This window comes from Streptomyces sp. NPDC091281, from assembly GCF_044757425.1.
GTDB lineage: Bacteria > Actinomycetota > Actinomycetes > Streptomycetales > Streptomycetaceae > Streptomyces.
In genome coordinates, this window is the sequence record NZ_JBIVUY010000003.1 from 598,518 (window position 1) to 776,720 (window position 178,203).

General features: G+C 72.9%; 154 protein-coding genes and 5 pseudogenes (1 of these 159 cut by a window edge). 91 read left to right on the forward strand and 68 right to left on the reverse strand.

Annotated elements, in window-relative coordinates; translation table 11 throughout:
* From ACIQPQ_RS10820 to ACIQPQ_RS10855, 8 genes are all read left to right on the forward strand, one after another.
* Positions 1–1,757, forward strand: partial view of an ATP-binding cassette domain-containing protein gene (locus tag ACIQPQ_RS10820; RefSeq protein ID WP_401302450.1) — the 3' portion only. The gene continues 46 nt to the left of window position 1, outside the view; the window shows 1,757 of its 1,803 coding nt (coding positions 47–1,803); the start codon falls outside the window, past its left edge; it ends in the stop codon at positions 1,755–1,757.
* A gap of 92 nt (positions 1,758–1,849) precedes the next feature.
* On the forward strand, positions 1,850–2,296 hold the full coding sequence (locus tag ACIQPQ_RS10825; protein WP_401302452.1) for an HIT family protein: 447 nt from the start codon (positions 1,850–1,852) through the stop codon (positions 2,294–2,296).
* On the forward strand, positions 2,293–3,330 hold the full coding sequence (locus ACIQPQ_RS10830) for a phosphotransferase enzyme family protein (RefSeq protein WP_401302453.1): 1,038 nt from the start codon (positions 2,293–2,295) through the stop codon (positions 3,328–3,330). The genes ACIQPQ_RS10825 and ACIQPQ_RS10830 overlap by 4 nt, the downstream gene beginning before the upstream one ends.
* Positions 3,314–4,696 carry an MFS transporter gene (locus ACIQPQ_RS10835; RefSeq protein WP_401302455.1) on the forward strand — a complete coding sequence of 461 codons (1,383 nt, stop codon included), beginning with the start codon at positions 3,314–3,316 and terminating at the stop codon, positions 4,694–4,696. The genes ACIQPQ_RS10830 and ACIQPQ_RS10835 overlap by 17 nt, the downstream gene beginning before the upstream one ends.
* Before the next feature lie 114 nt (positions 4,697–4,810).
* A complete protein-coding gene (locus ACIQPQ_RS10840; RefSeq protein ID WP_401302457.1) occupies positions 4,811–6,298 on the forward strand; it encodes an NUDIX domain-containing protein in 1,488 nt (495 codons plus the stop codon).
* A gap of 119 nt (positions 6,299–6,417) precedes the next feature.
* Positions 6,418–7,563, forward strand: coding sequence for a methyltransferase domain-containing protein (locus ACIQPQ_RS10845; protein WP_401302460.1), 1,146 nt, complete (start codon positions 6,418–6,420; stop codon positions 7,561–7,563).
* Positions 7,560–8,423, forward strand: coding sequence for a class I SAM-dependent methyltransferase (locus ACIQPQ_RS10850; protein WP_401302461.1), 864 nt, complete (start codon positions 7,560–7,562; stop codon positions 8,421–8,423). The genes ACIQPQ_RS10845 and ACIQPQ_RS10850 overlap by 4 nt, the downstream gene beginning before the upstream one ends.
* A 42-nt stretch (positions 8,424–8,465) precedes the next feature.
* Positions 8,466–9,866 (forward strand): phosphotransferase, encoded by a 1,401-nt coding sequence (locus ACIQPQ_RS10855; RefSeq protein WP_401302686.1) that lies wholly within the window; start codon positions 8,466–8,468, stop codon positions 9,864–9,866.
* Positions 9,867–10,734: 868 nt separating this feature from the next.
* Here ACIQPQ_RS10855 and ACIQPQ_RS10860 read toward each other — a convergent pair.
* The gene (locus ACIQPQ_RS10860; RefSeq protein ID WP_401302463.1) at positions 10,735–12,756 is read right to left on the reverse strand and encodes an RICIN domain-containing protein; all 2,022 of its coding nucleotides are present in this window, start codon (positions 12,754–12,756) and stop codon (positions 10,735–10,737) included.
* A gap of 798 nt (positions 12,757–13,554) precedes the next feature.
* On the opposite strand from ACIQPQ_RS10860, the pseudogene ACIQPQ_RS10865 reads away from it, so the two are divergent.
* Positions 13,555–13,749: pseudogene (locus ACIQPQ_RS10865) on the forward strand (LLM class flavin-dependent oxidoreductase); the annotation flags it as partial.
* A gap of 46 nt (positions 13,750–13,795) precedes the next feature.
* Here ACIQPQ_RS10865 and ACIQPQ_RS10870 read toward each other — a convergent pair.
* Together ACIQPQ_RS10870 and ACIQPQ_RS10875 are read right to left on the reverse strand one after the other, a co-directional pair.
* Entirely contained in the window at positions 13,796–14,185 is a 390-nt protein-coding gene (locus ACIQPQ_RS10870; protein ID WP_401302465.1) for a PPOX class F420-dependent oxidoreductase, read from the reverse strand.
* Positions 14,186–14,343: 158 nt separating this feature from the next.
* Positions 14,344–15,222: an alpha/beta hydrolase gene (locus ACIQPQ_RS10875; protein ID WP_401302467.1), complete on the reverse strand. Its 879-nt coding sequence runs from the start codon at positions 15,220–15,222 to the stop codon at positions 14,344–14,346.
* A gap of 157 nt (positions 15,223–15,379) precedes the next feature.
* On the opposite strand from ACIQPQ_RS10875, the gene ACIQPQ_RS10880 reads away from it, so the two are divergent.
* The 4 genes and pseudogenes from ACIQPQ_RS10880 (at position 15,380) to ACIQPQ_RS10895 (ending at position 18,797) form a co-directional block, all read left to right on the forward strand.
* A complete protein-coding gene (locus tag ACIQPQ_RS10880; protein ID WP_401302468.1) occupies positions 15,380–16,234 on the forward strand; it encodes a helix-turn-helix transcriptional regulator in 855 nt (284 codons plus the stop codon).
* Between the two features lie 216 nt (positions 16,235–16,450).
* Positions 16,451–16,984, forward strand: a complete 534-nt coding sequence (locus tag ACIQPQ_RS10885; RefSeq protein WP_401302470.1) for a heme-binding protein — start codon at positions 16,451–16,453, stop codon at positions 16,982–16,984.
* Positions 16,985–17,201: 217 nt separating this feature from the next.
* Complete coding sequence (locus ACIQPQ_RS10890) at positions 17,202–17,657, forward strand: MarR family winged helix-turn-helix transcriptional regulator (RefSeq protein WP_401302472.1); 456 nt, start codon at positions 17,202–17,204, stop codon at positions 17,655–17,657.
* Between the two features lie 372 nt (positions 17,658–18,029).
* Positions 18,030–18,797 (forward strand): annotated as a pseudogene (locus tag ACIQPQ_RS10895) (transposase).
* A 337-nt stretch (positions 18,798–19,134) separates the two neighbouring features.
* On the opposite strand, the gene ACIQPQ_RS10900 reads toward ACIQPQ_RS10895, so the two are convergent.
* From ACIQPQ_RS10900 to ACIQPQ_RS10915, 4 genes are all read right to left on the reverse strand, one after another.
* A complete protein-coding gene (locus ACIQPQ_RS10900) occupies positions 19,135–19,491 on the reverse strand; it encodes a hypothetical protein (protein WP_401302473.1) in 357 nt (118 codons plus the stop codon).
* A 112-nt stretch (positions 19,492–19,603) separates the two neighbouring features.
* Entirely contained in the window at positions 19,604–20,470 is an 867-nt protein-coding gene (locus ACIQPQ_RS10905; RefSeq protein WP_401302475.1) for an NAD(P)-dependent oxidoreductase, read from the reverse strand.
* Positions 20,467–21,015, reverse strand: a complete 549-nt coding sequence (locus ACIQPQ_RS10910; RefSeq protein ID WP_401302477.1) for a YbhB/YbcL family Raf kinase inhibitor-like protein — start codon at positions 21,013–21,015, stop codon at positions 20,467–20,469. The genes ACIQPQ_RS10905 and ACIQPQ_RS10910 overlap by 4 nt, the downstream gene beginning before the upstream one ends.
* Before the next feature lie 40 nt (positions 21,016–21,055).
* The gene (locus tag ACIQPQ_RS10915) at positions 21,056–22,291 is read right to left on the reverse strand and encodes an MFS transporter (RefSeq protein ID WP_401302479.1); all 1,236 of its coding nucleotides are present in this window, start codon (positions 22,289–22,291) and stop codon (positions 21,056–21,058) included.
* A gap of 195 nt (positions 22,292–22,486) precedes the next feature.
* Between ACIQPQ_RS10915 and ACIQPQ_RS10920 the strand changes: the two genes are divergently transcribed.
* Positions 22,487–23,383, forward strand: coding sequence for a helix-turn-helix transcriptional regulator (locus ACIQPQ_RS10920; RefSeq protein WP_401302481.1), 897 nt, complete (start codon positions 22,487–22,489; stop codon positions 23,381–23,383).
* A gap of 51 nt (positions 23,384–23,434) precedes the next feature.
* On the forward strand, positions 23,435–24,208 hold the full coding sequence (locus ACIQPQ_RS10925; protein WP_401302483.1) for an SDR family NAD(P)-dependent oxidoreductase: 774 nt from the start codon (positions 23,435–23,437) through the stop codon (positions 24,206–24,208).
* A gap of 58 nt (positions 24,209–24,266) precedes the next feature.
* Here the strand turns inward: ACIQPQ_RS10925 and ACIQPQ_RS10930 are convergent, their stop codons facing one another.
* Both ACIQPQ_RS10930 and ACIQPQ_RS10935 read right to left on the reverse strand, forming a co-directional pair.
* On the reverse strand, positions 24,267–24,914 hold the full coding sequence (locus ACIQPQ_RS10930; RefSeq protein WP_401302485.1) for a hypothetical protein: 648 nt from the start codon (positions 24,912–24,914) through the stop codon (positions 24,267–24,269).
* Positions 24,915–25,273: 359 nt separating this feature from the next.
* Positions 25,274–25,630: a hypothetical protein gene (locus tag ACIQPQ_RS10935; protein ID WP_401302486.1), complete on the reverse strand. Its 357-nt coding sequence runs from the start codon at positions 25,628–25,630 to the stop codon at positions 25,274–25,276.
* Positions 25,631–25,847: 217 nt separating this feature from the next.
* Between ACIQPQ_RS10935 and ACIQPQ_RS10940 the strand changes: the two genes are divergently transcribed.
* Positions 25,848–26,831, forward strand: coding sequence for a hypothetical protein (locus ACIQPQ_RS10940; RefSeq protein WP_401302488.1), 984 nt, complete (start codon positions 25,848–25,850; stop codon positions 26,829–26,831).
* 142 nt (positions 26,832–26,973) lie between these two features.
* Here the strand turns inward: ACIQPQ_RS10940 and ACIQPQ_RS10945 are convergent.
* Together ACIQPQ_RS10945 and ACIQPQ_RS10950 are read right to left on the reverse strand one after the other, a co-directional pair.
* Positions 26,974–27,060 (reverse strand): annotated as a pseudogene (locus ACIQPQ_RS10945) (IS5/IS1182 family transposase); the annotation flags it as partial.
* Positions 27,061–27,373: 313 nt separating this feature from the next.
* A complete protein-coding gene (locus ACIQPQ_RS10950; RefSeq protein WP_401302489.1) occupies positions 27,374–28,705 on the reverse strand; it encodes a PucR family transcriptional regulator in 1,332 nt (443 codons plus the stop codon).
* A 428-nt stretch (positions 28,706–29,133) separates the two neighbouring features.
* Here ACIQPQ_RS10950 and ACIQPQ_RS10955 point away from each other — a divergent pair, with 428 nt between their 5' ends.
* From ACIQPQ_RS10955 to ACIQPQ_RS10985, 7 genes are all read left to right on the forward strand, one after another.
* Entirely contained in the window at positions 29,134–30,300 is a 1,167-nt protein-coding gene (locus tag ACIQPQ_RS10955; protein WP_401302491.1) for a hypothetical protein, read from the forward strand.
* Positions 30,301–30,347: 47 nt separating this feature from the next.
* Positions 30,348–31,550, forward strand: a complete 1,203-nt coding sequence (locus ACIQPQ_RS10960) for an acyl-CoA dehydrogenase family protein (RefSeq protein WP_401302493.1) — start codon at positions 30,348–30,350, stop codon at positions 31,548–31,550.
* 52 nt (positions 31,551–31,602) lie between these two features.
* Positions 31,603–32,169, forward strand: a complete 567-nt coding sequence (locus ACIQPQ_RS10965) for a flavin reductase family protein (protein WP_401302495.1) — start codon at positions 31,603–31,605, stop codon at positions 32,167–32,169.
* 73 nt (positions 32,170–32,242) lie between these two features.
* Positions 32,243–32,629: a RidA family protein gene (locus ACIQPQ_RS10970; protein WP_401302496.1), complete on the forward strand. Its 387-nt coding sequence runs from the start codon at positions 32,243–32,245 to the stop codon at positions 32,627–32,629.
* A gap of 75 nt (positions 32,630–32,704) precedes the next feature.
* A complete protein-coding gene (locus ACIQPQ_RS10975; protein ID WP_401302498.1) occupies positions 32,705–32,926 on the forward strand; it encodes a hypothetical protein in 222 nt (73 codons plus the stop codon).
* A 104-nt stretch (positions 32,927–33,030) separates the two neighbouring features.
* On the forward strand, positions 33,031–34,413 hold the full coding sequence (locus ACIQPQ_RS10980; RefSeq protein ID WP_401302499.1) for a M24 family metallopeptidase: 1,383 nt from the start codon (positions 33,031–33,033) through the stop codon (positions 34,411–34,413).
* Positions 34,410–35,279: an NAD(P)-dependent oxidoreductase gene (locus ACIQPQ_RS10985; protein WP_401302501.1), complete on the forward strand. Its 870-nt coding sequence runs from the start codon at positions 34,410–34,412 to the stop codon at positions 35,277–35,279. Before ACIQPQ_RS10980 ends, ACIQPQ_RS10985 begins: the two co-directional genes overlap by 4 nt.
* 116 nt (positions 35,280–35,395) lie before the next feature.
* On the opposite strand, the gene ACIQPQ_RS10990 is transcribed toward ACIQPQ_RS10985, so the two are convergent.
* The gene (locus ACIQPQ_RS10990; protein ID WP_401302502.1) at positions 35,396–36,067 is read right to left on the reverse strand and encodes a GntR family transcriptional regulator; all 672 of its coding nucleotides are present in this window, start codon (positions 36,065–36,067) and stop codon (positions 35,396–35,398) included.
* A gap of 14 nt (positions 36,068–36,081) precedes the next feature.
* Positions 36,082–36,624: a VOC family protein gene (locus ACIQPQ_RS10995; protein WP_401302504.1), complete on the reverse strand. Its 543-nt coding sequence runs from the start codon at positions 36,622–36,624 to the stop codon at positions 36,082–36,084.
* Positions 36,625–36,775: 151 nt separating this feature from the next.
* On the opposite strand from ACIQPQ_RS10995, the gene ACIQPQ_RS11000 reads away from it, so the two are divergent.
* The 3 genes and pseudogenes from ACIQPQ_RS11000 to ACIQPQ_RS11010 all read left to right on the forward strand — a co-directional run.
* A complete protein-coding gene (locus ACIQPQ_RS11000) occupies positions 36,776–38,953 on the forward strand; it encodes a thiamine pyrophosphate-dependent enzyme (RefSeq protein WP_401302506.1) in 2,178 nt (725 codons plus the stop codon).
* A 3-nt stretch (positions 38,954–38,956) separates the two neighbouring features.
* A complete protein-coding gene (locus ACIQPQ_RS11005; protein WP_401302508.1) occupies positions 38,957–40,399 on the forward strand; it encodes a 2-oxo acid dehydrogenase subunit E2 in 1,443 nt (480 codons plus the stop codon).
* 175 nt (positions 40,400–40,574) lie between these two features.
* Positions 40,575–41,775: pseudogene (locus tag ACIQPQ_RS11010) on the forward strand (MFS transporter); the annotation flags it as partial.
* Positions 41,776–41,847: 72 nt separating this feature from the next.
* Here the strand turns inward: ACIQPQ_RS11010 and ACIQPQ_RS11015 are convergent.
* The 4 genes from ACIQPQ_RS11015 to lnt form a co-directional block, all read right to left on the reverse strand.
* Positions 41,848–43,839, reverse strand: a complete 1,992-nt coding sequence (locus tag ACIQPQ_RS11015) for a helix-turn-helix domain-containing protein (protein ID WP_401302509.1) — start codon at positions 43,837–43,839, stop codon at positions 41,848–41,850.
* 139 nt (positions 43,840–43,978) lie between these two features.
* Positions 43,979–44,770: a 3-hydroxybutyrate dehydrogenase gene (locus ACIQPQ_RS11020; RefSeq protein WP_401302511.1), complete on the reverse strand. Its 792-nt coding sequence runs from the start codon at positions 44,768–44,770 to the stop codon at positions 43,979–43,981.
* Positions 44,771–44,824: 54 nt separating this feature from the next.
* Positions 44,825–45,304 (reverse strand): NUDIX domain-containing protein, encoded by a 480-nt coding sequence (locus tag ACIQPQ_RS11025; protein WP_383772814.1) that lies wholly within the window; start codon positions 45,302–45,304, stop codon positions 44,825–44,827.
* A gap of 68 nt (positions 45,305–45,372) precedes the next feature.
* Positions 45,373–46,980, reverse strand: a complete 1,608-nt coding sequence (gene lnt / locus ACIQPQ_RS11030; RefSeq protein WP_401302513.1) for an apolipoprotein N-acyltransferase — start codon at positions 46,978–46,980, stop codon at positions 45,373–45,375.
* A 330-nt stretch (positions 46,981–47,310) separates the two neighbouring features.
* Between lnt and ACIQPQ_RS11035 the strand changes: the two genes are divergently transcribed.
* Positions 47,311–48,312 carry an O-antigen ligase family protein gene (locus tag ACIQPQ_RS11035; RefSeq protein ID WP_401302687.1) on the forward strand — a complete coding sequence of 334 codons (1,002 nt, stop codon included), beginning with the start codon at positions 47,311–47,313 and terminating at the stop codon, positions 48,310–48,312.
* 226 nt (positions 48,313–48,538) lie between these two features.
* Here the strand turns inward: ACIQPQ_RS11035 and ACIQPQ_RS11040 are convergent, their stop codons facing one another.
* Together ACIQPQ_RS11040 and ACIQPQ_RS11045 are read right to left on the reverse strand one after the other, a co-directional pair.
* On the reverse strand, positions 48,539–49,195 hold the full coding sequence (locus ACIQPQ_RS11040) for a hypothetical protein (RefSeq protein WP_401302515.1): 657 nt from the start codon (positions 49,193–49,195) through the stop codon (positions 48,539–48,541).
* 117 nt (positions 49,196–49,312) lie between these two features.
* Positions 49,313–50,098: a glutamate racemase gene (locus ACIQPQ_RS11045; RefSeq protein WP_401302516.1), complete on the reverse strand. Its 786-nt coding sequence runs from the start codon at positions 50,096–50,098 to the stop codon at positions 49,313–49,315.
* Between the two features lie 39 nt (positions 50,099–50,137).
* Between ACIQPQ_RS11045 and ACIQPQ_RS11050 the strand changes: the two genes are divergently transcribed.
* On the forward strand, positions 50,138–51,334 hold the full coding sequence (locus tag ACIQPQ_RS11050; protein ID WP_401302518.1) for a glycosyltransferase: 1,197 nt from the start codon (positions 50,138–50,140) through the stop codon (positions 51,332–51,334).
* A gap of 123 nt (positions 51,335–51,457) precedes the next feature.
* Here ACIQPQ_RS11050 and ACIQPQ_RS11055 read toward each other — a convergent pair whose 3' ends face one another.
* Complete coding sequence (locus ACIQPQ_RS11055; RefSeq protein ID WP_401302689.1) at positions 51,458–52,840, reverse strand: TerD family protein; 1,383 nt, start codon at positions 52,838–52,840, stop codon at positions 51,458–51,460.
* Between the two features lie 361 nt (positions 52,841–53,201).
* Here ACIQPQ_RS11055 and ACIQPQ_RS11060 point away from each other — a divergent pair, with 361 nt between their 5' ends.
* The 4 genes from ACIQPQ_RS11060 to ACIQPQ_RS11075 all read left to right on the forward strand — a co-directional run bounded on the left by ACIQPQ_RS11060 (position 53,202) and on the right by ACIQPQ_RS11075 (position 57,986).
* Complete coding sequence (locus tag ACIQPQ_RS11060) at positions 53,202–53,633, forward strand: DUF6643 family protein (RefSeq protein ID WP_383772804.1); 432 nt, start codon at positions 53,202–53,204, stop codon at positions 53,631–53,633.
* A 38-nt stretch (positions 53,634–53,671) separates the two neighbouring features.
* Complete coding sequence (locus tag ACIQPQ_RS11065) at positions 53,672–54,496, forward strand: MOSC domain-containing protein (protein ID WP_401302520.1); 825 nt, start codon at positions 53,672–53,674, stop codon at positions 54,494–54,496.
* A 214-nt stretch (positions 54,497–54,710) separates the two neighbouring features.
* On the forward strand, positions 54,711–55,313 hold the full coding sequence (locus ACIQPQ_RS11070) for a hypothetical protein (protein ID WP_401302521.1): 603 nt from the start codon (positions 54,711–54,713) through the stop codon (positions 55,311–55,313).
* Between the two features lie 231 nt (positions 55,314–55,544).
* The gene (locus tag ACIQPQ_RS11075; protein ID WP_401302523.1) at positions 55,545–57,986 is read left to right on the forward strand and encodes a right-handed parallel beta-helix repeat-containing protein; all 2,442 of its coding nucleotides are present in this window, start codon (positions 55,545–55,547) and stop codon (positions 57,984–57,986) included.
* Here the strand turns inward: ACIQPQ_RS11075 and ACIQPQ_RS11080 are convergent.
* Entirely contained in the window at positions 57,956–60,547 is a 2,592-nt protein-coding gene (locus tag ACIQPQ_RS11080; RefSeq protein ID WP_401302525.1) for a hypothetical protein, read from the reverse strand. The two genes, ACIQPQ_RS11075 and ACIQPQ_RS11080, sit on opposite strands and share 31 nt — an antisense overlap.
* A 302-nt stretch (positions 60,548–60,849) precedes the next feature.
* Between ACIQPQ_RS11080 and ACIQPQ_RS11085 the strand changes: the two genes are divergently transcribed.
* Both ACIQPQ_RS11085 and ACIQPQ_RS11090 read left to right on the forward strand, forming a co-directional pair.
* The gene (locus ACIQPQ_RS11085; RefSeq protein WP_401302527.1) at positions 60,850–61,680 is read left to right on the forward strand and encodes a DeoR/GlpR family DNA-binding transcription regulator; all 831 of its coding nucleotides are present in this window, start codon (positions 60,850–60,852) and stop codon (positions 61,678–61,680) included.
* Between the two features lie 127 nt (positions 61,681–61,807).
* The gene (locus ACIQPQ_RS11090; RefSeq protein WP_401302528.1) at positions 61,808–62,284 is read left to right on the forward strand and encodes an SRPBCC family protein; all 477 of its coding nucleotides are present in this window, start codon (positions 61,808–61,810) and stop codon (positions 62,282–62,284) included.
* A 130-nt stretch (positions 62,285–62,414) separates the two neighbouring features.
* Here ACIQPQ_RS11090 and ACIQPQ_RS11095 read toward each other — a convergent pair whose 3' ends face one another.
* Positions 62,415–63,539, reverse strand: a complete 1,125-nt coding sequence (locus ACIQPQ_RS11095; protein WP_401302529.1) for a PLP-dependent cysteine synthase family protein — start codon at positions 63,537–63,539, stop codon at positions 62,415–62,417.
* Between the two features lie 364 nt (positions 63,540–63,903).
* On the opposite strand from ACIQPQ_RS11095, the gene ACIQPQ_RS11100 reads away from it, so the two are divergent.
* Entirely contained in the window at positions 63,904–64,227 is a 324-nt protein-coding gene (locus ACIQPQ_RS11100) for a hypothetical protein (protein ID WP_401302531.1), read from the forward strand.
* Between the two features lie 214 nt (positions 64,228–64,441).
* Positions 64,442–65,059 (forward strand): ATP-binding protein, encoded by a 618-nt coding sequence (locus tag ACIQPQ_RS11105; RefSeq protein WP_401302533.1) that lies wholly within the window; start codon positions 64,442–64,444, stop codon positions 65,057–65,059.
* A 118-nt stretch (positions 65,060–65,177) separates the two neighbouring features.
* Here the strand turns inward: ACIQPQ_RS11105 and ACIQPQ_RS11110 are convergent, their stop codons facing one another.
* The 4 genes from ACIQPQ_RS11110 to ACIQPQ_RS11125 form a co-directional block, all read right to left on the reverse strand.
* Positions 65,178–65,456: an SHOCT domain-containing protein gene (locus ACIQPQ_RS11110; protein ID WP_401302535.1), complete on the reverse strand. Its 279-nt coding sequence runs from the start codon at positions 65,454–65,456 to the stop codon at positions 65,178–65,180.
* Between the two features lie 144 nt (positions 65,457–65,600).
* Positions 65,601–66,491 carry an NAD(P)-dependent oxidoreductase gene (locus ACIQPQ_RS11115; RefSeq protein ID WP_383772782.1) on the reverse strand — a complete coding sequence of 297 codons (891 nt, stop codon included), beginning with the start codon at positions 66,489–66,491 and terminating at the stop codon, positions 65,601–65,603.
* Between the two features lie 67 nt (positions 66,492–66,558).
* A complete protein-coding gene (locus ACIQPQ_RS11120; protein WP_401302537.1) occupies positions 66,559–67,803 on the reverse strand; it encodes an ROK family protein in 1,245 nt (414 codons plus the stop codon).
* 148 nt (positions 67,804–67,951) lie between these two features.
* Positions 67,952–68,746, reverse strand: a complete 795-nt coding sequence (locus tag ACIQPQ_RS11125; protein ID WP_401302539.1) for an alpha-ketoglutarate-dependent dioxygenase AlkB family protein — start codon at positions 68,744–68,746, stop codon at positions 67,952–67,954.
* Positions 68,747–68,813: 67 nt separating this feature from the next.
* On the opposite strand from ACIQPQ_RS11125, the gene ACIQPQ_RS11130 reads away from it, so the two are divergent.
* On the forward strand, positions 68,814–69,950 hold the full coding sequence (locus tag ACIQPQ_RS11130; RefSeq protein ID WP_401302691.1) for a methyltransferase: 1,137 nt from the start codon (positions 68,814–68,816) through the stop codon (positions 69,948–69,950).
* Between the two features lie 105 nt (positions 69,951–70,055).
* Here ACIQPQ_RS11130 and ACIQPQ_RS11135 read toward each other — a convergent pair whose 3' ends face one another.
* The gene (locus tag ACIQPQ_RS11135; RefSeq protein WP_401302540.1) at positions 70,056–70,931 is read right to left on the reverse strand and encodes a ketose-bisphosphate aldolase; all 876 of its coding nucleotides are present in this window, start codon (positions 70,929–70,931) and stop codon (positions 70,056–70,058) included.
* Between the two features lie 38 nt (positions 70,932–70,969).
* On the reverse strand, positions 70,970–71,854 hold the full coding sequence (locus ACIQPQ_RS11140; RefSeq protein WP_401302541.1) for an SIS domain-containing protein: 885 nt from the start codon (positions 71,852–71,854) through the stop codon (positions 70,970–70,972).
* Positions 71,855–72,266: 412 nt separating this feature from the next.
* Between ACIQPQ_RS11140 and ACIQPQ_RS11145 the strand changes: the two genes are divergently transcribed.
* Together ACIQPQ_RS11145 and ACIQPQ_RS11150 are read left to right on the forward strand one after the other, a co-directional pair.
* Positions 72,267–73,220: a methionyl-tRNA formyltransferase gene (locus ACIQPQ_RS11145; RefSeq protein ID WP_383772772.1), complete on the forward strand. Its 954-nt coding sequence runs from the start codon at positions 72,267–72,269 to the stop codon at positions 73,218–73,220.
* Between the two features lie 311 nt (positions 73,221–73,531).
* Complete coding sequence (locus ACIQPQ_RS11150; RefSeq protein WP_401302543.1) at positions 73,532–74,737, forward strand: MFS transporter; 1,206 nt, start codon at positions 73,532–73,534, stop codon at positions 74,735–74,737.
* A 174-nt stretch (positions 74,738–74,911) separates the two neighbouring features.
* Here ACIQPQ_RS11150 and ACIQPQ_RS11155 read toward each other — a convergent pair whose 3' ends face one another.
* Positions 74,912–75,415 (reverse strand): MarR family winged helix-turn-helix transcriptional regulator, encoded by a 504-nt coding sequence (locus ACIQPQ_RS11155; protein WP_401302545.1) that lies wholly within the window; start codon positions 75,413–75,415, stop codon positions 74,912–74,914.
* 203 nt (positions 75,416–75,618) lie between these two features.
* On the opposite strand from ACIQPQ_RS11155, the gene ACIQPQ_RS11160 reads away from it, so the two are divergent.
* Both ACIQPQ_RS11160 and ACIQPQ_RS11165 read left to right on the forward strand, forming a co-directional pair.
* Positions 75,619–76,584, forward strand: coding sequence for an alpha/beta hydrolase (locus ACIQPQ_RS11160; RefSeq protein ID WP_401302547.1), 966 nt, complete (start codon positions 75,619–75,621; stop codon positions 76,582–76,584).
* 58 nt (positions 76,585–76,642) lie between these two features.
* A complete protein-coding gene (locus ACIQPQ_RS11165; protein WP_401302548.1) occupies positions 76,643–77,401 on the forward strand; it encodes a maleylpyruvate isomerase family mycothiol-dependent enzyme in 759 nt (252 codons plus the stop codon).
* Between the two features lie 64 nt (positions 77,402–77,465).
* On the opposite strand, the gene ACIQPQ_RS11170 is transcribed toward ACIQPQ_RS11165, so the two are convergent.
* Complete coding sequence (locus ACIQPQ_RS11170; RefSeq protein ID WP_401302549.1) at positions 77,466–77,867, reverse strand: MarR family winged helix-turn-helix transcriptional regulator; 402 nt, start codon at positions 77,865–77,867, stop codon at positions 77,466–77,468.
* 85 nt (positions 77,868–77,952) lie between these two features.
* Between ACIQPQ_RS11170 and ACIQPQ_RS11175 the strand changes: the two genes are divergently transcribed.
* On the forward strand, positions 77,953–79,509 hold the full coding sequence (locus tag ACIQPQ_RS11175; protein WP_401302551.1) for an MFS transporter: 1,557 nt from the start codon (positions 77,953–77,955) through the stop codon (positions 79,507–79,509).
* Between the two features lie 279 nt (positions 79,510–79,788).
* Positions 79,789–80,073: a DUF6332 family protein gene (locus ACIQPQ_RS11180; protein ID WP_401302552.1), complete on the forward strand. Its 285-nt coding sequence runs from the start codon at positions 79,789–79,791 to the stop codon at positions 80,071–80,073.
* On the opposite strand, the gene ACIQPQ_RS11185 is transcribed toward ACIQPQ_RS11180, so the two are convergent.
* From ACIQPQ_RS11185 to ACIQPQ_RS11195, 3 genes are all read right to left on the reverse strand, one after another.
* Entirely contained in the window at positions 80,034–80,699 is a 666-nt protein-coding gene (locus ACIQPQ_RS11185; protein ID WP_401302693.1) for a response regulator, read from the reverse strand. The two genes, ACIQPQ_RS11180 and ACIQPQ_RS11185, sit on opposite strands and share 40 nt — an antisense overlap.
* A 35-nt stretch (positions 80,700–80,734) precedes the next feature.
* A complete protein-coding gene (locus ACIQPQ_RS11190; RefSeq protein WP_401302554.1) occupies positions 80,735–81,988 on the reverse strand; it encodes a sensor histidine kinase in 1,254 nt (417 codons plus the stop codon).
* A 143-nt stretch (positions 81,989–82,131) separates the two neighbouring features.
* Complete coding sequence (locus ACIQPQ_RS11195) at positions 82,132–82,821, reverse strand: TetR/AcrR family transcriptional regulator (RefSeq protein ID WP_401302556.1); 690 nt, start codon at positions 82,819–82,821, stop codon at positions 82,132–82,134.
* Between the two features lie 232 nt (positions 82,822–83,053).
* Between ACIQPQ_RS11195 and ACIQPQ_RS11200 the strand changes: the two genes are divergently transcribed.
* The gene (locus ACIQPQ_RS11200; protein WP_401302558.1) at positions 83,054–83,515 is read left to right on the forward strand and encodes a nitroreductase family deazaflavin-dependent oxidoreductase; all 462 of its coding nucleotides are present in this window, start codon (positions 83,054–83,056) and stop codon (positions 83,513–83,515) included.
* 149 nt (positions 83,516–83,664) lie between these two features.
* Here the strand turns inward: ACIQPQ_RS11200 and ACIQPQ_RS11205 are convergent, their stop codons facing one another.
* Entirely contained in the window at positions 83,665–84,981 is a 1,317-nt protein-coding gene (locus ACIQPQ_RS11205; protein ID WP_401302560.1) for a geranylgeranyl reductase family protein, read from the reverse strand.
* A gap of 272 nt (positions 84,982–85,253) precedes the next feature.
* Between ACIQPQ_RS11205 and ACIQPQ_RS11210 the strand changes: the two genes are divergently transcribed.
* Positions 85,254–86,609 (forward strand): dipeptidase, encoded by a 1,356-nt coding sequence (locus tag ACIQPQ_RS11210; RefSeq protein WP_401302561.1) that lies wholly within the window; start codon positions 85,254–85,256, stop codon positions 86,607–86,609.
* A 37-nt stretch (positions 86,610–86,646) separates the two neighbouring features.
* On the opposite strand, the gene ACIQPQ_RS11215 is transcribed toward ACIQPQ_RS11210, so the two are convergent.
* From ACIQPQ_RS11215 to ACIQPQ_RS11225, 3 genes are all read right to left on the reverse strand, one after another.
* On the reverse strand, positions 86,647–87,690 hold the full coding sequence (locus ACIQPQ_RS11215) for an NUDIX domain-containing protein (protein WP_401302562.1): 1,044 nt from the start codon (positions 87,688–87,690) through the stop codon (positions 86,647–86,649).
* 141 nt (positions 87,691–87,831) lie between these two features.
* Positions 87,832–88,026 carry a hypothetical protein gene (locus ACIQPQ_RS11220; protein WP_401302563.1) on the reverse strand — a complete coding sequence of 65 codons (195 nt, stop codon included), beginning with the start codon at positions 88,024–88,026 and terminating at the stop codon, positions 87,832–87,834.
* Positions 88,027–88,268: 242 nt separating this feature from the next.
* A complete protein-coding gene (locus ACIQPQ_RS11225; protein ID WP_383772744.1) occupies positions 88,269–89,222 on the reverse strand; it encodes an ROK family protein in 954 nt (317 codons plus the stop codon).
* 195 nt (positions 89,223–89,417) lie between these two features.
* Between ACIQPQ_RS11225 and ACIQPQ_RS11230 the strand changes: the two genes are divergently transcribed.
* From ACIQPQ_RS11230 to ACIQPQ_RS11240, 3 genes are all read left to right on the forward strand, one after another.
* Positions 89,418–90,467: a LacI family DNA-binding transcriptional regulator gene (locus tag ACIQPQ_RS11230; protein WP_401302565.1), complete on the forward strand. Its 1,050-nt coding sequence runs from the start codon at positions 89,418–89,420 to the stop codon at positions 90,465–90,467.
* 7 nt (positions 90,468–90,474) lie between these two features.
* On the forward strand, positions 90,475–91,248 hold the full coding sequence (locus ACIQPQ_RS11235) for a hypothetical protein (protein WP_401302567.1): 774 nt from the start codon (positions 90,475–90,477) through the stop codon (positions 91,246–91,248).
* Positions 91,249–91,342: 94 nt separating this feature from the next.
* A complete protein-coding gene (locus tag ACIQPQ_RS11240; RefSeq protein ID WP_401302569.1) occupies positions 91,343–91,732 on the forward strand; it encodes a VOC family protein in 390 nt (129 codons plus the stop codon).
* 57 nt (positions 91,733–91,789) lie between these two features.
* On the opposite strand, the gene ACIQPQ_RS11245 is transcribed toward ACIQPQ_RS11240, so the two are convergent.
* Positions 91,790–93,079 carry a DUF6986 family protein gene (locus ACIQPQ_RS11245; RefSeq protein WP_401302571.1) on the reverse strand — a complete coding sequence of 430 codons (1,290 nt, stop codon included), beginning with the start codon at positions 93,077–93,079 and terminating at the stop codon, positions 91,790–91,792.
* 264 nt (positions 93,080–93,343) lie between these two features.
* Here ACIQPQ_RS11245 and ACIQPQ_RS11250 point away from each other — a divergent pair, with 264 nt between their 5' ends.
* The gene (locus tag ACIQPQ_RS11250) at positions 93,344–94,267 is read left to right on the forward strand and encodes an endonuclease/exonuclease/phosphatase family protein (RefSeq protein WP_401302573.1); all 924 of its coding nucleotides are present in this window, start codon (positions 93,344–93,346) and stop codon (positions 94,265–94,267) included.
* Between the two features lie 148 nt (positions 94,268–94,415).
* On the opposite strand, the gene ACIQPQ_RS11255 is transcribed toward ACIQPQ_RS11250, so the two are convergent.
* The 4 genes from ACIQPQ_RS11255 to ACIQPQ_RS11270 form a co-directional block, all read right to left on the reverse strand.
* Positions 94,416–95,378, reverse strand: coding sequence for an electron transfer flavoprotein subunit alpha/FixB family protein (locus ACIQPQ_RS11255; RefSeq protein WP_401302575.1), 963 nt, complete (start codon positions 95,376–95,378; stop codon positions 94,416–94,418).
* Positions 95,379–95,430: 52 nt separating this feature from the next.
* Entirely contained in the window at positions 95,431–96,219 is a 789-nt protein-coding gene (locus ACIQPQ_RS11260; protein WP_383772732.1) for an electron transfer flavoprotein subunit beta/FixA family protein, read from the reverse strand.
* Positions 96,220–96,439: 220 nt separating this feature from the next.
* A complete protein-coding gene (locus ACIQPQ_RS11265) occupies positions 96,440–96,949 on the reverse strand; it encodes a flavin reductase family protein (protein ID WP_383772730.1) in 510 nt (169 codons plus the stop codon).
* A gap of 231 nt (positions 96,950–97,180) precedes the next feature.
* Complete coding sequence (locus tag ACIQPQ_RS11270) at positions 97,181–97,594, reverse strand: TlpA family protein disulfide reductase (protein WP_401302695.1); 414 nt, start codon at positions 97,592–97,594, stop codon at positions 97,181–97,183.
* Between the two features lie 75 nt (positions 97,595–97,669).
* Here ACIQPQ_RS11270 and ACIQPQ_RS11275 point away from each other — a divergent pair, with 75 nt between their 5' ends.
* Complete coding sequence (locus ACIQPQ_RS11275; RefSeq protein ID WP_383772728.1) at positions 97,670–98,086, forward strand: DUF4395 domain-containing protein; 417 nt, start codon at positions 97,670–97,672, stop codon at positions 98,084–98,086.
* A 234-nt stretch (positions 98,087–98,320) separates the two neighbouring features.
* Positions 98,321–99,049: a lysophospholipid acyltransferase family protein gene (locus ACIQPQ_RS11280; RefSeq protein ID WP_401302577.1), complete on the forward strand. Its 729-nt coding sequence runs from the start codon at positions 98,321–98,323 to the stop codon at positions 99,047–99,049.
* Positions 99,050–99,131: 82 nt separating this feature from the next.
* Here ACIQPQ_RS11280 and ACIQPQ_RS11285 read toward each other — a convergent pair whose 3' ends face one another.
* The 4 genes from ACIQPQ_RS11285 to ACIQPQ_RS11300 form a co-directional block, all read right to left on the reverse strand.
* Positions 99,132–99,704 carry a transglutaminase family protein gene (locus tag ACIQPQ_RS11285; protein ID WP_401302578.1) on the reverse strand — a complete coding sequence of 191 codons (573 nt, stop codon included), beginning with the start codon at positions 99,702–99,704 and terminating at the stop codon, positions 99,132–99,134.
* A gap of 94 nt (positions 99,705–99,798) precedes the next feature.
* Positions 99,799–100,869, reverse strand: a complete 1,071-nt coding sequence (locus tag ACIQPQ_RS11290) for a threonine aldolase family protein (protein ID WP_383779449.1) — start codon at positions 100,867–100,869, stop codon at positions 99,799–99,801.
* Complete coding sequence (locus ACIQPQ_RS11295) at positions 100,866–101,612, reverse strand: SDR family NAD(P)-dependent oxidoreductase (RefSeq protein ID WP_401302697.1); 747 nt, start codon at positions 101,610–101,612, stop codon at positions 100,866–100,868. Before ACIQPQ_RS11295 ends, ACIQPQ_RS11290 begins: the two co-directional genes overlap by 4 nt.
* 41 nt (positions 101,613–101,653) lie before the next feature.
* Positions 101,654–103,051, reverse strand: coding sequence for a DUF6421 family protein (locus ACIQPQ_RS11300; protein WP_401302580.1), 1,398 nt, complete (start codon positions 103,049–103,051; stop codon positions 101,654–101,656).
* A gap of 180 nt (positions 103,052–103,231) precedes the next feature.
* On the opposite strand from ACIQPQ_RS11300, the gene ACIQPQ_RS11305 reads away from it, so the two are divergent.
* Positions 103,232–103,936: a glycerophosphodiester phosphodiesterase gene (locus ACIQPQ_RS11305; RefSeq protein WP_401302582.1), complete on the forward strand. Its 705-nt coding sequence runs from the start codon at positions 103,232–103,234 to the stop codon at positions 103,934–103,936.
* A gap of 78 nt (positions 103,937–104,014) precedes the next feature.
* Here ACIQPQ_RS11305 and ACIQPQ_RS11310 read toward each other — a convergent pair whose 3' ends face one another.
* The gene (locus ACIQPQ_RS11310; protein WP_401302584.1) at positions 104,015–104,575 is read right to left on the reverse strand and encodes a GNAT family N-acetyltransferase; all 561 of its coding nucleotides are present in this window, start codon (positions 104,573–104,575) and stop codon (positions 104,015–104,017) included.
* A 70-nt stretch (positions 104,576–104,645) separates the two neighbouring features.
* Here ACIQPQ_RS11310 and ACIQPQ_RS11315 point away from each other — a divergent pair, with 70 nt between their 5' ends.
* The gene (locus tag ACIQPQ_RS11315; RefSeq protein ID WP_401302586.1) at positions 104,646–105,038 is read left to right on the forward strand and encodes a VOC family protein; all 393 of its coding nucleotides are present in this window, start codon (positions 104,646–104,648) and stop codon (positions 105,036–105,038) included.
* A 120-nt stretch (positions 105,039–105,158) separates the two neighbouring features.
* Positions 105,159–105,923 carry a VOC family protein gene (locus ACIQPQ_RS11320; protein ID WP_401302588.1) on the forward strand — a complete coding sequence of 255 codons (765 nt, stop codon included), beginning with the start codon at positions 105,159–105,161 and terminating at the stop codon, positions 105,921–105,923.
* 49 nt (positions 105,924–105,972) lie between these two features.
* On the opposite strand, the gene ACIQPQ_RS11325 is transcribed toward ACIQPQ_RS11320, so the two are convergent.
* Both ACIQPQ_RS11325 and ACIQPQ_RS11330 read right to left on the reverse strand, forming a co-directional pair.
* Positions 105,973–106,554: a MarR family winged helix-turn-helix transcriptional regulator gene (locus tag ACIQPQ_RS11325; RefSeq protein ID WP_401302589.1), complete on the reverse strand. Its 582-nt coding sequence runs from the start codon at positions 106,552–106,554 to the stop codon at positions 105,973–105,975.
* Complete coding sequence (locus ACIQPQ_RS11330) at positions 106,551–108,428, reverse strand: FUSC family protein (protein WP_401302591.1); 1,878 nt, start codon at positions 108,426–108,428, stop codon at positions 106,551–106,553. The genes ACIQPQ_RS11325 and ACIQPQ_RS11330 overlap by 4 nt, the downstream gene beginning before the upstream one ends.
* Positions 108,429–108,573: 145 nt before the next feature.
* Between ACIQPQ_RS11330 and ACIQPQ_RS11335 the strand changes: the two genes are divergently transcribed.
* The 4 genes from ACIQPQ_RS11335 to ACIQPQ_RS11350 all read left to right on the forward strand — a co-directional run bounded on the left by ACIQPQ_RS11335 (position 108,574) and on the right by ACIQPQ_RS11350 (position 111,953).
* Positions 108,574–109,179 carry a DUF5134 domain-containing protein gene (locus ACIQPQ_RS11335; protein ID WP_401302593.1) on the forward strand — a complete coding sequence of 202 codons (606 nt, stop codon included), beginning with the start codon at positions 108,574–108,576 and terminating at the stop codon, positions 109,177–109,179.
* 154 nt (positions 109,180–109,333) lie between these two features.
* The gene (locus tag ACIQPQ_RS11340) at positions 109,334–110,269 is read left to right on the forward strand and encodes a M56 family metallopeptidase (protein WP_401302595.1); all 936 of its coding nucleotides are present in this window, start codon (positions 109,334–109,336) and stop codon (positions 110,267–110,269) included.
* A 217-nt stretch (positions 110,270–110,486) separates the two neighbouring features.
* Entirely contained in the window at positions 110,487–111,161 is a 675-nt protein-coding gene (locus tag ACIQPQ_RS11345) for a phosphatase PAP2 family protein (RefSeq protein ID WP_401302596.1), read from the forward strand.
* An 81-nt stretch (positions 111,162–111,242) separates the two neighbouring features.
* A complete protein-coding gene (locus ACIQPQ_RS11350) occupies positions 111,243–111,953 on the forward strand; it encodes an HAD family hydrolase (RefSeq protein ID WP_401302598.1) in 711 nt (236 codons plus the stop codon).
* Between the two features lie 48 nt (positions 111,954–112,001).
* On the opposite strand, the gene ACIQPQ_RS11355 is transcribed toward ACIQPQ_RS11350, so the two are convergent.
* Positions 112,002–112,262 (reverse strand): DUF2630 family protein, encoded by a 261-nt coding sequence (locus ACIQPQ_RS11355; RefSeq protein ID WP_401302599.1) that lies wholly within the window; start codon positions 112,260–112,262, stop codon positions 112,002–112,004.
* Positions 112,263–112,546: 284 nt separating this feature from the next.
* Between ACIQPQ_RS11355 and ACIQPQ_RS11360 the strand changes: the two genes are divergently transcribed.
* On the forward strand, positions 112,547–113,338 hold the full coding sequence (locus ACIQPQ_RS11360; RefSeq protein WP_401302601.1) for a TetR/AcrR family transcriptional regulator: 792 nt from the start codon (positions 112,547–112,549) through the stop codon (positions 113,336–113,338).
* On the opposite strand, the gene ACIQPQ_RS11365 is transcribed toward ACIQPQ_RS11360, so the two are convergent.
* Positions 113,326–114,798 carry an LVIVD repeat-containing protein gene (locus tag ACIQPQ_RS11365; RefSeq protein WP_383779455.1) on the reverse strand — a complete coding sequence of 491 codons (1,473 nt, stop codon included), beginning with the start codon at positions 114,796–114,798 and terminating at the stop codon, positions 113,326–113,328. The genes ACIQPQ_RS11360 and ACIQPQ_RS11365 overlap by 13 nt on opposite strands.
* Positions 114,799–115,059: 261 nt before the next feature.
* On the opposite strand from ACIQPQ_RS11365, the gene ACIQPQ_RS11370 reads away from it, so the two are divergent.
* A complete protein-coding gene (locus ACIQPQ_RS11370) occupies positions 115,060–115,719 on the forward strand; it encodes a DUF305 domain-containing protein (protein ID WP_401302603.1) in 660 nt (219 codons plus the stop codon).
* Between the two features lie 94 nt (positions 115,720–115,813).
* Here ACIQPQ_RS11370 and ACIQPQ_RS11375 read toward each other — a convergent pair whose 3' ends face one another.
* The gene (locus tag ACIQPQ_RS11375) at positions 115,814–116,452 is read right to left on the reverse strand and encodes a DUF6214 family protein (RefSeq protein ID WP_401302604.1); all 639 of its coding nucleotides are present in this window, start codon (positions 116,450–116,452) and stop codon (positions 115,814–115,816) included.
* Positions 116,453–116,524: 72 nt separating this feature from the next.
* Complete coding sequence (locus ACIQPQ_RS11380; RefSeq protein ID WP_401302606.1) at positions 116,525–116,866, reverse strand: ArsR/SmtB family transcription factor; 342 nt, start codon at positions 116,864–116,866, stop codon at positions 116,525–116,527.
* Between the two features lie 186 nt (positions 116,867–117,052).
* On the opposite strand from ACIQPQ_RS11380, the gene ACIQPQ_RS11385 reads away from it, so the two are divergent.
* Positions 117,053–118,132, forward strand: a complete 1,080-nt coding sequence (locus ACIQPQ_RS11385) for an NADH:flavin oxidoreductase/NADH oxidase (protein ID WP_401302607.1) — start codon at positions 117,053–117,055, stop codon at positions 118,130–118,132.
* Positions 118,133–118,276: 144 nt separating this feature from the next.
* Here ACIQPQ_RS11385 and ACIQPQ_RS11390 read toward each other — a convergent pair whose 3' ends face one another.
* Positions 118,277–119,026 carry a PaaX family transcriptional regulator C-terminal domain-containing protein gene (locus ACIQPQ_RS11390; protein ID WP_401302608.1) on the reverse strand — a complete coding sequence of 250 codons (750 nt, stop codon included), beginning with the start codon at positions 119,024–119,026 and terminating at the stop codon, positions 118,277–118,279.
* A gap of 88 nt (positions 119,027–119,114) precedes the next feature.
* On the opposite strand from ACIQPQ_RS11390, the gene ACIQPQ_RS11395 reads away from it, so the two are divergent.
* From ACIQPQ_RS11395 to ACIQPQ_RS11405, 3 genes are all read left to right on the forward strand, one after another.
* Complete coding sequence (locus ACIQPQ_RS11395) at positions 119,115–120,809, forward strand: acyl-CoA dehydrogenase family protein (protein ID WP_401302610.1); 1,695 nt, start codon at positions 119,115–119,117, stop codon at positions 120,807–120,809.
* Positions 120,810–121,043: 234 nt separating this feature from the next.
* Complete coding sequence (locus tag ACIQPQ_RS11400; protein WP_401302611.1) at positions 121,044–122,105, forward strand: medium chain dehydrogenase/reductase family protein; 1,062 nt, start codon at positions 121,044–121,046, stop codon at positions 122,103–122,105.
* 288 nt (positions 122,106–122,393) lie between these two features.
* A complete protein-coding gene (locus tag ACIQPQ_RS11405; protein WP_401302699.1) occupies positions 122,394–123,053 on the forward strand; it encodes an SRPBCC family protein in 660 nt (219 codons plus the stop codon).
* A gap of 149 nt (positions 123,054–123,202) precedes the next feature.
* On the opposite strand, the gene ACIQPQ_RS11410 is transcribed toward ACIQPQ_RS11405, so the two are convergent.
* On the reverse strand, positions 123,203–123,775 hold the full coding sequence (locus ACIQPQ_RS11410) for a hypothetical protein (RefSeq protein ID WP_401302613.1): 573 nt from the start codon (positions 123,773–123,775) through the stop codon (positions 123,203–123,205).
* Positions 123,776–123,977: 202 nt separating this feature from the next.
* On the opposite strand from ACIQPQ_RS11410, the gene ACIQPQ_RS11415 reads away from it, so the two are divergent.
* The 4 genes from ACIQPQ_RS11415 to ACIQPQ_RS11430 all read left to right on the forward strand — a co-directional run bounded on the left by ACIQPQ_RS11415 (position 123,978) and on the right by ACIQPQ_RS11430 (position 128,057).
* Positions 123,978–125,150, forward strand: coding sequence for a WD40/YVTN/BNR-like repeat-containing protein (locus ACIQPQ_RS11415; protein ID WP_401302614.1), 1,173 nt, complete (start codon positions 123,978–123,980; stop codon positions 125,148–125,150).
* Between the two features lie 100 nt (positions 125,151–125,250).
* Positions 125,251–125,928: a uracil-DNA glycosylase gene (locus tag ACIQPQ_RS11420; RefSeq protein WP_401302615.1), complete on the forward strand. Its 678-nt coding sequence runs from the start codon at positions 125,251–125,253 to the stop codon at positions 125,926–125,928.
* 80 nt (positions 125,929–126,008) lie between these two features.
* Positions 126,009–126,992 (forward strand): N-acetylglucosamine kinase, encoded by a 984-nt coding sequence (locus tag ACIQPQ_RS11425; RefSeq protein ID WP_401302701.1) that lies wholly within the window; start codon positions 126,009–126,011, stop codon positions 126,990–126,992.
* 141 nt (positions 126,993–127,133) lie between these two features.
* Positions 127,134–128,057 carry a sirohydrochlorin chelatase gene (locus tag ACIQPQ_RS11430; RefSeq protein WP_401302617.1) on the forward strand — a complete coding sequence of 308 codons (924 nt, stop codon included), beginning with the start codon at positions 127,134–127,136 and terminating at the stop codon, positions 128,055–128,057.
* Between the two features lie 110 nt (positions 128,058–128,167).
* Here the strand turns inward: ACIQPQ_RS11430 and ACIQPQ_RS11435 are convergent, their stop codons facing one another.
* A complete protein-coding gene (locus ACIQPQ_RS11435; protein ID WP_401302618.1) occupies positions 128,168–129,208 on the reverse strand; it encodes a lactonase family protein in 1,041 nt (346 codons plus the stop codon).
* A gap of 143 nt (positions 129,209–129,351) precedes the next feature.
* Entirely contained in the window at positions 129,352–130,866 is a 1,515-nt protein-coding gene (locus ACIQPQ_RS11440) for an FUSC family protein (protein ID WP_401302620.1), read from the reverse strand.
* 308 nt (positions 130,867–131,174) lie between these two features.
* Between ACIQPQ_RS11440 and ACIQPQ_RS11445 the strand changes: the two genes are divergently transcribed.
* Positions 131,175–131,654 carry an Lrp/AsnC family transcriptional regulator gene (locus tag ACIQPQ_RS11445; RefSeq protein ID WP_383779409.1) on the forward strand — a complete coding sequence of 160 codons (480 nt, stop codon included), beginning with the start codon at positions 131,175–131,177 and terminating at the stop codon, positions 131,652–131,654.
* A gap of 44 nt (positions 131,655–131,698) precedes the next feature.
* Here the strand turns inward: ACIQPQ_RS11445 and ACIQPQ_RS11450 are convergent, their stop codons facing one another.
* Positions 131,699–132,565 carry a LysR family substrate-binding domain-containing protein gene (locus ACIQPQ_RS11450; protein WP_401302621.1) on the reverse strand — a complete coding sequence of 289 codons (867 nt, stop codon included), beginning with the start codon at positions 132,563–132,565 and terminating at the stop codon, positions 131,699–131,701.
* A gap of 58 nt (positions 132,566–132,623) precedes the next feature.
* Between ACIQPQ_RS11450 and ACIQPQ_RS11455 the strand changes: the two genes are divergently transcribed.
* The 8 genes from ACIQPQ_RS11455 to ACIQPQ_RS11490 all read left to right on the forward strand — a co-directional run bounded on the left by ACIQPQ_RS11455 (position 132,624) and on the right by ACIQPQ_RS11490 (position 147,995).
* The gene (locus tag ACIQPQ_RS11455; protein ID WP_401302623.1) at positions 132,624–133,019 is read left to right on the forward strand and encodes a DUF5997 family protein; all 396 of its coding nucleotides are present in this window, start codon (positions 132,624–132,626) and stop codon (positions 133,017–133,019) included.
* Positions 133,020–133,182: 163 nt separating this feature from the next.
* Entirely contained in the window at positions 133,183–133,572 is a 390-nt protein-coding gene (locus tag ACIQPQ_RS11460) for a cold-shock protein (protein ID WP_383779404.1), read from the forward strand.
* A gap of 353 nt (positions 133,573–133,925) precedes the next feature.
* A complete protein-coding gene (locus ACIQPQ_RS11465; RefSeq protein WP_383779402.1) occupies positions 133,926–134,780 on the forward strand; it encodes a DUF4132 domain-containing protein in 855 nt (284 codons plus the stop codon).
* The gene (locus tag ACIQPQ_RS11470; protein ID WP_401302625.1) at positions 134,777–139,828 is read left to right on the forward strand and encodes a hypothetical protein; all 5,052 of its coding nucleotides are present in this window, start codon (positions 134,777–134,779) and stop codon (positions 139,826–139,828) included. Before ACIQPQ_RS11465 ends, ACIQPQ_RS11470 begins: the two co-directional genes overlap by 4 nt.
* A gap of 35 nt (positions 139,829–139,863) precedes the next feature.
* Positions 139,864–141,078: an AAA family ATPase gene (locus ACIQPQ_RS11475; RefSeq protein ID WP_383779399.1), complete on the forward strand. Its 1,215-nt coding sequence runs from the start codon at positions 139,864–139,866 to the stop codon at positions 141,076–141,078.
* A gap of 434 nt (positions 141,079–141,512) precedes the next feature.
* Positions 141,513–145,262 (forward strand): DUF5682 family protein, encoded by a 3,750-nt coding sequence (locus ACIQPQ_RS11480; RefSeq protein ID WP_401302703.1) that lies wholly within the window; start codon positions 141,513–141,515, stop codon positions 145,260–145,262.
* 155 nt (positions 145,263–145,417) lie between these two features.
* Positions 145,418–147,301, forward strand: coding sequence for a hypothetical protein (locus ACIQPQ_RS11485; RefSeq protein WP_401302626.1), 1,884 nt, complete (start codon positions 145,418–145,420; stop codon positions 147,299–147,301).
* Positions 147,302–147,437: 136 nt separating this feature from the next.
* Positions 147,438–147,995: a DinB family protein gene (locus ACIQPQ_RS11490; RefSeq protein WP_401302627.1), complete on the forward strand. Its 558-nt coding sequence runs from the start codon at positions 147,438–147,440 to the stop codon at positions 147,993–147,995.
* Between the two features lie 45 nt (positions 147,996–148,040).
* Here the strand turns inward: ACIQPQ_RS11490 and ACIQPQ_RS11495 are convergent, their stop codons facing one another.
* Positions 148,041–149,591: an alpha-amylase gene (locus tag ACIQPQ_RS11495; RefSeq protein ID WP_401302628.1), complete on the reverse strand. Its 1,551-nt coding sequence runs from the start codon at positions 149,589–149,591 to the stop codon at positions 148,041–148,043.
* Between the two features lie 190 nt (positions 149,592–149,781).
* On the opposite strand from ACIQPQ_RS11495, the gene ACIQPQ_RS11500 reads away from it, so the two are divergent.
* The 3 genes from ACIQPQ_RS11500 to ACIQPQ_RS11510 all read left to right on the forward strand — a co-directional run bounded on the left by ACIQPQ_RS11500 (position 149,782) and on the right by ACIQPQ_RS11510 (position 154,230).
* Complete coding sequence (locus tag ACIQPQ_RS11500) at positions 149,782–151,326, forward strand: hypothetical protein (RefSeq protein WP_401302630.1); 1,545 nt, start codon at positions 149,782–149,784, stop codon at positions 151,324–151,326.
* A 166-nt stretch (positions 151,327–151,492) separates the two neighbouring features.
* Positions 151,493–152,872, forward strand: a complete 1,380-nt coding sequence (locus ACIQPQ_RS11505; RefSeq protein ID WP_401302632.1) for an AAA family ATPase — start codon at positions 151,493–151,495, stop codon at positions 152,870–152,872.
* 77 nt (positions 152,873–152,949) lie between these two features.
* The gene (locus tag ACIQPQ_RS11510) at positions 152,950–154,230 is read left to right on the forward strand and encodes a VWA-like domain-containing protein (RefSeq protein ID WP_401302704.1); all 1,281 of its coding nucleotides are present in this window, start codon (positions 152,950–152,952) and stop codon (positions 154,228–154,230) included.
* Positions 154,231–154,533: 303 nt separating this feature from the next.
* Here ACIQPQ_RS11510 and ACIQPQ_RS11515 read toward each other — a convergent pair whose 3' ends face one another.
* The 3 genes from ACIQPQ_RS11515 to ACIQPQ_RS11525 all read right to left on the reverse strand — a co-directional run bounded on the left by ACIQPQ_RS11515 (position 154,534) and on the right by ACIQPQ_RS11525 (position 159,446).
* Positions 154,534–156,294, reverse strand: coding sequence for an MFS transporter (locus ACIQPQ_RS11515; protein ID WP_401302633.1), 1,761 nt, complete (start codon positions 156,292–156,294; stop codon positions 154,534–154,536).
* 227 nt (positions 156,295–156,521) lie between these two features.
* The gene (locus ACIQPQ_RS11520; protein ID WP_401302635.1) at positions 156,522–158,984 is read right to left on the reverse strand and encodes a HEAT repeat domain-containing protein; all 2,463 of its coding nucleotides are present in this window, start codon (positions 158,982–158,984) and stop codon (positions 156,522–156,524) included.
* A gap of 33 nt (positions 158,985–159,017) precedes the next feature.
* Positions 159,018–159,446, reverse strand: coding sequence for a secondary thiamine-phosphate synthase enzyme YjbQ (locus tag ACIQPQ_RS11525; RefSeq protein WP_401302637.1), 429 nt, complete (start codon positions 159,444–159,446; stop codon positions 159,018–159,020).
* A 221-nt stretch (positions 159,447–159,667) separates the two neighbouring features.
* Between ACIQPQ_RS11525 and ACIQPQ_RS11530 the strand changes: the two are divergent.
* Positions 159,668–160,726: pseudogene (locus ACIQPQ_RS11530) on the forward strand (NAD(P)-binding domain-containing protein); the annotation flags it as partial.
* Between the two features lie 181 nt (positions 160,727–160,907).
* Here ACIQPQ_RS11530 and mltG read toward each other — a convergent pair.
* Both mltG and ACIQPQ_RS11540 read right to left on the reverse strand, forming a co-directional pair.
* Positions 160,908–161,759: an endolytic transglycosylase MltG gene (gene mltG, locus ACIQPQ_RS11535; protein WP_401302639.1), complete on the reverse strand. Its 852-nt coding sequence runs from the start codon at positions 161,757–161,759 to the stop codon at positions 160,908–160,910.
* A 53-nt stretch (positions 161,760–161,812) separates the two neighbouring features.
* Positions 161,813–163,657, reverse strand: coding sequence for an ABC transporter ATP-binding protein (locus ACIQPQ_RS11540; protein ID WP_401302641.1), 1,845 nt, complete (start codon positions 163,655–163,657; stop codon positions 161,813–161,815).
* A 131-nt stretch (positions 163,658–163,788) separates the two neighbouring features.
* On the opposite strand from ACIQPQ_RS11540, the gene ACIQPQ_RS11545 reads away from it, so the two are divergent.
* The 5 genes from ACIQPQ_RS11545 (at position 163,789) to ACIQPQ_RS11565 (ending at position 169,329) form a co-directional block, all read left to right on the forward strand.
* Positions 163,789–164,244, forward strand: coding sequence for a MarR family winged helix-turn-helix transcriptional regulator (locus ACIQPQ_RS11545; RefSeq protein ID WP_383779851.1), 456 nt, complete (start codon positions 163,789–163,791; stop codon positions 164,242–164,244).
* 235 nt (positions 164,245–164,479) lie between these two features.
* Positions 164,480–166,354 carry an ABC transporter transmembrane domain-containing protein gene (locus ACIQPQ_RS11550; protein WP_401302644.1) on the forward strand — a complete coding sequence of 625 codons (1,875 nt, stop codon included), beginning with the start codon at positions 164,480–164,482 and terminating at the stop codon, positions 166,352–166,354.
* Positions 166,351–168,201: an ABC transporter ATP-binding protein gene (locus ACIQPQ_RS11555; protein WP_401302646.1), complete on the forward strand. Its 1,851-nt coding sequence runs from the start codon at positions 166,351–166,353 to the stop codon at positions 168,199–168,201. The genes ACIQPQ_RS11550 and ACIQPQ_RS11555 overlap by 4 nt, the downstream gene beginning before the upstream one ends.
* Before the next feature lie 336 nt (positions 168,202–168,537).
* Positions 168,538–169,008: a DUF5709 domain-containing protein gene (locus tag ACIQPQ_RS11560; protein ID WP_401302647.1), complete on the forward strand. Its 471-nt coding sequence runs from the start codon at positions 168,538–168,540 to the stop codon at positions 169,006–169,008.
* Between the two features lie 66 nt (positions 169,009–169,074).
* Positions 169,075–169,329: a type B 50S ribosomal protein L31 gene (locus ACIQPQ_RS11565; RefSeq protein ID WP_401302649.1), complete on the forward strand. Its 255-nt coding sequence runs from the start codon at positions 169,075–169,077 to the stop codon at positions 169,327–169,329.
* A 56-nt stretch (positions 169,330–169,385) separates the two neighbouring features.
* On the opposite strand, the gene ACIQPQ_RS11570 is transcribed toward ACIQPQ_RS11565, so the two are convergent.
* Complete coding sequence (locus ACIQPQ_RS11570; RefSeq protein ID WP_401302651.1) at positions 169,386–170,180, reverse strand: metal-dependent hydrolase; 795 nt, start codon at positions 170,178–170,180, stop codon at positions 169,386–169,388.
* A gap of 145 nt (positions 170,181–170,325) precedes the next feature.
* Here ACIQPQ_RS11570 and ACIQPQ_RS11575 point away from each other — a divergent pair, with 145 nt between their 5' ends.
* Both ACIQPQ_RS11575 and ACIQPQ_RS11580 read left to right on the forward strand, forming a co-directional pair.
* Complete coding sequence (locus ACIQPQ_RS11575; protein ID WP_401302653.1) at positions 170,326–172,839, forward strand: DEAD/DEAH box helicase; 2,514 nt, start codon at positions 170,326–170,328, stop codon at positions 172,837–172,839.
* A 31-nt stretch (positions 172,840–172,870) separates the two neighbouring features.
* The gene (locus tag ACIQPQ_RS11580; RefSeq protein WP_401302655.1) at positions 172,871–173,764 is read left to right on the forward strand and encodes an acyl-CoA thioesterase; all 894 of its coding nucleotides are present in this window, start codon (positions 172,871–172,873) and stop codon (positions 173,762–173,764) included.
* Between the two features lie 90 nt (positions 173,765–173,854).
* On the opposite strand, the gene ACIQPQ_RS11585 is transcribed toward ACIQPQ_RS11580, so the two are convergent.
* Together ACIQPQ_RS11585 and ACIQPQ_RS11590 are read right to left on the reverse strand one after the other, a co-directional pair.
* The gene (locus ACIQPQ_RS11585) at positions 173,855–174,796 is read right to left on the reverse strand and encodes a DUF6397 family protein (RefSeq protein WP_401302656.1); all 942 of its coding nucleotides are present in this window, start codon (positions 174,794–174,796) and stop codon (positions 173,855–173,857) included.
* Between the two features lie 127 nt (positions 174,797–174,923).
* The gene (locus tag ACIQPQ_RS11590; protein ID WP_383779867.1) at positions 174,924–175,337 is read right to left on the reverse strand and encodes a roadblock/LC7 domain-containing protein; all 414 of its coding nucleotides are present in this window, start codon (positions 175,335–175,337) and stop codon (positions 174,924–174,926) included.
* A 107-nt stretch (positions 175,338–175,444) separates the two neighbouring features.
* On the opposite strand from ACIQPQ_RS11590, the gene ACIQPQ_RS11595 reads away from it, so the two are divergent.
* The 3 genes from ACIQPQ_RS11595 (at position 175,445) to ACIQPQ_RS11605 (ending at position 177,741) form a co-directional block, all read left to right on the forward strand.
* Positions 175,445–175,873, forward strand: coding sequence for a PPOX class F420-dependent oxidoreductase (locus ACIQPQ_RS11595; protein WP_401302658.1), 429 nt, complete (start codon positions 175,445–175,447; stop codon positions 175,871–175,873).
* Between the two features lie 145 nt (positions 175,874–176,018).
* The gene (locus ACIQPQ_RS11600; RefSeq protein ID WP_401302660.1) at positions 176,019–176,618 is read left to right on the forward strand and encodes a class I SAM-dependent methyltransferase; all 600 of its coding nucleotides are present in this window, start codon (positions 176,019–176,021) and stop codon (positions 176,616–176,618) included.
* Positions 176,619–176,847: 229 nt separating this feature from the next.
* A complete protein-coding gene (locus ACIQPQ_RS11605) occupies positions 176,848–177,741 on the forward strand; it encodes a hypothetical protein (protein WP_401302662.1) in 894 nt (297 codons plus the stop codon).
* An 82-nt stretch (positions 177,742–177,823) separates the two neighbouring features.
* Here ACIQPQ_RS11605 and ACIQPQ_RS11610 read toward each other — a convergent pair whose 3' ends face one another.
* On the reverse strand, positions 177,824–178,006 hold the full coding sequence (locus tag ACIQPQ_RS11610; protein WP_383779879.1) for a hypothetical protein: 183 nt from the start codon (positions 178,004–178,006) through the stop codon (positions 177,824–177,826).
* Between the last annotated feature and the right edge of the window lie 197 nt (positions 178,007–178,203).

Genomic DNA, 178,203 nt, shown 5'->3' on the forward strand with positions numbered 1-178,203 from the left:
GCTCGTTGAAGATGGCCTGGCGGGTCGACCGGGTCGCGACGGCCGGCCTGCTGGCCTGCCAGGTCGGCACCGGCGTGCTCGCGGCCTTGGGCCTGCTGGCCGTCACCGGGACCCTGACCGCGCTGATCTCCTCCGGCGACATCTCCGACCGGCTGCGGGAGGCGGCCCCACAGCTGGCCGTCATCGCAGCGGCGACCGGCCTTCGCGCTCTGCTGGGCATCACGGTGACGTGGCTGACCGGGCGGCTGCGGCCCTTCCTGGCTGGGGCCGCGGAACTCACCATGATCGAGGCGGCGCTCGGCGCCGAGCTCGCCGCGAACAATCAGCCCGGCTACAACGACTTCTACGACATCGCCGACCGCGGCTCCCAGGTCACCCCAGACCTCGTGGAGGAAGCCCAGGACGTGCTGGCCGCCACCGCGACCCTCGCGGCCGGAGCCACCGTCCTCGCCGTGATCCACCCGCTCCTCCTCCCCTTGCTGCTGCTGGCGTGCCTGCCCCAGGCGGCCGCCTACGTGCGGGCCGCACGCGTGGTGTACCTGGCCGGTCTGGAGACCTCGGGTCGGCGCCGGATGCTGCACAAGCTGCGCTGGCACATGGCCTACATGGAGTCCAGCGAGGAGATGCGCGCCTGCCTGGCCGGCCCGTTCCTCCTCGGCCGGTATCGGCGGCTCGCCGCCTCGGTCAACGCCGCCGAACGCAAGGCCGCGGATACGGGCGCGTGGATGGGCCTCGCGGGCGCGGCCGCCGGCGGGGTGGCCTCGGCCGCGGTGTGGGCTGCGCTGCTGTGGCTCCTGGCCTCCGGGCGCATGGACCTGGCGGCCGGAGGAGGCGCGGTCTTCGCCCTCCAGACGGCGACCGGATCCGTCCGCGGCATCATCAACGGCGGCGCCCGGCTGGTGCGCACCGGCTGGTACGTGCAGGACTGGCAGAACTTCCTCGACAACGCCCACGGCCAGGCCATGGTCGGCTCGCGTGGGACGAAGACGCTGTCCGCGGCCCCGGAGCGGTTCGAGGTCCGCGATGTCACCTACCGATACGACGGCGCCGAGCGGGACAGCCTGAGCGGGGTGTCGCTGCAGGTACGGCGCGGCGAGATCGTGGCCCTGGTCGGAGAGAACGGATCGGGGAAGTCCACGCTGTCCCGGCTGCTCTGCGGCCTGCTCCTGCCCACCTCCGGCGAGGTGGCCTGGGACCACACGAGCACGACCGAGATGGAGCCCTGGAAGGCCTGGAAACACGTCGCCCTGGCCCCGCAGAGGTACACGTACCTGCCGCTGACCCTGCGGGACAACATCACCTTCGGGCAGGGCGACCGCAGTGACGCCGCCGTCCTGGCGGCCTGCGCGGCGTCCGGAGCCGCCGACATGCTGCCCGCTCTCCGGTCCGGCCTCGACACCCTGTTGACCTCCGAGTGGTTCGGCGGCCAGCAGCTGTCCGGCGGGCAGTGGCAGCGCGTCGTGCTCACCCGGGCCTTCCACCGCGACGCGGCCCTGCTGGTGATGGACGAGCCCACGGCCGCCCTCGACGCCCGAGCTGAGCACCACGTCTTCACCGGACTGCGGGAGCTGGCCAAGGACCGGGCCATTCTCCTGATCACGCACCGGCTCACCAATGTCGCTGTGGCCGACCGCATCGTCGTCCTCGACGAGGGACGCCTGGTGCAGGAGGGGACCTATGCGCAGCTCACCCGCGAGCCGGGGCTGTTCCGCTCTCTTTGGGAACTCCAGCGGCGCACCACCGGGGAGGCAGCATGATCCCCGACCCTCAGGCCCAGTCCGCGCACTCGCCGGCCAGCAGCGTCTGGCCAACGGATTTCATCGCGCTCCGGGTCGGCCCTGGCTGCCCGATGTGCCAGAACGACTTCGACGCCGACGACATCGGCTGGGGCCTGCTTGTACGGCGCGGGGAGGTCAGCAACCCCTACCTGTGGCGCAGCGGCCACGTCCGCGCGTATGCCGTCGTGATCTACACCGGCCGTCATGTCACCGAACCCACCGAGCTGGACGAGGAGGAGGCGGCCGCCTTCTGGCGCGACGTCCTGGCCCTGGGCCGCGCGGTGGAGGCGCTCCACGAGCCGCTGAAGACGAACCACCTGCTGCTGGGGAACCAGATCCCGCACGCCCACTGGCACTGCGTTCCGCGACGTGAAGCCGGAACGGACCCGGCGCCGGGCGGCCCGCTCCCCTTTGACGCGCTCGATCTAGGACTGCGGGACGAGGAGCAGCTGCAGGCGGATGCCCGAGCACTGCGCCAGCTGCTGTCTCCCTCCGGCCGACCGGGGGCGCCGCGATGAACGGCTCAGAGTCGGACGTGATGGTCGTGGCGGGGATCCTGACGCTGTTCTACCGGATCGTCCCGACCTTGGTCGGCGAAGGTCCTGCGGGGACCGCCACTCGCAACTACGTGGCCCGGGACAGCGACGGAGCCCGGTGGTTCGTGAAGACCTACCCGGCGGGCACCGATCTGGACGCGGAGCGCCAGGCGCTCAAGCTCGGCGAGTTCGCGCGGCTCGGCCGGATCCCGGTGCCGGTAGTGCGCAAGACCCTGGAAGGTGACCTCATCGCGGCCGCCGGCGACACGGCGGTGTCGGTCGCGGCGTTCGTCGAGGACACGGAGACGGCGGAGGGCGGCCTGTCCGGCGACCGGTGGGCCGCGGTGGGCGAGACCGTCGGGTGCCTGCACCGGACCCTGGCCCGGCACCCGGCCGGGTCTCCGCGCCGTGTGCCCCCCTGGGAAGTCTGCGACGTGAAGCGGGCCCGGCAGCGCCTTGACCGGCTGCTCGCCCTCTTCGCCAAGAGGCCGCCTACCTCGGGATTTCCCGCCTGGGCACGGGAGACCGCCGCCCAGCGGCTCGACGCGCTGCCTGCCGTGGCCGCCATGGTCAAAGGGCTGCCGACGACGTTGACGGTGCAGACCGTCCACGGAGACCTGGCCTCGCCCAACCTGCTCCTTCGCGGGCAGCAGGTGGCGGCATTGATCGACTTCCGGCCGCCCGGTCACCGCAGCCCCGCCTGGGAGCTCGGGCGGATCGTCCTGGACCCACGCACGGTTCTTGCAGAGCCGCAGTGGCTCACCGGCCTCGCCGAAGCTGTCGCTGCCTACCGGGCAGCCAACCCGGCGTTGCCGACCGAAGAGCTCCTCGCCGTGCCCCGCCTTGCCGCCGGGTACCTGGCCTGCTCGGTGTATCCCCTGTCCGAGGCCGTCGACGACCCGGCCGCCGTCACCCCCGAACTCGACGCGTACGGCCGCAACCGGCAGGCGGCCATGGCCGAACTGTGCGAGCGCCTGCCGGAAGCCGAGGAGATGCTCCATGACCTCCTCCACTGACTCCTTCTCTCCCAGCACCCGGCCGTCGTTGTGGCGGCACCGCACCTTCCGCCGCTACCTGACCGGGCAGGCAGCCAGCGTGACCGGCAGTTCGATCAGCAGCGTGGTGATCCCCGTGCTGGCGGTGCTCGAACTGGACGCGACCACCGCCGAGGTCGCCTGGCTGACGTTCCTGGGCCAACTGCCGCCCGCACTGCTGGCCCTGCCCGCCGGGGCTCTCGCTGATCGACACTCCAAACGGAGGCAGATGATCGCTGGCGACCTGGTCAACGCCGCCGCGCTGGCCAGCGTGCCGGTGGCGGCCGCGCTCGACCGGCTGTCCCTGACCCAGCTGATGGTGGTCGCGGCCGTGCAAGGCGCGGCGGGGGTGCTGCACGATGCCGCCGCGATCAGTCTCCTGCCCAGCCTGGTCGACCGGTCCCTGCTCCAGCGGAGCAACAGCCGCGTCGGCAGCCTCTTCGCCGTCGCCGCCACCGCGGGCAGCAACCTCGGCGCCGCCCTGACCACGCTCCTCGGCCCGGCCCGGGCGCTTCTCGGGGATGTTCTGTCCTACCTTGTCAGCGCCTGGTGCACCGCCCGCGTCCAAGCCCCCGAATGCGCCCGGCCGGCAGCGGAAGTCCGGCGTCTGCACACCGAGATCGGTGAGGGCCTGCGCTACGTGAACGGCGACCACCGGCTGCGCACCCTGACCCTCGTCAACGCGACGACGTCGTTTGCCCTGGCGCTCCTCAATACCTTGTGGGCGCTGTACCTGCTCCGGTCCCTCGCCATGGGCGCGACCGCCTTCGGCGTGGTCCTGGGCATCGCAGCCCTGGGCGCGGCGGCCGGCGCTCTGGCCGCCCCCTCGCTCGCGGCCCGGTACGGGCCCGGGCCGATGATGCTCGCCGCACTAGCGATCACCCCGCTCACTCAGATCCCATTACTCCTCGCCTCCCCGGGCCTGGTCTGGCAGTTCGCCATCGGTGGTGCGCTGTTCCTTCAGCTGGTCTGTGCCGCGGCCGCGGGGACGACCCAGCGCACCATTCGCCAGGTCGTCACCGCCGACGGCATGCAGGCCCGGATGCAGGCCGTGAGTACCTGGCTCACCTCCGGTGCACGGCCGGCAGCCGCGCTCCTCGCCGGCGGACTCGGCACCTGGATCGGCGTGCGCCCAACCCTGGTCGCCGGCACCTGCCTCCTCCTCGTCCCCCTCATGGTTCTCTACCGCTCCCCGCTGCGCAGTCTGCTGGACATGCCCAGCGCGCCCGCCGTGGCTTCTCCTTCAGCCGAGTCCGTCACACCTCCCACGCCGTCGGGGCCGACCGTCCCCCATCCCGCAGTCGCCGTGGATGTGCGGCACGACCGCTCCTCGGAAGGCGGCCCGTAAGGACGAACCCGGACACGGCCCCCAGCCCGGAGCCGTCATCGGCGAGCCCTCCGTCAGGCGCGCCCTTCCCTCCCCCGCCCGTACATCCCGCCCCACACGTCCCGAGGTGACCACGTGCCGCCCTCCCGCTCTGATATCCGCGCGACCATCGACACCTATCTCAGCCGGCATGCCGCGGAACGACCTTCCCTGGAAGGGCTGCTGGCTCTCCTCGACACCGTCGAGGAGCCGTCCAGCCGCGCCACGCTGCCCGGCCACGTGACCTGCAGCGCCGTGGTCATCGACCGCGACCGCCGGGTGCTCCACATCGGCCATCGGATGACAGGGCTGCGACTTTGCCCCGGCGGCCACGTTGAGGAGGAGGACCGTACGCTCCTGGCCGCGGCCGTACGCGAGGTGTGCGAGGAGGCCGGATTGCGCCCCGGTGACCTGTGCCTGACCCCGCAGTTCCTCGCCGAGCCGATCGACGTGGACGTCCATGAGATTGACGCCAATCCGGCCAAGGGCGAGCCCGCTCACCAGCACTTCGATGTCCGCTTCGCGTTCTACCTCACCGCCGAGCAACCGCCCGCGCTCGCTCTGCGGGACGACGAAGTCGCCGGGGCTCGGTGGCTCCCGTACGCCGACGTGCGATCTCCGACACTTCGGGCCAAGCTCCTGGCCGCCGAGGCGGACGGCCTCGACGGGTGCCCGGAGCCCGTCAGCGCCAGCGCCCTGATCCATGACGGAGCCGGCCGGTACCTCCTTCATCTACGAGATGACCGGGAAGGCGTGTGGGAGCCCTGGGTGCTGGCCCTCGTGGGAGGCAAACGGTCGCGGGACGATGCCGGCCCCGATGCGACACTACGACGTGAGCTTGCCGAGGAGGTGCCGGGTCTGGTGCCCGCGGAACTGATGCCGTTTGCCGTCCAGGAGGCGACGAGCGTTGACGGCCTGGCGGTGCCCACCAGCGTCTATGCCGGGCGCTGGAGTGGGGATGCCGGGGCGGTGGATCTCCGCGAAGGTGTCCTGCTGACGTGGTGCACTGTGGACATGCTCGACCGGCTACGCCTGAGCCCCGGGCTCGGGGAGCTGATCCGGCGCCACGCGGCCGAGCACCCCGCGAACGAGGGACCGCCGGACGACACCGATCCGCTGCCCGAGGAGGCCCCGCCGGGGACCGAGCCGCACATCGTTGGTGTCCACCTCCATCTCCAGGACGACCACGGTCGGATCCTCCTCGGCCTGCGCCACCCGGATTCCGCCTTCGCGCCGGACACCTGGCACTTCCTGGCCGGCCACTGCGAGCGGGAAGCCGCGATCGACTGCCTGGTCCGGGAAGCGAAGGAGGAAGCAGGCATCACCATCGCGCCCGAGGACGTCGACCTCGTCCACACGGTGCACCATGTCGGCTCCCCCCACGTGCGGCCCAGGATCGCGCTCGTCTTCCAGGCTCGCTCCTGGACCGGCGACCCGGAGGTCCTGGAGCCCGACCGGTGCGTGGAGTGGCGTTGGTGGGAGCCGCAGAAACTTCCGGCCGCAGTCGTGCCGTACACCCGACGGGCGATCGACGGAATCTTCCGGGGGCGCCCGTACTCCGAGGACGGCTGGGGCGAGCGATGAGCACTCTGGACATCTGTCCCGCCGCCGGACCGGTCGGCGGGGCCACGCCGACGGATGCGCAAGCGGATCCGGCAGCCGCGCGAGCGGTGATGGTCGCCCGGCTAGAGGAGGAGGGGTCTTTGCGGCCGGGCCCGGTCCGCGACGCCCTCCTCGCACTGCCCCGTGAAGTGCTGATGCCGCAGGCGTACGTACGGCGCAGTGCCCCGGGCAAGGAGCCGCCGCGGTGGGATCTGCTGGACTGGTCGGCGCCGCAGGACCGCCCCGAGCTCCTCGGGCTGCTGTACGGCGGGGCCAGTGTGCTCGTCCAGCACGACGGGGAGCCGCTGCTGGATCGGACACGGGGGACGCGGTCGGGGGCGTCGATCACGTCGATGTCGACGGTGATGGGCTTGACCGCCTCGCTGCTGGAAGAGCTGGATCTGCGCCCGGGTCTGCGCGTGCTGGACGTGGGGACGGGCGCGGGGGCGACCGCCGCGGTGGCCTGTCAGGTCTGTGGCGACCGGGGGGTGATGACGCTCGACCGGGACCGTCACCTCACCGACGCGGCAGCTGCCCGGCTGGCCGGCCTCGGCTTCCGGCCGCAGGTGGTGTGCGGATCGGGCGAACAGGGCGTTCCAGGGCGGGAGTTCGATCGGATCTTCGTGTCGTACACGGTGGAGCACGTGCCGACGGCCCTGGTCGAGCAGCTCGCGCCCGACGGCAAGCTGCTGGCGCACGTGACCAGCGCGTCCCCGTCGTGGCCCGGCCTCGCTGTCGTCGGACGCACCGCCGACGGGCGGATCACGGCAGAGCTGCGGGCCGTGGAGTTCGCCCACCGCGCTGGGTACGGCATGGCGCGGATCTGGCTCAACGAGGAGATCCGGCAGCGTATGGCGACCGAGCCCGGCACCTGGACCCAGCGGAGCAAGCTGGCGCCGCCCGCGGACAGCGACCGCGGATTCTGGCTGGCGGCCGACCATCTCCTCGGAGGCGGTCTGGTGCGGGACTTCGGGTCTGAGCACCTGGCGATCGGCGCACCTGGCTGCGGATCCTGGATGCGCGCGGAGCCGGTGGGCCACCGGCGCTGGAATGTCACCGTCCGAGGGCCGCGGGACATCTGGAAAGAGATCCAGGACCTCGCCGACCGGTGGCGGGCCGCACGCTCCCCCGACCGCTACCGCCTCTACTTCGACGCGGACGGCGGGCAGCGCGCGGCGTCCGAATGCCGACGCCTGTCCTGGCAGCTACCCACCCCCCACCCGCGCGATGAGGGAGCCACCCCGTGACCTACCCCGACGGGCCCCTTCCGGGCCTTGCACCGGAGCAGGAGACCTTGTTCGAGGGCGCGGCGTTGGCCTACGCCCGCCACCGCCCCGGCCTGCCGGAGGCGGCGCTGCGCCTGCTCGCCGGCACGCTGCGGGGCCGGCCGTCCCCGGTGCTGCTCGACCTGGGCACCGGGCAGGTGCCCCTCGCGCTTCTGTCCGCCGGCGCTGAGCTGACGCACATCGGAGCCGTCGACGTCAGCCCGCAGATGCTGCATCAGGCCAGGCAGGCCCTCACCCCCGTGCTCGGCCACCGCACCCTCACCTTGGTCCATGCGGCGGCCGACGCCTACGAGCCGCTCGCGACGCTGCCAGGCGAACCGGAATCCGGCCCGGACCTGATGACCTTCTGCCGGTCCTACCACTGGATGAACGGTGAGGCGGTCCTGGAGATGGCCGACCGGGTCGCCACACCGGGCGGCGCAGTGGTGATCATGGGCGACGGGAGCCTGTGGACCCACGACGCCGACTGGACCCGTGCGCTGCGCGAATTGATCCAGCGCTACCTGGGCGCCGAGCGCCGGGCGGGCACCCGCCGTGCCTACGCGGAGCCCCGCCGCTCGTACGAGGAGGACCTCGCCGACTCGGCCTTCAATGACGTCACCGAGCACCTGTTCCCGGTGCCCCGCGCCTGGGCGCCGCACAAGGTGCTCGGCTACCTGCGCCCCACGTCGTTCGCCGCTCCCGAGCTCTTCGCAGGGGGGCACCAGGCGTTCGAGGACGAAGCCCTCGCCCTGCTCCACGCGCACGTGGTGGACGGGTCTCTGGTCGAGGAAGCGACGTTCAGGGTTCTGCTCGCCCGGCGTCCGGAGGAAGCGCGATGAGCAGCGAGCAGCGGCACACCGAGCCGGTACGTCCACCTGATCCTGCGCCGGGAGACCGCCGACGGGCCGCAGGTTCTGCTGTCCCGGCGGGCCGGGCAGGTGTACGCCGCCGGCCTGTGGCACCTACCGTCGGGACATCTGGACGGTCCGCACGAGGACGTGGTCACCGCCCTGATCCGCGAGGCGCGGGAGGAGACCGGTGTCGTCATCGACCCGGCCGACGTGCGGGCCGCCGTGACTGTGCACCACCGCGGCCCCGGAGGCGCCAGTCGTACCGGGCACTTCTTCGAGGTCCGGCGGTGGAAGGGCGAGCCGGAGATTGCCGAGCCGGACGTCTGCGACGCGATGGACTGGGCACCCCTTGCCGCCCTGCCCGCCCCAGTGGTGGCGTACTGCCGTGCGGGCCTGGACGCCTACAGCGCTGGCGCGCGGCTCGCCCTGCACTTCCAACTGCCCGGCGACAGCATCGCCTTCGACCCCTGTGCCGACCGGCTGCTCATCGTGCCGGACGTGACCGGCCAGACATCTGCGGCCCGCCCCGACGCTGCGGTCATGGAGTTTGCGGAGCGGGCGGTCGGAGGGATCGCGCAGTGGACGGATACGTCGTGGGCGCGCGAGGAGAGCCGGGTGTGGCGGGTCCACGGCGTCCAGGGCGGCACTTGGTATGTGAAGGTGCACCAGAGCGAGCGGTTCCACGGCAGGGAAGTGCGGGGGCTACGGACGTGGGCACCTGGGCTGGGGGCGGCCGCCCCCCGGCTGGTCGCCGCCGACGAGTCCCTGCGGGCGGTGGTCCTCACCGCGGTGCCGGGCCGCCCGCTGCACGGCGCCGTTCTCGCCCCGGAGCGGGAGAGGAAGGTCTTCCACCGGATCGGGGCGCTGGCCCGCCGCATCCACCAGTCCTCTCCCCCACGGCCCGCTCCCGCCGGCAGCGGCCCGGCCGTGGCCAACGCCGACCGGCACCTGGCCGGGGCGCGGTCTCATCTGCAGCAGGGCGATGAGGAGTTCGTCCGCGAACTCGTCCGGCAGGCCGAGGACCTGCCACCACTGGAGTGGGTGGAGACCCACGGAGATTTCCAGCTCCGCAACATCCTCGCCACCCCCGACGCAGCCGACAAGACGGACGACCGTGAGGTCTTACTGGCGGTGATCGACCTCGAGCGCAGCGAGCCGGGGCCGGCCGTACGGGATCTGGTTCGCCTGTCCGACGCCTGGGCTGGCCGCGACGACCTCTTCGAGGCGTTCCTGGCCGGGTACGGCAGGTCCCTGACCGCCGCCGAACAGGCCCGCCTCCTCATCGACGCAGCGCTCGATTCCGTGAGCGGGATCGCTTACGGCGCCGCCCACGGTGACCCCGAGCTGGTCGAACGCGGCCGGCGAACCCTGGCCCGGCTCCGCGCCGAGCACTGTGCCGCCCTCTCACCGACAGGTGATTCCCTTACATGAGCCCTACAAGCGCACAAAATATGAGTTATTTCTCGGCGGACGGGGCACACGCGAACGCCCCCCGGGCCCCGGCTCCGGCTTCTCACCCCTTGCCGTGCTGCCGGCAGCAGCGCGTCCCGGCCGGGGCCGGGGATCAGCGGGCGGACGGGATCCTGAGCCCCGTCCTTGAGCAGGCCGGTGGCCGAGCCGTCGGCACCGCGCACGATCCTGCCGTCGGTCGGGCCGGCGGGTCGGCAGCGCGTCCAGCATGCTGTGGTGGGGCGCGGTCCCGGCGGGCTGCAGTCCCGCGAAGTTCCAGCCCTCGGCGGTGAGCCAGCCGTCCGGCTCCGCCGACGCGGTGTCCTCCAGCATCTTCTTCAGCGCCGCCTGGAGCTGCGGGACCGTGAACTTCTCGTCGTCCAGGCTCTTCTGCAGCGAACGGGAGGCGGCGCCGTCGTCGACGGCGCCGGACATCACCCGGACCCCGTGCGGTACGCGAAGGCCGTCCCCATCGTCATCACCCATATCGGCGCGAGGCACGGCGGCCTGGCCGGGCTCATGACCGCCGGACACATGGCTCACGCGTACGGCCGTCCGCCGTCTCCGCCGCGTACGCCCGCATTGAACCCGGACGCGTCGGCATCGTCTGGACCGGCGACCGCACCGGGCCCAGTTCGGCTTACGCGGTCGTTCCTGTTCCACCCCAAATCGTCTGGTTCCTCTTGACCAACAACACGACCGGCGTGCGCGGCTGGTCGGAGGAGACGGTCCTTTACGTTGAGGGCTCACTCCCGGCCTGCTGGCTGGCGGGGACGGCGGTTCATGGGTCAGCCCGGTGTCCCCGGCACCTGGAGTGCCGGGGACACCGGGTGGCGTCGGGCCCGGAGGACTACTGGGGAGTGAGGGTGAAGGACTGGGCCGCGTTGCCGCTGGAGCAGGTCCACTGCTGGAGGCGGGCGCCGTCGGCGGTTGAGACATCCGTGACGTCCAGGCACTGGGCCGGATTGCTCCGCGGCGTCAGGGTGTACGTGCCGCCCGTCCCGGGGACCGGCTTCCACTGCTGGTTGGTGCCGCCGCCGTAGGACCAGAGCTGGATCTTCGCCCCGCTCGCGGCGCCCGCACCACCGGTGACGTCCCAGCTGGCGTTGGCCGCGTTGCGGCTGGCGACCCGGTAGTAGCCGCTGTCGGTGGGCTGGAACTGCCACTGCTGGTTGGTGCTGCCCGGCACGCACGCCCACTGCTGGACGGCGGCGCCGTTGGCGGTCGAACCGGCCGTGTCATCCACGCACTTGCCGCTGTTGATGTTGGTGACCGTGTACCACTTGGCCGGGTCGATCGGACCTGAGGTGCCCGATCCGACGTCGGGCCAGATGTACGTGCCCACCGTCTTCGCGGGCAGCGTGCTGCTGATCTGCCGGCCGCCGACGCGCAGCGTGACGGGCTGGTTGGACGCCGTCTGGTTGACGACGACGGTCACCAGGCTGCCGTCGGGGTTGAGGAAGGCGACATTGGTGACGCTGCCGCTGTTGCCGTTGTTCGTCTGAACCCGGGTGGCACCGCGGGCGACGAACTTCGAGAACTGGCTGACGAAATTGTATTCGGGCAGTGCCCAGTACGTGTCCGGGTTGCTCGGCGACTGGATGAGCATGGTCGGGTCGGGTGCGCCGGACCACTGCTCGGGGCTGCGGTTCTGGTCGAGCATGGTGACCCAGTCCTGGTACATGATCGACTGGTTGCGGAAGTACTGGACGATCCGGTCCGCGCCCGCGGTGCCCCATACGGCACGCTCGGTCATGGCCACGTCCTTGGTCGGGTAGCTCGCCTTGACCTGCGCCATGGCGGACGGGTCCCCGCCGTAGTCGTGGAAGGCGACGCCGTCGACCGAGTTGAACGCGCTGCTGGGCGAGCCGGGGCTGCCGAGGACACCTGCGGCAAAGGCGGGACCGTCACCGAAGTTGTGGTCGTAGGTCCAGATCTTGGTGGTCGAGGCGCCGTTGTTGTTCAGCTCGGTGCGCAGCGCGGTGGCGATCCTGCGTTCCTGGTCGGCGGTGAGCGTCATGCCCGGGTAGTCCGGCGGCGAGAACAGGGGCTCGTTCTGCATCGTGACGGCGTACAGCGGCAGCCCCTGGCCCGCGTAGGCGGTGACGGCCTTGCGCAGGTAGGTGGCGAGCACGGGGATGTTCGCGTCGGGGAGGGTGCCGCCGATCAGGCTGTTGTTGCTCTTCATCCAGGCCGGCGGACTCCACACGCTGCCGAACAACAGCAGGTTGGGGTTGATCGCCTTGGCTTCCTTGAGGACCGAGATGATGTTGTAGTCGATGTCCTTCTGGATGGAGAACCGCGACAGGCTCGGGTCGGCCGCGCCGTCGTCGTAGGTGTAGAACTGCCGCGCGGTGAAGTCACTCGAACCCAGCGCGATCCGGGCGATGTTGAAGCCGGCGCCGTTGACCGGGTCGACGAGTTTGCGCAGCGCCGCCGTACGGGCCGCGGGGGTCATCCGGGACAGATTGTAGATCGTGGACTCCTCCAGCGAGGAACCTACGCCCAGGACTGACTGGAACCGGGTCGACGTGTCGGCGGTGATGGTGGCCGTCCCCGACGCGGTGGACACGGTCAGGTCGGCCTGCCGCGACAACTGGTACCGGGTCGCGGCAAGGCCCGCGGCCGGGTTGGAGAACCAGTTCGCGTTGGCAGGGCCGAATCCCGAGGCAGTCGACTCCGAGCTGAAGTACAGCTGAACGGGAGCAGCGGCCGCTTGCGCCGACGGTGCGTTCACCGTGGTCACAGCGACGGGTGCGAGCAGTGCGCCGACCGCCGCCGCGGTCATCGCGAGCTTGGCCCGGCGGCTGCGGATCGCGGGGCCGACGGTTCGCGTCCGCAGCCGCCGCCAGTGTGGGTGTCTCAGAGGCACGGAAACTCCTGATCGGGTGGGGGGATGTCGGCTGCCGCGCGGCGCGAGCCGATGTCACTTACCGTCCAGCGCCGGGCGTGCGGGACAGGCGCGGGACCGGACGGGGCGTTCCGAACACGGGAGGCTGATGCGACTGCGGTGAACGGTCGAAGGGGCGGACACAATTCATTCAGCGCTTTTTACAAGTCGTGAATTTAGAGGCGGCCTCGGAGCACCGTCAACCCTCGTGTCACAACAGGCACTTGCGGCGGAGAGCGGGACGGAGGTGGTGAGGCGTTCTGCCCGACGGCTCCGGCCAGGCGCTGAAGTGTTCGGTCACAGCCTGCTGGCCACCACCCGCAACTGGCCCGACGAGCCCCGCATGGCCGCCCTGCCCGACCGCTCACACCGACTGGAGGCAGGCAGGTGAATCAGACGCTGAAGACCATCCTGGCCGGCCCGCTGCAGAGGGACGAGGACGCGCTGCGTCCGGAGGCGAGCCTGGAGGACGCCGGACTCGTCTCGCTGGCGATCGCCGGGCTGGACCTGCTGCTGGCCGAGCACGGCGTCGCGCTCGCCGCGGTCACGACCGTCGGCGCCCTTGACCAGCTGGTCGACGAGCACCGGGTGGCCAACGATGACCTCGTCGAGGGCACTCGGCGGACCACGATGTGCGAGGGAGGGTTCGTACGCCTGCCAGGCCAGGAGAGCAAGGACCGCGCGGCCCGCGCCCGGAAGACCGGCCGCCTCTCACGCGACGTAGCCCTCGACCAGCGGCTGCAGGCCCGCGCGGCCGGCGACTCCGCCTCTCACCGATCCTCCCCCAACCTGGCCGCACAGCAAGCCAGTACCCTCCAACGCTTTTCCGCTGGCCGACTGCTGCTCGACGTCGTGACGGGAGGCGAACGCGACGAGCAGGCCCGCTTCGGCGACCATCTGGTCAAGACCGACCGCTACGCGCGCACCGACGAGTTCCTCATCGCGCTGCGCGGCGCCTGGAGCAGCGAGCCCTTCAGGACAAGACGCTCCTTTGGGTGCCTGCTCGGCTTCCGGTGGCGGTTCACCGCGAGTCCAGGGTGATGCGGATGCCGACGGAGCCGCGCGTGCCGTTGCGCAGACGACTGCTGAGGAGAGTGAGGCGCCCCACAATGCCGTATTTACCGGCGATGAGCTTGCGGTAGCGGGCAGTTGTCTCGGCATCGCAGATCTCGGCCGTGGCGGAGACCTGGTCTCCGAGCGGATTGCCTCGCAGATCGCAGGGACCTACGAGGATGTCGCCGCGGGCGCGGATGCGCTTGGTCTTGTAAGAGAGGGCGGGGGTCCAGATGCCGAGGGTGTCGCCATCGCGTACGACCCAGACGGGGGTGGGAACGGGACTTCCGTTCTTTCGGTAGCTGGTGACGAGTAGGTATTTGCCTGTGCCCAGGCTTTCCAGCGCAGTGACGCCCATGGGGGGGAACGGCCTCCTGGGATGAGTGAAAGCATGAAGGTGGCGGTTGCTGCCGCAGAGAGAGGCGGCAGTGGCGGGCGCCGTGCGGGCAACCGCCGCCGTGCACGGGCCGGTCCGCAGGCGGGACGGACGAGAGCGGGCGGCGGCTGCCGTGAGGGTCAGAGAATCTTCCGGAGGAAGCCGTCGATCTTGGTGACGGCGGGGTCGACGTACTCGGGAAGGTCGTAGAAGTCGAAGTGCGTGCCTCCCTCGATGAGGAAGAGTTCCTTCGGTTCCTGAGCTGCGGCGTAGGCGGCCTCGCTCTGCTGGAGGGTCTCGGCCTCGGTACCGGCGATGAGCAGCAGCGGGGTGGGGGCGAGGAGTTCGATGGTGTCCAGGGCGGAGAACTGGGCCATCTTGTCGTACGACCACAGCAGCAGCTTGTTGTTCCAGGCGGGGTCCTGGTTGCGGTCGCTGAGGTAGAACTTCTTGCCGTTGTTGACCCATTCACCGCCGTCACCGTCGGGCATGAAGGGTACGTAGTGCGGTTCCGCGCCCTGGGCGTACGCCTCGCGTGCCGCGGCGGCGGCCCCCATCGTCTGACGCCAGTCACCCGCGTAGCCGCTGGTGATGGTGGCGCGCAGGTCGGGCAGTCCGCTGACGGTCGCGACCGCCTTGATCCGCCGGTCGGCGACCGCGGCGTAGGGCACGTAGCCGCCGCCACCGCACACGCCGACCGCCGCGATCCGCTCCCGGTCCACCTCCTCGCGGCCCACGAGGAAGGTGACCGCGTTCTTGATGTCCTCGGTCTTCGCGTACGGGTTCTCGTCGAAGCGGGGCATCCCCTCGCTGTCGCCGTAGCTGGTGTGGTCGAAGGTGAGGGCCGCGTACCCCAGTTCGACGAGACGGGTGCCGTAGGCCGCGGGGGACTGCTCCTTGGTGCCGGAGGCGGCTCCGATCACGACGACGGCCGGGACGGCGCCGGTGCGGGTGTCGGGAAGGTAGAGGTGGCCGGTGAGGCGATTGCCGTGACTGTCGAAGGAGATGTCCAGACGCATGACTGACTCCCTTTCGGGGGAAGTTCTTTCGGGCTCGGCCATGAGTATTCGACGGTGAACACGCTCTGACCAGGGGAGAAAGTTTTCCTGGGAAGGAAGTTTCCTAGGTTCGCCGTGGTCCTTCATCCCGGTCCGTCCCTGGGAGACGATGAGGGGCATGAACGCACGCACGGACCGTCCCGGGGAACTCGCCGCATTCCTCAAAGCGCACCGCAGTCGCCTCGATCCGGCGGACGTGGGCCTGCCCGCGCCTGGGCAGGCACGTCGCGTTCCCGGTCTGCGCCGCGAAGAGGTCGCGCAGTTGGCCTCGATCAGTACCGACTACTACACGCGCCTCGAACAAGGGCGCCTCGCGGGCGCCTCCACGGCGGTCCTGGACGCCCTGGCCACCGCCCTCCGGCTGGGGGAGGACGAACGCGCCTACCTCTTCCAGCTCGCCGGCAAGCCCGACCGGAACACGCGCAGGCACACCGGGTCCGAACGGGTTCGCCCGCAGCTCCAGCAACTGCTCGACAACCTGCGCGACAGCCCCGCTCTCGTCCTGGGCCAATACCTGGACATCCTGGCCTGGAACCCACTGGCCACCGCGGTCTTCCGGGACTTCGCCCAGGTGCCCCGTCGAGACCGCAACTTTCTGCGCATGCTCTTCCTCGACCCCCAGGTCCGCGGACGCTACACGGACTGGGCACCCCTCGCCCGCATCTGTGTCGGCTTCGTCCGCGTCAGCACCGACGGACACAGCGAACCCAGGATCTCCTCGCTCATCGGCGAACTCTCCCTCACCGACGCCGACTTCCGTACATGGTGGGCCGAACAGCACACCAGCTACGAGACCGTGGGCACCAAGCGCCTCACACACCCCGAGACCGGCGAGTACGACCTCGACTGGCAGGTGCTGCGGACCCTCGACGAACAACAGCTGCTCATGGTGATGACCGTGCCGGCGGACAGCGACAGCCTGCACGCCGTCCGCCGCCTCGCCCACACCGTCCTTCGCGACTCCGACGCCTGACGGACGTTGCCCCAGTGCGGCTGCGGCTGCGGGTGTGACGCGGTGGTCGTCCAGTCGAGGCAGCGGCGCTGTGCGCGGCGCGAGGCTGCCGACTGAACCACCAAGAACGTGACACACGTCACATCAAAGCCAGGTTGTTTGAATTCAAACGACTCGGCTAGCGTTCGATCTCGTCAGGAAGTTCCAATTCAAACAACCTTGACCGGGAGAACCACGATGATCCGCAAGAACCTCACCATGGCCGGAGCTCTCGCGGCGTCCGGCGCCGTGGCCGCTGTACTGACCGCCCTGCCCAGCGCCTCCGCCGCCCCCAACGCCACCCCCGCCGCAGCCACCGCGAGCACCAAGCTCGGTACGGCTCCCTACCTGCCGCTGTCGGCCGCGAAGAAGGTCTCGGACCTCGCGATGCAGAAGGGCATCGAGAAGGGCTACCCGGTGTCGGTGACGGTCGTGGACCGCGACGGCGTCGTCATCAACCAGCAGCGCGCGGACACCGCGACCGGGGCGACGGTCCAGGTCAGCTTCCAGAAGGCCTACGCCGCAGCCGGATTCCAGACCCCGACCGCCGACCTTCAGAACGCCGCCAAGACCTCACCCGGATTCACCTACATCCCCGGCTTCAGCATCCTGCCCGGCGGCGTCCCGATCAAGGTCGACGGCAAGATCGTGGGAGGGATCGGCGTCTCCGGCGCGCCCACGGGCGAACTGGACGCCGACTTCGCCAACGCCGCCCTGAAGATCCTCGGCTGACCTCCGGCGACACCTCACGCATGACCTGCGGCCGCCCCCTGATCGGGGCGGCCGCCGACATGCGGTCCCCCTTTCCGCGGCGACGCGGTGCTCATCGAGCCACTCCGGGCACTTCACGACGCTCGGTGGCGAACAGGGCACGCGCGGGCGGTAGCCTCGTAGTACTTAAAATTGGAACCAGCGGGGTGTGAAGCGGATGCGGGACGGTGACGACCAGGTGAACGACACGGCATGGCTCGATGAGCGCCAGCTGGACGCGTGGCGCGCCTTCCTCCTGGTGGGCTCGCACCTCGAGCGGCAGGTCGAGCAGCAACTACGAGACGACGCTCAGTTGTCGCATCAGCAGTACGAAGTCCTGAGCCGACTCGCTGACGCGCCGGACGGAGAACTGCGGATGACGATCCTCGCGGACGTCGCGCTCACCTCGAAGAGCGGGCTGACCTACCAGGTGACCCAACTGGAGAAGGCCGGTCTGGTCCATCGACGCACCTGCGCCGGAGACGACCGCGGCGTCGTCGCATCCCTGACCCCGGCCGGGCTGGAGAAGGTCCGGGCCACTGCACCCGGGCACGCGAACCTCGTGCGTGAACTGTTCGTCGACGGTCTGTCACCCGAGGAGTTCGAGGGCCTGAGCACAGGCTTGGCGATCCTCGCCAAGCGGCTGACCGGCTGACCGGCACCCGACCGCGCACTCCTCTCGTCGCGCTTCACGGCCTGATCCCAGATCTCACCCCTAAGGGCTGTCCCGCAAAGACCCCGCACAGCTCCGGGAACGGCAGGGTGTCGTCCATCACCTGCAACAACTTCCGAGCAGGTGTCGCTTCCTCTGGCCGTACGGAGGAGGCGACGCCCTCGATGACTGAACGGCCTGCGCACACGGCTGTCCTTGAGGCCGTCTCCCAGCCGGTTTGCTGACGGTAGCTCGCATCGTGCTTGCGGTCCTGGGTCGCCGCCTTGAACAGGGTGCAGCTATGGGTGAGGCCTTGGCCAGGCGACCTGTGACCGGGTGGTGCAACAGGCCAGCGGCTGGCGCCATGATCTTGCTGTGACTGGAGTGATCACGGCGTCGGCCTCCTCCTGGACAGCCCCGTTCACCGGGCTGAGCCCGCGCTGCTTCAGCAAGGTGGTGACCGCGCTGCGCCGCGAGGGAGCCGACGAGGTGCGGCGGGGCCGGCCGTGGGGGCTGCCGCTGGAAGACCGGGTTCTGCTGGTCACGACGTACTGGCGCACCAACTTGACTCTGCGCCAGCTTGCCCCCGCTCTTCGGAGTATCGAAGTCCGCGGCCGACCGGGTCATCAGACACGTCGGCCCCCTACTCGCGCTCCGGCCGCGCAAGCGGTTCCGCAGGGACACTGTGCTCATCGTGGACGGCACCCTGGTGCCCACCCGGGACCACACGGTGGCGGAGCAGTCCAAGAACTATCGGTACTCGACGAATAACCAGGTCGTGATCGACGCCGACACCCGCCTGGTGGTCGTGGTCGGTCGGCCGCTCGCCGGGAACCGCAACGACTGCAAGGCGTGGGAGCAATCTGGCGCCAAGGCCGCCGTCGGCAGGACCATGACGATCGCCGACGGCGGCTACCCGGGCACCGGACTTGTCATGCCTCACCGTCGGCGAAAGGGCGAAGAGCTGCCCGAGTGGAAGGAGGCGCACAACACGTCCCCCAAGCAGGTCCGTGCCCGCGTTGAGCACATCTTCGCCCGGATGAAGACCTGGAAGATCCTCCGGACTGCCGCCTCACAGGCGACGGCGTCCACCACGCCATGCTCGGCATCGCCCGGATGCACAACCTCACACTCGCCGGATAGACGAGCGGCGCACGACGGCAGGCCATGCCCGAGGCGACCCGGAGATCATTTGCGGGACAGCCCTTAGGTACGCGGGGATGTGCCGGAAGATTCGGCGGCGTGCTTCGTAGTCGTCCAGGCTGTCCTTGTAGCGTTGTGCTCTGTCGGTCCAGGCTGTCGTGCTCAGAGGCACGCCGATGGTCCGGAACAGGGGGGCGCGACGCAGCAGGCCACTCGCGAGCCAGGCGGAGAACTGCTGCCGGTAGTGATGCCGGCCAAGGATGGATCCGGTGTCGGGTGTACGGAAGCGCGCTTCGGAGCGGTGCCACCGATGGGGGCTGTGCTCGTGGCAGAAGCGTTAGCCGTCTCCTTCGTCCTCTCGCCGCGGCCGATCCAATGCGCTGTTCCAGTACTCGGGCGCGATGCCGAGGATCCGAAGGGAACCTGGTAGGCCGATTCGCTGGGCATGAATGCGGTCATCGTCGGTCGTGAAGCGGGCACTGGGGATCCCGTGGACTTCGCTGTGTTCATCGAAGCGGGGGACGAGGGCGCGAACCAGCGCACTGGCCATCGTTTCGCAGCCGACATGCTGAATGACGTCGTTCTCGAACGTCGGGACGAGGCTGTCGGTGTTGCCGTCTGTCGAGCGGATGCCCGAGGAGTGGCGAGTGTCGACGTCCCGCGCGCGGGCAGCACGCGGAGCTTGAACCCGCACCCGTAGATCTCCCCGGCGGAGGTCGGGTCCGGGCCTCGAGCCCAGCGGCCGCCGATGGCGGTGACAGACTCGATGAGCGTCATCGACATGCCGGCGGCCGCCAGGGCTGCGGTCACGTTCGAGGCATGAGTTCCGTGATTGCCGCCCAGTCGTCGTGACCTCGGCCTTTCGTGACTGTACGTTCGAAAACGTCGCGTAGGACTTCGCCGAATGGCAGGACGATGTCGTGCCTGCTGGCTTCGTCCAAGGCAAGGTGAAGATCCTTACGGCCCAAGGCAGTAGTCAATCCAGGTGGCTGATACTGCCGCCCAGCGACAAGACTGCCGTAGGAAGCGTATACGACTCCCGGGAACAGCGTTGCGGCGAGTAGCTCAATGAGCTGAGTGGCGTCCACGCCCGCACCTTCTGCGACGCTGACGGCTTCTCCCATCGATTCGATGGCGCAGGCGATGAGGTAGTTGCCGATGATCTTCACGACGTTCGCTCGTCCCGGAGAGCTCCCCAGGCGCCACGTCTTCGCGCCGATGATGTCAAGCAGAGGCTGGACGCGCTGGATGAGTGTCTCATCGCCGGCGGCCAGGATGTTCAGGCTGCCTGTTTCGGCGACCGGCACCCGCCCGAAGACGGGTGCCGAGACGTACCCCACCCCGAACTCTGCGTGTAGCTGAGCTGCCCGCTCGGCGAGTGCCGGGCTGATGGTCGAGAGATTGACGTGTACGGTTCCTGCCGGGACGTCCCTCAGCAGATCGGGTTGAAGCAGCACCTCGGTGACCGCTTCGTCGTTGGACAGCATCGAGAAGACGATGCCGGCCTGGAACGCCTCGACTGGTGTAGCCACCGCCGTCGCGCCCGCGTTCACGAGCATCAATCCAGGCTCCGGCGAGCGATTCCACACGGTGACGTCGTGGCCGGCTTTGAGGAGGTTCTGGGCGATGGGTCGCCCCATCGCTCCGAGGCCGATGACGGATACGCGCGTCACGCGTCGGCGCCGATCTCAGCGGTGGCGATGAGGGTTGCGCGCGCGAGAATGTGTGAGGCCATCACGAATCCGAGGTAGGCGGGAGTGGCATCGGGCTGAACGTCGATGTGGTCGACGTCGAGGGCGTGCACCGTGAAGTAGTACCGATGGGCGCCGTGGCCGGCTGGCGGTGCGGCGCCGATGAATCGTGCGAGACGCGCGTCGTTGGGCAGCTGGAAGGCGCCGGCCGGGATCGTGGTGGAGTCGGCGTCACCGGCTCCCGCCGACAACGACGTCACGGTCGCGGGGATGTTGGCGACCGCCCAGTGCCAGAACCCGGAGCCGGTCGGTGCGCCCGGGTCGTAGGCGGTGACGGCGTAGCTCTTGGTTCCCTCGGGGGCGCCGGTCCAGGCGAGGTGGGGGGAGATGTCTCGTCCGCCAGGAACTCCGAACGCTCCGGAGTACTGGTCGGTCGGGAGGGGCTGACCGTCGGCGATGGTCTCGCTGACGAGCGAGAACTGCGGAACCTCGGGGAGACGTGCGAACGGGTTGTTGTGCTGGGTCATGATGTCTTTCTTTCGGAGTAGCGGTGAACGATGGTGCGGGTCAGCGGATGGTCGGCTGCGGGGTGCGTGAGCCGCGCAGCATGGCCAGGGCGATGAGCGGGATCAGCCCGACGGCGACCATCGCGGCACCGACCGCAGAGGGTCCGGTGACGCCGAGCACGGAAGTCATCGCGATACCTGCCACCCAGGAGCCGAGTGCGACTCCTCCGTTGTAGGCCGCGACTGCCGACGCTGCGGCGAGGGTCGGTGCCGAGCTTGCGTAACGGATGGAGAGCCCCGTCGCGAGAGGCGGGACGCACAGTCCTGCAGCTCCGACGAGGAAGAACAGGGCGAATGTCGCCACGACGTTCGTGGAGAACGGCACGAGCAGAGCGAGCGCGACAGCGCCGATGATGGTCGCTCCGACGAACGTTCCGATCGCGTGCTTGTCGCCGAGTCTTCCGGCGACATTGGTGCCCAGCAGGCAGCCGATACCGAAGACGACGAGCGCAATCGGGATCGTCCACTGCGCGACACCGGTGCGGTCAAGGAGCAGTGGCTGGATGTAGCTGAACGCGGCCATGACCCCACCACTGACGACGGCGGTTGCGGCGAGTACGAGCCAGATCTTGCCCTGGGCGAAGGCACGCAGCTCGGTCCGGATCGAGGATGCGTCCGTCGGAGCCGTCGACGAGGCGACGCGCGCGATAACGATGGCAGCGACAATGGTGAGAGCGGTGAGCACCCAGAAGGTGCCGCGCCATCCGATGAGCTGCCCCAGGAACGCGCCGAGCGGCACTCCCGCCACGGTGGCGAGGCCCACACCGCTCATCATGAGACCAAGGGCGCGGGACGCGAGATGAGGGCCAGCGGCGGTAGTGGCCGCCACGGCCGCAACCGCCCAGAACGCACCGGTCGCAACGGCCGAGATGAATCGTGCGATAAGGCTGGTCTCATAGCTGCTGCTGAGCGCGGTGAACGCGTGCCCTGCGGCGAACACGAGCAGTGCGACCACCAAGGTTGCGCGGGGCGAGATCCGGCGAGTGGCGATGGCCATCACCGGGGCTCCGATGACCATGCCGATGGCGAAGATCGTGATGAGCATTCCGGCTGCGGATTCCGTCACCGCGAGGTCTTCGGAAATCTGGGTCAGCAGTCCGGCGATGATGTTCTCGGTCGTGCACATCAAGAACGCGCCGATCATCAGGATCGGGACGATGGCGGGCATCCGCTGCTTCGGGGTTTTGGCTGTTCGAGATCCGGCGGCGGCTGTCGGAAGGGTATCGGTATCGGGCATCAGAACGAGGTCCTGTCTTCGCTGGAATGAATGGTGCGGCGCAGTGACGTTGGTTCTCGTGTGCGGCGTCTCCGGGTCGGGAACGAGCCGGTACAGCTACTAGAAAACAGCCGAAACCATGGGCGCGGAACGCCCTGTTGTGACGTGGTCTGACAGGGCACCCCAGAACGCTCCGCGCCGATTTAGGCTGAAAGGGTGGACAGAAAAGCAGAGATCAAGACGTTTCTTGCATCCCGTCGCGCCAAGCTCACCCCCGAGGAAGCCGGTGTCCCGACGTTCGGCGGCCTGCGGCGGGTGCCGGGCCTTCGCCGCGAAGAGGTCGCCCACCTCGCCGGTGTCAGCGTCGACTACTACGCGCGCATCGAGCGCGGCCAAACGCGGGGCGTGTCGACCGACGTTCTCGACGCGATAGCCAACGCCCTCCAGCTCGACGACGCCGAACGTGAGCATCTCGTCGACCTCGTGCAACCCTCCGGGCCAGCCGGTTCCGTGCGCCGCATGGCGAGGCAAGTCACCAAGTCACGAGTCTCGGCCAGCATCCAACTCGTTCTCGATGCCATCGCCGTCCCCGCCATCGTCCAGAACATCCGCGGCGACCACGTCGCCACCAACGCACTGGGACGCGCGCTCTACGGTCACGCGGACGATGACCACTCCGTACCGTTCAACTATTCCCGGTTCGTGTTCCTCAACCTTCGCGCGGCGGACTTCTACCGCGACTTCGCCCAGATGAAGCGAAACAACGTGGCGCTCCTGCGACAGGCCGTCGGGCGTGCCCCGCACGACGACGGACTGATTCGACTGGTCGGGGAGCTGTCAACGGCAAGCGCCGAGTTCCGTGAGGTGTGGGCCTCTCACAATGTGCTCCGCTACAAGTCCGGCACCAAGCGCTATCACCACGAACTGGTCGGTGACGTCGAGTTCGGCTACGAATCATTCGAGCTCACCAGCGACCCCGAGTTCCTCCTCCTCGTCTACACCGTCGAACCCGAATCTCCCACAGCCCAGGCGATGCAACTACTCGCGAACTGGAACCTGGAGGAGCCGGTGGAATTCGAGCCCCGCAGGCAAAGCCACCCGACAGAAAACTGACTGTGATGCCGTGAGGCATTCGCATCAGCATGCGCATAGATTGGAAAGACCGTGTCCCGCATTTTCATCACCGGATCTACGGACGGCCTGGGATTGGCCGCAGCCAAACTGCTGGTCTCTCAAGGGCACACTGTCGTTGGTCACGCTCGCAACGAATCTCGAGCTCGCGGTGCACGGTCAGCCGCCCCCGACTTCGAGGACGTGCTGATCGGAGACCTCGAATCCATGGGCAGCGTCCGAGCACTCGCAGAATCCGCCAACGCCTCCGGCCGATTCGACGCAGTCATCCACAACGCGGGGATCGGGTTCCGCGAACCTCGCAAACGCACAACCGTCGACCGGCACGCCCATGTGCTGGCGATCAACGTCCTCGCACCCTACGTCCTCACGTCCCTCATGACGCGACCGGATCGACTCGTGTATCTCTCGAGCGTCATGCACCGCTCCGGAGATGACTCCCTTGCGGACCCCGACTGGAACTCAAGACGATGGGACGGATCGCAAGCCTACGCGGACACGAAGCTCTTCGACGCGGTACTCGCCTTCGCCGTGGCTCGCAGATGGCCAGACGTGCTCAGCAACGCCGTCGAACCCGGCTGGGTGGCAACAAAAATGGGCGGCCGTTCCGCGTCGGACAATCTTGCGCTCGGTCATGTCACTCAAGCATGGCTTGCCGCAGGCAGCGAACCTGGTTCCCACGTGACCGGGGAATACTTCTATCACCAGCGGAAACTGACGCCGGACTTCGCAGTCCGCTCGACAGACTTCCAGGAGAAACTCCTGCGAACCCTCGAGGAACTCACCGGAGTCGCACTGCCCGAATGACGGTCGTTCGCGACGTTACTCGACATGTGTCTCCGCCTCAGATCACAAGGAGTAGAGATCAGTCGAGGCCATCGCCGTCATCCCAGATCGTGAAGGCGCCATTAACTGTGTAGCCACGCGTGGATTTGATTTCTAGTAGTACTGTTCGGCCATGATCAGTGATGAGGCATACTGAGCGACCCGGGCCAATTTCAAGGTCACCCTCACTCTGTGCCTCAGCGAGGGTTCGACAGTCTTTCTGCCCTAATTTTTTACCCCTAGGGACAATAGCAACCTCACTGTAGAACCAGACTATCCCATCACTGAAGACCGTCTGGACGCTGAGGTCGGCGGTATCAACAGCGCCTCGACGGGGAGGAGACTGATCCAGGTTCGGCCCCATCTGTTTGTCGAAGCGGTAATCGCCGGTCCATAGAATTCCTGTGGTTTTGGCCTCATCGCTTGGACTGTCAGTTTCATCTGCCGATGGGACGGCATTCGGCTCGCTGGTGCTTGGTGTTGAAGAAGGTGGATCGACCACTACGGGCATGGCGCTCGGAGGAGAAGAAATCTCTTCCGGCGAGTCATTATCGCCAGGGGGGATGAGCGTGAACGCGGCCGCGGCGAAAGCCCCGATTCCACCGAGGATTGCACCCCAGGCTATGAACGCCTGGTACCGCTTCGCCCTTTTGCGGTCTTCTGGCGTTTCTTGTGGATCATCCGACATGCCAAAACCCCCACTTACGTGTGCATTAAATATGCTCAGAAATCTGCGTGAGGTAACCCCTAATTGCCGCCTGTAGCGAGGTTGTTACTTGACCTTGAGGTGAATGACCCGACGGCCTGAGGCCGCGCGAGTTCATCGACAGGGCGTAGCTCCGGAGAAGGCGACGGTGACCGCACAAAAGCCTTACGCGGTCCGCTTCTCCGCCTGGGCCGCGAAGGTCCTCGACACCCTGCCCGAGCACGTCGAAGACATGGTGTGGGACGTCTTGGACGCAACTGCCGGGGCCAGGGCGTTTCCGATCGTATCCACGGCCGCATACACCGTTGCCACCCCAGCAGCAACGCGTAGCCGCCCGGTAGTCACCAGCGCCCCCAGGAGCGGTCGGCACCGAGCTGGATCTCCCGCAGGCACTCGCGGCAATCCGGCATGCCTTCCACCACGCGGCCCTTCTCCGTCGAACAACTGAACCCGCACAGCGCCCTCGGCAGGGGGCGCCGGGGGTCACTGGCCGTGGCGTGGACGCCATAGCCCCGCACATTCCGGACGACCGGCCTCCCGCCGTCGTACGGGGCGACCTCCGGCCAGGTGCAGACAGCCTCCGGCGTGGTGCAGCGCATCCGCAGGTCGGGGCCCTCCCAACTCGCCCCCAGCCGGGCCTCGGCCGCCGCGTCGACGCCGTCGGCCAGGCGCTCGAAGGACAGGTCGTAGTCCCTCATATGCCTCCAACTGCCCGGCTCCTGCTTCCGGAGCAGCTCACGGAACTCCAGCAACACCCGCTCCAGGTCGCGCCCTCGTGGTCATAGGCGCCGGGAGACTTCTTCATCGGCATCGCACTGCTCCTTGTCCACGCGCGCTGGTGAGCAGAGTGTGCCGGGACCGAGGGCGCAGACAAAAGCCGTTCCCGCTCGCCAACTGGCCCTCTATCGTGAGCCCGTGACGACGAACGACCTATGGCGACCGCTGTCCGAGCGGGCCAGCGCTACTGCGCCTGCCCTGCGCACTTCGGTCTCCGGGGCGCTGGAAACCCAGCTCCGGCAGTGGACCCACCGCGCGATCAGCCGGTACGACACAGACCTGGACCGCATCGTGCTGCGCTGCGACCTGCGCGACTCCCGCCGGTGTCGGCAGCACGAGTTCGTGGAGGGGGTAGATCCGCCCGCTGACTGGAACCCCGAGCTGGACCACCTTGCCTACTGCACGCCCCGCGCACTACTGCCGGACGTCATCGACGCATGGCTGCACCTGACCGCGCCCGCCGCACCCGTCAGGACGCTGCCGGCCCTTCCGAACCAGCCCGCGACCGGCATGGACATCTTTATGTCCGCCTTGGGCGGGTTTGGCGCGCTGCAGCCCCGTTACCTGCTGCGCGATGAGCTGCAACAACTCCTGGACGATGGCAGGTCTGCGTACACGCTGCGCGCCGACCAGGCGGGCCTGCGTCAGCGCGTCGACCCGACGGTGGAAGCGCTCGCCAAGGCCGCCGTGACAAGCGCGGACCAGGACCCGGCACGCGGGTCGGCCGGCGACCACCTGAAACGGGCCTGGACAGCCGCGTACGCACTGCATCCGGAACCCGGGAAGGCGTACGGCGAGGCGATCAAGGCCGTCGAAGCCGCAGCGCACGCCACGGTGGAGCCGAACAACAGCAAAGCCACGCTGGGCACCATGATCAAGGTCATGGAGAACACCCGGGACCGATGGGTGGTCGGCATCGGCTCCGAGCCCAGCAGCGCTGCGGCGGAGACGGTCGCGCGGATGATGCGCCTGCTGTGGACGGGCCAGACCAGTCGGCACGGCGGTTCCCACCGCACGCGCGAGGAGACCACCACCGAAGCACGAGCCGCAGTACATCTCGCTGTCGCCCTGCTGAACTTCTTCACCGACGGCATCCTCGCCAAGCAGCCGCCCGCGTCCTGAACCGGGACGATGAGGGCCCCGGTGGTCAGGGCCGCGCCGACGTCAGCACGGGCCCGCTCCAGCACCACTGACGGCGGCCAGGGGCGGGCACCAACGCGGTGTCACGCTGTGAGGCTAGAGGTTGTCCCATACGAGGTGTGAGTTATCCGGTGAGGGCCAGGTTGTGGAGCCGGGCGATGCCGAGCATGGCCTGGTGAACGCCGCGGCCTTTGAGGCGACACTCGCGCAGGGCGTGGCCGGGTCGGCCGAGGCGGTCCGTGACCCGGCCGACGGGGCGCAGGTCCGTGTCGTCGGGAAGGAGCCGGGCGAGTGCGGCCGACTCGGAGGCGCCGAGCCTCCAGTTGTCGAGCAAGAGCACGGTCGCGTCGAGCAGTTCGGGATGTCGAGGATTTCGCTGTGCTGCGCCTCCTCCAGAGGGGTGCGTAGGCGTTCCGCGTCCCGCGGCGGCGACTGGGGCGGTGCGTCGCTCCAACGAGGGGGGTAGGTCACCCTCTTGTCGACTCGTGTCGAGGGTGCGCTGAGAATCCGCGCCGGTGATCACGTCACTCCATGGCCCGTCGGAGGTCCGACGGGCCGTCCGGAGCGTCCACGCCCATGGTCCGCAGGACGTCACACACGTGGAGGGCGACCAACAGACGGAGTTTGTCCTGCTGGACAGGTCTGCCCCGCAGTTGTTCGCTTCGGCGGACTCTGTGCAGAACGGTGTTCTTCGCGATGTGGAGTTGGGAGGCGACCGCTGAGAGACTCCGATCGTTCTCCAGGTAGCACAGGAGGGTCTCGCGCAGCGCGTCCTCGGTGGGCCCGTTGTGTGCCAGGGCGCCGAGTTCGCGTTCCACGAAAGCGCTCAGGGCCGCTGGTCTCGGCGACAGCAGGCCGAACACTTCCAGGGCGTGGAAGTCGAAGACGGATGTCGTGGACGCCGGGACCGAACAAGCGATGCGCTCGGCTTCCTTCGCCTGCGCGTGGCTCACCCGGAAACCCGAGACGCCGTGAGCGGGCAGACCCACCGCGATCCGTGCTCCGGCGGGTACGGTCGGCTCTTCGGCCAGAGACCGGCTCTCGTCGTCGGTCCGGCCCCACGCCCAGACCCGTCCGGGATCGGCGGGAACGACCAAGGCGCTGCGGCAGCCGAGATCCCGCAAGGCCTGCTCGGCGACAGCGCAGAGGCGTGCCTTGGTGTCGTCGGTGGTGGAGCCGACGCTCCACGCCACCAGGGCGACGTGTTCGGCCCGCAGGTCGTAGCCCAATCGGTCGGACGCCTTGTCGATGTCGATCACCGCGTCTTCGGTGAGCACGGCGAGCGTCGTCTCGTGCTCGATCGCCGTTCTCGTCGACATCCAGCGGCCCCGCTCGGCGTCGAACCGCTGGGCGAGTCTCGCGCTCAGGGAATGCAGCCCCTCCGTCATGTCGAGAGAGATCTGTTTCATGGCGGCGTGCGTCGATTGCGCCGCTTCGTCGGCGCCGAGAGCGTCGAAGAGCTTGTCCACGAAGTAGGCGTGGGCGGTCTGGAGTCCCAGAAAGGACTGTTCGAGAGAGAGCATCCGGGGCAGGCCGTCCAGGACGCCGTTCACGAGGCGGGTCAGCAGCGAGGTCGGCGGGTGGGTTCCCCCGCCGAGCACGATGACCGCCCACAGTCCGAACACCTCGGCCTTCTCGTTCCTCGGAGGCTTGTCCGAGGGCCGACCCGACAGCCCCACGGCGTCCGACATGGGCATCTCGTACGCGGTCTCGATCGCCCACGCGGTCGCCTGCTCCCCCACCCGGAGAATGACCTCGGCGATGACGTGCGGATCCGTCGCCGTGTCGGCCAGGACTCCTGGCCGCGAAGGACGCAGCAGGGCCATCCAGGGCCGCGCTGGGTCAGGAATCGGCACGATACCTCCGCGGGCCTCGGGATGCGTACGGCTCGGCTTCGACGCCGGGCGGGCCGGTAGGCGCTCCGCACGGCCGCACGCGACATCGCGATACGGAGCCGGGGGCGCCCGCGTCCATGCTAGGCCGTGTCCGCGAGGCGGCGCCCGCCGCGCGATGCCAGGCACCGGACGAGCGGGGCGAACACGTGGACCTGGACACGTCCGACCGGAACCGGCCTGGGAGCGTGGTCGATTTCCGGTACGGCCGAGGCGCTGTCCGCCCGCGACCGCGGGCACGGGGCCGTTGCGCCACGGGAGCAGTCCGGTCGAAAAACAATGTGATCCTGGCGCAATGGGGAGAGCGGCGAATTCTGTAACGTCGTCCGACAAGGCTCGGGTATATCCGAGACGGTCCGCAGGAAAAGCGTCGACCCAAGGAGTACAGAAGAATGCGTGAGACGACTGCCACGATGGATTCGAGCACCATTCCCACCCGTGAGGAAATAGTGGCGCGGGCAGCGGCTATCGTCCCGGTTCTGCGCGAGAACTCGACCCTCACCGAGAAGGACCGCCGAGTCGCCGACGCGAGCATTCAGGCGCTGCGTGCGTCCGGACTCGCGCGACTGGCGACCGAGAGGCAGTTCGGCGGATACGAGTCCGACCTGCTCACTCAGCTGCTCGCGCTGATCCGGATCGGAAGCGGCTGCTCCTCCACCGGCTGGGTGGAGGCGATCCTCCTCGCCGGACGCGAGATGATCAAGGGGCTCACCGAGGAAGCGAAGCGGGACGTGTTCGGCGCGGACCCCGACGCCCACATGTTCACCTCGCAGTCCCCCACCGGCACCATCACGAAGGTGCCCGGCGGTTACGTCGCCAACGGGAAATGGGGCTTCTGTTCCGGGTCCGACCACGCCGCCTGGGGCTTCCTCATGTGCCTCGCGAAGGACGACGCAGGCGTCCCGACCGGCATGGCGATGGCGGTCGTGCCGAAGGAAGAACTGATCAAGCACGACGTCTGGCACGTCGCGGGGATGTCCGGCACCGGCAGCAACACCTGGGAGGCGCAGGACGTCTTCGTCCCGGAGCACCGGGCCGTCCTCAACGTCGCGATACGTCCCGGGTCGACCACCGCGATGTCGCTGACCCTGCTGGCCGTCGTCCTGGGAACCGCCCGCGGCGCCCAGGAGTTCGTCGTGGACCAGCTCACGTCGGGCCGCGCCGTCACCTACTCGAAGATCGCCGACGCCGCGCAGTCGCCGATCGTCCACGTGTGGCTGGCCGAGGCGGTGGCGCTCTTCGACCGCGCCGAAGCGCTGCTGCGCGACGCTGCCGCCACCACCCAGGGATGGCTCGACGCCGGGACGCCCGTCCTTCCCCTCGACGGCGCACGCATGCGGTACGGCATCGCCGACGCGCTGGAGAGCGTCAGGCTCGGCATGAACAAGCTGCTGGACCTGGGAGGAGCGAGCAGTTTCGCGGCGTCCCACCCGCTCCAGCGCATGTGGCGCGACGTCGAGGTCGGCAGCCGGCACGCGCAGCTCAACAACTACGTTCCCCGCGAGGACTACGGTCGGACGCTCCTCGGAAACACCGACGTCCTCTCCATCATCGAATGATCCGGCGTCCCCTCACCATTCTCTGAACGACAGACCAGGAGCCTCTTATGTCGGACACCGGTATTCGACCCGAGATAGCCGCGATCGTGGACCGTATCGATGAAATGCGGCCGAGGATCGCCGCGTCGGGCGGCGAGGCGGATTCCTCTCGCCGCATCGCGCAGAACGTATTCGACGAAGTCGCCGCGACCGGTGCCTTCAGCATCTCGGCACCGACGAAGTTCGGGGGCCTCGCCGCGAACACCCGCGAAGCCCACGCCGTGGCCCGCGCTCTCGGGCGCGGTGACGGCAGTCTGGCCTGGGTCCACGGCATCCTCGACTCGGGCGCCTGGGTGGTCAGCCTCATGGACGGGCAGGCGCAGCAGGAGGTCTGGGGCGCCTCCGGCGGCATCGACTCGTTCATCTCGATCGTGCTCGCGACGACCTCCGACACCGAGAGGGTCGAGGGCGGCTACCGGGTGACGGGCAAGTGGGGCTACGGGACCGGCAGCACGCACGCCACCTGGTCCCTCCTCGGCATCCCGCTGAAGAATTCCCGCGATGAGGTCGTCGACGCGGGTCTCGCGCTCATCCCCACCGCGGAACTCACCTACGAGGACAACTGGTTCGTGGCCGGGATGCGCTCCACGGCGAGCGTGACGCAGGTCGCGAACAACCTGTTCGTCCCGGCTCACCGGGTCTTCCCGCTGACCGCCGCGGTCGAGGGCGGTTACCTGGGCGACAATCCCGAACCGACGTACAGGACGGTCTTCGTCCCCTCGCTCTTCATGAAGCTCGTCGGACCCCATCTCGGGCTGGGACGTGCGGCGCTCGACTTCGTCGTCGCGAAGGCCGAGAGCAAGGCGATCGCCTACACCGGCTACGCGAAGCAGGCGGACTCCGCCGTCTTCCAGAGCGCCGTGGCGAAGGCCTCCGTGCGCCTCGGCGCCGCGGAGGCACTCGCCGCGCAGGTCGCCGACGACATCTACTCGGCGACCGAGCGCGACCACTACGCCCCGTACTCCGAGCGCATCGAGATGCGCGCCAAGGCCGGATGGATCGTCGAGACGGTCACCGGCGTCATCGAGGAACTCGTCACCGCTCACGGTTCCGCCGGATTCGCGGAGTCCTCCGCGCTGCAACGCGTCTGGCGCGACCAGGCGACGGCGGCACGTCACGGACACACCCTGTCCGCCAGCGGCTACGAGGCATTCGGAAAGGTGCTCTGTGCCCGGCAGGACGACGCACGCTTCGTCCTGCCCATCGTCTGAGCGCCGTGACCCGACGTGCCGCATCCATCAGGAGAGCAGGAGGAGACGCCGCATGACTGCGACGCAATCAGGGCCCCGGATCTCCACGGAGGACTTCCGCTTCGCCTTCCGATCACATCCGGCGGGGGTGGCGATCGTGACCGCCGACGCGGGCGACGGACCGGTCGCCATGACGGTGAGTTCGGTGGCCTCGGTGTCCATCGACCCGCCCACGCTCATGTTCTCGGCGTCGGCCGGTTCATCGAGCACCCCCACCATCCGCAGCGCCGAGACCCTCGTCGTGCATCTGCTGGCGGCCGACCACGTGGAACTCGCGAAGCTCGGGGCGCGCAGGGGAGCGGAGCGGTTCGGCGACGACGTCCACTGGGGCCGACTGCCCACGGGTGAGCCGTTCTATCCGGACGCGAACTGGCTGCGGGGCCGAGTGATCCGACGTCTCGACGTCGAGGGCGCGACGATCATCGTCGTGGAGGCCGTCGAAGCGCGACCGCGGGACGACGGCATGTCAGTGGACCCGACGCCTCTGGCCTACCACAACCGCCACTGGCACGTGCTCACCGACCGATCCATGCTGCCGCCCGCCGTCGCCCCCTTCTACGCGGTCTACGGACGCGAGTAGGGCGCCCCGGCCGGGGTCCTCGCCGACCCCACAGGGGGGGGAGCCGACACACCATCAGACGAGGAGAAGTGACATGGCCAGCGAACGTATCAGCCGAGTTCCCGCACCGGTGGTCCCCGGTATCTCGGACAGCACCCGTGTGACGGCCGGGGACCTGTTGTTCATCTCCGGCCAGGTCGGGTTCGAGGAGGACGGCTCGGTACCGCGGACCTTCGCCCGCGCGATCGAACTCACCTACCGCGAACTCAAGCGGGCGCTGACGGCGGCCGGGGCGACGTACCAGGACCTCGTCCGGGTCAACGTGTACATCACCCACCTGGACCAGGAAAGGCTCACGACCTGGCGCACGGTACGCGACACCGTCGTGGACGCCCCGCTGCCGTCCGCCAGCACCGTGATCGGCGTCCACTCCCTGTACAACGGCGCGACGATCGAGATCGACGCGATAGCCGCCGTCTAGCACGGTGACCGGCTCGGTGTCCGGCTCGCCCCGCGTGCCGGACACCGAGCCGGCATTCCGGAGAGGAGACCTGCCATGCCTTCGTGGACTGCCGTCTTCCCCCTCCACGCCCCGAAGGGCGCTTTTGGGGTCCACATCTTCATCGTGCACGCGGAACACCGCGGGGAGGCCCGCCGACTGGCCCTGGCGCAGGCCGACCTCCCCGACGCACGGCGCCACCGCCGCAACGCGGTCCTGGCCAAAGAGGGCCTCACCGTGACCGCGCTCCCGTCCGACTGGGGCGTACCGGCGGTTTGATCCGCCCGACCGGCAAGCGCGCAGCCGTGACGGGTCGTACCGGCCGGGGCGACGCCCGACCGGACGGCCCCCGGCTCCAAGGCGCTCGACCTAGAAAGTTCTCCATGAAAAACACTGGAAGCACCGGTACGTCCGCGGTCGACTGGGAGGAGCGCGTCGATCTCGACCGTATGCGCGATGCCCGGCTGGCCCGGCTGAAGGCGCAGCTCGACTCCTCCGATCTCGGAGCGGTGCTGGCTTTCGACTTCTCCAACATCCGCTACATGAGCGCCACCCACATCGGCACGTGGGCGGTGGACAAGCTGATCCGTTTCGCACTCCTCACACGCAACACCGACCCGGTGGTGTGGGACTTCGGGTCGGCGGCGAAACACCATCAGATGTACAACCCGTGGCTGGACCTGACGACCGCGGAGATGGACGCCGACCCGAACGCTCCCCACGAGGGAGCCAAACGCCCCCGGCTGGAAACAGGCGCTCGGGCCGGGATATCGACCCTTCGCGGTGCCTTCCCGCCCGGCGCGGAGATCGCCGAAGGGGTGGCCAGGAAGATCAAGCGGGAGCTGGAGAAGTTCGGACTCGCCGACCAGCCGCTGGGGGTCGACGTGATCGAACTGCCGATCCTCTTCGCACTCCAACGGGAGGGCATCGACGTCGTCGACGGTCAGCAGGTGTTCATGGAGGCCCGCCGGGTGAAGACCCCCGACGAGATCCGCCTGCTCACCCAGGCCGCCTCGATGGTCGACGCCGCCTACGAGGACCTCTACCGGTTCCTGCGCCCCGGAGTGCGTGAGAACGAAGCGGTCGGCCTGGTGGCGAAGACCCTCTACGATCTCGGCTCGGAGTACGTGGAGGGCGTGAACGCCATCTCGGGCGAACGCTGTTCACCCCACCCCCATGTGTTCTCCGACCGCCTCATCCGGCCCGGCGACCCCGCGTTCTTCGACATCCTGCACAGCTTCAACGGCTACCGCACCTGCTACTACCGCACGTTCGCCGTCGGCTCCGCGAGTTCCGCGCAACGCGACGCCTACACACGGGCCCGCGAGTACATGGACCGCGCGATCGCCCTCGTGCGCCCCGGGGCGACGACCGCCGACATCGTGTCCGTGTGGCCGACGGCGCAGGAGTTCGGTTTCGCCGACGAGGAGGCCGCCTTCGCGCTCCAGTACGGACACGGGGTCGGCCTGTCGATCTGGGAAAAGCCGATCTTCTCCCGGCTGACCTCCCTCGATCACCCCGAAGTGCTCCGTGAGGGCAACGTCTTCGCGCTGGAGACCTATTGGCCGTCCGCCGACGGCTGGGGTGCCGCTCGCATCGAGGAAGAACTCGTGGTGACGGCCGACGGGTGCGAGGTCATCACGAAATTCCCCGCCGAGGAGCTGCTCGTGGCCGGTCGGCGGTACCACACGGTCGGGGGGCCGCTCAGCCTCGAGCGCGATTCCCAGTCGCATCTCAACACGGCGTGGGGGAAAGGCGAACGATGACCACGCTCGGGTTTCTCGGCCTGGGTTCCATGGGGGCCGGCATGGCCGCTCGTCTGGTCGACGCGGGGTACGACGTCGTGGTCTGGAACCGCTCCGAAGGTGCCGCCCGCCCGCTCGTGGCGGTCGGTGCCCGAAGGGCGTCCGGCATCCGGGAGGCACTGTCGACGGATGTGTCGTTCTCTATGCTCGCGAACGACGCGGCCGTGGAGGCGGTCCTGGACGAATCCGCGACGGCCGCGCTCGCGGGCCGTACCCATGTCGTGATGGCGTCGATCAGCCCCGCACTGGCCGACCGGCTCGCCGACGCGTTCGAGCGGGCCGGGTCGGTCTACGTCGCCGCCCCTGTGCTCGGCCGTCCGGCCGCGGCCGCGGCGGGACGGCTCGACATCCTTGCCGCCGGTCCCGCCACCGCGCTGGACGCGCTGGACGCCTTTTTCCGTGTGCTGGGCACACGGACCTGGCGGCTCGGCAGCCGCCCTTCGGTGGCGAACGCGGTGAAGGTGGTGGTGAACTACAACATCGCCCATGCCCTGCAAGCCATCGGTGAGTCCGTGGCGATGATCGAGCGTCGGGGCGTGGAGCCGGCGCTGTTCACCGAGTTGCTGGCGAGCACCCTCTTCGGTGGAGTCGTCCATACCGGCTACGGTGATCTCATAGCCCGGGGCGCCTACACTCCGCCGGGCTTCCGTATGGCTCTCGGCCGCAAGGATCTCGGGCTCGTGGAAGAGGTCGCCAGGTCTGCAGGGGTCAATCCGGTCACTCTCGCGCCTCTGGTCGAGGTTTTCGAACGCGCGCTGGCCGAACCGGAGTTGCGGGACTGCGACTGGAGCGCCATCGCCGAGGTCACCCGCCGCGGCCTCCTCTGACTCCGAGCGGCTGCCCGGCTGCCCGGCTGCCCGGCTGCCCGCACGGTGACCCGGGCGGGTACCGGATGCGAAACCGGCTCACCGACGCGCGGTCCGGCCCGACGGGCTCGCCCGGCTCAGTCCGCGGCGAACACCTCCGGGTGCGCGGCCAGTTCGAGACGGCTGCGGCGGATGTGCCGGTACAGGACCTGCTCGGCCTCGTCGGCGTCGCGCTGTCGGAGCGCGTGGACGATGAGGTGGTGGTCGTGGTGCACGCTGCGGTCACCGTTGCGGTAGAAGAGCCGGGTGGCGGCCCGGCGGTAGTGCTGGGTGCGATCCCAGAAGTTGTGCACGATGTCGCCGAGCACGCTCGTCGAGGCGGCCTCCAGGCACGACAGGTGGAATGTGCGGTCCAGGGCGAGGAAACGCTCGACGTCGTCGGACGCCTCCATCGCGCCCGCCAGGGATCCCAGCGTGTCGATCGTCCCGGCGGAGAGCAGCGGGACGTTCATCCGGAGAAGGAGCGGCTCAAGGCGTTCACGCACCAGGTACATCTCCTGGCACTCGTCGACGGTCAGCTTCGTCACCCAGGCACCGGTGTTGGCGACCAGCGTCACGAGGCCCTCCGCCTCCAGCATGCGCAGGGCCTCCCGGACCGGCAGCCGACTGGCCCCGTGCCTGACCGCCAGTTCGTCCTGACGAACGCGGTCGCCCGGGAGATACTCTCCCGCCAGGATCGCGTCGCGCAGCGTCGCGGCGATCCGCGCGCCCGTGGCACCGTGGCTCGTCGGGGCCGAGGTCGAGGCCATGAGGCTTCCTTCCGTCATCGTTCCGGGTGCGCCGGGTGCCACAGCACCCGGTCGGCTCCATTCTCGTACGCCTTGCCGCCGGGGTAGCTGACCAGCTCGAACTGGAGGCCCCACGGGCTGCGGAAGTAGATCCATCGCTGTCCTTCGGCCGATTGCCCGCTGGCGGTGGGCGCACCCATGACGTCGACGTCGTGGTCACGCAGGTATCGGACGGCGACGTCCAGGTCGTCGACATAGAGGGCGATGTGGTAGCCGCCGATGTCGCTGTTTCGCGGCTGCGGCGCCTGCCCGTCCGCGGACTCGTAGAGGAACACCTCGAAGTTGGCGCCATGGCCCAGTCGGTAGAACCTGATCTCCTTGATCACGGTGCGTGGATGCACCCCGAGGTGCGTGCGCATCCACGCGTCGTCCGCCTGCTTGCCGCTCAGGCCGTAGACGACGTCGCAGCCCAGGACGTCGACGAGGAAGCGGTGTGCCGCGTCGAGGTCGGGCACCGTGAAACCGATGTGATCGGTTCCCCGGACCCCCGGAATGCCGCGCGAACTACTCGGTGTCATGCACTGCCCCTCTCTCACGTTTTATCCAATGCCACACCTTGAGGTCGACCAACCACCCCTTGTGGGGTATTTGATTATTGCATCGGATCCAATCTGTGCCTACATTGGATCCGATGCAACGTTGGTTGCTCTGCCACGAGGATGGGCGAAGATGCCGAAGAAGAAGCGACTCCAGACAGGCGTCGACTGGCTCGAGCTGTCGACCACGATCACCGACTGGGATGCCGCGGACCCGGCCCTGCTCGGCACGATGCTGTCCCAACTGCACCTCATCCGAGCCTTCGAGGAACTGGTGCTGGACCTCGCGGGCGAAGGCGTCGTCCATGGGCCCGCCCACTCCAGCATCGGCCAGGAAGGCGGCGCCGTCGGTTCGATCGTGGGCCTGCGTTCCCTTGACGGCGTCAACGGATCCCATCGGGGCCACCATCAGTTCCTCGCTAAGGCCCTGACCCATGTGAGCGGTGGCGTCATCGATCCGGCCGCCCCGCTCACCCCGGAGATCCACACGGTGCTCCGGCGCACACTCGCCGAGATCCTCGGTCTCGCGCAGGGATACTGCCGGGGCCGCGGCGGGTCGATGCACCTCCAGTGGTTCGAGGCAGGCGCGCTCGGCACCAACGCGATCGTCGGCGGTGGAGCCCCGATGGCCACGGGCAACGCCTGGGCGCAGAAGCAGGGCGGCACCACCGACATCACGATCAACTACTTCGGCGACGGAGCCGCGCAGATCGGCTCCGTACTGGAGTCCATGAACCTTGCCGCCGCCTGGCAGCTCCCCGTCTGCTTCTTCGTCGAGAACAACCTGTACGCGGTCTCCACCTCTGCCGAAGAAATCACCGCCGACGCACGGTTCTCCGTCCGCGGCCAGGGCTTCGGCATCCCGTCCTGGCGTGTCGACGGGATGGACCCCCTCGCGGTGCACCTCGCGACACAGGCGGCGGTCGAGCGGATGCGTTCGGGCGGGGGTCCCACCGTCGTCGAGGCCGAGGTGTACCGCTTCTTCCACCAGAACGGCCCCTATCCGGGCAGCGCGTTCGGCTACCGCACCAGGGACGAGGAGGCGGCATGGCGTGCGCGGGACCCGCTCGATCTCGTCGCCGGCCACATGGTCCGGCGAGGGCTCCTCGACGAGTCCGCCGTGGCGACGCTGCGGCAACTGGCGCAGAGCGCCATGGCGCAGACCGTAGACCAGCTCCTGGAGAGCGACCCCGCCAGGCCCGGGAAGCGCCGCGTCCGCCACGGGCTCTGGCCCGACACGGGCTTCGTCAACGTCGGCGTGCGGGGCGACGGCAGCGAACTCGACGATCTGCCTCCGCTCGACCTCGTCACACCGAAGCGCCCGCTGAAGTTCGTCGAGGCGGTGGCTCAGGTGATGGACCGCCGTATGGCACAGGACCCGCGCGTCATCGTGATGGGCGAGGACGTGCACCGTCTCAACGGCGGGACGAACGGCGCCACCAGAGGTCTCGTCGAGGCACATGGCGAAGCACGCGTGCTCGGGACACCGATCAGCGAGAACGCCTTCGTCGGTCTGGCGGGCGGACTCGCGCTGGACGGCCGGTTCCGCCCCGTGGTCGAGTTCATGTACCCCGACTTCATGTGGGTCGCGGCCGACCAGGTCTTCAACCAGATCGGCAAGGCGCGCCACATGTTCGGCGGTGACAACCCCGTACCGCTGGTGCTGCGCACGAAGGTGGCCATGGGATCCGGCTACGGCTCGCAACACCTGATGGATCCCGCCGGGATCTTCGCGACCAGCCCCGGATGGCGCATCGTCGCCCCTTCCAACGCCACCGACTACGTCGGCCTGATGAACGCCGCGCTCGCCCTCCAGGACCCGGTGCTCATGATCGAGCACGTCGACCTCTACGGGACGGCCGACGAAGTCCCCGACGGTGAACTCGACTTCGTCATACCGCCTGGGACCGCCGCGGTCCTCCGCGAGGGATCCGATGTGACCGTGATCAGCTACCTGTCGATGGTCGCCCACGCGAAGGAGGCGATCGAGCAGACCGGGATCGACGCCGAACTGATCGACCTCCGCTGGCTGGACCGCGCGTCCCTCGACTGGGACACCGTCGAGAAGAGCGTCAGGAAGACCGGCGCGGTCCTCATCGTCGAACAGGGAGCACGGGGCACGTCCTACGGCGGCTGGCTCGCCGACGAGATACAGCGCCGCTGCTTCGACTGGCTCGACCAGCCTGTCGCGCGCGTGAGCGGGGAAGAGGCGTCTCCGAGCATCTCCCGTGTGCTGGAGCGCGCCGCCATCGCCCGCACCGAAGAGGTGGTCGCGGGCCTGGAAGCCGTTCGCCTCGGATTCGGAGCCTGAACCATGGCCGACATCATCCGCATGCCCGAGGTGCTCGCGGGCGCCGAGGAAGCCTCGATCCAGACCTGGCTCGTCGCTCCTGGCGACACCGTGACCGTGCACCAGCCCCTGGCGGAGCTGGAGACGGACAAGGCCCTCGTCGAACTGACAGCCGAGACCGACGGTGTCATCGGCTGTTTCCTCGCCACGGTGGGAGACAAGGTGGCCGTCGGCGATCCCGTCCTCGTGATGCTCGCACCCGGCGAGACGGACGAACACCTCCGGGAGGCACTGTCGGAGCACGGGCTGTCCACACCGTCCGGACCGACAGCGGCGCCCGGGGAGCCCGAGGCCGCGGCGAGTTCCGGACCAGCCGCCTCACCCCGTCCCGATCAGGCCGCCGCCATTCCTGCCGCCTCCGCGGCGCCGCCGACTTCCGGAGCACCGACCCCACAACCCGGAGATCGGCGGCTCTTCAGCAGCCCGCTCGTCCGCCGGCTCGCCGCGCAGAACGACGTGTGCCTCGAAGACGTCAAGGGCACCGGACCACACGGGCGGATCGTACGCCGCGACCTGGAGGCCCACCTCGCACGGACCCGGCACTCCGCTCCTCGGACGTCCGCGGAACCGGAACCGGAATCGGAGCCGGTGTCGGAGCCGAAGCCGGAGCCGAGGCCGAGGTCGGAGTCGCCGACTGTCGCCGCGTCGAAGGTCACGAGCACACCGCCGCCCGCCGTGGGCGCTCCGCCGTCGACCGCAGGACAAGAACAGCCCACGGCCGGTACGCCGTTCCGTGATGTGCCGATCGACCGGATGCGCGGGGCCATCGCACGACGCCTGACCGACAGCAAGTCCTCGGTCCCGCACTTCTATCTCGTCGCCGACTGCCGCGTCGACGCGCTCCTGGAGCTGCGACGGACCGTCAACGAGAGTGCGCCGAGGAAGATCTCGCTGAACGACTTCGTCGTGAAGGCGGTCGCCGCCGCGCTGGTCGAGGTCCCGGTGGCGAACGCCATCTGGAACGGTGACAGCATCCGCTGCTTCTCGTCGGCGGACATCTCGGTGGCGGTCGCCACCGAGAGCGGGCTCACCACTCCCGTCCTGCGCTCGGTCGAGTCACTGTCCCTGACCCGGGTGAGCGCGACCATGGCCGATCTGGCCGAGCGGGCCCGTGCCGGTCGGCTCAGGCAACACGAGCTGACGGGCGGAAGCTTCACCGTCTCCAACCTCGGCATGTACGGAACCTCGGAGTTCACCGCCATCCTCAACCCGCCGCAATCCGGGATCCTCGCCGTGGGGGCGGTCCGGGCCGCCCCGATCGTGGATCAGGAGGACCGGCTCGTGGTGGGGCACGTCATGACGGTCACGCTCTCCGCCGACCACCGCGTCCTCGACGGCGCAGTCGCCGCCCAGTGGCTCGCGGCGTTCCGACGCCACATCGAGAACCCGCTGACCATTCTCGCCTGACGCCGCCGAGAGGCGATCAGGTGCGCGCCCGCGCGAGGACCGAGGTGTCGCTCACACCCGGCGTAGTGACCAGCGGGGCCGGTTGCTTCCAGCATTTGTGGTCAGCGCGGGCGCGTTCGGCGGCGAGACGGTCGGACGAAAGACCACGGCGGCCTCCCGACCTCCAGCGTCGCACCGCCCCATCGGCACCCAGGTCTTCGGACACCCCGGAGACCGGCTCGGCCGCAAGCGGGTGCTGGTGCTGGTGCTGAGCCTGCTGCTGATGGGGGGGCGCAACTTTCGGCATCGGTCCGCTGCCCACGCGCCCGACGATCGGCACCGTCACTCTGGTGCTGCTCACGCTGCTGCGGCTGGTGCAGGGCTTCGCCCTCGGCGGCGAGTGGGGCGGGGCCGTACTACTGGTCTCCGAGCACGGCGACACCCGCCGCCGCGGCTTCTGGGCCTCCTGGCCGCAGACCGGCGCACCCGCCGGACAACTGCTCGCGACGGGGGTGCTGTCCGTCCTGACCGCCGTGCTCTCCGACTCCGCCTTCGGCAACTGGGGTTGGCGCATCCCGTTCCTGCTCTCCGGCGTCCTCGTCGTCGTGGGCCTCTGGATACGCCTCTCCCTCGACGAGTCCCCCGTCTTCCGGCAGGCGCAGGCCCGCGCCGCCGCACGCGACGCGGCCCGGAAGGCCGCCGAGAAGCCCCCGCTCCTCGACGTGATGCGACACCACTGGCGGGAGATCCTGGTCGCGATGGGCGCCCGCATGGGCGACAACCTGTCGTACTACGTGATCACCGCGTTCGTCCTCGTCTACGCGACGACCGCCGCCGGAATCCCCCAGCAGACCGCCCTCAACGCCGTCCTCATCGGGTCCGCCGCGCACTTCGCGGTGATCCCGCTCTGGGGCGCGCTCTCCGACCGGATCGGCCGCCGCCCCGTCTACCTGATCGGCGCCGTCGGCGTCGCGCTGTGGGCCTTCCCGTTCTTCACGCTGATCGACACCGGCCACTTCGGCTCCGTGGTCCTCGCGGTGACCGTCGGCCTGGTCCTGCACGGCGCCATGTACGCGCCCCAGGCCGCCTTCTTCGCCGAGATGTTCGCGACCCGCATGCGCTACTCCGGCGCCTCCATCGGCGCCCAGTTCTCCTCCGTCGTCGCAGGCGCGCCCGCCCCGCTCCTCGCGACCGCCCTGCTCGCCGACTTCGACAGCGCCACCCCGATCGCCCTGTACATGATCGCCGGATGCGTCATCGCCGTCATCGCCATCCTCCTGGCTCACGAAACCCGCAAGTGCGACCTGTCGTCCGTCGGCGCCGAGGAAGCCGAGGTCCCCTCCCCGATGGCGGCCGGCGCCCCGGCTGCCTCCCCGAGCGGTGTCCCGGCCCCGTAGCCCTCTCGCCGCCACCCCCGCGCTTCTCGGCGGAGCGCGGGGGCCGTCCCTCCGGCGCCCTCGCCCGCCCCCTCAGCCATGCGTCGTGGGCCCGATCATCCCCGGCGTCGCCATCCGGTGGAGTCTGACCGCGAGTTGGACCTCCAGGAGTCGCGCGGGGCTCTGCCAGTCCTCTCCGAGGAGGGCGGCGACGCGTTCCAGGCGTTGGGCCACGGTGTTGACGTGGACGTGGAGGGTGTCCTTGGTGCGGGCGGGGCTCATCCCGCCCGCGAAGTAGGCGTCGAGGGTGCGTATGAGGTCGGTGCCGCGTCGGTCGTCGTAGGCGACGACCTTGCCGATGGTGCGGTCCACGAAGCCGGTGACGTCGCGGTCTCCGGCCAGGAGGAGACCGAGGAAGCCGAAGTCCTCGGCTGCCGCGCCGTCTCCGGCCCGGCCCAGGAGTCGCAGGGCGTCGAGACAGCGTCGGCTCTCGGCGTAGGCGGCACCGACGGTTTCGGGGTGGGCGGCGAGGTCGCCGACGGGTGCGGAGGAGCCGACGGTGACGGGCGCGCTGACGGCGGACCCCAGGTGGTGGGCGGTGGTGCGGGCGGTCGTGGTGGCGGTGGCGTCGGGAGGCAGGGGCAGGAGGAGGACGGTGCCGCCGTCGCGGGCCGCGGCGAGGCCCTGTCGGGTGGCCGCGAGGTGGGAGGCGGCGGACCAGAGGCGTCTGCGGGCGGCGGCTTCCTGGTCGGGGTCGGCGCCCTCGGTCTCCAGTCGGGCCGCGAGGACGACGTGGGTGGCGTCCAGGTCGGCGCTGAGTCGCGCGGCGCGTTCGCGGAGCACTCTCGGGTCGCGGTCGCGGGCGTCGAGGAGGTCGTCGAGGAGTTCGCCCCGGACCCGCTGTTCGGCTTCGGCGGCGGAGCGTCGGGCGAGCAGGAGGAGTGAGGTCACCATGGCGGCCCGTTCGAGTATGCGCTGGTCGACGGGGTCGAGGCCGGGGTGTCCGCGGAGGACGAGGGCGCCGAGGAGTTCGCCGCCCGCGGCGACGGCGGCGATCCAGTCGTCGTCGTGGCGGACGGCGTGGCCGTCGGCGCGGGAGGACTCCAGGGCGGCGGCGGGCGCGGCGAGCGCTTCGGTGAATTCGACGGTGGCGTCGAGCACCCGGGAGACGGCTGCCGCGACGTCGTGGACGCCGCCGCCGCGCAGGACGAGTTCCGCGAGGCGGTCGTGGACCTCGGAGGCCCGTTCGATGACGGCGCTGCGGTCCTGGATGATCTCGTGGGCCTGTTCGAGTCCGGCGAGTGCGGACCGGGTCTCGGTGATCAGGTGGGCGGTGTCGATGGCGGCGGCGGCCAGTGCGGCGAACGAGCCGAGCAGGGCGATCTGCTCGCGTTCGAAGACCCGGGCCCGTCGGTCGGCGGCGAAGAGGACGCCGATGACGTCGGCGCCCAGCATGAGGGGGACGCCGAGGATCGCGACGAGGCCTTCGTCGCGTACGCCGGCGTCGATGGCGGCCGTGTGCCGGAAGCGGTCGTCGCGGAAGTAGTCGTCGGTGACGTAGGGCAGGGCGGTCTGGGCGACGAGACCGCCGAGGCCTTCGCCCATGCCCAGGCGGAGCTGCTGGAAGCGGGCGGCGACGGAGCCTTCGGTGACCCGCATGTAGGTGTCGCCGCGTGCCGGGTCGTTGAGGCTGAGGTAGGCGACGTCGGTGCCGAGGAGGGAACGGGCGCGCTGCACGATGGCCTGGAGGACGGTGTCGAGGTCACGTGGTCCGGCGAGGTCGTGGGCGGTCTCGAACAGCGCGGACAGTTCGGCCTCTCTGCGGCGGCGGCCCTCCAGTTCGTCCCGCACGCGCAGGGCGAGCCGTTTGGCCTGCTCCAGTGCTTCGACGAAGGCGGCGGGGCGACCTTCGGCGCGGGCCTGGAGCACGGGGTGTTCGTAGGCGTCCACGGTGGCGCCGCGGGCGAGGAGATGGAGGAAGGGCGCCTCGGCGGCGGCGTCCGAGGCCCCGGTCGCGGCGGCCCGGGCGGGTGCCGTGAGGTCGTCTGCGGAGCGCTCGGTGGGCTCCGCGTGGTTGCGGGACATGTCTCCAGCATTCCTCATGGGCGGGCCGGGCGTTCGGGCCTGTGGATAACTCCGGAGACGCAGGTCAGCATGGGTCGACCGGACCGGCGATGCGGCAGGTCAGCAGGTCAGCAGGTCAGCAGGTCAGCAGGTCAGCAGGTCAGTGTGCTGTCCAGCCGCCGTCGAGGACGAGGGAGGTGCCGGTGACGAAGGCGGCGGCGGGGCCGCACAGGTAGGCGACGGCACCGGCGACCTCCTCGGGTTCGACGAGGCGCTTGACGGCGCTGTCTTTGAGCAGGATCTCGGCGAGGACCCTTTCCTCGGGGAGGCCGTGCACCCGAGCCTGGTCGGCGAGCTGTTTCTCGACGAGGGGGGTGCGGACGTAGCCGGGGTTCACGCAGTTGGAGGTGACGCCGTGCGGGGCGCCTTCGAGGGCAGCGGTCTTCGACAGCCCTTCCAGTCCGTGCTTGGCGGCGACGTAGGCCGCCTTGTAGGCGGAGGCGCGGAGTCCGTGGACCGAGGAGATGTTGACGATGCGGCCCCAGCCCTGCCCGTACATGTGGGGAAGGGCGCCGCGGATGAGGCGGAACGGTGCTTCCAGCATCACGGTGAGGACCGTGTGGAAGACGTCCGGCGGGAAGTCCTCCAGGGGACTGACGTGCTGGAGTCCGGCGTTGTTGACGAGGATGTCGGTCCCGGCGGCGGCGTCCTCGGCAGCGTCGAGGTCGGTGAGGTCCAGGACGTGGGGTTCGACAACGCCCGCGAGGCCGGTGGCGCGGGCGGCGAGGTCGCTGAGCCCGTCGGCGTCGAGGTCGACGGCCCGGACCTTGGCGCCCGCCGTGGCCAGCAGGAGGGCGCAGGCCCGGCCGATACCGCCGGCGGCGCCGGTGACGAGGGCGGTCCGGCCGTGGAGGCCGGTCACCGCAAGGGGCGTGGCGGGGGGCGGGGTCATGGGCTGACTCTAGGCAGCGACCCGCCCCCGGCACATGTGGGCGAGCCCCATATTTCAGCTCGCTGTCATGGTCTCGAACCATGTGGGCTCGTCCGACAGTGCCTGCTTGATCCGGAACCGGCCGAAGGCGTTCAGGTCGGGCAGGGCGTCGACCGCGAACCAGCCGACCTCCAGCGACTCGTCGTCGTTGACCCGGGCCTCGCCGCCCACCGCCCGGCAGCGGAAGGTGATGTCCATGTACTGGCAGACGTCCCCGTTGTCGTACGTCACGGGCTCCATGGCCTGGACGAGTACGACGCGCTCGACCTCGCAGTGCACGGCGGTCTCCTCGTGCACCTCGCGCACGGCGCACCGGGCGGGCTGCTCCCCCGGCTCGGGGATGCCGCCGATGACGGCCCACTCGCGGGTGTCGGTACGGCGGCCGAGCAGGACGCGGCCCTCGTCGTCGAAGACGATGGCGGTGACGCCGGGCAGCCACAGCAGCTGGCTGCCCGCGCTGGCCCGGATCGTGCGGATGAAGTCAGGAGTAGCCATACGGCCGACCCTAACGGCCGCCTGTGACGGCGCCGGCCCGGTTCAGGGGGTGGTCGGCGGGCGTACGGCTACACGCCACCGGCGCGCCGCCCGCGCACCCCGGCCGCGATCGCCCAGCCGAGGCCGCCCGCGGCGACGAGCACGAGGGCGATCTCGGGGAGGATGCCGAGGCGGGTGGCGGGGGTCTCGGAGGTGCGCAGGGGCACCTTCTGGACCAGGGAGTCGGCGACGAACATGCCGGTCTTCTGGGTGATGCGGCCGTCCGGCATGATGACCGCGCTGACGCCGCTGGTGACCGGCACGGTGACGGTCCTGGAGTGCTCGACGGCGCGCACGCGCGACATGGCGAGCTGCTGGTAGGTCATCTCACTGCGGTCGAAGGTGGCGTTGTTGCTGGGGACGGAGATCAGCTGGGCGCCGTGGGTGACGGTGTCGCGGACGGCCCAGTCGAAGGCGGCCTCGTAGCAGGTGGCGAGGCCGACCTTGGCGTCGCCGAAGTCGAACACGCCGGGTTGGGAGCCGCGGCTGAAGTCCTGGCGGACCATGGAGGTCCAGTTCTCGTTGAGGGCGCCGATGAGCGAGCGCATCGGGAGGTACTCGCCGAACGGCTGGACCTGCCGCTTGTCGTAGGTCTGGGTGGCGCCCTTCTCGGGGTCCCAGAGGATCTGCTCGTTGTAGAGCTTCCCGTCGCGTTCGACGACCCCGCCGACGGAGATCGGCGCGTCGATCGCGCGCGCCGCACGTTCGATGACGTCGGCGGCGTCAGGGTTGGCGAAGGGGTCGATGTCCGAGGAGTTCTCGGGCCAGAGCACGAAGTCGGGCTGGTCGACCTTGCCCGCCCTGACCTCGGCGGCGAGGCGCTCCGTCTCGCGCGCGTGGTAGTCGAGGACGGCGCGGCGCTGGGCGTTGAAGTCGAGGCCCAGGCGGGGCACGTTGCCCTGGATGACGGCGACGGTGGCGGTACCGGCCTGTGCCTTGTCGCTGACCAGGGCGCGCGAGGCGAGTGCCGCCGTGACGGGGACGGCGACGCTGAGCGCGGCCACGACGGCGGCCGAGCTGCGGATCTCCGTCCCGCGGCGCCGGTCGAGCGCCAGGCGGACGATCTCCAGGAGTCCGAAGCCGCTGAGGACGACGGCGAACCCGAGGACGGGGGTGCCGCCCAGTGCGGCGAGCGGCAGGAACACGCCGTCCGCCTGCCCGAACGCGATCTTGCCCCAGGGGAAGCCGCGGAACGGCACGCGCGCGCGGGCGGCCTCTCCGGCGATCCACAGGGCGGCCGCCCAGAGCGGCCAGGCGGGCAACCGGGACACGGTGGCGATGCCGGCCCCGACGAGCGCGACGAAGACGGCCTCGATGACCACCAACGCGATCCACGGGCCGGGGCCGACCTCGACGCCCGTCCACACCAGCAGCGGCAGCAGGAAGCCGAGGCCGAAGAGGTAGCCGAGGCCGAGGCCCGCCTTCCAGGTCCGGCCGCGCAGCACCCAGCCGAACAGGGCGAAGGCGGGCAGCGCGAGCCACCACAGGGTGCGTGGCGGGAAGCTGACGTAGAGGAGGACTCCAGAGAGCGCCGCTACGGACGGCGGGACGAGCCGCCGCCATCGCGCGCGCCGTGCGGGCGTGCTCGGGGGCTCCAGCCGGTCCTGCCGGTCCACGGTCGCTTCGGTGACGGTCACCCCGGGAGTGTACGGCGGGTGACCTGGCGGCGGACAGCGTGGTCCGGGGAACGGCCTGTCCACAGGCGTCCCCAAACCGGTCCGGAGCCGTTACGGTGAGCCCGGGTCCCTGCCGCGCGGGGTGGTGGGCGGCCCTCCCGGTCGGGGGACCGGGAGCGAAGCGAGGGGACCGGGTACGAGGGGGACGGTGTGGGTTCCACGGGGACGAGGGCCGCGGGCGGGGCGGCCGGGACGAACGGGTCCGGAGGCGGGTCGGACGGCGTCTCGGGGACGGGCGCGGTCGGCACGGACTGCGACGGTGAGAGACGCGGTGTCGCGGACTCGGCGGGCGTGGTGGTGCTGGGCGCGTGTGCCACCTGGTCGCTGGTGACGGCCGCGGTGCACGACGGGCGCCCCGAGGGGGTGCTGCTCGCGGTGCTGGCCGTCACGGCCGGTTATGCGGCGGGCCGGGTCTCGGGCGTGCTGGTGCCGGTGGCGGCGCCCTGTGCGGCGGCGCTCGCGGGGATCACGCTCGCGGTGGTGCTGCCGCAGACCGGGGCGGGGCCCGAGACGGCCGCGCCGCTGGGGCACGCGGGTGCCACCGCCGCGGTGCTGGTGCTGTCTGCGGGCGCGGCCTGCTGCGCGGCGCGCGCGACCGACGTGTCCGGGTTGCGTGCCGCCCTGCACGGGCTGGCGGCTGTCGCGGCGGTGACGGGGGCGGTGCTCGGTTCGGCGACCGCCGCGGCGCTCTGCGGCCTGGTGCTGCTGTGCTCGCTCGGCGCCGGGCAGGTGACGCACCGGGGGCGTGTGCTGGCCGGGCTCGGTGTCGGTGCCGCCGGGGTGGCCGCTCTGACCTGGGCGGTCGCCGCCGACGCCCTGCCCGGCGGGCTCACCGGGTCGTTGGCGGGCAGGCTGACGCCTCGCCGGATCGATCTGTGGCAGGACGCGCTGCGGCTCGCGCGCGGCGACGCTCTCCTCGGTGTCGGCCCGGGTCGCTTCGGCGAGCTGAGCGCGACCGCGGCGGGTTCGCCGCTCCCCGACGGCCGCCCGCACTCGGCGCCGTTGCAGATGGCCGCGGAGCAGGGTGTGGTGGGCGTGCTGCTGCTCGCCGCCGCGTTCGGCTGGATGCTGTTCGCGCTGTGGCGGTCCCCGCGTCCCACGCCGGTCGTGGTGGCGGCGGGTGCCGCGCTGGCGGGCCTCGCGGCCGTGGCGGCGGTCGGCAACGCGCTGAGTTTCACGACGGTCTCCGTCGGCGCGGGCCTCCTGGCGGGTCTCGCGACGGCCCGCCCGCTCGCCGCCGCTCCGACCCCGCCCGGACCGACGTCCATCACCCGGCCCGGACGCGGCGCCTGACCCTTCCGCTGCCGGACGTAGCGCCCGATCCCTCCGTCACCGGACCTGGCGCCTGAGCCGGCCGCTCCCCTTTGGCAAGCGCCAAGAACCTCGCGGCCAGACACCCGGAGCCGCACCCGTCCCGCGCTGGTCAGTGAAGAAACAGCGGGAGCGTCCCGCCTACGACGGAGGCAACGCGGCGCAACCGCGAGACACCGCACCGTTCCCCCCGCGCTGGTCAGGCCGGTCAGTGCTGCGCCGCTCCCGGCCTGCCCTGCCGCAGCCGGGCCCGGATGACGCGCACGGCCGACTCGGCGTCGTCGACGGTGATGGTGAACGTGTGCCCGTCCCACAGCCGCAGGACCACGCCCTCACCGCGGCGCACCACGACGGCAGTGCCCTTCTCGGGCCGCCAGCGGTAGCCCCAGCCGCCCCAGTGCCGGGGGGTGACCAGCGGTTCGAAGTCGGCCCCGGCGACATGGGCGAGCGGGATACGGCGGCGCGGCAGCCCGATGTGGCCGCAGCGGACCTCCAGGGACTCCTTGTCCAGCTTGAGGTCGACGTGGACGAAGGCGAGGGTGCCGAAGAGGACCAGGACGCCCGCGGCGATGCAGCCGACGACGGCCATGACGAGGGCCAGGGTGCCGGACGTCCACGCGGAGTCGACGGCCAGTTCGATGCCGAGCGCCAGGCAGGCGGCGCCGACGGGGGCGAGCGCCCACTGGAGGCGGTTGGTGGCCCGCCCGTGCCACTCGTCCGGATGGGGGGCGAGCGGGCTGTCCGCGATGTGCCCGGCGTCCGCGGAACCGGCCGCGCGCTCGGGGCCTCCGGTGCTCCCAGGGCTGACTGCGGCCCCCGGACGCTCCGGGCTCTCGGGGTTCTGGGCGTGGAGGTCGTCCCTCATATTCATGAGACTACTCAGGTTTCGCCGCGCCGGTACCGTGTCGCGCCGGGTCGATGCGCCGGGCGGACCAACGGGCGCGCCGGGCCGTCCCACCCGCCCCACGGGGCGGCGTGCGGGTCACTGGGCGGTGCTGATCTCCTGGAGGAGGCGGCCCTCCGCGTAGGCGAGCGCCGGTGCGGGGAGCGGGCCGGGGCGGCCGCTGAGAAGCACGCTGACGGTGCCGAGGGGCCGCGCGTCGGGTGCGGGACGGGCGCCGACGCGGCGCAGTGCCTGGGCGGCGACGGCACCGGCGGAGCCGTGCAGGACCAGCGGCGGGCGGCCCGCGCGCTGGACGGCGGCGCGGATGCGCTCGGCGACCAGTTCGTAGTGGGTGCAGCCCAGGACGACGGTGGTGACGTCCTCGGGGGTGAGCGCGGCAGCCGCGGCCACGGCCCGCTCGACGGCGGTCTCGTCCGCGTGCTCGACGGCCTCGGCCAGCCCCCAGCACGGCACCTCGGTCACGGTGACACCGCCCGCGTGGTCCTCGATGAGGCCGCGCTGGTAGGGGCTGCCGGTGGTGGCGGGGGTGGCCCAGATCGCGACGGGTCCGCCTCCGGCGGCGGCGGGCTTGATCGCGGGGACGGTGCCGATGACGGGCACGTCGGGTTCGAGGCGTGCGCGCAGGGCGGGCAGGGCGTGCACGGTGGCGGTGTTGCAGCCGACGACGAGGGCGTCCGGCCGGTGGGCGGCGGCGGCCTCGGCGACGGCCACCGCGCGCGCGGTGAGGTCCGCGGGCGTGCGCGGTCCCCACGGCATGCCGTCGGGGTCGAGGGAGAGCACGAGATCCGCGTCGGGTCGCAGGCGCCGTACCGCGGCGGTGGCCGCCAGCAGCCCGATTCCGGAGTCCATGAGCGCGATCTTCACCCGGCCACGATAGACGATGTGCCGTGCGGGCCCGGTGGCGTGGGGCAGACTGCGCGCGTGAGCGCCTTCGTGTGGATCTCCGCGGCGTCCCTCGGCGCCTGGCTGTGGCTGCTGCTCTGTCAGGGCTTCTTCTGGCGGACGGACGTCCGGCTGCCGCCGCGCGTGGCACCCGCGCGCTGGCCGTCGGTGTGTGTCGTGGTCCCCGCGCGCGACGAGGCGGAGGTGCTCGCCCGGAGTCTGCCGTCGCTGCTGGCCCAGGACTATCCGGGCCCCGCGGAGGTCTTCCTGATCGACGACGGGAGCACGGACGGGACCGGCGAGCTGGCGCGCGCGCTGGCCGAGCGGTCCGGCGAGCTGCCGCTGACCGTGTCCTCGCCGGGGGAACCGCCCGCGGGCTGGACGGGGAAGCTGTGGGCGGTGCGGCACGGCATCACGCTGGCCCGCGCGCGGCAGCCCGAGTACCTGCTGCTGACGGACGCCGACATCGCGCACACGCCGGACAGTCTGCGGGAGCTGGTGGCGGCGGCCGGGACGGGCGGCTTCGACGTGGTGTCGCAGATGGCGCGGCTGCGCGTGGAGAGCGCGTGGGAGCGGCTCGTCGTGCCCGCTTTCGTCTACTTCTTCGCGCAGCTGTATCCGTTCCGCCGGATCGGTGTGCGCGGGAGCAGGACGGCCGCCGCGGCCGGAGGCTGCGTGCTGCTGCGGACGGAGACGGCCGTACGGGCGCGCATCCCGGACGCGATCCGGCACGCCGTGATCGACGACGTGGCGCTCGCGCGCGCGGTGAAGAAGGACGCGCGCGGTCACATCTGGCTGGGGCTGGCGGAGCGGGTGGACAGCGTACGGCCCTACCCCGGCCTGCGGGACCTGTGGCGGATGGTGTCGCGCAGCGCCTACGCGCAACTGCGGCACAGCCCGTTCCTGCTGCTCGGTACGGTGCTGGGGCTGGCGCTGGTGTACCTGGTGCCGCCGGTCGCGCTCGGGGCGGGCCTGGTGCTCGGTGACCCGGTGACGGCGCTGCTCGGGGGGCTGGCCTGGCTGGTGATGACGGGGACGTACGTCCCGATGCTCCGCTACTACCGGCAGCCGCTGTGGCTCGCTCCGCTGCTGCCGTTCACGGCGTTCCTCTATCTCCTGATGACGGTCGACTCGGCGGTGCTGCACTACCGGGGCCGGGGCGCCGCCTGGAAGGGCCGCACCTACGCGCGTCCCGGCGCGGTGGCCGACGAGGGCTGACGCCCCGACGGCCACCGCGCGCGCCGGACGCGAACCCGGCGGCACGCGCGCGACGGCGCCCGGCCTCGCCCTGCGCGCGACGGCGTCCGGCTTCGCACCGCGCGCGGCGGCGTCAGGCCCGGATCACTTGCGGCCGGGCGTCCAGTCCATGCCCCAGCCGTACGCGCGGTCGACGGTCCGCTGCGGGCTCACCCCGCGCTCGGGCACCAGGTAGCGCGCCTCGCGCTGGACGACGAGGTCGGAGCCGGTGTTGGTGATCAGGGCGAGCGCGCACACCGTGGAGGGGACGGTGCACTCGTCGAGGGAGAAGTCGATCGGCGCGCCGTACTGCGGCTGGAGGGTGACGCTGGCGTGCAGGTCGGCGAAGGAGCGGGCGCCCTCGTAGATGGTGACGAAGACGAGGACGCGCCGGAGGTCGGCCCGGTGGTCGAGGTTGATGGTGAGGTTCTCGCCGCTGCTGACGGCCCCGGTGCGGTCGTCGCCGTCGAGCAGGATGTACGGCGGGTGGTGCAGCGCGCCGAAGGCGTTGCCGAGGGCCTGGACGACGCCCTTGCGGCCGTCGGTCAGTTCGAACAGGGCGCACAGGTCGAGGTCGAGGTCGTTGTGGAGGGCGACGGCCCGGCCGCGTTTGCTGCCCCAGCCCGAGAACTGCTTGCGCACCTCCCAGTTGAGGTTGACGCGCATGGCGCCGGAGGTGCCGCCCTGCTTGGTCAGCGACACGGCGGGCGCGTTCTTGGTGAGCGTGACCTTGGTGAGCCGCACGGGCGCGGCGGGCGGTGCCGGGGGCGGCGGGGGCGGGGTCGACGGCACGGGCGGCGGCGCGGTGACCGGGAAGGCGGGCAGGGTCGGCTGCTGCGGGGCGGGCGGATACGGGGCCGACGCCTGGGGCGGGGCGGGCTGGTAGGGGCTCGACGGCTGCGGCGGAGCGGGCGTCACGGGCGGCGGCGTGTAGGTGGGCGCGGCGGGCTGGGGCGGGGGCGTGTGCTGGGGCTCGTCGACGGTGATGCCGAAGTCGGTGGCAAGGCCCTCCAGTCCGCTGTCGTAGCCCTGGCCGACCGCGCGGAACTTCCAGGCGCCCTGACGCCGGTAGAACTCGCCGAGGACGAAGGCCGTCTCGACGGTCGCGCCGGTGCTGTCGAACCGGGCGGCCTGCGTACCGCTCCCGGCGTCGCGGACCTCGACGTACAACCCGGGCACCCTGCCGAAGGAGCCGCCGTCGGAGGACGCGGCGAGGACGACCGTCTCGACGGCGGGTTCCACGCGCGCGAGGTCCACGAGGAGGGTGTCGGTCACCTGGTCGCCCGCGGTGCGCTTGCCCTCGTGGCGGACAGCGCCGGAGGCGTGGGCGGGCTGGTTGTAGAAGACGAAGTCGGCGTCCGACCGGACCTTTCCGGCCGTCAGCAGCAGGGCCGAGGCGTCCGCGTCCGGCACTCCGGGTCCGGACCGCCAGCCCACCTCGACCCGCAGCGCCGTCGTGGGAACCGGAACGTTGGACCCCTTCGACATGGACATGTGCGCCCCCTCACCTGTCGGCGCGCCGGGCCGAGGGCCGGGCGCGCGTCGGTCTGTGTCTCTCTGCGGCTTTCCACGACTTCCGCGTTCTTCCATGTTGTCCCGGCCAACCTATGCGGAAGGGCCGCCGGGGCCCATCCACCGGGCCGGATCTGGGCTCCCGGCGGCATCAGGAACGGGCCGTCCAACCCCCGGTAACCCGCCGGGAACTCGGCCTTTACACGATCTGTACGCCACGTGCCGCCCCTTTTTGGCAAGTTCGCTCGCATTGGGGATCGGAAGGCGGCGTCGACACGGAAAACAACCCTCTTATCGGTCTCCCCAACCAGCACATCGTGGGCTTAACTTATGTGCCATGACCTCCCCCCGCTCCACCTACGGCGGCTATGGCGGCGGCTACTACTCCGCCTCCTTCCCGGACACCCCGATCTACGACTCCCTCGTGGCCGAGCGGGGCACCCCGCAGATCGCCCCGATCCGGGTCCCCGCCGCCTACGACGCGGGCAGCAACCTGCCCGCGCTGCCGTCGGCGCTGCCCGCCCTCCCGGCGGCCCCCACGCCGTACGGCTACCCGCAGGCCCAGCAGCCCTCGCCGCTCCAGCAGGCCCCGGCGGCCTACATCCCGCCGCAGCCCGGCGCGCCGCGCGGCTACCCGGGCCCGCAGCAGATGCAGCAGCCGCGTCCGGCCGCCCCCGGCACGGGGTACGAGGCGATGCGCCCCGCCGCTCCCCGGCCCGCCGCGCCCCAGTACCAGGACCCGTACAACCAGCAGTACCGCGGCTACTGAGCGGCCCGGGACCTGTCCGCCTTGGGCAGGATGGGTCCATGGGTACCGCGCGGCTGCTGTCGATCCACGTTCATCCGGTCAAGGCGTTCCGGGGGCTGTCGCCCCGGGAGGCCGTCGTGGAGCCCTGGGGTCTGGCCGGTGACCGGCGTTGGGCACTCATCGACGACGGGGGAAAGGTCGTCACGCAACGCCAGCAGCCGCGCCTCGCACAGGCCGCCGCCGAGCTTCTGCCCGGTGGCGGCGTACGGCTGTCCGCGCCCGGACACGAACCGTTGGCGGTCTCCGTCCCGGAACCGGTGAGCACACTCACGCTGGAGATCTTCCGGGACAAGGTGGAGGGGGTCCCCGCCGACGCGTCCGCACACCGCTGGTGCAGTGCCTTCCTCGGCGCGGACGTACGTCTGGTGCATCTGGACGATCCCGCCGTACGACGGCCCGTCGACCCGCAGTTCGCCCTGCCCGGCGAGACCGTCAGCCTCGCGGACGGCTACCCGCTGCTGCTGACCACCACGGCGTCGCTCGACGCGCTCAACGCCCTCGTCGCGCGCGGTCCGCACGCGGCGGAGGGCCCGCTGCCCATGGACCGCTTCCGCGCCAACGTGGTCGTGGAAGGCACCGAGGCGTGGGCCGAGGACGGCTGGTCGCGGGTGGCGATCGGCGACAGCGTCTTCCGGGTCGCGAAACCGTGCGGGCGCTGCGTCGTGACGACGACCGACCAGCGGACGACCCGCCGCGGCAAGGAACCCCTCTTCACCCTGGGCCGGCACCGGCGGCTCGACGGGCGGCTGATCTTCGGTCAGAACCTCGTCCCGCTCACCCTCGGCACCCTGCGGGTCGGCGACCCCGTCCGGGTCCTCGGCTAGGACCTGCGCGGCGGACCGGCCCCGGGGACCGCTTCCGGACGTTCACCCGTGCGGGGGCGTGTCGCGGGAACCGCCGCGCGAACCCCGGCCGTTGTGCCGGTGTGACGTCCGCGGGCGGTCCAGTAGCGGGGTGATGTGGCTCTCTCTTCCACCGGACCACCCCGCGTTCGTCACGACGGGGGGTTATCACGGAGGGGGAAGGGGGTGCGGACCGGTGCGAGCGGTACGTGGACTTCGGCGTTGGCGGCACAATCCGCTGCGCCGTACGACGGATCTGGTGGAGGCCTGGGTCGCGCTGGCGGCTCTGCTGCTCCTCGTGCTCGGCGCGCCCGCGGCCGGATGGATCGTGGGCTCGCTCGCTCAGGACGTCCTCCAGGAGTCGGCGCGCGAGCAGCGGTCGTCCCGGCACCAGGTGACGGCCACCGTCGTGCGGAGACTGGAGCGTTCACCGACGGACGCCGACCCGGAGAACGCCGGACAGGACCTCCGCACCCGGGTCCTGGCGGACTGGACGGCCCCCGACGGCACCGCGCGGCACGGCGTCGTCCTCAGCGTCCTCGGCTCCCCCGATCGCGGAGACCGCTTCCCGGTCTGGACCGACGCGACGGGCCGCACAGCGGCCCGCCCGATGGACCCCGGCACCGCGACCGCGCACGCCGTGCTCGCCGGGCTCGGCGCGGCCCTGCTCGCCGCCGGGATCGTCGAGGCGGCCCGAAGACTCGTGGTCCGGCACATGGTCCGCCGCCGGTACGCCCGTTGGGACCAGGCATGGGAGCGCGCGGGCCCCGACTGGGGCCGCACCGGTACCGGCAGCTGACGGCCTTCCGTCTCTGGTCAACCCACCGGCCGCGCGCACGCTACGGTGGACCGGCCGAACCATTCGGCGACAACCCGCGCGCGAGGGAACCGCAGGGGTGCGCCGGTGTCGAACGGGGTGAGCGCGCGGGCCCGCGGGTCCGGCCGCGAGCGTCCCCGGCCGACATCCGGGGCAGCGTCCCGCGGCCGACCGAGCCGTCAGCACGACCGAGGGTGGGGGCACGGCAACGCCATGGCACAGGGCACGGTCCAGGTGACGCACACCGGCACATCGCGGTGGCGCCGCCGCACGGGTGAGTACGCATCGCTCGCCGCCGCCCTGGAGGCCGCGGCCGAGGGCGACGTCCTCACCATCTCCCCCGGCACCTACCGGGAGAACCTCGTGGTCGGCCGGGCGGTGACGCTGCGCGGGCCCGAGGGCGCGCCGGGCTCGGTGCGGATCGCGCCCGCGGACGGGGTGCCGCTCACCGTGCGGGCGTCGGCCGTGGTGCAGGACCTGCACGTGGAGGGCCAGGACGCGGCGGCGCCCGCCGTGCTGGTCGAGGAGGGCGCGCCGGAGCTGCTGGACCTGCGCGTGGTCACGCGTTCCGCGGCCGGGATCGAGGTGCGCGGCGGCGCGCGCCCCACGGTCCGGCGGTGCACCGTCGACAACCCGGCCGGGATCGGCATCGCCGTCGTCGACGGCGGTGGTGGGGTGTTCGAGGAGTGCGAGGTCGTCGCCGCCGGGCAGGCGGGCGTCGCCGTACGCGGGGGCGGACATCCGCGCCTGGAGCGGTGCCGTGTGCACCACGCCTCCGGGACCGGGCTCAGCGCGACCGGGGAGAACTCCGCGCTGGAGGCCGTCGGGTGCGAGGTGTACGAGGTGCGGGGCAGCGGTGTCCAGGTCACCGCCCGCGCGACGGCACACCTCACGGACTGCGACGTGCACCGCACCACCGCCGACGGGGTCACCCTCGACACCGACGCCGTGCTCACCCTCGCGGACTGCCGCATCCACGACATCCCGGAGAACGCGGTCGACCTGCGTTCCCGCTCGGTCCTGACGCTGACCCGCACGACGGTCCGTCAGTTCGGGCGCAACGGCCTGTCCGTGTGGGACCCGGGCACGCGTGTCGACGCCAACCAGTGCGAGATCTTCGACAGCACCGGCGACTACCCGGCGGTCTGGGTCAGCGACGGCGCCACCGCCGTCCTCGACTCCTGCCGGGTGCACGACGTGCCCGACGCGCTGTTCGTGCTCGACCGGGGCTCGCGCGCGGACGTCGTCGACAGCGACCTCTCCCAGGTGCGGAACACGGCGGTGTCGGTCAGCGACGGCGCGACCGCGCAGCTCGACGACTGCCGCATCCGGGACGCGGCGACCGGCGCCTGGTTCCGCGACCACGGCAGCGGCGGCACCCTCAACAACTGCACCGTGGTCGGCACCCAGACCGGCGTGATCGTCACCAAGGGCGCCGACCCCACCGTCGAGCGGTGCACGGTCGACTCCCCCGCCGAGGCCGGGTTCTACGTGTCGGCCGGGGGCCGCGGCAGCTTCCTGGGCTGCCGGGTCACCAACAGCGGCGGCTACGGCTTCCACGTGATAGACGGCTGCCGTGCGACGCTGCGCAAGTGCCGCACGGAGCGGTGCGCGCGCGGGGGGTACGAGTTCGCGGACGCGGGCGCCGACCCGGCGTCCGGCGCGGGTCCCCTGGTCGAGGACTGCACGAGCGACGAGAGCGCGGCCGTACGGACCCCGGCGGCGCGGGAGGCGGCGGTGGAACCGGCGCTCGTGGCGCACGGCGTGCTGGGCGCGATCCCCGAACCGCGGGCGACCGGACCGGCGTCGGCGGCGACGGTGGCGGAGCCCGAGGTGCCGCCGGTGCGTACCTCCAAGGACGTGATGGGGGAACTCGACGCGCTGGTCGGCCTGGAGAGCGTCAAGCGGGAGGTGCGGGCGCTGACCGACATGATCGAGGTGGGCAGACGCCGTCAGCGGGCGGGCCTCAAGGCGGCCTCGGTCAAGCGGCATCTGGTCTTCACCGGCTCGCCCGGCACCGGAAAGACCACGGTGGCCCGGCTGTACGGGGAGATCCTGGCCGCGCTGGACGTGCTGGAGAAGGGACACCTGGTCGAGGTGTCCCGGGTCGACCTGGTGGGCGAGCACATCGGCTCCACGGCGATCCGCACCCAGGAGGCCTTCGAACGGGCCCGCGGCGGTGTCCTGTTCATCGACGAGGCGTACGCGCTCTCCCCGGAGGACGCCGGGCGTGACTTCGGCAAGGAGGCGATCGACACCCTGGTGAAGCTGATGGAGGACCACCGGGAGGCCGTGGTGGTGATCGTCGCGGGGTACACGGCGGAGATGGAGCGGTTCCTGTCGGTCAACCCGGGTGTGGCGTCCCGGTTCTCCCGGACCATCACCTTCGGCGACTACGGGCCCGAGGAGCTGCTGCGGATCGTGGAGCAGCAGGCCGAGGAGCACGAGTACCGGCTGGCGCCGGGCGCCTCGGAGGGACTGCTGGCGTACTTCGCGGACCTCCCCAAGGGCCCGGCCTTCGGCAACGGCCGGACCGCGCGGCAGACGTTCGAGGCGATGGTCGAGCGGCACGCGAGCCGGATCGCGCAGATCACCGAGCCGAGCACCGACGAACTGACCCTCCTCTACACGGAGGACCTGCCGGAACTCGTCTGACGCCCAGGCCCCTCGGACTCCTCAGGTCCGACCGGACCATCGGAGCCATCAACGCCGTCGGAACCTTCAACGCCGTCGGGGCTGCCCGGCGCCGCCCGCTGCTCCGGGACCTCGCGGGCGTCCGCCGCGTCGGGGCGCAGCCGGGCCAGCAGGCGTTCCCGTTCCTCGGCGAAGGCGGGGTCGGCCTGGTAGTCGGAGTGGCCGAGGATCGGTGACGGCAGCGGGTGCGTGGGGGTACGGCCGTAGGCGAGGGGGTCGGCGAGCGGCGCCCGGTCGACGGCGGGTACCCGGTCGTCCCCGGCCACCCGGACCGGCCCGCCGATCGGGTCGGTGGGGCGGTGCAGATTGCGCCAGCAGTCGATGTCGTGGTGCAGGGCGTGCAGCGCTGCGGGCCCGAAGTGGGCCGGGAACCAGCGGCCGTAGAGGCGCTCGATCGGGGAGCCGTAGGTGAGCAGGGCGACGCGGCGGCGGTCGGCGGGCTGGAGCTGCCAGGCCGCCGCGGCGGCGAGGACGCTGCCCTGGGAGTGGCCGGAGATGACGAGCCGTCCGCCGGTGGCGCGGGTCCAGCCGGCCATCCGCCAGGTCAGGTCGGGCACCGCGCGCTCGGCGTAGCAGGGCGGGGCGAAGGGGTGGGCGGCGCGCGGCCAGAAGGTGCCGACGTCCCACAGGATGCCGATGGTGCGGCGGGCGGAGGCGTCCTTGTAAGCGCGTCGGCCCCAGGTGACGAACAGTATGAAGCCGAGGCCGATCAGCCAGGAGCCGAGGGCCTGTCCGGTCTGGGCGGCACCGTGGACGAACGGGTGGGTGCCCTCGGCGGCCCGGCCGGGGGTGCGGCCGGTGGCGAACGCGCCGACCAGCGCTCCCGCGCCCAGCAGCAGGGTGGCGCCGGAGACGACACCGACCAGGAGCGGGGCCCGGTCGGTGAGCGCGGCCATGGCGCGGGCGCGGGCGATGCGCTGGGTACGGGCCGGGTCGCCGGGATCGGCGCCGTACTCGCGGGCGACGGCGGCGCGCTGGGCGCGGGCCTGCCGCAGCGTGGAGCGGGCGAGCAGAGCGCCCACCACCAGCAGCACGACCAGGAGCAGCGGGATCACGGACGCCTGCCAGGTCAGCAGGACCGGCGGTCCCGGCAGGGAGGTACCGGTGCCGTCCAGCCAGTCGGAGACGCGCTGCGCGACCCCGCCGGACATCACCCCGCCGAGGGCGCAGGCCAGCATGGCGACGACGGGACCGCCGAGGCCGCGCAGCGCGGAGCGGCCCTCGGGGTCGGCGTCGGCACGGCGGTACAGGCGGGCGGCGACCACGGCGAGGGCGATCACCAGGACCCCCTGGAAGAGGGCGAGGGCGCCGAACGTGACGTCGCCCGGCAGGCGGCCGGAGGAGGTCCAGCCGGGGCGCTCCCAGGAGGCGTACACCAGAGTGACGGCGAGCAGGGCGAGGGTGGCTCGTGGCAGGCGGCGGACGAGCTGGGCGTCGATCCGGCGGTCGAGGCGGTGCTCGCTGCGGCCCCGGCGGCACACCACCCAGACGACCGCGGCCACACCGAGCACGATCGCCGCTTCGAGGAGGCGCCCCAGGACGTCGAGCGGGACGGAGCCGCCGGGCTCGTGGTCCTCGCGCGCGGCGGCGCTGCCGACCGCGGCCGCCACGGTGAGGAGTCCGGCGGCCGTGTGCGCGGCGCGCAGCCGGGCGACGAGCCGTCGGCCGTACCAGAAGCCGGGCCGGGCCAGGGTCGTCGTGTCGGGCGGGTCCTCCTCGTCGGGGGCGCCGCGCGGCGGGACCTGGGACTCGTAGGCCCGCCAGGTGCGGTGGGAGAGGTACCACAGCAGCACGGTCAGGGCGGTCGGGAGGAGCGCGGCGAGGGTGAGACGGCGGCCCGGCATGCTCCACCAGCCGCCGTCCGACCCGGTGGGCGACAGGAACGTGAGCCAGGTGTGGCGTTCGGCGCAGGCGGCCGTGCCCGCGCACTGCCACGCCGTCAGGTCGAGGGCGACCTCGCAGGCGGCGGCGACCAGCAGCACCGTCAGGGTCAGGGCGGCGAGCCGCACCAGCAGCCCGTAGAGCCGGACCGCGGGGGTGCGCTCGCGGGCGGCGGGACGCATCCAGTGGGCGAGGTTGACCACCATGAACGGCAGCAGCAGGAGCCACAGGGCGCGGGTGCCGTTGCCGGAGGTGAGGTTGCACCAGACGTACGCCTCGGGGACCGGCCGGTCCGCCGCACGGCCGGGGCCCGCGGCACCCGCGCCGCCCGCGCCCCCGTGCTGCTGGGCGCCCCCCGTCCGCTCGGCGCTCCCCGGTTGGTCGGTGTACCCGGCGGTCCGGGCGGTCTCCGCGTCCACGTCGTCGACGCGCCGGAAGACGGCCGCCGTGTCGTCGCCGGTGATCCGCACGGTGCGCGGGTCGTTGAGCATCTTCTCGGGCGTGGCCCCGCCGACGCCGTGGACGAGGAGTTCGAGGGCGGGCGGACCGGCCGCGGTCCGCCCCGTTCCGTCGGGCCCTCGGAGCCCCTCGCGTCCGTCGTGGTCGTCGCGGCCGTCCGTCCGTTCCTGCGCACGTTCCACTGCTCTGGTCACTCCCCCGTGACGCGCTGTCGACTTGCGTGCGTGCCGCAACATGATCGCCGTACGGGCACCGCCGTGCACCCGTTGTCACCGAATCTCCCCCGTTCCGTGTGCCGAACGGGACCGACGAGTGTCCGTCACGTGACATGACCGCGTCGGGTGGGTGAGGGCGCGGCCCGCGGCGACCCGTGCGAGGATGGGTCGCCCCCGCGCCGCCGACCGGGAGAATGTCCTCGTCGGAGCAGGTGCGCGGGCGGGTCGGACGGAGTGGGTCGGGTGGAGTCGAGAGGACCGGAGCGTACGTGAGTGAGAATCAGAACCTCCTCGCGGAGCAGCGGCGCGCACTGATCCTGGACGAGGTCCGGCGCCGGGGCGGTGTCCGGGTCAACGAACTGACGCGGAAGCTCGGTGTGTCGGACATGACGGTCCGTCGCGACCTCGACGCGCTGGCGCGGCAGGGTGTCCTGGAGAAGGTGCACGGCGGTGCGGTCCCGGTGGTCGAGGCGAGCACGCACGAGCCGGGTTTCGAGGCCAAGTCGGGCCTGGAGCTGAGCGCCAAGGAGGACATCGCGCGGGCGGCGGCGCAACTCGTCGCGCCGGGCAGCGCGATCGCCCTGTCGGGCGGCACGACGACGTACGCGCTGGCCCATGAGCTGGTGGACGTGCCCGATCTGACGGTGGTGACCAACTCGGTGCGGGTGGCGGACGTCTTCCACCTGGCGCAGCGCGGCTCCGGGCCGCGGCAGGGCGCGGCCACGGTGGTGCTGACCGGCGGGGTGCGCACCCCCTCCGACTCGCTGGTGGGTCCGGTGGCCGACCAGGCCGTCGGGACGCTCCACTTCGACGTGCTGTTCCTCGGTGTGCACGGGATATCGGACGAGGCCGGTCTGTCGACGCCCAACTTGGCGGAGGCGGAGACCAATCGGCGGCTGGTGCAGTCCGCGCGCCGGGTGGTGGTGGTCGCCGACCACACCAAGTGGGGTGTGGTGGGGCTGAGTTCGTTCGCGTCGCTGGACCAGGTGGACACCCTGGTCACCGACGCCGGGCTGCCGCCCGCGGCCCGCGCGGAGATGTCGGAGCGGCTGCGGCGGCTGGTGGTCGCGGGCGAGCCGGACGAGGCCACCGGGATCTGAACGGACGTCAGCCCCCGCTCGGGTCCGGGGAGTTGCGTAGGGCACTCGACCGGCCCGGGTGAAGACATCCGGCGGGGTCGGGGTTAGGGTGACGGCCCTGTCTCCCGGTGCTGCGGAGGTCGCGCGCATGCCTCACCGTCTGCGTCCCGAAGAACTCGGCTTCGTCACGACCGCGCCCGTACGGCTGGTCTTCGCCGCGCGGATCGCCGCGCCTCCGGAGCGGGTGTTCGGCGCGCTCGCCGAGGACGTCCCCGGCTGGCCCGACTGGTTCCCCGGGGTGCGCTCGGCCCGCCCGCTGGACGGCGGCGCGCGGCGTGAGGTGCGGCTGACCGGGGGCGGCCGGTTCCAGGAGACGGTCCTCGCGGCGCAGGCGTCCGAGCTGTACGCCTACCGCGTCGACGTGACCAACGCGCCGGGGCTGCGCGCCCTGGTCGAGGAGTGGCGGCTCACGTCCGCCGGGACGGGCACCGAGGTGCGGTGGACGTTCGCCGCCGACGGCACACCGGCCCTGCGGGCCGCGCTGCGACTGGCCCGGCCGGGCCTGGCACGCGCCTTCCGGGGCGCGGCGGCGGGGCTGGACCGACGGGTGGGAACGGCACCGTAGGCCCCGACGTCGTACGCCCCCCGGGGCATGCGCCCAGTAAAGCGCCGTCGGCCCGGAGAGCCGTACGCCCGTACGACGCCTTCTGCACCCGCCTGCCCCCACCGTCCCCGCGAACCCGTCCGGCCTCGGGTCAGTCGGGCCACACCCCGGTCGCCAGCAGGGTGTCGATCGCGGCGCTGTAGGGCGCGATGTCCAGGCCCTGCCGGGTGAGCCAGGCGTCGGAGTAGTACTTGTCGAGATAGCGGTCGCCGGGGTCGCACAGCAGGGTCACCACGCTGCCGCGCCGCCCCGCGGCCACCATCTCGGCGACGATCTTCAGCGCGCTCCACAGGCCGGTGCCGGTGGAGCCGCCCGCCTTGCGGCCGATGGCCTTCTCCAGCGCGCGCACGGCGGCGACGCTGGCCGCGTCGGGGACCTTCATCATCCGGTCGACCGCTCCGGGCACGAAGCTGGGCTCCATGCGGGGGCGGCCGATGCCCTCGATGCGGGAGCCGCAGTCGCAGGTGACGTCCGCGTCGCCCGTCGTCCAGCCCTCGAAGAAGCACGAGTTCTCCGGGTCGGCGACGCACACGCGCGTGTCGTACTGCATGTAGTGCACATAGCGCGCGATGGTCGCCGAGGTGCCGCCCGTCCCGGCCGTGGCGACGACCCACGCGGGCTCCGGGAACCGCTCCAACTCCAGCTGGCGGAAGATGGATTCGGCGATGTTGTTGTTCCCGCGCCAGTCCGTGGCCCGCTCGGCGTAGGTGAACTGGTCCATGTAGTGGCCGCCGGACTCCCGCGCGAGGCGGGCCGACTCCTCGTACATCTTCCGGGAGTCGTCCACGTAGTGGCACCGGCCGCCGTGGAACTCGATCAGGCGGATCTTCTCGGCGCTGGTCGTGCGCGGCATGACGGCGATGAAGGGGACGCCGATCAGCTTGGCGAAGTAGGCCTCGGAGACGGCCGTGGAGCCGCTGGACGCCTCGATCACCGGGCGGTCGGGCCGGATCCAGCCATTGCAGAGGCCGTAGAGGAAGAGGGAGCGGGCGAGCCGGTGCTTGAGGCTTCCGGTGGGGTGGGTCGACTCGTCCTTGAGGTAGAGGTCGATGCCCCACTCCTCCGGCAGCGGGAAACGCAGCAGGTGGGTGTCGGCGGAGCGGTTGGCGTCGGCCTGCACCTTGCGGACGGCCTCTTTGAGCCAGGTGCGGTAGCCGTCGTCGCTGCGGTCGACGTCGAGGGTGGCGCCGGTCCGGGTCTGCTGGGGGGTGGTCACGTCGGACTCCTTCGCACGTCACGCCGACGGCGTCCCACGCGGCCGACACCTCGATCATAGACAGCTTCCTCACGCTTCTCACCTGCATAAACGCATCTTTGAGCCACCCAAAGGCGGCGCTGGGGACAGGGTGGCGCGAGAGGGGGCGGCGCGCGGGCGCGAACCCGTCGCACGGGCGCGGGCCGGGAGCGAACGAGCCGCCACGCACCCTGGTGCGGCGGGCCGAGCGCGGGCAGACTGCACCCGGCGGGACGGAAGTCCCCGGCCAGAGAGCACACTGGACACGACACGAGCTGGACACGAGTCGAGCTGGTGGCCGGCCGCTCAGCGGCAGGCCGGCACACCCACGCACGAGGGGGCGGGGATGGCGGAGCCGGAGTTCACCGCGAAGGGCGTCCGGATCGGGAAGCGGTTGCGGTCGCTCACCCGGGCCGGACAGATCCGGATCAGTGACGGCAGGCTGGAGTTGCTGACCAGCTACGGCAGCGAGATAGACAGCGCGCCGGTCCAGGCGGTCCGCGCCTCGCGGCCCTGGTACGCGCCGGAGGACCGGGCACTGGCCGACCTCAACGGAAACCGCTACCTGCTGACCCTGGGTGAGCACGACCCCGCGCCGGGAAGGCCGGGGCCGCCCGCCGCCCGCCGGTTCATCGAGGCCGTCCGCCGGGCCGCGGGACGCGGCAACTGAGCCGGAACCGATCGCCCGCGGACACCGCGAGTTGCGGTCCGGTGTCGCGTACGTCACGCTGAACCCACGTCACTCTGGGTTTACCGGCGATAACGCTGCGAACCAGCCCGCCGGACACAGCAGGCGGCCGCCTTGTGCAGACGTACTGCTCCGATCGATCCGAACTCCGTGCTCTTCCGGGTTCCTCCGGACCTCACGTCGGGGAGTCGCAGCCGTGATCAGCAACCCCAGCAGGCACTGCGCAGTGGAACTCCAAGCCCTGCCGTCGCGGATCGGCCAGATCCGCAGAATCGTATCGGCACAGCTGCGCTACTGGCATCTGGACCCTTTGATAGACCGGGCGGCCCTCGGTGTGACCGAGCTGCTCACCAACGTCCATCTGCACGCCCGGCCGGACAAGACGTGCGTCGTGGAGCTGGAGCTGCTGCTCGACCGGCTCACCGTCTCCGTGCGCGACCGCGATCCCCGGCTGCCGGTGGTGGACGACATCGACGGCGTCGCGTTCGACGGCCTCGACGGCGCCGACCTCTGCGGGAGCCCCGCGCATCCCGCGCACCTCGCGGACAACGGGTCCGTCGACTCGCTCGCCACGTGCGGGCGGGGGCTCGCCATGGTCGCGGCGGTCAGCGAGAGCTGGGGCGCGCGGCCGGACGGCGACACGGGCAAGGTCGTGTGGTTCACGCTCCCGGCGTCCGTGCCGGTGCCCGAGCGGGCGGCCCGGCCGCCGCGGCGGCTCGCCGTGGACGACCTGTTCCCCGCCGTCGCGGTGCCGGTCGCGGTCGACGACCTGCGGCCCGTCCACGCTCCCGCCCGGTCGGCCGTCGTCGGCTGACCAGGCGGTGACCTGCCCGTCCCGGAGGGCGCCCGTCAGGGCCGTCCGGGACGCGGCGGACCTTTCCCCCGCGGCGGGCGTCCGGCCCCCGGCCCCGCCCGCTCCCTCGTCTCCGCGCTCACCCCGAGCCCTCCCGGTCGCCGAAGCGTTCGTCCAGGACGGAGAGGCGGCGCCAGTACTCTTCCTCGTCGATCTCGCCGGAGGCGAAGCGGCGGCCGAGGACGGCGAGGGGCGCATCGCCGACGGGGTGGGGCTGCGGCTGCCACCGGGGGCGGCGACCGCGTCCCGCCGTGCGGCGCAGGACGGTCACCGCGCCGGTCACGGCGGCGGCCCAGATCAGCGGCAGGAAGAGGATCCACGGGCCGGGCCCGCCGTCCCAGTGCGCCAGAGTGAACATGTCGGACCATCTCCCGGTCGGGTCGCTCGGTGAAGCAGTGCACGTCGAGCGTCCCGCGCGGCGGGGGTCCCGGTCGTCCTCCGGGCAGCGGCTTCCCGGATACCCCCGCGGGAGTACGCGCGGGGGCGGTCCGGGAACCGGGGCTCAGGCCGGGGTCTGGTCGTCGAAGCTGGCGAAGTAGGCGGCGACCATGTCCTCGTCGGCGTGGCCCTGGGCCGCGGCCCGCTCCAGACGGTCGGCCGCGGCGACGGCCACGTCGAGACGGACGCCCCGGCGGGTCCCGGCCGCGGCGATGAGGCGGGCGTCCTTGGCCGCGGTGGTCACCGCGAACTGCGCGGGCGTGAGCCGGTCCTCCAGCACCAGCGCGGACTTGGCGCGCAGGTAGCCCATGTCCAGCGGGCCGCCCTCGATCAGCGCGAAGAAGGCGTGCGGGTCGACGTCGAGGGCCTTGGACAGGGCGAGGACCTCGCCGGTGGCCGCGGTGGCGGCGAGCACCCAGCTGTTGGCGACCAGTTTCAGCCGGGTCGCGCTGCCCGCCGACGCGTCCTCCCCGGTCCACACGGTGCGGGCGCCGACCGCGTCCAGGACGGGCCGTACGGCGTCCCGGTGCGCGACGGGTCCGGCGGCGAGGACGGTGAGCTGACCGGCCTCGGCGGGCTGGCGGGTGCCGAGGACCGGGGCGTCGAAGTGGACGAGACCGTGCGCGTCGGCGAAGGCGGCGAGGTCCTCGACGGCGTCGATCCCGACGGTCGTCGACTGCACCCACAGCGCCCCGGAGCGCAGTCCGGGGGCCGCCGCGCGGACCGCGTCGAGGACGGCGTCGCCGTCGTGGACCATGGTGAGGACGACGTCGGCGTCCCGTACGGCGTCGGCGGGGGTGTCGGTGACGGTGACGCCGTCGGCGGCGAGCGGCTCGGCCTTGGCGCGGGTGCGGTTCCAGGCGCGGACGGTGAGCCCGGCGCGGGCGAGGTTGCGGGCCATCGCGGCGCCCATGATGCCGGTGCCGAGGACTCCCACGGTGAGGGTGTCGGTCATGACGTGACCTTCCTAGGTGTGCGCGTGCTCGGAGAGCGGTGGGGGGGAGGAGACGCGGTAGGGGGGCTCAGGCGTCCGCGAGGGCGGTGAGGGGGTCGTCCAGGACGGGCTGCCAGGCCAGTTCGGCCGCTCCGGCGAGGCTGTTGTGGTCGAGGGAGCAGGCGAGGATGGGGACGCCGCCGCCGCGGCCCCAGAGGCTGCGGTCGGCGACGACGGCGCGCAGCCGGTCGGGGTCGGTGCGCAGCAGGGTGCGGTGGAGTCCGCCGAGGATGATGCGGTCCGGGTTGAGGATGTTGACCAGTCCGGCCAGGCCGAGGCCGAGCCGGTCGATGAGGGCCTCGGCGGCGGTGCGGACGGCGGGGTCGCCGTACTCGTCGCGCAGGAGTTCCGTGGCCTGCTTGAGCAGGGAGCCCTCGGGCCCGGGGTCGCGTCCGGCGGTGGTGAGGAGGGCGAGCGGGTCCGCCTCGACGTCCAGGCAGCCGCGGCTGCCGCAGTGGCAGGGGCGGCCCTCGGGGTTGACGGTGAGGTGGCCGACCTCCAGGGCGAGGCCCGAACTGCCGGTGTGCAGGCGGCCGTCGAGGACGAGGGCGCCGCCGACGCCCCGGTGTCCGGTGGCCACGCACAGCAGGTCGCGGGAGCCGCGTCCGGCGCCGTGGCGGTGTTCGGCGAGGGCGGCGAGGTTGATGTCGTTGGCGGCGAAGGCGGGGCGGGTGATCCCGGCGGCGCGGACGCGTTCGGCGAAGATCTCCCGGACGGGCGCGCCGACCGGCCAGGCGAGGTGCAGGGGGTTGAGGGCGAGGCCTTCGGGTTCGGTGACCGCGGACGGGACGGCCAGTCCGGCGCCGACGCAGCGGCGGCCGGTGGCGCGCAGCAGTTCGGCGCCCGCCTCCACGGCGGCGCCGAGGACCTTGGCGGGGTCGGCGGCGACGACCTGGCGGCCGGGGGTGGTGGCGACGATCCGGCCGCCGAGGCCGACCAGCGCGGCGCGGAAGCCGTCGGCGTGGACCTGGGCGGCGAGGGCGACGGGGCCGTCCTCGGCGAGTTCCAGCCGGTGGGAGGGGCGGCCCTGGGAACCGGCCGCGGCGGCGGGGCGGGCGTCGACCCGGATCAGTCCGAGCGCCTCCAGCTCGGCCGCGACGGCGCCCGCCGTGGCGCGGGTGACGCCGAGTTCGGCGGTGAGGACCGCGCGGGTCGGGGCGCGTCCGGTGTGCACGAGTTCGAGGGCGGGACCGAGTGCGCCACGCCCCCGGTCCAACCGTGCCTTGGAGGTGGTCCCTTCCCCCGCCGTCCGGGGGTCCGCCTTGCCGCTCATGGGGGCGAGTCTCCCATGATCCGTATCGCCGGGTGACGAGCGCTGCGGCGTGCGGGGCGGGCGCCGGAGCCGTCCGGGCGGCCCCGCGTGGGGGCGTCGGCCGCCCGGCGCGGGGCCGGTGGGCCGTGCGGTGCGCCGCCGGAGCCGGTCACCCGGCGTCCTGGAAGCCGCTGACGCGCAGGGTGAGGTTGAGCCGCCCGGTCAGGCCGAGTCCGGCCGGTGCGGTGCCCGGACGGACCCGCGGCACGCCGTGGTGGGCGAGGCGGGAGGGCCCGCCGAAGACGAACAGGTCGCCGCTGCGCAGGTCGACGTCGGTGTAGGGCCGGGTCCGTGTCTCGGTGTTGCCGAAGCGGAAGACGCAGGTGTCGCCGAGGCTCAGGGACACCACGGGCGCGTCGGACCGCTCGTCGGCGTCGCGGTGCATGCCCATGCGGGCGTCGCCGTCGTAGAAGTTGACCAGCGCGATGTCGTACGGCTCCGTCGGGACCGCGGCGGGGCCGAGGGCGTCGATGACGGCGCGGCGGGCCAGGTCGGCGAGGCGGTCGGGGAACGGCTTGACCCGGGAGCCGTCGCCGTCGACGACGGTGCGGGCGTAGGCGTACGGGTACCAGTGCCAGCCCAGGCAGACCTGGCGGGCGCTCATGGTGCCGCCGCCGGGGGTGCGGACCGTGCGCAGTCCGGCGGGCGGGCGGGCCCACTCCCGGCAGGCCGCGAGCAGGTCGCGCTGGGCGGCCGGGTCCAGCCAGTCCGGTACGTGGACCGCGCCCGGCGCGATCTCGGCGCGGTCGCGGGGGAACAGTTCGGCGCCGGCCGTGTCCTCCCGGTGGCTGCCTTCCGTGTCCTCCCGGTGGCCGCCTTGCGCGTCCTCCGGGTGGCCGTCGGCCATGGCGTTCCGGTGGCTGCGGTCCGTGGCGTTCCGGTGGGTGCCGTCGCTGGCGTTCATGCCGTCCATCCTGCCCCACCGGGTCTGAGCTGCGGCTGGGCTAGCCTGACCCTCGATGAACGACCGTATGACGACGCCGTGGGGCGAGCTGTCGCTGGCCCGCCACCCCGAGGACCCGCGCGACCAGCTGCGTGCCTGGGACGCCTCCGACGCCTATCTGCTGCGGCACCTCGCGGAGCGGAAGGTCCCGCTGTCCGGCACGGTCGTCGTGCTGGGCGACCGCTGGGGAGCCCTGGTGACGGCGCTGGCGGCGCACAGCCCCGTCCAGATCACCGACTCGTGGCTCGGGCAGGAGGCGACGCGGGCCAACCTCGCCCGCAACGGGGTCGCGCCCGGCTCGGTACGGCTGCTGACCACGCAGGACCCGCCGCCCGAGCGGATCGACGTGCTGCTGGTGCGGGTGCCGAAGAGCCTGGCCCTGCTGGAGGACCAGCTGCTGCGGCTGGCGCCCGGGCTGCACGCCGGGACGGTCGTGGTCGGCACCGGCATGGTGAAGGAGATCCACACCTCGACGCTGACGCTGTTCGAGCGGACGGTCGGTCCGACCCGCACGTCGCTCGCCGAGCAGAAGGCCCGGCTGATCCTGTGCACGCCGGACCCGGCGCTGGAGCGGCCCGCGAACCCGTGGCCGTACGGCTACGACCTGCCCGCCGGTCTCGACGAGCTGTCCGGGCGGCCGGTCGTCAACCACGCCGGGGTGTTCTGCGCCGACCGGCTCGACATCGGCACCCGGTTCTTCCTGGGGCGGCTGCCCCGGACCGAGGGCGCGCGCCGGGTCGTCGACCTGGGGTGCGGCAACGGCGTGGTGGGGACGGCGGTGGCGCTGGCCAACCCGGAGGCCGAGGTGCTGTTCATCGACGAGTCGTTCCAGGCGGTGGCCTCGGCGGAAGCGACCTACCGGGCCAACGGGGTCCCCGGACATGGGGAGTTCCGGGTCGGGGACGGGCTGGCGGGGGTGCCGGACGCGAGCATGGACCTGGTGCTGACCAACCCGCCGTTCCACTCCCACCAGGCGACCACGGACGCCACCGCCCGGCGGATGTTCACGGGGGCGCGGCGGGTGCTGCGGCCGGGCGGGGAGCTGTGGGTGGTGGGCAACCGGCACCTCGGCTACCACGTCCGGCTCAAGCGGCTGTTCGGCAACAGCGGTCTGGTGGCCGGAGATCCGAAGTTCGTGGTGCTGCGGGCGGTCAAACGGGGCTGAGCGGCACGGAAGTTGCGCGGCGGGGCAGGCGGGAGGCCGCGCGGGTGGGCCGAGGGCAGCGGTCCGCGGGTGGTGGGCCGGGGGTGGAAGTCCGGCGGCGGTCGGTCAAGGCCGGTCGGGTGCGGGGCCGTTCAGTCCGGTGCCGGTCAGGAGCCGTTCGACGGTGCGGGCCATCGCCTCCCGGCCCGCGCGGAGGTAGCTGCGTGAGTCGACGGCACGCGGGTGGGCGCCGAGGTACTCCCGGATCGCGGTGGTCATGGCCTGGTTGAGGGCGGTGCCGATGTTCACCTTGGCGATGCCGCCCGCCACGGCCGCCCTCAGCTCCGGGTCCGGGACGCCGGAGGAGCCGTGCAGGACGAGCGGCACGTCGAGCGCGGTGGCCAGCCGCCGCAGGAGGGCGTGGTCGAGGGTGGCGGTGCGGGTGGTCATCGCGTGCACGCTGCCGACGGCCACCGCGAGCGCGTCCACCCCGGACCCGGCGACGAAGGCGACGGCCTCGTCGGGGTCGGTACGGACGCCGGGCGCGTGCGCGTCGCGCGGCGGGCGGCCGTCCTTGCCGCCGATCTCCCCCAACTCGGCCTCGGCCCAGAGCCCTTGGCCGTGCGCCCAGTCGACGGCCGTCCGGGTCGCGGCGAGGTTCTCGGCGTACGGCAGGTGCGAGGCGTCGTACATCACGGAGCTGAACCCGGCGTCCCCGGCGCGGTGCAGCAGGAGGTCGCTGCGGACGTGGTCGAGGTGCAACGCGACGGGGACGGCGGCCCGTTCCGCGGCGGCGAGGGCCGCGCGGGCCAGCGGCAGGAGCCGTCCGTGGCGGAAGCGGACGGCGTTCTCGCTGACCTGGAGGACGACGGGGGCGCGGGCGGCCTCGGCACCGGCGACGACGGCCTCGACGTGTTCGAGGCTGATGATGTTGAAGGCGGCGACGGCGGTACCGGCGGCGCGGGCGCGGGTGACCAGGTCACCGGTGGTGGTGAGGGGCACGGCGTCTCCTCGTCCGGGTGGCGCGGGGCGGGTCGGGGTCAGGGGTCGGTGAGGATGACCGAGCGGGTGAGGTGGCGCGGGCGGTCCGGGTCGAGGCCGCGGGCGACGGCGGTGGCGACGGCGAGACGCTGGGCGCGGACCAGATCCGCGAGCGGGTCCAGGCCGTCCGCCACCCAGGTCGCTCCGGTGGCGCGGACCACTTCGGCGAGGCCGTCGGGCGGCGGGCCGAACATCCAGGTGGCGGTGCCGGTGGTGGTGACGCTGACGGGTCCGTGCCGGTACTCCATGGCCGGGTAGGACTCGCTCCACGCGAGGGCGGCCTCCCGCATCTTGAGGGCGGCCTCGTGGGCGAGCCCGACGCTCCAGCCCCGGCCCAGGAAGGTGAACTGGGCAGCGCGTTCAAGGCCTTGGGGCAGGGGCGCGGTGAGCGCGGTGCGGGCGTCCTGGATCACGGCGTCGGTGTGCAGGCCGAGATGGGCGCGGAGCAGGGTGAGCACGGTGGTGGCGAACCGGGTCTGGACGACGGAGCGTTCGTCGGCGTAGTCGAGGACCACCGCCCGGTCGGCGGCGGTCATGACGGGGGTGTGCGGGTCGGCGGTGATCGCGGTCGTGGGGACGTGGCCGCGCAGCGCGACGAGGAGGTCGAGGACCTCGGTGGTGGTGCCGGACCGGGTGAGGGCGACGACCCGGTCGTAGCGGCGGCGGGCGGGGAACTCGGAGGCGGGGTGGGCGTCCGTCTCGCCGAGTCCGGCGTCCTCGCGCAGGGCGGCGGCGGCCCGCGCCATGTGGTACGACGTGCCGCAGCCGACGTAGGCGACGCGTTCGCCCGGGGCGGGCAACCGGTCCCGGAACCGGATGACTTCGGCCGCCGCGCGGGTCCAGCACGCGGGCTGGTCCTTCAGCTCGTCCTCGACGTGGGACACGCCCCTACCTCCCGACGGTGTCGATTCCCGCAAGATAGGGCCACCGTTCGAGCGGCTTCAAGCAGGCGAACGGAGTCACCGTGCCCCGAGCCGTCCGATGGCGGACTCTTCGCGAACCGCTGGCGGAATACGGCCGGTTGGAGGTGGCGGACCGCGCGGCGGGCGCCGGAGAAGCCGCGGATCGCGCGGGCGGTGGCGGAGTTGGTGGCGCTGCCCGCGCTCCTGGTGCTGCCGGCGGGCGGGGACGCGGTGGGGCTGCCCCGCGGGTACGCCCACCACGGAGGGGCGCACCATGGCCGTCCGCGACGACGGGGGGGCGTGCCCGGGACCGGCGGGGGCGTCCCACCGGCCGCACCACGTTGGATAAGGTAACCCTTACTTTGCAATGGAGCTGCCGGAGGGGAGAAACGCCTTGCGTGTCGTCATGCTCGGCTACCAGACCTGGGGTCATCGGACACTCCAGGCCTTGATCGACTCGGACCACGAGGTCGTCCTCGTGCTCACCCACCCCAAGAGCGACCACGCCTACGAGAAGATCTGGGACGACAACGTCGCCGAACTCGCCGAGAAGAACGACATACCGGTCCTGCTCCGCAGCCGCCCCGACGACGCCGAACTGCTCGACGCGGTCCGCGCGGCGCGCCCCGACATCATCGTGGCGAACAACTGGCGCACGTGGCTGCCGCCCGAGCTGTTCGACCTGCCGCCGCACGGCACGCTGAACATCCACGACTCGCTGCTGCCGTCGTACGCCGGGTTCTCCCCGATCATCTGGGCCCTCATCAACGGCGAGGACCGGGTCGGCGTCACCGCGCACCGCATGAACGCCGAACTGGACGCGGGGGACGTGCTGGTGCAGCGGGCGGTGCCGGTCGGGCCGACCGACACGGCGACCGACCTGTTCCACCGCACGGTGGACCTGATCGGGCCGCTCGTGCGCGAGTCGCTCGACCTGATCGCCTCGGGCCGCGACGCGGGGCAGTGGCAGCCGCAGGACCGTTCGAAGGCCAGCTTCTTCCACAAGCGGGCCGCGGAGGACAGCCGGATCGACTGGCGCTGGCCCGCGGAGCGTCTGGAGCGGCTGGTCCGCGCCCAGTCCGACCCGTACCCGAACGCGTTCACGTACCACCGGGGCGAGCGGCTGCGGATCGTGGCGGCGGGCGTCTCGGAGGGGCGCTACGGCGGCACGCCGGGCCGGATCTTCATCCGGGAGGGCGACGGCGTCGTGATCGTCGCGGGCCCCGACGCCCACAGCGGGCAGTCCCGGGGGCTGCTGGTCCGCCGGGTGCGCACCGACGACGGCACCGAGCACGCGGCGCACGACTACTTCCGCACGATGGGCGGATATCTCACCGATCGCCCCTGACGCGGACCCGCCCGACAGCCCGCGGGGAGCCACCCGGACCGGCCCGATCGCCCGTCCGGCCCCGTCCGGACTTGACTTGGCGGCCAACTAAGGTAAGCCTTACTTATGCGGGTCGCCGACGGCAGCAGCCGGCGACCCGCCCAGCGGAGGGGCCGCGAGGTGTACGGTCCACCTCGCGGCCCCTCTTCGCGCGCCCGCGCCCTTCCGCGCCCGGTCGGCCCACCCCCGCCTTTCTCCCCCAAGCCCCCGACCCGCCCCGTGCATCGGCCACCTACCTTGCCGTGACGCCGGGCCCGCCCTAGCCTGACTTTGTGCCGCTCATAAACAAAGCCCGTTTGCACAGCGTCGTGCGGGGCCACTCCCCCGGCAGGCTGCGCCTCCTGCTGACCGTCTTCTTCGCCCTGGACGGCTTCGTCTTCGCGGGCTGGGTCGTCCGCATCCCCGCCATCAAGGAGCAGACCGGCGCCTCCGAGGGCGACCTCGGCCTGGCCCTGCTCGGGGTATCCGCAGGGGCGGTGGTCACGATGCTGATCACCGGACGGCTCTGCCGCCGCTACGGCAGCCATCCGGTGACCGTCGTCTGCGCGGTCCTGCTCTCCCTGAGCGTCATGCTCCCGCCGCTCACCCACTCCGTCGCCGCGCTCGGCGCGGTCCTGCTCGTGTTCGGTGCCGCGTACGGCGGGATCAACGTGGCCTTCAACAGCGCGGCCGTGGACCTGGTCCGGGCGATGGACCGGCCGATCATGCCGACGTTCCACGCCGCGTTCAGCCTCGGCGGGATGGTCGGCGCCGCGCTCGGCGGGCTCGTCGCGGGCTCGCTCTCCCCCACCCGGCACCTGCTGGGCCTCGGCCTGGTCGGCCTCCTGGTGACGGCGCTCGCGGGCCCGGCCCTCCTGCGCGAACCGCCGCCCCCCGCCCCGCCCGAGGAGGCTCCCGAGCGGGAGCACCGGACGCCACCCCGCCTCACGCCCCGCATTCGGCGCCTGGTGGTCGTCTTCGGACTCATCGCCCTGTGCACGGCCTACGGGGAAGGGGCGTTGGCCGACTGGGGCGCGCTCCACCTCCAGCAGGACCTGGACACCTCGCCCGGCCTGGCGGCGGCGGGCTACTCCTGCTTCGCGCTCGCCATGACCGTCGGCCGGCTGAGCGGCACCACCCTGCTGGAGCGTCTGGGCCGGACCCGCACGGTGGTGGCGGGCGGGACCACGGCCGCCGCCGGCATGCTGCTCGGGTCGCTCGCGCCGACCCCGTGGGCGGCCCTGGTCGGCTACACGGTGGCGGGGCTGGGGCTCGCCAACCTCTTCCCGGTCGCCGTGGAGCGGGCGGGCACCCTCGCCGGACCCACCGGGGTGGCCGTCGCCTCGACCCTCGGCTACGGCGGCATGCTCCTCGGCCCGCCCGCCATCGGGTTCATGGCCGACTGGTTCACCCTGCCCGTCGCGCTCACCAGCGTGGCGGCCCTGGCGGCGGTCGCGGCCGTGATCGGCCTGGGCATCCGCCGCGCGGAAGCGCCGTAGCGGGGCCGCACCGACGAGGCCTCACCGGCGTACGCCCCCTCCCGGAGCCGCCGGTCCGACTGGACGCACCAGCCCCGCCAGACCCGGGAGTTCCGCCGGACGCACCAGCCCCGCCAGACCCGGGAGCTCCGCCGGATGCACCGGCCCCGCCAGACCCGCCGAGCCCCGGCGGCGTCACCCCGAGACGTTCGAGCCGATCAACCGCAGCAGGTACTTGGCCGTGATGTCCTGGTCCGGGGTGAGCCCCATGGCGTCCCCGATCGCGAGGCGGACGGAGCGTGCGCGGTCCCGCAGGGCGGCCCCCTCGGCGGTGAGCCGCAGAGCCACGGACCGCTCGTCCTCCGGCCGCCGCTCACGCCGCAGCAGACCGGCCGCCTCCAGGCGCTTCAGCAGCGGGGACAGCGTGCTGGACTCCAGTTGGAGCGCCGCCCCCAGATCCCGGACGGAGATCGAGTCCTGGTCCCAGAGGACGAGCAGGACGAGGTACTGCGGGTAGGTGAGCCCGAGTTCGTCGAGGAGGGGGCGGTAGCGGGCGGTGACGGCCCGCGAGGCCGCGTACAGGGCGAAGCAGAGCTGGTCGTCGAGGAGCAGAGAGGCCTCGTCGGGCAGCTCGCCGCCCCTGATCCCGTCTCTGCTCCCGCCCGCCGTCGCGGTCGACCTGTCGTCCATGGCACTCATCCCTTCCGGCTCTCCCCCGCCCACGTACGCACTCCCGACACTACCGACGATTGTATCGACGTCGATTCCATCGCCTCAGAACAAGTCGTGCCCACATTGGTTGTGCACGACTTAATCGCACGCTACTGTTCTTCTCGTGCCACCGCTTCCGGCGCATCCCGCCGCCGAAGCGTGCCCGTGGCACCCGATCCGAGGAGATCGTCATGACCGAGACCCACCAGCGCCCCGTCCTGGAGCCCGAGGCCCAGGCGTTCGCGGAGGCGACGGCGAACCCGCCGTACCTGTTCGAGCTGGCGCCCGCCGAGGGGCGCAAGGCGGTCGACGAGGTCCAGTCGGGCCCGGTCGAGCTGCCCGAGGTCGACGAGGAGTGGATCACCGTCCCCGGCGGCCCCACCGGCAGCGTCCGCACCCGTGTCGTGCGGCCCGCGGGCAGCACCGGCCCGCTGCCCGTGGTCCTCTACCTCCACGGCGCGGGCTGGGTCTTCGGCAACGCCCACACCCACGACCGGCTCGTCCGCGAACTCGCCGTCGGCGCACGGGCCGCCGTGGTCTTCCCCGAGTACTCCCTCTCGCCGGAGGCCCGCTACCCGGTCGCCATCGAGCAGAACTTCACCGTGGCCCGCTGGATCGTCGAGGAGGGCGCGACGGAGGACCTGGACGGCAGCAGGCTCGCCGTCGCGGGCGACTCCGTCGGCGGCAACATGACCGCCGCCCTCACCCTGATGGCGAAGGAGCGCGGCGGCGTCCCCCTCGCCCACCAGGTCCTCTTCTACCCCGTCACCGACGCGTCGTTCGACACCCCGTCCTACCGGCAGTTCGCCACCGGCTACTTCCTGCGCCGCGACGCCATGCAGTGGTTCTGGGACCAGTACACGACCGACCCCGCCGAGCGGGCCCAGATCACCGCCTCCCCGCTGCGCGCCACCGCCGAGCAGCTCACCGGCCTGCCGCCCGCCCTCGTCATCACGGGCGAGGCCGACGTCCTGCGCGACGAGGGCGAGGCCTACGCCAACCACCTGCGCGCCGCGGGTGTCCCTGTCACGGCCGTCCGCGCGCAGGGCGCGATCCACGACTTCGTGATGCTCAACGCCCTGCGCCCCACGCACGCCGCGCAGTTCGCCATCACCCTGGCCGCGGACATCCTGCGCACCGCGCTCCACCCCGCCTGATCCGGCCGTATCGCGGACGCGGACCCCGGCGGCGCACTCCGTGCGGCACACTCTGCGCATGGAGACCGCCGAGTACGTCCGCGTCCTCGACCACCGGGGGCGCGCGCTCGCCTCGGCCGCCGAGGCGGCCGGGCCCGACGCCAAGGTCCCGACCTGCCCGGAGTGGCAGGTGCGGGACCTCGTGCGGCACACGGGCACGGTGCACCGCTGGGCCACCGCGCTGGTCGCCGAGGGGCACCTGTCGCCGCCGCCCGCGCACGACCCGCCGCGCGACCTGGACGGGGACGCGCTGGTGGAGTGGTTCCGTGCGGGACACCGCGCCCTGGTCGACACGCTCACGGCGGCGCCCGCGGACCTGGAGTGCTGGCACTTCCTGCCGGCGCCGTCGCCGCTGGCGTTCTGGGCGCGCAGGCAGGCGCACGAGACGGCCGTCCACGCCTTCGACGCCGAGACGGCCCTCGAAACCCCCCTGGAGCACAGCACCGACCCGCTCACCCCCGCCTTCGCGGCGGACGGCGTCGACGAACTCCTCCGCGGCTTCCACGCCCGCTCCCGCAGCAGGGTCCGCACGACGGAGCCCCGGGTGCTGCGGGTGCGGGCGACGGACGGCGGCGCGGAGGCGGTGTGGACCGTGCGGCTGTCCGCCGAGCCGCCGGTGGCGGTACGGGACGCGGCGGGCGAGGCCGACTGCGAGGTGTCCGGCCCGGCGGCGCGGCTGTACCTGGCGCTGTGGAACCGGACACCGTTCCCCGAGGTGGACGGCGACACAGGCCTCGCACGGCTGTGGCAGGAGACGTCGGCGATCACCTGGAACTGAGCAGGACCGCGCTCCGCACGACCACGGACGGGCCGACCGGCCGGCCCGTCGGACCGTCGGTCCCTCAGCCTGTCTGTGAGTCCGTCAGCATCTTCGTCAGTACCGAGCGCTGCACCGGAAGCACCTCTCCGTGCAGTGCTCGCCCCTTCCCGGTGAGGGCGACGCGGACGCCGCGACGGTCCTCGGCGCACATCTCGCGCACGACGAGACCGTCCTTCTCAAGCCGGGCGACCAGCCGCGACAGGGCACTCTGGCTCAGGTGCACGCGCTCGGCGATCTCCTGGACGCGGAAGCCGCAGACACCGGCGGGCGCGGGGGCGGAGAGGACGTCGAGGACCTCGAAGTCGCTTCCGCAGAGCCCGTGCTGGTGCAGCGCGCGGTCGAGTTCACACTGGGTGCGCGCGTGCAGGGCGAGCATCTCGCGCCACTGCTCCACAAGCGCTTCTTCGCCCTCATCAGCCGCCATGGGCGCACCGTAGCAGAGAACGGATTTAATTGCACCGTAATTAATTGCGCTTGCATTCGATGCATGCGCATGTAGTGTCTTCGGCATGACCTCTCCGCTCCCCTCCCCCGCGTCCTCGTTCGCCGAGGGCCGCTGGACCCCGCGGCTGTGGGGCACCCTGCTAGTGCTCTGCGCGGCGATGTTCCTGGACGCGCTGGACGTGTCGATGGTCGGTGTCGCACTCCCCTCGATCGGCTCCGACCTCGGCCTGTCCACCTCCACGCTGCAATGGATCGTCAGCGGCTACATCCTCGGCTACGGCGGCCTGCTCCTCCTCGGCGGCCGCGCGGCCGACCTGCTCGGACGCCGTCAGGTGTTCCTCATCGCCCTCGGCGTCTTCGCCCTCGCCTCGCTCCTCGGCGGCCTCGTCGACTCGGGTCCGCTGCTCATCGCGAGCCGTTTCATCAAGGGCCTGAGCGCCGCGTTCACCGCCCCCGCCGGCCTGTCGATCATCACGACCACGTTCCCGGAGGGCCCGCTGCGCAACCGGGCGCTCTCCATCTACACCACCTGCGCGGCCACCGGCTTCTCCATGGGTCTGGTCCTCTCCGGCCTGCTCACCGAGGCCAGTTGGCGCCTGACCATGCTGCTGCCCGCCCCGATCGCGCTGATCGCCCTGTTCGCGGGCCTGAAGCTCCTCCCCCGCTCCACCCGCGAACAGGACCACAAGGGCTACGACATCCCCGGCGCCGTCCTCGGCACGGCGTCGATGCTGCTGCTGGTCTACACGGTCGTCGAGGCACCCGAGGCGGGCTGGGCGTCCGCCCGTACGCTGCTGTCCTTCGTGGCCGTCGCCGCCCTGCTGACCGTGTTCGTCCGGGTCGAACGGCGCTCCCCCGGCCCGCTGGTGCGGCTCGGCGTCCTGCGGTCGGGCAGCCAGATCCGCGCCCAGCTCGGCGCGATGACCTTCTTCGGCTCGTACGTGAGCTTCCAGTTCCTGGCGACGCTCTACATGCAGACCCTGCTCGACTGGTCGGCGCTGCACACCGCGCTCGCCTTCCTCCCGGCCGGTGCGCTGGTGGCGCTGTCCTCGACGAAGGTCGGCGCGGTGGTCGACCGGTTCGGCACGCCGCGGCTGATCGTGGCGGGCTTCGCCCTGATGGTCGTCGGGTACGCGCTGTTCCTGCGGGTGGACCTCACGCCCGTGTACGCCGCCGTGATCCTGCCCAGCATGCTGCTCATCGGCGCCGCGTGCGCGCTGGTCTTCCCGTCGCTCAACATCCAGGCCACCAACGGGGTTCCGGACCACGAGCAGGGCATGGTGTCGGGCCTGCTGAACACGTCCATCCAGGTCGGCGGCGCGCTCTTCCTCGCCGTGGTGACGGCGGTGGTGACCGCGGGCGCCCCGGACGACGCCACCCCCCAGGCGGTGCTGGACAGTTACCGTCCCGGCCTGACGGTGGTCACCGCGATCGCCGCGATCGGCCTCCTCATCACCCTGACCGGCGTCCGCACCCACCGCGCACGGCCGACTGTCGTGGTCGCCAAGTCCCCGGCCGCAGACGCCGTTTCCCCCGCCGCGGACACCGTGTCGGTCTCCGCGGCGAACTCCACGACCACTGTGACGGAGGTGAGCGCGGAGCGCGTGGCGGTCCGCGACTAGGGCCTTTCTTTCGGATCTGGTCGGCCGCGAGGTGCGGTGCCTGTTGGCCTGACCCGAGCGGGGTCTGGTGCGTGCAGCTGCAAGGCGGAGGAGGGCGTCAACGCGGAGCGTTGGCAACCGACGACAACGCCGCTGGGGGTGCCCCCTCTGGGGGAGTGCGTGCCAGACCCCGCGACCGACGGCAAGATCCCAAAGAGAGGCCCTGGGGGGACACCTCCCAACTGTGCGCCCGGCGGGGGTGGTTGCCCCGCCGGGCGCACGGCTGTGACACTTTGCCCCATGACGGGTGACGGTGGACGGCGCACGCAGTCCCAGCGGGACGCGATGACGGTCGAGATCGGGTACGCCCTGGTCAGCGCGGTCTTCGCGGCGGCGGTGGTGTTCGGGGCGCTGGCCGGTCCCGCGCTGCTGTTCCGGCTCCCGGAGCGGCTGGAGTCGGTCCTGGTCCCCGTGGCGCTCGTCCTCGCGGGGGTGCTGTTCCTGGTCCGGGCGGTGAGCGTGCTGAGGCGGTTCGACGGGGCGGGTCAGCCGAGCCAGCCGGGCCGGACCAGCCCGGACTCGTAGGCCAGCACGACGAGTTGGGCCCGGTCGCGGACGCCGAGTTTGACCATGGTGCGGCTGACGTGGGTCTTGGCGGTGAGGGGGCTGACGACGAGCCGGCGGGCGATCTCCTCGTTGGACAGGCCCATGCCGACGAGGACCATCACCTCGCGTTCCCGTTCGGTGAGCCGGGCCAGTTCGGCGGGCGGGGCGGGTTCCTTGGAGCGGGCGGCGAACTCGGCGATCAGCCGCCGCGTCACCCCCGGCGACAGCAGGGCGTCCCCGGCCACCACCGCCCGTACGGCGCGCAGGAGTTCGTCGGGTTCGGTGTCCTTCACCAGGAAGCCGGAGGCTCCCGAGCGGATCGCCTCGAAGACGTACTCGTCGAGTTCGAAGGTGGTGAGGACGACCACCCGGACCGGGTCGAGCGCGGTGTCGCCGGTGAGGCGGCGGGTGGCGGCCAGCCCGTCGAGGACCGGCATGCGGATGTCCATCAGGACGACGTCCGGCCGCAGCGCGCGGGTCAGTCGTACCGCCTCCTCCCCGTCGGCGGCCTCCGCGACGACCTCGATGTCGGGCTGGGCGTCCAGCAGCGCCCGGAACCCGGCCCGCACCAGGGACTGGTCGTCGGCGAGCAGGACACGGACCACGGGCGAGGCCGTCCCCGGCTGTTCCGTGCGCGCGGTCAACGCGGCACCTCCCCGGCCCCGAGGGGCAGTACGGCGAGGACGCGGAAGCCGCCGTCCTCGCGCGGGCCCGCCTCGATCGTGCCGCCGAGCGCCGCAGCCCGTTCCCGCATACCGGCCAGGCCGTTGCCGCCGCCGCCCGCGTCCGTGCCGGTCGGCGGCCCGTCGTCGTCCACCCGCAGCCGTACCGTCCCGTCCGCCCGGTCCAGGCGCACCCGCGCGTGCCGGGCGGCGGAGTGCCGTACGACGTTGGTGAGGGCTTCCTGCACGATGCGGAACGCGGCGAGGTCCGCGCCGGGCGGCAGCCGGGGCGGCTCCCCGGTGACCTCGACGGTGAGCCCGGCGCGGTCGGCCTGCGCGACGAGGTCGGACAGCCAGTCCAGGCCGGGCGCCGGGGCGCGCGGGGCGGCGCCCGGACTGCGCAGGGTGTCGAGCACCTGCCGCACCTCGCCCAGCGCCTCCTTCCCGGCGGCCCTGATGGTGGTCAGCGCCTTGCGGGCCTGCTCGGGGTCGGAGTCCAGGAGCGCGAGGCCGGTGCCCGCCTGGACGGTGATGACGGAGAGGCTGTGCGCGACGACGTCGTGGACCTCGCGGGCGATCCGCAGCCGTTCCTCGTCGGCGCGGCGCCGGGCGGCCTGGGCGCGTTCGGCGCGCTCCCGGGCCCACTGCTCCCGGCGGGCGCGGACCAGCTCCGACACGGCGACGATCACCACGACCCAGGTGGCGACGACGACCTCCTGCCCGAAGGAGGCGGGCGCGTCACCGGACGGCGGCAGCCACCGGTAGAGCCAGTGCGCGACCAGCACGTGCACCGCCCACAGCGTCGCGAGGGCCGTCCAGGCGGCCCGGCGGTGCCCGGTGACCACGGCGGTGAAGCAGGCCACGACGACGGCCAGCAGGACCGGCCCGTACGGGTAACCGGCGCCGAGATAGAGGGCGGTGGCCGCGCAGGTGCCGAACACGACGAGGACCGGCCGACGGCGCCGCCACAGCAGCAGGACCGACGCGACGACCAGCAGCACCCGGGCGAAGAGGTCCGGGTCGGCCCGCGTGCCCTGCTGGGCGTGCGCCGCGAAGTCCGTGCCGCCCAGGACGAAGACGGTGATCAGGAGAGTGGACGGCCAGGGCCACCGCGCACGCCACTCACCGCTCCGGCGCGCGCCGCCTCCGAGCCGGGCCCAGGGCGGCCCGTCCCGCCACCGGCCCGCCGGACCCCCGCGCCCGCGCACCCCGGTTCCGCCCTCGTCCTCCATGGGAGCCACGCTAGACGCCCCCGCCCCCACCGGACGTCCCCCGGACGGGGTGACCGGGCGTACTCCCCGGGAAGTAGCCGCCGCAGCGGAACACCCCCGGCGTCTCGGCGCGTCGCGAGACCCGGCCCGCGTGTACGCGGCGGTCAGACGACGCCCACGCCCCGCGCGAGTCCCGTCACGGCGTGCCGGAAGAACGGCTCCCGGTCCTCCACCACCCGGTTGAACTGGCCGAACAGTTCGAAGCCGACCAGGCCGTAGAGCTGCGCCCAGGCCGCGACGAGAGCGGTGGCCGTCTCCGGCGGGAGGTCGGGCGCGATGTCGGCCGTCAGGCGCTCCGCCTCGACGCGCAGGTCGGACGGCAGCGCGGGCACGGGCCCCGGGGTGCCGCGGTGGGCGTCGCGCGCGATGCCGATGAGGAGGAGTCCCACGCGCGCGGCGGCCGGGACGGTCGTCCGGGGGGCGTGGTAGCCGGGCAGGGGGGAGCCGTAGATCAGCGCGTACTCGTGCGGGTGGTCCAGCGCCCAGGCGCGCACCGCCTCGCAGACCGCGATCCAGCGGGTCAGCGGCGCGGCGTCGGCGGTGGCCGCGTGGGCGGACTCGGCCCGCTCGCCGAGGGAGTCGTAGGAGTCGATGATCAGCGCGGTGAGCAGGTCGTCGCGGCTCGGGAAGTAGCGGTAGAGCGCGGAGGAGACCATGCCCAGCTCACGGGCGACGGCCCGCAGCGACAGGTCGGCGACGCCGCCGGCGGCGAGCCGGCGCCGGGCCTCCTCCTTGATGGCCGCCGTGACCTCGATCCGGGCGCGGGCGCGGGCTCCACGTGCGATGTCGCTCATGACCCCAGTCTGCCACGGCGGGAGAGCGGTGCACACAATTCGGATCACCGAACCAAAACGAGAGCAGTGCTCTTGCAATGCGATGCCGTCGGGTGCACACTTCGAGAGAAGCGAGAGCAGTGCTCTCGCGGAGTTCGGTGACACCGGTCCGCCGCACGACCCGGTCCGACGCCCTGACACCCGCCCGTACGCCCTCACGCCCTGACGTCTGTTCGCCCTGGAGGCCATCGCCATGTCCGCCCACGCCCATGTGAAGAAGCCCGGCTGGTTCACCGTCCACGTCATGAACCGGTCCGTGGCCTGGCTGACCCGCCGGGGACTCAGCGTCTGGGGATCGAGAGTGCTCGCGGTACGGGGCCGCAAGAGCGGTCAGTGGCGGACCACGCCGGTGAACCTGCTGACGGTCGACGGAGAGCGGTACCTCGTCGCCCCGCGCGGACACGTCCAGTGGACGCACAACATGCGCGCGGTGGGCGGCGGCGAACTCCGCCTGGGCAGGAAGGTCGACGAATTCACCGCGACCGAGGTCGGCGACGACGAGAAGGTGCCCCTGCTGCGCGCCTACCTCAAGCGCTGGAAGGCCGAGGTCGGCGTCTTCTTCGACGGCGTCGGACCGGACTCGCCCGACGCGGACCTCCGTCGCATCGCCCCCAACCACCCGGTGTTCCGGATCACGGTCACCGGGAGCCGATGAGCGGGCGAGCCGGTGAGGCGGCGGCCGTCGCGGCGGCCACAGACGCGGCCGGCCGGTCCCGCGACCGAGGCAGCCCTCACCCGGAGGCGGGGCGACGCGCCGATGCGTGAGACCGGCCCGCCCCCGGAACACTCCGCCCGAGACGCGCCTCAGCTCTCCGGCTGCTCGTCCAGCTCCGCCCCCGCGCCCTCGGCCTTCGGGTCGCCCGTGTCCTTCGCGGTGCCCGGCGTGGCCGTAGCGCCCCCGGCGGCGGCCTGCTGCCTGCGGTCCAGCGCGTTCAGCGCGCGCTGCGCCAGCGGATGGGAGCGGACCAGTTCACCGAGGGTCGTCCGGCCGCGCGTGATGTCGGTGAAGGAGCGCCAGGCCGGGCGGAAGCCGGTGAGGGCGGCGTGGAAGATGCCGGGCCGCTTCTCGAACAGGGCGAGCATGCGCTTGCCGACGCTCATCTCCACGCCGAGGCCCGCCTTGATGGCGAACGCGTAGTTGAGGGCCTGGCGCCGGGTGTCCACCGCGTCGTGCGCCTCGGCGATACGGACCGCCCACTCGCCCGCGAGCCGTCCGGAGCGCAGCGCGAAGGAGATGCCCTCACGGGTCCAGGGCTCCAGCAGACCGGCCGCGTCACCGCAGACCAGGACCCGGCCGCGGGAGAGCGGCGAGTCGTCGGTACGGCAGCGGGTCAGATGGCCGGAGGACACGCTCGGCTCGAACCCGGCCAGGCCGAGCCGTCCGATGAAGTCCTCCAGATAGCGCTTGGTGGCGGCGCCCTCGCCGCGCGCGGAGATCACGCCGACGGTGAGCGTGTCGCCCTTGGGGAAGACCCAGCCGTAACTGCCCGGCATCGGGCCCCAGTCGATGAGGACCCGGCCCTTCCAGTCCTCGGCGACCGTCTCGGGCACCGGGATCTCCGCCTCCAGGCCGAGGTCGACCTGGTCGAGCTTGACCCCGACGTGCGCCCCTATCCGGCTGGCGCTGCCGTCCGCGCCGACGACCGCGCGCGCGAGCAGCGTCTCGCCGCCCTGGAGGACGACCGCGACCGACCGCCGGTCCGGGACCGCGGAACCATGCTGCTCGACGCGGGAGACCGTGGCCCCGGTGCGGAGTTCGGCGCCCGCCTTCTGCGCGTGCTCCACGAGCTGCTGGTCGAACTCGGGCCGGTTGATGAGACCGAAGAGCATCTGCCGGGAGCGGCGGGTGCGGGTGAAGCGACCGTTGTGGGAGAACGTCACCGCGTTCACCCGGTCTCTGAAGGGGAGTTCGAATCCCGGGGGCAGCGCGTCGCGCGACGGCCCGATGATGCCGCCGCCGCATGTCTTGTAGCGGGGCAGTTCCGCCTTCTCCAGCAACAGGACGCGCCGCCCCGCGACCGCCGCCGCATAGGCGGCCGAAGCCCCCGCGGGTCCCGCGCCCACCACGACGACGTCCCACACCTGCCGCACGTCGTCCGCCGAAGAGTTCTCGCTGCTCACGATGGTCTACTGCTCCCGATCAAGCCGCCTGCCGCACCTGTCCCCCGCATCCTACGACCGAGATCGCCACGGTCCGTCGTGGGATGATCGCGCGGGTGCGCGCCCCCGGCCGGGAAGGCGCTTTCGGCCCCGCCCCGACGGGCGCGTACGCTCGCACGGTCACCCCCGGACGGACGCGCGTCGGCGCGGTCGTGCGGGCACGTACGGAACAACGGACACCCGTACGGACAAGTGCCCACCCGTACAACGTCGCACCCACAAGGAGCGTGCCCATGTCGTCGAATCCGCTCGCCGAGACCGTCGCCTCGCTGATGCCCAGGGCGAAGACGGAACTCACCGAACTGGTGGCCTTCCAGTCGGTGGCGGACTTCGACCAGTTCCCGCGCGGCGAGAGCGAAGCCGCCGCGCGCTGGATCGCGGACGCGCTGCGCGCCGAGGGCTTCCAGGACGTCGCCCTCCTCGACACCCCCGACGGCACCCAGTCGGTGTATGGCCTGCTGCCCGGCCCCGAGGGCTCCCGGACGGTCCTGCTGTACGCCCACTACGACGTCCAGCCGCCGCTCGACGAGGCCGCCTGGACCAGCCCGCCGTTCGAGCTGACCGACCGCGACGGCCGCTGGTACGGGCGGGGCAGCGCCGACTGCAAGGGCGGCTTCATCATGCACCTGCTGGCCCTGCGCGCCCTCAAGGCGGACGGCGGGGTCCCGGTCACGGTCAAGGTCATCGTGGAGGGCTCCGAGGAGCAGGGCACCGGCGGCCTGGAGCGGTACGCCGAGGCCCACCCCGAGCTGCTCACGGCCGACACGATCGTCATCGGCGACGCGGGCAACTCCCGCGTGGGCCTGCCCACCGTGACCGCCACCCTGCGCGGCATGACGCTGCTGCGCGTGCAGGTCGACACCCTCGCGGGCAACCTCCACTCGGGCCAGTTCGGCGGCGCCGCCCCCGACGCGCTCGCCGCCCTGATCCGCGTCCTCGACTCGCTGCGCGCGGAAGACGGCTCCACCACGGTCGACGGCCTGGCGGACGGCGCGCCCTGGCCGGGGCTCCAGTACGACGAGGAGCAGTTCCGCCAGGACGCCAAGGTCCTCGACGGCGTGGAGCTGATCGGCTCCGGCACGGTCGCGGACCGCATCTGGGCGCGGCCCGCCGTCACCGTCCTCGGCATCGACTGCCCGCCCGTGGTCGGCGCGACCCCGTCGGTGCAGGCGAGCGCCCGCGCGCTGGTCAGCCTGCGGGTGCCGCCGGGCACGGACGCCGCCGAGGCGGCCAAGCTGCTCCAGGCGCACGTGGAGGCGCACACGCCGTGGGGCGCGCGCGTGCGCGTCGAGCAGGTCGGGCTGGGCCAGCCGTTCAGCGCGGACACGACCAGCCCGGCGTACGCGGCGATGGCCGAGGCGATGGCGGTGGCCTACCCCGGCCAGGAGATGCAGTACGCCGGTCAGGGCGGCTCCATCCCGCTGTGCAACACGCTGGCCTCGCTGTACCCGGATGCGGAGATCCTGCTCATCGGGCTGAGTGAGCCGGAGGCGCAGATCCACGCGGTCGACGAGAGCGTGTCGCCCGAGGAGCTGGAGCGGCTGTCGCTCGCGGAGGCGCTGTTCCTGCGGACGTACGCGGCGAGCTGACGGTCCGCCGAGGGGGCCGGGGTCCGCGCGCGGCGGGTCAGCCGAGCGGGGTGCCGGCCTCCAGGTAGAGCGCGGCGCCGCGCTCGCGGGCGCGCAGAGCCCAGCGCAGCCGCTCGTAGCGGACCGGCGGGAGGAGTTCGGCGGCCTCCTCCTCGGTGACGAAGCGCCAGCCGCGCAGCTCGGGGCCGGGCAGGCGCAGGCCCGCGGCGGCCGCGGGGTCGAGGCGGCCGCCGTCGAAGAGGAGGCGGAGGCCGCCGTAGCCGGGCGGGCGGGGCCGTTCCCAGTCGACGACCAGCAGCCGGGGGACCTCGTCCAGGACGACGCCGGTCTCCTCGGCGACCTCGCGCATGCCCCCGCGCGCGGGCGCCTCGCCGGGCTCCACGACGCCGCCGGGGAACTCCCAGCCGGGCTTGTAGGTCGGGTCGACCAGCAGGAACCGGTCCTGTTCGTCGAAGAGCAGCACCCCGGCGGCCAGCGTCTCGGCGGTCGGCTCGGGCGTCTGCACGATGTCGCACGCGCGCGCGGCACCGCTGCCGACGGCCTCGGCGATCCGTACGGCGGTCTCGTACGGGGTCAGCGCTCCGGTGTCCACGAGGTGGGCGTCGGCGGCGAGCCAGGAGGCGAGGGCGGCGCGGTAGGGCTCGACGTGGTCGTAGGACCACTGCCGGACGCGTATCTCGCCGTCGGCGGGGTCCGCGGGTGTCTCCCGGTCGGCTATCCGCCTGCGCAAAATCGTTTCAGCCGGGGCCAGGAGCACATGGCGGACCGGGATGCGGCGGGCGGCGAGGCCCCCGAAGATCTCGTCGCGGTACTCCTGGCGCAGGAGCGTCATCGGGACCACCAGGGTGCCGCCCAGCTCGGCGAGGAGCGCGGCGGCCGTGTCGATCACGAGCCTGCGCCAGATCGGCAGGTCCTGGAAGTCGCTCACCCCGGCGAGGCTCTTGGCCGGCAGCAGCTGCGGCAGCGCCGCGCCGACGACCTCCGGGTCGAAGAGCGTGCTGTTCGGGATCAGGTCGATCAGCTCCCGCGCGGCGGTCGTCTTCCCCGCGCCGAACGCGCCGTTGATCCAGACGACGGTCACGTGTCCCCCTCTTCCGTTGGCCCCCTGTGGCTTGCCCGCTCCACCCTGCCACGGAAACCACCTCCCTCTGAGGCGGCACAACACCGTGGCGCCGGCCCCCGTTCTGCGGGGTGCCGGCGCCACGGCGGGGGGCGGGGGGCGTCAGCCGTTCTGGCCGAGCGCGTTCTCGTCGACGGCGAGGCTGTCGCTGGCGACGGTCTTGTCGAGGGTGCTGAGGGCGTCACCGACGTTCAGCGCGTCGAGGTCATCGGTCCCGTGACCGTGCGACGGCGTGATGGCCGCGACGACGAAACCGGTGGCGAGGGAGGCGATGGCGAGCATGCTGCGCTTCTTCATACCGGCAACAACTCCCTGGACGCCCAGAGGTCACGCGCGGGCGGGCAGGCGGTACACCATCGGCTGTGCAGGAGAGCGGGGCGGCCAGGGCCCCGGATCGGATGAGCGGGGATGGCGTGGAGGGTCGGCCGCCCGGCAGAAGGGCGGGCGAGCCCCAGAGAGCCCCCGGACCCAAGAGCGGCCGCGCCGCAGACGAACACCCCGCAGCAGACGGCCCCCGAACCGCAGCCGCCCCAGCCACCTCACACCCCCGCCGCCTCCACCCCCGTCCCGCTCGCCAGGGCGGCTGCCGCCGCGCCGACCAGGCCCGCGTCTGTGCCCATCTGGGCCGGTGTCACGGTGAGGCGGCGGACGAAGGAGAGGGTGGCGTAGTCGGCGAGGTGGCGCCGCAGGGGGGTGAACAGGATCTCGCCCGCCTTGCCGACGCCGCCGCCGATGACCGCGATGTCGATCTCGACGAGGGTGGCGGTCGCCGCGATGCCCGCCGCGAGGGCCTGGGCAGCGCGTTCGAAGGAGGCCAGGGCGACCGGGTCGCCCGCGCGCGCGGAGGCCGCCACGGCGGCGGCGGAGGTGTCGCCGTCCGGGCCGGGCCGCCAGCCGCCCTCCAGGGCGCGGCGGGCGATGTTGGGGCCGCTGGCGATGCGCTCGACGCAGCCGCGCGCGCCGCACGGGCAGGGGTCGCCGTCCAGGTCGACGCTGATGTGACCGATGTGGCCCGAGTTGCCGGTGGGGCCGGGGTGGAGGCGGCCGTTGAGGACGAGGCCGCCGCCGACGCCGGTGGAGACGACCATGCAGAGCGCGTTGTCGTGGCCCCGGGCGGCGCCCTGCCAGTGTTCGGCGGCGGTGATGGCCACGCCGTCGCCGATGAGCCGCACGGGGAGGTTGCCGGTGGCGGCGCGGACGCGTTCGACGAGCGGGTAGCCGCGCCAGCCGGGCACGTTCACGGGGCTGACCGTGCCCGTGGTGGCGTCCACCGGCCCCGCGCTGCCGATACCGAGGGCGTGCACGCGTACCCACAGCGGCGAGGCCGTCAGATCGGCGAGGACCCCCTCGACGGCCCGCATCACGGTGTCGCCGTCCTCCAGGGCGGGAGTGGGCCGCTGGGCGCGCAGCAGGATCGTGCCCGCGCCGTCCACCAGCGCCCCGGCGATCTTGGTGCCGCCGATGTCGAGTGCGGCCACGAGGTCGGTCTGCATCAGTTTCGGTTCTCCCCGTCCACCATCGGAATTGGGCCACGCCGGTCCCGCGCTGGGGGACGAGGGCCGGATCGTGCGCTGGACAGTCTCTCCCGCACCTGACAACGTTGTCCAGGGCCTATGCTCGACCGCGCGCCCTCAAACGCCTCAGAGGACGCACGCATTTCCGTGGACAACAGGACAGGACACCGCATCGTGCCCGAGACGCCCCGCCGCGCAGTCGGCATCTCCGGAAACCGCTACGGCAATCGTCCCACCATGAAGGACGTGGCCGCGCGCGCGGGGGTGGGTCTCAAGACGGTCTCGCGCGTGGTGAACGGAGAACCGGGCGTCACGCCGGACACCGAGCGGCGGGTCCAGGAGGCGATCGAGGCGCTGGGTTTCCGCCGCAACGACAGCGCGCGCGTGCTGCGCAAGGGCCGGACGGCGAGTATCGGCCTGGTCCTGGAGGATCTGGCGGACCCCTTCTACGGTCCGCTCAGCCGTGCCGTGGAGGAGGTGGCCCGCGCGCACGGGGCGCTGCTGATCAACGGCTCCAGCGCGGAGGACCCGGGGCGTGAGCAGGAGCTGGCGCTCGCGCTGTGCGCGCGCCGGGTGGACGGGCTGGTCGTCATCCCGGCCGGGGACGACCACCGGTATCTGGAGCCGGAGATCAAGGCGGGCGTGGCGACGGTCTTCGTGGACCGCCCCGCCGGTCGGATCGACGCGGACTGCGTGCTGTCGGACAACTTCGGCGGCGCCCGCGCGGGCGTCGCGCACCTCGTCGCGCACGGGCACCGCAGGATCGGCTTCATCGGTGACATGCCGCGCATCCACACGGCCGCCGAGCGGCTGCGCGGCTACCGCACGGCCATGGAGGACGCGGGGACAACCGTCGAGGACGGGTGGATGTCGCTGGGGGCCACCGATCCGCTGCGGGTGCGCCGGGCGGCCGAGGAGATGCTGACGGGTCCGTCGCCGGTCACGGCCATCTTCTCGGGCAACAACCGCGTGACGGTCACCGTGATCCGGGTCCTCGCCGAGCACGCGCGCCGGGTGGCGCTGGTCGCCTTCGACGACCTGGAGCTGGCCGATCTGCTCCAGCCGGGGGTGACGGTGGTCGCGCAGGACGCGTCGACGCTGGGCCGGACCGCCGCCGAGCGCCTGTTCCGCCAGCTGGACGGCACCCTCCTGACCCCCGAGCGGATCGAGCTGCCGACCCGGCTGATCGCGCGCGGCTCCGGCGAGTTCCCCCCGGCGGACTGAGCCGCGCGTGGGCACGGCGGACGGGGCGGGGCGCGTGGAGGGCGGGGAGTACGGCCTGGCGGCGCTGGGCCTCGCCGAGGCGCCCCGCGACCACCCGCTGTCGTATCCGGGCGCCTGGCCGACGCGCTCCGGGCTGCTGGACGGGGACCGGCTGCTGCCGCTGGAGGGGACGGAGTTCCCGGGGCGGACGCCGGTCCTGGCCATCGGCTCCAACGCGTCGCCGGGCCAACTGCGCCACAAGATGGACGCGTTCGGCCTCACCGCGCCGCTGCCGATGCTGCGGGTCCGGGTCACCGGCCTCGACGTGGGTGTCTCCGCGCACATCAGCCTGCACGGCTACGTGTCCGCCTCGCCGGTCCACGCCCCCGGCACCGTACGGGAGTTGTACGTCATCTGGCCGGACCCGGCGCAGCTCGCCGCCGTGGACGCCACCGAACCCCACTTCGACCGGGCCCGGTTGCCGGACGAGATCCGCGTCGAGGCGCTCAGACCGGAGGGCGGGGCGCGCTTGCTGCCGGACGTGGGCGTGTACGTCAACCGCCACGGCGTCCTGCGCGACGGCTCCGGCGCCCCGCGCGCCCATCCGGGACAGCGCGCCCTGATCACGGAACTCCTCGCCGGATCGGCCGGGTTGAGGGAGCTGTTCGGGACGACGCCGGAGGAGTTCTGCGCCCGCGCGCGGGCCGACGCGGAGCGGTGCGCGCGGGGCACCGGCCTCCTGGCGGGCGAGGGACGGGTCACGCGGTCCGGGCTGGAACACCTGGTGCGGGGCGGGGTCTGAACGGCCTAGGCTGGCGGTACGGCATCGCGTGTCGGTCACCGTCCGGGTGAGGCATGGAGGCGCCCGTGAGTGTGCCTTACGGAGGCATTCACACATGTCAGTCGAGTTGAACCACACCATCGTCCACGCCCGGGACAACCGGGAGTCCGCCGAGTTCCTCGCGCACGTCCTGGGTCTGGACGTCGGTTCCGAGTGGGGCCCGTTCGTGCCGGTCGACACGAGCAACAAGGTCACCCTGGACTTCGTCACCGTCCCGGCGGAGTCGATCGCCATGCAGCACTACGCGTTCCTCGTCTCGGACGAGGAGTTCGACGCGGCGTTCGCCCGGATCAGGGAGGCGGGGATCACCTACTTCGCCGATCCGCACGGCAGGCGGCCCGGTGAGATCAACCACCACCACGGCGGCCGGGGCCTGTACTTCATGGACCCGGCGGGTCACGGGATGGAGATCATCACCACGCCGTACACCTTCCCGGAGCGGTAGGCGGGCCTGAGCACGCGCGGGCCGGTCGGTGGGTGTGGAGCCCCCGGCCGGCCCGTCTCACGTGCGCCGTCCGGGCGGCGCCACGAAACCCTCCAGTTCCGCGCGGCCCAGTCCGGTCGCCGCGGTCACCTCGGCCGCGTCCAGGGCGCCGCAGTCCAGGCCGCGCAGCAGGTAGCCGCTGAGGGCCCTGGCGGTGGCGGGCTCGTCCATCACGTCGCCCCCGGCGCGCGCGGCGTAGCGGGCGAGCCGTTCGGCGGCCCGGTCGAAGCCCTCGCGGTAGAAGGCGAAGACGGCCGCGTAGCGGGTGGGGAGATGGCCGGGGTGCATGTCCCAGCCCTGGTAGTAGGCGCGGGCGAGGGCGCGGCGGGTGAGGCCGTAGTGGAGGCGCCAGGCGGCGTGGACGCGGTCGGTGGGGCCGACCGGCAGGACGTTGGTGGAGCCGTCGCTGACCCGGACGCCGGTTCCGGCGGCGGCGACCTGCATGACCGCCTTGGCGTGGTCGGCGACGGGGTGGTCGCTCGCCTGGTGGGCGGCGGAGACGCCGAGGGCGGCGCTGTAGTCGAAGGTGCCGTAGTGCAGGCCGGTGGCGCGGCCCTCGGCGGCCTGGATCAGGCGGGCGACGGTGGCGGTGCCGTCGGTGGCCAGGAGGGCCTGGCTGGTCTCGATCTGGATCTCGAAGCGGAGCCGCCCGGCCGGGAGTCCGTGCGCCTTCTCGAAGGCCTCCAGGAGGCGGACCATCGCGGTGACCTGCTCGGGGTAGGTCACCTTCGGCAGCGTCAGGACGAGCCCGTCGGGGAGCGGACCGGCGGCCGTGAGGCCGGTGAGGAAGATGTCGAGGGTGCGGATGCCCCGGGCGCGGACGTTCGCCTCCAGGCACTTCATCCGGATGCCCGTCCAGGGCGCGGCCGTGCCGTGCTCGTACGCCTCGGCGACCAGGCGGGCCGCGCGGGCGGCGGTCTCGTCCTCCTCGGCGTCCGGGCGGGGGCCGTAGCCGTCCTCGAAGTCGACGCGGAGGTCCTCGACCGGTTCGCGCTCCAGCTTGGCGCGGACGCGGGCATGGACGGGTTCGGCGAGGTCGTCGGGCAGGCCGAGGACGGCGGCGAAGGCGGCGGCGTCCGGGGCGTGTTCGTCGAGGGCGGCGAGGGCGCGGTCGCCCCAGGCGCGGACGGTGTCGGCGGTGTAGGCGTCGGCGGGGACGTAGACGGTGTGGACGGGCTGGCGGGTGCCGGGGTCGCCGGGGTAGTGGCGGGCGAGTGCGGCGTCGACCGGGGCGAGGGACGCGCCGACGGCCTCGGTGACGGATGCCGCGAGGCTGGTCGTGACGGTCTCCTGCCGGCCCTGGCCCATCGCGGCCCCTTCCGTTTCCGCCGTGCTCCGACGCGCTCGGCCTGTCCGACCACGTTCCGGACGTATTCCGCCGTACGGAATCAACAATCCGTTGAAGACAGCTAAGCGTGGCGTTTCCGCCTGGTCAACACCCCGCCCACGCGCCGGACACCGTCTCCGCACCCCCTGCGGCCCCTCGTGCCTCCGATCGTTCCGCTGTCACCCGTGCCCCTCCGGTTCGAAGATTCGTACACTCGTCCTTGCTCACGAGCGGAGGGAGGCCCCTTGGCCGACGACGGTGGCGAGGCTGGTGGACCGACCCGGCGGGCGGGCCTGCGGACGCTGGCGGCCGCCGCCCTGGCGGTGCCGCTCCTCGGGGCGCTGCCCGGCTCCGGCGCCCGGCAGGGCCGTGTGCGGTCCGCGGCGGCCGTGCCCGCGGTGACGGTCATGACCTTCAACCTCCGCTTCGCCAGCGACAAGCGGCCCAACAGCTGGGCGCAGCGGCGTCCGGTGATGCGGGACCTGCTGCGCGCGGCGGCGCCGCACGTGATGGGCACCCAGGAGGGCGTACCGCCCCAACTGGCGGACATCGAGAGCGATCTGGGGCCGCACTACGACCGGATCGGCACCGGGCGGGGCGGCGGCGACGAGGAGTCGATGGCCGTCTTCTTCGACACCCGGCGGCTGGAGCCGGTGGCGCACGAGCACTTCTGGCTCTCCGACACCCCGCGCGTACGCGGCTCCAACACGTGGGGCGCCAAGTACCCGCGCATGGTGACGTGGGTGCGGTTCCGCGACCTGGCGGCGGGCGGTCGGCCGTTCTGCGTCCTCAACACCCACCTGGACAACGGCAGTTCCTACGCGCGCGAGCGTGCCGCCGAGATGATCGTGGCCCGGCTCGGGCGGTTCGCGGCGGACCTGCCGGTGCTGGTGACGGGCGACTTCAACACCATCGCGCACCACAGCCCGGTGTACGACCGCCTGTTGGCCTCCGGACTGGTCGACACGTGGGACACGGCGGCGCGGCGCGGGCCCGCCTTCGCGACGTACCACGCGTTCCGCGGGCCGGTGCCGGACGGTGACCGGATCGACTGGATTCTGGCGTCGCCGCAGGTGCGGGTGGAGCGGGCGTGGGTGGACACCTATCACGCGGGCGGGCAGTACCCGAGCGACCATCTGCCCGCGTGCGTCTCGCTGCGGGTGAGTTGACGGACCGTACGCCGCTCGGGGCGTGGGACGGCCCAGGTCGTGTCCGGGCGTCGCCGGGCGGGCAGGACTGCGCGGACACGGCCGAGGCCCCCGTGACCGGCGGTTCGGTCGCGGGGGCCTCGGGTCGTTCCGGGGCTGCCGGTGGGGCTCAGCCCTTGCGGGACTTGACCTCGTCGGTGAGCTGCGGGACGACGTCGAACAGGTCGCCGACGACGCCGTAGTCGACCAGGTCGAAGATCGGGGCCTCGGCGTCCTTGTTGACGGCCACGATGGTCTTCGAGGTCTGCATGCCGGCGCGGTGCTGGATGGCGCCCGAGATGCCGTTGGCGATGTAGAGCTGCGGCGAGACCGACTTGCCGGTCTGGCCGACCTGGTTGGTGTGCGGGTACCAGCCCGCGTCCACCGCGGCGCGGGAGGCGCCGACGGCCGCGCCGAGGGAGTCGGCGAGGGCCTCGATGATCGCGAAGTTGTCGGCGCCGTTGACGCCGCGGCCGCCGGAGACCACGATCGCGGCCTCGGTCAGCTCGGGGCGGCCGGTCGACTCGCGCGGGGTGCGGCCGGTCACCTTGGTGCCGGTGGCCTGCGCGGAGAAGGTCACCGCGAGCGCCTCGACGGTACCGGCGGCCGGGGCGGCCTCCACGGCGGCCGAGTTCGGCTTGACGGTGATGACCGGGACGCCCTTGGCGATGCGGGACTTGGTGGTGAAGGACGCGGCGAACACCGACTGGGTGGCCACCGGACCCTCGTCACCGGCTTCCAGGTCGACGGCGTCGGTGATGATGCCGGAGCCGATGCGCAGTGCGAGGCGGGCGGCGACCTCCTTGGCGTCAGCGGAGGACGCGACCAGGACGGCGGCCGGGGAGACGGCCTCGACGGCGGCCTGGAGGGCGTCCACCTTGGGTACGACCAGGTAGTCGGCGTACTCGGGGGCGTCGTGGGTGAGGACCTTCACGGCGCCGTGCTCGGCGAGGACGGCGGCGGTGTCGGCGGCGCCGTTGCCGAGGGCGACGGCGACGGGCTCGCCGACGCGGCGGGCCAGGGTCAGCAGCTCCAGGGTGGGCTTGCGGACGGCACCGTCCACGTGGTCGACGTAGACGAGGACTTCAGCCATGGGATTGTTCTCCTGCGGAACGAGAGTGAGGGGCGGTCTGCGGCTGCGGGGCTCAGATGAACTTCTGGCCCGCGAGGAACTCGGCGAGCTGCTTGCCGCCCTCGCCCTCGTCCTTGACGATCGTGCCGGCGGTGCGGGCCGGGCGCTCGGCCGCGGAGTCGACCTTCGTCCAGGCGCCCTCCAGGCCGACCTCCTCCGCCTCGATGTCGAGGTCGGACAGGTCCCAGGACTCCACCGGCTTCTTCTTGGCGGCCATGATGCCCTTGAAGGACGGGTAACGCGCCTCGCCCGACTGGTCGGTGACCGAGACGACGGCCGGGAGGGAGGCCTCCAGCTGCTCCGAGGCGGCGTCGCCGTCGCGGCGGCCCTTGACGGTGCCGTCCTCGACGGAGACCTCGGATAGCAGGGTGACCTGCGGGACGCCCAGGCGCTCGGCGAGCAGGGCCGGGAGGACGCCCATGACGCCGTCGGTGGAGGCCATGCCGGAGACGACGAGGTCGTAGCCCGCCTTCTCGATCGCCTTGGCCAGCACCAGGGAGGTGCCGATGGCGTCGGTGCCGTGCAGGTCGTCGTCCTCGACGTGGATCGCCTTGTCGGCGCCCATGGACAGTGCCTTGCGCAGCGCGTCCTTGGCGTCCTCGGGGCCCACGGTCAGGACGGTGATCTCCACGTCGTCGTCGGAGTTCTCGGAGATCTGCAGCGCCTGCTCGACGGCGTACTCGTCGAGCTCGGAGAGCAGACCGTCCACGTCGTCCCGGTCGACGGTCAGGTCATCGGCGAAGTGCCGGTCGCCAGTGGCGTCGGGCACGTACTTCACAGTGACAACGATCCTCAAGCTCACGCCGGCTCTCCTACTGCAATCGTCAGTTCTCGGCTGCCTTCTTTCAGGCAGCATAGGCGCCACAAGCGGCTCATCCCGATCGGGGCGGCCTGCGCTCCCGAGCGAAATATTACTCGCCAGTACATCCAGTTCCTGCCCACTAAGCAAGCGCTTTGAACTGTGACGTCTGCAACGCAGCGTAATCGGAACCCGGCGACCGCGCAGGCGCGCCGGGCCGTGATCAATCCCGCAGCGCCGTGAACCGCCCCTGGTGGTAGAGCAGCGGGCGCCCCGGGCCCGCCGGGTCGCCGAGGACGACCTCGGCCAGCACGATCCGGTGGTCCCCGGCCGGGACGCGCGCCACCACGCGGCAGACCAGCCAGGCGAGCACGTCGTCGAGGACGGGCACGCCCTCGGGGCCCTCCCGCCAGGCGGTCGGCGCGGCGAACCGGTCGGCGCCGCTGCGGGCGAAGGTGGCGGCCAGCTCCCGCTGGTGCTCGCCGAGTATGTGCACGCCGACGTGGTCCGCGGCCGACAGGGCGGGCCAGCTGGACGCGCCGGTGCCGACGCCGAAGGAGAGCAGCGGCGGCTCGGCGGAGACGGAGGTGAGCGAGGTGGCGGTGAAGCCGACCGGGCCGTTCTCCCCGGCGGCCGTGACGACGGCGACACCGGCGGCGTGGCGGCGGAAGACCGAGCGCAGCAGGTCGGGCGAGGCGAGCCGGGGGGTGCCGAGGCCGGGCGTGGCCGTCATGGAGGGGTCCTTCTGGTGGCGGGGCGGGCGGGGGCGTCGGGGCTCAGGGGCCCGGACAGCGCGCGCTCGCGGTGCGGGCCAGGTCGACGTGGACCCGCGCGTGGAGAAGGAGTTCCTCTGGCATACGGTCAGACTGACGATAGGTGGTGCGCGCAGTCAAGTACGTCCCCTGGCCCCCGGCGTCCCCGTGATGCCGGGCCGCGGGTACCGGTCCCGCGGCTATGAGCGGAGTCACACCGCCTCCCCCAGCGCGGCGATGACGTCGGCCTTGCGGGGCTGTCCGGCGGCGCGGCGGACGACGTGGCCGTCGGCGTCCAGGACGAACACGGTCGGCGTCTTCAGCACGGCGAGGTCACGCACCAGGTCCAGGCGGGCCTCGGCGTCGATCTCTATGTGGGTGACGCCGGGGACCATGTCGGCCACCTCGCCGAGGATGCGGCGGGTGGCCCGGCAGGGGGCGCAGAAGGCGCTGGAGAACTGTACGAGCGTGGCCCTCTTCCCCAGTTGGCCGCCGAGCCGGTCGGCTCCGAGCCGCTTTCCTTCGTCGCGCCCGCGCACGCGTACCCTCCCGTTCCGCCGCCGGTGCAGCACTCCGTAGAAGCTCGCCGCCGCGAGCACCGCCACGCACACCAGGAATCCGGTCATCACGTGCACCAGCATTCATCAGACTGCAAAGATTCCCGCCTCCCGGAAGGGAACCCGTTGCGGAATGCTTGATTCATGGACATCGATGTGAGGGGGCCGCGGTTCGGGGCGACCGTCACGGCCGTGGTGCTGGCGGTCGTGCTGATCACGGCGAACCCCTGGCTGCTGGCGTGGCAGACGCTGGCGTTCGCGCTGGGCGCGGCGGGCGGGGTCGGGCGCTCGCCGTACGGCTGGGCGTTCCGGGTGGCGGTGCGGCCGCGGCTCGGGCCGCCGACGGAGTTCGAGGCGCCGGAGCCGCCGCGGTTCGCGCAGGCGGTGGGGCTGGTCTTCGCGGCGCTCGGGCTCGTCGGCTTCACGCTGGGCCCGCAGTGGCTCGGCTTCGCGGCGACCGGCGCGGCCCTCGCGGCGGCCTTCCTCAACGCCGCTTTCGGTTATTGCCTGGGCTGCGAGATGTACCTCCTGCTGCGGCGGGTGACGGCACGTCCCTCGTAGCGGCCGGACGACGGTGTGAAGAGTGGCGTGACGGACGGGGCGGGCGGTAAAGGGGCGACAAAACGCCGAGGTGGGTCAAGGGGCGACGTGACGAGGATCTCGCGGTCGGCGGGCACGGGGACTGGCTCCCCGGCCGTTCTTCGGGCACGATCTGCGAGATGCCGTAGACCTACGGCCGCGTAACTTGCCCGCCGGGTGTGTCCCGGCCCCGAGCTGGAAGGGTCCGCCCCACCCATGGCAGAGCTTGTCTACCGTCCCGTCGTCGGCTTCGCCCAGACGCTGTTCAAGGCTTGGGACCTCAAGATCGACTGCAAGGGTTCGGAGAACATCCCGCGCTCGGGCGGTGCCGTGCTGGTGAGCAACCACATCAGCTACCTCGACTTCATCTTCAACGGACTCGCGGCCCTCCCGCAGAAGCGCCTCGTGCGGTTCATGGCGAAGGAGTCGGTCTTCCGCCACAAGGTCTCCGGTCCGCTGATGCGCGGGATGAAGCACATCCCGGTCGACCGCAAGCAGGGCGAGACGGCGTACGCGCACGCGCTGGACTCGCTGCGCTCCGGCGAGATCGTGGGCGTCTTCCCGGAGGCGACGATCTCGGAGTCGTTCACGCTGAAGAGCTTCAAGTCGGGTGCGGCCCGTATGGCGCAAGAGGCGGGCGTGCCGCTGATCCCGATGGCCGTGTGGGGCACCCAGCGCCTGTGGACCAAGGGGCACCCGCGCAACTTCAAGCGCAGCCACACGCCGATCACGATCCGGGTGGGCGAGGCGCTGGAGGCCTCCCGCGACAAGTACGCGGGCGCAATCACCCGTCAGGTGCGCGAGCGCGTCCAGGAGCTGCTGGAGGCCGCCCAGCGCGCTTATCCGGTGCGCCCGAAGGACGCGAGCGACACCTGGTGGATGCCGGCCCATCTCGGGGGCACGGCGCCGACGCCCGAGCAGGTGCGCGCGGCCGAGGCCCGCTGAGGGCGGAGCACACGAGGGACCACTCCACGACGGGGACGGCGGCGGGCCTGCGGGCTGCCGCCGTCCCCGTCGTGGTGGGCGCTCACAGAGCCGTGGGGAGCGTCTTCCAGAGGTGTGCGCGGTCGGGTGCCGCCCGCAGCGCGCCCAGGACGGCCGGGTGGGGCGCCGCGTACAGGACGGGGTGATCGCTCTCCCCCGCCGCCGTGTCGGGGGTGAACGCCAGCCGTTCGCCGTCCAGGGAGAACCGGGCGTCGACACCCGGCTTGTTGCCGCGCGGGTCCTGGCGGTGCCAGGCGCCGTGGAAGCGCACGGCGACCAGTCCGTGCACCACGCCGAGGAGCTGGTAGCAGAGCGCGGTCGGGATGTCCTCGGCCCGCAGCAGCGCGGTCAGGGCGTGGGCCTTGGCGTAGCAGATCCCCGTACCGCGCTCCAGGACGTCGGAGGCGCGCCAGGTGACGCGCGGGTCGCCGGAGTCCTGGGAGTGCGGGATCTCGTCCCGGACGTAGGCGAAGGCGAGGCGCGCATAGGCATACGAGTCCTCGGCGTCGCGGGCCAGGCGCGCGGCGGTCGCCCGGACCACCGGGTGGTGATGGTCGATGACCTCGTCGTCCGCCAGATAGGCGGACAGGTCGGGGTTCTGCTGGATGAGCTGCATGCTGGCAGAGCATAGGAAAGCGATCACCCGGCGTCAATCAATTTACGGGTGACCGCATACCTATGCATTCAGGGGGAGGGCGACGAGGCGGAGGTTAGCGCGCCATCTCCTCCTTGAGCGCCGCCAGGAAGGCGTCCACGTCGTCCTCGGTGGTGTCGAAGGAGCACATCCAGCGGACGTCTCCGGCCGCCTCGTCCCAGAAGTAGAACCGGAACCGCTTCTGGAGGCGCTCGGTGACCTCGTGGGGCAGCCGGGCGAAGACGGCGTTGGCCTGGACGGGGTGGAGGATCTCCACCCCGTGCACCGCGCGCACGCCCTCCGCGAGGCGCTGCGCCATCTCGTTGGCGTGCCGGGCGTTGCGCAGCCACAGGTCCTTGGCGAGCAGCGCCTCCAACTGCACCGAGACGAAGCGCATCTTGGAGGCGAGCTGCATGGACAGCTTGCGCAGGTGCTTCATGTGGCTGACGGCGTCCTGGTCGATGACCACGACCGCCTCGCCGAACAGGGCGCCGTTCTTGGTGCCGCCGAGGGAGAGGATGTCGACGCCGACCGTGTTGGTGAAGGTGCGCATCGGGACGTCCAGCGAGGCCGCCGCGTTGGCGATGCGGGAACCGTCGAGGTGGACCTTCATGCCGTGCGCGTGGGCGTGGTCGCAGATCGCGCGGATCTCCTGCGGCGTGTAGAGCGTGCCCAGTTCGGTGCTCTGGGTGATCGACACGACCTGCGGCATCGCCCGGTGCTCGTCGTCCCAGCCGTACGCCTGACGGTCGATCAGCTCGGGGGTGAGCTTGCCGTCGGGGGTGGGCACGGTGAGCAGCTTGAGGCCGCCCATGCGTTCGGGGGCGCCGCCCTCGTCGACGTGGATGTGGGCGCTCTCGGCGCAGATCACCGCGCCCCAGCGGTCGGTGACCGCCTGGAGCGCGACGACGTTGGCGCCGGTGCCGTTGAAGACCGGGAAGGCCTCGGCAGTGGGGCCGAAGTGGCCGCGCACGATCCGCTGGAGGTTGTCGGTGTAGTCGTCCTCGCCGTACGCGACCTGGTGGCCGCCGTTGGCGAGCGCGAGGGCGGCCATCACCTCCGGGTGGGCCCCGGCGTAGTTGTCGCTGGCGAAACCGCGGACCTCCGGGTCGTGATGACGACGGGCGTCGGTCCGCGGGGGGTTCACGGCTTCTCGGTGAGCCACAGACGGTGTCCGTTCACTTCTGCGGCGGGCCGCTGCCAGACGTCGGCGATGGCCTCGGCGAGGTCCTTGACGTCGGTGAAGCCCGCGAACTTCGCGTTGGGGCGGTCGGCGCGCATGGCGTCGTGCACCAGCGCCTTCACCACCAGGATGGCAGCCGCGGAGGTCAGCCCGTCGGCGCCCCCGGCCTTGTGGAAGTAGTCGGCCATGGAGAGCGTCCAGGCCTCCGAGGCGGCCTTGGCGGCGGCGTAGGCGGCGTTCCCGGCGGTGGGGTTGCTCGCGCCCGCGGCGCTGATCAGGACGTACCGGCCTCGGTCGCTGCGCTGGAGCGGCTCGTGGAAGGCGAGGGAGGTGTGCTGCACGGTGCGGATGAGCAGCAGTTCCAGGAAGTCCCAGTCGTCGAGGCTGGTCTTGGTGAAGGTCTCGCTGCCGCGCCAGCCGCCGACGAGGTGCACGAGGCCGTCGACCCGGCCGTACTCCTTCTCGACGCGGTTCGCCCAGTCCTGGGTGGACTGGAGGTCGAGCAGGTCGACCGGTTCCCCGGTGACGGTCGCGCCGCCGGAGGCGTAGCTCGCCGCGTCGACGGCCTCGGCGAGCCGCTCCGGGTCGTTGTCCGCGCCCACCACCGTGGCGCCCGCCTCCGCGAGTCGCAGCAGTGTCGCCCGGCCGGCGGGTCCGCCCGCTCCGGCCACCGCGATCACCGCACCGCTGAGAGCCCCGTTCCCCATGGTCTTCGCCTCCTGAGCAGTGTTCTCGGTACGGCGGTCGCTCACGCGGCCATCCGCTCGACGCCGTCCGCCGTGATGCCCTTGGTCGCGGCGATCACGTTCTTCAGCTTCTTGGACAGTGCCTCATAGAACATGCTCAGCGGAAACTCGTCCGGAAGCACGTCATCGACGAGCTTGCGCGGGGGCTGGGTCAGGTCCAGGGCGTCGGGGCCCTTGGCCCACTTCGATCCCGGGTGCGGGGAGAGGTAGGCCGAGACCAGCTCGTAGCCCGCGAACCAGTGGACGAGCTTGGGGCGGTCGATGCCGTCGCGGTAGAGCTGCTCGATGTCCGCGCAGAGCTGGTTGGTGACCTGCGGGGCGCGGTCCCAGTCGATGTGCAGCTTGTTGTCGGTCCAGCGGACGACGTCGTGCTTGTGCAGGTAGGCGAAGAGGAGCTGGCCGCCGAGTCCGTCGTAGTTGCGGACGCGGTCGCCGGTGACGGGGAAGCGGAACATGCGGTCGAAGAGGACCGCGTACTGCACGTCACGGGCCTGCGGGACGCCGTCGCCCTGGAGCTTCACGGCCTCCTTGAAGGCGGTGAGGTCGCAGCGCAGCTCCTCCAGGCCGTACATCCAGAACGGCTGCCGCTGCTTGATCATGAACGGGTCGAAGGGCAGGTCGCCGTGGCTGTGGGTGCGGTCGTGGACCATGTCCCACAGGACGAAGGCCTCCTCGCAGCGCTTCTGGTCGTGGACCATGGCGGCGATGTCCTCGGGCAGCTGAAGGCCGAGGATCTCCACGGCGGCGTCGGTGACCCGGCGGAAGCGGGCCGCCTCGCGGTCGCAGAAGATGCCGCCCCAGGTGAAGCGCTCGGGGGCCTCGCGCACGGCGATGGTCTCCGGGAACAGCACGGCCGAGTTGGTGTCGTAGCCGGAGGTGAAGTCCTCGAAGGTGATGCCGCAGAAGAGCGGGTTGTCGTAGCGGGTGCGCTCCAGCTCCGCCAGCCACTCGGGCCACACCATGCGCAGCACGACCGCCTCGACGTTGCGGTCGGGGTTGCCGTTCTGCGTGTACATCGGGAAGACGACGAGGTGCTGGAGGCCGTCGGCGCGGTTCGCGGCGGGCTGGAAGGCCAGCAGGGAGTCCAGGAAGTCCGGCACGGCGAAGCCGCCCTCGGCCCACCGGGTCAGGTCCTTGACCAGGGCGCGGTGGTAGTCCGCGTCGTGCGGCAGCAGCGGGGAGAGCGTCTCGACGGCGGCGGCGACCTCGCGTACGGCGTCCCGCGCGTCGGACGGGGCGGGGGCGCCCTCCGCCTCGAAGTCGATCGAGCCGTCCTTGGACTGCCAGGGCCGGATGCGCTCGACGGCGTCCTTGAGCACGGACCAGGCCGGGTGGTCGACCACCCGGGCCGCGGCGGGACCTTGGTCCTCCGTCCCCACCTGCACAAGAATTTCCGTCATGTCCCACCCTCCACAGGAGAACCTAGCGTCAGAACACCGTATGCATACGAGGTTCCTCCCAGCAAGGGGAGGCTCCGGAAATTATCCTGCCCACCTTCATGGTCACCGCGTTTTTTCCTGTGGGACATCCCACAGAGGCGCGGCGGGGTGCGGCGGGCGTCGGCGGGTAGGTCTCCCGGCGTGAAACTCCTCACCATCGGTCACCGCGGCGTCATGGGCGTCGAGCCGGAGAACACCCTGCGGTCCTTCGTGGCCGCCGAGCGGGCCGGTCTCGACGTCGTGGAACTCGATCTGCACCTGAGCGCGGACGGCGCGCTGGTGGTGATGCACGACGAGGACGTGGACCGCACGACCGACGGCACCGGGCCCGTCGCCGCGCACCCGCTGGCGGCGTTGCGCGCGCTGGACGCGGGCCGCGGGGAACGGGTGCCGGTGTTCGAGGAGGTGCTGGACGCGGTCGCGCTGCCCGTCCAGGCCGAGATCAAGGACGTGCGGGCGGCGCGGGCGGTGGCGGCGGTGATGCACGCGCGCGGGCTGGTCGGGCGGGTCGAGGTGTCCTCGTTCCACGACGAGGCGCTCGCCGAGATCGCCCGGCTGGTGCCGGGGGTGCGCACCGCGCTGATCGCCGGGCGCCACGGCCCCGAGGTGGTGGAGCGCGCGACGGCCGTCGGCGCCGCCACCCTCTGCCTCAAGCTGCGGCGCCTGACGCTGGAGACCGTCGAGGAGGCACGCGCCCGGGAGCTGCGGGTCATCGGCTGGGTCGTGAACACCCCGCGGGAGCTGCGGCTCGCGCGGGCCTTCGGCCTGGACGGCGTCACCACCGACCTCCCGGACACCGGCCGCGCGGCCCGCGGGGAGCCGGGGGACGACGCGCGGCCGGTGTGAGGTGTGAGCGGGGCGGGTGGCCGGTGTGCCGGACGCGGGTCCGCGCACCCGCCGGCGGCCCGACTGTTCCCCCGCGGGTCAGACCAGGTGCTTGACCAGCAGCTCGAACTGGAGGTCGTCGCGCTGCGGGACGCCGAACCGGTCGTCGCCGTAGGGGAACGGCGTCATGCGGCCGGTGCGGCGGTAGCCGCGCCGCTCGTACCAGGCGATGAGGTCCTCGCGTACGGAGATCACCGTCATGTGCATCTCGGTGGCGCCCCACTCGGCGCGCGACCGGCGCTCCGCCTCGGCCAGCACCAGCCGCCCGAGGCCGCCGCCCTGTGCGGTGGGGCTGACCGCGAACATGCCGAAGTAGGCGTGCGTGCCCCGGTGTTCGAGCTGGCAGCAGGCGACGATCCGGCCGCCCTGCTCCACGGTGAGGACCCGCGCGTCGGGGGACTCGACGATGGCGAGGACGCCGTCGGGGTCGGTGCGCTGCCCCTGGAGGATGTCCGCCTCGGTGGTCCATCCGGCCCGGCTGGACTCGCCCCGGTACGCCGACTCGACAAGCGCGACGAGCGCGTCCACGTCGGCCGGGACGGCGTCCCGGAATCTGAACTCGGGTGTGGTGGAACCGGTGGGAGCGGTGGTGGTGTCCATGGGGAGGTCTCCGGATCTTGGCGCGGGTTGTGCTCAGCCCGAGCGTAACCCTGCTCTAGTCTCCGGATGCATGGTGCATGTACTGAGCAGTCGTATCCTCATCCGTCCCACCGACCCCGAGCGTTCCCGCGCCTTCTACGGCGGGCAACTCGGGCTGGAGATCCACCGCGAGTTCGGCACGGGCCCGGAGCGGGGCACCGTGTACTTCCTGGGCGGGGGGTTCCTGGAGGTCGCCGGGCGGGCGGAGAGCGCGCCGGAGCCCGGCCCGCGGATCTGGATGCAGGTGGCGGACGTGACGGCCGCGCACGAGGAACTGGTGGCGAAGGGCGTGACGGTCACGCGTCCGCCGGTGCGGGAGCCGTGGGGTCTGGTCGAGATGTGGATCGCCGACCCCGACGGCACGCCGATCGTGCTGGTCGAGGTGCCCGCCGATCATCCCCTGCGTTACCGGCCCGGCATCTGACCTGGGGAAATGCCAGCTCGACGGGCGCGGCCGGGGCGCGCGGACCGTGTCCCGGATGCCGTGCCCCGGAGCCGGGTCTAGCGTGCTGAAGAGGGGTGCTCTCCCTGCGGAAGGAGCGCCATGAAGCTCGACGTGCCCGTGCCCGGCGGCCCCTGCTGGGTCGAGCTGGGCACCAGCGACCTGGCGGCGGCCCGGCGGTTCTACGCGGAACTGTTCGGCTGGCGGTGCGTGACCGACGAGCGGACCGAGGCGGGCTGCTACACCGTCGCGCATCTCGGGGAGAGCGCCGTCGCCGCGCTCGCCCCGCGCCACCAGGAGTCGCGGCCCGTCGCCTGGAGCGTGTCCTTCGGGACCTCCGACGCCGACGTCACCGCCCGCATGATCGAGGAGGCCGGGGGCAAGGTGCTGGTCGGCCCGATGGACGTGTTCGACACGGGACGCTTCGTGGTCGCCTACGACCCCGGCGGCGCGGCCTTCCAGCTGTGGCAGGGCCGCACCTTCCCGGGCGCCGGGCTGTTCAACGCGCCCGGCTCGCTGGGCTGGGTGGAGTTGCTGGCCCGGGACGGGGCGCGGGCGGTGACCTTCTACACCACCGTGTTCGGCTGGACCGTCGGCACCTCGGAGCACTACACGCGGTGGGGTGTCGGCGGCCTCGACTTCGGCGGCATGGTCGCCGAGGAGGAGGGCCAGGCGTCCGGGGTGCCGCCGCACTGGCTGCCGTACTTCGCGGTCGCCGACGTGGACGCCTCGACGGCGGCGGCCACCGCGGCGGGCGGCGTGGCGCTGTGCAGGCCGGTGTCGGTCCCGGACGGGCCGCGGATCGCGGTGCTGCGCGATCCGCAGGGCGCCGAGTTCGGGGTGTACCGGGCGGAGGACGAGCCGTGAGGGGACACCGGCGGAGGCCCGCGGCGGCACGGGGCCGCGGGCGCGCGGCTCAGATCCGCAGCGCCCGCGCGTGCCCCTCCAGACGGCTCAGCAACTCGCCCAGCAGCCCGGCGAGTTCGTCCTGCCGGTCGCCGTCGAGAGCGGACAGTACGGCGCTCTCGTAGGCCAGTTGTTCGGGCAGCACGCTGTCGACGAGGGTCCGGCCCGCGTCGGTGAGGCTCAGGTGGGCCACCCGGCGGTCGCGGGTGTCGCCGCGCCGCTCGACCAGGCCGCGTTCGGTGAGCTGCTTGAGGCGCTTGGTGACGGCCGCGCCCGAGGAGAAGGTCTCGCGGGCCAGTTCGCCGGGGGTGAGTTCGTGGCCGGTGCGGCGCAGCGCGCCCAGCAGGTCGAACTCGGGGCGGCTGAGCCCGGCCCGGCGCAGCGGCGCGTCCTCGGCCTGCTGGAGCAGGGCGGCGCAGCGGTTGACCCGGCCGATGATCTCCATGGGCGCGGTGTCGAGGTCGGGCCGTACGTCCCGCCACTGGCGGACCACCGCGGCGACGGTGTCGCCCCGGCCGCCGTCGACGGGCGCGACGGTGCGCCCCCGCGCCGCGCCGTCGCCGCCGGTCGGCTGTCCCTGCGTGCCCGTCATGGCTGTGCGCCCTCCGCTCGTCCGATGCTGCTCCGGACCGGGAGGAGTCCCTGGCGCCGGACCGTCGCGGCGAGCGTACGGTGTCCGCTCCGCTCGGCCGCGACGACCCGCTCCTCGGGCAGGGCGTGCCGCCGCCACTCCCCCGCGACGGCGTCGGCCCGCGCCCGCAGGTCGACCAGGGCGGCGGCCAGGGAATGGCGGGCGGAGTCCAACGCGGCGGGGGCGGGAACGGGGACCGGCCCGGAGCCGTGGCCGGGGGCGGGCGGGGGCGCGGAGGAGGACCGGGGACCGGGGTGGGGCGGGGTGCCGTGGGCGCCTTCGGCGTCGTAGGCGGCGAGGAGGCGGTCGGTGGTCTCGCGGGCGCGTTCGGCGGTGGTGAGGGCCGCGTGGAGGCGGTCGGCGGCCCGGCGGTCGGTGACGGCGACCGCCGCGGCGAAGCCGACCACGGCGCCCACCAGGGTGTCCGCCACCCGCTCCACGACGAGGGCGCCCGCGTCCGGGGCGTGCGCGAACCCGGTGACGAGCAGCGCCATCGGTGTCACGCACACGGTCCCGAGCCAGTAGTTGCGGCCGATCAGCGCCTCGGCGCCGAAGCTCAGGGCGAGGCAGACCAGGACGAGCATCAGTGGGTGGACGCGGGTCAGGGGGACGACGGCGGCGAAGGCGAGGACGCCGACGAGGTTGCCGACGACCCGCTGGACGCCGCGGCTCCAGGTGAGGGTGACGTTGGCCTGGTAGAGGGAGGCCGCGGTGACGAGGGCCCAGTAGGGGCGGCCCACGCCGAGCGCGAGCGAGACCTGACCGGCGAGGACACAGCCCAGCACGGTGCGGACGGCGAGCGGCAGGAAGGGCGCGAGACGCCGCCGTAGCGAGACCCGCACCTCCGCGCGCTCCCGGCCGTCAGACGCCGGATCGTGCGCCGCCGAGTCGTGCGCCACCGAGTCGGACGGCGTCGCGTCGTACGGCGTCGGATACGGCGTGAGGTCGTCGGGGCGGGGCACAGGGCGGTTGCCGCGCAGGGCGCGGGCCCAGGACCGCAGCCGTTCGGGGTCGGTGGCGTCCGGGGCGGCGAGCGTGGCGTCCGCGCGGATCAGCAGGTGCGCCAGGGCGTGGTGTGCGCCGCCGGGGCGGGATGGACCGGGCCGGGCCGACCGCAGGGTGTCGCGCGCTGCGTGGACGGCGGCAGCGGCGGTGGCGCGCGGCCGGTCGAGGTGCGTGGCGGCGCCGCCGTCCGGTGTCTCGCGCGCCTGTCCGGCGTACGCGGCCACCGCGTCGAGGGCCTGCGCGGTGGCGCGCCGCTCCGGGCCGTGCGGGCGGAGCAGTGCCGGTGCCATGCAGACGAGCCACGCCCAGAGGCCCGCGGCGAGGGCGAGCCCGACGTGCGCGGGGACCCGGTCCGGGGTCTGCGGGGCGAAGAGCGCGGCGGACGTGACGAAGGTGAGGACGACGTTGCCCGGCGGGCCGAGGCGGGTGGCCTCGCACAGCACCTTCTGGGCGGCGGCGAGCAGCGCGCCGACGCTCACGAGGAGGACGGCGTTCGCGGTGAGCGCGGCCGTGACCAGCGCGACGGCCAGGCCGCCCGTCATGCCGAGCACCACACCGGCCAGGACCCGGGCGCGCGCCCGATAGGGGCGATGGTGGGCGTAGAGCGCGCACAGGGAACCGGCCATCGTGTACATCGCCAGGTCGAGCCGCCCGGCCGCCAGCAGGATCAGGTGGGGCGGCGCCGTGGCGGCGACCACGCTGAGCGCGGGCTTGAACCAGATGTCGGACGGACGCCCCAGCCGGAGCGCCCCGCCGAGCGGGAACCGCTCCCGCACGGGACGCCGGTCGCCGGGACCGGGCGGTCGAGGGGTCGTCTTACGGGTACGCATCCCATTAATTTAACAGGTGTTTCACTCGTAAAACATATGGGTCGCGCTCCGCCGAACGCTCCCCGCGTACTCCCTTGCGCTCGTGTGCGCGCCGCGGGCGGTGGGCATCGCATCCCTCGACCCATCGTCGAGCGGGGAGGTGCGCGTGCACGGACCGGCTTCGCCCGGCTGGCTCCTGGTCGCGCTGTGCGCGGCGACCGGTGCCTACTGCCTCCTGCGGATGCGCAGCAGCGACGCGGAGCAGCGCCGGGCCGCGGGGGACGAGGCGCTGATGGGCTTCGGGATGGCCGTGATGGCCGTCCCGGCGGGCGTGTTCACCCCGCCGTGGTGGGTGTGGCCCGGTTACGCCGTGCTGTTCGGGGCGGCGGCGCTGCGCGCCCTGTGGGCGGCCCGGTCCGGCGCCCACCATCTGCACCACCTGGTGGGCGCGGGGGCGATGGCCTACCTGTCGGTGGCGATGACGGTCGCCGCTCCCGCGAGCGGCCACCACCACGCGGGCACGACGGCCGACGGCGTCCCGGCACTGACCGGGGTACTGCTGGCCTACTTCGCGGGCTACGTGATCGTCGCCGGGGTCCGCCTGCTGCCGGTGGCGGGTGTCACGGGCGTCACGGAGGCCACAGGGGTGTCGGGGGTCGCGGGCGGTCCGCCGGGCTCCGTCGCGCGGGGCTGGGGCGACCGGCCCGAACTGGCCCGCGTCTGCCGCCTGTCGATGGGCATCGGGATGCTCGCCATGCTGCTGACGATGTGAGCGGGGCGCAAGGGCCGAGCCCGCCGCCAGACTGCGTGAGGGGGGCTGGGCGACGGACCGGGTTCCGTCGCGGGCGGGCGGCGTTCCGTGGTCTGCGTCACTTCGCCGGGGCGGGCCGTCCCCTGAGCGGTCCCCCGCTCATAGGGTGCTGTCCATGATGGTCCCCGCGGTCCTGCTGCTGCTCGCTGCCCTGACCGCCGTCGCCGCTCCCCGGCTGCTGGCCCGCGCCGACTGGCCGGACCGTGAACCCGTGGTGGCGCTGTGGGTGTGGCAGTGCGTGGTGGCGGGCGTCCTGGTGTGCTGCGCGCTGTCGATGACGCTGAGCGCGGCGGCGGCCTGGCAGGCGGTGCGCGGGCACGTGTTCGCCCCGGCTCCGGCCGCGGTGGTCGAGGCGTACGCGCTGAGCGCCGGGGCGTCCTGGGCGGCGGTGACCGCGGTGGCGCTGGCGGGCGGCGGACTGTGGAGCGGGGCGATGCTGGTCCGGGAGATCGCGGGGGCCCGCTCCCGGCGGCGCCGACGCCGTGCCGAACTCCTCCTGCGGGCGCCCCTGTTGCCGGGTGAGGAGGCCGCGCCGGGACGGCTGGTGGTGCTGGAGGGCGAGCGCCCCGAGGCCTCCTGGCTGGCGGGCGGGACACCCCGGCTGGTGGTGACGACGTCCGCGCTGCGCCGCCTGAAGGGGCGCCAATTGGACGCCGTACTGGCCCACGAACAGGGCCACGCGCAGGCCCGCCACGACTGGCTGCTGCACTGCTCGGCGGCGCTGGCCGCCGGGTTCCCGCAGGTGCCGGTGTTCGCCGGGTTCCGGGACGAGATGCACCGCCTGGTCGAACTCGCCGCCGACGACATGGCCTCCCGCCGCTTCGGCCGGCTGACGACCGCGCTGGCCCTGGTCGAACTCAACGAGGACCGGGGCGTGTTCGGCCCCTCCCCCACCCCGCACGCGCACGTCCCGCAACGCGTGCACCGCCTGCTCACCCCGCCCGACCGGCTCACCGCGGCCCGGCGCCTGCGGCTGACGGCGGCGGCCTCCCTGGTCCCGGTCATCCCGGTCCTGGTGACGCTGGTACCGGGCCTGCGCGCCCTGGGCTGAACACCATGGGCTGAGGACCTTGGACCGAGAACCCGGCCCTGGCCGAGAACCCGGCCCGAGCTGGGCGCACGCGCCGATCGGAGCCCGGCGGACCGAGGAGAGCCCGGCGGACCGAGGAGAACCCGTCGGGCCGAGGAGAGCGTCACACCGGTGACCCGGAGCCCCGGAATCCGGACCCAGGTGCTTCGAATCCGGGAGTTCGGCAAGGATTCATTGCATGTCTCTCTCCCTCGCCGCCCCGCCCGGCCCCTCCCCGTACCGCACGGCGCTCCGTTCGGCACTGGCGCTGGGCGGGTCCTCGCTGCTCCTGCTGGTCCTGGTGGCGGTCGAGTGGTCCCCCCTGATCTCCCTCGACGGGGACGTCGCGCGCACCACGCACCGCTGGGCGGTGGCCGACGCGGGCATGACCCGGGCCTGCCGCATCCTCACCGACTGGGTCTGGGACCCGCTGACGATGCGGCTGCTCGCCGCGGCGGCGGTGATCTGGCTGGTGTGGCGGCACGCGGCCTGGTGGACGGCGGCCTGGCTGGTCACCACGTCCGCCGTGGGCACCCTCCTGCAACAGGGATTGAAGGCGGCGGTCGGCCGTGAGCGCCCCGTCTGGCCCGATCCGGTCGACTCCGCCCACTACGCCGCGTACCCCTCCGGCCACGCCCTGACGGCCACCGTCGTCCTGGGCCTGCTCCTGTGGCTGCTGCACCGCACGGGCCCGCGCACCCTGGTGTGGCGTACGGCGGTGGCGGTGGTCGCGGTGTCGGTGGTGGGCGTCGGCCTGACCCGGATCTGGCTGGGCGTGCACTGGCCGTCGGACGTGCTGGGCGGCTGGCTGCTGGGCGGGACGCTGGTGGCGCTGGCGATCGCCGTGCACCTGCGCCGGCGGCCGGAGAGCTGAGCGGCACCGCCCGGGGAGCCGCCTCGGACGTGATCCGGGCGCTCTGGCAGCGGCCCGGGGCGCGTCCTTAGGATCATCGGCATGACGGACACCGTGCTCTTCGACTTCTCCGGGACGCTCTTCCGCGTCGAGTCCACCGAGTCCTGGCTGCGCGCCGTGCTCGACGCGGCGGGCGTCGACCTGCCCGTGGCGGAGTTCACCGCGACCGCGCGCGCCCTGGAAGAGGCCGGCGCGCTGCCCGGCGGGGCCGACCCCCTGCGGCTGCCCGGCGACCTGGCCGCGCTCTGGGCGACGCGGGACGAGAGCGCGGAGCGGCACCGGGCCGCGTACACCGGGCTCTCCCGCCAGGTCACGCTCCCGGACCCGGCCCTGCACGAGGCGCTGTACGAGCGGCACATGACCTCGGCGGCGTGGACGCCGTACCCCGACACCCGGGAGGTGCTGGCCGGGCTGCGCGAGCGCGGTGTCCGGGTCGGCGTGGTGAGCAACATCGGCTGGGATCTGCGGCCGGTGTTCCGCGCCCACGGGCTGGACCCGTTCGTCGACGCGTACGTGCTGTCGTACGAGCACGGGGTGCAGAAGCCGGATGTCCGGCTGTTCGCGGCGGCCTGCGAGGCGCTGCACGCCGATCCGCGCACCACGCTGATGGTCGGCGACAGCCGGGCCGCCGACGGCGGGGCGGCGGCGCTGGGCTGCGCGGTGCACTTCGTCGACCACCTGCCCGCCGCGGCCCGCCCGGACGGCCTGCGTCCGGTCCTGGACCTGGTGGGCGACCCCGACCCGGTGGGCTGAGACCGGCGGTCCGTCCCCGTCCGGGCCGACGCCGCCGCGCGGCCCGGTTCAGTTCTGGTAGCCCTCGACCTCCGTGACGGACCGTACGCGCGCCTCGCCGGGGTCCTCGCCGTACTCGGCCTTGGCGCGTCGCTGCCGCAGCAGGTCCCAGCACTGGTCGAGGGCGCGTTCCAATTCCGCGAGCCGCCGCTGTTCGGTGGTGTCGTCGATGCGTCCGGCCGCCAGGTCCTCCCGGAGCCTGCGCTCGTCGTCGACCATCGCCGTGATCCGGGAGAGGATCTCCCGGTCCTGCCCGTCGTCGGCTGCCATGGCGCCACACCCTCCTCGGCTCGGACCTGCTGCCCACTGTAGGGAGGGTGCGGGCCGGGTGCGACAGGGACGGGCGGGGCCGGGGAGCCCGCGCGAGGCCGCGGAAGAACCGCGTGAGATCGCAGGAAGGGAGCCTGAGGCCACCATCGGCCCGGAAGCGCGCCCACTCGGGACGATCCCCCGTGTCGCCCCGAGCAGGCGGCTGCCCGGTGCGGACCGTGACGGCCCGACCGGGATGCGCTGAGTATAGTTGGCTGGCAACCAGTCAACGCAGGAGTTACAGGATGTCCCCGCGCAGCGCCTCGGTCAATGAAGAATTGCGGCGACGTTCCCGGGAACGGTTGTTGCAGGCCGCCATCGAGCTGGTGAACGAGCGCGGCTACGAGGCGACGACGCTCGGCGACATCGCGGACCGGGCGGGCTCGGCGCGCGGCCTGGTGTCGTACTACTTCCCCGGCAAGCGCCAGTTGGTGCAGTCGGCGGTGCACCGGCTGATGCACCGCACCCTGGAGGAGGCGCTGGAGCGGGAGCCGCGCGCGCGGGACGGCCGGGAGTGCCTGGCGCGTGCCGTCGACGCGATCCTCGGCCTGGCCCGGGACCGGACGGTGCTGATGCGTCAGCACATGGCGGGGCTGCTCCAGGCGGAGGGGTTCGTGCAGTGCCCGGAGCAGCGGCGGCTGGCCGAGCTGCTGCGGGACACGATGGCGCGGTACGGGTCGCGGGACGTGGACACCGACTACCCGATGCTGCGCTCGCTGCTGATGGGCGCGGTCTACGCGATGGTGCTGCCGAACGTCGGCATGGCCCAGGCGCCGCTGCGCGCCGAGCTGTTCGCGCGCTACCGGCTGGCCTGGGAGCTGGGGGTCCCGCCGGACACCGAGGCGCCCACCGGGACCCTGGACCCCGACCTGTCCCGCTTCTTTGCCACGGGAGAGCCGGACCGGACGGGCGGGTCCAGCCCCCGCGACGGGGCCGGACCGTCGGACCGTCCGGGCTCGGCGGACGACGAGGCGGACCCGTCACGGCCGTCGTCGGGCCGGACGGGTCCGTCGGATCATTCCGCTCAGTCGAAGTAGTCGTAGTAGTCCGGCTGGGTCTGGACGTTCAGCTCGTCCAGCCGCACGCGCTTGGCCGAATCCGTACGCCGGTCGTCGATGCGCAGGACGTCGAGTCCCTTGGCGATGTCGTTCGAGTAGATGTAGCCGTTGTAGTAGTACGTCGACCAGGGCCCGGCGGTGGTGAGTTGCTCGGTGTTCACCGGACCGCGCTCGAAGAAGGCGATCTCCTTCGGGCGGGACGAGTCGGTGAAGTCCCAGACGGAGATGCCGCCCTGGTACCAGGCCTGGACCATGATGTCCCTGCCCTTGACCGGGATGAGCGACCCGTTGTGCGCGACGCAGACCTCGGTGGCCGCCTGCGGGCGGTCGATCTTGAAGTAGCTGCGGAAGACGAGCTTGCGCTTGTCGCCCTTGCCAACGATGTCGTAGATCCCGTCGGCGCCCTTGTCCGGGCCGATCTCCGGCGTGCAGGTGGCCGCGCCGCCGCCGCCCAGCTCGTCGGTGAACACGACCTTGTTCGCCTTGAGGTTGAAGGTCGCCGAGTGCCAGAACGCGAAGTTCACGTTGTCCTGGACCTGGTCGATGATCCTCGGGTTCTCGGGGTCCTTGATCGAGAACAGGATGCCGTCGCCCATGCAGGCCCCGGCCGCCAGGTCCTTCTCCGGCAGCACGGTGATGTCGTGGCAGCCCGTCGTCTTGGAGACACCGGGGTTGGTGGGCCCGCCGGGGTTGCCGCCGCCGTCAGGCCCCTCACCCGGGAAGAGCACGGGGAAGTTGACGATCTTCGACTTCTCCGGTGCCTTGCGCGGCACCTTGATGATCGAGATGCCGTCGTGCGGGGGCTGGCAGTCCGGGTAGGCCGCGTTGGGCGAGTACGACGAGACGTAGACGTAGACGTTCTTGCGCTCGGGCACCAGCGTGTGGGTGTGCGAGCCGCAGGCGGTCTCGACGGCGGCGACGTACTTCGGGTTGCGCTTGTCGCTGATGTCGAAGACCTTGATGCCCTCCCAGGAGGACTTCTCGGTGGCCGGCTGGGTGGTGCTGTTGCAACTGCTGTCGCTGCGCGAGGAGTCGGTGGACAGGAACAGCAGGTCCCCGGAGACGGAGATGTCGTTCTGCGAACCCGGGCAGAGCACCTGGGCCACGGTCTTCGGGGCCTTCGGGCGGCTGATGTCGAAGATGCGGAAGCCGTCGAAGTTGCCGGAGAAGGCGTACTTGCCCTGGAAGGCGATGTCGGAGTTGAGGCCCGGCAGCGCGTCCTTGGGGATGTTGACGAGGTGCTCGATGTTGTCCGAGTGGATGATCTCGTCCTTGCCGGGCACCTCGCCCTCGGCTATCGCCTCGCCGACCTGGGCCCGGACCTTCTGGGACACCTCCTGTCCGACGGACGGCGCGTCCCCGGGGTCGGGGGTCGCGGACGCCGGGACGGCGGTGAGCAGCGCGGCCATGAGCCCGGCACAGGCGGCGGCGACTCCCATCCGTCTGCGGCGCGTTCGGGGGTCGTTCAACAGGGTCACTGCGTCCTCCCTCGTTGCCGTTCACTGGGAACGGTGCACGGTCCTCCGCAGTATCGTCTTCATCATGCACAGATCAACAGTCGGCAACGTACTCGTAATGAATGTTTTTGATCAGTAGGGCGCAGACTCGTGCTAGGACGGACCCTGAGCGTCGTCGGGTTCGTCCCGGATCGCCGTCGGGTCGTCCGCCCGTCCCCAACTCAGTTGTTCCAGGAGGTCGTTGTGCCCGTCCGTCGAGCGCCCCTCGTCGCCGCCGCCCTGCTCGCGCTCGTCCTGACGGGCTGTGACTCCGGTGCGGGTGGCGGTTCGGACAAGGGGGCGGGCGCGGCGGCGGGGCCCTCGGTGATCGCGCCCGGCAGGCCCGGCGAGGACAACCGCACCCTGTCCGCGCAGGACGCGGCCGACCAGCGGGTCGACGACGACACCCCCAACTCGGCCGACGTCGACTACGCGACGATGATGATCGAGCACCACCGGCAGGCACTAGTGATGACACAACTCGTGCCGGACCGCGCGGAGTCGGCGAAGGTCAAGGCGATCGCGTCCCGGATCTCCTCGACGCAGGGGCCGGAGATCGCGGCCATGGAGAGCTGGCTGGCGACCCACGGCAAGAAGGACGCCACGGCGGGCGCGGGCGGCGCCCACGACCATGCCACGATGCCGGGGATGGCGACCGAGGCCCAGTTGAAGAACTTGCGGGCGGCGCGCGGGAAGGCCTTCGACCAGCTCTTCCTGACCCTGATGATCACGCACCACGAGGGCGCCATCACGATGGCCGCCGACGTGAAGGGGCAGGGCAACAACATCCGGATCGAGGAGATGGCGGACGACGTCGTCGCGGAGCAGACGACGGAGATCTCCCGCATGCGGGCGATGATGTGACGGAGTGACAGGTGCCGGGCTGCCGCGGTGACCGCGCGGCCGCCAGCCTCACATCGGCGCGCCGTCCGTCAATCCCCCCTGTGTGCCAGGGCGTTCAGCGTCGGGCGTGACGGGGCGTCAGGAGTCCGGCGTCGCGGGCCTGGGCGATGAGACGGAGGGATCTGCGGCGGCTGTGTCCGGTCGCCCACATGACGGCGAGGACCGGGTCGACGCCGTCCTCCTGGGCGGCGCGGTACTCCTCCGCGAGCAGCAGTCGCCCTTCGGTGCCGCGCGGCCAGGCGGGACGGGCACGGCGCGCCGCCGGCAGTGCCTCCTCGACGGCGTCCGGCCCGTGAACGGTGCCAGGTGCGTGCGCGTCGGTACGGGTCGGGGCGTCCCATCGGCTCCCGCACTCCCCCTCGCTCCACCGCTCCTCCCGCGCGTCGGCGTCCGCGTCCGGGAGGTCGCCGCCGCAGCGGTCGAAGAGGGGGCCCTCGATCCAGTCCGCGAGGACGGTGAGGTCGACGAGGGAGAGCGCGGGGCGGGCCCTGACGTCCTCGATGGACACCCGCCCGGCGCGGACCACGGCCAGCGCCTCGACGCGGGCGCCGTCGGTGAACACCAGGCGGACGGTGTACCAGGACGTCGCGGTCTCCCCCTCGGACCCGTCGCGCACCTCCCACTCGGGGGAGACGGTGACGGTGCCGTCCTCGGCGCGGCGGTCGGAAAGATTAAGAAACGATGGTTCCCACACGGACGCAAAGTAACCGCATGATCACTTTCCATACGAACGGACACGCGCGCCCGGCCGGGCAGCCGCACCCTGTCAGCGCAGCGACTCGCGCGCGAGGGCGTCGAGGACGGCGTCGAGCAGTCCCGGGAAGAGGCCGTCGAGGTCGGTTCGGCGCAGACCGTTCATCTTGGCCGTGCCCCGGTAGACCTGCCGGACGACCCCGGCCTCGCGCAGCACCCGGAAGTGGTGCGTGCTGGTGGACTTGGTGACCGGCAGGTCGATGTCGGAGCAGGAGAGTTCGTCGCCGTCGGCGGCCAGCTCCCGCACGATCCGCAGCCGCATGGGGTCGGAGAGCGCGTGCAGTACGGCCGCGAGCCGGATCTCCTCGCGCGCGGGGTGCGGGAGGTCACGGCTGCTCACGGCGGGGGTGGTCACGGCGGACTCCACTTCGTCGGGTGCTCCATGGTACGACAGGCGTCGTATTTCGAGGCCCGCCACGGTCCGGCACCGACCGCCGTCCCAGGGTCCGCATTAGTTCGATAGTCACCGTAGTTTGACAGTCGCCGTACTACGAAGGCTATCGTATGAGCGACCACCGGCCCGAGACGAATGGAGTCCGCCGTGAGCGCGCTCTTCCAGCCGATCACCCTGCGCGACGTGACGATCCCCAACCGGGTGTGGATGCCGCCCATGTGCCAGTACTCGGCGGCCCCGGAGGGCCCGCTGACCGGCGCTCCCACCGACTGGCACCTCGCCCACTACGGGGCGCGCGCGACCGGCGGGACCGGCCTGATCGTCGTGGAGGCCACGGCCGTGTCGCCGGAGGGCCGCATCTCCCCGTACGACCTGGGCATCTGGAACGACGCCCAGGTGGAGGCGTTCCGCCGGATCACCCGCTTCCTCACCGCGCAGGGCACGGTGCCGGCGATCCAGCTCGCGCACGCCGGGCGCAAGGCGTCCACCGAACGGCCCTGGAAGGGCGGCGCGCCGGTGGGCCCGGACGCGCACGGCTGGCAGCCGCTCGCGCCGAGCGCGGTCCCGTTCGACGACGGGCATCCGGTGCCGGACGAGCTGACGGTGGACCAGATCCGCGCGCTGGTCGGCCAGTTCGCCGACGCGGCCCGGCGCGCGCTCGCCGCCGGTTTCGAGATCGCCGAACTGCACGGCGCCCACGGGTACTTGATCAACGAGTTCCTCTCCCCGCACTCCAACCACCGTACGGACGCCTACGGCGGCTCGTACGAGAACCGCACGCGGTTCGCCCTGGAGGTCGTGGACGCGGTACGGGCGGTGTGGCCCGAGGACAAGCCGCTGTTCTTCCGGATCTCGGCCACCGACTGGCTGGCGGAGGACGGCTGGACACCCGACGACACCGTCCGGTTCGCCCGCGAGCTGCACGCGCGCGGCATCGACCTGCTCGACGTCTCGACCGGCGGCAACGCCTCCGGGGTGCGGATTCCGGTGGGGCCGGGCTACCAGGTGCCGTTCGCCGCCCGGGTGAAGGCCGAGACGCCGATGCCGGTCGCGGCGGTCGGCCTGATCACCGGCACGGAGCAGGCGGAGAAGATCCTCGCCAACGGGGAGGCGGACGCGGTGCTGCTCGGCCGTGAGCTGCTGCGCAACCCGTCGTGGGCACGGCAGGCGGCCCGGGAGACGGGCGGCGAGGTGCGGGTGCCGGAGCAGTACCTCCGGTCGGTCTGACGTCGGAGCAGTACCTCCGACCTGTCTGACGCCGGAGCGGTACCCCGGTCGGCCTGATGCTGGAGCGGTACCTCCGGCCGGTCCGATGCCTGAGCAGAAGTTCCGGCCCGTCCGGTCGAGTTGCCGCCGTCCGGGGGCGGGCCCTCACACCCGCTCGCGGGTGAGCAGCGTCAACTCCTCCTGATAGGCGGCGTATGCGGCGCGCAGGGCGGTGCCCGGCCAGTCGGGGGGCAGGAGTTCGGCGGGCAGGACCGGGTCGGCGAGGAGATGCCGAACCACGGCCGCGAACGCGGTGAGGCGCCCGGCCGGGTCCCGGGTGCGGGCGAGATGTTCCAGGAGGGCGTGCCCGGTCGCGACCCAGTCCGCCAACGGCCAGAGAGAGTCAGCCAGTTCACGCGCCGACGACTCGGGTCGGCCAACGAAGTACCGGACGGTGGCGGCGAGTTCGGCGGGCCAGGGGCGGAGCAGGGTGGCGGGGCGCAGCCAGACTCCCTCACGGAGTTCGGCGAGGCGCAGCCGGGTGAGTTCGGCGCGCAGGTCGGCACGGTCCGCGGGGGTACGGCCGGTGGCGGTGACCACGGCCATCTCCCAGTCGCCGCCCCAGGGCCGGGTGCCGGGCGCGACCGCCTCGTCCTGGCGCCGCTGGCGGTCCAGGAGACGGTCGCTGAGCGCGTAGACCGAGGCGGTGCGGCGCAGGTCCCCGGCGGTCACCATGCGGCTGAGCGCGGCGCGCAGGGTGGAGCCGCCGACACCGAACGGCTCCACCAGCCGGACCAGGTCCTTGACGGGCAGCCGCGGCGGGTGGACGCCGAGCAGCAGGCTCAGCACGACCGACCGCGCGGACAGCGGCCGCAGCTCCGGTCCACCGGGTCCCGCCGACTCGTTCGTGCGCATGGCCCCGTACTTTACGTCGCCGCGCACCTTCGACCGCCCATCGTGTTGCACTATTGCTGCGACTGTTTTTAGGGTGCAACATGGCGGCATGGTCTTCCTCCAGGAACAGTCGTCCGCGCTCCCGCCCGCCGCGGTGCCCTCCGGCCACCGCACCCACGACGTCACCAACCAGCCGCCGCCGTCGGCGCCCTACGACGCCGCCGACGACGCGGCGCTGCTGGAGGGGCTGCGACGGGAGGGGGCCGGGTGGGCGGCCGACGACGTGCGCCGTCTCGGTCTGCTGGCGGGCGGGGCGGAGGCGCAGGAGTGGGCCGAGCTGGCCAACCGGCACGAGCCCGTCCTGCGCACCCACGACCGCTACGGCCACCGCGTCGACGAGGTCGACTTCCACCCCGCCTGGCACGAGCTGACGCGGGTCGCCGTCGCCGAGGGCCTGGCCGGGGCACCCTGGGCGGACGACCGGCCCGGCGCGCACGTCGCCCGCACCGCCGGGGGCCTGGTGTGGGGGCACACGGACGCGGGGCACGGGTGCCCCACCTCGATGACGTACGCCGCCGTCCCGGCGCTGCGCCGCGAACCGGACCTCGCGAAGGTGTACGAGCCGCTGCTCACCAGCCGGGCGTACGACCCCGGACTGCGGGTGCCGACCGGCAAGCGCGGGCTGCTCGCCGGGATGGGCATGACGGAGAAGCAGGGCGGCTCCGACGTACGCACCAACACCACGACCGCGACGCCGACCGCCGGGACCGGGGTGTACCTGCTGCACGGGCACAAGTGGTTCACGTCGGCGCCGATGTGCGACGTGTTCCTGGTGCTGGCGCAGGCGCCGGACGGGCTGACCTGCTTCCTGGTGCCGCGGGTGCTGCCGGACGGGACGCGGAACACGTTCCGTATCCAGCGGCTCAAGGACAAGCTCGGCAACCGGTCCAACGCCTCCTCCGAGCCGGAGTTCGACCACACGGTCGCCTGGCGGGTCGGCCCCGAGGGACAGGGCGTGAAGACCATCATCGAGATGGTCAACTGCACCCGGCTGGACTGCGTGATGATGTCGGCCGCGCTGATGCGCAAGACCCTCGTCGAGGCGGGGCACCACGCCCGGCACCGCAGCGCGTTCGGCGCCCGGCTGCTGGACCAGCCGCTGATGCGCAACGTCCTGGCCGACCTGGCGCTGGAGTCGGAGGCGGCCACCACCCTCACCCTGCGGCTGGCGGGCGCCGCCGACCGGGCGGTGCGCGGGGACGCGGGCGAGCGGGCCTTCCGGCGGATCGCCACGGCCGTCGGCAAGTACTGGGTGACCAAGCGCGGACCGGCCTTCACCGCGGAAGCCCTGGAGTGCCTGGGCGGCAACGGCTACGTCGAGGACTCCGGCATGCCCCGGCACTACCGGGAGGCGCCGCTGCTGTCGATCTGGGAGGGCTCGGGCAACGTCAACGCCCTCGACGTGCTGCGGGCGCTGACCCGTGAACCGGACACCGCGCACGCCCTGTTCGTGGAGCTCGACCTCGCGCGCGGCGCCGACGCCCGCCTGGACGCGGCCGTCGCCGGGCTGCGCGACGGACTGGCGGGCACGTCCCAGGCCGGGGCCCGCCGCCTCGTCGAGCGGATGGCCCTCACCCTCCAGGCCTCCCTCCTCGTCCGGCACGCCCCGCCCGCCGTCGCCGACGCCTTCTGCGCGACCCGCCTCGGCGGCGACTGGGGGTACGCCTTCGGAACCCTGCCCGAGGGGGCGGACCTCGACGGGATTCTCGATCGGGCGCTGCCGACGGGGCTGGTCGCGGGCTAGCGGGGCGGCCGAGGCGGGCCCGAGGCGGACCGGGGCGGGCTGGAGCGGACCGGGGCGGGCCGGGCGACGACAGCCCGGATGCGGGAAGACGGGAGAGACAGACAAGAAGAGTTAGAGGGTCTCACTGAAATTATTGACACTCGCCATGCGATGGAGTTACAACTTATAACGAACGCGAGGACAGGTAACCGCCAACTCCGGGGAAGCCGCCCGACCGCGTCCCGCAGCCATCGCATGGAGGTCGTCATGAACGCCGAAGGTCCCGTCACCGTCGAAGGACTCGTCGAGGTCGTCCTGCCGGGCAAGGTCGAGCCCGAGGGGCTGGAGATCCGGCACGGCGCCGTCCCCACCCCCGGCCCCGGTCAGGTCGTCGTCCGAATGGAGGCCACCGGCGTCTCCTTCGCGGAGCAGCAAATGCGCCGCGGCCGCTACTACGACCAGCCGCCCTTCCCCTTCGTGCCCGGCTACGACCTGGTCGGCACCGTCCAGGCGACCGGCGCGGGCGTCGGCCCCGGCCTCACCGGCACCCGGGTGGCCGCGCTGGTCAAGGTCGGCGGCTGGGCCAGCCACGTCCTCGTGGACGCGGCGGACGTCGTGCCGGTGCCCGACGGGATCGGCGCGGCCGAGGCGGAGACGCTGGTCGTCAACGGCATCACCGCCTGGCAGATGCTGCACCGCAAGGCCCGGGTCCGCGCGGGCGGGACCGTCCTGGTGCACGGGGCCAACGGCGGCGTCGGCTCGGTCCTGGTCCAGCTCGCCCTGGCCGCGGGCGCCACCGTGATCGGCACGGCCTCCGCCCGCCATCACGACGCGCTGCGCGCGCGGGGCGTGTTCCCCGTCGACTACCGCGACACCGACGTCGCCGCCCGCGTGCGCGCCCTCGCCCCGGGCGGGGTGGACGCTGTCTTCGACCACGTCGGCGGACCCGGCATCGTCGACTCCTGGCGGCTCCTCGCCCGCGGCGGCACGCTCGTCTCGTACGGCAGCGCCGCCACCCGCGACGACGAGGGGTCCAAGCAGCTCCCGGTGCTGAAGCTGCTGGGCCGCGTGTGGGTGTGGAACGCCCTGCCCAACGGCCGCCACGCGTACTTCTTCAACGTCTGGGCCGGACGCGCCCTGGCCAAGGACCGGTTCCGGGCCCGGCTGCGCGCCGACCTCACCGAGGTGTTCGACGCCTTCCGGCGCGGCGAGGTCACCGCGCAGATCGCCGCCCGGCTGCCCCTGGACCGCGCCTCCGAGGCCCTGCGGCTGGCCGAGTCGGGCACGGTCGCGGGGAAGGTCGTGCTGACGCCCTGAGCGGGATGCGGGGTGCCGTCACCGGGTCCCGTCGCCCGGTCCCGTCGCCTGAACGGGCCTCCGGTTCCGCACGCGTGGCCGCCTCCGCGCGCGGGTCGGTCCTCGCGTCCCCCTCTCCTCCGTATCGCTGCGTATCCCTCCGTATCGCTCCGGCCGTGTTCATGCGTATCCCTGCGGCCCCCCGGCCGGGGCTTCTCTCCGGACCTTCTCCGGGCCTTTCCGCACCTTCTCCGGGCCTTCTCCGGGTCACTCCGCCCGGTCCACGAAAGGAACACCCTCATGTTCGGCATGCGCCGACGCACCACCCCCGCCTTCCCCGACTCCCCCGGTCGCTCTGTGCGGCGGCGCGGGGCCACCGCCGGAGCCGTCACCGTCGCCGCGGCCGTCACCTTGGCCGGTGTGCTCGGAACCGCCGCTCCGGCGGGCGCGGAGACCCCCTCACGGGGCACGTGCCGGGGAGCGGGCGTGGACGGCGACGCCCTGATCCGCTACCGGTCCGACGTGGTGATCGACGCCCCGCTCAGCACCGTCTGGCGGCTCCAGACCGACGTGGAACGCTGGCCGTCCTGGCAGCGCCCCGTCCTCACCGCCGACCGGCTCGACCACGGCCCGCTGCGCGCAGGCTCGCGGTTCCGGTGGACCACGCCCGTGCCCGCCACCCCGTCCACTCCCGCGACCACCCTGGACATCACCTCGACCGTCCGCGCCCTGCGCCAGGGCGCCTGTGTCCTGTGGAGCGGGCCCGCCGTCGGGGACGGCCTGCGGGTCGACGAGGGCGTCCACCTGTGGACGTTCCAGAAGGTCAGGGGCGGTGTACGGGTGCACACCGAGGAGACCTGGACCGGCGACCAGGTCGAGGCCGACGTCCCCCTCGCCACGGCGGCCCTGGGAGCGGGCCTGGAGGCCTGGCTGCGCGACCTCAAAGCCGAGGCGGAGAGCCGATCCTGAGCCGGGCGGCAGGCACCGGAACGGCACCGGCAGCCGGGGGCATGTGTCTGTCGAAGAGTCGCCAGGGCAGGGCACGGTGCCGACGGGGCGCAGCGGGGAGCGACGTAAGCCCCCCGCCGTGAGACGCCCCGGACCCGGACCCGGTCTCCTCAGCCCGCCGACCGTCTCCACATGACCTCGAAGCGGGCCCACTCCGTGCCCCAGCGCTCCACCCGGCGGCGTTCCATGCCCCCGCGCAGCGCCCGGCCGGCCGCGAGCGGGACGGTGGCGGCGGCCACGCCCGCGAGGCCGCCGACCAGCAGGGCGCGGACGCGGGCCTGGGTGGCGGAGGCCGGTTCGGTGACGAGCCTGCCCCGGCGGTCCGTCCAGACGGTGACCGTCGTGCCGGGCGCGCTGCCGGGAGCGACCCGGACCTGACCGGTGTGGGCGGAACCGTCGGGACCCGTCCAGCCGACGCGGGCCCAGACCTGGTCGGCGGAGCGTGCCCCGGCCCGGCCGGGCGCGGCCTCGCCGAGCCGCGCGGCGACCGGCCGCCACTCCACGCGCTCGCGGGCGAGTTCGGTCTCGACGGTACGGGCGGCGGCCCAGGCCGCCAGGAGCCCGCAGAGCAGGGTCAGCACGCCCGCGCCGAGCACCACCCAGGCCTCCACGGTGTCGGACCGGCGCTTCAGCGGGTTGCGCCGCCAGCGCCACAGCCACACCTTCCGACCACGGAACGCCATCGGCGGCTTCCTCCTCGTGAGCGCGCGGAACCCCCGGCCGTCCTCTCATACGAACGCGACGCCCCGGATGCTCACGGTCCGGCTCGGACGGGGGCGGCCCGGGTCCGAGGGCAGGTCTCCGGGGCACGGCGTCGGTCGGTGCCCGCGCGGCGGGCGGAACGGCTGTGACCTGCACGGAAGCCCTCTGCGGGGGTGACTGTCAGTGGTGGGGTGCAGACTGGCTGGTGTCCGGGACGCGTGCGCGACGAAGGCGTCGGGGACGGCGAGGGACACAGCGGAGGTGACCGGTATGACCGAGGTACTGCTGGCCGTGGGCACCCGCAAGGGCCTGTTCATCGGGCGCGGCCGCGACGGCGTCTGGGAGTTCGATCCGGCGCCCTGTTTCAACGCGCAGGCGGTCTACTCCGTCGCCGTCGACACCCGCGGCGACCGGCCCCGGCTGCTCGCCGGGGGAGACAGCGCGCACTGGGGGCCGTCGGTGTTCCACTCCGACGACCTCGGGCGGACCTGGACCGAACCGGCCGAGCCCGCCGTCAGATTCCCCCGCGACACCGGGGCCTCGCTGGAGCGGGTCTGGCAGCTCCACCCGGCGGCGGCCGAACCGGACGTGGTGTACGCGGGCACCGAACCGGCCGCGCTGTACCGCTCCGAGGACCGCGGCGAGAGCTTCACGCTGGTCCGGCCGCTGTGGGAGCACGAGACGCGCGACCGCTGGGTGCCGGGCGGCGGCGGGGAGGGCCTGCACACCGTGCTCACCGACGCGCGGGACCCGGCGGCGGTGACCGTCGCGGTGTCGACGGCGGGCGTGTTCCGCACCACCGACGGCGGCGCGAGCTGGGCGCCCTCCAACTCCGGTGTCTCCGCGGTGTTCCTGCCGGACCCGGACCCCGAGTTCGGGCAGTGCGTGCACAAGGTGGCGCGCGACGCGGTCGATCCCGACCGCCTCTACCTCCAGAACCACTGGGGTGTGTACCGCAGCGACGACGCGGGCGCCCACTGGACGGACATCGGCGCGGGCCTGCCGTCCACCTTCGGCTTCGCCGTCGCGGCCCACCCCCACCAGGGCGGTACGGCCTACGTGTTCCCCATCAACGCCGACGCGGACCGGGTCCCGGCCGGCCACCGCTGCCGCGTCTACCGCACGACGGACGCGGGCGAGACCTGGGAACCCCTGTCGGCGGGCCTCCCCCAGGACGACCACTACGGCACCGTGCTGCGCGACGCGCTCTGCACGGACGACACGGAGGGAGCGGGCGTGTACTTCGGCAATCGCAACGGCGAGCTGTTCGCGTCGGCCGACGGAGGCGACAGCTGGCGGCAGTTGGCCGCCCACCTGCCGGACGTGCTCTGCGTACGGGCCGCGGTGGTGGCATGACGACGCCGGGGGGACCGGTCGTGGCGCCGCGCGTCGTGGCGTCCGGCGGCCAGGGCCGTCGATTGATCGTCAACGGCCTTGCGGCAGTAGGGTGAACGCCGTGGCACCACGACCCTTGCACGAGATCGTAGAACCCGGCTGGGCCAAGGCCCTGGAGCCGGTGGCCGGACGGATCGCCGAGATGGGCGACTTCCTGCGCGCGGAGATAGCCGCGGGACGCACCTACCTCCCCGCGGGGGCGAACGTCCTGCGCGCCTTCCAGCAACCCTTCGACGACGTCCGCGTCCTGATCGTCGGACAGGACCCCTACCCCACCCCGGGGCACGCGGTGGGCCTGTCCTTCTCGGTCGCGCCCGACGTACGGCCGCTGCCGGGCAGCCTGATCAACATCTACCGCGAACTCAACACCGACCTCGGCCTCCCCCAGCCCTCCAACGGCGACCTGACGCCCTGGACCCAGCAGGGCGTGCTCCTGCTCAACAGGGCGCTCACCACCGCCCCCCGCAAACCCGCCGCGCACCGCGGCAAGGGCTGGGAAGAGGTCACCGAGCAGGCGATCCGCGCACTGGCCGCGCGCGGCAAACCCCTGGTCTCCATCCTGTGGGGACGCGACGCCCGCAACCTCCGCCCCCTGCTGGGCGAACTCCCCTCGGTGGAGTCCGCCCACCCGTCCCCGATGTCCGCCGACCGCGGCTTCTTCGGCTCCCGCCCGTTCAGCCGCGCCAACGACCTCCTGATCCACCAGGGCGGCCAACCCGTGGACTGGCGCCTGCCGTGACACCCGGCGCGGCCCCTCCGCCCGACCCCGGTACGGCTTCCGTGCTCGCCGTGGACTCAGGCGGGTCGGGGCTGCGCGTGATGCTCGCTGACGTCGAGGGGCGGTGGTCGGGGACGCGGGTCTCCGCGGTTCCGGTCCGTACCGGGACACGGGGGATCGATCCCGGGCACCTGATGGAGCAACTGGTGCCTATGGTGAGGTCGTTGGCCGAGCAGGCGGCGGCTGAGCGCGGCGGAACGCCGCCCACCGGGATGCCGCCCACCGGGGCGCCACCGGGTCCGGGGGTCGCGGTGGTCGGAGCGGCCGGTCTGGCGACACTCGGGGACGCGTTGCGGGCGGAGCTGCCGGAGGCGCTGGCGCGGGCGTTCGGGGTGCGGACGACCGTGCTGGCCGCCGACGCCGTCACCGCGTACGTCGGCGCGCTCGGGATCGGGCCGGGTGCCGTGGTGGCGGCGGGCACCGGGGTGATCGCGCTCGGCACCGACCTGACGGTCTGGCGGCGGGCGGACGGCTGGGGCCATCTGCTGGGCGACTGCGGCGGCGGGGCCTGGATCGGGCGCGCGGGCCTGGAGGCCGCGCTGCGCGCCCACGACGGGCGCCCCGACGGCTCGACGGCACTGCTCACCCGCGCCGAGGCACGGTTCGGGCCGCTCCCCGGCCTGCCCGGCCTGCTGTACCCGCGCGCCGACCGGCCCGCCGTACTCGCCTCCTTCGCGCCCGACGTGGCCGCCTGCGCGCCCTCCGACCCGCTCGCCGCCCGCATCCTGCGGACGGCGGCCCGGCACCTGGCCGACTCGGCCGCCGCCGTCTGCCCGCCGGACGGGACAGCCCGGATCGCCGTCACCGGCGGCCTGTTGCGTCTCGGGGACGCCCTCCTCGTGCCGCTGGCGGAGGAGTTCGACCGGCGCCTGCCGTCCGCCCGGCGAGTGACGGCGGAGGGCGATCCGCTGACCGGAGCCCTGCGCATCGGCCGGGCGCTGGCGTCCGGCACGCTCCGGCTGCCGCCCGATGAATGGCTGTTGCACGTGACACCTCCCGCGTCGGACCGCAAACAGGGGGATTGACCCCTCCGGGGGCAAGTCGCCCGGAACACACGCCGATCACTTCTGATCCGTACGTAACTCATCAGACAAAACCGGACGGATACCGCTCACCTGCACCCTCCCCGAACAGGGGAGCCCAGGAAGCCAGTAACATGCGGCGCCATGAGCTCCCCCACTGGGCCCGCGTCCGGCCTCCCTGTACGAATGCCGCGCCCCCGTCAACCCGGGCGGCACCGGCGACCCGAGCCGCTCGCGGCTCCCGAGGGCGCGCCCGCCCTCGTCCTCGCCGTGCCCGGCGCGCCCAGCGCCGCCACCCGCGGCACCGCCGAGGAGATCGTGAGCATCACCCGCTCCGAGCTTCCCGGCATCGACGCGCGCATCGGCTACCTGGACGGGGACGACGCCGAGTTCCCGACCCTCCAGTCCGTCCTGGCGCACGCCGCCGACGAGCGCACCGCCCGCTACGAGCAGGCGCTCGCCGCCGGAGCGGACGTCAAGGAGCCCGACGGGCCCGTCGCCGTCGTCGTCCCGCTGCTGGCGGGACCCGACAGCGCGCTGCTGCGCCAGGTCCGCCACGCCGTCATGGAGAGCCGCGTGGCGGCCGACCTGACCGACTCGCTCGGCCCGCACCCGCTTCTCGCCGAGGCGCTGCACGTGCGGCTCTCCGAGGCCGGGCTGGCCCGCGCGGACCGCGCCCGCCTGTTCACGGTGGCGACGGCCGCCGACGGCATCGTCCTCGCCTCCGTGGGCGGCGAGGAGGCCGTGCAGGCCGCCGGGATCACCGGCATGCTGCTCGCCGCGCGCCTCGCCGTGCCGGTGATGGCCGCCGCCCTCGACCAGGAGGGTTCCATCTCCTCCGTGGCCGAGCAGCTGCGCGCCTCGGGCTCCCAGCAGCTGGCGCTGGCGCCGTACCTGATCGGCCCCGAGATCGACGCAGCCCTGCTGGAGGAGGCGGCCAAGGAGGCGGGCTGCGCCGCGGCCGAGCCGCTCGGCCCGTACCCGGCGATCGGCAAGCTCGCCCTCGCCAAGTACACGGCGGCCCTGGGTATCGCCCCGCCCCAGCAGCAGGGCGCACCGGCCCGCTAGCCGGCACCACCGCACCGACAGCACCACCGCAAGGACGCCGAAGGGCCCGCTCCGGATGAACGGAGCGGGCCCTCAGCGTGTCGGAGGCTCCCGAGGCGTCGTGGCCCGGCTCAGCCGAGGACGACGCAGGACACGGCGGGCACCCGCAGAGAACCGGTCCGGCGGGGCAGGCCCGTCGCGGGGTCGACGGCGAACCAGGTCACGTCGCCCGAGCGCTCGTTCGCCACGTACAGCCGCCCGTCCGCCTCCGTGAGCGCGCGGGGCCAGTGGCCGCCGCAGGGAACCGTGCCGACGAGCCGCAGGCCCTCTCCCCCGCCCTCGACGGCGAGCACGGACAGGACGTCCTCGCCGCGGGTCGCCGCCCACACGAAGCGGCCGTCGGGCGAGGCGACGATCCCGGACGGGTACGCGTCCCCGTCGGGCACGCCGGGCAGCAGCGGCACCTCCACCAGCGCCTTCAGGGCGCCCTCGGACGCGTCCCAGGCGCAGACGGTGACCGTCGGCGTGAGTTCGTTGACGACGTAGGCGTACGCCCCGCCGGGGTGGAAGGCCAGGTGGCGGGGCCCGGAGCCGGGGCGCAGCGGGAACTCGCGGCGCAGGACGGGGACGCCGTCGCGCAGGTCGCAGACGCGCACGGAGTCCGTGCCGAGGTCGACGCTCACCGCCCACCGCCCGCTGGGGTCGGGCTGCACCTGGTGGGCGTGCGGGCCCTGCTGGCGCGGGGTGTAGGGCCCGGACCCGGTGTGTTCCAGCACGCCGGAGGCGGCCGGGGCGAGGGTGCCGTCGGGGCGGACGGGCACGGCGGTGACGCTGCCGGAGCCGTAGTTGGCGGTGAGGACGTGGCCGTCGAACACACCGAGGTGCGTGGGCCCGTTGCCGCCGACCGGCACCGGCGCCCCGACCGGCTCGGGCACGTCCCCGGCGACGCTGTACGCGGCCACCGCGCCCTCGGCGGTCTCGCTGACGGCGTAGAGCGTGCCGCCGCCCGGCGCCAGCTCCAGCCAGGAAGGGTCGGGGAGGCCGTTCACACTGCTCAGGACGGTCAGCTCGCCGCTGTCCGGCTGTACGGCCGCGGCCACGATCCCGGGCCCCCCGGCCGCCGTGAACGACCCGATGAACGCGCGCTTCCGTCGTCTGCCGACGTCTGCCACCACTGTCCCCTCTCGTGTCGGCATATTCCGGGGTGACCGTAGCAGCCGAGCCGCTGCGGTCTAGACCAGGGAGCGGTGGGTGGCGCGAACCGGGCGGGCGGCGAGGAGGGTGAGCGGCGTCGGCGGTGGCGCTGCGGCTCGGGTCAGGCGCCGACCAGCGGTGACGGGGCGGCGGGCCGGGACGCGGTGTCCGGGCCGCTCAGGGGGTGGGCGAGTGCGGCGAGCGCCTGCTCCAGGCCGTAGAGGTGGGTCAGGGCCCGTTCACCGGCGGGCGGTCGCTCGGCGGGGGCGTGGCGGTGGGCGCCGCCGTCGGTCAGCGCCTCCACCGCGGCCTGGACGCGCCAGCAGGCGGCGGCGAGGCGGGCGTCGTGGGAGGCCTCCGGGTCGGCGGCGACCGCGACCAGGCCGCGGATCTCACGGGCGCAGTCGTCGAGCAGGGCCAGTACGTGGCGGGCGCGCCGCTTGCGGCCGCGCACGGCGTGCAGGGGGTGGGTGAGGGGGGCGACGGAGAGGCGGACCCGGCCGAGGAGCTGCTCCAGCTCGGCGACGCGCGCGCCGGGGTCGGCCGTGTCGTCCCCGGCGAGGCGGGCGGCGGCCTCGGCGGTGCAGGCGTGGACGCAGCGCAGGGCCCGCTGTATCCAGGCGTCGGTGACGGCGTGCGTGGTGACGGGCAGGACGAACAGCACGGCGAGGACGGCGCCGAGCGCGCCGACGCCGGTCTCGGCGAGCCGCAGGGCCAGCAGGCCGGGCGTGAGGACGCCGAGGAGGCCGTAGAGCAGCTCGGCGAGCAGGGTCACGCAGAGCATCATCCAGGTGTAGGAGACGGCCGCGGTGTAGAAGATGCCGAAGACGCAGAGGGCGACCAGGGCGGCCGTGGGCACGCCCGCGCCGTGCAGCGGGACGGCGACCAGCAGGCCCAGTCCGATGCCGATGACGGTGCCCAGGACCCGGCGGAAACCGCGGACCAGCGTCTCGCCGCGCGAGGTGGTGTTGACGAAGATCCACCAGGTGGCGCCGACGGCCCAGTACCAGCGCTGCCCCGACACGAGCTGGCCCACCACCAGGGCGAAGCCCGCGCCCGCCGTCGCCTGGACGGCCTGCCGGGTCGTCACGCGGGCGAGGCCGCGCCCGCCCGGCGGACCGGGCACGGCGGCGGGAGGCAGGCGCCGTTCGTAGCACCACAGGCCGAAGCGGACCGCCGAGGCGGTCAGCACCGCCAGCACGACGGCGACGGCCAGTCCGGGGAGCTGCCCGGCGGTGGCGTGCAGGAACTGGGCGACGAAGAACATCATGAACGCGAAGACGCCGAGGCTGTGGCCGCGCGGCCCCCAGCGGCGCGCGTACACGCCCGCGCCGATCACGGCGAGGAAGGTGAGATCGCGGGCGACGGGATGGTCGTGCAGGACGGCCGCGGCGGCCAGCACCGGGAGGCCGACGGCGGGCAGCAGCGCGGTCGTGACGGCCTGGCCGCGCACGGTGGCGTCGGTGACGGTGAACAGGGCGAGCAGCGCGGCGAGCCCGCCGGTGACGGCACCGGGCAGGCTGTGCCCGGCGAGGCCCACGACCACGACGGCCAGACCGATGCCGAGGACGGCCCGCGCGGCGAAACGCAGCCGCGCCCGCCCCGGATCAGGAGCCGCGAACACCCTCTTCAGCACTGCTTCCGGCCCCCTTCGGACAGCCCTCGGAGCAGCCGGGCCGCACGGCCACGCCGTACCGCCGCTCCCCGGGCATGAGAAAGGCGCCGCGGGGTCCGCAGCGCCATCGACACCTCCATGACAGCATCCGGGACGCCTCTGGCTCAAGTCGCTCCCCTGCCACTGGTCCATTGGCCCAGTCAGAATGGGTGCGTCGGTGCCGGTGGCAGTCCACTGGACCAGGACGCGGTGGTCCAGCCACAGGGCGTCCTGCTGAGCCATTGGTACAGTCGGCGCGATCATCCGGGACCCGGGAGGGCGAGCGCGCCATGGCCGTCGACGAGCTGGACACCCGCATCCTGCGGCTCCTGCTGGAACAGCCGCGCACCAGCGCGCGCGAGTACGCCCGTCTCCTCGGCGTCGCGCGCGGCACCCTCCAGGCCCGGCTGGACCGCCTGGAGCGGGAGGGCGTGATCACCGGCACGGGCCCGTCGCTCTCCCCGCCCGCGCTGGGGCACCCGGTGCTGGCGTTCGTGCACATCGAGGTCACCCAGGGGCACCTGGACGACGTGGGGGACGCGCTCGCCGCCGTACCGGAGATCGTGGAGGCGTTCTCGATCACCGGCGGCGGCGATCTGCTGACGCGGGTCGTGGCGCGGGACAACGCCCACCTGGAGGACGTGATCCAGAAGCTGATCAGCCTGCCCGGAGTGGTCCGCACCCGCACCGAGGTGGCCCTGCGCGAGCGGGTGCCGTACCGGCTGCTGCCGCTGGTGGAGTCGGTCGGGCGGGCGGCGGGCGGGAAGTAGCGCTGTTCCCGCTGTCCTGCCCGGTGCAGGACCGGGTCCGGGGGTTACGAGCGGCGGCCCGGCCTGCCGCCGGAGCCGCGCCGGGCGGAGCCGCCCTTCGCGTTCCCCTGGGCACCGCCGCGGGCGGACCCCCTCGCGCCTCCCTTGCCGCCGCCGCTCTTCGCGCCGCCCTTGGCGGAACCGGCACGGCCGCGCGACCCCGAACCGGACCCGGCCGCGCGCCGGGCGTCGCCGGAAGGCCCGGCACGGCGCCCGCCGTCGCGCCCGCCGTCACGCTCGGCTCCGGCGGGGGCCTGTCCGGCACGGCCGCGGGTGCTGTTCACGGTGCGGCCCCGGACGACGCCGATGAAGTCCTCGACCAGGTCGGTCGTCGCGTCCTCGGGCCAGCACAGCGCGACGGCCGACTGCGGCGCCTCGGCCAGCGTGCGGTAGGTGAGGTCACGGCGGTGGTGCAGCCGGGCCAGCGACTGGGGCACGACCAGCACGCCGATGCCCGCCGCGACCAGTTCGATCGCGTCCGCCGTGGTCGCGGGCCGCTCGAAGGCGGCCTCGCCCGGAAGGGTCTCCCAGTCGAGGACGTCGTCGAGGGGATGGAGGACCACCTCGTCGGCGAGGTCGCCGAGAGTGACCTCCTCCGCCGCGGTGAACACGTGGTCCTTGGGGACCACGACGACGGTGGTCTCGGTGTAGAGGGGGATCGCGCTGAAGACCGTACGGTCGACGGGGAGCCGGACGAAGGCCGCGTCCGCGGCGCCCTCGCGCAGCCGGTCGGCGGCCTCGGCGGGGGACGTCTGGAGCAGGGCGAGGGGGACGTCCGGCAGGCGCTCCTCCCAGACCCGCACCCACTTGGCGGGGGTCACTCCGGGGACGTACGCGAGCCGGAACGAGGGGGTGTCCGCCGAGTCGGTCATCCCGCCAGGCTACCGGCTGTGGTCGGGGCGCCCGTCGGCGGCCGATACCCTGGAACGCATGACGTCGCAGCAGAACACCCAGACGATGAAGCCCGCGACCGCGGCGAAGAAGCTGGGTGTGTACCTCCCCGCCACCCCCGCCGAGTTCCAGGAGGGGGTCGTCTCGCGCTCCGAGCTGAACGAGTTCCTGGCGAACCCGCCGGAGTGGCTGCGGACGCTGCGGGCGAACGGCCCGCACCCGCGCCCGGTGGTCGCGGAGAAGCTCGGCGTCTCCATCGCCGGACTGGCCCGCGGCGGGGTCACGGACGCGCTGACGACCGAGGAGATCGACGCGCTCAAGGACGCGAAGCCGGAGTGGCTGGAGAAGGAACGCGCCACCCAGGTCGAGGTCCGCAACGAGTCGGTGCGCATCAAGCGGCGCGACGCCGAGCGGGCCCAGCGCGCGGAGTCCTGACCCGCGCCCCCTGGTGAGGCGCGGGATCGGCACCGGGGGCGTCGGGAGCGGGAGACCGTTGTAACGTGCGCGGTGAGTCCCCGGGAGTCGCCCGGGGCCGTCGGACCGGCCACGATCCGGCCGGTCACCGACGTGGTGTTTTCCGAGGTTGCTGGGGGTTGGGATGGTTGCTGGTCGTGTGGTGCGCTTCGACAGCCAGCGGGGGTACGGGTTCATCGCGCCCGACGACGGCGGGGAGGATGTCTTCCTGCACGTCAACGACATGCTGATGCCGGAGTCGCAGGTGCGGCGCGGTGTCGTGGTCGAGTTCGAGATCGAGGACGGCGAGCGCGGGCCGAAGGCGTCCGGCGTGCGGCTCGCGCGCGGTGAGGACGGCAAGCCGCTCGCCGCCGACGACGACGTCCTGTGCGACGTGCTCAGCACCGAGGAGTTCAGCCGCGACGTCACCGAGACGCTGCTGTCGGCGGCGCCCTCGCTGACCGCCGAGCAGATCCTCCAGGTGCGGTCCACGCTGACGCAGTTCGCGAAGAACCACGGCTGGGTCGAGGGCTGACCCTCCGTCACCCCGCTCGCCCCCGCGCCCCCTTCGGTCCCCGGACCGAAGGGGGCGCGGTCGTGTGTGGCGGGGGTGGTCCGTGTACGGGGGTGGGGCGCGGCCCAGTGGTGGAGGGGTCGCGGGCGGCCCGGTTGTGGAGGGGGGCACGGGCGGCCCGGTTGCGGGGTGACGGGCGGCCCGGTGAACGGTGCGGGCGGGCCCCGGACTCCGTGCCGCGCAGCCCCGGACTCCCTGTCGCGCGGCCCCGGACGCCGTGTCGCGCACCCCGGTCGTCCACCGTCCGGGGTGCGTTGTCAGTGGCCTGATCTACAGTTCCGGTCACTTGATCACTGCGGGTGCGGGAGGCACACATGGGGTGGGTGTCGGCCGGCGACTACGAAGTCGCCCTCGACGACGGCAAGGTGGTGTGCCGCAATGCGGCCGGGCGGCGGCTGAAGTCCGTACCGCCGAAGATCGCCGACGAACCGGCGGTCGTGGGGCTGCGGCAGCTCGTCGAATGGCTGGAACGGCACGAACGGCAGTGCCTGGCGGACGTGGAGCGGTGGATGGTGCGCTCGCTGCCGGTGCCGCTCGCGGTGCTCGCGCGGGTCTGGCCCGACCCGGCCTGGCAGGCCGCGTTGCGGGACGTCGTCGTCACCGGCGCGGACGGCGCGGTGGCCGGTTTCCTGCGGGACGCGGACACCGAGCGGGGGCTCGGTCTCGTCGACCTCGACGGCGACACGGTCCGCATCGCGCCCGACCTGGTGCACCTGCCGCACCCGGTGCTCCTCGACGACCTGGAGGACCTGCGCGAGTTCGCGGTCGAGCTGGGGGTCGAGCAGCGGGCGCAGCAGCTGTTCCGGGAGGTCTGGCACCGGCCCGCCGCGATCGACGCGAACGCCACCTCGGTGGAGGAGTACGCGGGCGGCGCCTACGGCCAGCTCCGGTTCCTGCACGGCCGGGTGACCACGCTCGGCTACCGCGTCCGCGGCGGCAACGCCGTCTGCCCCGTCCTGGAGGACGGCCGGACCGTCGAGGCCCGCGTCTGGGTCGGCGACTACGACGGCTGGGAGGAGACCGAGACGGGCTCCCTGGTCTTCGCCGACCAGGCCGGACGGACCCTGAAGCTCGGTCAGGTCGGGCCGGTGGCCTGGTCGGAGGGCATGCGCATGGCGGCCGCGCTGTACGCGGGACGCGACATCGAGGACGAGGAGCAGACGGCATGACGACGTACGACGAGACCACCACCGCCGCGCTGCTCGACGCCGGCGCGGTCCTGCCCCCGGGCACCACCGACCGGGAGGACGCCGACGTCCTCACCGTCCGCACGTACACGCACCCCGGACTCGACGACCGGACGATCGTGCGGCTCGTGCCCGGCACCCTCGGCGAGGCCGAGGACCTGGCACTGGACTTCCTGGGTCTGGTTCGGGCCGAGGAGACGCCCGAGGTCGGGCAGGTGCGCCGCGAGACGCTCGGCTTCCCCGCCTGGGCGCTGGTCCACGACCCGGCCAACGGCCACCACGCGCTGGCCCTCGTCAAGGACATCGAGCGGCTCGCCCGGCAGGCCAAGTCCCGTCCGGGCAACGCCAAGGAGGGCTTCGAGGCGCTCGGCAACCAGCTCGGCCGGGCCGTTCCGCACTTCCTGCCGACGTTCTACGAGCAGGCCGCGCGCGTCTTCCTCCAGTTCGAGAACACGACGTACGCCGCCGCCTTCTTCGGCAAGGCGCGCGACGCCGAGCGGGTGCACGCGCTGGCCGTGGACGAGGAGCGGCAGCGCGCCGTGTTCCTGGAGTTCGCGTTCGCGGGCGCGCTCACCGTCAAGGCGCTCAAGGAGCACGTGCGGGCGCTCGCCGCCCGGCTCAGCCCGGCCGAGGCGTGGCAGCAGTTCCGGCAGCTGACCGTGGAGCGCTGCGCGGCCGGGATGCCGCCGTACGCGTCGCTGCCGCAGGACGCGCGCGGGCTGGTCAAGGCGGCGGGCCTGGACCGGGCTGCCGAGGAGGGCGCGCTCGTCGCCGACCTGATCGCCTCCCCCGCGTCCGTGCGCGCCCCCGCCTCCTTCTGGAACGCCTACCGGGAGACCCTGGCCGCGCTCGCCGCGGAACGCCCCTCGGTGCGCGCGCGGCTCCTGGAGATCATGCCCGCCGGTTTGGGCAGGACGGTGGAGGACGACGAGTACTGGCTCGGACTGCTCACCGAGTGCGGGGCCGACCTGCTGCTCACCGGGGAGACCGCCGCGCCCGCCGACGGCCCCGAGGTGGACCCGGCGGACTGGCTCACCCGCTGGGCCCTGCACCGCAAGCACGGCGCGTCGGTCAGCGACCGCTCCCCCGCGACCCTGGACCTCGTGACCCGGATGGCGCCCCGGCTGCGCGAACTGGGGCGCCCGGTCGGCCTGTTCTCCGGGCGCTGGCACCCCGGCGCGGACCTCGACCTGCTCGACCTGTGCGCCGCCGAGGGGGTGCCGCTGACGCCGCCCGCCGCCGACGACGAGGTCTACCTGCCGCTGGAACAGTGGCTCAAGGACGAGCGCGAGGGCCGCCGTGACCTGGCCGGGATCGGCGCCGTCCCGAGCCTGCGCCACCTGCTGTACCAGGCGGTCGGCAGGCTGCGCGGCGACAGCCTCTCCCCCGCGCTCCAGGAGGGCCTGACCGGGCAGCCGGTCCTCGCCGAAGTGCTGCGCGACTGGCTGGACCACTCCGCCGACGCGCTGCTCGCCGCGACCGGACTGCCCGGCGCGCGCGCCGCACTGGACCGGATGCGGCCCTTCCGCCGGATCGCCGCGCGGGTCGCCCCGGCGGCGCTGGCCAAGGTCGCCGCCTACGAGACGGCCCCCCTGCTGGGCCGCACCCTGCGCGCGGGCCTCTTCGACGAACTGGGCTGGCCCGCGCTGGAGACGGCGCTGAAGCGGCTCGACGCCGAGAAGCGCGAGGACCGCGACGACAGCCTGGGCGTGGACGAGGCCTGGCCCGCGCTGATCCTCTCCCGGCGCGGCAAGGTCATCGTCGTCGGACCGCAGGACATCCTCCTCGAACACGACCTGCGCCTGCCCGCCGACCTGGAGCACTGGCAGCGCCCGTCGTTCCGCTACACCGACGGCGAACTGCTGGTGATGTGGCGCCGCGACGGCAAGCAGCACGGCTACTGGTCGGCCCGCCCGTCCGAGCCGTTCGTGCTGGGCGGCGAACAGATCGGCCACTGGTACAGCGGCGGCGACGTCGACGAGCCGTCGATCCCCCTCGCCGGGGGCGGTCGGGCAACCGGCGGGCGCACCCTGCACGCCGGGGACACCGTCCTGCCGCCGAACCGCGCCGTCCTGGGCGACGGCACCTCCTTCTGGCGGCAGGGCCGTCAGGGACGGGACCGGGTGTGGCTGGAGTACGACCCGGCGACCGGCACCCACGGGCGGGCCTCGCTGCCCGCGTTCCTCGCGGGCGCCGTCCGCGAGGACACCAGGCTCCTCCAGCAGCACTGCGTGGTGCTGCCGCTCCAGCCGGGCCTCGCGGACAGCCCGTTCGGCACCGACGGCAGCGTCCTCGGCCGGTGGGTGCGCGCCGAGGGCGAGGGCGACGAGGCCCGCACGGTCGCCGGGACCCCCGACGGGCGGACCGTGTCCGTGCCCGCCGGACCCGACGGCCGGGTCCGCGGCCTGCCGCTCGGCGCGCTGCGCCTGCCCGGCGGTGCCGCGCCGGTGGCCGCCGTCCGCTCCAACGACATAGCCCTCTACACGCCGGACGACACCGGCGCGGCGGGCGAGCTGGGCCGGGTCACGCCGCTGGAGCGCGGCGGGGAGTTCGCGTCCGGCACCCGTCTGGTCCCCCCGGCCGACTTCTGGCACGCGCTGCGCCCCCGCGACGAGGCGTCCTCGGCGGTGCTGCGCGCGCTGACCGACGAGCACGCCGACGACCTGCTGCGCGCCGGGCGGCAGGCCCTCACGGCGTACGCGGAGGCGGTGGCCGCGCACAAGGCCGCGGCGAAGCGGGCCGAGGAGGCGGCGGCCGACCCCGCCAAGGTCGTCCAGGTCCCCTCGCCGGACGCCGACCACTTCGTGCGCCCGGCCGTCGCGGGCGTGCTGCCCGGCCTCACCGAGCCGCACCTGCTGAAGGGCGTCGTCCGGCTGGTCCGCGCCGTCCTGGCGTTCGCCGTGTCGACGGCCGACCTGCTGGCGCCCCCGGTGGAGCGGCCCCGGCAGGAGAACCGCCGGGTCCACGGCATGTTCGCCGACTACCGGCCCGAGCACGGCGACGACCGCACCCTGCGCGAGGCCACCCAGGGCCTCACCGACCAGCAGGGCTGGTGGGGCGGCGAGCAGTGGAACGCGCTGCGCCAGATCCGCGCCGTGAACCACGTGCTGTCCGGGAAGCCCGCCGACGGCAAGGCCCTGCCCCGGCGCGCGGGCATGGCGGGCACCGCCGACGGCTGGGTGAGCGACGAGTTCACCGTGCCCGGCATCGGCATCACCTGGCCGTCCGTACTGGACGCGCTGCGCCCGCTCGCCTACCGCGCCGCCTCCCCGATGATCACCGACGCGCACCGCGAGGCGCTGCTCCTGCTCCTCGAAGCCGTCCAGGACGGTCCCCTCGCCGCCACGGCCGACGGCGCCCTGCGCGAGGCGGTCCTCGCCGAGACGTACGAGAAGGAGAACCGTCAGGAGCGGGTCGGCCAGGTGCTGCGCCGGGACGGGCGGACCGTCGTCGTGCTGGGCTGCCAGTCGGTGGACCGGGACGAGAAGCGGGTGCGGTGGCTGGTCCTCGACCACGACCCGGCCGGTGTGTTCGGCGCCGTCGCGCACTTCACCCTCGACAAGGAGAAGCCGCACCCGCCGGTGTTCCCCGCGGACCGGCTCGCCGCAGTGACCCGGCTGGTCCGGGAGAAGGGCGCCGCGCCCTGGCAGCCGGAGGCGCCGCAGACCCTGGCGCCCCTGACCGGCGACGGGCTCGGCCCGGTCCAGGCCACGCTGCTGATCGCCGGACGGCCGTCGGAGCTGCCGACCGCCACCCTCGCGGAGATCGGCCTGAAGCCGCGTCAGCGGGACTTGGGGCAGGGGCTGCTCCAGTCGCTCGCCGACGAGGACGTGCGCGCGCTCGTGGGCGCACTGCTCCCCGACGCGCCGGGCGACCTGTGGACGTCCGGCCCGGACGCCGCCGCCGCGGGCCGGGTGTGGACCGAGCGGCTGTCGGGGTTCGTCCGGGTGCCCGAGGACATCGCCGCCGACCTCGAACTGACCGGCCTGTCCGCGAGCGCCGTCGAGAGCGTCCTCAACCCGGCCCGTACCCCCTGGATGAGCCGCACCACGCGGATGCACCTCGACAAGGACGGCGACCTCGTCCCCGTCGACGGCTCGGCCGTGCCCGGCCGGTACCAGCTCGCGCACTCCGTCGACGCGCTGACCGCCCTCGGCTACCTCCTCCCGTACGGCCACCCGTGGCGGGCGCTGCTGCCCGAGGGGCTGGCCGCCCTGCGCCGCCGGCTGAGCGACCCCGAGCTGCTGCTCGACCTGGGCGTGTCCTGGGGCGAGAAGGGCACCATCGCCCCCGAACTCCGCAAGGCGTACGGCCTGGAGCCCACGGGCGGAGCCGACGCGCGCGGGCTGACCCCGCTGGGCGACGCGCTGGTGCTGCGGCCCTGGTACCAGGACAAGGAGTACGTGCTGATCCGCCCGGCCGGGCTCACCGGCTCGGACGACCCCGCGCTCGGGCTCGTGGACGGGCTGGTCGCGGGGGCACGCGACCACGGATTGCGGACGCTGCGCACCGTCCTCGGCGACGACCTGGCCCGCGCGCTGCGGGCCGGAAACGGGCCGGAGACCCCCGAGGGGCACGCCCAGGACCCGACCGTCGTCGTGCCCGAGCTGGTCACGGAGGCGGCGACCGCCCTCGGCCTGGGCGAGGACGCCGCGACGCTGTACCTCCAGCTGCTGGCACTGCCCGATCCGACGGACCGCAACATCGCGCGCTGGACCGGCTGGAAGCCCGCCCGGCTGAAGAAGGCCCGCGCCGAACTCGCGGCCACCGACCTCGTCGTCGAGGCGAAGCGGCCCCGCGCGGGACGGACCCTGTTCCTGCCCTGCGGCTGGCTCGACCTCAAGGCGCCCGCGCTGCCGGTCGAGCTGTGGAAGCGGGGCCTGTACCCGGTCGGCTCGTACACCCGCGCGGTGCCCCCGCTGCCCGTGCCCGAGCTGTTCGCCCGTGCCTGGGAGCGGGTGCGGAGCGGGGACGCCCCCGCGTACGAGGAACTGACCACCCGCGCCACCCGCAAGGGCCGCCGCCGATGACCACCGTCCTGCCGAACCCGGAAGACCACGCGCCCATGACCACCACCGTGTCCCCCTCCTCCGACGCCGCCCCGGACCCCGCGACGGGTGCGGAGGCGTCCGGGCCCGCGCGCCAGATCGTGCCGCCCGAGGACCTCCACACCACCGAACTGGCCTTCCTCGCCGCCTACGACGACGGGCCGCGCCCGCCCGCCTGGCGGCTGACGCCGCGCGCGGTCGTCACCTTCGTGATGGGCAGCCAGGGCCGGGCCCTGAAGCTGCCCGACGACGCCGAGGCGCCCGAGGGGGTGCCGCGCCGCCTCGTCATCGCGGACAAGTTCGTCGGCGACCGCGCCCTCGTCGAGCGGTGCGTCGTCACCCTGGCGGGCGAACGGGGTCTGCTGCTCGTCGGCGAGCCCGGTACCGCCAAGTCCATGCTGTCCGAGCTGCTGTCCGCGGCCGTGTGCGGCACCAGCGGCCTGGTGGTGCAGGGCACCGCGGGCACCACGGAGGACCAGCTCAAGTACGGATGGAACTACGCGCTCCTGCTGGCCCAGGGGCCCAGCCGTCAGGCGCTGGTGCCCTCGCCGGTGCTGACCGCCATGGGCCGGGGCGCGATCGCCCGCGTGGAGGAGGTGACGCGGTGCCTGCCCGAGGTCCAGGACGCCCTGGTGTCGCTGCTCTCCGAGCGGCGCATCGCGGTGCCCGAACTCTCCGGCACCACGGACTCGTCGGCGCACGCGGCACCGGGGTTCAACCTGATCGCCACCGCCAACCTGCGGGACAAGGGCGTCTCCGAGATGTCCGCGGCCCTCAAGCGCCGCTTCAACTTCGAGACGGTCGGCCCGATCCCGGACCTCGACGCGGAGACCGCGCTGGTGCGGTCGCAGGCGCGGGCGGCCGTGGAGCGGGCCGGTGCCCCCTTCCAGGTCGACGACGCGGTCCTGGAAGCCCTCGTCACCGCCTTCCGCGATCTGCGGGAGGGCCGGTCGGCCGAGGGCTGGGAGGTGGAGCGTCCCTCCACCGTGATGAGCACGGCCGAGGCGGTCGCGGTGGCGGGCGCGCTCGCGCTGGCGGCGGCGTACTTCCCGGGCGACCGGGACGTGCTCGGCCTGCTGCCGGGGCACCTCCTGGGCGTGGTCCGCAAGGACGACCCGGCCGACGCGGACCGGCTGCGCGGCTACTGGGACGGGCCCGTGCGGCGGCGCGCCGAACAGGGCTCCGCCACCTGGCGGACGCTGTGGGACCTGCGTCCGGTCCTGGAGGGCTGAGGGCCGTGTCGCTTCCGTCTGCTGCACCGGGTTCCGGCGGGTCCACCCTGCCGGGGCCCGGTGGGTCCGCACTGCCGGGCCGGGGGTCCGAGGGGGCCGCGCCGCTGGGTCCGGGGCGCGCCGGGTACGAGTTGCCCGGTGCGGGGCTTGGGGGGTCCGCGCTGCTCTGTTCGGGGCCCGGTGGGTCCGCGATGCCAGGGTCCGAGGGGGCCGCGTCCGGGGTGCCCGGTGGGTCGTCCGGCTCGGCCCTCCCGGCTCCGGCGGGTCCTTCCCGCCCGACCGTCCCCGCCCTCCCGGCTCCCGCCGGTGCTTTCCTTGCGGGGCTGCGGAGTTCCGGGCTGCCGGGTTCGGGCGGGGCCGCGCTGCCGGGTCCCGGTGCCTCTTCGCTGCCGGGGCCCGAGGCGTCGTCGTTGCCGGGGCCAGAGTCGTCGTCGTTGCCGGGTGTCGGCGGGTTCTCCGTACCGGGGCACGGGCCGGACTCCGCGCCGGGGCCGGGCGGCCCCGGGGCTCCTGCCTGGCCGGGCGGGCCGGAGGGTCCCGACGGGCCTGACGCGGCGCTGGCCGCGCTGACGGACGCCTCCGCGCCGTATCTCGTCGGTGTACGGCACCACGCGCCCTCCCTGGCCGCCGCCGTGCCCGCGCTGCTGGACGAGGCGAAGCCGGACGTGCTGCTGGTAGAGCTGCCAGCGGAGATGCAGGAATGGCTGCCGTGGCTCGGCCACGCGGAGACGCGGGCGCCCGTGGCCCTCGCGGCGGCTCCCGGCACCCTGGGCGGCGGTACGGGCCCGGCCTTCTACCCGTTCGCCGAGTTCTCCCCCGAACTGGCCGCCGTGCGCTGGGCGTTGGGGCGCGGTGTCCCGGTCGTGGCCTGCGACCTGCCGCTCGCCGACCGGGCGTGGGGCGAGGGCCGTGACGACACGGCCGCCCCGTCCGCCGCCGGGCCCGGCCTCGCGGCCGCCCTGCGGGCGGGGCTCACCGGCCGTCCCGGCGACGACCTCTGGGACCGGCTCGTCGAGGCCCCCGCGCCGGGTTCGCCGCCCGAGGCGCTGCGCCGCGCGGCCCTGCTGACCGGGTGGGCGCTGCGCGCGGACGCGGTGGCGTCGGGCGGGGTGCCCGAGGTGGACCTGCGGCGGGAGCGGTGGATGCGGGCGCGGCTCGCGGAGGCCACCGCCGGGGGCGAGCGGGCCGCGCTGGTGATCGGGGCCTTCCACGCTCCGGCGCTGCTCGGCCCGGAGCCGTGGGGGGACGGCGAGGGCGGACGCGACGGTGCCGGTGACGGGGCCGTGGGCGGCACGACGAACAACGCGGCGGGCGGCGCGGCGGATGGTGCAGCCAAGGGGACGGCCACGGGGACTCCTTCCCGGAAGGGTTCCGCCGGGGCGGCCCGCGACGCCGCCTGGACGACCTCCCTGATCCCCTACACGTACGCCCTCCTCGACGAGCGGTCCGGCTACCCGGCGGGCATCCGGGACCCGGAGTGGCAGCACCTGGTGCTGGAGGCTGCGGGCGATCCGGTCGCCCTGGAGGTGGCGCTCACGCGGGCGGCCGTGCGGATCTGCGCGGAGCTGCGCGGCCTCGGCCATCCGTCGGGGCCCGCCGACGCGCGGGAGATCACCCGGCTCGCGGCCGACCTGGCGCGGCTGCGGGGTCTGCCCGCGGCGGGGCGGGGCGAGCTGGTGGAGGCGGTGCAGACGGTCCTCGCGCAGGGCGAGCCGTACGGGCGGGGCAGGGCCGTGGCGCGGGCGATGGAACGGGTGCTCGTCGGCGCTCGCACCGGGCGTCCCGCGCCGGGCGCCCCGCGCAGCGGTCTCGCGCCCGCCGTGGAGGCGGAGGTGGCGGAGCTGGGCCTGCCCGGCCCCGGAGCGGCGGGCCCGAAGGCGCCGAAGGATCTGCGGCTGGACCCGCTCCGTTCCGACCTGGATCGGCGCCGCGAACTGCTGCTGCGGCGGCTCGCGGTGTGCGGGGTGCCGTACGGCGAGCCCAAGGAGGTCGTGGCGGCGGGGGGCGCCGAGGCGGTCACCTCGCGATGGGAGGTGCGGTGGACGCCCGCGACGGCGGCCATGCTGACCGCGGCCGGGGTGCGCGGGGTCACCGCCGCCCAGGCGGCCGAGGGCGTGCTGCGCGAGCGGCGGCGGACCGAGCGGGCGGAGGGCGGCCCGACGGCGGCCCAGGCGCTGGACGGGCTGGCGCGGGCGGCGGAGTGCGGGCTGAACACGCTCGTGGACGAACGGCTGGACGACGTCGCCGAGGTGCTGCCGCACGCGGCGACGCTGCCCGAACTCCTCGCCGGTCTCGCCCTGTCGGACCGGCTGCGCGCCGGGCACGTGCCGGGTCTCGGCGCGGACAAGCGGCGGACGGCCCGCGCGGAGGCGGTGGCCGAGCAGTTGACGGCCGCGGCGGTACGCCAGGTGGACGGTCTCACGGGCAGTGAGGAGCCGTCGGACGCGCACGCTCTGCTCGAACTCGCCCACCGGGCCGACCTGCTGGGCGGCATCCGGCTCACCGAGGCGCTGGCCCGGCTGGCGGCGGACGGCTCCCCGTTGATGCGGGGCGCCGCCGGGGCCGTACGGGTGCTGCTCGGGCAGGAGGACGCGCGGGTGCTCGGGGACCGGGTGGCGTCGTGGGTCGACGGGGCCGTCGACCCCGACGCGCGGACCGCCCTCGCGCAGCGGCTGACGGGGCTGCTGACGGCGGCGGGACCGCTGCTGGAGGCGGCGGCGCCCGCGCTGGAACCGCTGCTGGAGCGGGTGGTGGAGCTGCCGGACCGGGACTTCCTGGACCGGTTGCCCGCGCTGCGGGGCGGGTTCGAGACGCTGAGCCCGGCGGCCCGTGAGCGGCTGCTGTCGGCGGTCGAGGAGCGGCTGGACGGGGGCCGTGTGGCGGACACGGGCGGTGTCGACCCGGCCGCGCTCGCCGCGTGGGCGGCGGCGGACCTGGTGGCGCGGGACGGGCTGCGCGCGCTGGGCCTGCTGCCGCCCGCGACGGACGGCGGTCCGGCCGAGGGGGACGGCGGTCCGGCCGAGGACGGCGACGAGAGCGCTGTGCCGGGCGGGTCCGCTCCCCCGGCCGAGGAGCGGCGCCTGGTGCCGGCCGACCGCTGGCGGCTGGTGCTCGGCCGCCGCAAGGACCGGCTCGGCGGGGAGGCGGGTGCGCTGGCGACCGCGCTGGACGAGCTGTACGGCGGCGGGCGTGGCGAGGGCAGCCGGGGCGAACTCACCGGGCGCGGCACGAACGGCGGCCGGGAGGCGCCGTACCCCGGCGTGCGGGAGTGGTCGGAGGAACTGGTCGCGCTGTTCGGGCCGGGCATCCGGGAGGAGGTGCTGGCGGCGGCCGCCGCGGGCGGCCGTACGGACGTGCTCGGCGAACTCGACGCCGACCGGGTACGGCCGTCGGTGGACCTGCTGCGGACCGTGCTGCGGCACGCGGGCGGGCTGCCCGAGGCGCGGCTCGCTGCGCTGCGGCCCCTGGTACGGCGGCTGGTGGAGGCGCTGACGAAGGAACTGGCGACCCGGCTGCGACCGGCGCTGCACGGCACCGTGGTGCCCCGCCCGTCGAGGCGGCCCGGAGGCGGCCTGGACCTGCCGCGCACCCTGCGCGCCAACTTGACGACGGCGCGGCGCGGCCCGGACGGCAACGTGGTCGTCGTGCCGGAGCGGCCGGTGTTCCGGACGCGGGCGCGGCGGGCCGCCGACTGGCGGCTGATCCTCGTCACGGACGTGTCGGGCTCGATGGAGGCGTCCACGGTGTGGGCGGCGCTGACCGCCTCGGTGCTGGCCGGGGTGCCGACGCTGTCCACGCACTTCCTGGCGTTCTCCACCGAGGTCATGGACCTCACGGAACAGGTGGAGGACCCGCTGTCGCTGCTGCTGGAGGTCCGGGTGGGCGGCGGCACGCACATCGCGGCGGGCCTGCGGCACGCGCGCGAACTGGTCACGGTGCCGTCGCGCACCCTCGTGGTGGTCGTCAGCGACTTCGAGGAGGGCTATCCGCTCGGCGGGCTGCTCGGGGAGGTCCGGGCGCTGGTCGGGGCCGGCTGCCACGTCCTGGGCTGCGCCAGCCTCGACGACACCGGACGGCCGCGCTACTCGACCGGGGTGGCCGGGCAGCTCGTCGCCGCGGGGATGCCGGTGGCCGCCCTCAGTCCGCTCGAACTCGCCCGCTGGGTAGGGGAGAAGATCGCATGAGCCCGCAATCGCCACAGGGCGGAACCGGCACAGGAACCGATGCAGGAAAGTTCGCAGGCGCGGACGCAGGAACGTACGCAGGAGCCGAGGCCGGAGCCGGCACCGGGAGCGGCGCGCCCGAGGGCCCGCCGAGCGGCCCGGAAGGGGCGGACGGGGTGGCCGGGCTGCCCGCCGTGTCCCCGGCCGTCACGGCCGAGTTGGTCGGCGCGCTGTCGCCGCGGCTGCGGAAGCGGCTGGACGGCGGGATCGCCAAGCTGGCGGCGCGTCCGATGACCCGGGACGGCGACACCGTACGGATCTCCGTCGACGACGACACCGACCTCACGCTGCACGCGCCGGGCGGCACGGTGACCGGCGCGGACGCGGTCCGCTGCGGCTGTCTGCTGGCGCCCGACTGCCTGCACCGCGCCGCGGCGGTCTCGCTCGCGCCCGTCGCGGACGAGTCGGCGGAACCGCCCGCGACGCCGCCCCTGCCGAACGGGACGGCCGAGGCGGACGGGCCGGGCGGTTCCGGAGGTGCGTCGTCGCCGTCGGCACCGGGTTCAGGAGCAGCCACTGGGACCGGCGCCGCTACGGCCGAAGGTCCGGCGGAGGCCGAGGTGGCCGATCCCGCGCAGCGCGACGCGGCACGGGCTGTCCGGGACGCGGTGGCGACGCTCCTGGAGGCGGGCACGGACGGCGCCGGGGCCGTGGTCCAGGCGGAGGTGCTGCGCGCCGCGCACACCGCACGGCTCGCGGGTCTCCCCCGGGCCGCCTCGGCGGCGGTGTCGGTGGTCACCGGGGTACGCGCGGCCCGCTCCGCCGACCCGGCGTTCCGGCTGGCCGACCTCACCGACGGCCTGCGGGACGTGCTCGGCGTGGCGGGCCGTCTCCCGGACGCGACCGGCGCCGAACTGGCCGCGCTGCGCGGCACGGCACGGCAGCCGTACCGTCCGGACGGGTCGCTGCGCCTGTACGGCCTGTTCTCCGAGCCGGTGCTGACCGCCTCGGGCTACGCGGGCGCGGTCACCTGGACGGCGGACGCCGACGGGCGGCTGTACACGGTGTCCGACGTGGCGCCGGGCGGTGCCGGGCGGGCCGTGGGCGCCGCCGACCGGGCGGTGCGGATCGGGGACACCTCCCTGACGCACCGTGAACTGTCGCGCGCCGGGCTCGCCGTGTCCGGCGCGACCGTCTCCCCGACCGGCCGTCTCGGCGCGGGGGCGGGGGTACGGGCGGTGCGCGCGGCCGGGGCCGACTGGCGGGGCGAGCCGCTCGACCGGCTGTGGGGCGTGCCGGTCGGCGACCAGGTGTCCCGCGCGCTGGGCGCGCCGGGCGGCCCCGGTGCCCCGGTCCGGCAGGGCGGCGGCCACGATCTGCTGTTCCTCGACGTGACGCTCGTGGGACCGGTGCGGGAGACGGGCGGCGACTGTCTGCTGGCCGACTGCGACGGCGTACCGGTCCGGCTGGTCACGGCCCACGACGCGCCGGGCCTGCCGTACCGGGAGAACCTGCGGTTGCTCGCGGCCGCCGGAGGCACGCGGGTCCGGGTCGTGGCGCGGCTGGTGCCGGGGCCGCTCCCCCGGGCGCTGCTGCTGGCCACCGAGCATCCGAACGACGCGGCGGCCCGGGTCGACCTGGGGCTCGACCGGCTCCAGCACGCCGACCTGCCGCCGTCGGCCGCCCGGCCCGCCGCCGCGCCGACGGCGCCGTCGGCGGACGAGGCACCGCTGCATCTGCTGCGCAGACGGGTCCAGCAGGCGGTGTCGGGCGGCCGCAGGGTGCTGGCCTTCCCCGGCGGCGCGGCCGGGGACGGGAACCGGCTGCGGCGCGTCGGCCTGGGCACGGCCGGGGACCTCCTGGACGCCCTGCACGCCGCCGCGGCGGACCGGGGCCGTGACGTGTTCGGTCGTCTCCTGCCGTCAAACGCGGGCCGGTTCGCCCACGCCTGGCTGGGGGCCGCCGTGTACACGGCGGAGGTCGAACGGGCGCTGTGCGCGCAGGCCTGGGGCGTGGACGCCGCGAGGGTGGCCGCGGGGGCGGTGGCCGTGGGGGCGTAAACCGGAGAGACCGAAGGCGCCACCCTTGCCCCTTTAGGACAGGATCTGACCTGTACGGCTCCTAACGTGGGCCTCGGCCGCGGGGCACGGAACCCCGGCCGAGTCCCACGAGGTACCGAAGAAGCAGGAGACCGTCATGCCCGGCACCGAATCCACCACCCTCTCCCCCGCCCCCTCGCCGGCCGTCACGGGTGAGCGCGCCGACCTGCTGGAGACGCTGGCCAAGCACCGTGCCTTCCTCCGGTTCACCGCGCGTGACCTCACGGACGAGCAGGCGGGGCTGCGGACGACGGTCAGCGAGCTGTGTCTCGGCGGCCTGGTCAAGCACGTCACCTCGGCCGAGAAGAACTGGGCGGACTTCATCGTCGACGGCCCGTCGCCCGAGGACGACTTCGACCGGATGACGGAGAAGGACTGGGCAGCGCGCGCCGCCGAGTTCCAGATGCTGCCCGGGGAGACCCTGGCCGACGTCCTGGACGCCTACGCCGAGGTGGCCCGCCGCACCGACGAGCTGGTCGCGTCCCTGCCCGACCTGGACGCCTCCCACCCGCTGCCGTCCGCACCGTGGTTCGAGCCGGGCGCCCGCTGGTCGGCCCGCCGGGTGCTGCTCCACGTCATCGCCGAGACCGCGCAGCACGCGGGACACGCGGACATCATCCGGGAGGCCCTGGACGGGCAGAAGAGCATGGGCTGACCCGCCGGTCAGGATCAGGGAGGGGCGAGCCGGGACCGGGGGGACTCAGCCCGCTCCCCGGCCCGCCCCCTGATGCTCGGTGCCGGCTCCCGGCCGGTCGACCCCGAACACATGGACGTGCCAGGGCTCCAGGTCCACGTAGAGCCCCTGCTCGGCGAGTTCGTCGCCGTCGCGGTCGTACGTCCGTTCCGTCAGCAGGTCGGTGAGGCGGACGGTACGGCCCCGGAGTCCGGGCCACGGGAGCGGCAGCCGCGCCTGCGCCGGGCGGTCGGAGTAGTTGACGACGACCAGATGACGGGTCTCCGCGGCGGTCCAGGTCCAGGCCAGCAGGGAGCGGTGGCTGTCGTTGTCCGGCCACCCCTCCGCCGTCACCGGCCGCCACTCGCCCCGGCGTACGGTGGCGGCGGCCCGCAGCAGCCGGGTGTGGAAGTCGCGCAGCGGACCGTCGACCGGTTCGCGCGGGCGCCGGGTGAGGAACACGGGCAGGTGGGTGCGGCGGCCCTCGAACTGGCCCTCGTGCCAGAGCGTCGCGCCGGGCAGCGTCGCGACGGTCACGGCGGCGGCGCGCCCCCGCTCCCCGGGGAGGACGGCGGCGGCCCGTGGTTCGTCGTGGTTCTCCAGGAAGCGGACCAGTCCGGGCAGGTCGTCCGGGCCGCCCCGCAGATGGTGGCGCACGGCGTCGGCGGCGCCCGCAGCGGAGCCCGAGGCGGAGGCGTCCGGTTGGACGAGGCGGTCGTAGAGGCCCTTGTCGTAGCAGAAGTCGAACCCCTGCCGCAGCAGGGGCTGTTCGCGTCCCCAGTAGGCCTCCGCGATGAACAGGAGGTGCGGATGGCGGGCGCGTACGCGGGGGATGACGTACGTCCAGAAGTCCTCGGCGGGGACGGGACCGGCCGCCTCGCCCCAGGTGCCCGTGAAGATGTCGTTCATCAGCAGCATCGCCATGTCGCAGCGGACGCCGTCCGCCTGGTCCCCGATGGCGACGAGAGTGTCCACCGTGGCGTCACGGAGCGTGGTGTGGAAGGCGTTGAGCTGGACGACGTCCGGCCAGGGCGGGAAGTACGGGTCGCGGGCGCGGGCGTACACGTGGCCGCTCCCCGTCTCGACGTAGGCGTCGGGCGCGCGGGCCAGGTCGGCGGCGGTGCCCCGGACGAGGCGCTCGGGGTGGGTGGCGGTCCAGGGGTGATCGGGGGCGATGTGGTGGGGGACGTGGTCGAGGACGAGGCGCAGCCCCCGCGCGGCGAGGCGGGCGCGGGCGGCGGCCAGCCCGTCGGGACCGCCGAGGGTGGCGTCGACGACGTAGTCCCGTACGCAGTACGGCGATCCGGTGACGTCCGTGTCGCGGAGGCCGTCCTCCGTGCCCGGCGGGCCGGGGAACACGGCGCGGAACGCGGCGCGCAGGGACGGGTCGTCGAGCGCGATCCGCCGACCGGCCGGGCTGCGCCGCCACACCCCCATCAGCCAGACGGTGTCGATGCCGGGCAGGGCGATGCCGTCCCAGACCTCCTCGGGGACGTCGCCCAGGGTGACGCGGCGGGCGTACCGCTCACTCAGCTCACCCAGCCAGACGAGGGTGTTGATCTCCAGGATGACTGTCATACGAGCATCACCTCCATGCACGCATTGCTTCCCGTGCCGCTTCCCGCATCACTTTCCTACGCGCAGGGCGGGGGTGGGACGGGGCGGAGAAAAGAGCTGGCGCGGCCTTCGTGGGCGTCGATACGATCATCGGGATGACCACTCCTTCTGTTCTCAGATTGGGGGACCCGTCCGCGCAAGGTGAGTGCTGATGCTCATCGAAACCGCGAACGGGATCTCCCGAACCGCCGTCACCCCTTTCACCCCCTTCACCTCGTTCTGGCCGCGTGTGCGCGAGTTCGCCGTGCCGCCCTCCATGATCGAGACCGCGACCGCCAGGCGTCTCGCCGGTGACTGGGCGGGGGCCTGTGCCGCCGCCGGGTTCGACGTCGATCTGCGGCTGCGCACCGTGGCCCGTACGCACGGCACGGACCTCGTCGCCCGCGTCCGGTCAGATCTCCGTCGCCTCGCACCGGATCTGCTGCGCTGGCACATGCCGAGGATCGCGCCCGACGGCCTGCTGCGGCCGGGACTGACCCTGACGCTGGCCCGCTACGACGCGGCCGGACGAGACGGCGTCCGCCCCGTCCACCTCGTCGCCCGGACGGCACCCGCCTGGGCGGACGCCGGCCAGCGCATCAGCCTCACCCTCTGGGACGCATCCCAGCCGGACGCCGCACCCGGCGCCACCGCAGGCGTGGACGACCCACCACACCGCCCGCCACGTCAGCACGCGCCTCCGCACTCGTATCCGGCTCCGCATCCGCATCCGCGCCCGAACAGGCGGTTCCGGCTCGATCTGCACCGCCATCTCTGGGACGCGGGGCGGGCGCACGAGTTCCCGACCCGCGCGGGGGCCGACCTCCCGGACGAGGCCGACTCCGCGGCGTTGCCGGTCGCGGTCCCGGAAGGCGGCCGCTGTGCCGTGGCGCGGTGGGCGGACGAGGCTCGCATCCTCCTCGCCGCCGACGGTCGGCCCCCCGACACGCCCGTGCTCGTACGGCTCGGGGGCGCGCGGCGGGTCGTGCTCGACCCGGCCGAGGGTGCGGCGGCCCTGCTGGACCCGGACGCCGGAACAACCGGGTCGGCCGGGACGGTCGAGGCCGCGGGGCCGACCGAGGCCGCTGTACGGCTCCGCTCCGTCTCCCGCTCGGCCGCCGCCGCGCTGCCCGTCCTGCCCGACGCCGCCACCTGGGTGGCCCCCGATCTGGAGCTGCTGCGCGGCGGCGCGATCGACGCCGACCGGCTGCATCCCCTGGTCGCGGCCGCCCTGGTGCCGGGGTACGTGCCCGGCGGCCCGTCCGCGGGTCCGGACGATCCGGGGCGCCCTCGGCTCGTCGAGTGCCGGGGCGCCCGGCACCGGATCGGCCTCGTCGACGGGGTGCTCGCCGCGCTGGACCATCCGCCGGACGAGATCCGCCGGGAGGGACTGCTGGTCGCGTTGACCGGCAGCCCGCTGCCCTGTCTGCGGGCCATCGACGACGCGCATCGGCGGCCGGAGTGCCTCACCGGCGTACGCGAGCGCCTTCAGCACGGTGACGTCGCCGGTGCGCTCGCCGTCGTGGAGGGGCTGCTCGGCCCCGAGGCCCTGCTGCGGGACGGCCCGCTCCGGGACGCCCTGGAAGCCACCGCCCGGCAACGCCTCACCTACGGCCTGTTCCGGTCGGGTCTGACGGGACCGGGCCGCGCCGGACTCCACGACCGCCCCCCGCCTCGTACGGGCCGCTCCCGCCCCCGGAACGCCACCACGCGCTGATCCGCGCTCCCCACCGGCCCGACCCTGCGCCAGCCATGCCCTGACCAGCGTTCATACGGCCCTGACCAGCGCGCGTACGGCCCTGACCAGGCGTCAGACGCCCGAGCGCACCCGCCGTCGGTGCCCCCCTCCTCCGTTCTCCTCTCTCCCTCACAGGTGATGTCGCATGCCCGCTGCTGCCCCCGCCCTGCCCGACTCCACCATGTCCGCCGGTCCCCTCTCCGCCGCCACCGACCCCGCCGCCTCCTCGACTCCACCCGCCTCCTCGACCCCACCCACCCTCTCGACCCCTCCCACCGTCTCGTCTTCCGGCGCCTCCCGGCTGGACGTCGCCGCCGATCTGCTGGCCGTGCTGCGGGACACGCGGACGGAACCGCGTCCCGACGACCAGTTGGCGGCCCTGACGCTGGCCGTCGCCGCCGACCTGCCCGTCCTGCTGTGGGGTGAGCCCGGCATCGGCAAGACGGCCGCCCTGACCCAGCTCGCCGAGACCCTGGACCTGCCGCTGACCACGGTGATCGCCAGCGTGCACGAGCCGTCCGACTTCTCCGGCCTGCCCGTCGTCGGGGACGACCCGGCCGTCCAGGGCGTGCCGATGGCCCCGCCGGACTGGGCGGTACGGCTGGTGCGGGCCGGGCGGGGCCTGCTGTTCCTGGACGAGCTGTCCACGGCCCCGCCCGCCGTGCAGGCCGCCCTGCTCCGCCTGGTCCTGGAGCGGCGGGTCGGCACCCTGCGGCTGCCGCCCGAGGTCCGTATCGTCGCCGCCGCCAACCCGCGCTCCTCGGCGGCGGACGGCTGGGAGCTGAGCCCGCCGCTGGCCAACCGGTTCGTCCACCTCCAGTGGACGCACGACCCCGACGTCGTCGTGAGGGGGTTGGGCGGGACCTGGCCCCGGGCCACGCTGCCCCGGCTGGACCCCGGGAAGGTGCCCTCGTCCGTGGCGTTCGCGCGCCGGGCGGTGTGCGGACTGCTGACGGCCCGGCCGACGCTGGTCCACCGGCTGCCCAACGGCGAGACCCGGCGCGGCAGTGCGTGGCCCTCTCCGCGCAGCTGGGAGATGACGCTGACCCTGATCGCCTTCGCGACCGCCGCGGGATCGTCGCGGGAAGTGCTTTCGCTGCTGGTCAGAGGGGCGGTGGGCGACGGGGCGGGCCTGGAGGTGATGGCGAGCCTGGACCGGCTGGACCTGCCCGACCCGGAGGTGGTGCTCGCCGACCCGGCGGGCGTCGAGCTGCCCGAACGGGGCGACCTGCGGCAGGCCCTGCTGGACGGGGTGGTGGACGCCGTACGCCGTCGTCCCGACCGGTCCCGCTGGGACGCGGCCTGGAGTCTGCTCGTGCGGGCGGTCGAGACCGGGGCGCCGGACCTGGTGGTCGTCCCGGCGACGACGCTGGCCTCGCTGCGGCAGGACGACTGGGACGTGCCGGCGTCGATCGAGCGGCTCGCCGGGGTGGTGTCGGTGTCCCGTGCGGCCGACCACGCGGCGGAACGGGCGACGGCCCGCCAGACGGGACGTTCCGGAACCTCCACGTCCGCCCGCCGATGAACGGGGACGCCGTGAGCGAGAACGTCAGAAGCGGGGACGTCAGGAGCGGGAGTGTCGTGACCGGGGGCGTCATGGAGATGGAGGAGGGGAACGTCGTCAGGGCGAGCGGCGTCGGCTGGGACGCCGTGCGCGAGAAGCTGTTCGCCGCGCGGCTGCACGCCGCACGGGTCCGCCCGTATCTGGCGGTCGCGCTGTTCGCCCTGCGCACCGTGGAGTCGCGGCGCGTCCTCACGATGGCCGTGGACCGCCACTGGCGCTGCTACGTCTCGCCGTCGTTCGTCGCGCGCACCCCCGTCGAGGAACTCGCCGGCGTGTGGGTGCACGAGGTGTCGCACCTGCTGCGCGACCACCACGGCCGAGGTGACCGTGTCGCCCGGCAGCGCGGTCTGACCGGCCCGCACGAGCGGCTGCGGATGAACATCGCCGCGGACTTCGAGATCAACGACGACATCTACGGCGACGGCCTGGTCCCGCCCTCCGGGGCCGCCCTCCCCGGTGCCCTGGGCCTGCCTGGCGGGCAGCTCATGGAGGACTACCTGCGGATGTTCCGCCTGGGGTCCCCTCTCGGGGACCTGGCCTGGCTGGACTGCGGCAGCGGCGCCGACGGGCTGGAGCGGGAGTGGGAGCTGGGCGCGGAGGGCGCGGACGGGCTGAGCGCGCAGCAGCAGGACGCGGTCCGGTTCCGGGTGGCCGAGGGCATCACCGGGCGCCCCGGCCACGCTCCGAAGGGCTGGCGGCGGTGGGCGGAGGAGGCGTTCCATCCGCCGCAGCCCTGGCGGGAACTGCTGGGGGCGGCGGTGCGTTCGGCGGCCTCGGCGCCCGGTGCGGGCGAGGACTACACGTACGGCAGGCCCTCGCGCCGTGCGGCCGGAGTACCGGGCGTGGTGCTGCCGAGCCTGCGGCGCAGGCCGCCGCGGGTGTCCGTGATCATCGACACGTCGGGGTCGGTCAGCGATGCCGAACTCGGCAGCGCGCTGCTGGAGGTGGCGGCGATCGCCCGCGCGGTGGGCGGGCGGCGCGACCTGGTCACCGTGGTGCCGTGCGACGCGTCCGCCCGGATCGTCCACCCGCTGTGCCGGGGTGAGGGCATCCCGCTGATGGGCGGCGGGGGCACGGACCTGCGCTCCGGGTTCAGCCGGGCGCTCCGGGCACCGCACCCGCCCGACGCCATCGTCGTCCTGACCGACGGCCAGACCCCGTGGCCCGCGACGAGCCCGTCCTGCCGCACGGTCGTCGGCCTGTTCCCCCGCAGCCGACCCGTCACCTCCTACGACGAGGACGACCCCGACTACGTCCCCGACCGGCCGCCCGCCTGGACCCGCGTGGTCGAGATCGGCTCACCGCCGGGAATGGGGTAGAGGCGCGGTCGGCTCACCGCCGGGGATGAGGTGAGGGGCGCGATGGCCCGGCCTGGTCAGGCCGTCGCGTGGGGCACCACCGTCGTACGTACGCCACTGACGCGCGTACGTACGACGGTGAGGGAAGGCCGCACGCGTGCGGTCCGGGCCCCGGTAGGAGGGGGCCCGGACCGCGGGCGGCGCTCCACTCGTCCCCACGGTGGGCGCCGCGCCGGACCTGCCCGCTGTCCGCACAGGGCCTGGTCCGGCGGTTCTCGGGAGCCCCGGGAGCGTATTCGGGGCTCCCTGGTCGGGGCGCTGTGGTCAGCGGCCGGTCGGCCCACCCGGAGCGGGTACGACCGGGTCCTGTCCGGTCGAAGTCGGTGCGGCCGATGCCGGTGCGGCCGGGCCCTGTCCGGCTGCGACACGGGGCGCGGCCTGGGCGGCCGAGGCGTTCCCGGCGGCCGTACCACCTTGCTGCCCGGCGGGCGTTCCCGCCTGCCCGGTCGCTGCGCGTCCCTGCCCGGTCGTCGCGTCGCCGCCCGATCGGTCCGCCGACGGGCGCAGCATCACGGCGGCGGTCGCGGCGGCCAGCACCATCAGGCAGGCGGACACCATGAGGCACAGGTGGAGGCCGTCGAGGAAGGACTCGGAGAGGGCGCCGAGCGCGCGGCCCCGGTCAGCCGGGCCGAGGTCCATGCGGGCCACGGCGCCCAGTCCGTCGGTGTCGACGGCCGCGGTGACCGCGCGGGCGGTCGGGCCCGCCACGCCGACGTCGGAGAGGTGGCCGGGCAGGGTGTCGACGGCACGGGTGGTCAGCAGGGTGCCCAGGACGGCCGGGCCGAGGGCGGCGCCGACCTGGCGGAAGGCGTTGTTGCCCGCCGCTGCCATCCCGGCGAGCCGGTGCGGCACCGAGGCGACCGCGGTGGCGGTGAGGGACGTGAACGCGGTGCCGAAACCCAGCCCGAGCAGGGCCAGGCGCCACGCGAGCGAACCGAAGGAGGTTTCGGCGTCGATCGTGCCGAGTGAGAGCAGAGCCACCGCCGTGAGCAGCAGTCCCCCCGTGATCAGGACGCGCGGAGCCACCCGGTGCGCGAACCGGCCGAACACGCCGCCGAGCAGGATCGGCATCATCGTGACCATCAGCAGCCGCAGACCGGCCTGGAACGTGCTGAGCTGCTGGACCATGCCGAAGTAGAGGCTCAGGACGAAGAAGAAGCCGATCAGCCCGAGGAAACTGATCATGATGACGACGGTCGTCGCGGTGAACGCGGGGCTGCGGAAGAGCGCGAGATCCAGCATGGGGCTGTCGCTGCGCCGTTCCGCCCGCACGAACGCCACCGATCCGACCGCGGCGCAGACGAGCGCCACGATCACCTCGGTGTCGGTGAAGGACCCGGCACCGCCCTCGATGACCCCGTACACGAGTGCGGTGATCGTGAGGGCGCCGGTGATCTGGCCGGGCCAGTCCAGTCGGCGGGTGCCGGCCGCGCGCGAGTCCGCCAGCAGCGGCACCGACAGGGCCAGCACGACGAGCGCTACGGGGATGGCGGGCAGGAAGATCCAGCGCCAGGCCGCGTGCTCCATGATCAGCCCGGCCATGAGGGGGCCGACGGCGAGCGCGCCCATGAGGGAGGTCGCCCACAGGCCGATGAACTTGCCGCGCTCACGCGGGTCCGGCACGGCGTGGCTGATCAGGGCGAGCGTCATCGGCAGCAGCGCCGCCGACCCGACGCCCGACAGTGCCTGCCCGGCCCACACGCCCTGCACGGAGTGCGCGGACAGGCTCACGGCGGCCCCGGCCACGCAGAAGAGCAGTCCCGCCTGGAAGACCTTCTTGCGTCCGTGGACGTCGCCGAAGACACCGGCGGTCAGGATCAGGGCGGCCACGGGCAGCACGAACGACGAGGGCACCCAGGAGAGTTGGGCGGTCGACGCGTGGAGGGCCCGCTGGAGGGCCGGGAGGCTGGCCGAGACGGTGGTGACCGGGAGGTAGGCCACGAAGACACCGACGCAGGCCATCACGAGCGTCGCGACCCGCCCGTCCTTCGTCTCGGGCTGCGCGTGGGGAGGGGTGACGTTCAAGGCATTCTCTTCCCTGCGGCACCGGGCACGGCGCCCGGCTGCGAACGCCGCCCACGTTCCGCCACACCGACCCGATCGGACCAGCCAGAACCGCCCTGTCCGGGGAATTCCGACATCGCAGGCCGCTGAGTGACGGAAAACTTCCGTGCGGGGGGGAGGAGGCCGGGGGCGGGCGGGTGTGGTTTGCAGGCAGGCAGCCAGGTGATCGGGCGGCGGGGCAGGGGCGGTCAGGCGGGCCGTTCGGGGCGGAGGGCCGTCAGGGTGGCGCGGGCCCGGTCGGCGAGGCGGTCGTCGGCGCGAATGATCTGGTCCTCGATCCCCGAGGTCACGACCCTGCGGTCCCTCTCGGCCAGGTCGGCGAGCCGTCGCGCGTGCGCGTCCGTGAGGGACTCCCGGCCCAGCGCGGCGAGCGCCTCGAACGCGGTGTCGGCGTCGACCCCGCACTCCGCCGCGTCCAGCACCCGCCCGGCGAGGACGGTACGGTCCAGCGGGCCCCGCAGTTCCGCCTCGGGCAGGGCGGCGAGCAGGGCCAGTACGGCGGCGGGCGCGTGCGGAGGTGTCGCGAGGAGGTCCTCAAGGACCGGACGCAGGGGCCGGGCGGAGGGCCCCATCCTGGCCGCGCTGCGGGCCGCTCGCAGCGCGGTCCACCGGGTCCAGGGCCCAGCGTCGGCCCTGATGACGGCGTCGAGGACCGCGACCGCGGTGTTGACGGCCGAGTCGCTGTCGCTGTCGCTGTCGCTGTCGCTGTCGCTGTCGCTGTCGGCGACGGTATCGGTGTCGGTGTCGCCGGTGATCTCCCAGAGTGCGACGGCGAGTTCGGCGTCCGCGTCGAGTCGGGGCAGGGGGCGGCCGTCGGCACGGTCGCGGAGCGTGGCCCGTATCTCGGGGACGAGCGGCCGGGCCGCCTCCCCCAGGACACCGACGAGCCGGGCGGCCTCACGCGCCCCGAACCCGGACGCGGCCAGCCGGGGCCGTAGCGCGGCGAGCAAGGGCCCGCTCTCTCCGGCCAGCACGTACAGGGCGTGCCCCGCGGCGAGCCGCCCCTCGTCGGGGCCGCCAGTGGCCGCTTCCCGCAGGCGCGCCACCGCGCGGGTGCGCGCCTGCCCGTCGTCGGGGCAGACCGCGGCAAGCGCCTTCGGACCGATGACCGGAACGGTGGGCAGCGCGTCGAGCAGTTCGGGTACGGCCGACGCCGCCCGGACACCCCAGGAGGCGAGCAGCAAGGCGAGACCGGTGCGCTCCTTCGCGCCCATCGGCGGTCCGGCGGCGTCTCCCCCGGTGTCCCCGCCCTGCGCGCCGCCGGAGAGGCGCCGCCGGACCGCGTCGAGCAGGGCGGCGTCGAACGGGAAGGTTGGCGGGGGCGGCGTATTGCCCACGGCCCGCGCGCCGGAGGCGGCGGCCAGCGCGCGCGGGCGCGCGGGCAGGTGCGCGGCGAGCAACGGCGCGGCCCGCTCGGGGTCGGCGGTCACGAGCACCGTGAGCGCGGCGTCGGCCGAGGGCCCGTCCTCCGCGGCGAGCCGGGCGAGCACGTCGGCGGCGGCGCCCGCGTGCTCGCCGATCTTGTCGAGAAGGCTCAGCACGGCAGCCGCAGACTCGGGTGCGTCGAGCAGGGGCAGCAGGGCGGGCACCAGCCGGGCAGGCGCGGAACGGGACACCATGCAGGCGTGGTCCGCGGCCCACACGGCCTCGGCCCGTACGTCCGCCACATCGACGAGTTCGGCGGTACCCGACGCGTCCGTCACCGTACCGGTGGTGTCTGTGACGGTGCCGCCCGCCTCCGTCACGGTGTCGGCTGCGTCCGCAACGGTGCTGGTGGGCCGCCAGGCGAGTGCCGTCTCCAGCAGGGCGAAGGCGGCTTCCCGGTCCTCGGCCGTGTCGCGCCGCAGCAGTGCGCCGACGATCGCCTGAAGAGGCTCGCACTGCTCGAAGGCGGACACCAGCCCGTCGGCAGGCAGGGACTCGAGCACGGCGTCGCGCTGCGCCGCGTCCCACGGCAGACCGGCGTCGAGGCAGGCGAGGACGGCGGTGACACGCACCCCCGGCGGCTCTTCAGGCGGGAGCGACGCCACGGCATGGGCGGCGCCGCGTTCCGGGTCCAGGCGGACCAGCGCCGTCACCAGCTCGGCCCGAACAGTCGCGTCCGTCTCCCCCGCCCAGCGCCGCTCCAAGACGGGCCAGGCCTCCGCAGGGGCGGCGGTGTGCCCGACGGCCCAGACCGCGGCCCGCCGCACGTCGGCGTCCGGAGCGTCCGTCAGCGCGAGGAGAGTGGGGAGCTGGGCCGCGACGGCGGCACGACAGGTGCCGGGCGCCACCCCATGCTCGTCGGTGCTCTCCGCGATCCCGCCGAGCAGGACGAGGACATCGGCAGCACGCCGCCCGTCCGCCGCGATCCGTGCCAGGAACGGCACGGCCTCGGCGGTCGCGGCGTAGACCGTGCCCTGGTGCAGGACGCAGCCGTACAACTCGTCCAGCGCCCCGGCGGCGGCCTCGTCGTCACCGACCGCCAGGTCCCGCAGAACCCCCGGCACATCGTCGGCCGCCCCGTACGCGTGTCCCCGCTCCGCCCAGGGCACGTCGTCGAGCCCCGCGAGGACGTACGACGCGTCCCCGGCACCCAAGCCGCCCCCACCGACGGCACCGCCCTCGTGGCCCACGCCGCCCATACCACCCGTGCCGCTCGCTCTGTCCATGAGTGGATCTTCGCAGGCGTCGGGTGCGGCGACTCAGCCCCCGCCGAGGAAGCTCAACCGCACCGTACGGTCAGGGTTGTCCTTGTTGGTGTCCACGAGGCACACCGACTGCCAGGTGCCCAGCTCCAGTCGGCCGTTCACCACCGGCAGGGTCGCGTGCGGCGGGACAAGGGCGGGGAGGACGTGGTCGCGTCCGTGGCCGGGACTGCCGTGGCGGTGCTGCCAGCGGTCATCGGCCGGGAGCAGGTGGTGCAGGGCGGCGAGGAGGTCGTCGTCGCTGCCCGCACCGGTCTCGATGACCGCGATACCGGCGGTGGCGTGCGGGACGAAGACGTTCAGGAGACCGTCTCGTCCGTCGGCGGCCTCACGTAGGAAGGCCTCGCAGTCACGGGTCAGGTCGACGACCCGCTCCCGTCGGCCGGAGGTGATGTGCAGGACGCGGGTGGTGAACGCATCGGACATGACTCCATCCTCACCCACACACCGGATCGCACACGCGGACGCGCACACGTCGCCGCACCCGACAGTGACCGGAACGGCCGGAGACGGCACGGCGACATAGTCACGCACAGCTCGGCACGGCCCGGCACACTTACGCACGGCCCGGCACAGCACGGGGCTGCACGCCGCGGCGCCGCACGGCACTCGGGAAGATCCCCTGCCGTCCCACAGTTGGTAGAAGCGTGAACGACATACGTGAGGTCGAGGTGGTCGTCGTCGGCGCCGGTCAGGCGGGGCTGGCGGGCGCGTACCACCTGCGGCGCACCGGCTACGAGCCGGACCGTGACTTCGTCGTGCTCGACCACTCGCCCGGCCCCGGCGGCGCCTGGCAGTTCCGGTGGCCTTCGCTGACGTACGGCAAGGTGCACGGGATGCACGCGCTGCCCGGCATGGAACTGACCGGCGCGGACCCGGCCCGCCCCTCCTTCGAGGTCATCTCCGCCTACTTCGCCTCCTACGAACGCGCCTTCGACCTTCGCGTCCACCGCCCCGTCGACGTCCGAGCGGTCCGCGAGGGACCCGACGGACGGCTGCTGGTCGAGACGTCCGCCGGCACGTGGGCGACCAGAGCGCTCATCAACGCCACCGGCACCTGGGACCGCCCGTTCTGGCCCCGCTACCCGGGACAGGAGACTTTCCGCGGACAGCAGGTGCACACCGCCCACTATCCGGGCCCCGAGGCGTTCGCCGGACTGCGAGTGGTCGTGGTCGGCGGCGGCGCGTCCGGCACGCAGCATCTGCTGGAAATCGCCCCGTACGCGGCTGCCACCACCTGGGTGACCCGGCGTCCGCCGGTCTTCCGCGAGGGCCCCTTCAACGAGGACGCGGGCCGCGCCGCCGTCGCCCTCGTCGAGGAACGGGTCCGCCAGGGGCTGCCGCCACGAAGCGTCGTCTCCGTGACGGGCCTGCCGCTGAACGACGCCGTCCGGCAAGGGCTCGCGGACGGGGTGCTCGACCGGCAGCCCATGTTCGACCGGATCACCCCGGACGGGGTGGAGTGGAACGACGGGAGGCGGGTGCCCGCCGATGTCATCCTGTGGGCGACCGGCTTCCGTCCGGCCGTCGACCACCTCGCGCCGCTGCGGCTGCGCGAACCGGGCGGCGGCATCCGCGTCGACGGCACCCGCGCGGTCGCCGACCCCCGCGTCCACCTGGTGGGCTACGGCCCGTCCGCCAGCACCATCGGCGCCAACCGCGCGGGCCGCGCAGCCGTACGCGACATCAGGCGCCTGCTCGCGGACCCGACCGCGCCGATCCCCGGACCGGCCGAACGGACTGCCCGAGACGAACGGAAGACGCCGAACGGGCCGCCCCGGCCGAGTCCGCCGCCTGAGGCTCTGCCGCTTCAGGCACCGAACTCACCCACTCCGCCGACCCGCCTCCGCGCTCGGCCGGGCCACCTCCGACTCCCCCCTCTACTTCCTACTTCGCCGGGCTCGGCGAGGCGTTCGCACTCCGCTGGTTCCGGTTGAACTCCGCCACATTGCGCTGGTGTTCTTCGTAGCTGCCCGTGAAACGCGTGTCGCCCGGCTTCACCGTGACGAAGTAGAGCCAGTTCCCGGCGGGCGGGTCGACGACCGCCTTCATGGCCTCCTCGCCCGGGTTGTCGATCGGCGTCGGCGGCAGACCCATGCGCTGGTACGAGTTGTAGGGGCTGTCGATCCGGGTGTCCGCGGCGGTGGTCCGCAACGTGGAGCGGTTGAGCGCGTAGTTGACGGTGGAGTCCATCTGGAGCGGCATACCGCGCTCCAGCCGGTTGAACACGACCCGCGCCACCCGGCCCATGTCGGTCGGACCGGCGGCCTCGGCCTGCACGATACTGGCGACGGTGACGGCCTGATAGACGTTCATCGCGTTACGCTGCGCCCCTGCCGCGGTGGGCGCGCCGTTGAACTTCCGGTTCGCCGTGTCGGCCATAAGGCGAAGCAGTGACTGCGGTGTCGCCTTGTCGTCCAGGGGATACGTCGCCGGGAAGAGGTAGCCCTCCGGGTTGCCTCCGGCGTCCGACGGGAGCTTCAACCCGGCCTTCGGCAGGGCCTTGAGGGTGGTTCCGGCCGGCACGGCGAGGGCCTTGTCCAGCGCGGCGTAGATCTGGCTCGCGCGCCATCCCTCGGGGACCACCAGGCTCGTGGGTCTCTTCACCTCGGGCGTGTCCGTGCTCAGCAGGGGCACCGCCACGGCGGTCCCGGCCATCACGGCACCGGTCGCGATGAGGGCGATACGGCCCCGGCGCGTCAGTCGAATCGTTCTCCGTGGCGGAGTGGTCGTCTGCATACGGGCACGGTAACCCTCATATCATCCCAAATCCGGTATCACCTGGCGTATCGTCATCTTGTCGGCTCCAGACGTGCGTCCTTGCGGACGAGTTCCGCGTACCGCCCGCCCTGCGCCAGGAGTTCCTCGTGCGTGCCTCGTTCGGCGACGCGGCCGGAGTCCAGGACCACGATCTGGTCGGCGCTCCGGACGGTGGACAGCCGGTGCGCGATGGTGAGCGTCGTCCGGTCGGCCGACAGCGCGTCGATGGCGTCCTGGACGGCCTGTTCGGTTCCGGTGTCTAGGGCACTGGTGGCCTCGTCGAGCACCAGGACCGGCGGGTCGCGCAGGATGGTGCGCGCGATGGCCAGCCGCTGCTTCTCCCCTCCGGAGAACCGGTGGCCCCGCTCACCGACGACCGTGTCGTAACCGTCGGGCAGAGCGGCGATGTGGTCGTGGATCTGGGCGGCGCGCGCGGCGGCGTACAGCTCGTCGTCGGTGGCGTCCGGCTTCGCGAACCGCAGGTTGTCGGCCACCGAGGCGTGGAAGAGGTACGTTTCCTGCGAGACGACGCCGACGGCTCTGGCGAGGGTGTCGAAGTCCAGGTCGCGGACATCGACCCCGTCGAGGGTGACCCGCCCGCCCGTCACGTCGTAGAGGCGCGGCACCAGGTGGCCCAGGGTGGACTTGCCCGCGCCGGTGGGGCCGACGACGGCGAGGCTGGCGCCCGGTGGGACGGTGATGTCGACACCGCCGAGGATCGGGCGGACCCCGTCCTCCTGGTCGTAGCGGAACTCGACGTCCTCGAAACGGACCTCGCCCTTGACCTGGTCCAGGTGGACCGGGTTCTCGCGTTCGGTGATGTCGATGGGCAGGTCGAGGTATTCGAAGATGCGCTGGAAGAGGGCGAGGGAGGTCTGGATCTGCACGCCGGTGGACAGCAGACTCACGGCCGGCCGGAACAGGCCCTGCTGGAGGGAGACGAAGGCGACGACGGTGCCCAGGGAGACGGCCGGTCCGCCGAGTTGGAGGGTGACGCCCGCGGTCCAGTAGATGAAGGCGGGCATGGCCGACATGACGATGCCGATCACGGCCATCCGCCAGCGTCCGGCCATGCTCGATCTGACCTCCAGGTCGACCAGGCTGTCGGACTCGTCGGAGAAGGCGCGGGTGAGCGAGTCGGCGCGGCCCATGGTGCGGCCGAGGAGGATGCCGCTGACGGACAGGGACTCGGTCACGGTGGCCGCCATCACCGCCATCTGCTTCTGGCGCTGCGTGGTGATCCGTCTGCGCTCGTCGCCGACGCGGCGGCTGATCCAGACGAAGACCGGCAGCAGGAGCAGGGAGACCACGGTCAGGCGCCAGTCCAGGGCGATCATCGCGATGATCGTGGCGACGACGCTGGTGAAGTTGGAGACCAGGGAGGTGGCGGTGGAGGTGACGGTCGCCTGCATGCCGCCGATGTCGTTGGCGATGCGGGACTGGACCTCGCCTGTGCGGGTGCGGGTGAAGAACGCCAGCGACATGCGCTGGAGGCGGTCGTAGACGGCGGTGCGCAGGTCGTGCATGACGCGCTGGCCGACCGTCGTGGAGATCAGCGTCTGGAGGACGCCGAAGATCCCTGCGAGCACGGCGCTGACGATCATGCCCAGGGCGAGCAGGCTCAGCAGGCCGGTGCGGCCCTGCGGGATGGCGACGTCCAGGATCTCCTTCAGCAGGAACGGCGTGGCGACCGAAACCAATGAGGAGGCGGCGACGAGCAGTCCGACGACCGCGAGACGACCGCGATACGGACGGAAGAGTCTGAGGATGCGCCGCACCTGCCGGGGTTGTTCGTCGGCGGCGTCGATGGTGTCGGCGGAAGGGGACGGGGGCCGGATCGAGGTCACGGCCGTGGGGTTCGGTTTCTCGGGGCGCATGGGCTCCTTCGGGAAGTGAGGCATGACGGATCTCGGAGAGCTCCAGGACCTGAGAGCCTGCGAGCCTCTCAGAGAGCGTAGCTCATTGTTACCTATACTCACAATGAATGGCGTCCTGATATTGTTCCCGCATGACCATCCCCGATCCGGACGGCGTGCTCGCGGAGCAGCTGCTGCGGTTCACCCGCCGGGTGCACCGCATCCAGAAACGCCACCTGGAACTGTCGGAGCTGGGCGTCACGCCCGCCCAGTCCCGGCTGCTGCGCACCCTCGCGCACTTCAGCGATCCGCCGCGCATGGCGGATCTCGCCGAGCGCCTCGAGGTCGTGCCGCGCGCCGTGACCACCCTGGTCGACGGTCTGGAGGCCAGCGGCAAGGTGCGCCGGGTGCCCGATCCGACGAACCGCCGGGTGATCCGGATCGAGATCACCCCGGACGGCCTGGAGACGCTGAGTGAGCTTCGCCGGGCCCGCCAGGTCGCGGCCCGCGAGATCCTCTCTCCGCTGACAGACGTGGAGCGGGCGGTGCTGGGGGAACTGCTGGACACACTGATCGACGGAACGGGACCGACCAGACCCCCCTGCTGAGCCCGCCCGACCGTGAGCCCGACCGCCCCCTGATGCCGCCCGACTGCTCGGACACCCGTTCGCGCGCCCCGCCGCGCGGCCTACCGGGCGTGGCCGAGAGCCACGGGACCACCGGAAAAGAGGTTGATTCCGACCAGCCCGCGACGCGAACCTTGCACGGTTTGCTGTCGCCGCTCCTCGCGGTCGACGCCACCCACGTCCGCACCCTTTCCGCGAGTCGAGCCACTGGGACGCCATGCAGATCCAAAACCTTCCGTATCCCGACCCGGGTGTGCCGGACGCGCGCTCCGGACCACGGTTCCTGTGGTGGCTCGGCCGCAACCAACTCAGCGGCCAGCTCCAGGCCCTGGCCTGGGGCCTGCTGCACTTCGTGGCCGTCTCGACGCTGCCGTTCTGCGTCGGTCTCGCCGTCAAGGCGGTCGTGGACCGCTCCGGTGCGCGTCTGGCGCTCGCGGGCGGCCTGCTGTTCGGGTGCGGCGTCGCCGTCGCGGTCGGTGACACCTTCCTGCACCGCACCGCCGTCACCAACTGGATCACCGCCGCCGCACGCATCCAGCAACTCCTCGCCCGCAAGGCCTCCCAGCTGGGCTCCGCCCTGAGCCGACGGGTCGCGGCGGGCGAGGTCGTCGCCGTCTCCACCGGCGACGTGGAGAAGATCGGCTGGTTCGTCGAGGCCGTCTCCCGTTTCACCGCCGCCGCTCTCACGGTCGTGGTCGTCTGCGTCGGCCTGGTGATCTACCAGCCCGCCCTGGGCGTGGTCGTCGCCGCGGGCCTGCCTGTGCTCGCGCTCGCGGTGCTGCCTCTCCTCCCCCGTGCCACCCGGCGCGCCGACATCCAGCGCGAGAAGGCGGGCCGCGCCACCGAACTCGCCTCGGACACCGTCGCGGGACTCCGTGTGCTGCGCGGCATCGGCGGTGAGGACCTCTTCCTCGACCGCTACCGCCGCGCCTCCCAGGAGGTCCGCCACGCCGCCGTGCGCAGCGCCCGCATGTGGTCCCTGATCAGCGCCACCCAGGTGCTGCTGCCCGGCCTGCTGCTGATCGTGGTCGTGTTCTACGGCGTCCACCTGGCCCGCGAGGGCCGGATCACGGTCGGCGAACTGGTGACCGTGTACAGCTCCGTCCTGGTCCTGGCCTACCCGCTGCGGCACTTCGAGGAGATCGCGATGGCGTACTCCTTCTCCCGCCCGTCGGCGAAACGCGCCGCGCACGTGCTGTCCCTGGAACGGGCCACGGACGCGGGCGGTTCCCGAGGCGAGGAAGCACCGTCGGGCGATCTGTACGACCCCGCGAGTGGGCTGCTCGCACCGGAGGGCCTGCTGACCGCCGTCGTCTGGGGCGACCCCGACGCGTCCGGACTGCTCGCCGAACGGCTCGGCGGACATCCCGCGCAGGAGCGCCCGTCGGTCCTGCTCGGCGGGGTCCCGCTGGACGAACTCCCGCTGCGCAGCGCGCGCACGGCCGTTCTCGTCCAGGACAAGGACCCGGTGCTGCTCTCCGGTTCTCTGCGCGAGCTGCTCGACGTCCCCGCCTCCGGTCGGGTCGACGCCGGGACGGCACTCGCCGCCGCGCACTGCGGGGACGTCTTGGACGCGCTCGTACAGGGTTCGGCCCACGCGGACGACCCGATGGACGCCCACATCACCGAACGCGGACGCTCCCTGTCGGGTGGGCAGCGCCAACGGCTGGCCCTGGCCCGGTCGTTGCTGACCGACCCCGAGGTCCTCGTCCTGGACGAGCCCACCTCGGCCGTCGACTCCCACACCGAAGCCCGCATCGCCGAAGGCCTGCGGAAGCTACGGTCGGGACGCACCACGGTCCTGTTCACCACGTCCCCCCTGCTGCTGGACAGGGCCGACCGGGTCGTCCTCGTGCACGAGGGCAGCGCCCTGGCGTCGGGCACGCATCGCGATCTGCTGCGCGAAGAGCCCCGGTACCGCGCGGTGGTGAGCCGGGAGACCGAGGAGGAAGCGCCCCGCGGAGAGGCACCGGACCGGCGACGGGCCGAGGAGCCGCACGGGCCGCTCCCTCGGTCCCCCGACGCCGCAGGAGTCCCCCGGCTCAAAGAACTCGAAGAGACCGCCCTGCACGAGATCGAGGAGACCGCATGATCGGCGTGGCGCCACCGGCGTACGACCCGGGTGCACCGAAGACGGCGAGCACCCTGCCGGTCGGCGCTCCCGCGACCGTACGGGCCTACGTGTCCGAACTGCTGCGCCGGCACAGGCGTGCTTTCCTGATCCTCCTGTCCGTCAACACGGTCGCGACCGTCGCCTCGATGGTCGGCCCCTGGCTGCTGGGCGACGTGGTGGAGCGTCTGACGGAGGGAGACCGTGACCTCCACCTGGGGTTCACGGGGACGGTGCTTGTCGCGGCTCTCCTAGTGCAGGCCGCGTTCGTGTGGCAGATGCGGCTGCGCGGCGCGATGCTCGGCGAGCGGATGCTGGCCGATCTGCGCGAGGACTTCCTCGTCCGGTCCGTCCGACTGCCTCCGGGTGTGCTGGAGCGGGCCGGAACGGGTGATCTGCTGTCCCGCATCACCACGGACATCGACCGGCTCGCCAACGCCATGCGCGAGGCCGTGCCCGAGCTGATCATCGGCGTGATGTGGGCGGTGCTGCTGCTCGGCGGCCTCGTCGTCACCGCGCCACCACTGGCACCGGCCGTGCTGGTCGCGGTGCCGCTGCTGGTCGTCGGCTGCCGCTGGTACTTCAAGCGGGCACCGGCCGGCTACCGCTCCGAGGCAGCGGGCTACGCGGCCGTCTCCGCCGCCCTCGCCGAGACCGTCGACGCGGGCCGCACCGTCGAGTCCCACCGCCTCGGGGACCGCCGCGTCGAACTGTCGGAGCAGCGGATCGCGCAGTGGACGGCCTGGGAGCGCTACACCCTGTGGCTGCGCTCGGTGCTTTTCCCTGTCATCAACGCCGTGCACGTCACCGTCCTCGGATCGGTCCTCATGATCGGTGGGGTCTTCGTCCTCCACGGCTGGATCGACGTGGGGCAGCTGACGACCGGTGCGCTCCTCGCCCAGATGCTCGTGGACCCGGTCAACCTGATCCTGCGCTGGTACGACGAGCTCCAGGTGGCGCAGGTGTCGCTGGCCCGTCTCGTCGGGGTGCGGGACATCGAGCCGGAGGCGGGTGACGCCGGGCTGGAGCCGGACGGCCGGGACGTGCTGGCCGACCGCGTCCACTTCGGCTATCGCGAGGGCGTCGACGTCCTGCGCAAGGTCTCCCTGGAGGTGGCGCCCGGTACCCGGCTGGCCCTCGTCGGCCCCTCGGGGGCGGGAAAGTCCACCCTGGGTCGGCTTCTCGCGGGGATCTACGCGCCTCGGGACGGGCGGGTCGCCCTCGGTGGGGCGGAGCTGTCCCGGATGACCGCGGAGCGCGTCCGCTCGCACGTGGCGCTCGTCAACCAGGAACACCACGTGTTCGTCGGCTCGCTCCGCGACAACCTCCGCCTCGCCCTGTCGCCGACCCGGTCCCGGCCGAAGGCAGACGAGCTGGACAAGAAGTCGCAAGGTGGCGAGCCGGCGCCGGACGGTGGCGAGGACGCCCAGCTGTGGGCGGCGCTCGGCGCGGTGGACGCGGACGGCTGGGCGCGGGCGCTGGAGGACGGCCTGGACACGGAGGTGGGTTCGGGCGGTCTCGCGCTCACCCCGGCGCAGGCCCAGCAGATCGCGCTGGCCCGTCTGGTCCTGGCCGATCCGCACACGCTGGTCCTGGACGAGGCGACCTCGCTCCTCGATCCGCGGGCGGCGCGTCATCTGGAACGCTCGCTGGCCCGTGTCCTCGACGGCCGCACGGTCGTGGCCATCGCTCACCGCCTGCACACCGCCCACGACGCGGACGTCATCGCCGTCGTCGAGAACGGTCGGATCAGCGAGCTGGGCAGCCACACAGAGCTGGTCGCCGCCGACGGCGCGTACGCGGCGCTGTGGCGGTCCTGGCACGGGTGACACGGGCAAGGGGCACCTTCGGGGCCGCCCGTACACGGCGGCCCCGGGGCCGGTGAGCACGACGTCGGCGGACCGAGGACGCGCGGCCGGTCGGCGGGGTGGCCGGTCGTCGTGACGGCCTCCTGAGGACACCCGGGGCACCGCGGCCACCGGCAGCCCCGGCCGCCACCGGACGCTCTGCCGTTGCGCACCCCCGAATCGGGGTGGAACGCTGGAGAGCGGCACCCGCGTGGACGGGCCTCCCGGTCCGCTCCGTGTTCCGCCGGTGCCCCGTGTGACGGTGTTCCCCCGCCGACCACGCGGTGCGGACGGGATCGTCACCCTCTGGAGGTAGTCGTGGACAGCGCCGACGGATGGGGAGACGACGTCTACCAGCCCGACGGATCGGAGATCCAGAAGGACTCGGGTCTGCTCGACGCCGAGGACACCCTGGAGAACGACGGCGTCGGTGATCCCCTCGACCGTGGTTGGTCGCCGCCTGAGCGGCCGTGGGCCGTGGAGCACTCCGGTGTGACGGCGGCGGAGCGTCACGCGGGCGAGACGCTGGACCAGCGGCTCGCGGAGGAGGTCCCCGACCTCGCGACACCGGACGGGGACGGTCTCGGCGACAGCGAGGGCACCGACGGGGAACTCCTCGACGACGAGGTCGGCACCCTCCGTTCGGGCCGCCTGGTGGCACCGGACGAGGGGGCCCACGAGGACGAGGAGAGCGCCCTCGTCGCCACCGATGTCGGCATCGACGGCGCCGCCGCCTCCGCGGAGGAGGCCGCGATGCACATCGTGGACGAGGACCATCTGTCCGGCTGACCCGCCCGTCCCCCGCCCGGCAGACCCACGGCCGCCGTTCCCGCATCCCCACCACGAGGAGCAGGTATGCAGCAGGACAAGCAGCCCGACTACCACCCGGTCGTCTTCCGCGACCGCACCGCCGGCTTCGCCTTCCTCACCCGCTCCACCGCGGCCAGCGATCAGACCATCGAGTGGGACGACGGCGAGACGTACCCGGTGGTCGATGTGGAGATCTCCTCGGAGAGCCACCCCTTCTACACCGGCAAGGCCCGGACCGTGGACACGGAGGGACGCGTCGCCCGCTTCGAGCGGCGCTACGGCGGGGACGACGCGACCTGACCGCCGGGCGCCGTCCCGAATGACCGGAGAGGCCAGCGAGACCGGGCGCGCGGGGGTCAGATGTAGTTGAGGGCCGCTGCGCCGCCCACCCCGCCGAGCACCATGAACGCCGGCATGAGCACCTTCAGCTCGACCCAGCTGCCCGCCCGGAAACGCAGGACCTTGGGCGGACCGAGCGGATACCAGCGCTTCCGCCCGATGGGGATCGGCCACAGGACCGGGCAGCCGGAGACGGTCAGCGCGTCGCCGATGTCGTGAACCAGTGCGCCCAGCACGATCGGGAGGCCCAGCCACAGGTACTCCTGGCCGGGGTCGGTGAAGAGCCAGTCCGATCCGTTGCCCGGCTTGTCCAGCACCCCCGCGATGATCCAGGCGCTGGTCGCCGCCAGCAGCCAGACCAGGACGTCGCTGCTGGAGCCGCGCGCCGCCCGCCACAGCAGTCCCTCGATCGCCAGCACCATGTGGGCGAAGAGGATCGCCAGCACCGCCCAGCGGCCTCCGGTGATCGCCAGGACGGAGGCTCCCCCACCGATCATGACCGCCCACAGCCACGTATGGGTCAGCGTGCGGTGGCCGCCGGAACGACGCGGGTCGCCCTGCTTCCTGGTGGCCTTGTAGACGGCGTAGGAGAGCTTGTCCACGATCTCGCACAGCCAGCGCGAGAGCGGGCCGAAGGCACGGGAGATGGTGGCGGCCTTGTGGTCGAGGTCCGGGGCCAGTGCGGCGCCGGCGCAGATCAGGGCGCCGGCCAGCAGGACCGGCCAGGGCATGGTGTGGCCCGCGGCGGCGGCCGCGGCACCGACGCCGAGCCAGGCGGCGGCGCCCGACAGTGAGTGTGCTGGTCCCATCATGGCCGTTCCCCGCCCCATTCCTCGTGTGCCGCTGTCCAGTTGACCGGGTGCGATGACGCTCCGTCGGCGACACAGCGTAGCTCCCGCGATCTTGGGTCCGGCATCCGATTCCCCCCTCGGGCGCGGGGACAGGCAAGATGGGGGCGTGACCCTCATCGATCAGTTGCCGCCGACCGCAGATCCCGACGCCCTCTACGAGGCTTTCGAGTCCTGGGCCCAGGAGCGCGGTCTGACGCTCTACTCCCACCAGGAGGAGGCGCTGATCGAGGCGGTGTCCGGCGCGAACGTGATCGTGTCGACGCCGACCGGCTCCGGCAAGAGCATGATCGCGGCAGGTGCGCACTTCGCCGCTCTCGCCCGTGACGAGGTCACCTTCTACACGGCGCCGATCAAGGCCCTGGTCTCGGAGAAGTTCTTCGAACTGTGCAAGATCTTCGGCACCGAGAACGTCGGCATGCTGACCGGTGACGCCTCGGTCAACGCCGACGCGCCCGTCATCTGCTGCACGGCCGAAGTGCTCGCCTCGATCGCGTTGCGCGACGGCAGGCAGGCGGACGTCGGCCAGGTCGTCATGGACGAGTTCCACTTCTACGCGGAGGGCGACCGGGGCTGGGCCTGGCAGATCCCGATCCTGGAGCTGCCGCAGGCGCAGTTCGTCCTCATGTCGGCCACCCTCGGTGACGTGTCCTTCTTCGAGAAGGACCTCGCCCGCCGGACCGGCCGGCCCACGGCGGTGGTCCGCTCCGCGACCCGTCCGGTGCCCCTCTCCTACGAGTACCGCTACACGCCCCTCACCGAGACGCTCACCGACCTGCTCGACACGCGGCAGGCGCCGGTCTACATCGTGCACTTCACCCAGGCGCAGGCGGTGGAACGGGCGCAGGCACTGATGAGCATCAACATGTGCTCGCGCGAGGAGAAGGAGCGGATCGCGGAACTCATCGGCAACTTCCGCTTCACCACGAAGTTCGGCCGCAACCTCTCCCGCTACGTCCGCCACGGCATCGGTGTGCACCACGCGGGCATGCTGCCCAAGTACCGGCGTCTGGTGGAGAAGCTTGCCCAGGCGGGCCTGCTGAAGGTGATCTGCGGCACCGACACCCTCGGCGTCGGCGTCAACGTGCCCATCCGCACGGTGCTGTTCACCGCGCTGACGAAGTACGACGGCAACCGGGTGCGGACGCTGCGCGCGCGGGAGTTCCACCAGATCGCGGGGCGGGCCGGTCGGGCCGGGTTCGACACGGCCGGTCTGGTGGTCGCCCAGGCGCCGGAGCACGTCATCGAGAACGAGAAGGCGTTGGCGAAGGCGGGCGACGATCCGAAGAAGCGCCGCAAGGTGGTGCGGAAGAAGGCGCCGGAGGGCTTCGTCGGCTGGACGGAGAACACCTTCGACAAGCTGATCGACTCCGAGCCGGAGCCGCTGGCGTCCCGGTTCCGGGTGACGCACACGATGCTGCTGTCGGTGATCGCCCGGCCGGGCAACGCCTTCGAGGCGATGCGCCATCTGCTGGAGGACAACCACGAGCCGCGCAAGCAGCAACTGCGGCACATCCGCAGGGCGATCGCGATCTACCGTTCCCTCCTGGACGGCGGCATCGTCGAGAAGCTCGACGCGCCGGACGCCACCGGGCGTATCGTCCGCCTCACCGTGGACCTCCAGCAGGACTTCGCGCTGAACCAGCCGCTGTCCACGTTCGCGCTCGCCGCGTTCGAGCTGCTGGACCCGGAGTCGCCGTCGTACGCCCTCGACATGGTCTCCGTCGTGGAGTCCACGCTCGACGACCCGCGGCAGATCCTGGCCGCCCAGCAGAACAAGGCGCGCGGCGAGGCGGTCGCCGCGATGAAGGCCGACGGCGTCGAGTACGAGGAACGCATGGAGCGTCTCCAGGACGTCACCTACCCGAAGCCGCTGGAGGAACTGCTCTTCCACGCCTACGACACCTACCGCAAGAGCCATCCGTGGGTCGGCGACCACCCGCTGTCGCCGAAGTCGGTCATCCGTGACATGTACGAGCGGGCGATGTCGTTCACCGAGTTGGTCTCGCACTACGAGCTGGCCCGCACCGAGGGCATCGTGCTGCGCTACCTGGCCAGCGCCTACAAGGCCCTGGATCACACGGTGCCGGACGACCTCAAGTCGGAGGATCTCCAGGACCTGATCGAGTGGCTGGGCGAGATGGTGCGTCAGGTCGACTCCAGTCTGCTGGACGAGTGGGAGCAGTTGGCCAACCCCGAGGAGATGACCGCGGAGGAGGCGCAGGAGAAGGCCGATGAGGTCAAGCCGGTCACCCGCAACGCGCGAGCCTTCCGCGTCCTGGTCCGCAATGCGATGTTCCGCCGTGTCGAACTCGCCGCCCTCGATCACGTCGACCAGCTCGGCGAGCTGGACGGCGAGGCGGGCTGGGACGCCGACGCCTGGGGTGAGGCCATGGACAAGTACTGGGACGAGTACGACGATCTCGGCACCGGTCCGGATGCCCGCGGCCCCAAGCTGCTGGTCATCCAGGAGGAGCCGCAGAACGCGCTGTGGCGCGTCCGTCAGATCTTCGACGACCCGAACGACGATCACGACTGGGGCATCAGCGCGGAGGTCGATCTCACGGCCTCCGACGCCGAGGGCCGTGCGGTCGTCCGCGTCACGGACGTCGGTCAGCTCTGAGCACAGCACGAGGCACAGGAGAAGCGCCCCGATGAACAACCCGACGAACGAGGCGAGTCCGCCGAACCCGGCCGAGCGGCTCGTGGACCTGCTCGATCTGGAGCAGATCGAGGTCAACATCTTCCGCGGCCGCAGCCCGCACGAGTCGATCCAGCGGGTCTTCGGCGGGCAGGTGGCCGGCCAGGCGCTGGTCGCGGCCGGTCGGACGACGGAGGGCGACCGGCCCGTGCACTCGCTGCACGCGTACTTCCTGCGTCCGGGGCGGCCGGGCGTGCCGATCGTGTACCAGGTGGAGCGGGTGCGGGACGGGCGGTCGTTCACGACCCGCCGGGTCACCGCCGTGCAGCAGGGACGCACGATCTTCAATCTCACCGCCTCCTTTCACAAGCCCGAGGAAGGTCCCTTCGAGCACCAGTTGCCGCCCGCCCGCGAAGTCCCGGACCCGGAGTCGCTGCCGACGGTGGTGGATGAGATCCGGCAGCATCTGGGAACGCTGCCGGAGCAGTTGGAGCGGATGGCACGGCGTCAGCCGTTCGACATCCGGTACGCCGACGGGCTGCGCTGGACGCCCGAGGACGTCAAGGAGGCCGAGCCGCGCAGCGCGGTGTGGATGCGTGCGGTCGGTCCGTTGGGCGACGATCCGCTGGTGCACACCTGCGCGCTGACGTACGCCAGTGACATGACTCTTCTGGACGCCGTCCGGCTGCCGGTGGAGCCGTTGTGGGGTCAGCGGAACTTCGACATGGCGTCGCTCGACCACGCCATGTGGTTCCACCGGCCGTTCCGGGCGGACGAGTGGTTCCTGTACGACCAGGAGTCACCTATCGCGACGGGGGGTCGGGGTCTGGCCCGCGGCCGGATCTACGACCTGGAGGGACGCCTGTTGGTGTCGGTCGTCCAGGAAGGGCTGTTCCGCAAGCTCTGACTCCCGAGCGAGCGGGCCCCGTGCGCACACGGCCGGATGGGCGGTGAACGCGGGGGCGGGGGCGGCGGTCGGCCTGGGTCGCGCCCGGCTTCATGCCCTTCTGCGCAGGAGCAGGCGATCGAGCAGACGGCGCTTCGCCGGCCTCGGCTCTTCGGCGTCCGGCGAAGGTTGGGCGGCCTGTTCCGAGTCCCTGACCGGGACGGGCAGGACAAGGTTCGCGACGGGGCTGGAGGACGGGGGTGCACTGTCTGCCGGGCGTGGCGCAGGCTGCCGGAGGCGGGCCTCTTCCAGCGTCTGCGTCAGGTCGGCGCGGAGCCAGGCGATCTCGTCCGGGGCGTCCGCCGTCATGAGCCCCTGGACGAGATCGGCCGCGGGTGTGCCGGGGGCGGCGTGCGTCGGTGGGCCGGGCCGGAAGCGGTTCAAGTGGGCCCGTTCCCAGGGGTCATGGACGATCTCCGCGATCTGGGCCGCGTCGAGCAGAGCGGCGACGGCACCCGCCCGCTGCCAGGGCCCCTCGGCCCGACGCAGCAGGAACCCGAGGTGCCGTCCGCGCCAGTTGCGGGCCCGCAGATCCAGACCGGCGGCCAGTCGGTGCGTGACGTCCGCCGGAGCCCGCCCCGTCAGCAGGGGCGCGTTCGCCTCGTCGGCAGCGAACTGCCTTAGTTCGTCTGCCAGATACAGCCAGACGACGGCGCGGTAGCGATTCAGGTAGAAGGTCACTGGGACGACGAGACCCAGCCGGGCGAGGCGGGTGAAGCGGCTCGGGGGCACCCCCATGACGGCGGCCGCGTCACCGGTGCCGACTGCCTCGACGCTGCCCCGCAGGGTGGCGGGGAAGCCGGGCGACGATCGCAGCCGTTCGATCTCCGCGCGCGGAACCCGTCGACCGCCGCCGCCTTCGTCGGGCACGGTCCTGATGCGTCCCAGGTGCACGGCCAGGTCGAACTGGGTGCGCTTCAGGCCCAGTTCGCGGGCCGCGCGGACACAGGTGACAGAGTGGGCGTACGGGTGTGCCAGGGTGTTGCCGGACATGGTCGTCTCCCCCGTGGAGTGAGGGGCCCCGCGCCGATCGCGATGACCTCGGACACGACCGTAGCCCTCTTCGCGCACATCGTGGCGGGCCTGTGGATAACTCCGCCAGGGTGAGGAAACGTGCAGCTCAAAGCTCCGTGAGCGGGTCGGCGTTGGGCAGGCGGGCGTCCACGGTGAGGTGCTCGCCCACCCGGTTGACCAGCAGGGCCATCTCGTACGCTATCTGCCCCATGTCGGCCTCGGCGGCGCTCAGTACGCACAGACAGCTGCCGGTGCCCGCCGCGGTGACGAAGAGCATCGCGTCGTCGAACTCGACCATCGTCTGGCGGACCTGTCCCGCGCGGAAGTGACGGCCCGAGCCCTTGGCGAGGCTGTGAAGACCTGAGGAGACGGCGGCGAGATGTTCGGCGTCCTCCCGGCGTAATCCCGTGCTCGCGCCCGACACCAGCCCGTCGTTGGAGAGGACCAGCGCGTGCCGCACCTGACCCACCCGCTCCGTGAGGTCGTCCAGCAGCCAACCCAGGGTCTGCTTCTGCGCCATGGTCCTTCTCCCCGTGTCATGTTCTCCGTGTGTTGCTCCCGCCCGACCGGCGGGTCTCTCGGCAAGCCTTCCCCACCGGCGGGCCGCCGGGCAAGGAGGATGGGGGCATGGCACAGAAGATGACCGACGAGGAATGGCGGGCGTTCGCCTCGCAGGGCACCCGCACCGGAAAGCTGTCGACAGTACGAGCCGACGGAAGCCCGCACGTGGCGCCGATCTGGTTCGTGATCGACGGTGACGACCTGGTGTTCAACACCGGCAAGGAGTCTGTGAAGGGACACAACCTGGCCCGCGACGGCCGTGTCGCCCTCTGTGTGGACGACGAACGGCCGCCGTTCTCCTTCGTCGTGATCCAGGGCCGGGCACAGCTCTCGGAGGATCTCGACGAGATCCGCCACTGGGCCACCCGCATCGCGGCCCGGTACATGGGCGAGGAACAGGCCGAGGCATTCGGGAACCGCAACGCCGTTCCGGGCGAACTCCTCGTCCGCGTCGAGATCGACAAGGTCGTGGCCCTGAAGTCCCTCACCGGCTGAGACGGCGGACCGGCCGCTGCGCGGTGGAGCCGCGTGACACAGCCGGGCCGCACGGGCGTAACCCGGTCGGGCTGTGCGACTCCGCCCGACCGGATGCCCCGCACAACGGCGCCTTCTCCACGGCGGGTACGGAATCATGCGGGACATGAACGACGACGCCGCACAGGTCCGGGAGTTCTTCACCGCACGCGCGAAGGACTGGGACCGCAGGTTCCCCGACGACGGCCCCGCGTACGCGGCGGCCGTCGCCCGGCTCGCACTGCGCGACGGCGACCGGGTGCTCGACGCGGGCTGCGGCACCGGACGGGCCCTGCCGCCCCTGCGTGCCGCCGTCGGCCCCACGGGCACGGTGCTCGGCGCCGACCTCACCCCGGCCATGCTGGCCGAGGCCGCACGGGCCGGCCGGGACCGTGACGGGCGGCTGCTGCTCGCCGACGTGGCCGCGCTTCCGCTGCGCGCCGGATCACTCGACGCGGTGTTCGCGGCGGGACTCGTGGCGCACCTTCCGAAGCCGTCGGACGACCTCGGGGAGCTGGCACGCGTCGTGCGCGTCGGCGGCACCCTGGCTCTCTTCCATCCCCTCGGCCGGGCGGCACTCGCCGCCCGGCAGGGCCGCACCCTGACCCCGCACGATCTGCGGGCCGAGCCCAACGTGCGCCCGCTGCTCACCGGCGCGGGCTGGCGGATGACGTCGTACGAGGACGAGCCCAGCCATTTCCTGGTGCTGGCCGTACGCGAGCGCTGACAGATGTCGGGCCGGGGTGGCTGGAGGGCCGGCCGCGATCGACCGGCGGGACCGGCCGATGCGCGGGCACGGGCCGGGCCGCTCCGGTGTGAGACTCCCGACCGCCACGAGGCGATTCGCCCCTGTCCGGACGGAAAACAGCAGCTCCGGTACTGTCGGGGAGTCGTGACAAGGGCCTTCCCGCCGCACTAGGGTGCGCGCCGATGGACGAAGTGATGGGGAGGCTGGGATGGCCGGGACGGACGAGAACGCCGTCGCCGCCGAGGACGACGCGCTCTACGTGCTCACGGCGGTGCTGCTGACGCCGGCGAAGTTCCCGAGTGTGCTGGGCGACGACTATCCGGAAGCCTGTGCTGCGCTCGACCTTGCGCCGCTGACCGACGGGTACGGCCTGGTGCTGGGCCAGGACGGTGAGGGCGCGCGCTGGACGGTCGTCATCGACGACGTGTCCCTGGTCGCGGTCGCGATCGCGTCCTGGGACTGCGGCATGGAGTACGACCTGTCGCCCGACGACCGGACGATGATCGCCGCCCTGCCGGGCTGGCCCCTGGCGGTGGCCGTCGCCGCACCCGGGATACCCGCTCCGCACGACCCCGAGCCGGAAGCCGGGGACCGTCCCCCGCTCTCCCCGCCGGACACCACCACCTGGGGCCCCGCTCAGCGGCGCCTCGGAGCCGACGAGATCGCCCTCCAGTGGGCACAGTGGCGTGACCAGATCGACGACTCGGAGTTCTCGGCACCGTCCGGGGACACCGCCAGCGCGGAGAAGACCACCGGCACGGAGGCCGCCGCGCCGGACGCCACCGCTGCCACCGCAGCCACCGCAGCCACCGAGAAGGAGTCCCCGACGAAGGGGCACAGCGGTGTCCGGCGTGTCCTGGCCGAGGTGCGCGGCTACGTGGATGCCCCGCCCCCGCTCGGGCGGGTGCGCTCGTCGTTCGCGGCGGGCGACGCGCGTACGCTGCGGGCCGATGGCCCCGGATGGTCGCTGGTGGCCCGTACCGACGACATCGCCTTCGTCCTGCTCGACGAGGCACCCGGCGAGGTGCTGCCCGTGGGACGCGGACCGGAACTTCCGGGTCTGCTGGAAGCGCTCGACAAGATGGCCGTCCGGCCGCTGTGATCCGCCCGGCGGGGGCCGGTGCGCCCCCCGCCGACGCCTCGGCACGACGGCGCGCTCGTCGTGCGGTTCCTCGCGGGAACCGTCAGCGGCCCAGTTCCTTGCGGGTGACCCGGCGCAGTCTCCGGCGCTGCGCGGGGTCCAGCGTGAGGTACGCCGCCGCCGGAACTCCCACCACGATCAGCAGGGCGGCCCACCAGGGCAGCCAGATCAGCAGCAGGAGCCCTACCGCGACACCTCCTACGGCGATCTTCGTGTTTCTCGACATGTGCGTCGCCTCCTCCGCGGCCCTCGCCGCTCTCTGCAAGGAAAACGGGTCCGAGCGGCGCACGGTTCCAGCCGACACCCCTGAGACTCCCCTGACATCCATCCCTTAGACCGTGTCCTACGTGGTGAGGCGGATGAGTCGTTTGTAGCAGCAGAGGGCGGCGGCTAGGCCGAGAAATGCCAGGTAGTTGCGGGGGT

What these genes read in the sequence shown, in the direction of transcription:
- ACIQPQ_RS10825 (WP_401302452.1), top strand. Translation starts at nt 1,850, where the DNA reads ATGTGCCAGAACGACTTCGACGCCGACGACATCGGCTGGGGCCTGCTT.
- ACIQPQ_RS10830 (WP_401302453.1), top strand. Translation starts at nt 2,293, where the DNA reads ATGAACGGCTCAGAGTCGGACGTGATGGTCGTGGCGGGGATCCTGACG.
- ACIQPQ_RS10835 (WP_401302455.1), top strand. Translation starts at nt 3,314, where the DNA reads ATGACCTCCTCCACTGACTCCTTCTCTCCCAGCACCCGGCCGTCGTTG.
- ACIQPQ_RS10870 (WP_401302465.1), bottom strand. Translation starts at nt 14,185, where the DNA reads ATGGGCGTCACTGCGCTGGAAAGCCTGGGCACAGGCAAATACCTACTC.
- ACIQPQ_RS10875 (WP_401302467.1), bottom strand. Translation starts at nt 15,222, where the DNA reads ATGCGTCTGGACATCTCCTTCGACAGTCACGGCAATCGCCTCACCGGC.
- ACIQPQ_RS10880 (WP_401302468.1), top strand. Translation starts at nt 15,380, where the DNA reads ATGAACGCACGCACGGACCGTCCCGGGGAACTCGCCGCATTCCTCAAA.
- ACIQPQ_RS10885 (WP_401302470.1), top strand. Translation starts at nt 16,451, where the DNA reads ATGATCCGCAAGAACCTCACCATGGCCGGAGCTCTCGCGGCGTCCGGC.
- ACIQPQ_RS10910 (WP_401302477.1), bottom strand. Translation starts at nt 21,015, where the DNA reads ATGACCCAGCACAACAACCCGTTCGCACGTCTCCCCGAGGTTCCGCAG.
- ACIQPQ_RS10915 (WP_401302479.1), bottom strand. Translation starts at nt 22,291, where the DNA reads ATGCCCGATACCGATACCCTTCCGACAGCCGCCGCCGGATCTCGAACA.
- ACIQPQ_RS10930 (WP_401302485.1), bottom strand. Translation starts at nt 24,914, where the DNA reads ATGTCGGATGATCCACAAGAAACGCCAGAAGACCGCAAAAGGGCGAAG.
- ACIQPQ_RS10935 (WP_401302486.1), bottom strand. Translation starts at nt 25,630, where the DNA reads ATGAGGGACTACGACCTGTCCTTCGAGCGCCTGGCCGACGGCGTCGAC.
- ACIQPQ_RS10955 (WP_401302491.1), top strand. Translation starts at nt 29,134, where the DNA reads ATGCGTGAGACGACTGCCACGATGGATTCGAGCACCATTCCCACCCGT.
- ACIQPQ_RS10960 (WP_401302493.1), top strand. Translation starts at nt 30,348, where the DNA reads ATGTCGGACACCGGTATTCGACCCGAGATAGCCGCGATCGTGGACCGT.
- ACIQPQ_RS10965 (WP_401302495.1), top strand. Translation starts at nt 31,603, where the DNA reads ATGACTGCGACGCAATCAGGGCCCCGGATCTCCACGGAGGACTTCCGC.
- ACIQPQ_RS10970 (WP_401302496.1), top strand. Translation starts at nt 32,243, where the DNA reads ATGGCCAGCGAACGTATCAGCCGAGTTCCCGCACCGGTGGTCCCCGGT.
- ACIQPQ_RS10975 (WP_401302498.1), top strand. Translation starts at nt 32,705, where the DNA reads ATGCCTTCGTGGACTGCCGTCTTCCCCCTCCACGCCCCGAAGGGCGCT.
- ACIQPQ_RS10980 (WP_401302499.1), top strand. Translation starts at nt 33,031, where the DNA reads ATGAAAAACACTGGAAGCACCGGTACGTCCGCGGTCGACTGGGAGGAG.
- ACIQPQ_RS10985 (WP_401302501.1), top strand. Translation starts at nt 34,410, where the DNA reads ATGACCACGCTCGGGTTTCTCGGCCTGGGTTCCATGGGGGCCGGCATG.
- ACIQPQ_RS10990 (WP_401302502.1), bottom strand. Translation starts at nt 36,067, where the DNA reads ATGGCCTCGACCTCGGCCCCGACGAGCCACGGTGCCACGGGCGCGCGG.
- ACIQPQ_RS10995 (WP_401302504.1), bottom strand. Translation starts at nt 36,624, where the DNA reads ATGACACCGAGTAGTTCGCGCGGCATTCCGGGGGTCCGGGGAACCGAT.
- ACIQPQ_RS11000 (WP_401302506.1), top strand. Translation starts at nt 36,776, where the DNA reads ATGCCGAAGAAGAAGCGACTCCAGACAGGCGTCGACTGGCTCGAGCTG.
- ACIQPQ_RS11005 (WP_401302508.1), top strand. Translation starts at nt 38,957, where the DNA reads ATGGCCGACATCATCCGCATGCCCGAGGTGCTCGCGGGCGCCGAGGAA.
- ACIQPQ_RS11015 (WP_401302509.1), bottom strand. Translation starts at nt 43,839, where the DNA reads ATGTCCCGCAACCACGCGGAGCCCACCGAGCGCTCCGCAGACGACCTC.
- ACIQPQ_RS11020 (WP_401302511.1), bottom strand. Translation starts at nt 44,770, where the DNA reads ATGACCCCGCCCCCCGCCACGCCCCTTGCGGTGACCGGCCTCCACGGC.
- ACIQPQ_RS11025 (WP_383772814.1), bottom strand. Translation starts at nt 45,304, where the DNA reads ATGGCTACTCCTGACTTCATCCGCACGATCCGGGCCAGCGCGGGCAGC.
- ACIQPQ_RS11040 (WP_401302515.1), bottom strand. Translation starts at nt 49,195, where the DNA reads ATGAGGGACGACCTCCACGCCCAGAACCCCGAGAGCCCGGAGCGTCCG.
- ACIQPQ_RS11055 (WP_401302689.1), bottom strand. Translation starts at nt 52,840, where the DNA reads ATGTCGAAGGGGTCCAACGTTCCGGTTCCCACGACGGCGCTGCGGGTC.
- ACIQPQ_RS11060 (WP_383772804.1), top strand. Translation starts at nt 53,202, where the DNA reads ATGACCTCCCCCCGCTCCACCTACGGCGGCTATGGCGGCGGCTACTAC.
- ACIQPQ_RS11065 (WP_401302520.1), top strand. Translation starts at nt 53,672, where the DNA reads ATGGGTACCGCGCGGCTGCTGTCGATCCACGTTCATCCGGTCAAGGCG.
- ACIQPQ_RS11075 (WP_401302523.1), top strand. Translation starts at nt 55,545, where the DNA reads ATGGCACAGGGCACGGTCCAGGTGACGCACACCGGCACATCGCGGTGG.
- ACIQPQ_RS11090 (WP_401302528.1), top strand. Translation starts at nt 61,808, where the DNA reads ATGCCTCACCGTCTGCGTCCCGAAGAACTCGGCTTCGTCACGACCGCG.
- ACIQPQ_RS11100 (WP_401302531.1), top strand. Translation starts at nt 63,904, where the DNA reads ATGGCGGAGCCGGAGTTCACCGCGAAGGGCGTCCGGATCGGGAAGCGG.
- ACIQPQ_RS11110 (WP_401302535.1), bottom strand. Translation starts at nt 65,456, where the DNA reads ATGTTCACTCTGGCGCACTGGGACGGCGGGCCCGGCCCGTGGATCCTC.
- ACIQPQ_RS11115 (WP_383772782.1), bottom strand. Translation starts at nt 66,491, where the DNA reads ATGACCGACACCCTCACCGTGGGAGTCCTCGGCACCGGCATCATGGGC.
- ACIQPQ_RS11120 (WP_401302537.1), bottom strand. Translation starts at nt 67,803, where the DNA reads ATGAGCGGCAAGGCGGACCCCCGGACGGCGGGGGAAGGGACCACCTCC.
- ACIQPQ_RS11125 (WP_401302539.1), bottom strand. Translation starts at nt 68,746, where the DNA reads ATGAACGCCAGCGACGGCACCCACCGGAACGCCACGGACCGCAGCCAC.
- ACIQPQ_RS11130 (WP_401302691.1), top strand. Translation starts at nt 68,814, where the DNA reads ATGACGACGCCGTGGGGCGAGCTGTCGCTGGCCCGCCACCCCGAGGAC.
- ACIQPQ_RS11155 (WP_401302545.1), bottom strand. Translation starts at nt 75,415, where the DNA reads ATGAGTGCCATGGACGACAGGTCGACCGCGACGGCGGGCGGGAGCAGA.
- ACIQPQ_RS11160 (WP_401302547.1), top strand. Translation starts at nt 75,619, where the DNA reads ATGACCGAGACCCACCAGCGCCCCGTCCTGGAGCCCGAGGCCCAGGCG.
- ACIQPQ_RS11165 (WP_401302548.1), top strand. Translation starts at nt 76,643, where the DNA reads ATGGAGACCGCCGAGTACGTCCGCGTCCTCGACCACCGGGGGCGCGCG.
- ACIQPQ_RS11170 (WP_401302549.1), bottom strand. Translation starts at nt 77,867, where the DNA reads ATGGCGGCTGATGAGGGCGAAGAAGCGCTTGTGGAGCAGTGGCGCGAG.
- ACIQPQ_RS11175 (WP_401302551.1), top strand. Translation starts at nt 77,953, where the DNA reads ATGACCTCTCCGCTCCCCTCCCCCGCGTCCTCGTTCGCCGAGGGCCGC.
- ACIQPQ_RS11180 (WP_401302552.1), top strand. Translation starts at nt 79,789, where the DNA reads ATGACGGGTGACGGTGGACGGCGCACGCAGTCCCAGCGGGACGCGATG.
- ACIQPQ_RS11190 (WP_401302554.1), bottom strand. Translation starts at nt 81,988, where the DNA reads ATGGAGGACGAGGGCGGAACCGGGGTGCGCGGGCGCGGGGGTCCGGCG.
- ACIQPQ_RS11195 (WP_401302556.1), bottom strand. Translation starts at nt 82,821, where the DNA reads ATGAGCGACATCGCACGTGGAGCCCGCGCCCGCGCCCGGATCGAGGTC.
- ACIQPQ_RS11200 (WP_401302558.1), top strand. Translation starts at nt 83,054, where the DNA reads ATGTCCGCCCACGCCCATGTGAAGAAGCCCGGCTGGTTCACCGTCCAC.
- ACIQPQ_RS11210 (WP_401302561.1), top strand. Translation starts at nt 85,254, where the DNA reads ATGTCGTCGAATCCGCTCGCCGAGACCGTCGCCTCGCTGATGCCCAGG.
- ACIQPQ_RS11220 (WP_401302563.1), bottom strand. Translation starts at nt 88,026, where the DNA reads ATGAAGAAGCGCAGCATGCTCGCCATCGCCTCCCTCGCCACCGGTTTC.
- ACIQPQ_RS11225 (WP_383772744.1), bottom strand. Translation starts at nt 89,222, where the DNA reads ATGCAGACCGACCTCGTGGCCGCACTCGACATCGGCGGCACCAAGATC.
- ACIQPQ_RS11240 (WP_401302569.1), top strand. Translation starts at nt 91,343, where the DNA reads ATGTCAGTCGAGTTGAACCACACCATCGTCCACGCCCGGGACAACCGG.
- ACIQPQ_RS11245 (WP_401302571.1), bottom strand. Translation starts at nt 93,079, where the DNA reads ATGGGCCAGGGCCGGCAGGAGACCGTCACGACCAGCCTCGCGGCATCC.
- ACIQPQ_RS11255 (WP_401302575.1), bottom strand. Translation starts at nt 95,378, where the DNA reads ATGGCTGAAGTCCTCGTCTACGTCGACCACGTGGACGGTGCCGTCCGC.
- ACIQPQ_RS11265 (WP_383772730.1), bottom strand. Translation starts at nt 96,949, where the DNA reads ATGACGGCCACGCCCGGCCTCGGCACCCCCCGGCTCGCCTCGCCCGAC.
- ACIQPQ_RS11270 (WP_401302695.1), bottom strand. Translation starts at nt 97,594, where the DNA reads ATGACCGGATTCCTGGTGTGCGTGGCGGTGCTCGCGGCGGCGAGCTTC.
- ACIQPQ_RS11275 (WP_383772728.1), top strand. Translation starts at nt 97,670, where the DNA reads ATGGACATCGATGTGAGGGGGCCGCGGTTCGGGGCGACCGTCACGGCC.
- ACIQPQ_RS11280 (WP_401302577.1), top strand. Translation starts at nt 98,321, where the DNA reads ATGGCAGAGCTTGTCTACCGTCCCGTCGTCGGCTTCGCCCAGACGCTG.
- ACIQPQ_RS11285 (WP_401302578.1), bottom strand. Translation starts at nt 99,704, where the DNA reads ATGCAGCTCATCCAGCAGAACCCCGACCTGTCCGCCTATCTGGCGGAC.
- ACIQPQ_RS11295 (WP_401302697.1), bottom strand. Translation starts at nt 101,612, where the DNA reads ATGGGGAACGGGGCTCTCAGCGGTGCGGTGATCGCGGTGGCCGGAGCG.
- ACIQPQ_RS11300 (WP_401302580.1), bottom strand. Translation starts at nt 103,051, where the DNA reads ATGACGGAAATTCTTGTGCAGGTGGGGACGGAGGACCAAGGTCCCGCC.
- ACIQPQ_RS11310 (WP_401302584.1), bottom strand. Translation starts at nt 104,575, where the DNA reads ATGGACACCACCACCGCTCCCACCGGTTCCACCACACCCGAGTTCAGA.
- ACIQPQ_RS11315 (WP_401302586.1), top strand. Translation starts at nt 104,646, where the DNA reads ATGGTGCATGTACTGAGCAGTCGTATCCTCATCCGTCCCACCGACCCC.
- ACIQPQ_RS11320 (WP_401302588.1), top strand. Translation starts at nt 105,159, where the DNA reads ATGAAGCTCGACGTGCCCGTGCCCGGCGGCCCCTGCTGGGTCGAGCTG.
- ACIQPQ_RS11325 (WP_401302589.1), bottom strand. Translation starts at nt 106,554, where the DNA reads ATGACGGGCACGCAGGGACAGCCGACCGGCGGCGACGGCGCGGCGCGG.
- ACIQPQ_RS11330 (WP_401302591.1), bottom strand. Translation starts at nt 108,428, where the DNA reads ATGCGTACCCGTAAGACGACCCCTCGACCGCCCGGTCCCGGCGACCGG.
- ACIQPQ_RS11340 (WP_401302595.1), top strand. Translation starts at nt 109,334, where the DNA reads ATGATGGTCCCCGCGGTCCTGCTGCTGCTCGCTGCCCTGACCGCCGTC.
- ACIQPQ_RS11345 (WP_401302596.1), top strand. Translation starts at nt 110,487, where the DNA reads ATGTCTCTCTCCCTCGCCGCCCCGCCCGGCCCCTCCCCGTACCGCACG.
- ACIQPQ_RS11350 (WP_401302598.1), top strand. Translation starts at nt 111,243, where the DNA reads ATGACGGACACCGTGCTCTTCGACTTCTCCGGGACGCTCTTCCGCGTC.
- ACIQPQ_RS11355 (WP_401302599.1), bottom strand. Translation starts at nt 112,262, where the DNA reads ATGGCAGCCGACGACGGGCAGGACCGGGAGATCCTCTCCCGGATCACG.
- ACIQPQ_RS11360 (WP_401302601.1), top strand. Translation starts at nt 112,547, where the DNA reads ATGTCCCCGCGCAGCGCCTCGGTCAATGAAGAATTGCGGCGACGTTCC.
- ACIQPQ_RS11365 (WP_383779455.1), bottom strand. Translation starts at nt 114,798, where the DNA reads ATGGGAGTCGCCGCCGCCTGTGCCGGGCTCATGGCCGCGCTGCTCACC.
- ACIQPQ_RS11390 (WP_401302608.1), bottom strand. Translation starts at nt 119,026, where the DNA reads ATGCGCACGAACGAGTCGGCGGGACCCGGTGGACCGGAGCTGCGGCCG.
- ACIQPQ_RS11395 (WP_401302610.1), top strand. Translation starts at nt 119,115, where the DNA reads ATGGTCTTCCTCCAGGAACAGTCGTCCGCGCTCCCGCCCGCCGCGGTG.
- ACIQPQ_RS11400 (WP_401302611.1), top strand. Translation starts at nt 121,044, where the DNA reads ATGGAGGTCGTCATGAACGCCGAAGGTCCCGTCACCGTCGAAGGACTC.
- ACIQPQ_RS11405 (WP_401302699.1), top strand. Translation starts at nt 122,394, where the DNA reads ATGCGCCGACGCACCACCCCCGCCTTCCCCGACTCCCCCGGTCGCTCT.
- ACIQPQ_RS11410 (WP_401302613.1), bottom strand. Translation starts at nt 123,775, where the DNA reads ATGGCGTTCCGTGGTCGGAAGGTGTGGCTGTGGCGCTGGCGGCGCAAC.
- ACIQPQ_RS11425 (WP_401302701.1), top strand. Translation starts at nt 126,009, where the DNA reads ATGCTCGCTGACGTCGAGGGGCGGTGGTCGGGGACGCGGGTCTCCGCG.
- ACIQPQ_RS11430 (WP_401302617.1), top strand. Translation starts at nt 127,134, where the DNA reads ATGAGCTCCCCCACTGGGCCCGCGTCCGGCCTCCCTGTACGAATGCCG.
- ACIQPQ_RS11445 (WP_383779409.1), top strand. Translation starts at nt 131,175, where the DNA reads ATGGCCGTCGACGAGCTGGACACCCGCATCCTGCGGCTCCTGCTGGAA.
- ACIQPQ_RS11450 (WP_401302621.1), bottom strand. Translation starts at nt 132,565, where the DNA reads ATGACCGACTCGGCGGACACCCCCTCGTTCCGGCTCGCGTACGTCCCC.
- ACIQPQ_RS11455 (WP_401302623.1), top strand. Translation starts at nt 132,624, where the DNA reads ATGACGTCGCAGCAGAACACCCAGACGATGAAGCCCGCGACCGCGGCG.
- ACIQPQ_RS11460 (WP_383779404.1), top strand. Translation starts at nt 133,183, where the DNA reads ATGGTTGCTGGTCGTGTGGTGCGCTTCGACAGCCAGCGGGGGTACGGG.
- ACIQPQ_RS11465 (WP_383779402.1), top strand. Translation starts at nt 133,926, where the DNA reads ATGGGGTGGGTGTCGGCCGGCGACTACGAAGTCGCCCTCGACGACGGC.
- ACIQPQ_RS11470 (WP_401302625.1), top strand. Translation starts at nt 134,777, where the DNA reads ATGACGACGTACGACGAGACCACCACCGCCGCGCTGCTCGACGCCGGC.
- ACIQPQ_RS11475 (WP_383779399.1), top strand. Translation starts at nt 139,864, where the DNA reads ATGACCACCACCGTGTCCCCCTCCTCCGACGCCGCCCCGGACCCCGCG.
- ACIQPQ_RS11490 (WP_401302627.1), top strand. Translation starts at nt 147,438, where the DNA reads ATGCCCGGCACCGAATCCACCACCCTCTCCCCCGCCCCCTCGCCGGCC.
- ACIQPQ_RS11495 (WP_401302628.1), bottom strand. Translation starts at nt 149,591, where the DNA reads ATGACAGTCATCCTGGAGATCAACACCCTCGTCTGGCTGGGTGAGCTG.
- ACIQPQ_RS11500 (WP_401302630.1), top strand. Translation starts at nt 149,782, where the DNA reads ATGCTCATCGAAACCGCGAACGGGATCTCCCGAACCGCCGTCACCCCT.
- ACIQPQ_RS11505 (WP_401302632.1), top strand. Translation starts at nt 151,493, where the DNA reads ATGCCCGCTGCTGCCCCCGCCCTGCCCGACTCCACCATGTCCGCCGGT.
- ACIQPQ_RS11510 (WP_401302704.1), top strand. Translation starts at nt 152,950, where the DNA reads ATGGAGGAGGGGAACGTCGTCAGGGCGAGCGGCGTCGGCTGGGACGCC.
- ACIQPQ_RS11520 (WP_401302635.1), bottom strand. Translation starts at nt 158,984, where the DNA reads ATGGACAGAGCGAGCGGCACGGGTGGTATGGGCGGCGTGGGCCACGAG.
- ACIQPQ_RS11525 (WP_401302637.1), bottom strand. Translation starts at nt 159,446, where the DNA reads ATGTCCGATGCGTTCACCACCCGCGTCCTGCACATCACCTCCGGCCGA.
- mltG (WP_401302639.1), bottom strand. Translation starts at nt 161,759, where the DNA reads ATGCAGACGACCACTCCGCCACGGAGAACGATTCGACTGACGCGCCGG.
- ACIQPQ_RS11540 (WP_401302641.1), bottom strand. Translation starts at nt 163,657, where the DNA reads ATGCGCCCCGAGAAACCGAACCCCACGGCCGTGACCTCGATCCGGCCC.
- ACIQPQ_RS11545 (WP_383779851.1), top strand. Translation starts at nt 163,789, where the DNA reads ATGACCATCCCCGATCCGGACGGCGTGCTCGCGGAGCAGCTGCTGCGG.
- ACIQPQ_RS11550 (WP_401302644.1), top strand. Translation starts at nt 164,480, where the DNA reads ATGCAGATCCAAAACCTTCCGTATCCCGACCCGGGTGTGCCGGACGCG.
- ACIQPQ_RS11555 (WP_401302646.1), top strand. Translation starts at nt 166,351, where the DNA reads ATGATCGGCGTGGCGCCACCGGCGTACGACCCGGGTGCACCGAAGACG.
- ACIQPQ_RS11565 (WP_401302649.1), top strand. Translation starts at nt 169,075, where the DNA reads ATGCAGCAGGACAAGCAGCCCGACTACCACCCGGTCGTCTTCCGCGAC.
- ACIQPQ_RS11570 (WP_401302651.1), bottom strand. Translation starts at nt 170,180, where the DNA reads ATGATGGGACCAGCACACTCACTGTCGGGCGCCGCCGCCTGGCTCGGC.
- ACIQPQ_RS11580 (WP_401302655.1), top strand. Translation starts at nt 172,871, where the DNA reads ATGAACAACCCGACGAACGAGGCGAGTCCGCCGAACCCGGCCGAGCGG.
- ACIQPQ_RS11585 (WP_401302656.1), bottom strand. Translation starts at nt 174,796, where the DNA reads ATGTCCGGCAACACCCTGGCACACCCGTACGCCCACTCTGTCACCTGT.
- ACIQPQ_RS11590 (WP_383779867.1), bottom strand. Translation starts at nt 175,337, where the DNA reads ATGGCGCAGAAGCAGACCCTGGGTTGGCTGCTGGACGACCTCACGGAG.
- ACIQPQ_RS11595 (WP_401302658.1), top strand. Translation starts at nt 175,445, where the DNA reads ATGGCACAGAAGATGACCGACGAGGAATGGCGGGCGTTCGCCTCGCAG.
- ACIQPQ_RS11600 (WP_401302660.1), top strand. Translation starts at nt 176,019, where the DNA reads ATGAACGACGACGCCGCACAGGTCCGGGAGTTCTTCACCGCACGCGCG.
- ACIQPQ_RS11605 (WP_401302662.1), top strand. Translation starts at nt 176,848, where the DNA reads ATGGCCGGGACGGACGAGAACGCCGTCGCCGCCGAGGACGACGCGCTC.
- ACIQPQ_RS11610 (WP_383779879.1), bottom strand. Translation starts at nt 178,006, where the DNA reads ATGTCGAGAAACACGAAGATCGCCGTAGGAGGTGTCGCGGTAGGGCTC.